178 protein-coding genes, 3 pseudogenes and 2 riboswitches are annotated in these 179994 nt (G+C 33.8%); of the genes and pseudogenes, 7 read left to right on the plus strand and 174 right to left on the minus strand.

All coding sequences use genetic code 11. The annotated features are described in order from the left end of the window. A partial coding sequence (locus tag HALSAC_RS0105285; protein ID WP_027339378.1) for an IS3 family transposase occupies positions 1-573 on the plus strand: 573 nt, incomplete at its 5' end. On the opposite strand, the gene HALSAC_RS0105290 is transcribed toward HALSAC_RS0105285, so the two are convergent. The 6 genes from HALSAC_RS0105290 to ligA form a co-directional block, all read right to left on the minus strand. Continuing rightward, entirely contained in the window at positions 570-812 is a 243-nt protein-coding gene (locus HALSAC_RS0105290; protein WP_027339379.1) for a helix-turn-helix transcriptional regulator, read from the minus strand. The two genes, HALSAC_RS0105285 and HALSAC_RS0105290, sit on opposite strands and share 4 nt — an antisense overlap. Positions 813-1189: 377 nt before the next feature. Beyond that, on the minus strand, positions 1190-2638 hold the full coding sequence (gene gatB, locus HALSAC_RS0105295; protein WP_027339380.1) for an Asp-tRNA(Asn)/Glu-tRNA(Gln) amidotransferase subunit GatB: 1449 nt from the start codon (positions 2636-2638) through the stop codon (positions 1190-1192). Positions 2639-2913: 275 nt separating this feature from the next. Then, positions 2914-4374, minus strand: a complete 1461-nt coding sequence (gatA, locus tag HALSAC_RS0105300) for an Asp-tRNA(Asn)/Glu-tRNA(Gln) amidotransferase subunit GatA (RefSeq protein WP_027339381.1) — start codon at positions 4372-4374, stop codon at positions 2914-2916. Positions 4375-4471: 97 nt separating this feature from the next. Beyond that, the gene (gatC, locus tag HALSAC_RS0105305; RefSeq protein WP_027339382.1) at positions 4472-4759 is read right to left on the minus strand and encodes an Asp-tRNA(Asn)/Glu-tRNA(Gln) amidotransferase subunit GatC; all 288 of its coding nucleotides are present in this window, start codon (positions 4757-4759) and stop codon (positions 4472-4474) included. A 207-nt stretch (positions 4760-4966) separates the two neighbouring features. Continuing rightward, complete coding sequence (locus HALSAC_RS0105310; protein ID WP_027339383.1) at positions 4967-5404, minus strand: peptidylprolyl isomerase; 438 nt, start codon at positions 5402-5404, stop codon at positions 4967-4969. Positions 5405-5668: 264 nt separating this feature from the next. Next, complete coding sequence (ligA, locus tag HALSAC_RS0105315; RefSeq protein ID WP_027339384.1) at positions 5669-7648, minus strand: NAD-dependent DNA ligase LigA; 1980 nt, start codon at positions 7646-7648, stop codon at positions 5669-5671. Positions 7649-7986: 338 nt separating this feature from the next. On the opposite strand from ligA, the gene HALSAC_RS0105320 reads away from it, so the two are divergent. Further along, entirely contained in the window at positions 7987-8661 is a 675-nt protein-coding gene (locus HALSAC_RS0105320) for a potassium channel family protein (RefSeq protein WP_027339385.1), read from the plus strand. 88 nt (positions 8662-8749) lie between these two features. Here HALSAC_RS0105320 and HALSAC_RS0105325 read toward each other — a convergent pair whose 3' ends face one another. The 4 genes from HALSAC_RS0105325 to pcrA form a co-directional block, all read right to left on the minus strand. Continuing rightward, positions 8750-9166, minus strand: a complete 417-nt coding sequence (locus tag HALSAC_RS0105325) for a ferritin-like domain-containing protein (protein WP_027339386.1) — start codon at positions 9164-9166, stop codon at positions 8750-8752. A gap of 33 nt (positions 9167-9199) precedes the next feature. Then, entirely contained in the window at positions 9200-9574 is a 375-nt protein-coding gene (locus HALSAC_RS0105330) for a hypothetical protein (RefSeq protein WP_027339387.1), read from the minus strand. A gap of 158 nt (positions 9575-9732) precedes the next feature. Then, the gene (locus tag HALSAC_RS0105335) at positions 9733-10653 is read right to left on the minus strand and encodes a manganese-dependent inorganic pyrophosphatase (protein WP_027339388.1); all 921 of its coding nucleotides are present in this window, start codon (positions 10651-10653) and stop codon (positions 9733-9735) included. A 215-nt stretch (positions 10654-10868) separates the two neighbouring features. After that, positions 10869-12983, minus strand: a complete 2115-nt coding sequence (pcrA, locus tag HALSAC_RS0105340) for a DNA helicase PcrA (protein WP_027339389.1) — start codon at positions 12981-12983, stop codon at positions 10869-10871. 125 nt (positions 12984-13108) lie between these two features. Here pcrA and HALSAC_RS0105345 point away from each other — a divergent pair, with 125 nt between their 5' ends. Beyond that, complete coding sequence (locus HALSAC_RS0105345) at positions 13109-13624, plus strand: TlpA family protein disulfide reductase (RefSeq protein WP_027339390.1); 516 nt, start codon at positions 13109-13111, stop codon at positions 13622-13624. A gap of 59 nt (positions 13625-13683) precedes the next feature. On the opposite strand, the gene HALSAC_RS0105350 is transcribed toward HALSAC_RS0105345, so the two are convergent. The 59 genes and pseudogenes from HALSAC_RS0105350 to groES form a co-directional block, all read right to left on the minus strand. Next, on the minus strand, positions 13684-13938 hold the full coding sequence (locus tag HALSAC_RS0105350) for an AbrB/MazE/SpoVT family DNA-binding domain-containing protein (RefSeq protein WP_027339391.1): 255 nt from the start codon (positions 13936-13938) through the stop codon (positions 13684-13686). 198 nt (positions 13939-14136) lie between these two features. Then, a complete protein-coding gene (locus HALSAC_RS0105355) occupies positions 14137-14376 on the minus strand; it encodes an AbrB/MazE/SpoVT family DNA-binding domain-containing protein (RefSeq protein ID WP_027339392.1) in 240 nt (79 codons plus the stop codon). Positions 14377-14538: 162 nt separating this feature from the next. After that, positions 14539-14778, minus strand: a complete 240-nt coding sequence (locus HALSAC_RS0105360) for an AbrB/MazE/SpoVT family DNA-binding domain-containing protein (RefSeq protein WP_027339393.1) — start codon at positions 14776-14778, stop codon at positions 14539-14541. A gap of 242 nt (positions 14779-15020) precedes the next feature. Beyond that, entirely contained in the window at positions 15021-16400 is a 1380-nt protein-coding gene (locus tag HALSAC_RS0105365; RefSeq protein WP_027339394.1) for an NAD(P)/FAD-dependent oxidoreductase, read from the minus strand. Positions 16401-16529: 129 nt separating this feature from the next. Then, complete coding sequence (locus HALSAC_RS0105370; RefSeq protein WP_027339395.1) at positions 16530-17192, minus strand: PrsW family intramembrane metalloprotease; 663 nt, start codon at positions 17190-17192, stop codon at positions 16530-16532. 198 nt (positions 17193-17390) lie between these two features. Further along, positions 17391-18371: a hypothetical protein gene (locus HALSAC_RS0105375; protein WP_027339396.1), complete on the minus strand. Its 981-nt coding sequence runs from the start codon at positions 18369-18371 to the stop codon at positions 17391-17393. A 65-nt stretch (positions 18372-18436) separates the two neighbouring features. Further along, positions 18437-19657, minus strand: a complete 1221-nt coding sequence (locus tag HALSAC_RS0105380) for a DUF5723 family protein (protein ID WP_027339397.1) — start codon at positions 19655-19657, stop codon at positions 18437-18439. Between the two features lie 12 nt (positions 19658-19669). After that, the gene (locus tag HALSAC_RS0105385) at positions 19670-21640 is read right to left on the minus strand and encodes a hypothetical protein (protein WP_027339398.1); all 1971 of its coding nucleotides are present in this window, start codon (positions 21638-21640) and stop codon (positions 19670-19672) included. A 401-nt stretch (positions 21641-22041) separates the two neighbouring features. After that, on the minus strand, positions 22042-24183 hold the full coding sequence (locus HALSAC_RS0105395) for a SpoIID/LytB domain-containing protein (RefSeq protein WP_027339399.1): 2142 nt from the start codon (positions 24181-24183) through the stop codon (positions 22042-22044). A gap of 132 nt (positions 24184-24315) precedes the next feature. Then, entirely contained in the window at positions 24316-25443 is a 1128-nt protein-coding gene (gene wecB, locus HALSAC_RS0105400; protein WP_027339400.1) for a non-hydrolyzing UDP-N-acetylglucosamine 2-epimerase, read from the minus strand. Between the two features lie 313 nt (positions 25444-25756). Then, a complete protein-coding gene (locus HALSAC_RS0105405; protein ID WP_027339401.1) occupies positions 25757-26737 on the minus strand; it encodes a glycosyltransferase family 9 protein in 981 nt (326 codons plus the stop codon). Positions 26738-26924: 187 nt separating this feature from the next. Further along, positions 26925-27704 (minus strand): tyrosine-protein phosphatase, encoded by a 780-nt coding sequence (locus HALSAC_RS0105410; RefSeq protein ID WP_027339402.1) that lies wholly within the window; start codon positions 27702-27704, stop codon positions 26925-26927. 47 nt (positions 27705-27751) lie between these two features. Continuing rightward, on the minus strand, positions 27752-28483 hold the full coding sequence (locus HALSAC_RS0105415; protein WP_084804339.1) for a CpsD/CapB family tyrosine-protein kinase: 732 nt from the start codon (positions 28481-28483) through the stop codon (positions 27752-27754). Next, positions 28483-29940, minus strand: a complete 1458-nt coding sequence (locus HALSAC_RS0105420; protein WP_027339404.1) for a GumC family protein — start codon at positions 29938-29940, stop codon at positions 28483-28485. The genes HALSAC_RS0105415 and HALSAC_RS0105420 overlap by 1 nt, the downstream gene beginning before the upstream one ends. A 67-nt stretch (positions 29941-30007) precedes the next feature. Next, on the minus strand, positions 30008-30364 hold the full coding sequence (locus HALSAC_RS0105425; RefSeq protein WP_027339405.1) for a four helix bundle protein: 357 nt from the start codon (positions 30362-30364) through the stop codon (positions 30008-30010). Between the two features lie 123 nt (positions 30365-30487). Continuing rightward, complete coding sequence (locus tag HALSAC_RS0105430) at positions 30488-31360, minus strand: SLBB domain-containing protein (RefSeq protein WP_027339406.1); 873 nt, start codon at positions 31358-31360, stop codon at positions 30488-30490. Between the two features lie 437 nt (positions 31361-31797). After that, positions 31798-32982, minus strand: a complete 1185-nt coding sequence (locus HALSAC_RS0105435; protein ID WP_027339407.1) for an O-antigen ligase family protein — start codon at positions 32980-32982, stop codon at positions 31798-31800. Between the two features lie 30 nt (positions 32983-33012). Further along, positions 33013-33876 (minus strand): lipopolysaccharide kinase InaA family protein, encoded by an 864-nt coding sequence (locus HALSAC_RS0105440; protein WP_027339408.1) that lies wholly within the window; start codon positions 33874-33876, stop codon positions 33013-33015. Positions 33877-33911: 35 nt separating this feature from the next. Continuing rightward, entirely contained in the window at positions 33912-34787 is an 876-nt protein-coding gene (locus HALSAC_RS0105445) for a lipopolysaccharide kinase InaA family protein (protein ID WP_027339409.1), read from the minus strand. Between the two features lie 48 nt (positions 34788-34835). Beyond that, positions 34836-35666 carry a lipopolysaccharide kinase InaA family protein gene (locus tag HALSAC_RS0105450; RefSeq protein WP_027339410.1) on the minus strand — a complete coding sequence of 277 codons (831 nt, stop codon included), beginning with the start codon at positions 35664-35666 and terminating at the stop codon, positions 34836-34838. Position 35667: 1 nt separating this feature from the next. Beyond that, the gene (locus tag HALSAC_RS0105455; RefSeq protein ID WP_027339411.1) at positions 35668-36771 is read right to left on the minus strand and encodes a glycosyltransferase family 4 protein; all 1104 of its coding nucleotides are present in this window, start codon (positions 36769-36771) and stop codon (positions 35668-35670) included. Between the two features lie 44 nt (positions 36772-36815). Beyond that, positions 36816-37550: a glycosyltransferase gene (locus tag HALSAC_RS0105460; protein WP_027339412.1), complete on the minus strand. Its 735-nt coding sequence runs from the start codon at positions 37548-37550 to the stop codon at positions 36816-36818. Positions 37551-37585: 35 nt separating this feature from the next. Beyond that, positions 37586-38284, minus strand: coding sequence for a hypothetical protein (locus HALSAC_RS16370; protein ID WP_027339413.1), 699 nt, complete (start codon positions 38282-38284; stop codon positions 37586-37588). Between the two features lie 81 nt (positions 38285-38365). After that, complete coding sequence (waaF, locus tag HALSAC_RS0105470) at positions 38366-39367, minus strand: lipopolysaccharide heptosyltransferase II (RefSeq protein ID WP_035571305.1); 1002 nt, start codon at positions 39365-39367, stop codon at positions 38366-38368. Positions 39368-39494: 127 nt separating this feature from the next. Then, positions 39495-41876 carry a lipopolysaccharide heptosyltransferase II gene (waaF, locus tag HALSAC_RS16375; protein ID WP_051412094.1) on the minus strand — a complete coding sequence of 794 codons (2382 nt, stop codon included), beginning with the start codon at positions 41874-41876 and terminating at the stop codon, positions 39495-39497. Between the two features lie 109 nt (positions 41877-41985). After that, positions 41986-43896: an LPS-assembly protein LptD gene (locus tag HALSAC_RS0105485; RefSeq protein WP_211231307.1), complete on the minus strand. Its 1911-nt coding sequence runs from the start codon at positions 43894-43896 to the stop codon at positions 41986-41988. 282 nt (positions 43897-44178) lie between these two features. Continuing rightward, entirely contained in the window at positions 44179-45537 is a 1359-nt protein-coding gene (locus HALSAC_RS0105490; protein ID WP_027339416.1) for a BamA/TamA family outer membrane protein, read from the minus strand. A gap of 15 nt (positions 45538-45552) precedes the next feature. Further along, positions 45553-46179 (minus strand): hypothetical protein, encoded by a 627-nt coding sequence (locus HALSAC_RS0105495; protein WP_027339417.1) that lies wholly within the window; start codon positions 46177-46179, stop codon positions 45553-45555. Positions 46180-46211: 32 nt separating this feature from the next. After that, the gene (locus HALSAC_RS0105500; RefSeq protein WP_027339418.1) at positions 46212-48809 is read right to left on the minus strand and encodes a hypothetical protein; all 2598 of its coding nucleotides are present in this window, start codon (positions 48807-48809) and stop codon (positions 46212-46214) included. Positions 48810-49216: 407 nt separating this feature from the next. Continuing rightward, complete coding sequence (locus HALSAC_RS0105505; protein ID WP_027339419.1) at positions 49217-49501, minus strand: hypothetical protein; 285 nt, start codon at positions 49499-49501, stop codon at positions 49217-49219. A gap of 201 nt (positions 49502-49702) precedes the next feature. Then, the gene (locus HALSAC_RS0105510; RefSeq protein WP_027339420.1) at positions 49703-51388 is read right to left on the minus strand and encodes an outer membrane protein; all 1686 of its coding nucleotides are present in this window, start codon (positions 51386-51388) and stop codon (positions 49703-49705) included. A gap of 779 nt (positions 51389-52167) precedes the next feature. After that, positions 52168-53283, minus strand: a complete 1116-nt coding sequence (locus HALSAC_RS0105515) for a hypothetical protein (protein ID WP_027339421.1) — start codon at positions 53281-53283, stop codon at positions 52168-52170. A gap of 162 nt (positions 53284-53445) precedes the next feature. Next, positions 53446-54570 carry a hypothetical protein gene (locus HALSAC_RS0105520; protein ID WP_027339422.1) on the minus strand — a complete coding sequence of 375 codons (1125 nt, stop codon included), beginning with the start codon at positions 54568-54570 and terminating at the stop codon, positions 53446-53448. Positions 54571-54865: 295 nt separating this feature from the next. After that, positions 54866-55111 carry a DUF2933 domain-containing protein gene (locus tag HALSAC_RS15135; protein WP_035571309.1) on the minus strand — a complete coding sequence of 82 codons (246 nt, stop codon included), beginning with the start codon at positions 55109-55111 and terminating at the stop codon, positions 54866-54868. Between the two features lie 43 nt (positions 55112-55154). Beyond that, on the minus strand, positions 55155-55277 hold the full coding sequence (locus tag HALSAC_RS17640; RefSeq protein WP_281172330.1) for a hypothetical protein: 123 nt from the start codon (positions 55275-55277) through the stop codon (positions 55155-55157). Between the two features lie 104 nt (positions 55278-55381). Beyond that, entirely contained in the window at positions 55382-56218 is an 837-nt protein-coding gene (gene lgt / locus HALSAC_RS0105535; protein ID WP_027339423.1) for a prolipoprotein diacylglyceryl transferase, read from the minus strand. Between the two features lie 77 nt (positions 56219-56295). Continuing rightward, positions 56296-56529 carry a hypothetical protein gene (locus HALSAC_RS0105540; RefSeq protein ID WP_035571310.1) on the minus strand — a complete coding sequence of 78 codons (234 nt, stop codon included), beginning with the start codon at positions 56527-56529 and terminating at the stop codon, positions 56296-56298. Positions 56530-56662: 133 nt separating this feature from the next. Next, positions 56663-56953 (minus strand): 4Fe-4S dicluster domain-containing protein, encoded by a 291-nt coding sequence (locus tag HALSAC_RS0105545; protein WP_027339425.1) that lies wholly within the window; start codon positions 56951-56953, stop codon positions 56663-56665. Beyond that, on the minus strand, positions 56943-58634 hold the full coding sequence (locus HALSAC_RS0105550; RefSeq protein WP_027339426.1) for an adenylyl-sulfate reductase subunit alpha: 1692 nt from the start codon (positions 58632-58634) through the stop codon (positions 56943-56945). Before HALSAC_RS0105550 ends, HALSAC_RS0105545 begins: the two co-directional genes overlap by 11 nt. Positions 58635-58917: 283 nt before the next feature. Next, complete coding sequence (gene sat, locus HALSAC_RS0105555; RefSeq protein WP_425402505.1) at positions 58918-60081, minus strand: sulfate adenylyltransferase; 1164 nt, start codon at positions 60079-60081, stop codon at positions 58918-58920. Positions 60082-60291: 210 nt separating this feature from the next. Next, complete coding sequence (locus HALSAC_RS0105560) at positions 60292-61734, minus strand: SLC13 family permease (protein ID WP_245579429.1); 1443 nt, start codon at positions 61732-61734, stop codon at positions 60292-60294. After that, positions 61709-62320: an adenylyl-sulfate kinase gene (gene cysC, locus HALSAC_RS0105565; protein WP_027339429.1), complete on the minus strand. Its 612-nt coding sequence runs from the start codon at positions 62318-62320 to the stop codon at positions 61709-61711. The genes HALSAC_RS0105560 and cysC overlap by 26 nt, the downstream gene beginning before the upstream one ends. A gap of 369 nt (positions 62321-62689) precedes the next feature. Further along, a complete protein-coding gene (locus HALSAC_RS0105570) occupies positions 62690-63913 on the minus strand; it encodes an O-acetylhomoserine aminocarboxypropyltransferase/cysteine synthase family protein (protein ID WP_027339430.1) in 1224 nt (407 codons plus the stop codon). A 392-nt stretch (positions 63914-64305) separates the two neighbouring features. Then, positions 64306-66645, minus strand: a complete 2340-nt coding sequence (locus HALSAC_RS0105575; RefSeq protein ID WP_027339431.1) for a sulfurtransferase TusA family protein — start codon at positions 66643-66645, stop codon at positions 64306-64308. Continuing rightward, positions 66638-67072 carry a Mov34/MPN/PAD-1 family protein gene (locus HALSAC_RS0105580; RefSeq protein WP_027339432.1) on the minus strand — a complete coding sequence of 145 codons (435 nt, stop codon included), beginning with the start codon at positions 67070-67072 and terminating at the stop codon, positions 66638-66640. The genes HALSAC_RS0105575 and HALSAC_RS0105580 overlap by 8 nt, the downstream gene beginning before the upstream one ends. Then, the gene (locus HALSAC_RS0105585) at positions 67072-67875 is read right to left on the minus strand and encodes a molybdopterin-synthase adenylyltransferase MoeB (protein WP_027339433.1); all 804 of its coding nucleotides are present in this window, start codon (positions 67873-67875) and stop codon (positions 67072-67074) included. The genes HALSAC_RS0105580 and HALSAC_RS0105585 overlap by 1 nt, the downstream gene beginning before the upstream one ends. A 2-nt stretch (positions 67876-67877) precedes the next feature. Next, positions 67878-68084, minus strand: a complete 207-nt coding sequence (thiS, locus tag HALSAC_RS0105590) for a sulfur carrier protein ThiS (protein WP_027339434.1) — start codon at positions 68082-68084, stop codon at positions 67878-67880. A gap of 274 nt (positions 68085-68358) precedes the next feature. Continuing rightward, the gene (locus HALSAC_RS17045) at positions 68359-68529 is read right to left on the minus strand and encodes a hypothetical protein (RefSeq protein WP_156924145.1); all 171 of its coding nucleotides are present in this window, start codon (positions 68527-68529) and stop codon (positions 68359-68361) included. Between the two features lie 11 nt (positions 68530-68540). Then, positions 68541-69878: a YeiH family protein gene (locus tag HALSAC_RS0105600; RefSeq protein ID WP_035571314.1), complete on the minus strand. Its 1338-nt coding sequence runs from the start codon at positions 69876-69878 to the stop codon at positions 68541-68543. Between the two features lie 262 nt (positions 69879-70140). Beyond that, positions 70141-71064: a cysteine synthase A gene (gene cysK, locus HALSAC_RS0105605; protein WP_027339436.1), complete on the minus strand. Its 924-nt coding sequence runs from the start codon at positions 71062-71064 to the stop codon at positions 70141-70143. Between the two features lie 148 nt (positions 71065-71212). Then, positions 71213-72433 (minus strand): TIGR00341 family protein, encoded by a 1221-nt coding sequence (locus HALSAC_RS0105610; protein ID WP_027339437.1) that lies wholly within the window; start codon positions 72431-72433, stop codon positions 71213-71215. An 84-nt stretch (positions 72434-72517) separates the two neighbouring features. Beyond that, complete coding sequence (locus HALSAC_RS0105615; RefSeq protein ID WP_027339438.1) at positions 72518-72814, minus strand: YerC/YecD family TrpR-related protein; 297 nt, start codon at positions 72812-72814, stop codon at positions 72518-72520. A 142-nt stretch (positions 72815-72956) separates the two neighbouring features. After that, positions 72957-73580, minus strand: coding sequence for a YczE/YyaS/YitT family protein (locus tag HALSAC_RS0105620; RefSeq protein ID WP_027339439.1), 624 nt, complete (start codon positions 73578-73580; stop codon positions 72957-72959). A gap of 160 nt (positions 73581-73740) precedes the next feature. Next, positions 73741-74433 carry a 6-phosphogluconolactonase gene (pgl, locus tag HALSAC_RS0105625; protein ID WP_027339440.1) on the minus strand — a complete coding sequence of 231 codons (693 nt, stop codon included), beginning with the start codon at positions 74431-74433 and terminating at the stop codon, positions 73741-73743. Positions 74434-74823: 390 nt separating this feature from the next. Beyond that, a pseudogene (locus HALSAC_RS0105630) lies at positions 74824-75051 on the minus strand (NCS2 family permease); the annotation flags it as partial. A 237-nt stretch (positions 75052-75288) separates the two neighbouring features. Next, positions 75289-76602, minus strand: coding sequence for an NCS2 family permease (locus HALSAC_RS0105635; protein ID WP_027339442.1), 1314 nt, complete (start codon positions 76600-76602; stop codon positions 75289-75291). Between the two features lie 104 nt (positions 76603-76706). Beyond that, positions 76707-76808: riboswitch (purine riboswitch) on the minus strand. Positions 76809-76986: 178 nt separating this feature from the next. After that, positions 76987-78534, minus strand: a complete 1548-nt coding sequence (gene guaA / locus HALSAC_RS0105640; RefSeq protein ID WP_027339443.1) for a glutamine-hydrolyzing GMP synthase — start codon at positions 78532-78534, stop codon at positions 76987-76989. A gap of 118 nt (positions 78535-78652) precedes the next feature. Beyond that, positions 78653-78755, minus strand: a riboswitch (purine riboswitch). Positions 78756-79097: 342 nt separating this feature from the next. Next, positions 79098-80741 (minus strand): chaperonin GroEL, encoded by a 1644-nt coding sequence (groL, locus tag HALSAC_RS0105645; protein WP_027339444.1) that lies wholly within the window; start codon positions 80739-80741, stop codon positions 79098-79100. Between the two features lie 129 nt (positions 80742-80870). Beyond that, positions 80871-81161 carry a co-chaperone GroES gene (gene groES, locus HALSAC_RS0105650; protein WP_027339445.1) on the minus strand — a complete coding sequence of 97 codons (291 nt, stop codon included), beginning with the start codon at positions 81159-81161 and terminating at the stop codon, positions 80871-80873. A gap of 415 nt (positions 81162-81576) precedes the next feature. Between groES and HALSAC_RS0105655 the strand changes: the two genes are divergently transcribed. Together HALSAC_RS0105655 and HALSAC_RS0105660 are read left to right on the plus strand one after the other, a co-directional pair. Next, a complete protein-coding gene (locus HALSAC_RS0105655; protein WP_027339446.1) occupies positions 81577-81867 on the plus strand; it encodes an ACT domain-containing protein in 291 nt (96 codons plus the stop codon). A gap of 20 nt (positions 81868-81887) precedes the next feature. Continuing rightward, complete coding sequence (locus HALSAC_RS0105660; protein ID WP_027339447.1) at positions 81888-83249, plus strand: PFL family protein; 1362 nt, start codon at positions 81888-81890, stop codon at positions 83247-83249. A 273-nt stretch (positions 83250-83522) separates the two neighbouring features. On the opposite strand, the gene HALSAC_RS0105670 is transcribed toward HALSAC_RS0105660, so the two are convergent. The 65 genes and pseudogenes from HALSAC_RS0105670 to HALSAC_RS0105990 all read right to left on the minus strand — a co-directional run bounded on the left by HALSAC_RS0105670 (position 83523) and on the right by HALSAC_RS0105990 (position 153528). Further along, positions 83523-84458, minus strand: a complete 936-nt coding sequence (locus HALSAC_RS0105670; protein WP_027339448.1) for an L-lactate dehydrogenase — start codon at positions 84456-84458, stop codon at positions 83523-83525. A gap of 17 nt (positions 84459-84475) precedes the next feature. Beyond that, positions 84476-85819 carry a DUF512 domain-containing protein gene (locus HALSAC_RS0105675; RefSeq protein WP_051412095.1) on the minus strand — a complete coding sequence of 448 codons (1344 nt, stop codon included), beginning with the start codon at positions 85817-85819 and terminating at the stop codon, positions 84476-84478. Positions 85820-85912: 93 nt separating this feature from the next. Further along, on the minus strand, positions 85913-87817 hold the full coding sequence (locus HALSAC_RS16380; RefSeq protein WP_051412096.1) for a methyl-accepting chemotaxis protein: 1905 nt from the start codon (positions 87815-87817) through the stop codon (positions 85913-85915). Between the two features lie 428 nt (positions 87818-88245). Then, positions 88246-88515, minus strand: a complete 270-nt coding sequence (locus tag HALSAC_RS0105690; protein WP_084804346.1) for a HAMP domain-containing protein — start codon at positions 88513-88515, stop codon at positions 88246-88248. A 25-nt stretch (positions 88516-88540) separates the two neighbouring features. Continuing rightward, a complete protein-coding gene (gene tsaD, locus HALSAC_RS0105695; protein ID WP_027339451.1) occupies positions 88541-89560 on the minus strand; it encodes a tRNA (adenosine(37)-N6)-threonylcarbamoyltransferase complex transferase subunit TsaD in 1020 nt (339 codons plus the stop codon). A 78-nt stretch (positions 89561-89638) separates the two neighbouring features. Continuing rightward, positions 89639-90085, minus strand: a complete 447-nt coding sequence (rimI, locus tag HALSAC_RS0105700) for a ribosomal protein S18-alanine N-acetyltransferase (protein WP_027339452.1) — start codon at positions 90083-90085, stop codon at positions 89639-89641. A gap of 15 nt (positions 90086-90100) precedes the next feature. Beyond that, entirely contained in the window at positions 90101-90799 is a 699-nt protein-coding gene (gene tsaB, locus HALSAC_RS0105705) for a tRNA (adenosine(37)-N6)-threonylcarbamoyltransferase complex dimerization subunit type 1 TsaB (RefSeq protein ID WP_027339453.1), read from the minus strand. Next, the gene (gene tsaE / locus HALSAC_RS0105710; protein WP_027339454.1) at positions 90780-91250 is read right to left on the minus strand and encodes a tRNA (adenosine(37)-N6)-threonylcarbamoyltransferase complex ATPase subunit type 1 TsaE; all 471 of its coding nucleotides are present in this window, start codon (positions 91248-91250) and stop codon (positions 90780-90782) included. Before tsaE ends, tsaB begins: the two co-directional genes overlap by 20 nt. 22 nt (positions 91251-91272) lie before the next feature. Then, positions 91273-93597: a tetratricopeptide repeat protein gene (locus HALSAC_RS0105715; RefSeq protein WP_027339455.1), complete on the minus strand. Its 2325-nt coding sequence runs from the start codon at positions 93595-93597 to the stop codon at positions 91273-91275. A gap of 152 nt (positions 93598-93749) precedes the next feature. Continuing rightward, complete coding sequence (locus HALSAC_RS0105725; protein ID WP_027339456.1) at positions 93750-94916, minus strand: M20 metallopeptidase family protein; 1167 nt, start codon at positions 94914-94916, stop codon at positions 93750-93752. A gap of 117 nt (positions 94917-95033) precedes the next feature. Next, entirely contained in the window at positions 95034-95384 is a 351-nt protein-coding gene (locus tag HALSAC_RS0105730; protein WP_027339457.1) for a type II toxin-antitoxin system PemK/MazF family toxin, read from the minus strand. A gap of 1 nt (position 95385) precedes the next feature. Further along, positions 95386-95661, minus strand: coding sequence for a CopG family ribbon-helix-helix protein (locus HALSAC_RS0105735; RefSeq protein WP_027339458.1), 276 nt, complete (start codon positions 95659-95661; stop codon positions 95386-95388). 186 nt (positions 95662-95847) lie between these two features. Next, positions 95848-96012 (minus strand): hypothetical protein, encoded by a 165-nt coding sequence (locus tag HALSAC_RS17245; protein WP_169730079.1) that lies wholly within the window; start codon positions 96010-96012, stop codon positions 95848-95850. Positions 96013-96186: 174 nt separating this feature from the next. Continuing rightward, positions 96187-98427 carry an IGHMBP2 family helicase gene (locus HALSAC_RS0105745; RefSeq protein WP_027339459.1) on the minus strand — a complete coding sequence of 747 codons (2241 nt, stop codon included), beginning with the start codon at positions 98425-98427 and terminating at the stop codon, positions 96187-96189. Between the two features lie 182 nt (positions 98428-98609). Then, a complete protein-coding gene (locus HALSAC_RS0105750) occupies positions 98610-99059 on the minus strand; it encodes a CBS domain-containing protein (RefSeq protein ID WP_027339460.1) in 450 nt (149 codons plus the stop codon). 94 nt (positions 99060-99153) lie between these two features. Then, on the minus strand, positions 99154-100701 hold the full coding sequence (locus HALSAC_RS0105755) for an NAD(P)H-hydrate dehydratase (RefSeq protein WP_027339461.1): 1548 nt from the start codon (positions 100699-100701) through the stop codon (positions 99154-99156). A 145-nt stretch (positions 100702-100846) separates the two neighbouring features. After that, the gene (acpS, locus tag HALSAC_RS0105760; RefSeq protein WP_035571318.1) at positions 100847-101212 is read right to left on the minus strand and encodes a holo-ACP synthase; all 366 of its coding nucleotides are present in this window, start codon (positions 101210-101212) and stop codon (positions 100847-100849) included. Between the two features lie 471 nt (positions 101213-101683). After that, positions 101684-103021, minus strand: a complete 1338-nt coding sequence (gene glmM / locus HALSAC_RS0105765) for a phosphoglucosamine mutase (RefSeq protein WP_027339463.1) — start codon at positions 103019-103021, stop codon at positions 101684-101686. 88 nt (positions 103022-103109) lie between these two features. After that, positions 103110-103862, minus strand: a complete 753-nt coding sequence (gene cdaA / locus HALSAC_RS0105770; protein WP_027339464.1) for a diadenylate cyclase CdaA — start codon at positions 103860-103862, stop codon at positions 103110-103112. Positions 103863-103879: 17 nt separating this feature from the next. Next, positions 103880-104638, minus strand: coding sequence for a fumarylacetoacetate hydrolase family protein (locus HALSAC_RS0105775; RefSeq protein WP_027339465.1), 759 nt, complete (start codon positions 104636-104638; stop codon positions 103880-103882). A 35-nt stretch (positions 104639-104673) separates the two neighbouring features. After that, a complete protein-coding gene (locus HALSAC_RS0105780) occupies positions 104674-105918 on the minus strand; it encodes a YihY/virulence factor BrkB family protein (protein ID WP_027339466.1) in 1245 nt (414 codons plus the stop codon). 470 nt (positions 105919-106388) lie between these two features. After that, positions 106389-108059, minus strand: coding sequence for a SulP family inorganic anion transporter (locus tag HALSAC_RS0105785; protein WP_027339467.1), 1671 nt, complete (start codon positions 108057-108059; stop codon positions 106389-106391). Positions 108060-108158: 99 nt separating this feature from the next. Next, complete coding sequence (locus HALSAC_RS0105790) at positions 108159-110072, minus strand: SLC13 family permease (RefSeq protein ID WP_027339468.1); 1914 nt, start codon at positions 110070-110072, stop codon at positions 108159-108161. 183 nt (positions 110073-110255) lie between these two features. Further along, positions 110256-111896 carry a pyridoxal phosphate-dependent decarboxylase family protein gene (locus HALSAC_RS0105795; RefSeq protein WP_051412098.1) on the minus strand — a complete coding sequence of 547 codons (1641 nt, stop codon included), beginning with the start codon at positions 111894-111896 and terminating at the stop codon, positions 110256-110258. Between the two features lie 236 nt (positions 111897-112132). Continuing rightward, positions 112133-115333: a PEP/pyruvate-binding domain-containing protein gene (locus HALSAC_RS0105800; RefSeq protein ID WP_027339470.1), complete on the minus strand. Its 3201-nt coding sequence runs from the start codon at positions 115331-115333 to the stop codon at positions 112133-112135. A gap of 55 nt (positions 115334-115388) precedes the next feature. Continuing rightward, the gene (locus tag HALSAC_RS0105805) at positions 115389-116675 is read right to left on the minus strand and encodes a Glu/Leu/Phe/Val family dehydrogenase (RefSeq protein WP_027339471.1); all 1287 of its coding nucleotides are present in this window, start codon (positions 116673-116675) and stop codon (positions 115389-115391) included. Positions 116676-116940: 265 nt separating this feature from the next. Then, positions 116941-117411, minus strand: coding sequence for a GNAT family N-acetyltransferase (locus HALSAC_RS0105810; RefSeq protein WP_027339472.1), 471 nt, complete (start codon positions 117409-117411; stop codon positions 116941-116943). A gap of 28 nt (positions 117412-117439) precedes the next feature. After that, a complete protein-coding gene (locus HALSAC_RS17355) occupies positions 117440-117616 on the minus strand; it encodes an NUDIX hydrolase (RefSeq protein WP_211231310.1) in 177 nt (58 codons plus the stop codon). 45 nt (positions 117617-117661) lie between these two features. After that, on the minus strand, positions 117662-117901 hold the full coding sequence (locus tag HALSAC_RS17360; RefSeq protein WP_211231311.1) for an NUDIX domain-containing protein: 240 nt from the start codon (positions 117899-117901) through the stop codon (positions 117662-117664). Positions 117902-118006: 105 nt separating this feature from the next. Continuing rightward, entirely contained in the window at positions 118007-118855 is an 849-nt protein-coding gene (locus tag HALSAC_RS16385; RefSeq protein ID WP_051412099.1) for a GrpB family protein, read from the minus strand. A 54-nt stretch (positions 118856-118909) separates the two neighbouring features. Further along, a pseudogene (locus HALSAC_RS17365) lies at positions 118910-119518 on the minus strand (transglutaminase-like domain-containing protein). Beyond that, positions 119515-120318 carry a PhzF family phenazine biosynthesis protein gene (locus tag HALSAC_RS0105830; protein WP_027339473.1) on the minus strand — a complete coding sequence of 268 codons (804 nt, stop codon included), beginning with the start codon at positions 120316-120318 and terminating at the stop codon, positions 119515-119517. The pseudogene HALSAC_RS17365 and the gene HALSAC_RS0105830 overlap by 4 nt, the downstream one beginning before the upstream one ends. A gap of 23 nt (positions 120319-120341) precedes the next feature. After that, a complete protein-coding gene (locus tag HALSAC_RS16810; protein WP_084804348.1) occupies positions 120342-120563 on the minus strand; it encodes a DUF3795 domain-containing protein in 222 nt (73 codons plus the stop codon). Further along, positions 120505-120948, minus strand: coding sequence for a class I SAM-dependent methyltransferase (locus HALSAC_RS15160; RefSeq protein WP_035571454.1), 444 nt, complete (start codon positions 120946-120948; stop codon positions 120505-120507). The genes HALSAC_RS16810 and HALSAC_RS15160 overlap by 59 nt, the downstream gene beginning before the upstream one ends. 90 nt (positions 120949-121038) lie before the next feature. Next, complete coding sequence (locus HALSAC_RS0105840) at positions 121039-121476, minus strand: C-GCAxxG-C-C family protein (RefSeq protein WP_027339474.1); 438 nt, start codon at positions 121474-121476, stop codon at positions 121039-121041. Between the two features lie 25 nt (positions 121477-121501). Continuing rightward, positions 121502-122062 (minus strand): annotated as a pseudogene (locus HALSAC_RS15165) (class I SAM-dependent methyltransferase); the annotation flags it as partial. A 49-nt stretch (positions 122063-122111) separates the two neighbouring features. After that, positions 122112-122726: a GNAT family N-acetyltransferase gene (locus HALSAC_RS0105850; RefSeq protein WP_027339475.1), complete on the minus strand. Its 615-nt coding sequence runs from the start codon at positions 122724-122726 to the stop codon at positions 122112-122114. A 219-nt stretch (positions 122727-122945) separates the two neighbouring features. Beyond that, positions 122946-123329: a pre-16S rRNA-processing nuclease YqgF gene (locus tag HALSAC_RS0105855; RefSeq protein WP_027339476.1), complete on the minus strand. Its 384-nt coding sequence runs from the start codon at positions 123327-123329 to the stop codon at positions 122946-122948. Then, complete coding sequence (locus HALSAC_RS0105860; protein WP_027339477.1) at positions 123326-124474, minus strand: DUF3084 domain-containing protein; 1149 nt, start codon at positions 124472-124474, stop codon at positions 123326-123328. Before HALSAC_RS0105860 ends, HALSAC_RS0105855 begins: the two co-directional genes overlap by 4 nt. Positions 124475-124793: 319 nt before the next feature. Then, positions 124794-125891, minus strand: coding sequence for an LptF/LptG family permease (locus tag HALSAC_RS0105865; protein WP_027339478.1), 1098 nt, complete (start codon positions 125889-125891; stop codon positions 124794-124796). 13 nt (positions 125892-125904) lie between these two features. Then, the gene (lptB, locus tag HALSAC_RS0105870) at positions 125905-126621 is read right to left on the minus strand and encodes an LPS export ABC transporter ATP-binding protein (RefSeq protein WP_027339479.1); all 717 of its coding nucleotides are present in this window, start codon (positions 126619-126621) and stop codon (positions 125905-125907) included. A gap of 15 nt (positions 126622-126636) precedes the next feature. Next, positions 126637-127338 carry an LptA/OstA family protein gene (locus HALSAC_RS0105875; RefSeq protein ID WP_027339480.1) on the minus strand — a complete coding sequence of 234 codons (702 nt, stop codon included), beginning with the start codon at positions 127336-127338 and terminating at the stop codon, positions 126637-126639. After that, positions 127331-127906 carry an LPS export ABC transporter periplasmic protein LptC gene (lptC, locus tag HALSAC_RS0105880; RefSeq protein ID WP_027339481.1) on the minus strand — a complete coding sequence of 192 codons (576 nt, stop codon included), beginning with the start codon at positions 127904-127906 and terminating at the stop codon, positions 127331-127333. The genes HALSAC_RS0105875 and lptC (HALSAC_RS0105880) overlap by 8 nt, the downstream gene beginning before the upstream one ends. After that, the gene (locus HALSAC_RS0105885; protein WP_245579430.1) at positions 127903-128799 is read right to left on the minus strand and encodes a lysophospholipid acyltransferase family protein; all 897 of its coding nucleotides are present in this window, start codon (positions 128797-128799) and stop codon (positions 127903-127905) included. Before HALSAC_RS0105885 ends, lptC (HALSAC_RS0105880) begins: the two co-directional genes overlap by 4 nt. A gap of 102 nt (positions 128800-128901) precedes the next feature. Beyond that, positions 128902-129396: a KdsC family phosphatase gene (locus tag HALSAC_RS0105890; protein ID WP_035571322.1), complete on the minus strand. Its 495-nt coding sequence runs from the start codon at positions 129394-129396 to the stop codon at positions 128902-128904. A 174-nt stretch (positions 129397-129570) separates the two neighbouring features. Further along, a complete protein-coding gene (locus HALSAC_RS0105895; protein WP_027339484.1) occupies positions 129571-130548 on the minus strand; it encodes a KpsF/GutQ family sugar-phosphate isomerase in 978 nt (325 codons plus the stop codon). Positions 130549-130687: 139 nt separating this feature from the next. After that, a complete protein-coding gene (gene kdsA / locus HALSAC_RS0105900) occupies positions 130688-131512 on the minus strand; it encodes a 3-deoxy-8-phosphooctulonate synthase (RefSeq protein ID WP_027339485.1) in 825 nt (274 codons plus the stop codon). A 106-nt stretch (positions 131513-131618) separates the two neighbouring features. Beyond that, on the minus strand, positions 131619-132341 hold the full coding sequence (gene kdsB / locus HALSAC_RS0105905; protein ID WP_027339486.1) for a 3-deoxy-manno-octulosonate cytidylyltransferase: 723 nt from the start codon (positions 132339-132341) through the stop codon (positions 131619-131621). A 2-nt stretch (positions 132342-132343) separates the two neighbouring features. Next, on the minus strand, positions 132344-133459 hold the full coding sequence (lpxK, locus tag HALSAC_RS0105910) for a tetraacyldisaccharide 4'-kinase (protein ID WP_027339487.1): 1116 nt from the start codon (positions 133457-133459) through the stop codon (positions 132344-132346). Further along, complete coding sequence (locus HALSAC_RS0105915) at positions 133456-134109, minus strand: lysophospholipid acyltransferase family protein (protein WP_051412101.1); 654 nt, start codon at positions 134107-134109, stop codon at positions 133456-133458. The genes lpxK and HALSAC_RS0105915 overlap by 4 nt, the downstream gene beginning before the upstream one ends. A 12-nt stretch (positions 134110-134121) precedes the next feature. Next, on the minus strand, positions 134122-135855 hold the full coding sequence (locus tag HALSAC_RS0105920) for an ABC transporter ATP-binding protein (RefSeq protein ID WP_027339489.1): 1734 nt from the start codon (positions 135853-135855) through the stop codon (positions 134122-134124). After that, positions 135842-136993 (minus strand): lipid-A-disaccharide synthase, encoded by a 1152-nt coding sequence (gene lpxB, locus HALSAC_RS0105925; protein ID WP_027339490.1) that lies wholly within the window; start codon positions 136991-136993, stop codon positions 135842-135844. The genes HALSAC_RS0105920 and lpxB overlap by 14 nt, the downstream gene beginning before the upstream one ends. Positions 136994-137185: 192 nt before the next feature. Further along, positions 137186-138004: an LpxI family protein gene (locus tag HALSAC_RS0105930; protein WP_027339491.1), complete on the minus strand. Its 819-nt coding sequence runs from the start codon at positions 138002-138004 to the stop codon at positions 137186-137188. A gap of 157 nt (positions 138005-138161) precedes the next feature. Next, complete coding sequence (lpxA, locus tag HALSAC_RS0105935; RefSeq protein ID WP_027339492.1) at positions 138162-138974, minus strand: acyl-ACP--UDP-N-acetylglucosamine O-acyltransferase; 813 nt, start codon at positions 138972-138974, stop codon at positions 138162-138164. A gap of 13 nt (positions 138975-138987) precedes the next feature. Beyond that, a complete protein-coding gene (fabZ, locus tag HALSAC_RS0105940) occupies positions 138988-139419 on the minus strand; it encodes a 3-hydroxyacyl-ACP dehydratase FabZ (protein ID WP_027339493.1) in 432 nt (143 codons plus the stop codon). Between the two features lie 12 nt (positions 139420-139431). Continuing rightward, positions 139432-140259 (minus strand): UDP-3-O-acyl-N-acetylglucosamine deacetylase, encoded by an 828-nt coding sequence (gene lpxC, locus HALSAC_RS0105945; protein ID WP_027339494.1) that lies wholly within the window; start codon positions 140257-140259, stop codon positions 139432-139434. A gap of 84 nt (positions 140260-140343) precedes the next feature. Then, complete coding sequence (locus HALSAC_RS0105950; RefSeq protein ID WP_027339495.1) at positions 140344-141075, minus strand: amino acid ABC transporter ATP-binding protein; 732 nt, start codon at positions 141073-141075, stop codon at positions 140344-140346. A 158-nt stretch (positions 141076-141233) separates the two neighbouring features. Beyond that, entirely contained in the window at positions 141234-143609 is a 2376-nt protein-coding gene (locus HALSAC_RS0105955; protein ID WP_027339496.1) for a hypothetical protein, read from the minus strand. A gap of 129 nt (positions 143610-143738) precedes the next feature. Beyond that, positions 143739-145469, minus strand: coding sequence for an LptA/OstA family protein (locus HALSAC_RS0105960; protein WP_027339497.1), 1731 nt, complete (start codon positions 145467-145469; stop codon positions 143739-143741). Continuing rightward, positions 145459-146037 carry an LPS export ABC transporter periplasmic protein LptC gene (lptC, locus tag HALSAC_RS0105965; RefSeq protein ID WP_027339498.1) on the minus strand — a complete coding sequence of 193 codons (579 nt, stop codon included), beginning with the start codon at positions 146035-146037 and terminating at the stop codon, positions 145459-145461. Before lptC (HALSAC_RS0105965) ends, HALSAC_RS0105960 begins: the two co-directional genes overlap by 11 nt. Next, a complete protein-coding gene (locus HALSAC_RS0105970; protein WP_027339499.1) occupies positions 146024-148687 on the minus strand; it encodes an LPS-assembly protein LptD in 2664 nt (887 codons plus the stop codon). The genes lptC (HALSAC_RS0105965) and HALSAC_RS0105970 overlap by 14 nt, the downstream gene beginning before the upstream one ends. 11 nt (positions 148688-148698) lie before the next feature. After that, on the minus strand, positions 148699-149781 hold the full coding sequence (locus HALSAC_RS0105975; protein WP_027339500.1) for an LptF/LptG family permease: 1083 nt from the start codon (positions 149779-149781) through the stop codon (positions 148699-148701). A gap of 25 nt (positions 149782-149806) precedes the next feature. Then, positions 149807-150907, minus strand: coding sequence for an LptF/LptG family permease (locus HALSAC_RS0105980; RefSeq protein WP_027339501.1), 1101 nt, complete (start codon positions 150905-150907; stop codon positions 149807-149809). Positions 150908-151063: 156 nt separating this feature from the next. After that, positions 151064-152644 (minus strand): S8 family peptidase, encoded by a 1581-nt coding sequence (locus HALSAC_RS16390; protein ID WP_051412102.1) that lies wholly within the window; start codon positions 152642-152644, stop codon positions 151064-151066. Positions 152645-152658: 14 nt separating this feature from the next. After that, positions 152659-153528: a hypothetical protein gene (locus HALSAC_RS0105990; RefSeq protein WP_027339502.1), complete on the minus strand. Its 870-nt coding sequence runs from the start codon at positions 153526-153528 to the stop codon at positions 152659-152661. 116 nt (positions 153529-153644) lie between these two features. Between HALSAC_RS0105990 and HALSAC_RS16395 the strand changes: the two genes are divergently transcribed. Beyond that, positions 153645-154478, plus strand: a complete 834-nt coding sequence (locus HALSAC_RS16395) for a L,D-transpeptidase (protein WP_051412103.1) — start codon at positions 153645-153647, stop codon at positions 154476-154478. A gap of 229 nt (positions 154479-154707) precedes the next feature. Here the strand turns inward: HALSAC_RS16395 and ilvD are convergent, their stop codons facing one another. Continuing rightward, positions 154708-156366, minus strand: a complete 1659-nt coding sequence (gene ilvD / locus HALSAC_RS0106000) for a dihydroxy-acid dehydratase (protein WP_027339503.1) — start codon at positions 156364-156366, stop codon at positions 154708-154710. A 394-nt stretch (positions 156367-156760) separates the two neighbouring features. Between ilvD and HALSAC_RS0106005 the strand changes: the two genes are divergently transcribed. Continuing rightward, entirely contained in the window at positions 156761-157489 is a 729-nt protein-coding gene (locus HALSAC_RS0106005; RefSeq protein WP_027339504.1) for a CPBP family intramembrane glutamic endopeptidase, read from the plus strand. Positions 157490-157495: 6 nt separating this feature from the next. On the opposite strand, the gene amrA is transcribed toward HALSAC_RS0106005, so the two are convergent. From amrA to HALSAC_RS16815, 39 genes are all read right to left on the minus strand, one after another. Next, a complete protein-coding gene (amrA, locus tag HALSAC_RS0106010) occupies positions 157496-158905 on the minus strand; it encodes an AmmeMemoRadiSam system protein A (protein WP_027339505.1) in 1410 nt (469 codons plus the stop codon). 130 nt (positions 158906-159035) lie between these two features. After that, positions 159036-159926: an arginase gene (rocF, locus tag HALSAC_RS0106015; protein WP_027339506.1), complete on the minus strand. Its 891-nt coding sequence runs from the start codon at positions 159924-159926 to the stop codon at positions 159036-159038. Next, entirely contained in the window at positions 159923-160996 is a 1074-nt protein-coding gene (locus HALSAC_RS0106020; RefSeq protein WP_027339507.1) for an alanine/ornithine racemase family PLP-dependent enzyme, read from the minus strand. Before HALSAC_RS0106020 ends, rocF begins: the two co-directional genes overlap by 4 nt. Positions 160997-161110: 114 nt before the next feature. After that, positions 161111-161506: a 30S ribosomal protein S9 gene (rpsI, locus tag HALSAC_RS0106025; protein ID WP_027339508.1), complete on the minus strand. Its 396-nt coding sequence runs from the start codon at positions 161504-161506 to the stop codon at positions 161111-161113. Positions 161507-161526: 20 nt separating this feature from the next. Next, positions 161527-161961, minus strand: coding sequence for a 50S ribosomal protein L13 (rplM, locus tag HALSAC_RS0106030; RefSeq protein WP_027339509.1), 435 nt, complete (start codon positions 161959-161961; stop codon positions 161527-161529). A gap of 131 nt (positions 161962-162092) precedes the next feature. Then, entirely contained in the window at positions 162093-162827 is a 735-nt protein-coding gene (gene truA, locus HALSAC_RS0106035; protein ID WP_027339510.1) for a tRNA pseudouridine(38-40) synthase TruA, read from the minus strand. Positions 162828-162840: 13 nt separating this feature from the next. Next, complete coding sequence (locus HALSAC_RS0106040) at positions 162841-163635, minus strand: energy-coupling factor transporter transmembrane component T family protein (RefSeq protein ID WP_027339511.1); 795 nt, start codon at positions 163633-163635, stop codon at positions 162841-162843. Positions 163636-163638: 3 nt separating this feature from the next. After that, positions 163639-164490, minus strand: coding sequence for an energy-coupling factor transporter ATPase (locus HALSAC_RS0106045; protein WP_027339512.1), 852 nt, complete (start codon positions 164488-164490; stop codon positions 163639-163641). After that, entirely contained in the window at positions 164475-165302 is an 828-nt protein-coding gene (locus HALSAC_RS0106050; RefSeq protein ID WP_027339513.1) for an energy-coupling factor transporter ATPase, read from the minus strand. The genes HALSAC_RS0106045 and HALSAC_RS0106050 overlap by 16 nt, the downstream gene beginning before the upstream one ends. Positions 165303-165430: 128 nt before the next feature. Then, on the minus strand, positions 165431-165772 hold the full coding sequence (gene rplQ / locus HALSAC_RS0106055) for a 50S ribosomal protein L17 (protein WP_027339514.1): 342 nt from the start codon (positions 165770-165772) through the stop codon (positions 165431-165433). A 31-nt stretch (positions 165773-165803) separates the two neighbouring features. Further along, positions 165804-166745 carry a DNA-directed RNA polymerase subunit alpha gene (locus tag HALSAC_RS0106060; protein ID WP_027339515.1) on the minus strand — a complete coding sequence of 314 codons (942 nt, stop codon included), beginning with the start codon at positions 166743-166745 and terminating at the stop codon, positions 165804-165806. Between the two features lie 117 nt (positions 166746-166862). After that, a complete protein-coding gene (gene rpsD, locus HALSAC_RS0106065) occupies positions 166863-167492 on the minus strand; it encodes a 30S ribosomal protein S4 (RefSeq protein WP_027339516.1) in 630 nt (209 codons plus the stop codon). Between the two features lie 37 nt (positions 167493-167529). Further along, positions 167530-167919: a 30S ribosomal protein S11 gene (gene rpsK / locus HALSAC_RS0106070; RefSeq protein ID WP_027339517.1), complete on the minus strand. Its 390-nt coding sequence runs from the start codon at positions 167917-167919 to the stop codon at positions 167530-167532. A gap of 43 nt (positions 167920-167962) precedes the next feature. Next, positions 167963-168331: a 30S ribosomal protein S13 gene (gene rpsM / locus HALSAC_RS0106075; protein ID WP_027339518.1), complete on the minus strand. Its 369-nt coding sequence runs from the start codon at positions 168329-168331 to the stop codon at positions 167963-167965. Between the two features lie 36 nt (positions 168332-168367). Further along, complete coding sequence (gene rpmJ / locus HALSAC_RS0106080) at positions 168368-168481, minus strand: 50S ribosomal protein L36 (protein ID WP_027339519.1); 114 nt, start codon at positions 168479-168481, stop codon at positions 168368-168370. Positions 168482-168507: 26 nt separating this feature from the next. Further along, a complete protein-coding gene (infA, locus tag HALSAC_RS0106085; protein ID WP_018249335.1) occupies positions 168508-168729 on the minus strand; it encodes a translation initiation factor IF-1 in 222 nt (73 codons plus the stop codon). A 172-nt stretch (positions 168730-168901) separates the two neighbouring features. After that, positions 168902-169543 (minus strand): adenylate kinase, encoded by a 642-nt coding sequence (locus HALSAC_RS0106090; protein WP_027339520.1) that lies wholly within the window; start codon positions 169541-169543, stop codon positions 168902-168904. A gap of 18 nt (positions 169544-169561) precedes the next feature. After that, the gene (secY, locus tag HALSAC_RS0106095; protein WP_027339521.1) at positions 169562-170821 is read right to left on the minus strand and encodes a preprotein translocase subunit SecY; all 1260 of its coding nucleotides are present in this window, start codon (positions 170819-170821) and stop codon (positions 169562-169564) included. A 4-nt stretch (positions 170822-170825) separates the two neighbouring features. After that, the gene (rplO, locus tag HALSAC_RS0106100; protein ID WP_027339522.1) at positions 170826-171269 is read right to left on the minus strand and encodes a 50S ribosomal protein L15; all 444 of its coding nucleotides are present in this window, start codon (positions 171267-171269) and stop codon (positions 170826-170828) included. A 43-nt stretch (positions 171270-171312) separates the two neighbouring features. Then, positions 171313-171816: a 30S ribosomal protein S5 gene (gene rpsE, locus HALSAC_RS0106105; RefSeq protein ID WP_027339523.1), complete on the minus strand. Its 504-nt coding sequence runs from the start codon at positions 171814-171816 to the stop codon at positions 171313-171315. A 31-nt stretch (positions 171817-171847) separates the two neighbouring features. After that, on the minus strand, positions 171848-172213 hold the full coding sequence (gene rplR / locus HALSAC_RS0106110) for a 50S ribosomal protein L18 (protein ID WP_027339524.1): 366 nt from the start codon (positions 172211-172213) through the stop codon (positions 171848-171850). A 47-nt stretch (positions 172214-172260) separates the two neighbouring features. Continuing rightward, positions 172261-172791, minus strand: coding sequence for a 50S ribosomal protein L6 (gene rplF, locus HALSAC_RS0106115; protein ID WP_027339525.1), 531 nt, complete (start codon positions 172789-172791; stop codon positions 172261-172263). A gap of 27 nt (positions 172792-172818) precedes the next feature. After that, complete coding sequence (gene rpsH, locus HALSAC_RS0106120; protein WP_027339526.1) at positions 172819-173217, minus strand: 30S ribosomal protein S8; 399 nt, start codon at positions 173215-173217, stop codon at positions 172819-172821. Between the two features lie 28 nt (positions 173218-173245). Beyond that, positions 173246-173431 (minus strand): type Z 30S ribosomal protein S14, encoded by a 186-nt coding sequence (locus HALSAC_RS0106125; protein WP_027339527.1) that lies wholly within the window; start codon positions 173429-173431, stop codon positions 173246-173248. Positions 173432-173447: 16 nt separating this feature from the next. Beyond that, entirely contained in the window at positions 173448-173987 is a 540-nt protein-coding gene (rplE, locus tag HALSAC_RS0106130) for a 50S ribosomal protein L5 (RefSeq protein ID WP_027339528.1), read from the minus strand. Positions 173988-174015: 28 nt separating this feature from the next. Further along, complete coding sequence (rplX, locus tag HALSAC_RS0106135; RefSeq protein ID WP_027339529.1) at positions 174016-174342, minus strand: 50S ribosomal protein L24; 327 nt, start codon at positions 174340-174342, stop codon at positions 174016-174018. A 34-nt stretch (positions 174343-174376) separates the two neighbouring features. Next, on the minus strand, positions 174377-174745 hold the full coding sequence (gene rplN / locus HALSAC_RS0106140) for a 50S ribosomal protein L14 (protein ID WP_027339530.1): 369 nt from the start codon (positions 174743-174745) through the stop codon (positions 174377-174379). A gap of 25 nt (positions 174746-174770) precedes the next feature. Beyond that, positions 174771-175028: a 30S ribosomal protein S17 gene (rpsQ, locus tag HALSAC_RS0106145; RefSeq protein ID WP_027339531.1), complete on the minus strand. Its 258-nt coding sequence runs from the start codon at positions 175026-175028 to the stop codon at positions 174771-174773. A gap of 17 nt (positions 175029-175045) precedes the next feature. Then, complete coding sequence (gene rpmC, locus HALSAC_RS0106150) at positions 175046-175249, minus strand: 50S ribosomal protein L29 (RefSeq protein WP_027339532.1); 204 nt, start codon at positions 175247-175249, stop codon at positions 175046-175048. Continuing rightward, positions 175239-175673, minus strand: a complete 435-nt coding sequence (rplP, locus tag HALSAC_RS0106155; protein WP_027339533.1) for a 50S ribosomal protein L16 — start codon at positions 175671-175673, stop codon at positions 175239-175241. Before rplP ends, rpmC begins: the two co-directional genes overlap by 11 nt. Before the next feature lie 19 nt (positions 175674-175692). After that, positions 175693-176340: a 30S ribosomal protein S3 gene (gene rpsC / locus HALSAC_RS0106160; protein ID WP_027339534.1), complete on the minus strand. Its 648-nt coding sequence runs from the start codon at positions 176338-176340 to the stop codon at positions 175693-175695. Positions 176341-176343: 3 nt separating this feature from the next. After that, entirely contained in the window at positions 176344-176685 is a 342-nt protein-coding gene (gene rplV, locus HALSAC_RS0106165) for a 50S ribosomal protein L22 (RefSeq protein ID WP_027339535.1), read from the minus strand. A gap of 25 nt (positions 176686-176710) precedes the next feature. Further along, positions 176711-176995 (minus strand): 30S ribosomal protein S19, encoded by a 285-nt coding sequence (rpsS, locus tag HALSAC_RS0106170; protein ID WP_027339536.1) that lies wholly within the window; start codon positions 176993-176995, stop codon positions 176711-176713. A gap of 22 nt (positions 176996-177017) precedes the next feature. Further along, positions 177018-177857, minus strand: coding sequence for a 50S ribosomal protein L2 (gene rplB / locus HALSAC_RS0106175; protein ID WP_027339537.1), 840 nt, complete (start codon positions 177855-177857; stop codon positions 177018-177020). Between the two features lie 25 nt (positions 177858-177882). Further along, positions 177883-178173: a 50S ribosomal protein L23 gene (rplW, locus tag HALSAC_RS0106180; RefSeq protein ID WP_027339538.1), complete on the minus strand. Its 291-nt coding sequence runs from the start codon at positions 178171-178173 to the stop codon at positions 177883-177885. Further along, positions 178173-178799: a 50S ribosomal protein L4 gene (rplD, locus tag HALSAC_RS0106185; protein WP_027339539.1), complete on the minus strand. Its 627-nt coding sequence runs from the start codon at positions 178797-178799 to the stop codon at positions 178173-178175. The genes rplW and rplD overlap by 1 nt, the downstream gene beginning before the upstream one ends. A gap of 21 nt (positions 178800-178820) precedes the next feature. Next, positions 178821-179444 (minus strand): 50S ribosomal protein L3, encoded by a 624-nt coding sequence (gene rplC, locus HALSAC_RS0106190; protein WP_027339540.1) that lies wholly within the window; start codon positions 179442-179444, stop codon positions 178821-178823. A gap of 32 nt (positions 179445-179476) precedes the next feature. Beyond that, positions 179477-179794 (minus strand): 30S ribosomal protein S10, encoded by a 318-nt coding sequence (gene rpsJ / locus HALSAC_RS0106195; protein WP_027339541.1) that lies wholly within the window; start codon positions 179792-179794, stop codon positions 179477-179479. 109 nt (positions 179795-179903) lie between these two features. Beyond that, the coding region (locus HALSAC_RS16815) for an EF-Tu C-terminal domain-related protein (RefSeq protein WP_084804351.1) at positions 179904-179994 on the minus strand (91 nt) is incomplete at its 5' end.

The raw sequence follows: 179994 nt of genomic DNA on the forward strand, positions 1-179994 counted from the left end.
GTTACAACAAATTCTAATCATAGCCTGCCAATAAAAGATAATATTCTTAACCGAGAATTTGATGTATACTCAAAAAATAAAGTCTGGGTCTCAGACATCACATATATTCCTACTCAGGAAGGTTGGCTTTACCTTGCTGTCATAATAGATCTATATTCTCGTAAAGTTGTTGGTTGGTCAATGGATAGCACAATGAAAAAGAATCTTGTAATAAATGCTCTTAATATGGCTCTAAACAATCGCCAAGTCTCAAGAGGACTTATATTTCATTCAGATCGAGGAAGTCAGTACGCTAGTATAGAATTTCAAGAACTATTAATTGAAAATGGATTTAAATCATCAATGAGTCGTAAGGGTAATTGCTGGGATAATGCAGTGTCAGAAAGCTTTTTTGGAACATTGAAAACAGAATTAATTCATCATAATAACTATATAACAAGAGCTCAAGCAAGAAGAGATATATTTGTATATATTGAAGTCTTTTACAATAGATTTAGAATGCACTCGACTTTAAATTATAAAAGTCCAGAAAAATACGAAAACGAGAGAAAAGCCACTAAACTTAGTGTCTAATTTAATGGGGGAACCTCAATAATACGATCACTACAATTAGTTAAAGTCTCAGCTGCATTGGCCAACCGGCGAAGCCTTACATACTCCATTACAGGCTTATTCACTAAACATCTGAACAACCTTTGATAATAAAAGGGTGAAAGATATGCCATCTGTGATAATTGTTCAATTCCAATTTCCTCTGATAAATTGTCCTCAATAAAATTTAAAGTTTCTTGTACTGACTCCCATGATTTCATAATATATACACCTCCTAACCTTATCATAACAGAATATCAACATATTATCTTGACTTACAATGCCTAATTTAGGCATACTCATCCTCAAGTTAACCACTTTACACAAAAGCAAAATTAAAATCAACTCTAAACTTTGGTTCTAGAAGCAAGAATATTTTAACTAATTTTATTATTTATTCTTTGTTATACTATACTAGCCTTAGTTTCTTTATCTCCCCCTGATGCTGCTTTTAAAGATAATCTGTAAACTGCTTCTATCAGCGTGCTTTTACAAAGTGAATATAAATTAAATGATATTTGCAAAATCAGAAGTAAATTTTCAAACCAAAACTATAAAAAAAGGGCTGCCTCCAAATGAGACGCCCCTTCTAAAAAATCTACCCTTCTAACTTTTCTCTTAAAATCTTATTTACCATTCCTGGATTGGCTTTTCCACGAGTTGCTTTCATAGTTTGACCGACTAAGAATCCAATAACATTCTTGTTACCACTGTTATAATCATCAACAGCACTTTGATTCTCTTCTAGTACCTTAGAAACTATATTCTCTAATTCAGAAGAATCACTAATCTGTTTTAACCCTTTCTCCTCTACGATGGTATCAGGAGTCTTTCCAGTTGCAAACATCTCTTCAAATACAGTCTTAGCTATCTTACTAGAAATTATTCCGTCATCCATTAACTTAAGCATCTGGGCCAAATCTTTAGGTTCAAATTTCACCTCAGAGATTGTTATATCCTCCTCATTGAGTAACCTTAAGAAATCTCCCATCATCCAGTTACTAACAGCTTTAGCATTGTCATAATCACTTACAACTCCCTCAAAGAAGTCTGCCATCTGGCGATCAGCAGTAATTACACCTGCATCATATTCAGGAATACCAAGCTCTTCTACATAACGCTTCTGACGAGTGTCTGGAAGCTCTGGTATCTCCTCCTTAATCTTAGCAACCCATTGGTCATCAACAACAACTGGTACTAAATCTGGCTCTGGGAAATATCTATAGTCATGAGCCTCCTCTTTACTACGCATAGCTCTAGTCTTACCTGCTTCATCATCCCAAGTCATAGTACCTTGAACAATCTCTCCTCCAGATTCTAATACCTTCTTTTGACGCTTTGGTTCATAATAAAGCGCCTTCTCAATAGCCTTAAAGGAGTTCATATTCTTAAGTTCAGTTCTAGTTCCTAATTTATCAGAGCCAACTGGAGCTATTGAAATATTAACATCAGCCCTCATAGACCCTTGAGACATATCACAATCTGAAACTCCTATATATTCTAAGATACTTCTTATCTTCTTTAAATAAGCAATTGCTTGAGCAGGAGAGTGAATATCTGGTTCACTTACAATCTCAATTAAAGGAGTTCCCACACGATTATAATCTACTAAACTAGAATTAGCATTAGAAATGTCTCCATCATGATTCAACTTACCAGCATCCTCTTCTAAATGAATCCTAGTAATTCCTACTATCATCTCTTCTTCACCTTCAGGATTAATCTTAACTTCTCCATCCTCACAGAAAGGAAGATCAAATTGAGATATCTGATAAGCTTTAGGTAGATCAGCATAGAAATAATTCTTTCTATCAAACTTACTAAAAGTTGCTATCTCACAGTTTAAAGCAAGACCTGCCTTAATAATATAATCTACTGCCTTTTCATTTAAGACTGGCAAAGTACCTGGTAACCCTAAACAAATAGGGCATGTATGAGTATTTGGCTCTCCACCAAATTCGTTCTTACAGCTACAGAAAATCTTTGTATTAGTATCTAATTGAGCATGAATTTCCAACCCAACCGTCATCTCATAACCATCTAACATAAAAACTACACCTCCACTTTTTTAGCTACTGGCCAACGGCTAATAGTTGTTGGCCCGGTTTTAATATACTTTCCATTTAACACATACTTTTTAAATTATATAATTTCATTTTAACAATACAATGTAGGGACAGCCCTATATGTCTTGCCCTAGGCGTAACTGTTTGGGCAAACATTACTATATTTGAAATCTTATATAACTTGTATGATATATTCAAACTTTAATTCAAAAAAAATTCAACTTAAATAATTTTAAAACAATTCACTTACACCTACCTACAAACTCGGTTTTTCCTTATGATGCTTCGTTTCTTGTTCAAAGGCATAAGCAACTTGGAATATCTTCTCTTCTTCGAAATGATTCCCCATTATCTGTAAACCAATAGGTAAACCTTTACTATCTAAACCACAAGGCATAGATAAAGCTGGAATACCAGCTAAGTTAATTGGAATTGTACAGATATCAGATAAATACATTTGTAATGGATCATTTGATTTATCTCCAATCTTAAAGGCTGTAGTTGGAGTAACTGGAGAAATAAGAACATCATACTCTTCAAAAGCCCTCTCAAAATCTTGTTTAACTAAAGTTCTAACCTTTTGAGCTTTCTTATAGTAAGCATCATAATAACCTGAACTTAAAGCATAAGTACCAAGCATTACTCTCCTCTTTACCTCATCACCAAAACCTTCTCTTCTAGTCTTCTTATACATATCAACTAAACCATTAGCCTCTTCACTGCGGTGGCCATATCTTACACCATCATAACGGGCCAAATTCGAACTAGCCTCAGCTGGAGCAATTAAATAATAAGCCGACAAAGCATAGTCTGTATGAGGTAAAGAGACCTCTTCATATTCGGCTCCTAACTCTTCTAGCTTATTAATCGCTTTCCAAACTGCATCCTTAACCTCTTTATCAATACCATCACCAAAATATTCACTTGGAACACCTATCTTCATTCCTTTAATATCCTTACCCAAAGCCTTAGTATAATCTGGTACCTCTACTTGAGCAGAAGTAGAATCCATCTTATCATGACCAGCAACATAATTCATAGCCAAAGCACAATCTCTAATATCCTTACTAAAAGGACCAATCTGGTCTAATGAAGAAGCAAAGGCTACTAATCCAAAACGAGAAACTAAACCATAAGTAGGCTTCAAACCGACAACTCCACATAAAGCAGCCGGTTGTCTAATTGAACCACCCGTGTCAGAACCAAAAGAGATTATTGCTTCGTCAGCTGCTACAGCTGCAGCAGATCCTCCACTTGATCCGCCAGGAACTCTATCTAAATCCCAAGGATTAGTAGTAGTCTTCATTCCTGAATTTTCAGTAGAAGAACCCATAGCAAACTCATCCATATTAGCTTTTCCTACCATAACTGCATCAGCATCAAATAATTTCTCAACTGTAGTTGCATTATAAGGTGGTTTATAATTATGTAATATCTTAGATGCACAGGTTGTCCTAACACCTTTAGTAGACATATTATCCTTAATAGCAATAGGAATACCTGCTAACGGGCCAACCTTCTCCCCATTGGCAATCTTTTCATCCACCTCTTTAGCTTTTTTTAAAGCCTCCTCTTTAGTCAAAGTTATGTAAGAATTTACTTTATCTTCAACCTCATCAATTCTACCATAAACCGATTCTACTATCTCTTCTGCACTAACTTCCTCATTTACTAACTTCTTATGAAGCTCATGGGCAGTTAATCTGTATAATTCCATCTTAATTCCCTCCTTATATTTTAGCTATCAACTATCTGCTGTCAGCTAAAGTTCAAAATCTCTTTGTTCTTTCTTATCTATTCTCTGCTCTTCTAGCTTATTCAACAATCTTAGGAACCTTGAACATACCTTTGTCTTTATCAGGAGCATTAGATAATGCCAACTCTCTATCTAAAGAATCTTCCACCTTATCTTCTCTAAAGACATTCTTAATTGGTAAAACATGAGCAGTAGGCTCTACATCATCAGTATCCAACTCATTTAACTTCTCAGCGTGATCTAAAATATCACTTAATTGATGAGCAAAAGTATCCTTCTCCTCCTCATTAACCTCTAAACGGGCCAAATGAGCAACCTTCTCAACAGTCTCCTTATCGATCTTCATCCTTAATCACCCTCTCTTCATTTATATTAAAACATCAACGAATTCAACTAATTAATCATTATATCATAATTACTTATCATGGACAATACTAGTGGCACGATCGTGCCACTAGTATTGAGTGACAGGTAATGAGTAAGGTCAAAACCTAAAAATCTCTTATGAACCCCGGTCAACACAGGAGTTTCAATCTTTTCAAGGTATTACTCATTACTCTTCTACTATCTTAACCTCTTTAATAACATCCCCTGCTCTAATATCATCAATAACATCTAAGCCTTCTACAACTTTACCAAAGCAAGTATGATTCCCATCAAGGTGAGCAGTTCTATCTCTACTATGGCAGATAAAAAACTGAGATCCACCAGTATTTCTCCCAGCATGGGCCATTGACAATACTCCGCGATCATGGTATTGATTATCTCCATCCAATTCACAATCTATAGTATAACCAGGACCACCAGTTCCTGTCCCCTTTGGACATCCTCCTTGAATAACAAAATTAGGTATTACTCTATGAAAAGTCAACCCATCATAAAATCCATCCTTAGCCAATTTACAAAAATTATCTACTGTATTTGGTGCATCCTTCTCATAAAATTCAATCTCCATAGTTCCTTTTTCAGTCTCCATTATCGCTTTTCTCATTATAAATCCCCCTTAAATAAAGTTATTAAAAATTATAAAAATGCGCTGTGCTAATATTAAAGTGATGCTTAATAGGTAATAAAGTGTCGCTTTATTACTGGTGATGAGTAATCAGTAATGAGTAATGGGTAAAACCTTAAAAAAACAGAAACCCCTTTGTTACCTAAGACTTATAAGAGGTTTTGAGATTTTGACTTTACTCATTACTCTTCACTCATTACCCATTACTAGTGGCACGAAAGTGCCACTTTATTACTATCAATTTCAACTATCAATTATATCTCTAAAGCCTTTCTCGTCCAAAATTTCAATGCCTAACTCCTGGGCTTTTTCATACTTAGATCCTGGATTCTCCCCTACTACAACATAGTCAGTATTCTTACTTACCGAAGAAGTTACCCTTCCTCCCAGTTTTGTAATAGCTTCTTTAGCATCTTTACGGGTGAATTCTTCTAGAGTTCCAGTAACTACAAACTTCTTTCCCTCTAAAGTGTTGCTTAACTCTAAACTTTCAGGTTCAAGATTAACTCCTGCTTCTTTAAGTTTCTTTATTATCTTAAGGTTCTGCTCTTGAGAGAAATAACTGACTATACTTTGAGCAATCTTTGGCCCAATCTCGTTGATTTCTCCAAGTTCTTCCTCACCTGCTTGAGCAACCTTATCGATGCTATCATAGTTTTGGGCCAACACCTGAGCAACTCTACTTCCAACATGGCGAATCCCTAAACCAAATAGAACCTGAGCCAAAGAGTTATCCTTACTTCTCTTCAAAGCATCAAGGACATTTTGACTAGATTTTTCACCCATCCTATCTAAATTCATCAGCTCTTCCTTCTTTAAAGAATATAGATCACCTATATCACTTATTAGCTTATTCTCTAATAATTGCTCTATTAAAGCAGGGCCAACACCTTCAATGTTCATAGCATTTCTTTGGACAAAGTGGATAATCTCTTCTTTTAACTTAGCAGGACAAGCTCCTCCAGTACAACTAATAACAACCTCACCATCAAGGCGGACAGCTTCTGCTCCACAGACTGGACACTGCTTAGGAATAGAGAACTTCTTCTCACCACCTGATCGTTTATCCTTTAACACCTTCACAACTTGAGGAATAATATCCCCTGCTTTTTGGATAATTACCTTATCTCCAATTCTAACACCCTTGCGCTCAATTTCATCTTGATTATGTAAAGTAGCCCGACCTACCATAGATCCATCCAATAAAACCGGCTCTAAGATAGCTGTTGGCGTTAATGCTCCAGTTCTACCTACAGTTATCTCTATATCTTTAACCTTTGTCTCCTTTTGTTGAGCTGGAAACTTATAAGCTATAGCCCACCGTGGGTGCTTAGCAGTTCTTCCTAGATCATTACGCAAAGCCAATTTATCTACCTTTATTACTATCCCATCAATCTCATAATTTAATTCTTCTCTATGGTCAGTCCAATACTCACAATAATCAATAACCTGATCAATATCTTTACACTTTTTTCTTTGAGGGTTAACTTTAAAACCTAACTCCTCTAAGTAATCTAATCTATAGCTATGTTTTTCAAAGGATTTACCTTCTATATTAGGGGAGTCATAAATAAAGATATCTAAAGGACGAGTAGCAGCCACCTTGGGATCTAACTGTCGCATTGATCCTGCTGCAGCATTTCGGGGGTTAGCAAAGAGATCTTCCCCTAAATTCTCTCGCTCTTTATTAAACTCTATAAACTTATCCTTTGGAAAGTAAACTTCCCCTCTAACCTCTAAATCAATCTCTTCTTGTAACCTTAGTGGAATTGATTTTAATGTTCTTATATTATGGCTAATATCCTCACCTATAGTTCCATTCCCTCTAGTTGCAGCTTGGGTCAGTTTTCCACCTTCATAGATTAAAGAAGCAGAAAGACCATCAATCTTTAACTCTACTACATACTCTATATTTTCATCAATCTTCTTAATCCTGTTATCAAAGTCCCGTAATTCCTCTTGAGAGAAAGACTTGGCTAGACTAAGCATTGGATATCTATGCTCAACTTTAGCAAATTCGTCTATAGCCTCTCCACCAACTCTTTGGGTAGGTGAATTTGGAGTGATTAATTCTGGATATTCTTCCTCCAACTCTACTAACCTCTGCATCATCTTATCATACTCTCTATCACTTATCTTAGGCTTATCTAAGACAAAGTAATAATAATCATGCCGATTAATCTCTTCTCTTAACTCTTCTAACTCTGCTTTTATCTCTTCCATCTAACCACCTCTTAGTAGACATTAACCTTTATTATATCTAAAAACAACTATAATCATACATCTCAAATTATTAACTTAGAGATAGAAGTAAAAAATCCTTCATTTATGTAGAAATAAAGCAGAGCTTTATTTCTACAGCTATCAGCTTTCAGTCGTCAGCTAAAAGGATTAAGGTCTTAATCTTAGCTGATGACTGACGACTAGTAGTGCGCTAGTGCTACTTAATTTCAAATATATGTCAGATTCTTTGCATTTACTTTATTAATATAGTATAATATTGGTGGATTTGTTTTTTGAAAGGAAATTCCCTAAGCCTAATTTGGCAAGGAGGTTAAAGTATGAAAATTATTATTGTTGGTGGAGGTAAAAAGGGTTATCAACTAGCTAAATACTGTCATGAATTTGGTCATAGTGTAAAAGTTATTGAATCAGATAAGAATAAAGTTCTTAAGCTAAAAGAACTACAAGTAGAAGTGGTGTTAGGTGATGGTACTCAAAAAAAGTTCTTAGAAAAAGCTGGAGCTGAAAAATCTGATATTGTAGTTGCAGTTACTAGTAATGACCAAGATAACTTAGTAATCTGCCAATTAGCCGAGAGACAATTTAATGTGAAAAGAACATTAACTTTGGTCAATAACCCTGGAAATGAAAAATTATTTGAATGGTTAGGAGTAAATCAAGTTATAAGCTCTACTTCATTAATGTTAGGATTAATTCAAGATGAAATTGAGATTAAAAAGAACTCAAATCTGTGGGCTGATAGTGTCAAAGATTTAAAGATGCATTATATTCAAATAAATGAATTATCCCCAATTAAAGATACTATGGTCAAGAATATTCATATCCCTGATGAAGCAATCTTGATAACAATCTTAAGGGGGGATGAAGCGATAGTACCACGTGGTAACACAATAATTAAAGCTAAAGATACTATAATTGCTTTAGCAAATTCTGAAGCTGAAGAACAACTAAATGAACTACTAACTGGTGGAGAAAATAAAAAAGTAGTATAATTGATATAACCTAAAAAAATACCATTAGTTTATAATATGAAAAGAGTAGGTTCTGAATAATTTTTATCCAAGACCTACTCTTTTTATATTATCCAAAGTATCTATCAAGTAATCCTTTTAGCATAGTTGCATGTCTAGCCTCATCCTTAGCAGACTCTTCAAAATAACCACTTAAAGTATCAATCCCCTTTTCTTTAGCCTTCATAGCAGCCTGATGCTTAGCACGATTGGCCCCTTGCTCACCTCTTAACATCTGCTCTAAATTTTCCTTAGTAGCTCCAATCTTAGCATTTAATTCAGCAAAACGAGACGCATGATCAAGTTCTTCTAAAGCAATTCTTTTAAGAACCTCTGCAATTTCAGGATAACCTTCTCTTTGGGCTTGACGAGCCATAGCAAAATAAAGTCCTGCTTCCTTAGTTTCACCATCAAAGTTCATCTCCACTGCATCCTCTAACTTCGTATCCTTAGCAATACCTAATTCATTCTCAGTAACAAATTCCATTTATATCTCCTCCTTTAAATTATTGACTTGGAATTAATTATTCTTAAACTCAAACCCATCCCATGGGATTATATTTCCATAAAGCATTAACTGTAATGCTTCTCTTGTATTATTTAAAAAACACTTTTTTGTATGGTATGTACCACAATGTTCACAACAATTATTTACTGCTTCATAGATCTCTTCTAGCTTATCTTCCTCATAATTTTTCTCATCCGAGAAATCAAAGCTTTCTTTAATAAACTTCTCATCTAACCTCTTCTCATACTTACTATAATTAAGCAAATTAGACTTAACCTTATCTAACATACAAGCTGATGAGATATCAAAATGATTATCACACTTTAGACAGGCTCCTCTAGCTAAATTATATGATTTTAGAACTTTATACTTCGGTATTTCAAACATTATACCCCTCCAATCCTTGAATATTCAACTAATAGTAATAGTTACTGTTATTATTATAGCAAAACTGTTTTACCTTGTCAAATAAAAAACTGGGCCATTGGCCCAGTTTTTTATTCTCTCTATTATATATAATCGTATGCTGTAAAACTTTATTACTATTAAGCTAAATAATCAGATAAGACAGGTACAACCTGCTTCTTCCTTGATAATACAGCATCTAGGTAAACTTCAGTTTCTTTAACATCTACTGAGAAGGCTTGAGAGATATCACTATTTGCTTCGTTATTGAATAACAAAAGGCTTCCTTCTGCTATAATATCTGTAACCATTAAAACTAAGAACTTATAACCTTTCTCTTCAACTATCTCTTCTATAGCTTCTAATAGATCTTCTTTAACTTCATCTATCTCACTTAAACTCATAATTTCAATCTGCCCTACACCAATAAGATCACCAGCAAATTCATACTCTTTATAATCATTCTCTATAATCTCTCTTGGAGATAATGTACTTATTACAGAACCGGCTTTAAATAGTTCTATTCCGTACTTCTCAATATCAAGATCTAACCTTTTAGCCAACTCCTTAGCAATCTCCTTATCAACATCTGTACAAGTTGGTGATCTGAAAATAACTGTGTCTGAGAGAATAGCTGATAATAACAACCCAGCCATCTGATCACTAACCTCTACACCATTTTCTTTATATAACTTAGTTATGATTGTACAAGTAGAACCAACAGTCTCATTTTTAAAGAAGATTGGCCCATCAGTCTCAATTCCACCCAATCTATGGTGATCAACTATACCAACTATCTGATTCATATCCAAGCCTGAGATAGCTTGGCTCATTTCATTGTGGTCAACTAAAACAACCTTTTCATCACCTTTTAACTTTTTAACTAATTTAGGAGCTTCTACCTCAAATTTATCTAAAACAAATTCAGTCTCAGCATTGATCTTACCAGATCGAATAGCCTCAACCTCTTCTCCTAATTCCTTTCTTAAATTAGCATAAGTAACTGCAGCACAGATAGAATCTGTATCTGGATTTTGATGTCCTACAACATAAGTCTTCATTTTCAAATTCCTCCCTTTTTATTAATTGATAGTTGTCAATTGATAATTGATAGTTATAAGTCAAAAGCTGAAACAATTATAAAATTTCTATTTATATAATAATTTCAGTTTTAGATTTCAAAAAACAAATCCTTTATACTAAAAAAATCATAAATATATATTAACTTTTTTCACTTCAAGATCTTTACTATCAATTATCAATTATCAATTTTAAACTATATTTTTTTCAGTTTAACATACTCCAACGCTAACTCTTTAACACCCTTCTCAGGGAAGGCTACTGTCACCTTCTCTAAGCCATCACTTTTATCAAAGGAAATGACTGTTCCTTGGCCCCAGCTTTGGTGAATAACTCTATCACCTAAACCAAAATCATAGCCTTTCTTCTCAACTACCTCTTCTACCTTTATCTCCTCATCTCCTCTAAAAAGATCCTCTGGAATCTCTGCCAGAAAGCGCGAAGGTCGATTATATTGTACTGAACCATAAACCTTGCGATAGGTAGCGTGAGTTAAGTATAACCTTTCTTGGGCTCGAGTTATACCTACATAACATAGCCTTCTCTCTTCAGCAATATCCTCTTGTGATTCTAAGGATCTAATATGTGGGAATAACTCTTCCTCCATTCCTACTAAAAAGACAACAGGAAATTCAAGCCCTTTGGCACTATGTAAGGTCATTAGCAAAATGGCATCTGCCTGCTCATCTAATTTATCTATATCAGAGGTTAAAGCAACATCCTCTAAGTATTCTTCTAAACTAGCTTCGACTTCACCACTAATAAATTCCTCCATAGAAGCTAATAACTCTTTAATATTTTCTAACCTAGTTTGAGCTTCAATTGTATTCTCTAGCTCTAATTGTTTCTTATAACCACTTCTTTTAAGTACTTCTTCAGTTAAGGATAAAACATCATTCTCTTTAGCTACTCCCTTTAATTCCTCTATTAGTTCACCAAAGCCTCTAACCTTATTAGCAAAACGACTACTTATAGTTGATATCTGATCAACTATATAGATAGCATCTAATAAATTAATTCCTTCCTCTTGAGCAAAATCCTTTAACCTCCCAACCGTCGTTGACCCAATCCCTCTTTTAGGAACATTGATAATTCTCTCTAGGCTCAACTGATCTTCTGGATTATAAATAACCCTTAAATAAGCTAAGATGTCTTTGATCTCTTTTCGATCATAAAACTTAAGGCCACCAACTATCTTATAAGGAATTCTCTCTTTCATCAAGGTTGCCTCTAAAACACGGGATTGGGCATTAGTTCTATAAAGGATACTAAAATCAGAGAACTTATAACCTTCCTCTTCTTTAAGCTCTTTGATTTGGCTGCATAAATACTTGGCTTCATCACTACCACTAGAAGCCTTATATAAAGTTAAAGGATGACCTTTATCATTATCAGTCCATAGCCTCTTCTCTTTACGGTCTAAATTATTAGAAACTACATTAAATGCTGCATCTAAAATCACCTTAGTAGAACGATAATTCTGCTCTAACTTAATCACCTTAGTATCGGGATAATCTTGCTCAAAGCTTAGGATATTAGTAATATCTGCACCTCTAAATCCATAAATCCCTTGATCATCATCGCCAACTACACAGATATTTCTATATTTTTGGGCCAACAAAGAGACCAATCTATATTGGGCATAGTTAACATCCTGATACTCATCTACCATAATATATTTAAATCTCTCTTGGTAATGATCTAAAACTAATGGGTATTCTTCAAAAAGTTCTACCGTCTTCATAATCAGATCATCAAAATCTAAGGCATTGTTGGCCCTTAATCGTTTCTGATATTCCCTATATACCCCTGCAACGGTACTTTCAAAGTAATTATTCTCTTCATAATCTTGGGCAGAGATAAGTTGATTTTTAGCACTGCTTATACTCCCCAATATAGCTCTAGGATTAAACTTCTTAGGATCTATATCTAAATCCTTTAAGATATTCTTAATTAAAGTTCTTTGGTCTGCAGTATCAAATATAACAAAGTTAGATTCATAACCCACCTTTTTAATCTCTCTTCTTAATATCCTAACACAGATTGAATGGAAGGTACTAATCCACATTCCTTTACTATCTTTATCTACTAGTTTTTCTACTCTCTCCTTCATCTCATTAGCAGCCTTATTAGTAAAAGTTACAGCTAAAATATTTACTGGAGATACACCATATTCATAGATTAAATTTGCCACCCTATAGGTCAAAACTCTAGTCTTTCCGCTTCCAGCCCCTGCTAAAATTAGCAAAGGACCTATATTATGTATTGCTGCTTCTTGTTGCTTATCATTTAAATCAGATAATATATCCATAGTATCCCCCTTATTGACGGATAGGTTTTATTTGTATATTATATATTAAAATTATCTTCTTGTCTAATTCATAGGTCATATTAAAGGATAGAAAATCATACCTTTTAAGAGAAGGAGGTTTGTAAATGAAAAAACTTATTATCATCTTCATAATATTTATTTTGATAATATCTTTTTTAATCGGAGGAACCATATACCTTATTATCAACAGAAGACCTAAAACTGATACTGAAGAAAAAGTCTATTTACCAGAGGTAGTTATACACGATATAAAGGAGAATCAATTTAAGATAAATAAGATAGAAAAGGATTCAATCTTAGTGTTCTGGCTTCCTCAATCTAAAAGCTCCAAATTACAATTAAAAGCTTTAAATAATATCTATCAAGATCACAAAGAAAATATTGATATTTTAGCAATTGCTATTGGTAATATAGATCATAATCAACTAAGTGATATCAAAGAAAAATATAAATTAGATTTCCCCTTATTAATCGACTTAAAGGTTGAATTAACAGAAAAAATGCAGATAAGTACAATTCCAACTTTAGTCTTCTATAAACCCTATGGAGAACCTACAATTAAATATGGTCTAATAAATGAGTTAAAACTAGAGAAATTAATCAATACTTATCTAAAATAACTAATAGCAGTAAGTTGGCTTGTCCAACTTACTGCTATTAGTTATTTTAGAACGTTAATTTATGCACCTTTAAGTTCTTCTGCCATCTCTTCTAAACATCCAGAACAAATAATCTTTCCTTTAAAATCAACTGTATCTCCTGCTTCGCCACAGAAAGTACAAGCTGGCTCATATTTTTTAAAAATAACCTTATCATTATCTACATAAATTTCCAATGGATCTTTAGTGTCAATGTTTAAAGTTCTCCTTAATTCGATTGGAATTACCATTCTCCCTAAATTATCTACCTTTCTTACAATACCTGTTGATTTCATTTCTATTATCCCCCTTTAGGATATTATTTTATGATAGTCTATCACGATTTTAGAATTTTAAAATGTGATTCTTAATTCGTTGATAACTTGCTTATACCTTATCGAGGGGGATCTTCTTATTACTAAAACTAAAAAGCCCCCATTTAACCACATCATTACAAAATTTGTATTTTGAATTAAGTATAATGATCAAACTAACTAACCAACCATCTCACCTAGACATTCTTCACAGATAACCTTGCCCTTAAATTCAGTTACATCTCCAGCGTTACCGCAGAAGATACAAGCCGGCTCATATTTTTTAAATATAATTTTATCACTATCTACATAAATCTCTAACGGATCTTTGATATCAATCCCTAACGTCCTTCTTAATTCGATAGGAATTACAATCCTACCTAAATTATCCACTTTTCTTACAATACCTGTTGATTTCATATATTTCACTCCTCCTTTTTTATTTTATAAGACACGCTTCGACATTTCTTTGGATAAATTATATCAGTTAGTCCAACTTATGTCAAGATATTTTTTCCAAGAATTTTTTTGCACTAATTACTTATAAATGCTAATAAGTTTTTACTTATGAAATGACTTGTATTAGTTAGCTATTTCATCCAAACATTCTAAACAAACTATCTTTCCTTTAAACTCTGTTACATCCCCAGCATTATTGCAGAAAGTACAAGCTGGTTCATACTTTTTAAAGATAACTTTATTAGCGTCTACATAAATTTCCAATGGATCTTTTATATCAATCCCCAAAGTTCTTCTTAACTCGATCGGAATTACAATCCTACCTAAGTTATCCACTTTCCTTACAATACCTGTTGATTTCATAAAATATTGCACCTCTTTCTTTTGTTTTTTAGACACTTTTCGACATTTTTCTTACATATGAATTATATCAATTATTCCAACTTGTGTCAATACTTTTCCCATAAATTTAAAAATTGTTAAAATTCACTTCTTAAATAATAAAAAATAACTTTATAAATATTATATATAATAATATATCGCATTAAATGTTAAATAACAAAAAATTACTAACTATATAAAAAAAGAAAGTTTAAGGAATTCCCTTAAACTTTCTTTAATATATCTTGGGCTATTACAATACCTGATGATGATGCTTGCATTAAACCGCGAGTTATTCCTGCTCCATCACCGGCTGTATAAAGATTTTCAATTTTAGTTTCTAAGCTGTTATTAACCTCTAAACGCGAAGAATAAAATTTAACCTCTACACCATATAAAAGGGTATCTCTAGAATAAACACCTGGAGCTAACCTATCTAAAGCTTGTAACATTTCATCTATAGCCTTTAAATGGCGATAAGGAAGAACTAAACTCAAATCACCAGGAGTAGCATCCTTTAATGTAGGATCCACCAAACCTCTCTTAATCCTTTCAGGAGTCGACCTTCTTCCATTTAAAAAGTCACCTAGTCTTTGTACTATAACCCCTCCACCTAAAAGGTTAGCTAATTTAGCAATATCCTTACCATAAGTAATTGGTTCTTTAAAAGGTTCAGTAAAGGTCTTACTTACCAAAAGGGCAAAATTAGTATTCTTACTCTTTCTAGTAGCATGACTATGACCATTTACTGTAATCAAACCATTATTATTTTCATTCACAACTTCACCATTAGGACACATACAGAAGGTTCTTACCTTATCATCAAAGGTAGGTGAATGATAAATAAACTTTGATTCATATAAGATATCAGTAAGATCATTCATTACAGCAGCTGGTAATTCAACTCTTACACCTATGTCTACTGGGTTAATCGTCTTATTTACTTCTAATCTTTGTGCTTCATTACTAAGCCATTCTGCATTCTCTCGACCTGGTGCTACTACAAGAACTTCACTTTTGATATCTTCACCTTTACTAGTTCTTACTCCAATTGCCTTATTTTCTTTAGTTAATATTTCTTCTACCTTGACTCCTATCCTAACCTCAACACCTTGTTCTATTAAATATTCTTTCATATTAGCCAATACTTCTTTGCTATGTCCAGTTCCTAAATGTCTAATCTTAGATGGAATGAATTTTAATCCCGCTTTAATTGCATCATCATATATCTCATTAATAGTCTCTTCATCTGGGCCAAAGACCCTTTCAGGAGCTCCAAACTTCTTATAAACTTTGTCAGCATATGATATTAGTTTAGCCAACTTCTCTTTACCTATATAATCATCTAAATTACCACCAATCTCATTTGATAAGGTTAACTTACCATCACTATAGGCTCCAGCGCCTCCCCATCCACATACAATTGAACAATTCTTACATTTAACACAATTTATATCCTTAGACTTCATAGGACAATCTCTCTTATATATATCCCTACCCTTTTCTAAAATCAAAATCTTTAAAGACGAATTTTCTATCAACTCCAAAGCAGTAAAGATACCTGCCGGCCCTGCACCTACAATTACTACATCATACAAACTCATTAAACCACCCCTTAAAAAATGATAACGTTCGCATTATTTCTGAACAACACTACTTATAATACCATATTTTTCGGGATTAGTCAAACAAAGGCTAATTTTATTAGCTTAATTCTTTTTGAATGTTCGTATTTATCGGAATGGAGATGCTAACAAAGCCATCTTTATTAATTGGGCTAGGTAAATATAAAATAAAGCAACTAATAAAAAAACTCCATAATTAGGTAACATCCCACCTATGACCAAGAAATCATAAATACCATGAAGTAAAATTACCTGGATCAAACCTATATAAATTAAATTTGGCTTACCTTCGCATTTAGCTCTACCTAAATAATATCCCATTATTCCAGAGAAAGACGCATGAATCAAACTAGTTATTATAGCCCTAATCAATCCAACTTGATAACCAAAGACGTAAGCATACAATAAATTTTCAAATGCTGCAAAACCTAATCCAGCTGCTATTGAATATACTATTCCATCCATAACCTCATTGAATTCAGAAGAATTATATATTGTATATCTGATAACAGCAAACTTTCCAAACTCTTCTACCAAACCAATAACTCCAATTGTTAAAAGTAATAATACCATTAAATTCGGTGGTTGCGAGATCAAAGGAGCAAAAGGCATTTCAATTATTCCTACAGGGATAACAACCAAAGCACCATAAAAGAAAGCTAGCAGCACCAGCCTCTTTGGTTCAGGCTCATACTTATCCTTTCTATAAAAAAAATAAACCCATAATAAGCCTGGCAGAAAAGAGATTAATAATAACCAGAATAATCGCATCGCTTTCCTCCTAAATAACCTTTTTAATTATTATATCTGTAACTTGGATATCTTATTCCTTATATATAATATCTAAAATCTAAATTAATAAACAATAAATTTGACTATCAGTAGTCAACTAAAAATCAAAACCCTAAACTTATTAAAAGTATAAAAAATATAAAAAGTACCGGCACTTAATTAAGTGCCGATACTTTTTTAAAACAACATCCCTATAATTACTACTAATAAAGTAAGAAGAACTAAGAAAGCAGAAAATATTATAACTATACCTTTATCAATATTCTTATTAGCCATTTCTTTATTCTCTGTTTTATTTCTATTCTCTACTAAAACTTTAAGCTCAGGATCTAAAACTAAATTCCCAAAAATATTTTCTCTAAATTGCAATAAAATATTATAACGTTTTAAATCCTCATTAAATTCTATTTCTACAATATCCCCTTTGATATTACCCTCTTCATCTTCTAAAAGTTCAACTATATTCTTAATAATTCCTGTATCTTCATTGAGCTTAACTATAACTTTATCACCTATATTTAATTTACTAGCCTTCTGCCCTTTAACAGGTGAGATAATAGGTAAACAATTAAGTTTAATATCTAAATCAGACCCCTCTGAACTATCTTCTTCATCATCATTTATACCTTTTTTCTCACTTCCTTCTTCTTCAGGATCAGCCATTAAATCAGGATAAAAAGATCCCATTTCTGCTCTACTAAAAAATTTACTACAGATATCAACATCAGTCTGTTCTTGGAGTAAATTTGCTAGCTTTTCCTCGATAATCTCTTCAACCTCATTTTTCTTGGAATTGCAAAGAAGAGAGAATATTTCTTTAGATTTTTCTCCGCTAAGTTCCTCTTTTAACCCATTAATTAAATTAGTTCTTTGGTAATCACCTTCTTTAGTAATTGTTAATAAAGCCTCATCAAAATCTTCATTATTATTAAAAGATAATTCTAATTTAGAAATGGCCTCATTTCCTCCTAAAACCAATTCCACCTTTAAGACCTTTTCCTTATCTTCTTCTAAAAGAAAAGAAAATAGGCCATAGTTCTTAACTCTACTACCATAAGCTAACTTTCCACGAATCAATAAATACCTATTATCTGAAACTGAAGAATTTTCTTCACTTCCTTCTTCAATTAAACCTTCTTCTAAGTGTTCTTTCTTCATCAGCACCAGCCCTTTTAATTTTTTTGTTAAAGAATCACTTAACTTAGAATAAAATTATTCAAGAATTAAAATTGTATCCTGAAGTTAAATGCCCCTTCAACACCTTCAGAATTATTAAATAACCCTTTAAGATCAGAAACACCTACATCTGCTTTAATTGGCCCTAAATAAAAGCCAAACCCTCCTGCCCATTTAGTTCTACCTTCTAATGTTGAATAATTAAAACCTGTTCTTAAAGGCAAAAACCTTAATGGAGCAATCTCAACCGCGGTAGAAAATCTATGATCATTAAGTTGCTGATAATAGTTAGTATAAGAATAATCAGCAAATAAAGTTAACCAACTTCTTTGATCTACTTGCACTCCTAATCTATAAGTAGAAGGAAGAACCCATTCAATCTTCTCATCTCTTTGTTCATTATATACCTCTTCAAATTCTTCAAACTCACCTTCTTCATCAAATAAAGCTTTATATTCAATGTACTCAATTTTATTTGCACTTAATGAACCTATATTCATAGCACTAAATCCGATGCTATATTTGTCATTAAGTCTAGCCCGAGCACCTATATCTAAGGCTGAACCTGTTGCAAAATCGTCTTCAGTACTGCTTCTAACCTTAAATCCACCATCTCCAGTTACAAATTCATTTGCCTTATCACCATAATTAAATTTAATGTTTCCATCGCCTTCAAAATTAAATATCATTCCTTCTAAATAATGATAGGTAAAACCTACATAAAGATCTTGTACTCCCCACTCTTCAATCAAATCTTGAGGTGCTCTTAAAGAAAGATTAAAACCAACATCACCATAAATACCGCCATAACCTTGACTACTATCAAAACTATATTCCTTATCAATCTCGTTACCCTTTAAAATTAATTCGCCAATATCAGGGGCCAACTCCAAAATGGCCTCCCCTTTCACATCAGCAAATAACCCTACAGGGCCAACAATCAACTTCATTCCCGTTCTAGTATCCAAACCTACTAACCAACCATCTTCTATACCAGCTAAAAGATCATCCTTCTCCTCGTCACTAATATAGTCATTGTATAAAAGATTGTTCCATAGCCCAACTTTAGTGCCAAGCTCTAAAGTAAACCTTTCTGAACCAGCGTTAACACCTGCTGGATTAGAGTACAAAGCATCCGCTCCAGTCAAAGTTACAAAATCATCACCAAAAGCTACATTCTTAGCCGTAGAAGCTAAAACTTCTGGGGCTAAAGCTACAAATACCGCCAATACAACAATTAAAGTTAATATTTTATCTCTTTTTAACATACCTTTCACCTCCTATTTATTAAGATCTCTTTGATTTACACTATAAACTAAGCTAGCGCGAAGGTTCTTAATTTGAATATAATCATCTGGATCTAACGTCATCTCACCCTCTGGAATTATAACTTTGGCCCCTACATATAAATTATCTTCTTTAAAACGATTGGCTTCTTTTGTATCAAAGACCACTTCAAAGTTCTCATCATTAGTTCTTCTTTTAAGTTCAACCCTAGTTGCTAGCTTATTTTCTTCTTGATAAAGCTGATCCTTTAACCCATCGTCATCATCATAATTAGAAACACTACCGACATAAAACTCTAAAGTAATTCCAACTGGCAGTTGATTATTTATTTGCCCTCTTAGCCTAGCTGATTTTATCCCTTCTTCTATTATCTCAACCTCATCACTAGTTAAGCTATCCATTTCTTCTGGGTCTAAGCGATGCTCTATATTCTCCTTTAAAGTTAACTGAATTGGAATTTGAGCATTTAAAGAGATTTTAACCTTAGTATCAGAAGTTATTGTAGCCGTACCCTCTGACTTAATACTATAGTCTCCACCATACTTGATAGTATCTACACCTTCAGTAGTTAATAAGTCCAATAAATCACTGTCCTCTGCAGTTAATGATACTTTATCGTTAACTTCTCCTAAATTAAAGCTCTTACCTTCGATTGGATTCTCACCTTCATCATAAGCAGTAAAAGTAACCTCTGATAAATCTAAGCTTATTCCTAAATCTTCTAAACCTTCTAGAAAGAGTTCTAATTCTACATCATCACTAAATTCAACCTTAAATAACTCTTCTGGTACCTCAATGCTATCTTCCTCTATAGTTCCATTTATATCTTCTAAGTCAAATTGAGCTAAGTTGATATCTATAGATGCTATTTGAACATCATTAAACCCACCTATAACATCTATTTTGCTATTAGCACTGTCATAATTTATAGTTCCTTCTGCTAAAAGGCTAGCTTTCACCTTGAACTCTAAATTTTCACCTAAATTAATAGCTTTACCTGCTAGGTTAATTTTCCCGTCTTTAGAGTACAAAAATTGCTCATCATTAATTAGTTCAAAACTCTCTAAGTTAAGCTTAAGTCCTGTTTCTTCTAAACCTACAATATTTAATGCTAAATTTCCACTTGCAAAGCTAATATTTTCTACTCCAGCAGGAAATTCTTCAATTTTTACTGTTTCAGTTATACTGTCATTAATATTATCAATAGCAAGATCAGTTACTTTTTCCACCTCTATATCATCTTCAAAACTAAATTCGATATCTATTTCACCTTGTTCAAAATCTTCGGAAGTTTCTATACTAAATTCAATATCTACTCTATCTCCTAAACTAGCTTCTCTTAGATCCCAATAAGAATATTTTGAATCTCCAGAATTTATTTCTTTAATAGTAACTTTTTCTCCTATAATTTCATCACCAGATTTAAAGGTTAAAGTAAGACTTTTAACCTTTACATTATGTCCTTCACTATTAGTAACAGTTACTTTCATTTTATTTGAATCATTATTACTAAATACTATCTTTTCAAACATAGTAAATTCTATTGAAGAAAAGTCTTCTGGTTGATCATCTAAATCTGATAAACCTTCATCACCAGTCAAACCACCCACTATTTTTATACCCTCAATCGATGGCAACTCCTCAATGGCAGGGACTTCGATTGCACCAAAACTAATAGTGTCATTAAATTCTGGCAAATCCTCTGTAACCTTGTCCAACTCACTTCCAAAATCAACCTCTTCTATCTCATCTTGATAACTAAATTTAACAACTTCCCCACTTAAATCTAAATCATCTACATCCTCTAACATCTCTGCAACCGTCTCTTTCTCATCCCCAATTAGTGGGATATCTAAAGCCAAATCCCAAGCTGGGCCCCAAGTTCCTCTATCATTTTGTGAACACCCTATCAATAATAAAGCAGACAGAAGCCCTATTATTAATAGTTTTAAATTTTTTCTCATTTTTACTCACCCCTTATTGTTTAATATTTATAACCCTAACCCTATAAAACTAATGTAAGCTGCCTTCACGATGTACCACATCATAAGCAAATAAAGCATATCCAATATCTACAACCTTCATTCCTTCTTCTTTAGCTTTTGAGGATATAAACCAGAAGTATCAGGGTAAATACCTAAGTACTTCTTAAAGTCTATCTTTTTTGGCATATTCCCCTCCTAACCTAACTATAAAATTATCTTCTTTAGTTTTTTTATCTAATATTAACACTTATATCTCCAATATATTTATATACTTCTCCAAAAAATTTCATAAACCTTCTTTGGAATTTTAGATACAGCAATAAAACAAAGAAAAAGGGCAAGGGTAGCTTAAGCTACCCTTGCCCTTTTTCTTTGTTCCTTTATCTCTTTTCAATTTCAATGTCAGTATAGAAGTGTTTAATAATATCTATATAACTATGGCCTGCTTCGATCATTGAAGGAACAGCTACCTGATCCATTCCTACGCTATGGCCCCAGCCACTACCATAGAACTTGTATCCTATCAACTCTCCTTGCTGATATTGTGGTTGGATCCAAAAACGATTACTCCTTAATCCCCCAAAACGAGATCGTAAATTATTCCTAAATTCTCTCTCTTCTGATTCACCAACTACTTTTAATGATGTTATACTTCCTGCATAACCTCTAGCCGTTGGAGTTACAGATTTAATCCCTTCAATACCTAGTCTATCCTCTAGATACTCTATAGATACAAACCTCTGCCAGCGATAATTTCTAGCAGGTGTATATTTGGGATTTCCTGAGTAAGATTCTGGTCTCTGCCTTAACCAATCCTTTAACTCCATTGGAGATAGAGGAAATTCTGATTCACCTATATTACCTACACCAGTAGATACCCCCCTTAGATAAGGAACCTTACCACTCCAAACATCTTCACTATTTTCAGTATGGCCTCCAGAGTTGGCGCTATAAACAGCATCAATAGCCCTACCTTTATGGGTTGCAATCTCTCCAACAGTCTCAACTACTGCTTGAGTAGCATTAGGGTGTTCCTTGTTAATCCCTCCGTAAGCAGCAGACATAACAGTGTCACATAAATCATACCCTCTAGCTCTAAATCTACCTAAATTATTAATAGTATAGCTTCTAGCTGCTACTGATTGTACCTTTAAAGGATCTACTCCCCAAGAAGCTGGCATCTCAGAAGGTACAACTGCTAGCAGATACTCCTCTAATCCAACCAAGTTAATAGCTGTAATACCATTATCCCTTGGTAGAAGCTCTAAAGCACCTCGATATTGACGATCCTCTAGACCTCCCCAGTAATATCCTCTACCATAGACTACATTATGAAGTAGAATTGGAGCATATTCCTTAGGACGAATCACAAGTGCTTCATCAAAAGAAATTATTTTTTCTCCAATCTCTAGGTTATACTTTCCATTTACAAAGGTTGCCTTCAATAAGTCTCCCTTTCTCCCTTCATCAATAATCTCTTCATTATATTCAACAACAAAGTCACTACCTACCCTAAAGTAGATCTCTTCTTCTTCATTTTTTATACCTATTCTAATTTCTTCACCTTGAACTTCTAAAGGTTCTATATCTTTAAAAGTTACATTTTCAGGAATCGGTCTTTGGATCTCCTCAGGTAGTACTCTTCTTTCATCTACAAAATACTGAGGGTGTTCAGCCTCTAATATATCTAATATCTCATCGACCTCTCGATCACTTCTATTTTCCGCAGCAGCTTGCTTTAAGCGCTGAGAAGCCCTTGCATAATCCTCTAAATGAAGATAAGCTATACCTCTATTCTTATTAACTCCAACTAAGCTACCATCAATTCTTGTAGCTCTATTATAGGAATTTACAGCTTCTTGATAATCTTCTAAAGCAAAGTACACATCTCCTAATTGACGATATCCAATTGCAAATTCTTCATACTCAAGTGATCTCAATATATAAGCTTCAGCCTTGTCATAGTTGGCCCTTCTACTTTCTGTTAAGCTCAATTGATAATATGAATCCCTTAATACATAGCCTTCTGATTCATCATCATTTACAACTGATTTTAATAATTCCTCTGCTATTAATAACTCATCTAAGTTATAATAGACAGCTGCTAAATCTAACCTATACTTAGGCTGATTATCCAAAATTAAAAGTTCTTTGTACTCATTACGGGCCAACTCATAATTACCTAACTCTTCATAAATCGCTGCTAAGTCTCCTCTAGCCCTCTTATTATTCTCATAGCCTAAGATTTCATTGTACTTCTCTATACTACCATTATAATCACCAGAGTAATATAAATCTCTAGCTTCAACTAAAAGTTCAGAGATATCATACTCTATCTTCTTCTCTGTTAGAATATCTTCTGCTTCTTGTTCACTCTTGACTTCATTTTCTAATTCATCATCCCCCAGGCTTGCCTGAGTATAATAAGCAAATAAACCTGATGTCAAAAATGATATAACAATAACACCAGTCAATAGAATCTTAAAATCTTTATCCTTAATCTCTTTTAGAATATTTTTCATAAAATCACACCTTCTAATTTATAGAATTATTTAATCCTATTATACCGTGCTTAATCACAAGGAGCAATGTTAATTTTAGTTATCACATTAAGTTCAGTTACTAGTAAATAATTGATATTAAAATAAATAAAATTAAATTCTAGAACTTTTTCTTTGTTCCTTTATTTTCTCAAGGATTCTCTCACTAGCTTTTCCATCACCATAAGGATTATTAACATTGGCTATTTTCTTATACTCTTTCTGACTATTTAAGATAGCTTCAACCTCTTTAACTACACCTTCTCTGTCCCGACCAATTAATTTCAAACACCCTGCTTCTAAACCTTCTATTCGTTCAGTATTATCTCTAAGAACCAAAACAGGCTTATCAAGGCTTGGGCCTTCTTCTTGGATACCACCTGAATCGGTTAAAATAAAATATGATTTAGCCATTAAATTTACAAAATCTTTATAGTCTAAAGGTGGTAGTAGATGAACTCTTTCCACATCTTTTAAATAATCTTTAGCAGACTTCTGTATTTTAGGGTTTAAATGCATAGGGTACACAACTTCAACTTCAGCATCTTGTTCAACTATATCCTTAATTGCTTTAAATATTTCTTTCATTGGAGATCCTAAATTCTCCCTGCGATGTAAAGTCAAAAGTATTACCTTCTTAGTAAAATCCACTTTCCTTAAAACTCTTTCATTAAAAGAGTAAGTACTATCAACAGTAGATAAAAGACTATCTATAACTGTATTACCTGTTATAACTATACTACTTTCTGCTATCCCTTCTTTTAAAAGATTACCCTTGTCCTTTAAAGTTGGGGCAAAGTGTACATCAGCCAATCCCCCTACCAATCTCCTGTTAATTTCTTCCGGAAAAGGTGAATATTTATCCTCACTTCTTAAACCCGCCTCAATGTGGGCCAACTTTACTTGATGATAAAAAGCTACCAAAGAAGCCATCAGAGTACTAGTCGTATCTCCATGGACTAAGACTAAGTCTGGAGATTCCTTAACTATAATATGGTCTAATCTATCTAATATTTTAGAAGAAATTGAAGATAGGGTCTGTTCTTTCTCCATAATATCCAAATCATAATCGGTATTTATAGAAAATGTCTTTAAAACCGAGTCTAGCATCTCCCGATGTTGACCCGTTACCGTTACTATAGTTTTGATCTCCTTTTCATTTTTAAGCGCCTTAATTACCGGTGCCATCTTAATCGCCTCTGGCCTCGTTCCAAAGACTGTCATTACCTTTAGTTTATCCATCCCAACCTCCGTATACCTTTTTTATTAGTATATGGAGGTTGGGAGTATTTATACTAGGTGGCTAAAGGAAGAGTCTGGAATCAGGAATCAATGATGTCAAGATATTAAATCAAAGGCTTATCACAGATAAAAAATGATTAAAGCATAAATCCAAAAGATAGGCGCAGACTAAACCTTAGATAAAAGATGACTAAGGTTCGACTAGACCCTTATTAATTTTAATACTAGATTTTATTTTAGATTCGTTTAATTCGTGTTGATTAGTGGCTAACCATTTGACTTTGACCTATGATCTTACTGATTCCAGATTCCTCTAACAGAAATTTCCTATAAAATCTGTTACTGTCTCAACTTTAATATTGGATACTTGGTCATCTGGGCCCTTTAAAACCAGATTGTTACCCTCATATGGGCCAACTTTCTGACTTTGACTATTGCTTAAAGCTATAGTTGGTGTTTTGCTTATGTTTGCTAAAGCCATCGCAGTAATATCATCAGTAATTAATATATCAACTTGCTTTAATAGTTCAATTTGACACTTTAAATCCATCCTTCGCACTAGAGTATGAATCCTCTTATTTCTTTTAGAGCTAATTAAAGCATCTCCTATTCCTTGACCATTAGTAAATACTAATGCATCCTGCTGCAAATTCTCCTCTATCCACTTATCAAGTTGACGATAATCATCCTCACTCCACCCTCCTTCTTTACCTGATGGATAAAGGGCTATTAATGGTGAATTATTAAAAAATTCATTCTTATTACATATATTCTGGACATAGCCTTTGGCCCTTTCCCATTTAGGAAGTGGATACTCTAATTTTTTATTCTTATCTACCCCTATAGTATCTAACAAAGATAAATACTGCCCTAATTTATGTTCACCTTTTCGCGATATAGTATAATTATAAAATAATCTATATAGTCTATCTTCAAACCCTACTCGCTTCTTAACTCGACTTAAAAGGGATAATAGAGAACTTCTAAAGTTTCCTTCCAAATCAAAACCAAGGTCATAGTTTCCTTTTTTTAATTCCTTCTTCAATGATTTAAAGGAGTTTAAAACCTTGATCTTACCACCTTGACGCTCTTCAACAATTCCATTCTTATCAAATAATATAAGTTGATCAAGCAAAGGATGATTTAATAAGATCTCTTCATTCTCCTTTAAAGTCAATAGGGTCAGTGAAATATCTGAATACCCCTTTAAAATATCAAAAATAGGAAGAGTTAAAACCAAATCACTTATTTCACCAAAATTTATTAACAAAACCTTCTTTGCAGTTAAATCCATTTACAAACCTCCAAAAATACATTATTGCCCTTACTTAAGGTAATATTCAAGATAAAAGTTTAGATTTCCTTTATTTCTATTATGAAAATTGCAATATATAATACTAATAAATATAAAAATACAAAGAACCAATGCACAAATTAATCTTATCAAACAAAAAGCAATGAGGATATCCTCATTGCTTTACTTAAAAACCTAAAGCCTTCTTAAACCTACCAAAGACCCCAGACTTTATTTTATATAATATAGGATTAACTTCAACATCCTTGCCTTCTACAACATTTTCTGTATTAACCAAAAATTTTTTATGTCTATCACCAATTAAGCCTTCTAGAGCTTTATAAGATTCTTCCAAACACTCCTTGCGATAGCGGTTAGAATGGAGATCTGACCCTATTAATTGAACAAGATTATGCTCAACTAATATCTCTGCTGTCTCCTTTACTTTAGTACCAAACTGTCCAAGAAGACTTCCACCATTAAGCTGGGCCAACACCCCACCTTCTACCCAATTATAAAGAATATTAGGATCCTCCATAATTTCAAAGTAGCGCTCTGGGTGAGCAATGATTGGTTTATAACCTAAAGCATTTAAATCATAAAGAACATCATCAACATAAGAAGGCATACTTCGCATAGAGAACTCAATTAATAAATACTTAGTACCATTAATAGTAGTCAACTTACCATCCTTAGCTTTCTTAGCTAAGTCAGCTGTTAAGTAGACTTCACTACCGGTCAATAATTCAATCTCTATACCTTCTCGATCAAACTCCTCTTGCAAAGCTACAACCCGATCTTGAAGTTCCTTGAAACTTAATTCATACTCTCCTTCTAAATAATGAGGGGTGGTCACTATCTTAGTAACCCCTTGCCTCATTGCTTCTCGTCCAATTTCCAAAGACTCACTTAAGTCCTTAGCACCATCATCAACGCTTGGTAGTATATGAGTATGCAAATCGATCACCTATTTCACCCCCATTGTTTATTATAAAGTGTACGGTTTTTAATTGATTATCCTTTCAAAGAGTTTCCATAATAATAGTAGTATTGATTGCTACTATCTTTAACTGGACACTTTGTCATTACCACACCAATGAGATTGGCCCTAGCCTTATCTAGTAAATCCTTAGCTTGAGCTACCATCTGTTCTTGAGCTTGATGAGAAGCTACTACAATAATAGTTCCATCAACCTTGCTTGATAAAACAGCAGCATCAGTAACAGCAATGACTGGGGGAGTATCGATAAATAGAATATCTGCTTCCTCTTCGGCTTTATCAATTAAATCATCCATCCTTTTTGAATTTAAAAGTTCAGCAGGATTTGGAGGTGTAGTTCCTGTAGTTATTACTCGCAAATTATCTATATCAGTATCCTTAATCCCCTCTTCAAAGCTTATATCCCCTGTTAAAATATTGCTCAAGCCTTCAAAATTGGTCAAATTATAAAACTTGTGTTGCATTGGCTTTCTCATATCTGCATCAATTATTATTACCTTTTTCCCATTTTGAGCCATTGAAATTGCAAGATTAGCAACAGTTAAAGACTTCCCTTCACTTGGCCCGCTACTGGTTAAAAGAATCTTCTTTAATGGATTATCAGGGCTTAAAAAACTGATATTAGTCCTAATACTTCGATAAGCTTCAGAGGCAGGAGACTTAGGGTTATGATGAACTATAAGCTCATTATTTCTAGTCCTTAGATTTTGCCTACTATCATTCTTTTTCTTAAAAAGATTAAACATTACATATCTCCCCTTCCATAACCTTGGGAATGATCTATCTCACCTAAGTCTGGGGTAATACCTAAGACAGGTAACCCTGTCAACCTTTCAATATCATTTGCATCCTTAACTGTCGTATCTAAAAATTCAATTAAAAAGATTATACCTACAGCTATAAAAATAGCTAAAACAAGAGCTATTGCCATATTCAACTTAATTCGTGGACTAATAGGATTCTCGTTAATTATAGCCTCATCAATTACAATCATATCTGAAGATTGCATCGCTCTTTGGATATTAATTTCTTCTCTACGCTCCATTAACATAGTATAAAGAGTTTCTGCTATCTTAGTTTCTCTTTGTAACCTAGCCAAATCCAGTTCACGCTTAGGTAAAACAGAAACCTTTCCTTCTAAAGAAGCCACTTCATCTTTATAAGCCTCTAATTTTACTTTAGAAGCAATTATTTTAGTTTGTAACTGAATAAAGTCAGCTTCTAAACTTCTATATAATGGGTTAACACTTTCAGTTCGAGAACTGACAATCTCATTTACCTCTTCACCTATTCTACTTTCCAACTCTTTAATCTTAGTTCTAAGTTGTCTAACTTGCGGATGATTATCAGTATAATTCTCCAAAAGCCCTACCAATTCTATCTCCAAATCAGCCAATCTAGCCTTTGAACTTCTAATTATCGGATTCTCAGTAATATTCCTACTTGAGACTATTTGGGCATCCTTTCTCTCTAGATTATTCTCAACTTCAGCCAAACTAGCTTTAGCCTGCTTTAGCTCTACCTCTCCTTCAGCAATCCCCATCTCTAAATTAAATAAACGATTTAAGGATGCTTCACCCTGCTTGCTAGGATAAATTACTCCATGCTCATCCTTATACTCTAAAAGTGAATTTTCTAACCTAATTAAATTATCTTCTACTTCAGTCAATTGATCATTAATAAAATCTGAAGCCCCAGTAAGATTAGCCTGATTTATTCTTTGATTCTCCCTTTGAAAGGTACTCACTAAAGTATTGGCTATCTCCTTGGCTATAACTGGATCTGGATAATCAGCTGTAATCGTTAAAAGATTAGTATCTCCACCACTACTTATGCTAACATTATTTCTTAAAGAGCTAGTTCTAATATATTCCCCACTCTCCTCATCTCTTAAATCTAATTTTTGGATTACACCATCTAATATTCTCCTGCTTTTTAAAATTTGAGTATAAGTAGCAGCTTTATTAGATCTAGAACCAAACCCACCCATCATCCCATCAGTAAATAAAGCTTCCATACCGCCATCCTCTTCTATCATAACTAAGGTAGAAGATTGATAGATTCTAGTCATACGATTACTAAAAACAAAAGATACTATAAGGGCCAAAGCAGCAAAACCTATAATAATCCACTTCTTAGCCCATAATATATTAAAATATTCCCTTAAATCTATCTCTACAAAATCTTGGTTCATCTCTTCCATATCTATCCTCCCGACTTTATACTAGTTGAAAATTGATAGTTGATAATTAATAGTTAAAACCAAATTGTTAATTATCACCTTTGCTGGTTTTTATTATAGCAACCAATATTCTAATTATTTCTCTTGCATCAGATAAAAGACTATCAACCTTATTATATTCTACAAGTTCTGCTGCTACTAATAATTCAAGCCAGTACTCTGTCTCAACAGCCTCCTTTAATGCAATCGATAACTTTGAAATAAAGTCTTTCTTACTCTGCCCTTCTAAACCTTCTCTAATATTGGCACCTACACTGGTTCCAGATTTTAATAATTGTTTACCTATAACATACTCTCTTCTTTCTTCTAAAAACTTATACAATTTTACCACCTTAACAGAAAAATCAAACGCTTTAATATATACAATACTATCTTTTCTGCTCATAATAACCACCCTTTGATTTTAATATTAATTCTAGTGGTTATTATTACCAAACGTTCAACTTTTATTCTTCAACTATCAACTGATCTTCATACTCTTAAACTTTCAATTATCAATTATCCACTCTCAATTTATTAGATCATTTATTTCATTAATTCCACCAACAAAGAAGAATAAATTTCTCCAAAATGACATCCTTCTTGGGTTAAATCTAGACTTATTGATATAAAGAGTAGCACCATCTTCTAAGTTTAAATTATCATCTCCACCCTTTAGAATATCTCTTAAATCTAAGCTTCTACTTTCTCCATTAAGAGTATATTCAATTTTATTAGAAGCCTCTGAGCTAACTCCTCCAGCTTTAGCAATTAAGTCCTTTATACTACTTCCTTCTTTTAAGTCATAACTACCTGAGCTTCTAATTTCACCTAAAATATTAACTTCAATACTATTCTCACCTAAGTATAAGGTGTCTCCAGCTTTAAGAATCATATTATCTATATTATCATTACCTTCTAAGAGATCCTTAAGATTTAGATTATAAGATTCTTCCTTACGATTTAACCTTAAATCTTCTAAGTTGGCACGATTTGTTGGCCCTCCAGCTAAAGAGATTAAATCCAAGACCCGATCTCCACCTCTTATCTCATAACTTCCTGGATTAGCTACCTCACCTAAAAGCCTTACTCTAACTCTTCTATACTCTTTTAAAGTTACATTGACATAAGACCTATCGATTTTGATATAATTAATCAACTCTTCCCATATTAAATCTGTAACTTGGCTAACCTTCAAGCCTTCAACCTCAACTTCACCTAAAAGCGGAAAATTAATCATTCCAGATGGATCAACCCTAACCTCTCTTTGCAGATCATTATGACCCCAGATAGATATGTAGATACGATCATCTACTTGTAACCTATAATCTGCTCCTTCTACTGGAAGAGCAGCTCCTATAATAGTAAAAATAAAAATAAGTATAAGGACCGACTTCTTCATATATAACCTCCTATTAGTTTTATCTATTAATATATATTTAATTAATCTCTTTTTCTAATAACTTTTTAGCTATTATATATATAATTCAACACCCTTATCAATTTATCCTGCTCAAATATAACTTTAGAATACATTACCAATTTAATTATTCCACCATTTAACATTATAACATAAAGGTAGGAAGATTTAAATTGCTATTAGCAATTCAAATTATTGATTAAACTTCGAATATCTTCTTTTCAATATTATCAATCATCTTTTCTAATGAAAAATAATTTTGAGCTATTTCGCTTCTCATTATCAATCATATTCTTAGCTATATCATCTGAATTTTTATTTTCTACTAAACAACTTTTTTCACTATTTATGAATTAGCTAGTATTAATAAAGACCAATAACCTGGCTGCTAATTAATTACTACTATTTAACTAGTATTCTTAGCCCTTAGCACCTTCAACTAAATTATTAATAATTACAACTGCTAAACCTAATATAAACCAAACAGATCTACCAGGTATAGACCGATAAAAATTAGATTCAAAAAACCCTAAGATTACAAAGACCCCTAAGAACACAGCAAAGGTAGATAATACAAATAACTTATAGTAATTCTCTTTTATCTTAGAATAATTAATGTATAAATACTTTAAAATAAAGTATATTAAATAAACAAAACCTGTAAAACCAATAATTCCTGTCTCAGCTAAGAAATTAAAAAAGTTATTATGAGCATGAGAAGTAACAGTAACATAAGGATCGTGATAATAATCTTCATAAACCTCTTTAAAATTACCTAAGCCAACACCATTAATTAGATGGTCTTGAAACATTTCTATAGCTCCTCGCCACAAATAAATTCGTTGTAAATTACTTCGATTATATTCTAAATTAGTAATACTCCTAATTCTACTCTGTATGGGTTCTGAAGCAAATGAAGCTACTAATACAATAATAATCAAAAATATAGGTATCCATTTTTTATCATAAAACCAAAAGGAGAGCACAGAAGAACCTATTAAACCCAGCCAAGCTCCTCTAGTCTGATTATAAATAAGAGTTAAAGAGATAAGAACTAACAATATCCCATACTTAGCCTTATCTTTAAAACCATTACTACCCCATAATAAATAAATTAAAGTGAATAATGAATATATCAGCAATACTGCACCAAAATCAATGGCCATCCAGCCAGAATCAACCCGCCTCATACCCAACTTATAATGCTGCCAAAACAGAGCATAAGAAGCAGATATAACTGTAGAAGCCAACCCAAGATTAAATAACTTTTTAACTGTATTTAAGTTGGAAATATTAGAAACTATTATATAATATAATATAACAGGTAAAAGATAACTAGTTAACTCATCTATACTCTCTGTTAAATTATAACTACCAATGAATGATATCATAGCTGTTATCAAAAATATACTAATCGGTATATTTAATGGATTGTTTTTAATTTCTGTTTCTTTAGTAATGGTCATCTTAATTAACCACCCTAATAATGCCAAACCAAATCCTATACTAGAACCAGCCATAGCCAGCGCTGAACTAAAAGCCATTAACCCCAAACCACCAATAATCAACTTATCTATATAATTAATGACTCCTTCTTTTTTCATAATCATCTCCTTATTATTTGATTTATTATCTTATTTTTTATTATAAATAGAACTCAAAATATTATCTTTATTGATTCGATAAATTTTATTATTTTTAGTTAATCTTTTAATTGTTAAATGATTAATTCTATCTATAAATTCAGACTTTTTAATTTTTGTATGATAGTGCTTGAATAATTTTTTTACAAACAAAATTCTTTCTTGAGCTGTTAATGATTTGGCATCAGTCTGATGAAAGTTAGATAAAGATCGATCATAAAACCTAACTAATGATTCTAATACTACTCTTTTAACCGATATTGGAATCCAATAAATATTATCTACATCAATTAAAACAATTTTATTACTATTAAGATTAATCATAAAATTTTGCAAGCCTGGATCTTGATGGGAAAAATTATTGCCAAGCAACTTTCCCCAGATCTGACCTAGTCCTTTGACAATATTTCTTCTTTCTTTCAAGTTATAATCTTTATTTTTTATATAATCAAATAAACTAATGCCTTCAAACTCCTTAGTAACAAAAATACTATCAGTAATAAATAAATTTTGTTTATATGTTAAAGATAATACTGGTTCAATCACTGGAATATTAGCTGACTTTAATCTAAGTATAGTCTTAAAATGTCTGATTGCTTCTACAGGTCTAAACAAATTTTTAATGACTTTTTTAGTTCTTCTATGCGCATAATATTTTAAATAATAAGCTTGCTTATCAAACTTAAATCTATAAACCTTTCCTTTTTTATCATCCTTAACTAATTTAAATCTATGAGCATTAGTTCTATCTTCAAACCAAATATACTCAATAATCTCTTGGGCTAAATCTTTTTGATAATTATTTTTATAATAAATTTTAATTTTGGAATTATAATTCTCTTGTTCTAAACCCACTATAATATGATCCTTTCCTGTGCAATAATAATAATCTATTTATCTTTTAATTCTTTATATGTTTGATTTAAAATTTTATCATTAAAAATCCACTCTCTCTTCTCCCATTTAAGTAACTTTTTCACTGTCTTTAAATTAATATAATTCATAATTTCTTGAAACTTCTCACCTTTATTATACTTATTTACAACCTGCTTAAAGAAATGAATCCTATCCCTATAACCCAACTCTGTAATTTCAGGTTCATTTAAGGCAGAATATATATGAGCATTAAATTTAATCAAAGCCTTTAAAACTCTCTTCCAAGTAAAAAAAGGAAAGCTTTTAATGTTATCTACATCTACTAAAGATAACTTAATATCATTTTCTTTAAAAGCAATTAAAACATTTGCTAAGCTAGGATCTCCATGATAAAAATTGTTGTTAAGCAATTGAAACCATAATTCTCCTACTCTTTTAAATTGCTTTCTTATTTCTTTATCAGTATACTCATTTTCTATCAAGTTCTGCTTGAAATCTATTCCATCAGCCTCTTCTGTTACAAAGATACTGTCATATGTGAAAAAATTATGTTTATAAGTTAAAGCTAGAATAGGCTTAACTACAGGAATATCATTCATTAATAATTTATTTGAAGTGATAAAACTTCGTATAGCTTCTTCAGGCCTAAATAAATTCTTTATTCTTTTACTCAACTTTCTATATGAATATTTCTTTAAATAATAAACTTTACCCTTAAAATCTAACTTAAAGACTTGACGGTTCTTTTCATCCTTTATAAGATGAAACCCACCTTGAGAATGACAATCACTATTAAAACATTCTATGACTTTTTGATATAGCTTCTTATTAAGATTATCTTGGTAATAAACCTTAATCTTATGATCAAAAGCTTCTTTTTTTAATGACATAAAAATAAAACCACCTTTTGACTTATTAAATTTTCCTCATATCAACAACTATATAAATTTTTTAATCTTCTTTCTAATTCTTCTAATCTTCTTTCTTCTTGCTCTACTCTTTCTCATTAACTCTAACCACTTTTTACTATTTTGAGGTTCATAATTATTAATAAAGATTTCTTCTTCTGTAGCAGTTAATTTAAATCTAGCTAAATCCTTCATCCTAGCCTTGCGACTTAATTTTTTCTTAATCCGACCTCGATTCAAATCGATATAATAAAACTCTGGATTATCTATATTCTTAACCAAGATATTCCCAGCATGAAGATCATAATGAACGACTCCTGCATCATGCATTTTCCTTATATCTTGAGCAATCTGTGGTAAAAATTCTTTAACCTTTTCCCTTAAGGGGTGACCATCATCCTTTACAATATCTAATAAATTATAATTATAATCTACATACTCACAAATAAAGTAACTATATAATATTTTCTTATACTTATCTCTCTTTTCAATTACTGCAATTGGCTTTGGCGTATTAATACCAATCTTCTCTAAGGCCATAGCCAACTTCAATGAACGTATTGCTTTAGACTTTAGGAATCTAAATCGCAATTGATCATATTTTCGAGTTAACTTAAACTTCTTAATTACTACATCTTGCTTAATACCTAAGTTTTCATCTACTGGAATACGAACTAATAGATTACGTTTGTCATAAATAATATCTCCTGAAGCTATTTGATTAGGAATAGACTCTATATACTCTTGAAATTGATTACTCTTCCACTGATCAGCTATCCACAGCAATTGATTATCTGCTGTAATATTCTGATTAATCTTATCTACACCTCTACTCACCTCTTGTAATTTAATATCTACCATCTTATCTCTCCTTAAAGTATATTCTTTCTAGTTGATCTACCTTATCTGTAAATATAAAGTTATCTCTTACTACTTCTCTTCCTTTTTGTCCCATTTGCCTTTTTTGATCATTTCTTATCATTTGCAAAATCTTATCTGCTATATCTTGAGAATTCTTAGCTTCAGCCAAATAACCTGTCTGCCCATCAACCATAATCTCAGCTATATTGCTCACATCAGTACTAACTACCGGTTTAGCAACGGCCATCGCCTCTGCAATCACAAAACCAAAGCCTTCCCACAATGCAGTATGTACTAAAAAATCAATCTGGTCCATCAAACTATAAACATCAGTTCTAAAACCAGTAAAAATAATATAATCCTCTAAACCTAACTCTCTTACTTGTGCTTTTATTTTAATTTCTAATTCTCCCTTACCTACCAACAACACTTTAAAATTATCAACCTTTTCTCTTAGTAAATCAATGGCCTTAACTAAATATTGATGACCTTTTTGCCGACTTAACCTTCCTACATTAGCCATTAAAACCTCATCTTCACCTATACCAAACTCTTTTCTAATATTAGTACCTAACTTAACACTATTAATCTGTTCTAATTTTATCCCGTTATAAATAATCTCTATCTTATTCTCATCTAACCACTGGGAAGTATTTCTTAAAATTGTCTCTTTAGTAGCTTTAGAATTAGCAATTATATGAGTTACACAACCTCCTAATAAAAACTTTGTATAAAATCTATCTTTAATTGGAATTGCACTACCACGCCGATAAATTATTTGTTCTACACCTGCTAACCTTCCTGCAATAGCACCAAATTTAAGGTCTTGAGATAAATTTAAAAATAAAACCTCTATATTCTCTCTCTTTAAATAATTAACAAAAGAAAAAAGTTTTATAGGATTAAGTAAAGAAGCACTCCCCTTTATCGGCACTACCTTAGCCTCTATTCCAGATTTTTGAGCTCGCTTATAAAGCTCACTCTCTTCTACACTACCAACTATAACTTTATAACCTCTCTTATCTAACTCCTTTGCTGTTTCAAAGGTCCATTTCTCTCCTCCGCCCCAAGCTACACAGGTATTTAAGAAAAATATTTTTTTCATCTTATTTAATCTACCCCTTCTACTCTTATTTTAGTTCTTAATTTTTATTTATTATTCTTCTCCCAAAGCTTTATATATTTTAAGAACTGATAGTAAGAAGATAGAACTGATAATATAAACCCTTGCTTCCCAAGCAAAAATCCCTTTTTAAAGATAAACTTCTTGATAAACTCCAATAAAGGTCTAAAAATTATATAAGCTATCCCCTTCTTCTTACCCTTTAAATACTTTTCATTAGCATCTAAAGTAGTATAATGATTGATTTTATTAAGGTAGTGGGCCAAATCCCTATAAGTGTAATGAATCAAGGAATTTTGCAAATCTATAATATTCCTCTTAAGATTTGGGCTCTCATGCACCTTCCCACTATAACGAATATGAGATTTAAATAAACGCAGAGTATGATCAGGATACCATCCACAGTATTTAATCCATTTACCTAAAAAAAAGTTCTTCCTTGGAACTCTATATCCATCCCCTTTAGCTTCTTTAAGTACAGAATTTATCTCCTCTTTAAGGACTGAAGTTATCCGTTCATCTGCATCAACTACAAGAACCCAATCTGATTCTATTCTATCTAGCCCATAATTTCTCTGACTAGCAAAGTCATCAAAGCTTCTCTGATAAACCTTATCCGTATATTCTTTTGCAAGCTCTAAAGTCCTATCCTTACTATAAGAGTCAACTAGGACTATCTCATCAGCCCATTTAACACTCTCCAGGCACTCTTTAATATTCTCCTCTTCATTATATGTAAGAAGCAAAACTCCTAATGTCACTATTCGCTCCCCCTTTTTTATCAATAAATAACAACTTATCTATAATCACCTTCAACTTTATTTAAAGCCCTTCCTAAACCTTCTAAAGAAAATTCTCCTCTAATTCCTATAGCTTCTTTCTCCACCCACTTGGGATGAATATAGATTACCTTAAGAGGAATTGATTCTACACCGACAAGTTTTGCAATTGCTAAACGATGGCGTCCTCTTTGCATCTTGATAACCTCTCCATTTCTTCCAATAGCAGCAAAACCTATATCAATAGCTTTTCCAGGCAGATACCCGTTCTCTTCCATACTCTTAAATACCTTTAGATATCGTTTGAAATATCTTTCTCTAACATCTTCTTTGGTCTTCATCTTTGGCCCTTTATGTTTGAACTTCTCTCCTTTATCGATAACCTCCATCAAATCTTTATACCTTTGAGTCTGAGTATAGTCATCGCTCTCATAGATTTCTTTCATATATTTATAAGTCTCATAATCTCTATAAGAGCTAGCCTTTAAATCCCAATCTCCCGATATAAAATAAAGTTGTCTTATTAGCTCTTCTTTATCTAACAAAAAATTCTTTAAGCTCTTACCCCAAGATATCTTTTTGCAACGTTTCTTAAAATGACTATGTGGCTTTGTACTATATAGATCAACTTTTCCAGGGTTTACATTAATAACCAAAGGGTCGTTAGCCATTTTTTCCATCATAACCTTTAAACTCTTCCCAATATAATAAGCCATCCTCCACCAACACCTCTTTAAATAATTTTTAAAACTTTCATAATTAATTGACAAATTATAATGTTCATTATTCATTGTAAATTATAATTTATCAATTACCTTTTGATACCCTACCTTCTCCATACAATTATGATGCTCTAAAGGGCACTGATGCTCCCCACAAGGACGACACTCAATCCCATTCTCTAGAACTATATGCCCTTCACCATAAGGTCTATACTTCTTCTCATCTGACGGGCCAAAGATCGCAACTGTCTTGGTCCCTACAGCCGCCGCAACATGGATTGGCCCGCTATCTCCACTGATAAAGAGCTCACAAAGGCTAGCTAAAGCCGCTAACTCCTTTAAGCTTGTCCGACCTGCTGCAATTATCGGAGTTTTCTCCATCATACCAACAATCTCTTCTACACATTTTACATCAGTTGGACCACCAAAGAAGATCACCTTATCACCTCTAGTCATTAAAGCATCAGCAAGCTGGGCAAAACCCTTCTTAGTCCACCGCTTAGTGGGCCAACTTCCACCAGTGTTGATCCCAACTATCCTATCACCTTCACTTACACACTCTTCTTTCAAGAAATCCTCCATAGACTCCTTAGCTTTAGAATCTACTCCTAGCTCCAATGATCTATCCTTATCTACTGCTAACCCTAAATCCTTTAAAAAATCTAGATAAACCTCTACCATATGTTTCTCCTTAGAAGGGGCCAACTCCTCTTGTAAGAAGATTCCTCTTCCTTTACCACCATAGCCGATACTATACTCAGGCTTAATAGACCTTAAAAGCAGAGCCGTTCGCCAATTACCATGAATATTAAGACCCAACTGATAATTTTCTTCTCTTAAGCTCTTAGCAAAGTTTAGGGACTCCTTAATAGACCACTTTTTATTATAAGCATAGATATTATCCAAATGGGGATTATCCTCCATAATCGGGGCAAAGATAGAATTAGCCACCAGATCAATTCTTGCCTTTGGATAAGCCTTTCTTAGACTCCTTAAAAAAGGGGTAGTAAAGATCAAATCACCCAGATAAAGTAAATCAATTATTAATATTTTCTTAGCTTCTTTTATATTATTCATAGCTCACCTCTTAAGTTCAGTTGAAAATTGATAATTAAGAATTGACAGTTCAAAGCAAAAACTAAAATCTATTAATTTTATTATTTAATCTCTTGTCCTGACCTTGTCGGCTCTTGTCAGACCTTAGTCAGCGTCTAAGCCTTTGATCTTTTTCTTTTAAAGATTTATAACTATCAGTTATCAATTTATTCACGCAAACTAAAACATCTTCGACACTAATAGCACTCATACAAGTTTTCCCCTTCTTGCATTTACGCTTCCAGCAGCCTAAGCAGTCCATCTCCTTTTGGATAACGGTATGCTTATGCCCATAAGGGCCATGGGTTTTAGGGTCTGTTGGCCCAAAAAGGGCTATTACTGGAGTATCTACAGCAACTGCTAAGTGCATTGGCCCGGTATCTCCTCCAATAAAGAAGTCACTTTCTTTATAAATTCCAGCCAGTTCCTTTAAAGTTGTCTGTCCAGCTAAATTTACAGCCCACCTTCTCATCAACGCTCTTATCTTCTCTACTCCACCTCTATCAGCTGGACTTCCTGTAAATATAACCTCACATCCATACTCTTCAATCAACTTATCAGCCAATTTAGCATAACGTATCTTCAACCAATTCTTTGATGACCAACTGGTAAAAGGATTAATAACTATTAAAGGTTTATTCTCATTTAAATTTAAATCCCGTAATACCTTTTGCACCTTTAATTCTTCTTGAGGATTTAAAGTTATCCCAAAATCCACCTGCCCACTTACTCCGCCTAATGACTTGGCTAAGTAAAAGCTCCTATCTATCTGGTGTATCTTCCCTTTTGGCAAATTAACCATCTCATTATAAAAGATTTTAGAACCTTCTCTCCCATCTGCAGGACCAATTCTTCTCTTAGCACCACTAAAAAAACAGGTTATACCACTCTTAAATAATCCATGAACATCTAAAGCAATATCAAATTTATTACTTCTTAGCTCTTTAAAGAAAGCCCTTATTTCTTTTAAAGTACCTAGCTTATCATCCTTAAACTCTCTCTTCCATTTAGCCTTAGGCATAACTATAATCCTATCTAAATAAGGATTATTAGCTACTACAGCTTGGGCCTTATCTTCTACTATCCAAGTTATTTTAGCTTCTGGATAGTTCTCTCTTATCTCTTTAGCAATAGGAAGAGAGTGAATAACATCACCAATAGCACTTAAGCGGATTAATAATATCTCCAAAGTACCGCCTCTCTTAACTAAATGTGAAGCCAACTCCCCGTTACGCCAAGAAGCACCTTTATTCTCTTCTATAACCTTTAAAGCTAATTTCTCCTTCTCCTTTAACTTCTTAGGATAAGAAAGGTAATATCCCATCTTGTTTAATAACTCATTGATACCTTTAACCTCAACTCCAACTTCCTTATCCAATAGGAGCTTCCTGCTATCCTTAAAATTAAAAGTATGCGGCCCAAAGAAGACTAACTTACCTTGGGAAGCAGGCTCTAAAATATTATGTCCACCTCTAGGAATTAAACTCCCACCTACAAAGATTAAGTCACCAATACCATAAAACTTGGCCAACTCACCAATAGTATCAAGAATGATTAGTGACTCTCCATTGCGCTCATCTATCTTAGTTCTACGGATAGTCTTAATACCTTCTTCATTATAAATCTTCTCAACCTCTTTAGCTCTATCTGGATAACGAGGTGCAATTATAGTTACAAGCTTAGAGTGTTTATCCTTTAATCCCTTATATAAAGGAATTAACATCTCCTCTTCATTCTCATGAGTACTCCCTATTACCAAAATTGGATCCTTAGGATTTAAACCAAACTCCTTGTAAATACCAGCTTTTTCTTTGTTGTCTAAAGTTCCATAATCTTGGTCAAACTTAGTATTTCCGTTATTACAGACCTTATCAGCCTTGGCCCCTAAAGATATTATCCTCTTCTTATCCTTCTTTGATTGCATACTAAAGAGATCCACCTTAGATAAAGTATCCTTTAATAATGGACCTAAATATTTATACTTATTATAACTCTTATCTCCAATACGCCCACTGGCTATCATAATTTGAGCTTCATTACCCTTAGCTACTCTAATTAAATTAGGCCAAAGCTCTGTCTCTATAATCAATAAAAGTTCTGGTTTTACTAATCTCATAGTCCTTTTAACTGCAAATGAGAGATCACAAGGCACATAAATTAAACCATCAATTTCTTTTACTACCGTCCTTCCCATTCGCCTACCTGTAGCTGTCATAGTAGATAAAAGAATCTTAGCATCTGGAGCTTTATTCCTTAATTCCTTAATCAAAGGACTAGCTGCTCCCACCTCTCCTACAGAAGCTGCATGAACCCAGACAACCTTATTACCTCTTGTTATCTCTTTAATCTCATTAGGCAAAAAACCAAAACGCTCCCAGAATCCCTCCTTATATTCCCTTGTTATTAAGGTCTTGTAAAAAATTACTGGCGAGTAAATTATTAATAGTACTATAAGTAAGATATCATAGATAATGTAATATAATCTCTTCATATGCGCACTCCTTGTTATTAACCATCATACATCAGCCTTCAGCCATCAGCTTAAAACTCCTAGACATTTAAACTTTGGCTGATAGCTGACGGCTGATAGCTGACAGCTACTAATATTTCAAATCTAATCCAAACCTTATACCCCTATCTATACCATCGATCTCAACACCTGCACTAAAACAGTCAAATTCCCTGTTAAAGGAGGTATTTAATCTAGAAAGCTTACCTTCTTGTATATCATAGGCAGCCTCTAAATCGACATCCCAGTAAGGATACTTCTGTCTGTTAGTTCTAAAGGAATAAGTTCCAATTACCTCACTAAAGCTTTCTATCTCATCATCTTCTAAAATTATTCTTCCTTTAGTACCTCTATAATTATAACTAAGGCTTAGTGAATTATAGTCATTTATCTCATAATCTATCCCTGCCTCTAAGCCATAACTTGTATATTCACTAAAATCTTCATAATAATTTTTAGCTCCTGATAAAGACCAATTCAAATCTAATCTATCATTTAAACTTGAAGAATTACTTAACCTTCCACTTAAATAGTGTCTCCCTCTAATGAACTTATCCTCTACTAATCTATCTTCTGTTAATCTATCGAATTCAAAAGGGGTCTCACCTAATTCATTATAATAGGTGTAATCCAAATTCAAGTTGGCCCCTAACACTTTAGTATCAGTTCCTAAGTTAAAGTTATAAGTCCTATAGCTATCTTCATTACTATAATAAGAGTCTTCTATCCTTCCACTCCAGTATAGATTGCTATCTTCACTTAAAGAGATATTATTATTTCTAAGACTGAAGCTAAACTTATCCCTTCTTAGATCTGTCTCCTCTTCAACTATTCTGCCTCTACTTAATTGAGTAGATAATATTGTACCATCACCCAAATCCTTTTCATCTATACCCACAGATAAATGAGGTCTATAATCAACATCCCTATTTTGACTCCCTTTTAAAGTCCAATAATAATCAGACCACCGCTTCTCTAGGGTAAATAATTCTTCTATCTCTTCTTTTTCACCATCTTTTTTAAAGTTTAAACTAGCATCTATACCTAAGATTTGTGTATTAATATCCCAATGGGCTAAAGACTTGACCTCTTTATATTCATCATCCTCATCATCTCTAATTGTATATTCTCTAAAATTAAAATCACTGCTTATATTACCTAATTCATTTTGTAACCCTATATAAGTGTCTAAACCATACTTCTGGCTATAATTTATCCTAGGATTAAACTTTATAAGATCACTTGGATTATAAATATAATCTAAATCAAGTCTATTTCTACCTCCAGTAGTAGCCCTAGCCAAGATACTACCTTCAAATGATTGACTTATATAATGGTCATACTCTATACCTACATATAGACCATCTTTACTGCTATAACCTATCTCTGGCTTAGGAATAGACTCTCTTTGCCTCTCTTCTGACTTTAAACTGGTTACATAGGTTGGTAAAGGTATTATCTTTCTCCCTCTAATCCAAAGATAAACCCCTCTAGCCACCACCTTGTCATTTGGATAAACTGTTATACTCTCCGCTGTCAACTTATAATGTGGCCTCTTACTATGAGAACAAGGGGTTAATTGGCTATCTTCAATAACAAATTGATCTCCAGAGATATTCATAACCTCACCAGTAAAGGTAAGCTTGTCCTGAACGATCTTCCCTTCTAGGAATCTACCTTCCTCAGTACGATAATTATATTCTAAACTCTCACCAGAAAGCTCTTGTCCATCCTGAACTAAGGTTATATTCCCTTGGGCCAAAACCCTTTCCTCATCTAAATAAACTATTAAACTATCACCTCTAATAGAGTTTTCACCAAACTCTATACTAACTCCCCCTCCAGCTTCTACTACATTAGTCTCCTCATCAAAAAATAGATATCCATCTGTATCAATTATAAAAGGAGATTCCTCTGTAAAACCTGGTATTGAGCTTGCTATTATAATAAAAGTAGTTATAAGTATTACTAAAACCATTCTTCTCTCATTCAAAACTTCCACCCTTTCTAGTTTATTAGCTAATAACCACCAGTCCTTAGCTAATAGTGAAAATCAAGGTATTATAATTGTTTATTAACTATTTTTAGACAAATTTCAATCTTGTGTTCTCTATCACTTCTTATCTTAGCTAATATCTACTAACTACCTATATATAATCTTACTAGAATATAGGGAGAAATTCAAGGATTATACTTTAAGTCCTTCAAGTAATTAGTGGGGGCTTAGTAAAAAAAAAGAAGCACCATTTTAAGTGGTACTTCTTAAAGCTATATAATAATATAGCTAAAAATTAATCTTGTATCCAAAGCTAAATCTCTTAAACCATCTTCCATCTGAAGTTAAAGGACGATTTAAACTTAAGGTTCCATTTAAAGTATGATTATCACCAATTGAAAAATTGGCCCTTTGTCTAGTAGTAAGGTAAAATTCATCTTCATATTCTAAACTTGTATCTATATTATAATCTAAAGAATTAAATATCTTTCTACCATAATCTAGCGATACTTCACCCTTATTACTTCTTCCTTTTCTTAAATCCCAATTATAACTCCCACTTAAAGTAGAACGATCCAAATCATAACTGCCTGCTGCTCTTATACTATTCTCTCTCCATACTAGCCTATAATCTAATCTATCCCTCTCATAAGCTAAGGAGAATGAATTGTCTTCATTACTCCAAGCAGTCTCATCATTAGCAATATCATAACTTTTATTCATTTTATAAAAGATATTAAAGGTATAACTACCTCCACTACCATTAAAGTATCTTAATCTAAAATTATTAGATAAATTTCTTCTAGTATAATTTAAATCTCGGGTCAGATTATCTTCATCATAATTAATACTATTTTCTATATAATAAGATGAAAACCCTTTATAAGTCCTTAAAGATAACTTATAATCTCCATAACCTCCAAGAGAATTTAAACTATGAAAACTAGGGCTTCTATATCGGGCACCTAAATTATAATTTAAACCCTTAATATTAGAATTATAATTTAACTGACCAGCCCATCCTAAATCCTCTTCATCTAAGTTAAACCCTATACTATTATCTACAGATAGATAAGAATTGCCTAATGAAAAATAATTATTATAAGTAATATAATGATTACTTCTCTCTTCTCTTCTCCTGTAATCATAATCTTCTTCTATAAGATAAGCTATAGTGCCTATATCCCCTTTATAAGATAGACCCACTTGCTCTTTATTAGACCCTGATGAAAATCCAGCTCCACTTCTTCTTAAATCTCCAATCCAAAGATCTAGCCCTCCATTTTTTAGATTAATCCCCTCAATCTGGCCAATACTTACAAATCTTGAAGGAGAAGAGATATTTACGTGACCTAAGTGTAATTCCTTCTCCTTATTTATAACTCCAAAGCTATAATCTCCTATATCCCATAGCCCATCATCCCATTGGCCCATCCTAATTCGATAATAATTAAAGAAATTAATAGAACCTTTAATTCGATAATCTCCCCACTTTTGACTTGTATCTAAAGTTAAATTCTGAGATAAGTTACTTGTATACTCACCAACATTTAAATTTAACCTATAAGAACCTCCTCCATATACTCTAGTGCTATTAAATAATAGGATAAAGAGCAGAGTGAAGATGCCAACCTTTTTGATATACATTATAATACTAACCCCTTAATTACGAATAGTTATAGTTCCAGGTTCTTGGTAATCTATAGTCAAATGGTCAATTTTCCATCCCCTATAAGTATTTATCAGTTCAAAGGTTATAATCCCATTATCAGTATCTTTCATCTCTCCTTCAACCTCTTCATAGACTACAAAATCTATATCAAATATAGCTGATCTGGAAAAGTAATCCCCATTATCTAAGAATCGAAAGGAATAACTCCTATTACCTTCCTCATCTTCAAATACTAATCTATAACCATCCCTCTGCCTTTCAAAGATGGTTGCTTGCTCCTTTAATTCCTCCCTTAATTTATTAAACCGCTTAGTATCGGACCCTCCATGCATTTCTTTTATAGTTAATACCTCCTCCAAATCTCCCTTATCTGGATCAAATAATCCTTTATCACTATCAGATAATCCAACTAACTTCTCAATATCAAGGGTATAGTCACTCTCTGGATCATACTGGTTATAAATAAAGAAATCCTCAACTAGCTTTTTTGCTTCACTTTGTATCTCTTTTTTATCTTGAGAACTTATTAAAGTTGTAGATCTATCTACCAATAGACAGCCAGATAATATCGACATCATCAGCAATAATAAAAAATACACTTTAACTCTTCTTCTCATCTTAGAACCTCCTTTACTATAAATTTTATAAGTTAGTCTATTAGCAAACGACCAAACCCAAAACCTCGCCTCTTTTTTATCACCCTAAAAGAAACATCATTTCTTGAATGCTCATCATCTTGATTAAGAACAGATACCTCTATTCTATTATTCTCGGGTGGAATTATCCTAGAGAAGATGATTATTCGTCCTCTCTCACTTCCTAAATGCTCAAAGAACATCACATTATAATCACTATTGATATACTCCTCTACTCCCTCAGGTGTATTGCCTATCTCTATTATTCGCACTCCATTATTCTCTACTCTTAAATACTCATCTGGTCTTAAGTTATCATTATCGATGATGATCTCAATTGCAGAAGAGTCATTAATGTTATAAGTACCCTCTTCAATACTAAATCTAATATCATACTCTACAAAACCTATAATCTTAAATATATCTTCAAACTCCACTACTTGTCTATTATTAAACTCATCTACAACCTCTATCCTAAGGCTATATGTACTCTGATTCAAAATCCTACGTGGCTCTACAAGTATTGTATATATATTATTACTGCCATCACTATCCGGTTCACCACTTGTAGCCTGCCCTAAGATCCGCACACCGTCCCTACCAATAAATTCAACCGTTATATTGTTGTAATCAATATTTGAAAAGTTACTAAATTGCAATTCAAAAGCAGGTTGTACTTGAGTTATTTCATATTCATCTCCCTCTCCAAGAGGTACCCTCCTGTCTGTATCGCTGATATCAGGTACATAATTTATACCATGACTCTCTCTATATTCAGGAGGTTGCCCATCAAGTATGACCTCAAACATTCTTTTAGATCTTCTCCCATCCTCTACTTGCTCTTGATAAATACTTTCTATTTGATCTTTTTTAACCCAACCATAATCTTTTCCATATAAATCACTTAAAATATTATAATCTATCTCTTTTTCATCACCTAATATCACAATTTCATAACGACCATTTTTAATTTTTCCATCTGAAAAGAACTCTGTACCTACCTCAGTAAAGTTGGTAAACTCTTCTCTTATATATTGAGTATGATAATTTAAAGAGTCTCTTTTAACTATAAACCAATCACTACCTTCTCCTTCACCATATCTAATTCCATATATCATCTCCTGCATACCTAGAGCCTCAAAATAAAGCTCTAACCCTTGAGCATTTACTGGTTCACTCAGACCATCTCCACTATCTGTACCTATAATGGTCTGATTAAAGGAGATATTCTGAACTCTAGGATCTGTCTGATCTATATTAAGGTAAAAGATAAAAGGACCCTCCTCATGATCATTACTACTATTTCCTGCCATATCAACAGCAGTAACTAAAACTGCATACTCTCCTTCACCCATCTCTGCCTCTGCTCTAAAGGATTGTCGGAAATTGCGCTCATCACCTTCAATGCGCTCCTCTAAACTAGTATTAAGGATATTCATAAATTCTTCATCTCTAAAGTCATTTATATTAAGATGATCAATATCTTCTTTATTGTCAATTGACTTATATCTTACTTCAAGATCATTTATACTATCAATACCTGATATAATATCTGTAACTCTTATTCTAAGCTGAGGATTTCTAGTTTTATAAGTTCCAAAACTATCACCATAATCTTCACTACCTCGAGGTCGAGCTTCTATAAACGGCTTTTGATTATCCCTAACAAAATAGTAAGTTGCTTGAGAATAATCTAACATATCAGTCCCACGAGCTCTAGCTCTTATCTTAACTGCTTGAACACCAAGATTATTAACATCACCTGCAAGTATATTTATTATCTCCTCAATATTAGAATCAATAGTCCACTCTCTTTCTACATCATAGTCAGGATCATAGCCATCAGTACCTTCATAATTAAAAATGTTTTCTAATTCATTTCTATTTGAAACTTGTCTAAAAGAAGATAAATCAACTGCTCTATTACTAGGAACATCGCCAGGATCTTCATTAGATTCTCTCCATTTTAAATAAATCACCTCTGATTCATGACCTGTAAGTATAATAGATAAAGTCTCTCCTGCTAAATCATCTGAAATATAGTGCACTTGATCCTGATCTAAATCACCAAATACATTAGTATAACTATCCAACTCAGCAATTATTCTAGGGTTAGGAAAAGCAAGCCTCCTTTCTAAATATGCTAAAAACCTTCCACCAGCATAAAGTTCAAGTTCTTCTCCTATTCCTGGATTAATATTATCCATTCTAATTTCAATCGTTACTCTCTCATCATCAAAATCAATGAAAGTTCTTCCTGATGTTTCAGTAGGTCTTCTAAAATAATTATTAGCAAACCCTAAACCATTAATAGACATTTCATCTTCAATCCACTCTTTTATTGTGTCTCTATCACCCTGATCTGTTATTGTACTTAAACCATCTATTATAAATTCAATATATGGATTCCCAGTACCAACATCCCTGAAAATAAATCTATTTCCTCCTTCATCAAAAACAGCTTCCCAAGGTGATATAGTAATACTACCAAATTGTATAGAATCAATTAATTCAGCTTTATCATTAATACCTTCTGCCAAATTAGAAAAAATAAAAATAAAAACAATCAAAAATAAACTAATTTTGATAAATTTGTTGTTCTTTCTATTCATTTATCTAGCTCCTTTCTTCATTTAAATTATCTTTTTCTATCAAAAGGTTGTACTGCTATTTGATTTTAAATATTAGATACTATATTAAAGAGATTAAATTAGAGCTTATTCTATCCCTATCCTCATTTCAAGTAAATATGATAACCATAAAAACATCTTGAGCCTTTAAAAAAGAAAACAAATCTTCAGTCTATTATTAAAATAAGCCTTCATACCATTGCCAAAAATAATTTTTTACTCTAACTAATTTGCTGAAACTTCTTTTCACCATCCTTTACATTTGATTATTAACCTTCTTTAAATATATTCTATATCTAACCCCAAATCTCCTTTTTAGCTTTTAGCTTTATCATTAAAAAAATCAGAGTGCAGCTAAGCTGCACTCTGATTTTTTTAAATGTTTCTATTCAATTTAATCGATAATAGATTCTAATTAAATTTCCCTTAGTATATAGAAATTCCACTATATCTATCCCTTCTCCTTCTTCTAGAGAATAATCTATATTATCCTCTACAAGCCTTCTAATTATATCAATAAAAGAATCAAACTTCTCTTCTAAAGCCAGTTCTATTAATTGAGACTCTTCTACCTCTACAACCTCTCTTTGAATGCTAATATTTTCGGCATAAGAGACAGGGCTTGAGAGGATAAAGAAAGAAAAGACTATTAAAAAGATACTTATCTTGCTCATCTAATCACTCCTTTAGATTAGCTGTCAGTCGTCAGCCTTCAGGCTTCAGCTAAAACCTTTAAATAAATCTTATAAAAGGCAGGAGTGCAAATCTGCACGCCTGCCTTTTATTAATAACAGCTATACCAATCACAATCCAAGCGTTGTTAGACTCTTGAGATTTGGCTGACTGCTGATAGCTGATAGCTAATAGCTGTCAATTTAGAAGTTGATGCTAAATCCACCAGTAATACTTTGAGTATCGAAAGAAGTTTCCTCATCTGCACCAGTAAAGTCAGTTCTTTCAAGGTTAAGTGTAGCAGCAGAAGAGTCAGTTACTTTGTACTCTAATCCTGCATTAGCAGTAGTATTTCTTCCTGCTTGGTCTACTCTAGCTTCCATATCAGCAAAATTATATCCAGCATTTAATGATAATCTGTCATTTACTACATAAAGCGCACCAATACCAGCTTCAGTATTAAGAGCTCTATTGTTATCTCCATCAAAGATAGTTGCTACCTTAGCTTCTGGAGTAAATTGAATTCCAGCGAAGTTAAGTTCTGTAGCATAAGCTGCACTTAATACCTTATCGTCTAAATCGTCTGAGCTATCGAAATCATAGATAGCTGCTAAGTTAAGGTTTCCTAGTTCTTTGTTCCCTTCAACATATCTTACTTCATTCTTAGAGTTAACTTCATACTCATAGTTACCAAATACGTCTACCCCAAAGATAGTATAAGGGTTTTCATCACTTACTTCTGCAGCTAAGATTACTTCATCTACATCATCATAGCTTTCATAAGTTACTCCTACTTCTACTTTACTAATATCAGTAGCAGCACTTAAGTCATAACCTTTTCTATCTGCTTCAAAGTCTTCATCAACTTGAATTCCTACAAAGTTAGCTGTATTTTCATAGTTACCAGCTAATCTAAAGATTCCTAGATCTCTTTGTCCACCCAGTTTAAATAGTCTTCCATTTAGATTAGAATCACTAGCTGCAAATTCACTCGTAAAGTCAATATCCATCATATTAAATTCAGTATCCATACCAGCAATTACATTTCTACCTTCTTCAGCCCACTCTGCACCTAAGAAAGCATTTAATGGTAGGTTAAATAGACCTTCTTGCTTAGCGCCAACACTTGTTACGTCTTCTTCATCTCTTCCTACTGCTACTGTAGAGTTTCCAGCATTAAGAATAATTCCATCTATATTATCCTCATCAGCAAATAGGTAGTCTTTCCAATCTAAATCTTGTTCATCTCCAATAGTAGCTACAAAATCTTCAGTAGTTACAGAACCAGAGATACTATCTAGTTCAAAGTTAGTTCCTTCTTCTTCAGACCCGAAGTAATTTGCAACTCCAGCTAAGCTTAAGTCAGCAATTACTCCATCCTTTTCAATATTTACATCAAATTCTGCAAAGTGCTTGAAGAACTCTTCTGCACTGATTACTTCATCTTCATCAATATCAAATGGATTTTCATAAGCTACTTCTTCGTTTCCACCAACAGTTACATTGCTATATTCTACACCAGTTTCACCTGAGATAGTTACAACTTCTAATCCAGCTAACCTTGAATCAATAGCTGCTAATTCATTGTCAAATTCAGCTGCTAATTGATTAATTACCTCAATTACCTCTTGGCTTAACTCTGAATTTTCATTTTCAACCTTTTCAACAACACGAGAAGTCAATACAGCAACTTGATATCTACTTAGAGATTCTTCACCTCTATAAGTTCCATCTCCATACCCCTCAAGCAACCCTGCAGTTGCTACTTGCTCTAAAGCATCATGTGCCCAGTGATTTGCAGGTACATCATTGAAAGGATTTGCCATTACTGGCATTGTCATAGTGAACACCAACGCTAATGCTAATACTAATGTTAAATTCTTTTTCATAATTAATATTCCCCCTAGATTATTTATTAGTTTGATTTTTAGTATATAGAGATACCTTAGCTTAAGCTCTATAATCAGAGGGTAATATCCAAATTGAGTGGCCGTGTTTCCTCAATATCTTCTTACTCTTCTGATTATATTCTCTTTGCTAAAACATCTTTGTTAAGTATTCACCGCTCTTTAAATTATTCTCACCGGCTAATCTCTAGGGTTCACCTCCTTTTTTACCAGAGAGATTAAGAGAGGATAGTACTTAAACACGAGGTTAATAAATTGGCTAATGCCAATTTGAGCTATGAGCTATCAGCTATGAGCCTTCAGCTAAAAACTTTAAAACAACTAAAACAAAATCATTTTCGACAAAATTCGACAATTGGAGTTAAAAAATATATGTATCAGAAACTCCTTAGAGGAGACTCGTTCTATAACAGTCTTTTATATAATCCCCACTAAGCAATCACCGATACTAAACTCATTACTTCTGTAAGCCACTTTTTTATTTTTAATTCTTAACTCTTAATTTTTAATTGCTTTATAATATGTATCTATCCATATTATAATTATTTATCTTTTATTAATCAATGGTAATTAGAACTAAATAAGATCAATTACTTTCAATGAAAAAAGTTTTTGCCCTTCTCTTAAAATTCATTATCAATACTAACTAGATTATAGTTGTTTTTTTAATATTAATCAATGGTAATTGATAGTAAAAATTTAAATCTATACATAAAAAAACCCCCAAGTAAGTACTTGGAGGTCAATTAATATAGATTTAATTAAAACTTAAGATTAACTCCTGCCATTATAGATAGTTCATCGTCATCCTCATTATCTCCACCGTAGATCTCATAGCTAAGCTCTGAGATAAAGGTTAAATCTTGGCTTAATGGCATCTCATAAGTTGCATATGGCTTAAGAACAGTTTCTGAATAGTCTACTTCCATAAAATCAAGATCCAAATCATACATTCTATAAGTAAAATCTGCACCTACATTAAGGCCAGGAAGAGACTCTACTTCCATCTCTACATAAGGCTTAATTCCAAAAACAGTTAGTGAAATATCACCTTTCGTCGCATATACAAATAGTTGGTCATCATCATATTCATCAATTGCAGTATCAAAATCAATTCCACCCATAACTCCAAAAGTAAATGCTCCTTCTACTTTCTCTAACTTAGGAGTTACTTCTAAAGTTATAGTTCCATCATCAGCATCAGTATGTTTGCTATATTCTAAGCTATTATCAGCTACAAGAGTAGCACCGTTTCCTAGAACAGTATCTACATTATAGAAAGCTTCAAGACCTAATGTCTTATCATCGAAATCAAATTCAAACTCAGCATCTTCTAGTTCATAGTCAGCTTTAAATCCAGCAGTTGCATCTTGAGATACTGCTAATTCATACTTAACAAATGGATTAATTGTTACAGTATCATCAGACTCGTCTCTAATTACAAAGTTATTATCAGACCCTAAAGTCCAACCAGGAGCTAAATTCATCGCATAGTCTCCATAAAACTTAATAGCATAATCATCTTCATAATCTCCAACTTGATCTCCAGCTTGGAACATAAAGTCATCATCTAAATCACCCATCACACCTAAAGTGAAGTTTTCAACTCCAGTATACTCAAAATTTGGGCCAACTCTAAATAAAAAGTCGCCATCATCATTTCTTTCTACATTAAATAGAGAAGTTAATTCCATATCCTCCGGCATATCAACAAATGCTAACTCTCCATCAGCAAGTATTAAATTTACTTCAGAATCACCATCTACAACATCAACCTCTACTTTAGAATCTAATTCACCTTCTACAGCTGCAAAAGCTGGTACAGCCAATGCTAAAACTAAAGCCAAAACAATCATTACAGAAAATTTCTTTTTCATTATTATTTCCCCCTAATTATAATCTTATTATGAACCTTCAAAATTAATTATAACCCAAAACATCAATTTTTGTCAAATATTTTATTTATATCATTAACTAGAATATCTTGAATATAAAAAGCTTCCAAGTTTAAACTTGGAAGCTTAATAAATTAGATTCAATTAAAACTTGTAGTTAACTCCTACAGTAACTTCATATTCTCCATCAAAATCAATGTCATCTAAGATAGTGCTTAACTCATAGCTAGCTTCAGTAAAGAAAGTAGTATCTTGAGCTAAAGGCATTTCATAGTTAACATATGGCTTGATAACAAGCTCAGTATTATCAATCATATCAGAAGCATCTCTACCATCATTAGCTTCTTTTGAAGCAGTAAGGCTATTTTCTGAACCTACAGCTACACCAGGCATAAGAACTACTTCATAATCAGCATAAGCCTTAGCAGCAAAGTGAATACCATCAAAGTCTGGCATAACTAATAACTCATCATCATCATAATCATCATTATCCATAGCACCAGTAATACCCATTGTAAAGTTCTCTACACCAGTATACTTAAGGTGAGCCGAGATAATTAAATCAGTTTCAGAATCATCACCATCATGTGTAAACTCAAGGCTATTATCAGCAGTAAATGTTAAATTATCTGCTAATACAGTATCTAGATTAAAGAATGGCTCAAAAGTAAATTCTGTATCATCAAAATCAAACTCAAATTCTTTATCGCCTAATTCGTAATCAGCATTGAATCCAGTAGTCATATCCTCTGCTACTGCTAACTCATACTTAACAAATGGATTAATTGTTAAAGAATCATCTTCTTCATCTCTAATTACGATATTATTTTCAGAACCTGCAGTCCATCCTGGAGCTAAAACCATTTCATAGTCAGCAAAGAACTTAATTGCAAAGTTTTCTTCACCATCATCAGTCTTACCCTCATCAACTTGGTCTCCAAATTGGAACATAAAGTCATCATCTAAGTCACCAATAACACCTAAAGTAAAGTTTTCAATTGCAGTGTACTTAAATGACGGGCCAACTCTAAAAAGCAAATCATTATCGTCATCCATCTCTACATTAAATAAAGAAGTTAATTCCATATCTGCTGGCATCTCAGCAAATACAACTTCTCCATCAGTAAGTACTACAGTAGTTTCTGCTCCATCTTCTCCTTCTTCAATTACAACTTCTGAAGTTGCTTCTCCTTCTATAGCAGCAAAAGCTGGAACAGCCAACGCTAAAACTAAAACAAATGTAAGTAATACAGAAATCTTTTTATTCATTATTATTTCCCCCTAATTATATTCTTATTTTAGAATTTTAATTTGTAACATATAGTCTCTCATAAAATAAAATTCTGGCTTATGGGGTTCACCTCCTTTTTCGCCAATAATAAACACTATATCTTAATTTCTACAAAGACTAGATTTCTCCTTCTTTTTTCAGAATGTTTTTTAATATTTTTTTAATGTTTTTAATAAAAAAAGAATTTTAATTTAGCCTTACATCTTATGTGGGCTTTGTAGAGGTGTTATCCTTTTGAATATATCTGTTGCCTTTTGATTTATTCTTTAATTGTCAATGACAATCCTTCTGTTCTTCATCTTCTTTCTTGCAATGATCATCTTTCATCATACCCTTCATCATGAAGATATGCATTATCGGGCATATTAGAAAGAATATCCAACTACTGTTAATTCCTGCACCTTCACTTCCTAACCCACCAAATAACCAGATACCACCAAACATCAGCAAACAACAAACTAACATCATCCACATATGTCCACCATGTCCATGGCTGTGATTACTCTTCTTCTTTGACACTATAATAACCCCCTCTTATTTTTCACTCTTGACTCTACTAGCTTTAATGGCAGCTAAAATCATCATCGCTATTATCTCGATCAAAAATTCCCATCTTCTTTCCAACTACATAAAATCCACCTGCTACAAGTCCAATCAAAATAATACCTCCTAAAACTTCTTCCATTTTATTCCCTCCCTTTTAGCTATAACCTTAAGTCAAAACCTTCAAAGACCTAACACCTTATTTATTTAACAAGTAACCTGTAGCTAGCAACCATTAACTAAATATTAGTAGATACCATAATAGATAAAAATGGATAATATAATCATACCTAGAACAATCAAGGTATCTCTTAGTTTCTCTTCCTTCTTAATTGCATCAATCTCTCTTTCTTCAATAGATTGGCCCTTCTTTCTAATATAAATCAAAACGGACACGGCTAAGAATATAATAACCAAACTTGTTATATGGGCAACTGTAAAGATACCCATGAAGATAAGATTAACCCTAAAGAATTCTACAACCCCTCTATTAATCGAAAATCCAATTAGATAATATAAGAATAGCTCTCCTTTATACTTAGTCTTGTCTCTATAATTCCAGATAAAGATAAATAGCATATAGTTTAGGATAGCCTCATAAATCTGAACTGGATGTAATAGTTGATTACCTATCTCTACTCCCCAGAAGATTCCTCTTTCTACTGGAACTCCAAAGACATCACACCCAACTCTACCAATTGCTTGGCCCAAAATAATTGCTGGAGCAAAAGCATCTGCCATCCCCCAAAAGGATAATTCTTTTCTTCTTAAATAAATAAAGGCAAAGATTATCCCTCCAAGTAGCCCGCCCTGTATAGAGAGTCCACCTTGGTGAATCATAAATATCTCCATTGGATTACTCAAATAAAAGACTGAATTAAATACCAATACATAATAGATTCTTGCACCCACCATTGCAGCTAAAATTACATATAAAGCAAAATTAAATACTCCATCCTTATCAAACCTCTTCCTCTTTGCCTCTAAATTCAATATATAAAAACCTGCTAAAACTCCTAATCCAATAAATATACCAAATAAATGTATGGAAAATGGACCAACCTCAAAAACCTCCGTAGCCATCTTAATCATCCCTTCTGTTTCATTATATCAAAAATTAATATACTTTACCCTTGTAAGGTATATTAATAGTAAAAAAATTATTCTTCCTTAAGAATCCTCTTTCTTTCAACAAAATCTTCTTTACTAATCTTGCCTTTGGCAAACTCCTCTTCTAGGATAGGCAAAGCACTATTATTAACTTTACTTCCTCCAGAAGATATCATTCTCACTAACAGATAAATACCTCCACCAATTAAAAGAAGATAAAGAAACATTCCACCCCAACCATGCCATCTTCCACCTATAAAATCATCCTGACAAAAAGACCACATAACTATACACCCCTCTCTTTTATGCTTAATTCAACTTAATAAAAATTATAACTTTAATTCTTTCACCTTTATTTCATATTATAAAGGATAAATATTAAGAAAGTATTAAGAAGCAGAAATTAAGAATGGAAAGTCAGCAAGCTGACTTTCCACTCTTAATTATAAACTCTACCTTTTCACTTTTCTTCTTGGCCCTAAGAGTAGCTCCTCTTCCATCGATCTCTGGTTGAAGATACATCTCTATTGCCCCTTTAGGACACTCTTTAACACATCCTGCACAGTCCCAGCACTCGCCCTTATCTCTAATCTCTGCCTTCTTGTCAATATCCTTATATAAAAGATTACCAGGACAGATCCTCACACATAAAGGCTCCTTAGCCTTACCACAACCATCACATAAATTTTTATCAATCCTAATGGTCATCTAAATCACCTATTCCTTTATGTTCTCTCTCAATTATCTTAATCTGGTCTTCTTTAGAGTCATAAACAGAGTTAACAAACTTAAACCAATTTTGATCATCTCGTTTAGGATAATCAGTCCTCTCTTGATAAACCCTCCATCGAGTCTCTTTTCTCCAAAGCAGATGTTCAACCAAAACTCTAGCTACATCTACTCTATCTACGACCTCATGAAAGTTCATCAATTGGTGAAGGCTGTTGGCCCTAGCTTTAACCAAATCCTCTTTCAATGAGTTAAGTAATCTTCTAGCCTCTAGTAACTTAGTCTCATTCACCCTATAATTAGAACTTATACCTCCTGCATACTCATCCATTAGCTTTTGTAATCTCTCTTCTAACTCTCGAGGAGTAAATCCTTTCTCTCTATTTAACGGGCCAACGACCCGATTAAATTCTTCTTTAACAATACTCTTATCTACATCTACGCCTTCAACTGATCTTATATATTCTAAAGCATCCAATCCTGCTATCTCACCCTCGACCATAGATCCTGTCACATACTTCTTAGGAGCACCACCAGCCACATCTCCAGCAGCATATAAACCTTCAAGAGTACTTCTTCTATTTTGGTCTATCCAATAACCAGCTTGTGCATGACCTCCTACAATATAAGGTTCAGTACCACAGATCTCTACTCCTTCTTCATTAGGCTCCACGCCTCTGTTGGCCCATCTTAATAAGATAGATGGGGACATATGTAGGTAAGCCTCTTTTAAAGCCTCTGCCTTATGGTCATCAAGGTGAGTAGTATCCAAATAACAAGGACCCCTACCCTCAAAGTTTTCCTTTAAAGTAGCTAATAGTCTGTAAGGTGTACTCTTTTTGGAATAATTTTTTTGATACTCTTCACCCAAAGAGTTCAACTGCTTAGCCTTAAATCCTACAGCTAAGGTTCCTGTAGGAGAGATAGTATCCTTAGTCCTAAGAGCGATAAATCTCATCTCAAAGGTTGTCATCTCAGCACCAGCTCTGATTCCCATAGCGTAACCTGCACCCGTATTAAAGGGTGAGTACCAGATCTTATGGCGGGCAGCCCCAGGATTGTTAGGCTTATATATTCCTGAAGCCCCACCTGTAGCACAGATAACAGCCTTAGCCTTGATAAGATAGAATTTATTCTCTCGCACAGAAAAACCAAAGGCTCCTCTTACCTTTCCATCAATGACCAAATAATTAGTAATATTTACCCTATTCAATACCCTAGCCCCACTCTGGTAAAGAGCTTTGGCCATAACTGGTTTAATACTCTCACCTTTAATCTTAACACTCCTCTTTCCTTTAGGGATATAATTACCCTCTTTATCCTTGATAAAAGGAAGACCCCACTTGTCTAAATCATGGGTAGCTTTATTAAGCCCCTGGGCTATAGTATAGATAAGATCTTCTCTGACTAAATCTTCTGAATCCTTCTTCACATAATCGACAAAGTCTTGAGGTGTTACTCCAGGATTTAGATAAGCATTGATAGCATTAATACCTGCTGCAAGACAACCACTACGCTCAACTTGACCTTTATCAACTACCAATACATTAACATCTTCATCCTCTTCTTTTATCTTAATTCCAGCATAACACCCAGCAGCTCCCCCACCAATAACCAAAATATCCGTCTCAAGCTCTACAATTTGAATGTCGCTTTTCACCTTTTCACCTCCGCTTGGCTATCAATTAAAACTTTAACCTTCTTAAAACCTGAAAATCAAAGACTTAGCGCAAATTAAAACACGATAAAAGCCGATTAAATCTGATTAAACCTTTATTAATTTAAATAATTTAATCTCTTGTCTGGATCTTGTCGGCTCTTGTCCGAACTTAGTCTGCGTATAGCCTTTGATCTTTATCTTTTTTTATTTCTTTATTCTTTATTCTTTATTATCTGCCCTTGATCTTAACTATCAATTCTCAATTATCAATTTTCAACTGTACTTAACTGCTTTTCGCCATTCCTCGGATTAAGACATCTGCAACCTCTGGTCTTGTTAACTCCTCTGGTGGTCTCTTCCCTGCGCTTAATAAACTTCTTACCTTAGTACCACTTAGTGAGATATGATGCTCACTATCGTGAGGACAGGTCTTTGCTGTAGCCATTGACCCACACTTCTTGCAATAAAAAGCATGTTCAAAGCATAAGGGCTCTATCCCAATTTCACAGAAGGCAAATTCGTGGAATATCTCCTGAGAATCATAAGTACCATAATAATCACCTACACCAGCATGATCGCGACCTACTATAAAGTAAGAGCATCCCATATTCTGACGACACAGGGCGTGAAAGACTGCCTCCCTTGGCCCGGCATAGCGCATTGCAGCAGGAAATACTGATAAACCTGTTCTATCCTGAGGATAGATCCTATTCATTACTACCTCATAACTCTCTATACGATACTCAACTGGAACATCACTACCTTTAGTCTCTCCTACTAAGGGAGTCAATAGTAATCCATCACAGATCTCTAAAGCACACTTCTGGATATACTCATGGGCACGGTGGATTGGATTTCTCGTCTGGAATCCAACTACTCGCTTCCACCCCTTCTCTTCAATCAAAGCCCTTGTATCCTTAGGATCTAGCCTATAGTTATTAAATAAACCATGCTCTACCCTCTTAAATAAAGAGATCTTACCTCCTAAAAGAACATTTCCTCTCTTATAAAGGTTAGCTACTCCTGGATGCTCCCTCTCATCTGTCTTATATACTAGCTTAGCTTCTTTAACCTTGTCATAAGTATACATATCATCTAAGAATAATACCCCATACTCAACGCCATCATAATCTGTTAAAAGGATATCATCACCTGGCTCAAACTCTTTAGCCTTCTCTTCATCTACTCCAAGAACAACAGGAATAGTCCAAGCCAATCCATTATCTAAATGCATCTCTTCAACAACCTTCAAGTAATCTTTTTCAGTCATAAAACCTTCTAAAGGACTATAAAGCCCTGTTGCAATATTCTCAGCCTCAGTCAAGTCCCTTAAAGATAAAGCTAGCTTCTTTAAGTTCTTGTTTCCTTCAAGTATATGGGCCAACTGCTCCCTCTCAACAATTCTATTTATCAATTCTCCTCCATGCGGTTCTATTAACAAATTAATCTCCTCCTTAATTAAAAACAGTTTAAAATTGATAATTGATAGTTGATAGTTAAAAACTCAAAACTAAATTACCGATAATCTAAATCTAATCTGTAAAGTCCCACCTTTTCCTGAATAAACTTAATAATCATCTTTAAAAGAACTATATCTCACTACCAACTACTGTTTAGGTCTTTACTATCAATTATCAATTATCCACTATCAATTGCTCTAAATAATAATCTCCAACCCGATAAAGGGCCAATAAAATCTAACTACAAATAGATAAATAAACCATGAAGCTATATTTAAAATAATCCCTACAGATATAGAGTCTTTAATATCGTAATAACCTGAAGAGAAGGCAATAGCATTAGGTGGGGTTCCCATAGGCAAACAAAAAGCCAAGCCTCCTGGCAATGCTACAGAGAGAGTAGTTACAATTGGATTAATACCATATACATCCCCCAAACTATAGCCAAGAGGTAAGATAATCGCTACTGCTGCTACATTGCTGATCCCCTCAGTTAAGAAGATTGTGAAGATTGATATTAAAGCTAAAAAAGCAAATGGTGAAAGATCTACTCTAGAGAACAACAACTCTGAAAACCACTCAGTTGCTCCAGTCCTATTTAGTGCAGTAGCTATAACTATAGCCCCTCCAAACATTAAAATAACTCCCCAATTTACATAACCTTCAATCTCCTTCCACTCAACTACCTTCAATATAAAGGTTGCTCCAACTCCTAATAAAGCCACCAGTGAAATATCAATTATTTGGGGGAGAAATAACCACGCCCCTAAAACCAGACTAAAGATAATAGCCAATTTCTTCTCTTCTAAAGATAAAGAACCCTGTTCTTTAATCTTAATCTGTAAAACCTTTTTAGCTTTCTCTACATTATTAATATCTATCTTAATTAACCTAAGTATTAAGATATAAGCTAAACCCAAACCAATTACAGGAATAGGCCAAGCATATCTAACCCACTCAAAAAATCCTATAGTGATTCCATAACTCTCTTCAAGTAATCCTACAGCCAAAGGATTGCGAGCCCCTCCTAAGAAGGTGGTTATACCACCTATAATAGCTCCCCAGGCCATAGCTAGAAATAACAACTTACCATAGTTACTCTTTAAGGGATCTAACTCTAAGCTTTTAGCAATCTCTTTTACTATAGGAAATAACATTGCCGCAGCTGCATGTTCAGGCATAATACATGAAAGCAGAGCAGCAGTTATCATAACACCAAAAATTAATTGCTGAGGACTATCACCAAAGATCTTTAAAATACTAAGGGCCATCCTAGATCCTAACCCTGTCTTATAAAGCCCAGCTGCTAAGATTAAAGCCCCTAGAATAAAGAAAACTGACTTATTCCCAAAAAGAGCAAATGTCTCTTCTACAGATAATATATTTAATGTCGGAATTAAAGCCATTCCCATTAAGCTTGTTACTGGTAATGGGATAATGTTGCTAACCCAGAAAATTAATGATAAAATAAAGACAGCCAGGGAGTTTTTAGCTGCTATAGATAACCCAGTAGGGGACGGTGCTATGATTATTAGTAGGAATAGTACAAGCCCCCCTATAGCAGTTAGCTCCTTTCTTTTTTTTGATAATAATCTCACCTTATCATAGAAGGAATTAACTCTTTGATTCTTTAAATTCAATATAGCTTAACACCTCCTTTACAGACTCCTCAATTGAAAGCTCAGTTGTATCTATAACCAGCTCAGGATCGATAGGCTCTTCATAAGGGGCAGATATCCCAGTAAAATTATTTATCTCACCCTTCTTAGCCATCTCATATAACCCTTTAGGATCCCTTTGAGCACAGATCTCTACATCAGCCTTAACAAATACCTCAATGAAGTTATCATCTCCAGCCCTCTCTCGAGCAAAATCTCTCATCTTTCGATAAGGAGAGATAAAAGAGGCTAAGGTAATTAATCCTGCATCCTTAAATAGAGTTGCTACCTCTGCAATCCTTCTGATATTCTCATTCCTATCTTCAGCGCTAAAACCTAAATCTGAGTTCAACCCATGTCTCATATTATCACCATCAAGCCTATAAGAAACCTTACCCAGTTTTAAAAGTTCCTTCTCTAACTCAACAGCAATTGTAGACTTTCCGGCACCAGATAAACCAGTAAACCAAATTACAATGCCTTTTTGGTCTAATTGTTGGCATCTATCAGTATAACCCACCTTTCCACTATGCCAGGTAATATTCTTCTCATCATTAGAATTACTCATATAAGCTTCCTCCTAAATTAAATTCTTCACTTATTTTTTGGACAACCATCAAACCAATATCAAACCAGGTGTTATTTTTTTAACAATATAGCTTAGAAATGTATATTTTGTAGGATTAAAGTGACACTTTCGTGCCGCTAGTAATGGGTAATTAGTGATGAGTAATGAGTAAGATTAAAATCTCAAGAACTCTTATAATCATAGGGAACGAAGGGGCTTCTGGTTTTTAAGGTTTTACCCATTACTGATTACTCATCACTAGTAATAAAGCATAGCTTTATTACTATTAACCCACACCCTAATTCTCAATATATTCTTCAACTTATCTTTATGTGAATCCATATCTTTTCAACTCTTAATTTTTAATTCTCAACTCTCAATTCCTTCAAGCCCTTGCTCAAAGTCCTCTTTAAGATCCTCTACATCCTCTATCCCTACACTTACTCTAATCAAATCATCATAAACTCCCAAACTCTCCTGCTCTTCTTTGCTATTTCTACTATAAATTGTAGAAGCAGGATGGATAATTAGAGATTTAACATCGCCGATGTTGGCTAAGTTGTAGAAGTACTTTAACTCATTAATTAGCTTAAAAGCTCTCTCTTTACTACCAACTCGTAGAGTTAACATCCCACCAAAACCACCTTTAAATAGGCCCTTAGCTCTTTGGTGATAAGGATTACCCTCTAGACCTGGATAGCTTACCTCTTTAACCTCAGGATGGTCTGCTAAGAATTTTGCCAACTCTAAAGCATTATCACAATGAACCTTCATCCTTAACTTTAATGTTGGAACCCCTAACTCATTCAAGAAAGCATTCATCGGTGAAGAAGCTACTCCTAAATTTCTAAATACTTCACTTCTAGCCTTAACTGAAAAGGCGAATTTACCATATTTCTTATAGTCTGCAAAGGAATCTAAACTGCCCCAATCAAAGTTAGCACCATCAATTATCACTCCACCAATAGAATTTGATGTACCATTTATATATTTAGAGGTAGAGTGGATTACAACATTGGCCCCTAGCTCTAAAGGGTTAATCAAAGCTGGAGTTGTCATTGTACTATCTACAATTAGAGGGACTCCTTTATCCTTGCATAATCTAACTATCCCCTTTATATCAGGAATATCTAGCTTGGGATTTCCTAAAGTCTCTAAAAAAACCAACTTAGTCTTTGAATTTATTAACTTTTTAATATCCTCCACCTCAACACCCTCTGCAAATTTAGGTGTGATCCCATAATTGCTATAACTCTTAAATAAGTTATAAGTACCACCAAAGAGTGAACTAGTAGCTATAAACTCATCACCATTCTCTAGAACATTCAAGGTAGCCGTAGCTATAGCAGCCATTCCTGAAGAGGTCAAAATTCCTTCTTTTCCCTCTTCTAAAACCATTAACTTCTCCTCTATTGCTCTAACCGAAGGATTACTTACCCTACTATATGCATAGCCAGGTGCCCTTTTATTAAAGATCTTCTCCAAATCTTCAGCACTCTGGTGAGCAAAGGAGTTGCTTAAATATACCGGTGTATTTGTCGCTCCATACTTATCCTTTAATTCTAAATTGACTAGTTTCGTACTAAATCTCATCTACTCACTCCTCTCCTTGTGAGCTGTGAGTCATGTGCTATGAGCGAATGGTTTTTATTACGGAAGGTCTTGTTTTTTAAACCTGTAGAGTGAGCTAGTTCAAAATCTTAAGATCATTTTTTACCACTAATGAACACGAATAGTCACGAATAAAAGATCAAAGAACACAAATCACATACTATAAAATAAAGATTATCAAAAATTTATTTTACTCACTAAATGTTCCATAATAACTACTAAAACCCTATATTAATTTTAATTATATTAGTGTTAATTCGTGTCCATTAGTGGTTCCAAAAAAGATTTTGAATTTTTTATTTTTTAAAAGCTTCACTAATATTCCTATTAAATAGCACTTCACTACTAGCTCACAGCTTATGACACATAGCTCATTACCCTTTCTTAACTTTCAAAAGATAATAACCTTCTCCAATCTTCTCTTTAGCCAATATCTTATGTCCTTCAGAAGCTAAACTTCTAGGAACATTTGCAATTGGAGCACCCTCATCTAAGTATATTTCTAGGATATCTCCTTTATTCAAAGGAGCAATAGCTACTTTTGCTTTAACAAAGTTCATTGGACACTTTACTCCTCTTAAATCAGATAGGTTTTTTCCTTCTTCTTTCTCTTCTCCATTAGAACTATTATCATCTTGCTCCTTGGTATCTAAATCTTCTAGCTGGAACTCTAATTTAGCATTTAATGAATTAAATAGTTTCTCAACTCTACCAATTAGATTCTTAATGTCATCTTTTGTATCTAATAAATCATCTATATCTCCTAACCTATAATCTATGGCTTTGTCTAGAAGATCTTCATAATTTTTATCTACTAAATCCCCATCCAAAAACTCGGATTTAAATGATTTAATTATAACTCTATCTTTATCAGTATCAATACCTTTAACGATAAGTAAAGCTCTAGCTGCATTGATTATTGCTTTATATAATCCACTGCTATCTTCTTCATTGATACCTTTATTATAGCCCTCTTTAGCCATATTTATATCTAATTGGATTATATCCATAACTCCTGCACCACATTCGCCAGGTCCTCTACCAGCCAAAGAGAAATCTTCTTCTTTACCCCAATCTTTATAGATATCACTATCCTCTTTATAGGAAGGAACTTGAATAAACTCTTTAGCTAAGTCAATTATTTTCTCTTTTCCACCCTTTTCTAGGTAAGCATTAAAATTAGCTCGACTAACTCCTTCTTCCTTTAGCTTTTTGACCAACGAAACTAAAAATTGAGGAATTCTCTTAGTAGGAATATCTATAACCTCTTCACCATACCTACTCTGACCTTCTCCTATATTTCCACCCAGAAGTAATGAATAATGAGGAACTAACTTATCATTATACCTTTTAGCCTTACCTGCAAAACCTATATTACCAATAAAGTGTTGACCACAAGCATTAGGACATCCACTAATATAAATTTGTGGTAATAGCCCCTGTAACTTAGCATCCAACTCTTCTAAAACCTCTTTAATTTCCTGGGCCAAATTAGGAGATAAGCACAACCCTAACCTACAAGTTGAAGCACCCTTACAAGCAATAGGGGTGGTACCTACGTTAGCCACTAACAATTCAGAGTTAATCTCCTTAATAGCCGAAACTAAAGCTTCTAGTTGTTGGCCCTTAACTCCTCTAATTAACAAACCTTGCTTGTTAGTAGTTCTAAGAGAGATTTCATCAGAAGTTAATAACTTTAACAACTCCTTAACCTCTGAATAATAAACATCACCATTTTCAGGTCTTAACTCTAATGAATAATAACCCTTCTCTTTTTCTGGATGGATATAATCTACATCAAAGCCCTTAACCTCACCCTTACTTCTAAGCTCTTGATAAGAAATAATATCTTCTACAAGCAAATCTTCTTCCAAAACCTCAGCCAAATATTCCTTATACTTAGCTATAAAACCTTCATCACCTAGCCTCTTTTTTACAAAACGTAATCTAGCTTGATGTTTATTACTTCTATCACCATAATCGTCAAAGAGTCTTTTAATAGCTTCAGCTACATAAAATATCTTATCCTCTTCAATAAACTCTTCAAGGACTATAGAAAGTTCTGGAGAACCACCCATTCCTCCTCCACCATATACCTTAAATCCTCTCTTACCTTCTGATTTTTTAGCAATAAAACCCAAATCATTTATTGTTGCCAAAGCATCATCCTTTGCACTAGAAGAAAAAGATATCTTATACTTCCTAGGAAGATTAAAAGAAGATCTAGTCTTAATTAAGTACTGAGTCAAAGCCAAATTATGAGGTGTAGTATCAAAAACTTCTTCTGGATCTACACCAGCTAAGGAAGAGTTCATAATATTTCTAACTGTATTTCCTCCTCCACCTCTAGGGCTCAATCCATAAGCTAACAACTCTTCTAATATATCTGGAGTATCTTCAATATTAACTTGGTGGATCTGAATGTCTTGCCTAGTAGTAAAGTGTAAATAAGCACTTCCATACTCTTTACTTAATTGGTTAAGCTTAGCAAACTGTTCTCTACTCATTACTCCACCAGGTATCCTAACACGAACCATATACTTATCTGATTCATCTTTTGAACTTCTTTGGCCATAGATTCCCATAGGTACTCTACGCCCTTTAAATCTAGCCTCATCTAACCTTCCTTCTACAAAGTCTCTAACTAAACTACGATAGTTCTTAGTATCTTCTTTAACCTCTTTAGGTATAATAAATTGAGGCTCATTACTCATTAAATTCACCACCTTCTACTATTTTAACTTCTAATTTAGTGACCTCACTCCTACCCTTTATCTTAAAAGCATTTAAGACCGGTTCATCCCTCTTCTTTAAAGAAAGTATAAAGTATATAGCACCTTCATCATAAGCCAGCCTCTTATCCTCATAAGAAGGTCTAGATGGAGTAAAAGGGTGGGAATGATAATTACCCAAAAGGTCATATCCCAAACATCTGATCTCTTTAACTACAGCAAACTGCTCCTTAGGGTCCATACTAAAGTGTTCCGCCGAAGCATCTAGATTTGTCATTGGAAATACTTCTTTTACCTCAATGATATCTTCACCAGATTCACCTGCTACCAATCCACAGCACTCATTAGGAAACTCCTCTTTAGCCTGGGCCAACATCTTCTCGTATAATCTCTGATCTAACTTAACTATCATAATTCACAAGCTCCTTGCTCATAATCGATTAACTCCTTAATCTCTGGGTCATCACTACAGATACCACAATTATCTCTCTTCTTTAAATTAATTTTTCTAAATTCCATCTTCAAAGCATCATAGGTCAATAATTTACCAGTTAGAAGCTCACCCTTATCTAAGATATACTTAATAGCCTCTGTAGCTTGAATAGTTCCAACTACTCCACCCATTACACCAATAACTCCCGCTTCCTTACAAGAAGGGACAGAACCTGGCTTTGGTGGTTGAGGGAACATACATCTATAACAAGGAGTATCTCCACCTGGAACTATAGTAGTAACCTGCCCACCAAACTTAATAATTCCCGCATGGGATAAAGGCTTTCCTTCTATCACACATGCATCATTGATCAAGAACTTTGCTGGGAAATTATCTGTTCCATCAATTACAAAGTCATACTCTCTAATAACCTCTTTAATATTTTGAGAGGTCAAATAATAAGGATAAGTCTTAACCTCTACATCTGGATTCATCGAATTTATCTTCTCTTTAGCAGATTCAACCTTTAACTTACCTACGTCAGTTGTATGGTGTAAGACCTGTCTTTGCAAATTAGAAAGTTCAACTTTATCAGCATCTACTAGACCAACCTTACCTACCCCTGCCGCAGCCAAGAATTGAGCTGCTGGAGTTCCAAGACCACCAGTTCCAATAATAAGTACAGAGGACTTTAAAAGCTTTTCTTGGCCCTCAACCCCTACATCTTGTAATATAATATGTCTTGAATATCTTTGTAACTGTTCATTGCTAAAATCCATCATTAGCATCCACCACCCATAAAGTAAAGAAATTCAACTGTATCTCCATCCTTAACCAGTTGATCCCCAAAAGAATCTCTATCTAAAATCTCTCCATTTAGCTCTACTGATACCATATCTGGCATATCAACATCCTCTTTCTTCAAAAGTTCTGCTACCGTTAATCCCCCTTCAAATTCTACTACATTACCATTTAAAGTTATCTTCATAATTCACCACTCCTATTCCTAAGTATTCAGCTATGTTTTTATAGCTTTTTAGTTATTGTTTTTAAGATACCATAACAACACTGTTATGTCAATGTTATTAATGAAGTGACACTTTTGTGCCACTAGCTATATGCTATGAGTCATAAGCAAGTTCAAGGTCTTTAAAAACCTACAACTAAAACAAATCTAAATTTAAAGACTAAAATAGTTTTAAGACCTACAAAGTTTTTTATATTTTTAGCTCATAGCTAGTAATAAATATATGCTTTATTACTTATTCTCTACTACCAATATTCTCAAAACTCTCCTCTATCTCTTCAACCTCTGTCCACCATATTTCTCCTGCTCCGCTGGGTTGATTATTAGAATTTCCCAAATCACTACTTATTATATAAAAGACTACCACTAACAGAAAAACTAACGAAATAATCTTAAGATACTTCATAAATTTCCTCCTTAAAAAGGTAAGGTGAAGAATCTACCACTGAAGAATATATAAGCTGCAATTAAAGTCAATACTATATTCAATATCTGCCCAAAGAGATAAAGAGTAATTATATTTCCTCCCTTGACCATCTTAGCCATATCTTTGAAGTTGGACTCTAAGCCAATACTAACAAAAGCCAAAGTAAAGAATAGACCTCTAAAGCCATTAATAGCTGGAAGACTACTCTCAACTACTTCTGGTGATAAAGCAAAAGAAAACACTAAAGAAGCTATCACAAAGCCAAAGATAAACTTAGGCACTCTAGTTAATATCTCCTTTGGGCCAACAGAAGCTTCAGATAGCTCCTTCTTCTCATAGATACTTACCCAAAATACTGCAATACCAAAAGATATAATTCCAATCAATACATTTTGAATCATCTTGATTACTGAAGCAACTTCCATAGCTTCATCACCCAATAAAGAAGATGCAGCTACAACAGCACCTGTTGCATCAATGGTCCCTCCAAGCCATGCTCCCCCAACAATAGGATCAATTCCAACAAAACTAACCACAGCTGGCATAACAACCATCATAATTACTGTAAAGATAAGTGTTACTGAAATAGCCAAGGATATCTCTTCTTTCTTTGCCTTAGCTGCTGTACCTGAAGCGATAGCTGCTGATACACCACAGACTGAAGTAGCAGCTGATATAGCAATCGCTAAACCTCTCTCATTCTCCATTTTTAAAACTTTTTGAGAGAAGAAATACATTACTATAAGAACAAAAGGAGTAACCAACCATGCAACTCCTAAGCCCATCCCTCCTAAGGTTAAAACCCTATTAAATAAGATTGAAGCTCCTAAAAGAACCAACCCCGTCTTTATATATAAGCCAGTTTTAATTGCACTTCTTAAAAACTCAGGGACTTTAAAAAAGTTACTTATTATAAGCCCTATAACCAAAGCCCAAATCACATCATTAAAGCCATAATGCCTCCAAGGTCCATAATTTCCAATCAGATAAGCCACTACCGTAATTAAATATACAACTGGAAAACCAAGAAGAAAACTTTTAACTTCTTCTTTCTTCACAAAATATATCGATAATGCAAATATAATAAAAGTAACTATACCAGTCAGGATAATCCCAGGTATAAGCTCTAGGGGTATGGAGTGTAATATTCCTCCATCATCTCCTCCCCACCTTTTTGGTACTACTGGACTGTTTAAAATTCCAAAAATAGATCCTATTATAAGTATAAATCCTAACCATACATTCCACCAACCTTCCTTCTTCCAAAGAGTTGACAGATCAAAACCTTGTATCTTTGAAACTTTCTTCTCCACTTCTAAATTGCTCATTATTACGCCTCCCTTTAATATACCTAGATAATAGAACAAATCATTAATCCTGAGTATTCCACTATGTTTTTGTGTGTTTGACTTTATTAATATAAACATTATCATATTATTCATCTATTGTCAATAAAATATCTAGTAATTAATAGCAAATAAATAAAACCTTCAAAATCAAAAGAAGCTGATATCATATCAATTCCTTGATATGATATCAGCTTCTTAAAATCAATTATAATTATCAATACTTTAAATAATTAATATTAAATTAATCTATCTTAAACAAAGTAGTACTTAAGTACCTTTCACCAGTATCTGGGGCTACTGTAACAACTCTCTTACCAGCACCTAACTCCTTAGCTACTTTTAAAGCCGCAGCGACAGCAGCTCCTGCAGAGATACCTGATAAAATGCCTTCTTTAGCAGCTAATTCTCTAGCCATCTCCATAGCCTCTTGATTTTCTATCTTAATAACCTTATCTAAAATATCAACATCTAAGGTGTCAGGAATAAATCCAGCACCAATACCTTGGATCATATGTGGACCTGGTTTACCTCCACTAATTACTGGAGAACCTGTAGGTTCAACTGCTATAATTTCAATTCCATCTATTTTCTCCTTTAGTATTTCACCTGTCCCTGTCACCGTACCACCAGTACCTACACCAGCAACAAAGGCATCAATCTTTCCATCTAAGTCACTAATAATCTCTTGGGCTGTGGTCTTTCGATGAACTGCAGGATTGGCAGGATTCATAAACTGTTGAGGCATAAAGTAACCCTCATTCTCCTCAGCCAACTCCTTAGCCTTCTCTATCGACCCAGGCATACCATCTTCACCAGGAGTTAGGATAATATCAGCACCATAAGCCTTTAATATCTTCCTTCTTTCAATACTCATAGTATCAGGCATTACTAAAATAACCTTATATCCTTTAGCTGCACCAATCATCGCTAAACCAATTCCTGTATTACCACTGGTAGGCTCTATAATAGTTCCACCAGCCTTCAAATCACCTGATTTCTCAGCACTTTCAATCATATTAAAGGCAATTCTATCCTTAACACTACCACCTGGATTGAAAGATTCGAGCTTTAGATAAACCTCTGCATCCTTTTCACTTACTAATTTATTCAATTTTACCATAGGTGTCTTACCAACCAGCTCTGTAATATCATTGTATATAGTCATTTTTTAGCCTCCCTAAGAATATCAAAACCGAGTATTCTTATCAGTTATTATTTTGTTAATATTATACCAAAGTCTACCGCCAAAATCAAGGTGTATTGAATCTGGAATCGAAAGTCAGCTAGCTGACTTTCGATTCCACTATCCTCTACTATATCTCTATTCTCTTTGTTGGTATTACTTCAAGATTCACTTTATATTCATCACCGATCTCTTCTTTAACCCGCTTACTAAAATCTTTAAAATACTGAGACTCTATATCCATAGATGTATATAAGATTATATCCACCTCACCCATCTCAACCTGAACTGATAATAGCCTTCCCTCAAAAGGATCACCTATCTCCTCCCAGTATATATCTCTAATTATATCTTCGGGTTCACCTTGGACCATTTCCCTATATGTAATAACTGATAAAGGTAAAGATAAGATTATAAAGGATATTGTTAAAATTATTAGACTCTTCTTAATCATCTCTTTGGCTGTATCCTCATACCACCATTGAGGCTTTAAACCTTTGAAATAGAAAACTACTATAATAGCTAATAACAAAGAGAATAAATTTCCAAATAAAAGTAAAGCTGCTCCTACAACAAGGTCTGCTTCACCTATTGATACTCCTATTCCCATAGTTGCCATCACAGGGATTAAAGCAGCAGCTATTACTACTCCTACTAACTGCTGTGATTTTACGTTGGTAAGCAACGAATAGGCTCCTGCCCCACCTGCTGCTAAAGCTACTAATAAATCTGGTAAAGTAGGTAGCATCCTAACCTCTAATGCCCGATTAATAGTTACATTAGGAATTATAAAACCAAAGAAAGCTCCTACACCAATCCCAATTCCTATAATAGCTAATTCAACCACCATTCCTTTAGCAAATAACTTTAAATCACCCAAAACAATACCAATTGCCATAGTAGCAATCGGGCCAAAGACTGGTGCAATAATCATCGAACCTACTATTACAGCTGTATTATCGAGTATTAAACCTAATGTTGCAACTATAGCTGCAACTATAGCCATAAAAATTATCTCACTACTTAATTCACTATTATCCTTAGCATAGGTGACTATAGTCTCCCTACTTGCCCTATAATCCTCTACCTTAGCCTTCTCTTCATCCTTAGGGATGACCGTATCAGGAGTAAAGATAACCAAACTTCTTTCAGCATTATTGACAAAATCAAACTCCTTTTTCATCTTATCAATTAATAAATCAGCATTCCCATACAAAAGATTTACAATAAGTAGATCACCTGTATTTGATTGAATTAACTTATAGTCCTCTTCTTCAAAACCTAAATTCATTAATAAAGAGATTGCCCTATCACCTTCACCAGCAGCAAAATTAGCATGTATAACTTGCATATTAGTCACCTCTTTAATATATTACCACCAAATAATAAGTTATAAACCAATTACCTCTAATAAAGAAAACTAGTCTGCCAAAAACTACCTATCAACCTTTTTAACCCGTTCTAAAATTAATTTATACCCATCAGCTCCATAGTTCAACGAGCGTTTAACTCTACTTATGGTTGCAGTGCTAGCACCTGTATCTTGAGCAATCTCATCATAGGTATAACCTTCACTTAGCATCTTAGCTACCTCTAACCTTTGGGCCAAAGACTTAATCTCATTGACTGTACAGATATCCTCAAAAAATTTATAACATTCTCCTACATCTTCTAATAATAAAATCGCCTCTGCCAATCGATCAGTAAATTCATCTCTTATCTTAGAACTCATTATTAACCCCCCTTAATAATTTCTTATACTTATTATAATAGATTTTCCAACTATTTACCAGCAATTTAACACTTTAAAGTAAGAAAGTAAGGAGGAATAATCTCAAAAATAATCTATAAAAATAATGTTTCCAAAGCTCATCCTAATTTATTCTTTCTGAAAGTTTATAATTTTCTTTAATCCTAATAACATCAATAAAATCAAAGGAATATTTCAATATTGGACCAGTCCCTAAAGCTAAAATAATTGTCCCTATTCCTACTGGGCCTCCCATAAAATAACCACTAAGAAGAGCTGTTAACTCGATACCACTTCTAACTATTCCTATATTAACCTTAAAAATATTATCTAAAGCTACCATTAAGGTATCCCTTGGCCCTGTTCCACACTTGCCTGAGATATAAAGGGCTGCTCCTATGCTAAAGACTACTAAACCGATCAACATATAAGTGTAACTCAAAGCTATACCCCTTGGTTTAGGTATATAGACCATTAAAAGATCAATTATTATTCCACATAATATTACATTAAGCAAGGTGCCGAAGCTAGGCTTAACCCTAGCTATCAAAAAAGCAATTAATAATACTAAAACTCCAGCCAGTTGGCCAGCTTGTCCAATTGTCAAATTTATATAATTGGTCATTCCAATATGAAATACGTCCCAAGGTGCTACTCCTAAATTAGCCTTTATAGTTAGAACATTACCAAAGGCCATAACAAATAAACCAGAAAAAAACATTAAATAATTCTTCTTATTAGTATCCATTCTTACCCTTCTTTCTGTTAAATAATATCAATTAACCTTATCTAAGTCGATGATACGACTGAACAACATAAGTAACCTCTTCTTATTATATCTCTTTTTAAACTTAAATCACCTTTAATTTTTTAAACCCAAACCCTAGTAAAAGAGCTAGCCTTTATTGCTATTTTACATCAACAAAAGCTAGAGAGTCTTTAATTTTAAAGAGAAGCCTCGCCGGACAATCTTCAATAGAAACCCCTTCACTAATAAAACTATTATAAGCTTGAGCTTTACTCTCACCAAAAAAGAGAATAATAGCTTTTTTAGCCCCTAAAATCTGCTTTCTAGAAGCACTGATTCTCTTAGGAGGTAGCTTTGGTGAATCCTCCACCAATATATACAAATTAGATTGATCTTTAATTGACTGATGATTAGAAAACAAAGAAGCTATATGACCATCCTCACCAGAGCTTAAAAGGAAAATGTCAAACTTTGCACCCAAGCTTTCAAACTCTCCATTATAACCTTCTAATCCATAATCATCCTTATCCGAATCATACCTAAAGGGATGTAGATTATCTTCTGATAGTTGGCCCTCTTCTAATAACTGATTTAAAAAGGTTTTCTTAGCCAACTTAAAGTTACTCTCATCACTATCTAAAGGTACTAAACGTTCATCTGCCATGAAGAAATGTACGTTGGCCCACTCTACTTCAATATCTAGTAGATTAGAAAATACTCCAGCAACAGAACTACCCCCAACAATACCTACTACAACCTCACTCTTTACTCTAAGTAACTCTTCAATGGTATTGGCAATTTCTTTAGCAGCATCTCTCTCTAAATTATTCCTTTCCCCTATCAACATCTCCATAAATTCTCCTCCTCATATAGAGCTTCTTTACTTAGAGTATATAAATAAATACACTATTATTCAACAATCGCAAAGATTTAACCTAAAAAAGGTGAGATAAATCTCACCTTCTTCCTCTACATATTTTATATAATTGAAATTAAATAAGTAATAGAGTGTCAGTTCAATTGATAGTTTAAAATTGATAATTGACAGTTAAAAACCTTAAACCATAAAGTACTTATAAGGTTTTGACCTTAACTATCAATTATCCACTATCAATTATCAATTTAATAAAGCTACGCTTTATTACTACTACCCTACATATAGCAATATTGAATTATAAATAAGAAACAAAAAAGATATACTATCCAATGAACCTCATCGCCTTCTCCATAAAGAAGCTTAATAATAAGGATAATTGGCCAACAAAGCCATACACAAAGTGGCAAAAGCGGCTGACATAGCAGTACCAATCATTACTGCTTCGAAGGGCATCCCAGTTTGAGAGATAATACTTGGGTTAACAAAAATAATATAAGCCATAGTCATAAAGGTAGTTAGACCAGCTAAAACCTCTGTTCTAATGTCAGTGCTGTGTTTAGATAATTTAAATAATTTCTCCATTAAATTACTCATACAGTCATCCCCTTTGTTAATGTTCGTTTTATATTGTCTTTTCCTTCAAACCTTATTAAGAATAACACAATTAATAGATGTAGTCAAAAAAAGACTTACATTGTAATTATTTATCGTTTGATTATTCGTTTTAGTCAGGATTTCTCTTCCAAAATAAAAAAGTCCCTTCTGAAGGTTTAATTAAACCTTCAGAAGGGACTTTAATCAGTCTATTATATTTAAAAGTGTAAATTCAATCTACATAAACAAATACTTGATTACAAATAAAACAGCCAAAATATTAATAATTGTATTTGTCTCTTTTCCTCTTCCAGAAACAAGTTTCATTACTGGATAGATAATAATACCTGCTGCAATACCCTCAGCAATACTGAAAGTAAATGGCATCATAGCAATAGTCATAAAAGCTGGGAACGCTTCAGTGAAATCTTCAAAATCAATATCCTTAATAGCTCCCATCATCAGAACACCAACAATAACCAATGCAGGTGCTGTTGCTTCAGAAGGTACCAATAATACTAATGGAGATATTAATAAAGAAGCCAAGAATAAAACCCCAACAGTTACTGCAGTCAAACCAGTCTTACCACCTTCAACAATTCCTGCAGTACTCTCTACATAAGTAGTTACAGTACTTGTTCCTAAAACTGCTCCTACAGTTGTTCCAACAGAATCAGCCATCAGAGCTTTATCTGCTCTAGGTAAATTCCCATCTTCATCTAACATACCTGCCCTAGCTCCAGTTCCAACCAAAGTACCAATAGTATCAAATAAATCTACAAAAGTTAAAGCCAAAATAACATTTAACATACCAAAGTTAAATAACTCTGGGAATCCATCTATAAAAGCACCAAAAGATTCAAAACTAACTGCCAATGAGAAAGGACTAAATCCTTCTCCAATCTCTACAACACCCATTGGAATACCAATAATAGTTGTAATAACTATCCCAATTAAAATAGAACCTTTAAACCCTCTAGCCATCAAAATACCAGTTATAGCCAAACCAATCAAAGCTAAAAGCACACCTGGTTCAGTTAAATTATCAGTCAACGCTACTAAAGTAGCCTGATCTGATATAACTATTCCAGCATTCTTAAGACCGATTAAAGCAATAAATAAACCAATACCAGCACTTACTGCACTCTTTAAAGAAGTTGGAATTGCATTTACCAAAGCGGTTCTTAATCCTGTTATCGTAATAAAGATAAAGAAGATACCAGAAACAAATACTGCTGCTAAAGCTGCTTGCCAACTTAATCCCATTCCTAAAACCACAGTATAAGCAAAGAAAGCATTAAGCCCCATACCTGGTGCTAGTGCAAAAGGATAATTTGCATAAAAGCCCATAATCAAAGTAGCTAAAGCTGCTGAAATAACTGTTGCAGCCATTACAGCCTCAAAAGGCATCCCTGCATCGCTAAGAATTAATGGATTAACTATAATAATGTAAGCCATTGTCATAAAAGTAGTTACCCCTGCCATCATCTCCGTCTTAACATCAGTTCCATGTTCCTTCAACTTAAAGAAATTTTCAAAAAAATCAGACATTAAAAGTCCCCCTTATTAGATGTTTTATTCAATCGATATTGAAAATAAAAATCCCAAGTATAATTCCATAGGGAATTAGTGACTTGGGATAAGGATGTAGTATATAACTACAATAATCACCCCGTAGTCGGCTAATTTACGGTTAACCGGTAGAAACTTTCAGGCCCTATTCCTGATATTATACGGATAGAATAATTTACTTTTATTTTTTATCTCACACAGTTCTCAAAACCAGCAAATATAATTATATTTGCCTTTTATGCTCTAATTATATAACAGAATGAAACAATGTTCAAGTTAAAACTAATATTTTTATCTTTTTTTAAAATAAGGTTCGTGTTTTTTCTAAAAAACACCATTGAAATAGAGAATATTAAACTTCATTTACTCCCACTCTATTGTTGCTGGAGGTTTAGAAGTTATATCATAAACAACCCTATTAACTTCTTCAACTTCATTTGTTATTCTTGTAGATATTTTCTCTAAAACTTCATAAGGTATCCTAGACCAATCAGCAGTCATAGCATCCTTACTCTTAATGGCCCTCAATCCTATTGTATAAGAATAAGTTCTTCCATCTCCCATAACTCCTACACTCCTTATAGGAGGTAAAACAGCAAAGTATTGCCAAATTTCTCTATCTAAACCTGCTTCTTTAATCTCTTCTCTAAAAATAGCATCTGCCTCTTGTAGTATTTCAACCTTCTCTGGTGTTACCTCTGCTAAGACTCTTATACCCAATCCTGGTCCTGGAAAAGGTTGTCTCCAAACAACCTCAGCAGGTAAGCCAAGAGCTTCTCCTACTTCACGTACCTCATCTTTAAACAATTCTCTTAATGGTTCAATCAACTTAAACTCTATATCTTCTGGAAGCCCACCTACATTATGATGACTCTTGATAGTAGAAGCGCCTTCACTTGCTCCACTTTCAATCACATCAGAATAGATAGTTCCTTGAACTAGAAATTTAGCATCTCCTAACTTGCCTGATTCTTCTTCAAAGACCCTAATAAACTCATTTCCAATTATCTTTCTCTTCTCTTCAGGATCTCCTACTCCATCTAAAGCATTTAAAAACCTTTCTTGAGCATTTACATAAACTAAGTTCATAGAAAATTCTTTGGCAAAAGTCTCTTCTACTTGTGCACCTTCACCCTTTCTCAACAAACCATGGTCAACAAAGATACAAGTCAAATTATCACCAATTGCTTTATGTACTAAAGCAGCAGCTACAGAGGAGTCTACACCCCCAGAAAGTCCACATACAACCTTGTGATCTCCAGCCTTCTCCTTTATCTCTTCAATAAGCTCATCTACTAAGATAGATGTTTTCCAGTCCCCTTTACACTTGCATACCTTCTTTAAGAAATTATCTAAAATTTCTCTACCTTGAGGTGTATGCTCAACTTCAGGATGGAACTGCACACCATAAAAACCTTTCTCTTTATTACCAATTGCTGCAACAGGCGAGTTATCAGTATAGCCTATGATTTCAAAGCCTTCTGGTATCTCTTCAACTCTATCACCATGACTCATCCAACACTCTAACTCATTACCTAAACCTGCAAAAAATTCTCCATTTTCCTTAACCTTCATAGTAGCTCGTCCATACTCTCTATGCTCTGCTTTTTCAACTTTGCCACCAACTAAAGAATGAGTCATCAACTGCATACCATAACAAATTCCCAAAATAGGTATTCCTAACTCAAATATCTCCTCATCAACATATGGAGCCCCCTCTTCGTATACACTAGCAGGTCCTCCAGAAAAGATTATCCCTTTAGGATTCAACTCCTTAATCCTATCTACTGATATATTATAAGGAAAAACCTGTGAATAAACATCTGTTTCTCTTACCCTACGAGCAATTAACTTACTGTATTGCCCACCAAAATCCAATACAACTACTAATTCATGATCTTTTCTTCCCATTATAAAATCCCTCCCAATTCTTATTATAAACAAAAATCCTAAACCTTAATCTCATCACGGGATTAATAGTCTAGGAAATAGAGATATAATAATTATAGTTGTCCTATAATAAATTATGTAAACTATATCACTATCTCGTAGTCAGCTAAATTTACGGTTAGCTGGTAGAAACCATCGAGCCTTATCCCCGAAGTTATACGAAATGGCGTCAAAATGCCTGATTTTTTTACTTATATAAGGTAGTATAAATGAGATTGTCTCTATTGTCAAGGGAAGTTAAGGCTTAGTTTCTTATAGCAAGCTCTCATCTGTTAAATTGTGACATTCTATAGTAATAAAGTGTCACTTTCGTGCCACTAGTAATGGGTAATGAGTGAAGAGTAATGAGTAAAGTCAAAATCTCAAAACCTCTTATAAGTCTTAGGTAACAAAGGGGTTTCTGTTTTTTTAAGGTTTTACTCATCACTGATTACTCATCACCAGTAATAAAGCTCCGCTTTATTACTATTAACCTTCAAATAAAAAAATCTCTAAGAGAATTCTCTCTCAGAGATTTTTTAACCTTACATCATTCCTGGCATTCCGCCCATTCCTGGCATTCCAGCTGGCATTCCGCCACCGCCACCATTATCATCGTCGCTCTTCTTCTCTGCTACAACAGTTTCAGTTGTTAATAAAGTAGCAGCAGCACTAGCGGCATTTTGTAGGGCTGAACGAGTTACTTTAGCAGGATCTACAATTCCACTCTCAACCATATCTACAAATTCACCAACATAAGCATTAAATCCTATTCCTACACCATTTTCTTTAACCTTCTCAGCAATTACTGCACCTTCAAATCCAGCATTATCAGCAATTAATCTTACAGGTGATTCTAAAGCTTTTTTGATGATATCTGCACCAGTAGCTTCATCATCTTCTAAGTTTAACTCTTCTAAAGCTGGTAAAATATCGATTAAAGCTGTTCCACCACCAGCTACAATACCTTCTTCTACTGCAGCTCTAGTAGCATTTAAAGCATCTTCAATTCTTAACTTCTTCTCTTTTAGCTCAGTCTCAGTGGCAGCACCAACCTTAATTACTGCAACCCCACCAGCTAACTTAGCTAATCTCTCTTCTAATTTTTCTTTATCGAAGTCAGATGTTGTATTGGCAATCTGTTGACGAACTTGAGATACTCTCTGTTCAATATTTGATTCATCTCCAGCACCATCAACGATAGTTGTATCATCTTTAGTAACCTTAACATTTCGTGCGCTACCTAACATAGTGATATCAACATTCTCTAAAGATAGTCCTAAATCTTCAGTAATTACTTGACCACCAGTTAAAGTAGCAATATCTTCTAACATAGCTTTTCTTCTATCACCAAACCCTGGAGCTTTAACAGCTACACAATCAAATGTTCCTCTTAATTTATTAACTACTAAAGTAGCTAAAGCTTCACCTTCAACATCTTCAGCAACAATTAATAAAGGTTTATTTTGTTGAGCAACCTGTTCTAATACAGGTAACATATCCTTAATAGAACTGATCTTTTGGTCAGTTAATAAAATATATGGATCTTCTAAATTAGCAACCATCTGCTCATCATCAGTTACCATATATGGAGATAGGTACCCTCTATCAAACTGCATTCCCTCTACAACTTCAAGGTCAGTACCCATTGTCTTAGACTCTTCAACAGAGATAACACCATCATTTCCTACCTCTTCCATAGCTCTAGCAATTAATTCTCCTACCTCTTCATCAGCAGCAGAGATAGCAGCTACTTGAGCAATAGAGTCTCTATCTTCAATAGGTTTGCTTATCTCTCCAATTTTAGCAACAGCAGCTTCAACAGCTTTTTGAATACCCTTACGAAGAACCATTGGGTTAGCTCCTGCAGCTACATTCTTCATTCCTTCATTTACGATTGCTTGGGCCAACACAGTAGCAGTAGTAGTTCCATCTCCAGCTACATCATTAGTATTGGTAGCAACCTCTTTTACCGTTTGAGCACCCATATTCTCATAAGCATCCTCTAACTCAATCTCCTTAGCAATAGTAACACCATCATTAGTAATCAATGGAGCTCCAAACCCTTGCTCTAACACAACATTACGGCCCTTTGGCCCTAAAGTCACCTTAACAGCATCAGCTAAAGCATTAACACCAGCTTCTAAAGATCTACGTGCATCTTCACCAAACTTTAATTCCTTTGCCATATCTATATACCCTCCTTAATTTATTTCGCTTTAAATTTATCAAATCTTAAAATTAAATAATCAAAGGCTCTCAGATCTAAGCTGTACATAAAGATTAATATTGAGCAATTAAGAACCTACTCTCTTAAATTACTTCACAATAGCTAAAACATCTTTTTCACTGATAATTAAGTATTCCTCACCATTATGTTTAATATCAGATCCAGCAAACTTACTGTAAATAACTATATCACCAGCATTTACTTCTGGAGCAATAGTCTCTCCACTGTCTAACTTTCTTCCAGAACCTACAGCAACTACTTCACCTTGCTGCGGCTTTTCTTTAGCGCTATCTGGCAAAACTATACCACTTTTAGTCTTCTCCTCTTTTGCTTCAACACTCTTGATAACAACTCTGTCACCTAAAGGCTTAATACTCATAAAAAGAACCCTCCTTATTTATGTAGTCTTATTTTTTATTATCACTCACTAGTAGCGAGTGCTAATCATTACATAATTAATAATAACTAACTCTTCCAATAAAAGCAAGTCTAGATTTATTTTTTTATCCTCCTTAAAGAACAATTATCGCTCTTTAGAGCGGATTATCTCTATCATTCTCAACTAAATTATTTTTTTCTTCCCCATACTCTTTTTCCACATTAACATATTATATCCACTTTGTTTTCCTTTATACATATAATTTAAATTAATAGGAATCTGGAACCTGGAATCAGTAAAATCAAAATCTTTTCCTGAGAGCTCAAAGCTGATAGCTATTATATTGACATTACTGGGTAAATACTATAAGATATAGATTAATTAAACTGATAATTATATAAAGGAGGGAATTAAAGTGGTAAAAGAAACTGGACAAAAAAGAGCAGTCTTAACTGTGTTAGGTAGTGATAAAGTTGGCATCGTAGCCAAAGTTACCGCACTACTTGCTAAACATAATGCTAATATACTAGATATTAGCCAAACCTTATTAGAAGATCTATTTTCTATGATTATGCTAATTGATATTGAAGACCTAAGCCTAGACTTTGAAACTCTAAATAAAGAATTAGAAGAGTTAAGTAAAGAATTAGAGGTTCAAATAAAATTACAAAATGAAGAAGTATTCCGTTATATGCACCGCATCTAAGTATTAGGAGGTGAAATAAAATGTTATTTAATACTGGAGAAATTCTAGAAACTGTTAAGATGATCGAGACAGAAAATTTTGATATCAGAACCATTACTATGGGGATTAATTTAAGAGATTGTTCCCACCCAGATATCGATATCTTAAACAAACAGATATATAATAAGATAACTACTCAAGCTAAGGATTTAGTAAAAGTAGCCAATAAAATTGAAGGAGAATTTGGTGTTCCAATAATCAATAAAAGAATCTCTGTAACACCAATATCTATTGTTGCTAATGCTTGTAAAGAAGAAAACTATACAAGTATTGCCCAAACCTTAGATAAAGCTGCTAAGGAAGTTGGTGTCGACTTTATAGGTGGTTTTTCTGCGTTAGTACATAAAGGATACACCAAAGGGGAAAAAAACCTTATACAATCTATTCCTGAAGCATTGGCAAAGACTGATCGGGTCTGTTCTTCTGTTAATGTAGCTTCTACTAAATCAGGTATCAATATGGATGCTGTCTTAGAGATGGGCCAAACAATTAAAAAAGCTGCTGATTTAACTGCAGATAAGGATGGTCTAGGAGCAGCTAAACTTGTAGTCTTCTGTAATGTTCCTGAGGACAACCCCTTTATGGCTGGTGCATTTCATGGTACAGGTGAGCCTGAAGCAGTAATTAATATTGGTGTTAGTGGACCAGGAGTTGTTAATAATGTTGTTAACAAGATTCCTGAAGCAAACTTTAACCAATTGGCAGATACCATCAAAAGGACTGCTTTTAAAATAACTCGTATGGGTGAACTGGTAGGACAAAGAGCTTCTGAAATGTTAGGAATTCCTTTTGGAATCGTTGACCTATCCTTGGCCCCAACCCCTGCTATCGGTGATAGTGTTGCTAATATCTTAGAAGGTATGGGTCTAGAATACTGTGGAACCCATGGTACAACTGCAGCTTTAGCTTTACTAAATGATGCTGTTAAAAAAGGAGGTTCTATGGCCTCTTCTTCAGTTGGTGGATTAAGTGGAGCCTTCATCCCTGTTAGTGAAGACCAAGGAATGATTGAAGCAACTAAAGTTGGAGCACTAAGCTTAGAAAGATTAGAAGCTATGACTGCCGTCTGCTCAGTTGGATTAGATATGATTGCAGTCCCTGGTAGCACATCAGCCCAAACCATTGCTGCTATAATTGCCGATGAAATGGCTATTGGTATGATTAACAAGAAAACAACTGCAGTTAGAATGATCCCTGCACCAAACAAGGATGTAGGTGATGAGGTTAAATTTGGTGGTCTTCTAGGTGAAGCACCAATTATGAAAGTAAGCAAATTCAGTTCAGATAAATTTGTTAATCGTGGTGGTAGAATACCCGCCCCAATCCAAGCATTAACAAATTAAGAATATTTTAACCCTAAACCCACGATAGAAAGTCAGCTTGCTGACTTTCTATCCCTTATACCTTGACTTTAAATTCTCAATCCTTAATTTTTAATTACTTTCTAACTCTCCATTCTCAATTCTAAACTGTTCTTTACTATCGCTTATCTCTTACCCCTTCTTTATTATAACCCCTTCTTTTTCACAAATATAAAGATCTTCAATATCCTCAACTATATTATCCTTATAATAAGAATAAAAGAACAAACTCCAGAAACAAAATAGCATAACAGTCTATTCTTTTATATCCGAAATAATTCCTTTTAATGAACGAGCTGAGTATTTTATTTTATCCATCTCCTCCTCTAAAAGAGGTAATTCTATTATATCTTCTACCCCTTCTCTACCAACTACACAAGGAACACTTAAGGCAACATCCTCTAAACCATACTCTCCTTCTAAAAGGGTTGAGACTGGCAATATAGACCTTTCATTAAGTAATATTGCTTTTACCATCCTACCTACACCTGCGGCTATCCCATGGTTTGTATATCCTTTCTTGCTCCATATTTCAAAACCTATCTTCCTTACCCTCTCTTCTACTCCAGCTTTATCTAGGTGGATATTAAAACCTCTCAACTTAGCGAATTCCTCCAAACTATAACCACAAATATTAGCTATACTCCAAGGAGCAAAGGAGGTAGCTCCATGTTCACCTAAGATATAAGCAAATATATTCTTAGGATCTAAATTATATTTATTTCCGATAAATCTCATAAGTCGAGCACTATCAACCAAAGTACCCGTTCCAACTATCTTCTTTCTATCATATCCAAACTCCTTAGCAGCAATATAGGTTACTACATCTACTGGATTAGAGACTGGGATTATAATAGCATCTTTAGTATATTTAACTATCTCTTTCATTACACTTCTAGTAATATTAGCATTCTTTCTGGCCAAGTCCCTTCTGGTTTCCCCCTCTTTAATACTAGGACCAGCAGTCATAACGATTAGATCAGCACCTTTACAACTATTATATTCTCCTATTTTAAGGCTGGCACTTGGATTATAATTATAAGATGTTGTATGAGAATAGTCTAAGACTTCGCCCTCAGCTTTCTCCTTATTTATATCTAATAAAGCTATCTCAGAAATTCCTCCCTGCCCTAAAAGTTCGCCAACGACTGCACTTCCAACCATCCCTGCACCAATAACTACCACCTTCATCTTATCATCCCCCTTAATTATATTACCTCTACCTCTACCCCAAATTCTTTGACCAACTTGTAGTAATTATCACCTTTAAGGTCATTACCCCAATTATCAAAAGAAACTGCTGGTAGAATTATAAGATCAATATTCTCTAAATCACCCCTATAATCCTTTAAAGTTTTCCTAAAATCATCTAAAACTAATAAACCTGCTGATAGTATTGTCCCTCCAAAGAAATAATTCTTTGCTACTAATATATCTAAAAATTCTACCTCTTCTCTTACTTCCTTTAAAACAAGCTCTATCCTCTTTTCGGCTAGTTGAGAAGTTAATATCAAAACCCTTTTAGCTCGACAACTTCTGATTATTCTATCAATATCATCTATTAAGTAAGTATCTATATCATAATCAAAGACCAGACCAGAACTCTCCTTAGCCTCCTTCTTTATTATTAACTCTTTAATTTCTCCTTTACGAGAAACCTTAATAACAGGATCTTTAGCCTTTAAAACCTTATGGAAGGCATCTACTCTAGACTGAACACTCTCTCTTTGAACCTCTAAGATTATATCATCTATCAACAGTTTAGAGTTATAAGAGGGACTATCTTTGATTATACCGATAACGTTGGCCCTTAAATCTTCAATCCTACTTGGTTCTAAAGTTATAGGTGTCTGATATTTATTTCTCATCTTTTGAATAAAATCCTCTAGTTGCCCCCATAACTTAAGATCAAACTTAATCTCTTGGGGACTAAATTTAGTATATCCAGGCAAGAAGACTCTAATGGTTTGAGCATTATTATCTGCCAAGTAATCAATAGTCCCCTCTAAATCATCCCACCCTGTAATATGGGGCATAGCAACAATACTACCATGATAGTCTATCTCTAATTTATATAAAATCTTAATTGCCTCTAGTGCCACACTACCTTTAATATCTTTCATTAAAGCCTTACGGCCCTTTAAGGTGGCACTATTTAAAGAGAGGTTGATCTCAATTGGCTCTAACTCTTTTAGCTTCTCTAAATTCTCTCTGGTAAAGGCTTTACCATTTGTTGTTAGCTGAATCTTAGTCTTTGGAAGCTTTGTTCTTAAAAGTTCCAAGACCTCCCAAACTTGAGGGTGGGTAAATGGCTCCCCCTCACAGATGCGAGTAATTGACTCACCAATTACCACCTTTTTATCCTCATCTAAAAACTCTATTAAATCCTTTATCTCTTCTAAAGGGCGATGACCTAGAGAATAGGTTTCAATACCCTTAGGATTTCCTCTATGACTACAGAATAAACATCTCACATTACAAATTGATGTAATGGGTAGAATATTTCTATCTTGAGCCGATAATAAAGCTAATGCCCCCTCTGAGTAGTTCACTCTCATTACCTTCTTTCTAATGTTTGTTAATATGATCAAAATAAAAAACTCACTTCAATAAAATATATACTTTTCTATTCTTTAAATTTAAAATTATATCTTAAACTCTTGTGTTAAGTCTTGTAAATTTTGAGCCATTTTCGATAAATCTTGTGCTGAATAAGCTATTTCTGATGACATATTTTCTATATCCTCAGTTGCATTATTTACTTCATCAGTATCTTGGGCCAAGATATTTGCAGCTTTAGAAGTTTGCTCTATCTGCATAGATGTCTCTCTTACCGACCTCTTTATTTCTTCAAATATTTCACCAGCATTTCCTGCAATTTCTCGACCTACTTTAGCTTTACTTTCTAGCTCTTTAACCATTGTAATCCCAACTTTTGATTGCTTTTGAGTTTTATTAATTAAATTAGAAATTTCATCTGTTGCTTTAGCAGTTTCAAGTGCTAAATTTCTTATTTCATCTGCAACAACAGCAAACCCTTTTCCATGCTCCCCTGCTCTAGCTGCTTCTATTGCTGCATTTAAAGCTAATAAATTAGTTTGCTCTGCTATACTAGTGATTAATTCAACAATTGTTCCTATCTCTTCAGAATAATTATCTAAGTTTTCGATTACCTCTACCGTCTTAATAATTGCTGTATTAATCTCTTCAATACTAGTTACCGTTGCATTAATATTTTCACTACCCTTATTTGTCTGCAAATCTGATCTTTCAGAAAAACTTGCTACCTCTTCTGTACTAGCTGAAATTTCTTCAATTCCTGCAGATATATTCTGAATCAATTCATTAGTAAATTGTATACTTGAATCACCTTCCTGTGCTGATGCTGATAACTCTTCACTAGAACCAGCTAATTGCTCAGCAATGGATATTATTTTTTCAATCATACTCTTTAAATTATTTGTCATTTTATTAAAGTCATTAGCTAAAAATCCAATCTCATCTTCTCTATTTAAATAACGTGTAGAAAGCGCTTTAGTAAAATCACCTTTGGCTATAACCATAGTATACTTACTAATATTATTTAACGGAATAATAATTATTTTTCTTAGTATATAATAAAGTAATAAAATAAAAATAATCAAACTAATAATTGATACTATTACTGATTCAAATAGCCTTTCACCAATACCAATTTCAGATAGTGGTAAAGTTAAAATTAATATTAAGCCTGTATCTCCTATTTCTGAATACGTTAAAAGATAATCTTCTCCACTTATATCAATAATCATTAATTGATTATTAGTATTACCTAAGATGTCGCTAGCTACATCTTTAAATTTACTACTCTCTTCTTTAATATTAAAATTATTTGCAGTTGTATCGGAGTTTACTACAAAGTTTCCAGTGTCACTTATCAAATAAGCTTCACCTTGTTCACCTATACTAATATCTTCTATATATGTTGTCATATCATTTAAATTAATATCAATAGTTGTAACTCCTATAACAGCTCTATCCTTATATATAGGAGTAGTATAAGTCATCATAGTTATTTCAGAAACTTCATCATAGTAAGGCTCACTCCACTTAGAACCATCCCCTTTAAAACCATTTTTATACCATTGATAAGTAAAATAATCGTAATCACTATTGCTATAATCCCAAGTAGTTTCTAACTTTCCCCCATCTAAATATATATACGGCCCATAATATTCTTTCTCTTGATCATATTCATACGGTTCCATCCAAAATCCAGAACCCATCACTAATTCTAACCCACTTATTAAATTTTCTATATACCTTAAATTAAACTCGGTATCCCTACTTTCTGATATAATTTGACTTAAACCTCTTGCTGCTTCATCAATTATTAAAAACTCAGAATTAACTTTGCTTACTTCTTCATTAGTTCTAGCTGTTAAATGTAATTTAGTTTCTTCTAATAAATTTTCTTCATATGTCGAAGTATTTAAATAGATTTGTATTGCAAATATTATAATTGCCAATACTAACATTGCAAATACAATCTTTCTACCTATAGAATTCATTTTATTCCCCCCTTTTTTAAACTTCTATCAGCATTAATATAAAGTAAATTACTTCATATTAATGTGATTCTACCTTTTTAGACAAATTCCTGCAAGAAAATATTTTACCTTTATCATCTGTATTTAATTGAAAAAAATCACTTTTAATTCCACTTAAATAATACTAAATGTATATATTGGGTTTGGGGTTAATATTATGTAACGCTAAACTATTAGTAGTCTTAGCAGTCTATTCTGCAACATTAGTGATTAACTCGATTATTTCCCCAATCTCTTTTGAAGTATTGTCTAAATTATTAATTACATTTACAGTTTCATTAACTACTTGATTTATTTCTTCCATACTTTTTACTGTAGATTCAATATTTTGACTCCCCTTATTAGTTTGTAGATTAAATTCTTATGATAAACTAGCCACTTCTTGTGCATTAGCTAAAATCTCTTGAATAACTGCTTATAATATTCTCAATTAAATCATTTGTCATTTCTATAGTAGCATTACCTTCTTCTGCTGATGCAGATACCTTCTCACTATAAGCCGATATATTTTCTATATTGCCTGTTAGATTGCCTAGAATATTTTTTAAGCTCTCTTGCATATGATTAAGCGATTGAGATAATTCTCCTATTTCATCTTCTGTCATAACTTCTAAGCGACCTACTCTTAAATTTCCATTGGCAACTTCTTTAGCAAAAATAAAAAATAATCCTCTTTAAAGAGGATTATCTCAATCTTAAAGCAGGGTAGGCATTTAATGAATAAGGGTTCACTTCCTTATTCTCCTGCCACCTAAAGTAACCTGCACTAGCAATCATTGCTGCATTATCAGTACAAAGCTTAGGCTCTGGATAATATAGTTTTATATTCAATTCTTCCAAAGCTTCCTTTAACTCTCTTCTTAATTGAGAATTAGAAGCTACTCCTCCAGATAAGAGAACTTGTTTAACACCCTTATTCTGGACTGCTTTAATAACCTTTGCCTTTAAAACATCGACTACAGCCTGTTGGAAACTAGCTGCTAAATCAGCTTTATCTATTTCTTGACCCTTCTGCTTCTGGTTGTTAATATAATTTAGTACAGCAGTCTTTAAACCACTAAAACTAAAATCATAATTATCTTCATTGATAAAAGACCTTGGCAAATCTATTGCCTTGGGATCCCCCTCTTTTGCCAACTTATCAATAGCTGGTCCACCAGGATAACCTATATCCATTACCCTAGCCACCTTATCAAAGGCCTCACCTGCTGCATCATCAAGAGTTCTACCCAATATCTGATACTGCCCTAAACTTTCAAAGTAAAGAAGATCAGTATGACCTCCAGATACAGTCAAACAAACTAGAGGTGGTTTTATATCAGGACTAGAGATGAAATTAGCATAGATATGACCTTCAATATGATTTACACCAATTAATGGAATAGAATGAGCATAAGAGATTGCCTTAGCAGCAGATATACCTACCAGTAATCCACCTACAAGACCTGGGCCAAAGGTTACAGCAACCAAAGACAGATCATCATAACTCACCCTAGCCTCCTTTAAGGCTTCATCAATAACTGGATTTATAAGTTCAACATGCTTTCTTGAAGCAATCTCTGGCACTACTCCCCCAAACTTTCTATGCCAATCAACCTGTGAAGCAATTACATTAGATAAAACCTCTTTTCCATCCTTAACTACTGCTACCGATGTTTCATCACAAGAACTTTCAATTCCCAAAGTTAAAAACGATTTCGACATACCCTTCAACTCCTAGTTTAGCTATCAGCCGTCAGCTATCAGCAAATAATTTTCAACTGTACTCTTTTCTTTACACTTTCAAAATAATTCTTTCCACATAATAACTGCATCCTCTTTATTATCACTATAATAGTTTTTTCTGATACCAAACTCTCTAAAATTCTCCTTTAAATATAAAGCTTGAGCTTTCTCATTAGAAACTCTGACCTCTAAGGTTGCTCTTTTAATTCCAAAACCCTTCATATCTAAGCAGAAAACTCTTAAAAGTTTAGTGGCTATACCATTTTTTCTATATCCTTTATCAATTGCTAAATTAGTTATATGGCACTCATCTAAAACTAACCACCCTCCCATATAACCGACTACCTTATCTTCTAACTGAACAACAAGGTAATAGGCATATTCATTATTTAGCTCTCTTTTAAAGGATCTTTTACTCCATGGGTTAGAAAAGGAATCTCTCTCAATCTTAAGAACATCTTCAAGATCAGCCTTTCTTAGCCCTCTAATCTCTAAAGAATCCAATCAAATTACCACCTCTCAATTACTCTGCTTCTTCCTCCACTGAATTTCAGCTTGAGAAGCCTTTAAATAATTAGGTGTTAAACTTAGATAATCATCATCTTCTCCGGCTAAAAGCTTAGCACGGGCCAACTCACCTACTATAGCAGGCCGAGGGTTATTAAAGGTAGAGCTAACAAAGTTAGCTTCATTGATCTTTGAAGATATCTTCTCTTGATATAGGTTAGCTCCTTCACCAATAAAGTAAATCTTAGACTTTATCTCCTTTAAAACCTCCAAAAGATCATCTAGCTCCATTATAGCTTCCTCTCTTTGGAGTTCAAGGTTTTCTCCACCTTTATACAAAGCAGTAAAAACCCTCTCCCGCCTAGCATCTATCATTGGACATAAATAAGCAGAACTATACCTTAGAGAGTAAGCAATAGCTTCCAAATTAGATACTCCAACAATAGGGATCTCTAAGCTTTGTGCTAAAGTCTTTGCAGTAGTCAGCCCAATTCTAATTCCAGTAAATGATCCTGGCCCTAAAGTAGCCCCTATTCCATCTAAATCTTTAACTTTATAACCACAACTCTCAATTAAAGTTATTAACTGAGGCATTAACCTTTGGGAATGTGTTCGCTTTAGATTTAATAGCATCTCTCCTACAATACCCTCTTTAGAAACCAAAGATACACTTCCTGAACTGGTAGAACTATCAATTGATAGGATCAGCATCTTTTTTCAGCTCCGTAATTAATCCAATAAATTTATTTGCCTGAGGTATGATTCTAATCTCTCTATCATTACCTTGGCCCTTCATATTAATATCTAAATAATTATCAGGCATTAAAGTTCCAGACTTATCTGGCCATTCAATAATACTTACTCCATCACCATATATATAATCCTCAAATCCTATATCAGTTAGCTGCTGCTCTTTACTGATACGATATAAATCCATATGATTAACTCTCATTCTCCCACGATATTCATTTACAATAGTATATGTTGGACTAGTAATATCAACCGTAACTCCCAAACCTGCACATATACCTTTAGCTAAACTGGTCTTACCAGCCCCTAAATCACCTTGTAAACATACAATATCTCCTGGGTTTAATTTATTTCCTAACTTTTTGCCAAACTCAAAGGTCTCCTCTGGGTTGCTTGTCTTAATCTTTAACATTACTTTCCCACCCCCAACAATTTTAATTGTTCAATTTTAAACTATTTACCCATCTTTCTAATGTGTTAACCTCTTCATCTTCTAATCCACCTTTAGCTAACTCTAACTGTAGATTGTTCCCTTTAACTGCACTTATTATTCCTAAGTAGAAATAAGGAAGGTTATAATCATAATTTTCATAGATTGAATCCTGATATTTAATTAATGATCTATTTAAATCTCCCATCTTACGATACTTATCACCCTTAATTCTTCTTACCCTTCCTGGTACATAAATTTCTTCATAATCTGCCTTTATTCCTTCAATTTCATCAATTAATTTAATTAATTTTTCACCTTCATCCTTAGCACCTAATTCAATTAGTAATTGAGCCTTATCTTGAGCTAATTCAAACTCATCAATTAACAAATAAGCTAAGGATAAATTATGAAGATTAATAGGAGTTATCTTTCTATCTAAAGCTAAAACAAAGTAAGAGATTGCTTTATCCAAATAGCCATCTTTTAAATTATATTCTCCTAATACACGATAAATATTACTTTGAGAATCTATTCTTAAAAGCTCCCCTAATTTATTGATCTTTTTTTGACTTCTCTCTTCAAAATAAATATTACCTAAACGACTATAAACCCTCTCTTTTTGATTATTGTCTAGAAGCCCTTCTTTTCTTAACGCTCTATGATATATATCGATAGAACTTCTAAGGTTATGCCTTCTAATAATTTCTCCAATTCTTAGATATAAATCACCATCATAGCTACCCTCTAATATCTGATCAAACAATTCCAAACCTTCATCTAATTTATCTAAGATTAAATAAATCTCCCCTAATCTCATCTTTACATCTATATCTCCACTACTTCTTCTATTTATAGCCTTATACTCATCTAAGGCCAAAGTATATTTATTTTGCTTGAAATAAAATTCAGCTAATCTCTTATGATTCTCTAAAGAGTTATCTAAATAAAATACATAACGATACACCTCTTCAGCCTTATCCCTTCTACCTATACCTTCATAGAAACGGGCCAACTTAATATGTCCCCAAGTATCTGTAGGATCTAAATTAACGCCTTTATTATAAGCTTGAAGAGCCTTTAAATTCTCACCTTGTTCAAAGTAGGTATCTCCAAGATAAATAAAGTAATTACTATTTTTAGGATCCAATTCAATTAACCTATTCATTGTTCTTCTAGCTCTATCTAACATATAATCATCTTGACCATCACTACCTAGGTTACTATAAACAAAGAATAACTTCTCTAAATATTTAGTGTTCCGCGGGTCTCTCTCCACTGCTCTTTCATAAGAACGACGGGCCTCACCTGTTCTTCTTAACTGCAAATTAATCTCACCTTGTAAATAATATAAACTGGCCCTATTGTGATCTCTTTGTATAGCCATATTAACCTCTCTTAAAGCTTCTTCATAAAGACCTTGCATTCTATAAACTTCTGCCAATCTCTCTTGATATTGAGATCTATTATTTAAACTTATAGCTTCTCTTAAAACATCTACAGCCTTCTCTAGAGCACCTTCTTGTATATAAAGGTCACTTATCAACCAATAAAGTCTATGATTTTGTGGATCTTCTTCTATCTTGTTCTTTAGATCATCAATCTGATCTTGATAAGCTGCTTCAAAGCCTCTAGCAAAATCAAAATCTGTTAAGCCAATATTAATCTCCCAATTCTGATAAAAGACCTCCATAATCTTATTATCACGACCATCCCTTAAAACAATACGCCCAGGCAACCATATATTACTATCTTCATCATAATCTTTATAACCAATGCTAGCTATTTTCAAATTAGCTCCATTAAATATATCAATCTTAGAGATAGACATCCATTCCTTATCTACATATACTCTTTGAGTAGAGAACAAATTAGATAACTGTATTAAGTAGACCTCTCTACCCTCAAATAAAACTTCACCTAATAGCTCTATATCATATAAGTTATATAAATTATACAATGGTTGACTATAATCTAACTGCCCCTCTAATGGTAATGTACTCTTTAAAAATCCATAATCAGGTGGCAAGTATATCCATGGTATTGAATTTAATAATCTAGCTTCCTTTCCTATTAAATCTTTACTCTCGCCAACATTTCTACTCATTGATTGTCTTCTACTATTCATAACTTGGGTACGATAATCTATTGTCTCATCCTCTAAATAAACTCTAGCCCTTATATCACCTCTAAAATCCTCAACCCTATTAAGTTCACTCACAACCTGATTTAATATAATCTCTGCTGAAATATCCTCTGCCTCAACACGAGTTGGTAATAACAATAATGTTAATAAAAATAAAGTCAATATATGATATCTAAACTTCAATCTCTCCGCCTCCTATCTTAGCTAATAAATTTTTAGACTCAATTTTAAGTTTAATTTTTCTAATTGTCAATTACTAACTTACCCCTTATACTATACTGAGTATATTCTATAGAAAGGTCTCTAATCCTCTATTATATTAAAGATAATCAATTTTAATCTAATTGCCCTAAAACCAATGAGACAAAGAGACCTACACCAATCTTTAAAGCTCTTTCATCAAAGGTAAATTTAGGATGATGTCCAGGATAATAATCTCTTGAAGACTCACCTGCTCCTAACCTAAAAAAAACCCCCGGAACTTTCTTTAGATAATAAGCAAAATCCTCTGCTCCCATCGATGGCAAAGATAAGTACTTTAACCTATTAATTAATGGATTACTAACTATATCATCCTCAACCTCTTTTAATAAAGTGGTACTATTTAAAAGAACTGGATAACCAAAATTATAGTCTAGGCTATAATCAGCCCTTTGAGATAAAGTTACTCCCCTGACCAACTCTTCAATCCTTTTAGGAAGAGTTCTTCTGACCTCTGGATTAGTGGTCCTAACTGTTCCAGATATCTCAACCTTATCAGCAATTACATTTCTCTTATACCCCCCTTTAATCTTCCCTAAACTAATTACTACTCTACTATGAGGGTTAATCTGTCTACTGACTATCGTTTGCAATGAAGTTATTACTTGGCCTGCTACTACTATGGCATCAACCCCTTGATGAGAAGCTGAAGCATGACCACCCTTTCCTTTGATAAGGATATCTAACTCATCTGCTGCTGCCGATGCTTCCTTTGGTTGAACACCAATTACTCCTGTCTCTATACCTTCCTCAATATGTAAGCCAAATATTTTATCTACTCTTGGTTGTTCTAAAACGCCAGCATCAATTAAAGGCTTAGCTCCACCTGGACCTTCTTCAGCAGGTTGAAAGATAAATTTAACCTTTCCTTTTAACAAATTTTTAAACTTTACTAATAACTTTGCAGTTATCAATAATATTGCTGTATGACCATCATGTCCACAGGCATGCATAACCCCTTCTATTTTCGATTTATATTCAAAATCTGTCTCCTCTACAATAGGTAAGGCATCTATGTCTGCCCTGAGAGCAATTGTTGGCCCTTCTCCACAATCTAAAAGCCCAATTACACCTGTATCACAAACCATATCAACCTCTAAACCTAAACCCTTTAAATAGTTAAATATCTTTTTTGAAGTCTTATATTCTGTAAAACCTAACTCAGGATATTGATGAATATCCCTTCTTAAAGATATAAGCTCTTCTTCTAAACAATCTAGATAATCAAATATTTTTTTCAAATTATCACTTCCTTAATCTCTATTTACTTATTATATATTAATTAAAAAAGTTAATGATAACAAAAAAATACTTTTAAGTTAGAGAAACTCCTCTCCAACCAAAAGTATTTAAAAAAATTATAATTCAACCAGTCCTATACTGATCTCTAATGCCTTATTAACTTCTTGTACTACCTTATCACCGAGATGAGTTATATGACGCTTTAATCTTTTTTTATCTATAGTTCTAATCTGCTCTAAAAGTATCACTGAATCTCTATCTAGATTAGAGCCCTCTGCTTTAATCTCTACGTGGGTAGGAAGCTTAGCTTTATCTATTTTAGAAGTAATAGCAGCTATAATAACGGTAGGACTGTACTTATTTCCAATATCATTTTGGATTACAAGTACCGGTCTTATACCGCCTTGCTCCGAACCTACTACAGGATTCAGATCCGCATAGTATACATCACCTCGTTTAATCGTCAATTTAATCACACTCCGCTAACTGGGCCTCATAATTAAAAAAGGTCTTATTATCCATAATAAAACTCTCTGCAGCTAAACATAAATTAAGTCTAGCCATATCTAAATATCCTTCTCTCATCTGATCCCTAAATTTGCTTGTTCTTAACTCCCTAACATAAACCTCCATAGCCTCACTAATGAACTTACTTCTGTCTTGATTATCATCTTTAATAAAGCCATCAATTTCTTGCAAAAGATTATTTGGCAAACTAATCATAACTTTCTTTAGATTAGCCAAGAAAAACACCCCCAAGTTGTAGCTATAACTTACATTAATATATGTTATATAATTTATTGTGTGTATTATTATTAAATAGCAAATTATAACTTATAAAAAATAATCTATGCATTAGTCTTTACAATCTACTTTAGAATATACATCCTAAATAGAATAAAAAGAGACGTATGTACGCCTCTGTGTATTCTAAAAATACTGATAAGCTTCTTTATCAGCCGGCAATCCTTCTTGGGCCAATTTTAAATTTAACGCTGCCATCTGTGAATAGCCTTCCTTTAACCTTCTTCTTAATTCCTTCTTATTCTCGACTTGGTTACTACTTTGTTTTTCGATCAATTGACCTTGACCCATAGTTTTTATCACCCCATATCAAGTTATAACTGGCTAAAGAACAGCTAAATTAATTATATATCATTTGAAGTAACTATGTCAATAGAGTTAGTCTTTTATTTAAGAATAATTCCTGGTAATTTACACCAACAATTAATGAACGTATTATACCTTAGCTGATTAGAAAAATTTCACTTATAACTGATAATAATAACCTCTATCTTTAACATAGTCGATTAACCTCTCATAAATCGGATGAGTAGAAACTGTTGATGAATCTCCAATTATAACTAGCTTTCTTTTAGCCCTACTTAAAGATACATTCAATCTTCTTATATCTCTTAAAAACCCTATATTACCTTCTTTGTTACTTCTAACTAATGATAAGATAATAATTTCTTTCTCTCTACCTTGGAAGGCATCTACAGTATTTACTTCAACCTTATCATATTTAAGTAATTTCTTAATCCTATCTACCTGATCCTTATAAGGTGTTATTATACCTAAACTTTTTTGATCAATACCTGAGCTCAAAGAATGAACAGCTACCTCTAGAGTCAATTGGGCTTCTATTCTATTACTATAAGACTTAGAACCATCTTTTGATTCTTCTAAGGATCTCATTCCCACTGTATCAAAATATATTACACTCTCTTCTATTTTTATTGCTTCTTCTGCCGGAGATCTGCCTGATGAAAGGCTTAAATCAAAATCGTTTAAACTTATATCTTCTATTTCTTTGTTGACTAAGAGTTGGCCCTTATAAAACTCCTCACTTACAAAGTCCATAATATCCTTATTCATTCTATATTGGGTATTTAGTATAGCCTTAATCTTTACCCCATGAACCTTTAATAATCTTTCAAAGAGGGATAAAGATAAACCCTTCTCCTGAGCTTCTCTATTTAATATTGTTGGCGGCAGTTGCTTATGGTCTCCTGCTAAGATAAACTTATTAGCTTTAACTAGTGGTATTAATACAGAAGGTTCAGTTGCTTGAGTCGCTTCATCTACCAATAAAGTATCAAATTGTTTTTTAGCTAAAACTTCAGAACCTGCAGTTGAATTTGTAGTACAAACTACATCTGCCCTGTCAATTAGTGAATTAACTGCTTCCTCTTCTAATCTATCAATATCTTTAAATAAGGAATCAATCTCATCTTGCAAGAAAAGCCATTGGCCCATCTCCTTGATTTTTTTAGGAGATATGCCTCTACTACTTTTTCCTGCTTTAGCCAACTTCTTTATCTGTTCATTACTTAGACCCCTTCGCCAACGTCCACTAGGATGAACAAAAGACTTTTGTTCTTCAACCAACTTATAAGCTTTCTCTCTAAGTTTAATTGCTTCTTTATACTTTGGCTCTTTTTCAACCATATAATCTAATGTTTTACCCCTTAGCATTTCACTTACTCGAATAGGATGTCCGATTCTAATTACCTTTATTCCCCTTTTTATCAACCTTTCTAAGAGATTATCAACAGCAGTGTTAGAGTCAGCTGTTGCCAATACCTTCTCGCCCCTTTTTACTAATTGCTCTAAAACCTCAATAGATGTCATAGTCTTTCCTGTTCCTGGAGGGCCATGAATTAAGAAGAAATCCTTAGCAGCTAAAGAAGACCTTACTGCTTCTTTTTGAGATTTATTCAAATCCTTATTACTAAAATCTACTGAAGGAAGGGAGTTAAAACTAGCTTTATCAAACCCTAACAACTTACTTCTTAACTCCTTTAACCTTCCTTTACCCCGCTTAAGGATAGAAAGTGCCTCTAGCATTCTTTGGAAGGTTATGTCATTTATATAAAGATCAAGCCTTAACCCCTTGCCTGATAAAAAATTAGGTGTTTTTTTATCAAAGGCTACTGTAATAGATCGTTTTGTCTTCTCTACTACAGTTCCCGTAGGATTAGACTTTCTTAATGGATCTCCTTTACTTAGTAAAACAAGATCTCCTATATCTATACTATGATCTGGTAATGCCTCCCCTCTACGTTGTCTAATAAATTTAAATATAACTTTAGCTCCAAAGGCCTCCCCTTGATCTCTTCCACGCAAATGCAAGAGGGCTCTTCCCTTCTTTTCCCTTTGATAACCACTTAACCTCTTGATTTCTAATTCATGTCGCTTGATTTCTTCTTCTCTCTCTAACTGAACCAAAGCTATATACTTGTCTATATACTTTTCTACTTCCCCTCTATCTTTTTTCTCTTCATCCTTCTTTCTAATCTCAACAGTAATTCCACTTATCTGATTGCCGTCCATAACATTAAGTACTTCATCTGCAACCTCTTCTTCTACCTCTACAATAGCAAAACTTCCTTTAAGATCTATCTTTCCAATCATTCTGCCATCAATCTTTGCTTCATTAGTAAAAGCTCCTACTATATCCCCTGGGCCAACCCTTTTAGAAAGACCCTCTACAATTAATTTAATCATATTAACAACTCCTTATTTATAGCTTTCAGCTAGTAGCACGATCGTGCCACTAGTAATGGGTAATGAGTGAAGAGTAATCAGCTTGAATATAAAAATCACACCCTAAATAGGGTGTGATTTTGTATTGAAAATTATAACAAAAAGGATTATTTAAGTCAAAACACTCAGATGAACTAATAACTTTACAACTTTTCACTCATGTATTTAACTATATCCCCTCTACTAACAATCCCTATTACCTTATCATCTTCTACAACAGGTACCCGGTTTACTCCCTCTTCAGTTAGGACTGTTGCAACATCCTCTACACTGGCCTTAGGGCCAACACTCAAGACATCTTCTGTCATTATATCTCCAACTTTAACGCCTATCATCTTTTTAAAATCCTTCTCGAACTTTTCGTAGCTTTCTAGATAAAAGATACTATCTAAGAAGTAAACATAATTGGGAAAACGTAATTTCTTATCCCTTACAATTAGATCACCCTCACTTACTATCCCAACCAACTTATCACCTTCAAGAACAGGTACACCACTGATTTTATTATCAGCTAATACCTTAGCCACCTCTTTAACAGTCATATCAGGAGTTACTGTAATCACATCTTTGGTCATAATCTCTCTTACCATCATAATTGATCACTCCCCTTCTTTAGTAGTAAATAATATACAGTGTACACTTCTTTTATTAACTTCTTTCAAGATCTTAACTATCAATTGTCGACTATCAATTGTCAATTGACTTTATCGCTTTTGGTAGATAACTTAGTAGATCACTTGGAGTCAAGGAATACTCTGTCAACTCCTTAGATCCTAAATCTCCTGCTAAACCATGAAGGTAAGCAGCTACAATGCTAGCCTCTAGACTAGATAGTCCTTGCCCTATAAGTGAGGATATCATCCCAGTTAAAAGATCTCCACTTCCTCCAGTTGCCATCCCAGCATTACCAGTCGGATTTATATAAATATCTCCTTTTGGGGAAGCAATTATACTTCTAGCTCCCTTTAAAAGAAGTATTACTCCATATTCTTGAGCAAATTTCTTAGCTACATTTATTCGATCCTCTTCAACCTCTTGAATCGAAACCCCCAGCAATCTAGCTAACTCTCCAGGGTGAGGTGTAAGTACTGTATCCTGCTTTCTTTTCTTTAATAAATCTAAAGATAGGATTGCATTCAATCCATCGGCATCTATTACTAAGGGTTTGTTAACCTTTTTAACTAAACCTTCAACTATATATCCTATCTCTTCTCCCTTGCCTATGCCCGGGCCAAAGGCCAAAAGATCCCTATCTAAGATCAAATCTTCTATCTCTTTTAGAGATTCACTAGTCAAGAAACCATCAGCACCTTCTGCTAAGGGATAGGTCATAACCTCCGTTAACTTTACTTCTAAAATAGCATTTATTCCCCTTGGAACACCTAAGGTAATCAACCCACCACCCATCTTTAAAGCAGCCTGAGCCATCAAAGATGCTGCTCCAGTCATTCCACTAGATCCTCCAACCATTAACAACCTTCCATAATCTCCTTTATGGGTGTTGGCCCTTCTTGGAGTTAAATACTTACTGACCATAGCTTTATCAATTAAGTTAACCTTTAAATTCTTATTATTAATTGCCTCTTTTGGTATCCCTATATCTACTACTTTTAGCTCACCTACATAATCGGCACCTGGATAAAGAATTAAGCCTATCTTAGCTAAGGCAAAAGTGATAGTTTTATGGGCTTTAACGGCACAACTTATAACTTTTCCTGTTGCTGCTTCCACTCCTGAAGGGATATCGATAGAGACTACCACAGCTCTACTCTCATTAACTAATTCTATCACCCTAGGGTAAAGTCCCCGCAAAGTACCTTCTATGCCTGTTCCTAAGAGCCCATCGACTATCAGATCAGCTTTAACTACCTCTTTTTTTAAGATAAATAGATCCTCTTTAGATTCAATATCTTTGACCAGGATTCCTAAATTAGTTAATATATCAAGGTTAACCTTAGCATCTCCAGAAACATCATCTTTACTTCCTATAAGAAAAGTCTTAACTTTAAAACCCCTCTCTTTTAAAATTCGACTTACTACAAATCCATCCCCACCATTATTACCTTTACCAGCTAAGACAACTACTTCTGAAGACTCTTTATCATCTAAATAGTCTATAACCTCTTTAGCTACCTCGATACCAGCTCTTTCCATCAAGACAGTTCCTCCTATACCAATTTCCTCTATAGTATAAGAATCTATCTCGCCCATCTGTTGGCCCGTTACCAACTTCATCTCTATCACCCCCTTTACTAGTTAACAGTGGATAGTTGATAATTGATAGTTGAAGTTCTAATTCAAATTATAGTTGTTAATTAACAATTCTTAACTGCCCTTTATCTTTTAACTATCCACTATCAATTCTCAACTTTCAATTGCTTTACAAAGCTACAGCCTGGGCTGCTGCATAATCTCTGCTATGAGATATAGATATCATTATCTTATCAATTCCCATCTCTAGTGCTAAATCTTTGGCCCTGTTTTTTAGTTTAACCTCAGGCTTGCCTAATTCATCCTTTACTATCTCAATATCCTGCCATTTAAAACCTCTAAAGCCAGTCCCTAAAGCCTTAACTACTGCCTCCTTAGCAGCAAAACGACCTGCATAATAGGACCAAGGCACTTTATGTTTTTCACAATAGTCTATCTCCTCTTCTGTAAAGAACCTCTTCTTGAATCTACTGTGCCTCTCCATTCCTTCTCTTATTCTTTCAATCTCAATAATATCTATTCCAATACCTTTCATAATAACACTTTCTCCTTCTTTTCTATATAATATTATTATTCTACAAATTATTATTTTCTCCTTTTTATTCCTACTTATTCATACTAATAATATATAAATCTCCATAAATTAAAAAGTACTTTGGAGAGAAGTCTCCAAAGTACTTTTATCTATCAGTATAAAGAACAACTATATATTAATTCTATTTTTAATCTTTCCTTAACTGCTATGAATTATCATTTTAAACAAAAATGACAAAATTCTTCTAAATTACTTTGTCCTAGAAATCACTTTCCGGCTTTAATAATTTAGTTAAGGCTTAGAACTAAAGCCTGGAGGCATCCGCCGATAAATCGATACTCCCCCTCCTCGTCAACTCCCTAAGAGCCCTGGCGCTATATTTAGACTCTAGCTACTGGCTGTTGGCCCTTAGCTAAAAGGTTAAAGCTGCCCTTAATAAAATTAATTTACAATTTAAATTGTAAATTAATTTTATCCAAGTTCCTTCTCAATAACTTGAGCAGCTTTATCAGCTAAATTATCCACTTCTTCTTTATCCTTACCCTCAACCATTACTCTAATTACAGGCTCAGTCCCTGAAGCGCGGACAAAAATTCTTCCTTCATCAGCTAAAAGATCTTCAACTTCATTAATAGCTGATTTAATCTTCTCATTATCTTCCCAATCCTTACTTTCAACTTCTATATTTTTTAAAATCTGTGGATACTCCTTTAATTCTTTCCCCAGTTCAGATAAAGCTAGATCACGCTTCTGTACCACATCAATTAATTGAAGAGCACTTAAAACACCATCTCCAGTTGTATTATAATCTAAGAAGATAATATGACCTGACTTCTCTCCACCAAAATTATAACCTTTTTCTAACATTCTAGCCAATACATAACGATCACCATTAGCTGTAACTGAAACCTTACCTTCTACCTCCTTCATAGAATCATTTAAGCCAAGATTACTATATTTAGTAGCAACTACTGTATTACTGGCTAATCTTCCTTCGCTTATTAATTGACGACCACAGATTGCTAAGATATAATCGCCATCTATAAGGTTACCTTTCTCATCTACTGCAATTAAACGATCTGCATCGCCGTCATGAGCAATACCAAGATCCGCTCCATAATCTAAAACTGCCTTTTTTATCACCTCAGGATGGGTAGATCCACAATCTACATTGATATTATAACCTGTCGGATCATCATTGATAGATATAACCTCTGCTCCTAGCTCTTTTAATACCTTAGGGGCCAACTTATAAGCAGCTCCATTAGCAGAATCTACTACAACCTTTAAACCTACAAAACTACTATCTACTGTATCTTTAAGATACTCAACATACTCGTCGATAGCATTATGAATAAACTCTACCTTCCCTACCTTATCACCATCTACTAAAGGTAAATCATCTAAAGAGTTAAAGATAATATCTTCAATATAGTCTTCTTGCTCATCTGAGAGTTTAAACCCATCACCATTAAAGAACTTTATTCCATTATCCTGTACTGGATTATGGGATGCAGAGATCATAATACCAGCCTTGACACCCTTAACCTTCGTTAAGTAAGCAACCACTGGTGTTGGCAGAACACCAACCTTGACAACATCAATTCCCAAAGATGTAATACCAGCTACCAATGCAGCTTCTAACATATCACCAGATACCCTAGTATCCTTTCCTATTAATATCTTAGGTCTTTGCTCACCCTTACATAGATAATAAGCACCTGCTTTACCTATTTGAAAGGCAAGTTTAGCTGTCAAAAACTTGTTTACCTCGCCTCTTACACCATCAGTTCCAAATAATTCTCCCATTATCACACCTCCTATTATTATATGTATAACCTTCTTAATCCTTAGATATATACTCTTTTATTATATGCTAATCTTACTGCCAGTTCAACTATTTAACATCTATCTCCTCAAACTTAGCAAGAAGTTTTTCTTTTAAGCTAAATTCATCTAAATTATATTTTATCTTCCCATTTTCCATAGTTGAAACTACACCTGTCTCCTCTGATACAACTATAACCAGTGCATCACTCTCTTCACTCATACCCACAGCAGCTCGATGTCTTGTCCCTAAGCTCTGTTTCAACCTTTTATTCTTGGTTAATGGCAAGATACAGCTTGCAGCTAATATCCTTTCATTATGAATGATAACTGCTCCATCATGCAAAGGAGCTTTAGAATTGAATATATTCAATAATAGCTCTGGAGAAAATTTAGCATCTAACTCTACTCCAGTATCAATTATCTCCTTTAAACCGCTCTCTCTTTTTAATACTACTAACCCCCCTATCTTTTCTTTGCCCATTCTAATTACTGTAGAAACTAACTTATCTATATATATCTCAGATTTATTTGCTTGTGTTAAATAACTTAACATCTTTCCGCGCCCAATCTGCTCTAAAGCCCTTCTTAGTTCAGGCTGAAAGACTACTGGCAAAGCAATTAAAACCATAGTTCTTATCTGGGCCAACAATAAATTAAATATCCTTAGCCCCAATATTTGAGTAGCAAAACTAATGATAAAGAGAACCAAAACTCCATTTAATAGATGTATAGCCCGAGTCTCTCTAATCAAAGTTATTGCTTTATAAGAGATCAACAAAGTGACTATTATATCAATTACCATTATAAACTCAAACTCCATTATTATACCCTCTCCCCTTAATCCTCAACCACAGTATTTACCAAAGAACCTACCCTTTCAATCCTAACCTCTACCTTATCGCCTACCCTTAATTCGCCAACTCCAGGTGGTGTGCCAGTAGCTATTATATCACCTCTTCTTAAGGTCATAATACTCGAGATAAAGGCAACTATCTCATCTATACTAAAGATCATCTGCGAAGTATTAGAACTCTGTTTAACTATATCATTTTTTATAAGCTCTATCTTTAAGTTATCAGGGTCTATACCTGTTGAAATAATCGGGCCAACAGGAGCAAAAGTGTCAAAAGATTTGGCCCTACTCCATTGTCCATCTTTAGCTTGTAAATCCCTTGCGGTAATATCATTAAAACAAGTATATCCTAAGATATAATCTTTTACCTCTTCTTTACTTAAATTTTTAACATCATCTTTTATAATCACAGCCAACTCTGCTTCATAATCAACTCTCTTGGAAGCAATAGGATATTTAATTGCCTCTCCTCCACTTATAATTGTTGTATTTGGCTTCAAAAAGATAATCGGATCTTCAGGTAATTCCATCTCTAATTCTTTGGCATGATCCTTATAATTCAAACCAACACAAACTATCTTAGATGGATCAGACGGTGGTAATACCTCCACTTCATCTAAGAAATACTCTCTATTTGTAAGACCATAATTACTATAAATATCTCCATCTAATCCCTTTATCCTCTGACCATTAATCATCCCATAATATATATCTTCACCTTTTTGGAATCTAATAAACTTCATTATCTACTCACCCACTTCCCGTATTTAGCTATCCCTTAATTCAACAGATCCACTATAGTAGCATCCTGTAAACCACTTTTAGTTTTTCTGACTAAAGCAAAATAAAGATCCTCTATCTCCTTATCAGCAAAAATATCCTTGATTTCTACCTCCTGATCAAAGATAAATCTCTCTGCTATCTCCCAAAGACTAATCTTACTTAAAGTGGTAGCAGGAATAAAATTACCATCTTTGCTCACAGCTACAAAGCCCTCATCTATCAATCCATTTAAATTTTCTTCTATAATCTCTACTGGTATATTTATTCTATAAGCCAAGCCCTCAAAATCAATCCCTTTTGATTTTTTATCAGAAAACTCCTTGCAGATAACTACCAGAAAAGCAATTGGTATAATACTTTGGGTACCTATACTTATATCATGAATATTCCTAAAGTGATGTAAGTTCTTTCTATGTTGAAAGACATATGATATTACAGCACCACTTAAGGTAATCATCCAGACTACATAAAGCCAAATCAAAAACAAAGGTGCTACTGATAAAGAACCATAGATTCTATGATAAGCCAAAGCATTTGTAGCATACATAACATAAATGTTTCTTGCTATTATAAATAAAGTTCCACCAGTTAAACCACCTACCAACGCAGCAAAAGGATCTACATCAGTATTGGGAATTAAATAATATCCAGTAATATAAAGAAGAAAATAGGATATAGTTGTTACTGAACGAAATAAGAAAGTATCTGTAGATGATAGATTAACCAAATCAGAGCCTAAGTAATCACTAACCAATGTTATAGTTAAGCTTATAGAGATGGTTACTAAAAAAGTCCCTAAGGTGATAAAGGTCCAAAAAGCTACAAACCTTCTAAGTAAATCCCGATGTTCTTCTACTCCCCAAATTAAATTGAAGGTCTTCTCAATCCTAGCTAGCATAAAAATTATTACTAGAACCAGAGAAAAGAAACTTACTGCTCCTAATTGACCTATATCTATATCAATTATAAAACCTTCTAAAAAATCAATTACAATTTGGCCTGTCCCTGTTGCCAAATGGCTTAAGATAACCTCTTTAAATGTCTCAATTATCCTCTCTGTACCACCAAAGATATCAAATAAAGTAATAGTATAAAAAGAAAATATTAACAGCGGTATAATAGAGAGAAGAGTTGTATAAACCAAGCTCATAGCATGAATGGATACATCTATCTCCATAATCTTTTGATACGTCCTCTTCATGAATAACTTCCAATCAAAATTTAAAAATTTCTCTAACATATTAGACCTCCTATTATCACATCTATCATTAATTTTACTATAATTTACCTTTAATTTAAAGGGGAATTAATTTATTATTTATTATTATACTCCTTATCTTTAATAATAAAACCCAAATACCATTTGGTATTTGGGTTTTAAAAAATATATTTTCTCTTTTAATAAACTTCGTTATTTTACTGACTTCCTATTCTACTACTTTTTCTTAATTTTCTCTCCTCTCTTCATCTATTCTATCCTCAAATTTCTCCAAGTGCTTATTATCATCCTCCATTAGCCCTCTTACAACCTCTTGGTTTATAGGATCTAAATCGTCTATACTCTTTTGATAAGCTTCTACACCTTTGGCCTCACCATTATAGATTTGATTAAGAAGATCCTTTGACCCACCTAGATTCTTTATTCTCCATCTTTTTACCCCTTTCTAATTTTACTTTGTTCTTATTATACCCAAGAAGAAAACTCTAAATTTACTCTTCCCTTTCTTTATCTACCCTTTTAATAACATCTTTAGTCGAAGAAAAGATATCTTTGGTAGCAAAGAAGATATTATCCTCAGATATCTTGTCGACTATTCCAAAGGACTCTAGTTTCTTAAATAATTTATCATCTACACCCGAAAAGTAAATTTGTCCATCATATCTATTTACTTTATCAATAAAACTATTTAAAACCTTTATTGCCGTTAAATCAATATACTCTACACTTCTCATCCTGATAATAAAGACCTTATCTTTAACAAAGCTTGTATTAAATTCAGACTTTAAGTTTTTAGCTGAGTTAAAGTATAAATTCCCTGCCAAGTTGATAATCACATAAGGATCTTCTATTTCATTAATATTTGATTTAGATTTAACAGAAAAGGTATCCTCTTTCTCTCCTTTATAGGTAATATAAGAAAAATCAACTCTATCAGTAGAACGAAGTAATAAGATTAAGGAGATTGTTACCCCAAAATATACAGCATAATCGATACGCGGAGATAAAACAGTAGTTAAAAAGGTTATAATAAAGACAATTGTATCAAAACGAGTTGTTCTAAATACAAGCTTTATAGTATCTAAGTTAATCATTGAAATTGCTACTATTATTACCAGAGCTGCTAAAGATGCAATGGGAATATATTGAGCAAAAGGGTTTAAAAACAGTATAAATAAGATTATAATTGAGGCTGTAAAAAATTCGGATATTCTACTTTTGGCTCCAAAATGATAGTTAGCAAAAGAGTTGGTAAAAGATCCTGAAGTTGCAAAACTACTAAAAAATGAGCAAATGGTATTAATAATCCCTTGCCCAATAAACTCTTTAGTTAACTTTACCTCTTGAGTTGACATCTCTTCTAAAGCCTTTACAATTGATAAAGTCTGTATAAAACCTAAAATAGCAATCGAAAGAGCAAAGCTAAACAAGGCTCTCATTCTTTGCAAATTAAAGTTTATCATATTAAAGGTAGGCAAAGATAATGAAAATTCATTAACAACCTCTACTTTATCCCCTAAGTTAAATACGTAAACTAAAAAAGTAGAGACTATAATTGCTATTAAGTAATTAGGAATCTTTTTAGATATCTTTTTACTAAAAAGTATAATTAAAATAGATAAGATTGTAATTGCTAAGGAGTAATAATTTATCCCTGGCAGATTAATAATCAATTCATAAATTTCTAAAAATATATTTCCAGTTTGCTCAACCTCTAAACCTAAAGCATCATCTATTTGCCCTATCCCAATAATCAAAGCAATACCTGTATTCAATCCTATAATAACAGAGTCTGGAACATATTTAACCAGATCACTTAATCTGACTAACCCTAAGACTATTTGAATAACACCAACCATAAAAGTTAATAGAAAAAGCACCTCTACATAAGCCCCTTGGCCCACATTAGCTAATGCATTGGCCAGCGCCATAGACATTAAATTAGTCGGGCCAACGACCATATAATCAGAAGACCCTACAAAGGTAGCAACTATCATTGAAACTATAGAAGTATAAAGACCATAAATAGGGCTAACCCCTACAATTAAAGCATAGGCCATATTTTGTGGTAAAGCAATTGTAGCCACCGAAATCCCAGCCATCAAATCATTTTTTAAGTACTTTGATTTATAGATTTTCAATATTCTTATTAAATTATCCATCTTAAGACCTCCTTCCCAAGAGCAATTTATAAATAATAATGAATATTGAATAAATAAAATCAAAATCCAGAACATTCTCTATTATTAATTCTTAACTAATCAAACTCCCCAAAACACCTTAATCAAAATTGGGGTAATAATCGTTAATATAATCTGCAAAGGTGCCCCAACTATAAAGAAATCTTTAAACTTATACCCTCCTGGACCATAGACCATTAAATTAGTTTGGTAGCCCAAAGGAGTCAAAAAAGCTGTACTGGCTGCAAAGGTTACTGCCATAATAAAGGAAAAGGGGTTGGCCCCTAAGGTGTTTGCAGCTTCAACTGCTACTGGTAACATTAAAACAGCGCTTGCATTATTACTCATAAAGTTGGTAAGTACTACAGTAACAAAATAAAATAAACCCAACACTATTACAGGCGGTAATTGCTCTGTACCAATTAGAATCATATCAGCAATATATTGAGCAGTTCCTGTTTTCTCCATTGCTATACCTAAAGGAATTAATCCAGCCAAAAGAAAGATAACCTCCCAATCTATTGCATCATAAGCCTTTTTAGAATTAACACAATCAGTTAAAATCATAGCAATCATCCCACCAAGAGCAGAAACCACAATAGGAAGAATCTCTAAAATTGCTGGAATGACTACAGCTGCTAAAATCCCTAAAGAAATTGGTATCTTTTCGATATCATAGTCTTTGGTTTCAAACTCCTTCACAACTATAAAGTTTCTATTTTGTTGTAAACGATCTACTGTTGTCTTAGTAGCAAATAATAAAATTATATCTCCTGGCTTTAATTTTATATCCTCCATTTTTTTATGAGCCAAATCAGGACCTCGCTTAATAGCTAGTATTGTAGCATCATACCTTTCAATAAAATTTACATCGGCAAAGGTCTGATCTACTAAAAAGGAATCTGGTGTAACTACTACCTCTAATAGCTTATTTCCTTTAATTGGCTCTTCTAACTGCTTATCCCCAATTCTTATTTCAGGTAATAACTTTAATCGTTCATCATCTAATATTTCAAGTAAAGTATTCCTATCACTTCTAATAATTAAATGGTCACCCTCAAATAATTCTTTATCCTGTAAAGATTCCTTAAACTTCTCTCCACTTCGGACAACTTGTACTAAATCTATGTCTAGGTTTATTCTTTCTAAGGTCTTATTAACAGGAACACCAATAAAAGGTGAACCTTCTTTTACTATAACCTCTGTCAAAAATAAATCCATCTCATACTTATCTGTTAACCCTTCTTCAGGATCAATCCTTGCCGGGATCAATTTTGCCCCTATAAAAAACAAATAAATAAAACCTACCAAAAATAGAATTACTCCTAAATGGGTAAACTCAAACATAGAAAATGGTCTACCAATTAAACTATCAGAGATATTGCTAGCTAAAATATTGGTTGATGTCCCAATTAAGGTAAACATCCCACCTAACATAGATGCATAAGACATAGGAATTAATAATCTTGAAGGAGAATTTTTTGTCTTCTTAGCCAAGTTAGTTATCATTGGTATAAAAGCAGCAACTACAGGGGTATTGTTAATCATTGATGCCGTTGGCCCTGTTAATCCCATTATCAATCCTAGTTGCTTTCTTTTATTATCTCCAGTTATATCTATTATTTTTTTTCCTAATACCTGTACAATCCCACTATTTTGTATACCTTGACTTATAATAAACATAGCCAAAACTGTTATTGTAGCACTATTAGAAAACCCTGATAATGCCTCTTCTACAGAAACTTTAGTCCATGGCTTTAATAAAACCAAAACTACAGGAATCATTAAAGCTAATAAATCTAATCGGATTATCTCTATAAATGATAGTGTAACAAATACTGGGATTAAAATTAAAATTATAACTATACCAGTATTTAAAGCATCAACTACAGAAACTAACTCTTGTGAATAGTGATTTAAACTCAAAATTAAAATAGCTACAACTATAACTAAAAGTAAAAAAAAGAATCTACTATCTTTAACTTTATTATACACAAAATATCCCTCCTTCTTTAATAAAATTATAGAAAACATACTTATTTATTGCAAGCCTTAATACATATATAAAGAAAAAAACCAACATATGTTGGCCCTTTCGTTAGATATATTTTTTGGCAACTATAATTAATTTCAGTCCTCTATTAAATATTAAATTTTATGCAAAAATTGCAATAAAATTTAAATAGAACTTCTAAGCAAGCCTTGATCATTAAATAAAAACTTATAACTATTCATTAAATAATCTATTATATAATCTAAATCCTCCACTTTAGTATGTGGTGAAGTCATAAAAGCTTTGGTTGCATTTAAATTAAATCTTTTTTTAGTATCAAAAGATCTAATATCTATAGACTGCTTAGTATCACCAAACATTATATTTTCTCTGTTATCCCTTAAAATTTTATAAAAATGTTCATTCAATTTATTTATTTCTAAGATTTTCTCTTCTGTTACTCTAGATTCTATTTCATTTTGATATTCTGCTTGATTATTATAAACCCTAAATAATGTTATTGGTCCAGGAACTTCCTTGTTTATAACTCTTATACTATCACTTCTCGCCTCTAATTTCTTTCTAAATTCTATTGATAAATTCAAATAATGGGCCAACAATTTCTGATATCCTTCAACTCCAAAGCATAATAAATTACAATAAGTAGCAATCCCTGCAGCCATTCTAGAACATTCTAATGTATATCCAGTAAAATATTCTCCATATCCCTGTTCTCCTACATAAGGACAATCCTTTCTATCTAAGTTAACCAAATTAAAATCCTTATTATCCTTCACAATAAATAAAGAATTATTGTAAGGGGCATGTCCTAATTTATGAAAGTCTAAAGAGATACTATCAGCTTTATATATATTAACCATATTATTTTTTATTTTTCGTAAAGCTTCAACAGTTTCTAAATTAAATTCTAAAGGGTTTTCTTCTAAATCATATTGATTAAAGAGGCTGTATAATCCACCCATTGCACCATCTGCATGCAAATGAGGAATATAATCTAAACCATATTCATACCTTTTTTCATCAATTATATCCTTCATAGAACCCACATCGTCAATAGCAAAAGTATCAGTAGTACCAGTAGTAGCAATTATTACAGCTATCTTTGCTCCTTTAGCCAATAGCTGATCTAGCTTCTTCTCAAAATCTTCAATATTTATACTAGTATCCCTATTTGTCTTAACTAAAATTACTTTATTTTTCCCTATACCTGTCTCTACAGCCTTCTTTAAAGAAAAGTGAGCTCTATCAGAACAGATAGCATAAATATTGTCACTTACACCACTTGTATTTGTCTTTGGTGCAGCCTTTTCCATGCCTATCCTTAAAGCGTTAAATATCCCTCCTTGCCCTCCATAGGTAAAATATCCACCAGCCTTTTTAGGATTATAACCAAAGATTCTAGCCATCATAGCAACTGACTTGATCTCAGCCTCTGCTGATGTTGGAGAAGCTACATCCCAAATAGCATTGCAGCTAAGTAATCCAGCAGTCATAAAACCTAAAAGACTTGGAATACTAGCTGGGGCCAACGCATTTAACATAAAATTCTTAGTATAATAAGGGTGACCAGCCACTAAGGAGTCCATCTCCTCTAATAGCCTTTCAACTTCCATTCCCTCCTGTGGAATTACAGCCTCTTTTATAGCTTTACTATAATCTCTGCTGCTATCTCCATTTAAAGAGGCTTTATTCTCATCCTTACGACTATCAATAATACGATTCAACTCTTCTAAGTAACCTAAAAATTTCTCTCTATCCTTTGTGTTACCATCATCACTTAAAAACATTTCTTTTATATTTTCCATTTTAGCCTCCATTTAACATTGTAATTTTTTCTATATATTATATTATATAACTAAATTGCTGCATTATCAAATCAAATGACTGATATTTATCGCTATCTAGTAATAATTCTATTATGTATTAAGCAATTCATACTTTTAATATTTTTTATATAATAAACAGAACTAAAAAACTAACACCTAATCCAATAAAAACTAAGATCTCATTAGTTGTACAACTAATGAGATCTTAGTTTTTATCATTCATATTCAACCTTTAATGGCTGAGCTGGATTTGTAATTGCCCCAATCTTTGAAGCAAAAACAGATTTATTCTTTATATCTTCATCTGAAACCAAATGAACATCTAATAAACCATCACAACGATAACCAGTCTTCATATAATTAATTTCAGCCAAAGATAGACTCCAACCTTCTAATATATTCATTAATTCTTCTTTCTGATCTTTATTTCCAACAAAGTGAATCAATAAATCGATATCACTACCTGGACCAGCCGTCCCACTATTAGTACTTCCAAAGATATAGATGCCTTTTATGGCTAAAGTAGAAAAGTCTAATGTATCAGCAATACGTTCCGCCATATAATATCTCCATCTCCAGAAACTGTCATCTGATTTAGATCTTCTATCTCCCATTGACTTTTTCTGCTCAGTTATATTCTTTTCTTCCTCTAACCCCTTCTTTTTAGGCTTACTTAAATAACCTAATGCCTCTTCTAGGTCTGCATTCATCGATAAAGTAAGAACTTTACCATCAGTCTTTTTAGGTATATCTATAACTCTAATAACCTTTTGAAGATGACTAAATTTAGGAAGAAGCTTAGTCAAAATACTTGCAGATCTTTTCAAAAAGCTTTCATTAAATATAATTCCTTGACCATCAGGATAAAGGGGCAGGTAACGTATATTAGCTTCTACTAAATCGAGAAAGAAGTGGGTTCCAAAAGAAAGTTCAGGAATATAACCAGATTTATTTTTAGCAATCTCAATTAAAGCAGCAGTATTATTAATATCTGAATAGCTTACCTGCACTCCCATCTTAACCTCTCCACGACTCCCCCAACGCCCCGGCCCCATAAGAATAAATCTCTGTTTTGGCAGCAAGGAATTAAGTAATCCTACAGCTTTCCCAACATCTAATAGATCATCATACTGTTTTAGCTGATCATACTCTTTAGGGTCAACATATACTATATGAGATATGTTAGAGATAAATCCATTGGATATATATCGCTTCGCAGAAAAGATTGTATCCTCTTTGGGGAGTTCTTTAGGAATTGGAGGTGCAGATCTTTCCTCCGAAAAACTCTGTGGTCTACACTGAAGCAAATAGATATCTTTACCATCAGATGCAAACTCAATATCTACTGGAGTTCCCAACTTCTCATTTAATACTTTTAATAGACTATCCATTGTCTTAACAAATGAGGTATCATTAATTAAACCATTAAATGTAACTGGTAGGTCATCTTTCTCAAAATCAATATTAAAGGGATTTGCTTTTTGTAAATAATCATCCTTAAGTATAGATACTATCTTTTCTATATTTAATATTGATGAACCATACTCTTTAAGAAGAGAGTTTATATCAATAGTTTCAAAGCTACTCTCATTAAGATTAATTACATCTAATTTTTTAGGGGAATATCTGCTTACTTCTTCAGGAGTAGAGTTAACCTCTATCCCTGCTTGACCAGGTGATAAAAGAAATGGAAAATCATCCCCAACTCTATCTACAGCACGAGTACCTAAGCCTACTACCATCCTTAGCAAACCATCTTCCCGCTTTAATCTTGGAGACCATCGAAACTCATTATTACTAAAAGCTACCCCTGCAAATAGTGGAAAGAAGTAATTCCCTACCCTATTTCCTACAACCTCTTGGATCATAATCCCCATCTCTTCAGGAAAGTCCAGCAAACCAGCTTTATCACGATACTGAATAGAGTCTGGACTATACATAGATGCATATACTTCTATTATAGCATCCATTAATTCCTCCAAACGCTTTTCTTTACTACCCTGATTAGCTAAGAAGAGACTCTTATATTTACCAGAAAAAGAACTTCCCATTTGATCCTCTAATATGCTAGAGCTTCGTACAATTAAAGGGGTCTCACCAAAGTCATCTAGAGCCATAGCAAGACTTTTAATAGTATCATCATTAAATTTGGAATTCTTCATTATTTGAATAACATTGGGATAATCATTTCTAACTTCAAATAGTTCCTTATACTTCTGCATATTTAATTCTTCAAGTCCGTTATAATTTAAAAATCCTTTAACTTCATCAGTTGTTATATACCATGTCTTAGGTACTTTTATTGAAGCTAACTCAGGAATCTCCTTACTAGCTTTCTGGATTATTTTTTGAGCAACAAATAACCCTGTTGCTTTTCCACCAATTTTCCCATGGCTACCTTTAGGAAAGATAATTTTATCTATGATATTATAAAAATCATTAATTTCAATATGTTCTTTAGCTCTAGCCATAAACTTTAAATTTTCAGATAAGAAGATACGAATTAAAGCTACTACTAACCAATGTTCAGTTGGAGAATGAAGCATACTATTGCCACCACTAACATTGCTATAACGATTAATAGCATCAATAACATCTCTTACTGTTGTATCAATTTGATCGATGGTTCTTATTAATGAATATGCTTTTTCAGCCTGAATCCACTTTGTCAACTTAATAAATATCTCATCATCACTTAAGTGTTTTCTTGCAATATTAAAGGTCTTAGAACTTATTTTTGAGATATCATCCAATAAAAACTTCTCAGTTGGGTAATTAACCTCACTATGTGTAAAGGGCCCTTTTGAACTAAAATCCCATAATACCTTCTGGGCTTCTTTGACCCCTTTTGAAGATAAATGATTTAACATTTTTCTTGAGGTATGAAGAAGCATAGACTGATCAGTTCTTTCAAGTAGATCTACAATAACCATCCATTCATGATTTCTCTCTTTGCTCTTATCTTTAATCTCTTTTTCTATGTTCCACCCACATAGAACCTCTTCCATATGCTTATGCAGAATTGTCTTGCTGATCCTATCTGCAATAGTCTCTATAAGCTTATATTCATTTTCAAGAAAATATTCCTTATCTTCCTTATTAACATCTTTACTATAATAAACCTCTATTCTACCTACATTCTTCCCATCAACATTTAGATTGGAGCTTTGAGAGATTGTAGAGGCAGAAAAACCAGGCTCTTGATAACTAGAATCTTCATAGATAATCCTTACACTACAAGCTTTAGGGTACTGCCACCCTGATGGAATTATCTTTATTAATTTATTAAAGATTTCTGGTAGTGACAATGAATCATTGCTTAAAATATCATCTACCCTGTAAAGGCAATTTAGTTCCTTAGCTCTCTCTTTTAAATCTTCTAATAAATACTGATCCTTAAATTCCTGATTTTTCATTTAAAAACCACCCTTAACGTTTAGTTTAATGATTTTTATTGCTGATTACTCCTAGCTAAATCCAGCCTCTCATCTTTACAGACTGAGCTACTCGATTAATAGATATTACATAAGCTGCATCTCTCATATATAAATCTTTTTTAGCAGCAAGTTCATAAACATCTTTAAATGCTGCTGTCATCTTTGCATCTAACTTCTCTAATACCTCTTCTTTCTCCCAATAATAATTTGTATTAGATTGAACCTGCTCAAAGTAACTACAGGTAACTCCTCCTGCATTGGCTAAAAAATCTGGAATAACAAAAATATCACTTTCTCTAAGAATTTCATCTGCATCTTCAGTAGTAGGACCGTTGGCCCCTTCTGCAATTATTTTAACCTGTTTACTTATCTTATTAACATTATTAACAGTAATCTGATTTTCCAAAGCAGCAGGAATAAGGATATCCACCTCTTGCTCCAACCATGCATCTCCATTTAAAGTTTCACATCCCATATCTTGAGCTTTCTTATTATCAATAGATCCATAAGAATCTGAAATCTCTATTAACGCTTCAATATCTAAGCCATCTTTTTTGAAGATAGTATATGCTTTTTCATCTTTAAAATTCCAGCAAGAAACTGCTACTACCTTACCACCCATTTCTTGATATAACTTAGCTGCATATTGGGCAACATTACCAAAACCTTGGATAGAAGCACTGGTATTCTCTGCTTTGATATTCAACTCCCTTAATGCTTCACGAACCGTATAAATGACTCCAAAACCTGTAGCTTCTGTTCTACCTAATGAACCTCCCATTTCAACAGGTTTACCAGTAATGAACCCTGGTGTTCTTTCTCCAACTATTGTCTCATATTCATCTAACATCCAAAGCATATGCTTTGCATTGGTCATTACATCTGGCGCTGGAACATCAATATTAGGACCCATATCCTTGACTAGTTGCCTTACCCAGCCACGACACAATCTCTCTTGTTCTCTTTCAGTCATACTTCTAGGATCGCATATCACTCCACCCTTACCACCACCTAATGGAATATCAACAACAGCACACTTCCATGTCATCCACATAGCTAATGCCCTTACTGTATCTACAGTCTCTTGTGGGTGAAAACGAATCCCACCTTTTGCTGCTCCTCTAGCATTATTGTGTTGAATACGGTATCCTTTAAAGACCTTGGTACTACCATCATCCATCTTAACTGGAATCAAACAATGATACTCATTCATAGGTTCACGCAATAAATCACATGTAGCTTTGTCTAAACCAATCCTTTCTGCTACACTATCAAATTGTGCTTGAGCATTTTTATATGGGTTATAAGAATTTACACTCATTTTACTCCTCCTTATTATTTATGTATTGCTTACGTTCGTAACAAACATTAATAAAAAGTCATACCTCCAGTCCTTATAATTTCTTATTTGGCTACTTTTAATATATTAGTTAGTGAATGTGAACATATTCACTAATCTTTTTAAAAAAACACTTCACTCTCCCTGCTATAATTTCTATGTATAATTATTACAATTTTCTTGTAATTATAACATATGTTACTTTGCTTGTAAACTATAATCAAAGAGATTAAGTGATTTTAAATTTCTAGTCTAATGTCATCGTCATCCAGATTATCTCATCCTTAATATCAGGTTGGATCTTATCCTCTATAAACCCCACATTTTTGTAAAAATCTAAGCCTGTTCTGCTGCTAGGAACATAAAATCTCTCCACTCCTTTTTTCTTAACAGATTCCAATAGCTTGTTAAAGATAAACCTTCCTATTCCCATTCTATGTAATTCTGGTTTAATGAAGAAGTTTGATATGGAATACTTAGGCGAGTCACCATCACCGAAGTTAGCAATTGCCCCTGTTCCAACTACCTCTCCATCATTTTCGACTACATATACTTCCTTCCACCTCATCTGCTCTCTCAACTTTTCTGGCTTATTATGATTCTTAAACTTCTCGCATATCTCTTTTGAATGATCATTAATCATCACTTCATCAAAATTACTCTTAATCAACTGCCAAATAGAATTAATATCCTTCTCCTCTGCTCTTCTGATCTTCATCCTATTTCTATCCTCCTAAATTATCTAACTAGTTTACATCTCCTAAGTACACTTTATTATCAAAAGCAATTTCCTCTCTAATTACCTTCTTTAGTACTTTGGGATATAAGTTATAATTATTCAACTTATCTAAGTCAACCCATTCGATACCAATCTGCATATCATCTGGCGCTACTCCATCAGCCACTTCTACACCCTTTTTCAACTTACCTTCAAAGATGTACTCTACTTGGTGAACATCTGAATCCCATTAAGCAAATTGGTGATTTCTGCCTATATACTCTCTGATGAATACTATATCTCCCACCTCTATATCTACCCCAATCTCCTCTCTACATTCTCTTCTTAGGGCATCCTCTAGTCTTTCAAACTTATTCTGACCTCCTCCAGGAAGTAAATAAAAGACCTCAAGCTGACTTTTATTCTTCGTTAGAAGAACCTTACCATTCTTAATGATTATAGCTTTTGCTGAATTTCTTATTGAATTCAATTTGAAACCTCCTTTCATTTTATTCAAATTAAAATAATTATTATCATTAACCTTTAAAGATTCTCATCATTTCTACTCACCTTATCCTCTATAAAGTCATATACCCTAACAATCTCCTCTATTTGTTAAATAATCTCTAAATAAAGAGTAATTCTTTAAAGAAAGATGCATATGAAGATAGTGAGTTCGCCTTTGAGGAGAACCCTTTACAAGATAACATCTATCTGCTACCCCACATTCCCCTCTAAATTGATAGCCTATCCCCTCAAGCTTACTAATAATAACCTTGTTTCTCTCTTTTAAACCCCTTACTCCTATTCCTATATCAATAATCGGTTTAGCTGGTATCCTGGGTATTGATGTACTACCTATATGCTCAATGCTCTCAATCCATTCACCTATTACATCTTCAATTATTATTCTTTCATTTTCAAATATGCCTCTCCAAAGCTTAGTGTAAGGAACTAATGATACCTTTTTATTACTCAATCCAAGCATAACTTCCTTTGGAAAGAGAGTTGGTATATACTTTGGCGTTAAGAACTTATGAAACTGATTATGTATTAGTAAGACTTCTTGAGGATGAAACCACCTATAACTAAAGATTAATCCCTCATCCTCTCCTTCACCCTCTACTTTATGTTCCCAAGAATCTGGAGTCTCTGTGGAAACTCTAATCAGAAAGAAGTGCCTATTTACCTCCTTGCCTAAATAGGGTTTAAAGTGGGTTGCCTCTCCTAATTTCTTGATTATTTGAAACTTCTTCAAACCTGTCTCTTCATAGACCTCCCTCTTAACTGCCTCTTCCAAATCCTCGCTTTTATCAACTGTCCCACCAGGTATTTGAAGGGACGCCTCAGGGTAATCCTTATGTGAGAATACAAGCAATTCATCATAACCTCTCTTGGTCTCTCTTAGTATATAAGCTGAAACCTTCTTGATTGGTCCCGTCATTATATCTAATCTCCTCTCAATAGTAGTGATTGTCTAAAATAATTTAATATAAAACTATATATCTTCTAACAAGCTATACTTATACATCTCTAAGCAATCACTATTATTGCTCAATGTATCCATTGTAATCTTTACAGGTTCTACATAGATAGTTGGATAATCCTTCTCATTGTAATGGGAACGAACAGGAAAGGCTAATATCTCTTTATCTATAGAAAATTGGGCATTGACACCCTCCTTATTTCCTCTAGCATCAAGCCTAATCCACCTCTTAAGCCCCGATAGATAGACACCATTTAGGGCATGAATGCAATATCCAGTATCTGGTGTATCACCCAAGGTCAACCGCTGATAGCAGAAACCTGTTGGTATCCCTCCCCCTCTAAGTAGAGCTGCTAAGAGATTAGACTTTGCATAGCAGATTCCCTCTTTAAAGGCCAAGACCTCAGAGGCACTTCTGGTAATGCGTCTGCTTTGTATATCCTATGAATGAGCAATCTCGTCTCTCACAAATTCAAAGGCTCTTCTCACCTTATCAAGCTCACTATCACAACCTTCATATAACTCTTCAACCTTCTCTCTAATTAAGAGATGGCTCCAATCAACACCACGACTTTCTCCTAAGTAGTCCTTCAAATTATTACTTTCCAAAGTTATCTTCATAAGTTGACCCTAATCTCTTCTACTAACAACTCTCCCTTTAATGTGGTTATCGCTTTCCCTGATATTAAGATCCGCTCTTTAAGTATATCTAATTTAAGTAATCCTTCTCTCTTAGATAATTGCTTAGCTGTTAATTTATCTTTATTGAGATTTTTTTGCCAATAAGACCCTAAGCAACAATGAGCAGAACCTGTTACAGGGTCTTCATCTACTCCTAAAGATGGGTAAAAGCACCTAGATACAAAGTCAATCTCTGGGTTATTGGATTTACTTGTTACGATAACTCCTCTAGATTCAACCCTCTTCCACAGATTTAAATCTGGCTCTAACTTTCTTAGCTCTTCTCCATCTTCTACCTCTACAAGATACTCAAGCCTGTTCTTGCCTATGTATTTAAAAGCTATTCCTAACCCTTTGATTAAATCCTCTGGAGGATCTACCTCCTCCTCCTTTTCCAATGGAAAATTCAATTGAATCCAATCTCCATCTTTTATTGCCGTTAATAAACCACTTTGGGTATTGAATTTAATCTCTTTCTCCTTTGCAACCCCTTCTTCCCATAATATATGAGCACTTGCCAAGGTAGCATGACCACATAGATCGACTTCAGTTTCTGGTGTAAACCACCTTAATGAAAATCCATCTCCTTCTTTAAGTAAAAAAGCTGTCTCAGATAGATTCATCTCATTGGCGACATTTTGCATCCATTTATCAGACCTTTGCTCACCTATAATACATACCGCAGCTGGATTTCCTTTATAAGCTTTATCTGTAAAAGCATCAACTATATAAATATTCATCTTTTGTACCCTCCCCCTCCCTCTTAGGATTCTTCCCTTAACCATCTTCTACATTGCTCTATTCTCTTACCATCATCCCCCTGCTCTTTATCATAAGCAAATTGCTCTAATAAATCACAAGGAAATGTATCACATTCTCCACAATGTAAAGAACCCTTTTCTTCACAACAGGATTTAACAGGACATTCATCTCCTAGGTCGCAATAATCTATAAAACTCCTTGATATATCCTTCTTTATTTTCAACCTCTCCCAATACTGTCACCATATATACAACATCAAAACTATCATCTTCAAAGGGAAAGTCAATCCCATTACATAGATGATATTCGACGTTAAAGACCTTCTTCTTAGTCAACCTCTTCTGGGCAATATCAAGCATCTCTTGTTGAATATCTGCCAATATCAATTTACCATTACTTAAAGACTTAGCTACTTTAACACTAAAATAACCAGGGCCAACACCTAATTCAAGAACATTATAATCATCCTTTAAATCAAGACGCTCAATTAATTTTTTAGGTGAGAGAAATATATTTCTCAATGGGATTAGCAAGGTAAATGCAAATTGATATGGGAATACCCCTTTCTTAGCAACTCTATTGATAACAGATGACTTCTTACCCTTCATCTCTTCCCCTCCTCCAACTAATGACAAAATCTACCTTGAGTATAAGAAGACTAAATGATCTTTCTGGTCTAATCTAATCAGCCATCTCTATTACTCAATTATCTCTTCTAAAGTCTTCACTGTATAGTCAACATATCCATAGCATCTCTTAATCATCTGCTTTGATTTAAAAACCTCTTGTCCTTCAGGGGTCAATAAACTGCATCCATCTAGAAGTTTCTTGCAATTTATTGTGCCATATTTATCTTCGAACTTATCAATTAACTCTCTTACTTTTGAGTATGCCTCTTCTTGTTTCTCTTTATCTTCACTCTCACCTCTCCCATATAAGAGGCTTAAGACTAAAATCCCACCAGAAACTGCACCACAGACCTCTTGCTTTCTACCCATCCCTCCACCAAAACCATTTGCTAATCTCAAAGCTAAATCCTTTGAGATATTCACCTTATCAGAATAAGAGAATATTAGTGACTGAGCACAGTTGTAACCTTCCCTGAATTTATTTACTCCAACCTCTGATCGACTCATTTTTAATCCATCCTTATTATTTAATCTATCTTGGCGTAGCCTTTAAACTATAAGAGAGAGGCACCTTGCCCTCAAAATGGGAGTAATAAGAGAGGTCTTCACCATCTAGCTTTGACCCTCCCATACCTTGGACACATTTATCATACTCCTCTGGCTCTTGGTCAAAATATGGATATTCAACTTCAAGGGTTCCCTCAGCCATCTGCTCTCTATTAAAGAGATCAGCAAAAGGGTGCCCTTCATGAATATAGAAGAAACCATCATCCTTTAAGAAGTGACTAACGGTTCTCCCCCACTTCATCAAATCGGATAACCAGCCAATAGCTCCATCAGATGTAAAGACTATATCATATTCACCTTGATGATTATCCATAAACTCCATAATATCTGATGCAATAAAATCAACATTTCCAACACCTAAGTCCTCAGCTAACTTCTTGGCATAATAGATATTCTCTGGAACCAAATCAACACCAGTAACATCTGCCCCCATCTTTGCTAACATAATGGTATCTGCACCTGTATTACATTGTAAGTGAAGAACCTTCTTGCCTGATATACCTCCTAATTCTTTGGCTATAATAGGATTTAATTTATAGTCATTTTCTTCAAACTGCTTTTTAAAGTTATTTCCTCTATTTTATTAACTCTTTTTTCAACATACCCCAATGTGAAATATCACTTCCAGGAACTCTATCTGCACAAACTACTTCAAAGCCATACCTTTGGTAGATTGGGAGATTATCAGAGTCATGTGTCTCTAAATATATAGGTTGGCCCTTCTCCTTGGCCAACTCCAACACTGGAAGCATTAGCTTACTTGCAATCCCTTGGCCCTGCTTTTTAGGGTCAACACCGAGCAGTATTATATATTGATGTGGACTTTTTATACTATTTTCATGCAGTTTCAAAGAAAAATCATCAAATTCACTAAATTTCCTCCCTACTTCTGCTCCCAATTTAAATAAAGATAACCCTCCAGATCTTAAAGATCTAAAGAAAGTGAAGTTATAATCTTTATAATCAGAAAACAATATGATCCCTTCAAGTTCAGGAGAAGTTGCATAAGCCTCTCCATAGATAATAACATACTTGATAATAAACCTAAGGACAGCCTGCAAATTTTCTTGATTATGCTTTGCCCCTAAAACATACCTAAACATCGGATAATTATAAAAAGACTTTGCTAAAATCTTAGCCCCTTTATCAGCATCCTTCTTTTTTAACTTATATAATTCTTTAATATCCATTTTAATTCACCTTATCTTCTTCTATAAGTAATATATAGATAATTAGTTATATATTTAAAAATAAATCATTATCTCAAAATGATTTTGATATTAATAAAAAAATATCATTACCTTGTAATTCTATATGATAAATTATATACCTCCTATTACTTGAAATATAATTAAATCTAAACAAAAATAAGACCAACTACTGTTGGTCTTATAATAAATTCTTAACTATTAATCTTTTAAGTGCCTCTCTACCAAAATCACTGCTACATAGTCATCTATGGGTTGGAGAGGTGTCTGTAAAGATAGAGGAATTAACCTCCTCCACCCTTTAGGAGGATTTTCCTTCCAATAATAGTCCCGAGCTTCTAAAGTTGATTTATATTCATCTACCAAGATAATTTCAGAAAAATACCTTGAGAGTTTCTTCTGAAAATCTTCACTCTTAGTTCCATCACCTAGTACCACCTTCTGGATATTAAATTGGCCCTTTAACTCTTTGACCTTCTTTTCCATCTTTGAAGTGGACACTACCTCCTTAAAGTAACGATTAAGCTTAGAATCTAAGACCGCAATTCCACACTTATCCCGACCTGGATCAATTCCTAAGATCATCTTGAATCACCTAAAACCTTAAAATCTATATTATCCTCTAACCTATCACTACGCCAAATATCCTCATTTGCCACTACCTTTACCCTCTTATCCCCTTCTATCAATAAATCATCGATAATAGAGTAGAGTCTAATAATTCCTAACTCTCCTACCTGACCTTTATTATCTGCAAGAATCCCTTTACGGATAGCCTTTAAATTAAGCTCTTGTAAAAGATCTTGTAAACCTTTATCTACTTGGGCCAACTCGCCATCGCTATCAAATTTAACCTCTATTATAGTATCTCCACTACTATAGACCTTATAATCCTGATAAAGATCAAATTCGAGCCCTAACTTCTCATCCTTAAAGGTATTTTGAGAAGCTAGCAAACGAACAATCACCCTACCTTCACGTTCATCTAAAATCTCTACTACCTGATCAAAATCATTTTGGTTATATTCAATAGGTTTAATACCTTCCCCTAACTCTATACCTTCTTCTCTTACAGTAGCTGCAACCTTTTCTAATAGTTTATTAATTTCAGAATTTAACTCACCATAACCCTGATCTACAGATATAGATCTCTCTAGTAGAATATCACCTTTCTGATAAAGTATATCTCCTGTCAGCGAGTTAAAGTATCTCCTACCAAACAAAGTTAGATTATGGGCCAAATTATCAATTTGATTATCAAGCTCATCCTTTTGCAGATTTAGCCTCTCAACTGTTTCTCCAAGCTCTACTTTACTTTCTCTAGTTCTTGTATAATCCTCTTGTAAACTATCAAGCTCTCCTTCTAACCTACTACGATCTTGCTCCAAAAGGGCCAAATCTGCCACCTTCAGATTAATATCATCCCTTAATTCAAAAAGCTCACGGTTGTTATCTTCTAGTTCCACCTGCAAGCCATCCAACCTCTCTAACAAAGATCGCATATCAAACAAGGCCATCCTTACCTCTTCTGATGCAGCCATTAGAAGCATCAAAGAAGAGATTGCTATAAGCATACCTGTAACTACAGTAATCAATATTGAGGTATGCTTAGGGCGTAGACCAAAGATAGATAGCCTCTTCTTACCAATCTTCATTCCAATCTTATCTCCAACATAAGCTATTACACCTGCTGTTATCACCAAAGTTATTATCAGTTTAAGACCATACATTTGGCCCACCCTCTCTAGTATGAGCTATCAGCTATCAGCCTTCAGCTTAAGATCAAATTCAAAGCCTAAAAAAGCAAAACCAGTTCAACTAGTAATGAACACAAATAAAAACACAAATAAAGCCCAAGATCTATTCAAAAAACAATAAACCTTTATTAAATAATAAAATTTTTACTCCAAAACATTTCCCTTAAATCATATATTAATATAACTTTTAATTCTGAATTTAATTAGTGAAGATTAGTGTCAATTCGTGGTTCAAAAAGTCTTTTGTTTTGATTTTAACTATCAACTCTCAACTATCAACTACCAATTAAGCTTACCTGCTTACTTTAAATAAAAGTCCAATCCCTACCAGACCAAATACTATATTCTGTATCCAAGCCCCTATCCAAGCTGCTATATGTCCAGCTTCACCAAGGGAGGCTCCTACAGTCATCAAAGTATAATAAATAAAGATAACAATAATACTAAAGCCAAGTCCAATTGAAGATCCTGAACGATTAGGCTTAAGACCTAAGGGTGCTCCTAATAAAGCAAAAATAAAACTAGCAAAAGGTATAGCATACCTTTGATGATAAAGAACCTTTAGCTCATTAACATCTCTACCCTCTTCCTCGAGTAATCTAATATGCCCCCTTAGTTCATTTAAGGTCATCTCATCTGGATCCTTTTGATTTCTAGAGATCTGACGTGGAGTTCTATTTAACTTATCCTCCATATTATACTCTTCAAAGCTTAGCCTGGGTACTCTTCCATCACTAGTAATATTATATATAATTCCATCGATAAAGACCCATTGATCTCCTACCCATTTAGCCTGCCTTGCTTCGATAATATTAACCACTCGACCATCCTCATACTCCTGCCAGATAACTCCTTCTAACTCTTGGGTATCACCATCAAACTTATTAGCAATTAATAAAGACTCAAAACTCCCTGTTCTCCTATCTACTGATGATATCTGTAGATTTCTTTGAGTCTGAGGCATCACTTCACCATGCCTTATCCTCCATACCATCTCCTCATAAACATTATTACTTATTGGTACCAATGTATCATTAAATAAGACTGTTAATCCACTTATAAGCAGACCAATAATCAATACGGGTACTATCAATTTAGTAAAACTAACTCCACTGGCCCTTAAGGCTACTATCTCACTATCACCAGATAAACGACCAAAGGCCAACAAAGTTGCTAATAACATTGCCATAGGAAAGGTAAAGACAATAATCTGTGGCAGACTCAAAAAGAATAATTTTACAGTTTCTAATAATGGGATATTATATCTTGTCATCATCTTAGCTAATCTAATCAATATATCTGAACCTACAAATATACTGGTAAAAGCAAATACCCCAAAGAGGAAGGGCTGTAAAAGTTCTACCAGAATATATCGATTTACTATCTTCATCTGCTGCCACTCCTTACATCTGAAATTTCTCACCTAAATAGAACTTCTTAGCTGTCTCACTATTGGCTATCTCCTCTGAAGTTCCTGAAATTAATATCTTACCTTGATGCATAATATAAGCTCGATCAGTTATTGCAAGGGTCTCCCTTACACTATGATCAGTAATCAAGACTCCAAGACCTCTTCTCTTTAGGTGAGATACTATCTCTTGTATATCTCCTACTGCAATTGGATCTACCCCTGCAAAAGGCTCATCTAATAGGATATAATCAGGATCTGTTGCTAAAGAACGGGCAATCTCAACCCTTCTTCTCTCTCCACCTGATAACATATACCCCTTCTGTTTACGAATATGAGCAATATCAAACTCCTCTAAAAGGGACTCTACAATCTCTTCATTATCTTCAGGTCTATCTATCATCTCTAAGATAGCCATAATATTCTCTTCCACAGTCAACTTCCTAAATACAGATGCCTCCTGGGCCAAATAACCAAGGCCTTTTCTTGCCCGCTTATGCATAGGTAGGGCAGTAATATCTTGACCATCCAAAATAATTCTCCCCTTATTGGGACTTACTAGCCCTACTACCATATAAAAAGTAGTCGTCTTTCCGGCACCATTTGGCCCTAAGATCCCAACAATTTCCCCTTTTTCTACATTAAAACTAACTCCATCAACTACATTCTTCTTACTATAGGTCTTGATCAAATTTTCTGCCTTAATAGCCATTATTAAATCACCCTCTTAATTATTAGGAATAACAAATCTAGTCTTTCCTTCAGCCCTCATCCTTCTAGTCTTGAGATTAAAAATAACTTTTTGAGCATCCATGTTCTGATTACCTCGCCTTGCTATAACATTACCAATTAAAATAATCTCATCCTTGTCTTCATAATACTCTAACTTATCAGCTTGAGCAAAGAAATCATCACTTTGATCTACAACCTCTACGCCTCCAGATATAGTAAAGATATCTTGGGCCAAATCAATCTCAAAAACCTCTCCACTTATAACCCTATCATCCTCTTGCATCTTAGGGTTTCCTTTTAAAGTCCCAATCTCTAAAGATTCATCTAAAACAAACTCTTCTCCTGAAATTTTTCTTCCACCTTCTAAAATTACTACATCTCCACTAGCAATAATCTTATTAAAATTATCTTCCACCTTTAACTCATTAGAGTTTAAAGATAGTCCATCTTTTAGTAATTTAACTTCTCCAGTTAAAATTATATTCTCAAGTTCTTGGTTAGCAACTAACTCATTAGCCTCTACAGATACACCTTTATTATTTAATCGAACAGAGCCCTTGGCTACTACCTTTCCATTAAGGTCATCTATCACCAATTCATCAGCTAATAACTCTATTTCTCCTTCATTAGCTTGGGCAGGAACCACCATTATTGATATAACAAATATTATTATTAGTATAATTCCTAGTTTATTCATAGCTCACACCCTCTTCTTTAGTAATCACCCTTACATCTCCTAATATCCTAAGTCTCTGTAGATCAACCTCGCTAACAAACCTATCACCTGTAGCTCTAATACCCTCTTGCTCAATTAGTACATCTCCAACTCCTGTCAACTCATTTCTAGCTTGATTCCAATTTAGAGAGTTGGCCCTAAGTTTCTTATCATCACTTCTTATAGTAATAGCTCCCTCTAAGTTCAAAAATCCTGTTTCTGAATCGATAGTTCCTCTATCTGCTACTATACTTATCAACTCATCACCGTCTTCTGTAACTCGGCCTTGTATCTCATTTAATACAATACTCCTTCTATCCTCAAAGTGCTCAATTGTGTTGGCCCCTAACTCCCACTTAGTCTTTTCATCATCACTATACAATGTTATAAAAGCATCTTTTATCTGAGCATCTGGTTTATTGATATCTTGTAGTGATTCATCAGATATTTTAGTGGGAGGGGACTCATCATTAGAGCTCTCTCTAAGCAGAAGGTATCCACCTGTAACTACAACTAAAATAGCCATTACTATTATAATTACCTTCTTCATTTAGAAGCCCCCTTAATCTTGGTCTTCCATCTACGATGTAGCCATAGCCATTGATCTGGATACTCTTTGACCTTAGTTTCCAAAGATGAGGTTAACTTTTGTAACTTCTCCTTTATCTCCTCTTTATCCGCCTTCTTATCTACACCTATAGCCTCTTCTATAATTAACTTATACTTCCCATAACCTAACCTCATTAAATATACCGGTAAGATTAATGCACCAGTCTTTTGAGCAAATACTACCGGACCTGTCGGAGTAGATGCAGGACGATCTAAAAATCTAACAAACTCTCCCTTACTACGAGCATCTTGATCACCTAATATTAATAATAATTCCTTCTTCAACAAAGCTCTAAAGGCCTGCTTTACTCCCTTTTTATCATTAGCAAAAACATTACCACCATTACTCTCTCTAATATTTATTATTTCTTTATACATTAAAGGGTTTCTGTGCTTTTTAGCAATGGCATTAATAGGATATCCCAGCCAACTAAGATATAGCCCTAAAAGTTCCCAATTCCCAATATGACCTGTAAACAAGATAACTCCTCTGTCTTCTTCATAAGCTCTTTTAAGATATTTCATACCCTCTACCTCTATCTTATCATCAAAACACCTTTCAGACCAATTTTCAAAACGAATGGTTTCAATAGTTTTAATAACCACATCCTGAAATACCTTTCTTGTTAGAGAACGGGCATCCTTAAGAGAATAGCCAAAGGATAACCTTATATTCTTAATAGCCAAATCTCTTCTACTTTTAACTAAATAAAATAGTATAAACCCTAGTAGTTTAGCAAAATAATAAGCTAAACGTTCTGGCAATAAATTAACAACTCCTTTAAATAATTTAAAGAAAGTATATGAAATTCTCTGCATAATCTTCTTCAACATTGTTTACACCCCCCTCTTTTAAGAATGATAGTAATAAAGCTACGCTTTATTACTGGTGACACGATAATGTTAATTTATACGCTTCTACTAAAATAACTTTTTTCAATTATCAATTGAATTTATAATAAGTTCTAAAGCTTCGCGAACTGCACCAAAGCCACCTTCTTTTTTGGTTGTATAATGGGCTACCTTTTTGACTTTATCTACACCATTAGCCACCGTCAAAGCTAAGCCTACTTCTTTTAAAACCTCTAAATCATTTACATCATCACCGATATAAGCAACCTCTTTAGAAGTTAAATTATATTTTTCTAATAAATTAGAAAAGATCCCAAGCTTATCTTTAATCCCTTGGTATACCTCTTTAATCCCTAACTCTTTGGCCCTTCTTTCAACAATCTTAGATTCTCTTCCTGTAATAATAGCTACCTCAATTCCAGCCTCTTGGGCCAACTTAATCCCCTTCCCATCATGAACATGAAAGAACTTAAGTTCTTCACCATCATTACCCAAGATAATCCTACCATCAGTCAAAACCCCATCTACATCTGTAATAAAAAGCTTAACCCTCTGGGCTCTCTCTTCTACTGAAATCATCTTAGCACCTCCAACTTCAATTAATAGTTAACAAAGAATATCGAATAAATAAAAGCAAAGTGAAAATTTAGAATTTGCTACCCCTCTACGAGTTTTTGAAGAGCAAAAAACTCTTCGTGGGCAGAGTTACTATTTCTTTTTTTAACTCGATACTTTTTTCGCTGCCCTTATCCCTTACAACACTCCCGCCTTCAATAAGTCCTGGAAGTTAAGCAGACCTAAAGGTTTACCCTCGTCATCTATAACCGGAAGATCATTTATCTCCTTATCTTCCATTATTTTTAAAGCTTCAGCTGCTAATTTATTCTCGATAATTGTCGTTGGCTCCTTGGTCATAATCTCGTTGGCCCTTCTATTTAAAAGATCTGCTGACTTCTCTAACTCTCTTCTGATATCACCATCAGTAATAATTCCTACCAAGAATCCACCTTTATCAACAATATTAGCAGCCCCCATCCCTGCAGAGGTCATCTTAAATAAGGTCTCCTGTAATGAAGAATCTTCACCTACCACTGGATTCTTCTCTCTAATATTTAATACATCTCCTACCTTAAGCAAAAGTCTCTTACCTAAACTACCTCCAGGATGATAAAGAGCAAAATCTTCCTCTTTAAAATCTCTAGCCTTTAACAACGAGATAGCTAAAGCATCACCTAAAGCCAAAGTTGCTGTAGTACTTGCAGTAGGGGCCAAATTCAAGGGACAAGCCTCCATCTTTACCCCTGTATCTAGTACATAATCAGCATTTTTAGCCAAAGTCGATTCTAACCCTCCGGTCATAGCAACAACCTTTGCTCCAATCCTCTTAATCGCCGGTAATATATCCACGACTTCTTTACTTTCACCACTATTTGATAAAGCAACTACTATATCCTTATTTGTCACCATCCCTAAGTCTCCATGTATAGCTTCAGCAGGGTGTAGATAAAAAGAAGGTGTTCCAGTGCTAGATAAAGTAGCAGTTAACTTCTTAGCAATTACACCAGACTTACCCATACCTGTCATAATAACACGCCCAGAACAGGATAATACCTCTTCAACCACCTTACAAAATTCATCATCAATAGACCTCTTTAACTCCCTAACGGCATTAGATTCAACCTCCAACACCTCCAAAGCTTGTGTTTTAATAAGATCTTCTTTTACCTTCATCTACATCCCCCTCTTTCTACGTTAGTTACTAGCTAGTAGCTTATAGCTCTCCTAGAAAAATCAACATCTCTTCTTACAATAACTAAAATTTAATTAATCAAATATCTTAAGCCAGTAACTAAAACATAAAAACTAATAGCTACCCCTTAACGATCTTATCAATAGCTTGTGCTTCTTTTAATATTTGCTCTAACTGCTCTAAGTTGACCATATTTGGCCCATCACATAAAGCCTCTTCTGGATTATCATGAACCTCCATAAAGATAGCATCAATTCCTGTTCCTACAGCTGCTCTAGTTAGATAAGGTACATACTCTCTATCACCATCAGAAGAATCACCTGCTCCACCTGGAAGCTGAACACTGTGAGTTGCATCAAAGACCACTGGGCAACCTGTTTTTCTCATTCTTGGTAATGATCTCATATCTACTACTAAATTATTATATCCAAAAGATACCCCCCGCTCTGTTAGAAGTATCTTATCATTTCCTGTACTTTCAACCTTAGCAACAACCTGGTCAATATCCCAAGGTGCCAAGAATTGACCCTTCTTAACGTTCACTATTTTACCAGTCTCACCTACAGCAGTAACCAGATCAGTCTGACGGGATAAGAAAGCTGGAATTTGAATAATATCCAAAACCTCTGCAGCCCTCTTTGCCTGCTCAGCTGTATGGATGTCTGATATTACAGGAAGGTCTAATTCCTCTTTAACTTTCTTTAATATCCTTAACCCCTCTTCTATACCTGGACCTCTGTATGAATCAATTGAAGATCTATTAGCTTTATCATAAGAAGACTTAAAAACATAAGGAATATCCAATCTCTCTGTCATCTCTTTAACCTTTGTAGCAATCTTTAAAACCCTCTCCTCACTCTCAATAGCACAAGGACCTGCAATCAAAACGAAAGGATTATCCCCACCGAACTTAACCTTATCATCTAATACAACCTCTCTAACCATTTTATCACCCCTTTTTTAAAATAAATAATAAAGAATATTGAATAAATAAAACCAAATTCTCTATTCTTTGTTCTTTATTATCTGTCTAACTCTCAATTCTCAACTTTCAACTCTCAACTAATTTTCTAACCTTCTCCAGATCCTCTTTTGTATCTACTCCAATAGATTGATGGTCTGTCTCTACAACCTTAATCTTATACCCATTCTCTAAAACCCTCAACTGTTCTAAAGACTCTGTTTGCTCTAAGGAAGTTCTTTTAAGCTTAGAATAATCCAATAGAAATTCTCTTCTATAAACATAAAGTCCTATATGCTTATAATAATTTATCTCTTTATCTTCTCTAGGATAGGGTATAAGGGAACGGGAAAAATAAAGAGCAAAACCTTCCTTATCAGTAACAACCTTGACTATATTAGGGTTATTAAGCTCTTCTTTATCGTTTATCTTATACTTTAGAGTTCCCATTTTAATTTTACTATCCTCTAAAAGAGGAGTAACTGCCCTATCTATAGTATTGGGATCAATTAAGGGTTCATCTCCCTGTACATTTATAATTATATCGACTGATAAGTCTTGAGCGACCTCTGCTAAACGATCAGTTCCTGTCTTATGATCCTTTGAAGTCATCTTAACCTCTCCACCAAAGCTTTGGACAGTATCATAAATCCTCTTATCATCAGTTGCTACAATAACTCTATCAACCTTATTAGCTTCAGCAGCCCTTTGATATACATGTTCAATCATCGTCTTATCACCAATAACCTTAAGCGGCTTACCTGGTAAACGTGTTGAATCATAGCGAGCTGGTATAATTGCTACTACCTCCATCCTTACACCTCCAATCTAGAAATTAACTCTTCAAATTTATAATTATCATCTAATAATTCAACTCTAATTCCTAAAACTTCTAAAGGAATCTTCTCTTGAATAATCTCATCTACAAGTTCTTTATCTATACTTACAGCATCTTTCTCAGTAGTAATGATCCTCTCTGCACCACTGTGAGAAGCTAGAGTAAAGATCTCAATAACTTCTTCCTTTGTATAGCTATGGTGATCTTCAAACCTGAGCTTCCCTACAACTGTAGCCCCTAAACTCTCTAACGTCTTTTCAAAAGACTTCGGATTTCCAATTCCTGAGAAAGCAAATACACTCTCTTCTTTTAAATCTATATCTTTTCGTTTAGTTTCACCTAAAAAGCGTAGATAATCAGGTCGATGCTTAGTCTTTATAATAGGGGCTGCCGGATTAAATCCAACTAACCTTTTACTTATCTCTTTTAACTTATTCTCATTGACTTGATCAACCTTAGTTAATAAGAAGAGATGTGCCCTCTTTAAATTAACCAGCGGCTCTCTTAACTTCCCCCTTGGTAATAGATACTCATTGTCAAAAGGGTTAGTAGCATCTATAACTACTATGTCATAATCCCTTTTAACCTGTAAATGTTGAAATCCATCATCTAGGATAATAAAATCTGGATCAAAATTATCAATTGCATATTGACCCGTTTGAAGGCGATTTGGGCCAACAATTATAGGAATACCAGGTAAAGACTTAGCCATCATATAAGGTTCATCTCCAGCCTCTTTAGCTGACATAAAGATCTGCTTCTCATTAGATACTAAACCAACTTGACCTGAAAATCCCCCTTTATAACCGCGATTTAATATTAAAACTTTATACCCATCTTTAATCAATCTTCTAGATAATAGCTCTACAACCGGTGTCTTACCTGTCCCACCTACAGTAATGTTGCCAACACTTATTACCTTTGCCTGTAACTTTTTACTCTTTTTCAAACCAATATCATATAGCTTAGTCCTTAAAACGATAATTGCTCTATATAAGTAAGCACCTAGGGCCAAGATAACAATTATTAATTTAGCTAATAGGCCTGAACGCTTACCTTCTATAACCTCTATTAGATAATTCTCTAATTTCATCTTCTCTCACCCAATGCTCTTTCTGCAGACTCTACTGCTTCATTGATTTTACCTTCAAGTAACCTACTATAATCTTCTACCTTTGAACTGTCTATATCTTTAGGCACTTCCATACCTTCACCATAAACTAAAGTAGCTTTAGAAAAAGGATAGGCTAAAGAGAACCTATCCCAGCTGCTAAAGACCTTCTTCTTAGAAAAAGCAACACCTACAGGAACGATTAAAGCATCACTCTTTTGGGCCAAATAGATAACACCAGGCTTTACCTTATGAATTGGCCCTCTTGGACCATCTGGAGTAATTCCTAAAGATTTTCCTTCTCTTATCTTCTTAATTAGTTTAAGCAAAGATCGAGCTCCACCTTTTGAAGTTGAACCCCTAACAACCTCCCAACCTAACCTCTTTAATACTCCACTTATATATTCACCATCACGGCTTCTACTTGCCAAACCTACGTAACCCCTTTCTCTAAAGTAGTAGGTAGGTAGTAGTAATTGGCCATGCCAGACAGCAAATATTATCGGCTTACCTTTATCTTCAATCTTTCTTACCTCTTTTTTACCAAAGACCCTCAACCTTAAGGTAGAATTTATTAATTTAGATAAATAATAAGCAGAATTAATAATCAACTTAGTCTTTAATTTATCCATTTTTTCACCCACTTATTTATCAAACTGAATACTATATAAACTACTATAAACACCTTCTAAATCTAATAATTCTTTATGAGTTCCACTTTCAATAATCTTGCCTTCTTCCATAACTACAATCTTATTAGCATCTAGTATTGTAGATAAACGATGAGCTATAACAAGGGTTGTCCTATTCTCCATTAAACGATCTAAGGCTTCTTGTACTAAAGCTTCTGACTCTGTATCTAAAGCTGAGGTAGCCTCATCTAAGATTAAAATTCTTGGGTTTTTCAAGATAGCCCTAGCAATAGCAATCCTTTGTTTTTGCCCTCCTGATAATCCTGCTCCACGCTCACCTATAAGTGTTTCATATCCTTTATTAAATTCCATAATAAAGTCATGAGCATTAGCCGCCTTAGCAGCAGCAATTACCTCATCATCACTAGCATCTAGATTACCATAAAGTATATTATCCTTAATTGTTCCACCAAAGAGTATCGTCTCTTGAGGAACAATACCAATTTTATCTCTTAAAGAAGATACTTTAATGTCTCTTATATCGATTCCATCTAAAGTAATCTTACCACTATTAGGATCATAAAAACGTGGAACTAAGTTTACTAACGTAGACTTTCCAGCACCACTTGCCCCTACAAAGGCTACTACTTGACCTGGATTTACCTTTAGATTAATATTATCAAGGGCTAACTCATCACCATAACTAAAGTTTACATGATTAAATTCAACTATACCTTGAATATCATTAAACTCCCTAGCACCTTTTCTATCTTGAATCTGGGGTTGAATATCAATAAATTCAAAAATTCTCTCAGCTGCAGCTAAAGCTCGTTGAATTGTTCCTGATAACTTAGTTACAGACTTTAATGGGTTTGTAATATACAATAACAAGGTAAAGAAACCAATTAATTCTCCTGGAGTCATCTTAGAAGCAACAACCTCTCGCCCTCCATACCATAAGACAATAATAAATGATAAAGAGGCTAAAAATTCAGTGATTGGTGTTAATGTTGCTTTCAATTGAGAGTTCTTCATGTTGGCCCGAAAGTTTTCATAATTTTGATCAGTAAAGCGTTCATATTCATATTGCTCTCTACCAAAAGATTTTACAACCCTAATCCCACTAATTGTTTCTTGTAAAATATCAGATACATTAGCGACTTTTACTTGAGCTCTCTTGCTTACTTTTCTAATTCGTTTATTATAATGATCTATGATATATCCAATTAATGGGAACAAAAAGAAGGAAATTAAAGTTAACCTCCAGTTATTATAAAGCAAGTATCCAATTCCCCCTACCAATTGAAAGAACTGACTGAAAATTCCAATAGCTCCTGAAACAATAGCTCCTTGCAAAATGCTAACATCATTTGTTACTCTAGACATAATCTCTCCAGTCTTATTTCGTGCATAAAAACTTAAAGAAAGGCTTTGTAAATGTTCATACAAATCATCTCTTAAATCTTTAATAGAACGCTGAGAGACATAAGCTGTTAAATATTTCTCTCCATACTGAAAAATAGCTCTAAATAAGAAAATAAAGAAGATACCAATAATAATTAAATTTAACTCTCCTAATGTAGCTTCACCCTGGTCAAGACCTCTAATAATTGTATCTATTAAGCTTTCAAACCTATTTATAAAATAAACAGTAAAACTTGCATTTAATATCATACAAATTAGTCCTAAAATAAACCTACCCTTATAAGGTTTTAAATACCGTAAAACTCTTTTAGCTAATTCCATCTACTTTTATACCTCCGGTTTCTAAGACCAGTTTAGCTACTCGCTTCGTAGCTCCATCCTTCCCTAACTTAACTATTACCTCTTTTAATTCTTGTCTTATCTCTTCTTGCTTTTTCTTAGACTTTAATATATCTAAGGCTTCTTTAGCCAACTTCTCTCCCCTTGCATCCTTTTGTAATAACTCTGGTACTATCTCCTTATCTGCAATAATATTAGGCAAGCCAATATAAGGTATCTTGACCAATAACTTTCCTAATAAATAACTTAAAATTGAAGTTTTGTAGACAATAACCATAGGAGTTCCAAAACAACTAGCCTCTAAAGTTGCTGTTCCTGATGCAATTAATAAAAGGTTGGCTAACTCCATAACTTCATAGGAATAGCCTGAGATCACCTTTAAGTTAATATCATAACCCTTAGCCTTGCTTTCAATTATATCTCTATCTATAGTATCTGCCAAAGGAAGTATGAATTGAACATTAGGATAACTCATAGAAACTTTTTTAGCTCCTTCTAGCATAGGTCTTAATAAAGAATTAACCTCCTGCTCTCTACTCCCTGGCAATATTCCAATTATTAAATCATTCTCATCTATATTGTGTTTTTTTAGAAATTCTTCACGACTTAGATTTAGCTCTACCATATCCAATAGAGGATGACCTACAAACTCAACCTCTGCTCCCGCTTCCCTATAAACCTTCTCCTCCATAGGAAAGACAGAGGCAATCTTAGCTTCGCGCTTAGCCATCTTCTTAGCTCGCCATTTACCCCAAACCCAAGCAGAAGGTGCAAAGTAATCAACCACAGGAATTTTTCTTTTATGGGCCAACTTTGCCACCTTCATATTAAAGCCAGAGTAATCAACTAACAAGATCACCTCTGGCTTCCTCTCTTCCATAGCTTTATCGAGCTTATCTAAAATTTTATACATCAACCTTATATGTTTTAAGGCTTCTAAAAACCCAATAGTACTTAACTTAGTTGGATCATAAAGGAGGTCAACCCCCTCCTTTCTCATCCTTCTTCCACCCATACCGAAAAAATCCAGATCAGAGTTTAGCTTCTTCATCTCCTTAATTACCTTAGCACCATGCATATCACCTGAGGCTTCACCAGCTACCACCATAACCCTTCCCATAAAATCACCCCGCTTACAAGTTAAATAGTTAAAAATTGATAGTTGATAGTTAAGAGCTTAAAAAACGTTGATAATTACAAATAATCGCATAAATCACTACTACAACCTGTAATATACAGACATATAATAAAATACATTTACAACTACACTTAAACTACACTTCTCTTGATTTTAACTATCAATTATCCACTATCAATTCTCAATTGAACTCATCGCTACAACAGCAATTCCGTGTTTATCTGCTCGCTTAATAAATTCTTCTTGATTTACCACAAAAGTCTTACCCGCCTCAATAACTAATCCCCTAGCCTCTACATTAATTAGATTCTCTAAAGTATCTAATCCTACAGTAGGAATATCGAAACGAAGATCTTGGTTTGGCTTACTAACCTTAGCAACCACTACCTCGTTGGCCCCTAACTGACCACCACGTAAAATAGCTTGATCAGTTCCTTCTATAGCTTCTACAGCCATAACTGCACCATCTTTAACAACTACAGTTTGTCCAATATCTAAACCACCAATCTCTTTAGCCATCTTAAACCCATACCTCATATCATCTAGTATATCTTCTTCTACTTTAGTATTTGTCAAAGTTCCTGCTTGAGGTAATAACCTTTCTATAAGTTGGGTCTGGTCTACTACCTTTATCCCACTATCCATTAACTCTTTAACTATAGCCAACATAATAGCATCATCATTCTTCTCTTTTAAGCTATAAATTAACCTCTTAAATCTATCATCCAACTCTACCCCTTGATAAAGAAGCTCCTTGCTTACCTTTCCTAGCATAATAACTTCGTTAACACCTTCATCTAATAAGATATTGATAATCTTACTAAGCTGACCAACCTCTATATGATGACAGACATCTAGCAAACTTTGAAGCTCTTGCTTTTTTGCCTTAGTGGTTACTGTAATACCAACAAGATTAATTCCCTTACTTTTGGCTCCTTGAGCAAAGAGTAAAGGGAGATTCCCATCACCTGCAATTAAACCAATCTTAGCCATAACTACCTCCTAACCTAAAACTATATAGCCTATATTTTTCCCAAACAACCTGAAATTATCCTATTATAAACTGCTCTATAAGACGTTTAACTTATAGTTAATTTAGTTGTCAACAATAAACTATTAACCGTTAACTAAAGTTTATATTAAAATCTAATTACCTACAAATACCTCTTTGAGCATTTCTTAAAAATCTTAAGAAATGTTCAATAGAGCGATTACTATCCATTTCTTGATCCATTTTCTCTATAGCCTGAGATATATTAAGATTTGATCTATAAAGTATCTTATATGCTTCTTTAATCTCTCTTCTCAACTCTGGACTAATACCATTTCTTCTTAAGCCAACTATATTGATCCCTTTAACACTTGCTGGATGACCATCTACCAATATATAAGGTGGTACATCCTTAACAACCTTAGAACCTCCACCTACCATAGCCATCTTACCTATTCGAACAAATTGATGCACTCCTGTTAATCCACTAATCACTGCTGAATCTTCTACAATCACATGACCTGCTAATGTAGCCGCATTAGACATGATAATGTTATTACCTAATTGGCAGTCATGGGCTACATGGCAATAAGCCATAATTAAGTTGTTACTTCCAACTTTAGTTATTCCCCCTCCATCTTCTGTTCCTCGATGGATAGTAGTAAACTCTCGGATAGTATTATTATCTCCTATCTCCAAAAAGCTCTTCTCTCCATGAAACTTTAGATCCTGAGGCTCTTGCCCAATAGAAGCACTATTGAATATCTTATTATTTTTTCCTACCTTAGTCCAGCCAGTAATTACTGTGTGAGGGCCAACCTCTGTGCCCTCACCAATCTCTACGTTCTCTCCAATGATTGCATAAGGGCCAATCTTAACCCCTTTTGCTATTTTGGCCCCAGGGTAAATTACTGCTCTCTTATCAATTTCCTTGCTTAAATGCAGAATATTATTCTCCTTATTCTCCTTCATTATTATCCCCCTATCATTTATCTTGAATAGAACAAGTTAATGTAGCTTCAGTAACAACTTTTCCATCTACCAAGGCCTTAGCTTCAACTTTTCCAATACTTCTTCTTAACTTAACAATCTCAACCTCCAAGATCAATTGGTCACCAGGTACAACTGGCTTTCTAAATCTAACATTATCAATTCTTCCAAAGTAAGGAACCTTATCTTCAGGATTATCAACAGATTGTAATAAACCAACACCTGCAACCTGGGCCATAGCCTCAAGTATCAATACTCCTGGCATAATTGGATGACCTGGAAAATGTCCATTAAAGAACTCTTCATTAGTAGTTACATTCTTTAAGCCTACAATCTTCTTGTTTTCTTTAATTTCTAAAATCCTATCAACTAATAAAAACGGATATCTGTGTGGTAATATCTTCTTTATTTGACTAATATCTAACATTAAAACTCCCCCTTAAAATAATCTCTCTTTTATTTTCTTGCTCAAAATTGAATTTAACCTATGTCCAGACCTAACACCAATAATATGCCCATTAAACTCTGGGGCCAATTTCATATCACCAATAATATCTAATATCTTATGTCTAACAAACTCATTATCAAACCTTAGATCATTAATTGGCCCATAATCTCCTACCAAAATAGCATTATCTAAACTACCACCTAGGGCCAATCCCTGCTTCTGCAATGCCTCTACTTCATGAGCAAAACCAAAGGTTCTAGCTGGTGCAATCTCCTTTATAAAAATCTCCTTAGAGATCTCAAATTCAGCAAATTGATCCTCTAAAGTTGGATGATTACTAACAAAGGTATAGCTAACCTTAAATTCATCGTGAGGTAAAAGAACTAAATATTGATCATCTTCACTTACATAGATTGGCTCTTTGATTTGATAAACCTCTTTAGTAGCTTCTTCTTCTTTAATTCCTGCATCATTTAATAAAGTATAGAAAACTCCTGCACTTCCATCAGTAATAGGAGGTTCATTTGAATCTATTTCAATCAATAAGTTATCTATATTTAGGACGTTAATAGCAGCCATTAAATGCTCAATTGTATTGATATTAACTTTATCTTTACCAATTGTAGTACAACGCTGTGTAGAAACCACATTATCAATCTCAGCTTCTATCTTTATCTGCCCCTCTAAATCGACTCTCTTAAAGATAATACCCTTATCTGAACCTAGGGGCTTACACTTAATTGTAACATCTCTTCCGGTATGAAGTCCAATCCCTGTATAGCTAAATTCTCTTTTAATTGTTTTTTGCCTTCTCTCCAATATTAGTACCCCCTTTAAACCTTTTATTATTTCAAGAAAAGTTGCTCTTTTCCTGCATACTTCAACAAATTTATTTGATAATTATTAATAATACTCCAATAATTCTTTATATCTTCTCCCCACATTAGATTTTGGAGCTTCAAAAATATTATCTGGAGAACCTTCTTCAACTATTATACCATCATCCATTAAAAGGATCTTATCAGCAACCTTTAAGGCAAAGGATATTTCATGAGTAACAATAATTACCGACTTGTCACTATCCTTTGTTAAATCTTCAATCACCTCTAATACTTCTTTAACTAAAATAGGATCTAAGGAGGCAGTAGGCTCATCTAAGAGCATCAAACTTGGCTGAACTACCAAGGCTCTAGCAATACCAACTCTTTGCTGTTGCCCACCACTTAAATTACTAGAATAACTATTTAACTTATCATCTAGCTTCACTTTCTCTAAAGCCCCAATTGCTCTCTTTTCAACCTCTTTTTTAGGTAAAGAACTTTGAATCAAAGGGAGCATTACATTTTCTAAAGTAGTTAATCGACCAATTAAGTTAAAATTTTGAAAGACAAACCCAATCTCACCTCTAATCTCTAAAAGTCTATCCTCTTGAAGGTCCAAAATCGGGATACCCTTAAATATTATATCACCACTATCAGCTTCTGTTAAGCGATTTATGCAACGAATTGTAGTAGATTTTCCACATCCACTTGGCCCCATAATAACAACTGTCTCTCCTTCTTCAACCCTAAAACTTACTCCCTTTAAGACTTCAACTTCTCCATAGCTTTTCTTTAAATCATTTACCTCTAACATAGCTCCATCCTTTGTAGTTGAATTGATATCAGGAATCTGGAATCAGTAAGGTCAAAATCTAAACTCTAAAGCTCTTTAATATGACCTTTAAGTTCTTGATCTCACAGGTTCCTAATTCCTGATTACTGACTTCTAGTAATAAAGCTGTGTTTTATTACCTAATCAAAATAAATATATCTCTTATTTATCAACTTCAATAACCCAGGCTTTCCAGCTGGTATAACTATCTCTCGCATAATCTGACTATAACTAAAACCAAAGGATTCTCCTGCTATAAACTCTTCCTTAGAAACCTTGTTTAGTGTTTCAGCTTTATTTGTAACTATTAATCCAATAAGACCTCCTAATAGAAAGCTACCATAAACAGGAAAGTAAGGGATCTGAGCGCCTGTCAAATAAAAGGAAGTACCCAAAATAGTTGCTCCTACTCCCACTCCATAATAATAGGATAACTTCTTATCTCCTACCTTTAGCTTGATTGAGTTAATTATTAAACTTTGATCAAAAAAGAGAGAAAATATAGTTAAAATAATAGCAGCTACAGCTGTTAAAAGAGTCTTAACCTCTCCAACAATCTGATAGACTTGCCCCCTTAAATTAGGTGCTATTACTCCCACCTCTGATCTATTAAGAGTACCCTCTCCATTAAGAAACCTTTCAACTAAGCCTTCTAATTTATCAATATCTATATCATTTTTGTGCATAAGCAGGGATATCTCCCCGCCTGGAATAACTTCACCTGATATATGACGATTTATTAAATCTATACTCTGAGTAATATCCTCATCTCTTAGTTTTGGTAAAGATTCCTGAATATATTCCAGTTCACCAATAATAGCCTCAAAATCAACCTCATGCATCTGAATAACCTTCCCCCGAAGATCCATCATATCATCATAAAGTTCATCTCCCTTTATAATATCAAAGCCCTCAATAAGCTCTTGGTTATCTAAAGTACTCAAATAACCTTCAAGATCTTCACCGCTAAATTCCTCCCCTTTACTTAATAGATCTTTAAATAAATCAACCTCCTTTTTCCAACTTAAAAGCTCTTGTAATAAAGGATTGTATTGATTAATATAAGCTACTACTTGAGAGGTGTTTTCATCTAGTGACTGGGCCAACTGGACTAAAGCCCCTTCTAATTCATAAAGGCTATTTTGATAAGGATTATTTGCTATACTCTGGGCCTGTTCTCTAATTCCTGCAGCAGTTTCTTCTAATTTAAAGGTGCTTTCTTCTATTATACCCTTAAGGAAATTCATTCTTTCTAAGATATCAATAAACCTAACTAAAATTAAATCAAGTCTGTTAACTGACTTAATTAAGCTATCTAAGTCAATGTCATTTAAATCATCTTTATAAAGGCTCATACGTTGGTTTATACCCTTTAAATCCAAAAGAGCTTCCTCTAATTCATCAAAGGTACTTGTTAGATAGGCCAACTGATCAATAATACCATCTGCATCCTTAAAGATATCCTCCAAGTATGGTAATACCCTATTTATATCATTAATAACCCGGGCCAACTCTTGGCGAGGGTTATTAACTTTAACATCTCCAATTGCCTTATCCAAACTTCCTCCATTTAAACGATAAATCTTATCTCCTAATACCTCTAAACTATCTCCTTGCTCAATCCTTCCTCTTCCTAAGTTACCATCTACCTCTTCAATCCTTACAATTATCTGCTTTTCACCCTTAGAAGGAAGAACAAGCCTCTCCCCTTCCTTTATTTCAAAATCAGGATAAAATTCAACCTCTATCTCTGTAGAATAGCTACTTAGAAAAGAGTTCATCTCCTGCATCGTCTTAATCAATGAATCCATATCTTCCTCTCCCATAGAGGTTATATTTTCAACTTCATCAAAACCTTCTCTTTCTAAGACTGCCATCAAATCATTACTTAACTCAATTACCCCATCTTCATCTTCAGTGATGGGCAAACGCAAAGATAAGACTTGATAGGTATCTAATATGATCTCAAGCTTTTCTTCTACCTTAGATAAGTCACCAGAACCTTCAACTATAACCTCTATCCTATCACGATCACCAAAACTAAAGTCTACCCCTTCTAAAGAATCTACCTTCTCCTCTACTATATCCCTAGCCCCACTCCTTAAACCTCTTAAAGTGACCCTAGGCTCAATCATCAAAGAAAGGTTATTAAAACCGCTTATACTATCAAAATATCCTCCCATTTCTGAGAAAACTTCGCTACTCCTATACTCCTCATCCACTTTAATAAAAAAGTTACTCTTTCCTAAGATATCAACCCCTTCAATTAACTTAGAACCTGGTATCCTACTATCAATAATCTCCTTTATCTGTGGTAGTGCCTCTTCTTTGGCATCCTCATTTATAATCAAAGCCCAATCATAATCACCATAATCACCAATCAAACCATTTACTGTATCTCCAAAATAAAAATCGGCCAAATAACCGATTATCCCTGCTAGCAAAGAAATTATAAGAATTGTGACTACCAATAATACAGTAATATCTCTTCTGAAGTCTGTTTTAAGAAGAAACATATTATCACTCCTATTCCTTCTACATTATAACATCTGCCATAAGGAATATAAACAGAACCCTTTAAGTAATTAATGGAATTTTTATTGGAATATTAACCTAAAAAAGAGAGGGTTTCCCCTCTCTTTGCTCTAAATATCAAATTCCATCTCTACCTGACCTTGGGCATCTATAGATCCATCCTCTAAATTAATAACGATTCTACGACTTCTCATCCACTGCCCATCTTCTTTGATTTCAGCACTTCCTGTAACGACCATCTCTTCTTTATTATCATCATATTCAAGCTTATCTCCTCTGATTTCTTGATTATCATAGATAACAAAAACATCATCTTTAGCTAGCATATCATTAGAATCTGTCCATATCTTTAGATAATTACTTGTTAACTCTAAAGCTTTGCCTCCTCTATTAGACTCTAACCTTACATCTTCTTGAGCAATTAAAGTATCTTCATCAGCATCAACTGCTAATCTATTACCCTCTATCAAATCACCATCTCTTCTAGTTAAGATCACATTATCTTTAGCATCCAAAGATCCACTTTCTAAATAGATCATTAACTCATCTGCCTTTATTACCTCTCCATCATCGTCTAACTTAGCATTTCCGCTTACCTTCATTTCTTCCTGCTCATCAAAGTAGTCTAACCTATCTCCATAAACTTCTTTTTGATCATAAAGGAGAAATACATCTTCCTTAGCCAGCATATCATTGCTATCAGTCCAGATTTTTAAATGATTACTGCTTAACTCTAAAGATCTACCTCTTCTTTGTGACTCTAAGCTTACATCTTTTTGAGCAACTAAGATATCTTCTTCAGCATCTATTGCTAATCTATTACTCTCTATTAAATCACCATCTCTTCTAGTTAAGACCACGTCGTCTTTAGCATCCAAAGAGCCACTCTCTAAATAGATTAACAACTCTTCTGCCTCTATTATCTCTCCATCATCATCTATTCTAGCACTTCCTGTAACCTTCATCTTTTCCTTTTGGTCAAAATAGTCTAATCTATCACCATAAACCTCTTTTTCATCATAAAGGAGAAACAAATTATCTTTTGCCATCATATCATTACTATCTGTCAATATTTTTAAATAATTACTGCTTAACTCTAAAGGTTTACCACTTCTTTGCGCTTCTAACCTTACATCTTCTTGAGCAAGCAACTCATCTTCTTCTCCATCAATATTTAATGTATTGCTGCTTATTATATCTCCATCTCTTCTAGTTAAAAGGACATTGCCTAAAGCATTTAAGGATTCACTTTCTAAATAGATGTTTAGCTCATCTGCTTTTATCAACTCTCCATCATCATCTAACTTAGTATTTCCTTTAACCCTAATCTCTTCTAATTGATCAAAGTAATCTAGCCTATCCCCGTAAATTTCTTTTCCACTATGAAAAAGAAATACATCTTCCTTAGCTAACATATCATTGCTCTTTGTCCATACCTTTAAATAATTACTGGTTAAATCTAAAGCTTCCCCTCTTCTTTGGGCCTCTAAGCTAACATCATCTTGGGCTATTAGGGTGTCTTCCTTTAAATCCAACTCCAGATCTTGACTATCAATTATATCTCCTACTTCTCGAACTAATTTAACACCACCACTAAAATAAGCCTTGTCATTATTTCTCTCTAGCCTAAGCTTATCAGAGCTTATCTGGTTACCTTCATAATCTAATAAAACATTTTGAGTTGCTATATAGATATTCTCTTCTTTTATATAACGAAGCCTCTGAGAGCTTAACTTGGCCCTCTCTCTTTCTGAAGGTTCTTCTTTTATTCCTTCTTGGGCCAACAAGTTGATTGAGCAGAGAGTAATGATAAGAAGAGTCATAATAACTCTATTCTTCATCTTCCTCAGCCCCCCTCATATCAAACTCCATCTCTACTCCACCAGAAAAATCAACAATATCCTTCTCTAAGTCCATTACCATACTCTTAGCATAGAGATCACCATCTAATAATTTAACCCAAACATCCTCATTACTAATTAACTCTTGACTTCGATCAACCCACCTTAGCTTTTCACCCCTAATCTCCTCACCACTTTTTTGTTTAAGTATTACATTTCCTTCTAAATTAACATTCTTGCTAGACTTATAATAAGTTGCCCTGTTAGCATTGAGTCTATATTCAACCTTACCACGATTAAAGAGTTTACCTTCTGTTATATCCTCTAAAATCATTCTTGCTTCATTATCATCTCTAGATAACCTAGGTTCTAAAAGCCTCAAAGCCAAAATATCCCATCTCTTTTCACCACCATCATAACTGACTACTCGTGACTCTCTAATCTGATATTGGTATTTAGGATCTGGACTATCAACCTCTCCGCTACTAGTTATTATTTCATATACTAAAAAGCCTCCCCCAATAATAACCACTAGTATAATCAGTAGATATACATTAGTCTTCTTCATCTAAAATTCCCTCCAAGTCAACGTCATAAAGCATACCTTCTTCTTCATTACTACCAAATCTAAATTCACCTTGAGGGAAGGCTAAAATTTGGTATTGGAACCAAGTCTCTTGTTTTATATGATCATAAGCCAAGGTCACCTTACGACAATGTAGCATCTTTTCGATAGCAATGTTGGCCCTAGTAAATTCTCCATCTTCATTATCATATCTACTTCCTAACTTAATAGTCCATTCCCATTCATCTTCTCCAAAAGTCCAATCTAAATCATTCTCAAACTGTAAGCTAGATATATCTCCATCATCAAAATCAGCTATAATCGCTGTATTAAACTCAAAGTCATTATAATTAACCATCATCTTGGCCCCAAAACTTTCAAAATGATTTTGATTTAGATCATAACGCAAGAGCCCTTCAATATCATAGTGTTCATTAATATTATAATTTAAATTACTCTCTAATCTATCAAACTCTTCTTCAATAAAGTCATACCCTGTCTTGATATTAAAATCACTCTTATCTACAGCCCATTTTAATTCACCAGTCAACTTATTTTCAGGATCCCTTAAAGTCTCATTAAATCCATCTGGAATCTCACCCTGACTTTGTTGATAAGTATGATTTAACTGATTAGTCCAATTTTCTAAGATACTTGTTCTCAACCTTAATCTACTTCTATGCCACCAATTTAAGTGACCCGTACTATAAAAATTCTGTTGCAAAGTCTGGCGATAATTAATATTATTTCTAGTACCTAGCTGCTTATTGTCATTATAATTTAGATTATAATACCCATACTGTCTTCTTTCACCCCAATTTTCTTGATACTTATTGAATCCACCAAGTTTTAAAACTACTGGTCTAAGATAAGATTGGTTAGTTATATGCCTCATTCTCATCTCTAAATCTAACTTAGGAAGATAATAATAATCCAACCCTTCATTAGTCTTCTCCTGCCTTGTCTCTAAATCTAATTTATAACCCCTTCTATTATAACTTAATTTTACATCAGCATCATAATGCCAATCTAAGTCATCCCTTCTCTTTTCTTGGTCATAATCACTAAATTCATAACCAGACTCGAGCCTCCAATTATTATAATTGATCCCTAATCTAGTATCATAATCTAAATTTAAATTATTAGACTCTTCTTCTGAATAATAGTTATTATAATAATATTTATAATCAAAATCTAAATTATTGCTTAGGTAGTTAGTATAATCTAACTTAAATCCATACTCATCATACTCTTTACCTTCTCCTTGGAAGGGATTAATAGAATCATAATCTAATCTCAGCCTAATATGATCATCTCTATTAGCTCTATTATTACTCCACCTTTTACCTAAATCCAAATCTAAATTATACTCATCAGTAATTTTTCCGTTGGTTCTATCTTGAAATTCATATTCAAAGTCTAAATCTAACCTATCTCTAAAATTTGAAGTCTTAAGCTCAAAACTGCTACCAAATTCAAATCTATTATCATAGGTATTATCTTTATTATAAGATAATTCGAAATCATTATTCCACTTATCCATATCTAATTCTTGTTTAAGCTCTAACTCTAACTTTTTATCATATCTTCTATCTTTAGTGTAAGCTAAGTTGAGCTCATTATCCCCTATATCAAAGAAAGTTTTCTGACTAAAATCTAAGTCCAAGGTATAATCCTCTTGATTAGGATTATTAAAATAATCTCCTTGATGATTTCTATACTCTATAGTATAATCCCTCTCTAAATCTTTAGTCTCTAGCTCTCTTTCCACCTTAATCTCTAAGCTTAAGTCCTTATCTTCTTCTCTATTATCCTCATCTATGAAAAGATATAAATAAGCATTATCATCTTCTAACATACGATAGTAATGCTTAAAACCACCAGCAAACCTGCTCTCTGTATAATAATCTAAATAAAGCTGACCTGCTCCTCCTGCCAAATAATTTAATAATCCATCATTATAATAAAGAGGAAGGTTATAATTGTAAGTATTTTGTATAAACCAACCCCTACTTCTACTATGACCAATACGAGTCTGTAATGCTTGCTCATCATCTTCATCTAAAGAGTATCGAACATAAGGAAGATAAAGAATAGGTATTCTTCCATCAAATTCCCATAAACTGATATGATAAGCTACCACCTTATCTCCTGGATATATACTCATAGACCTAGCTTGGAAGTTATAATGAGGCTTGTCAAGATCACAAGCTGTAAAGGTTAGATCAACAAATTCACTTTTGTCTGGACTATGTTTTACTTTAGAACTATTAATTCGAATTGGCTCAGTGGCATGATCACTAATAACAATCCCTTCAGATTCTACAAGAATACCTTCTTTAGAATTAATATTATACTCTAACTCTTTACTATCAAACTCTCCATCTTCACCCTTAACTTTAACCATCCCAAAAGCTCTCAGCTTATTCTCAACTAAATCTATCTCTATCTGATCAGCATATACTATAATATCATCTAATTCTATCTGTGCGTTACCAAAAGCTTGAATAAATTCATCCTCACGATAATACTGAACCCTATCAGCTCTCAACCTACCCTTATCCCCTTGAGCAAAAGAATGAGGGGCAGATACTAAAATAATTATTATTAATAAGAATATAATCTTTAATCCTTTAACTTTAATTATCCTCACCCTCCCCCCTATTACCTTAAGTTTAAATAATCCTCCTTAAAAATCAGAAGAACTCCTAAAATAGCAAAGCCTAGGTTAGGTATCCAAGCTGCCCAGAAGGGATCTAATAACAGATTAATACCAAGAGATCTAGTAATAGAAGAAGTTAAGTAATAAATGAAAATAATTACTACACTTGCAATTATCCCAAATATTCTTCCTTTATTAGATTTAATGCTCAAAGGTGCCCCAATTAAAACAAATATTATACTTACTAAGGCTTGAGCCAACTTAAAGTGATACTCTACCCGAAGATCATTAGTATCCCTTCCACCTTCTCTAAAAAGCTTAATCCTCTCTCTTAATTGGGCTCTATTCATCTGATTAGGACGCTTGTCTTCACCATAATAATCTCTAATACTCCGTTTTATATCTAGCTCTAAAGTCTCAAAAGAATAATTTTTTTTACTAAAACCACCCTTATCTAACAGATTGACTAAACCTTCTTCTAAATAAATAAAATCATCCTTAAAAAAACCCTTAGGTGCACTTATCAATCTATTTTCTCTTTTATCATAGACAACAATATTCTCTAATCTTTGTTCTTGGTCATCTACACTACCAATACTAAAATACTTATCTTCTCTACTCTTAAAGAATAATTCTTCATCTTCTTCAATCCTGCTTCTTTGGTAGATATCCTCATCGATTACCCTTTGATACTCTTCGTTGGACCAAGGCAATACCCTTTCAGTTATAAAATAATTCACTCCGCTTATTAAAGTTGCCAAAAGCAATAGAGGAAGAACCATTCTACTAAATTTAATCCCACCCATTCTTAAGGCTGTAAACTCATTGTCACTGACAAATCTACCTAAGGATAATATGGTAGCAAATAATACCGCAATAGATAAACTCTCAATAATAACCATAGGTAATCTATATAACAAAAGCCTTCCTACTATAATTGCTGGAATCTCTCTGATTATAATAAAGTCAGTCAATTCAAAGAGATAAGCACTAATCAAAATTACTATTAAAGCAAAGACCATTAAAAGAAACAACTTAATAAATTCAAAAGCTAAATATTTATCTACCAACTTAATTGATTTCATAACTTCCCCCAATTAAATTCATATATTAACGCCTTAATTTAAAGTACTCTTCTCGCAAGATTAAATAAAGACCTCCTATAGCAAAGATAATATTAGGTAACCAAGCAGCAACTAGAGGTGATAAGAGATCATTTCTACCCATAGAAGTAGAAAAGGAAGTTGCTACATAATAAATAAGTATAACAATTATACTAGCTACTATACCAAAACTTCTTCCTCGATTTGACTTAATGCTCAAAGGCGCTCCAATTAAAATAAATATCAAAGAGATAAAGGCTTGGGCTAACTTCAAATGATACTCAACTAGCAATGAGCTAACCCTAAGACCGCTTCGCTGAAAAAGTTCTATATCCCTTTTTAATTGCTTTCGACTCATTTCAGAAGTTGTCCTTTGCTCACCATAAAAGTTCCTTAAACTTTGATTTAAATCAAGTTCTAATTCCTGAAAATTAGATTGACCTAATAATTTACCATCATCATCGAAGGTATGAATAACCCCATCATTTAAATGCCATATCTTATCCTCAAAATATCCCTCTTTAGCTTTGATAAAACGCGGAAAAGAAGACTCCTCTTCATACTCATAAAGCATAACACCTTTTAAAGCCCCTGATCTATTATCTATCTCATTTATATAGAAGTACCTATCTTCACCTTCAAAGAATACCCCAGCTTGTAGATTAGGAAACCCTCTCTCTAAGATTATCCTTCTTATAATATTTTCAGCCTCATGGTTGGTCCAAGGTACAACTCTTTCATTTATGAAAAAAGTTAACCCACTTATTAAGATTCCAATGATTAAATAAGGAATTATTAAGCGGTGTAAACCAATTCCTCCCATCCTCAAAGCTGTAAACTCTCTATTCTTTACCAACTGAGTCATTGATAACAGAATAGAAAATAAGACAGCAATTGAGAAACTTTGTACAATTATATCGGGTAATTTATAGATAAGAAGTAATAATACCCTATCTGCTGCTACATTCTTGACAATAATAAAATCCATTAACTCAAAAAGATGACTACTAATCATAATTACCGTTAAAGTAAATACTGCAAATATAAAAGGCTTCAAAAACTCCTTTACCAGATATTTATCTACTATAGAAAACCCAATTCTTCTCATAATCTATGCCCCTTGACGTATAATTAATAGTTAATAGAGAATATTGAATAGATAAGTTCAGTAAATAGATAAATTCAAAATCAAGATCATTCTTTGCCCCTTGTTCTTATGACCTTAATTATCAACTATCACTTCTCAACTGCTCTTTGCTATCCCCTATTTCTTTATAACCTGATACTCCACTTTCTCTTCAACTAATCTCAAAATCAAGTCAATCTTAGATGTAGCTTTAATTTTATTAGATGTAGAAGCAAAATAATCACCTTTATCTATCTTCCCATTACCATTTGTATCTATCCAAGCAAATAACTTACCTTCTTTAACCTGTGGTGGTATAGAATATAAACCATCTTTATCCACTCCATACATCTGAGTTAAGACCTTAATTCCCTTCTCATTATAATCACCCAAAAAGACAACTGCATCGGTGATTTTAGCATCAGTTAAAGCAGCATGAGCATTTATAAGTCCATATCCATACCTATAATCCCAACCAACATTTCCTAAGCTTTGAGAAGTTAATCTTAATTGCTCTTTTATCTCTTGAGAAGTATTAACAACGCCTTCTGCCAATAAGAGGGCAGCCACCCCTGAGACATGAGGAGCAGCCATAGAGGTTCCATTCATCTTTCTATACAGGTTAGAATGATAAGTAGAAATTATATTATTACCTGGTGCTACAAAATCTATCTCTCTTCCTACATAAGAAAAATCAGATAATTTCAAATCATAATCAACTGAACCTACAGCAATAGTTTCTGGATATGCTGCTGGATAAAGTAATTCCATTGGTCTATAACTTCCTCTATAATTTCCTGCTGCTGCTATAATAATAACCCCTTTACTATAAGCATATCTAATTGCATACTCTAGCGTTTTTGATGGATATTTTGAACCTAAACTCAAATTTATAATCTGAGCACCTTGATTTGTAGCCCAAACTACCCCTTGGGCAGCTTCCAAGTTACTACCAAACCCCCGATCATCAAGGACTTTAACAGGAAGCAAAGATATATCCCAATTACTTCCGACTACTTGTCCAGTATTATTATTTGATAAAGCTCCAATTATCCCAGCTACATGGGTTCCATGACCATTAAAATCATTAGGATTATACCTTCTTTCATCATCCTTGCTTACTGTAAAATTCTTTCCGTCTAATAATAACCCCTTAAATTCTCTATGATCTAAATAAATTCCAGTATCAAGAACTGCCACTACAATCTCTGAAGAACCATTACTTACTTCCCATGCTTGAGGTAAGCTAACAAGTGGATAATTCCATTGCTTATGGTATTGAAAATCTTTAGGTTCAACAGAGCTTATAGATACTTTAGTATTTAATTCGATATATTCTATAAACTCGTTCTTGCTAAGTTCTTTTAATAACTCTTCGTCCTCAATTTTCCCACTACTCTTAAAGACTTTAACCCCTAAAGAGTCTACCTTATCTACTAAAGTAAGTTCATATTTATTGGTGATTTTTTCTTGATCACTAAATGAACCACCTTCAAACTTAATTAAAAATTGACTTTCTTTACTTTCTTCAGACTCTTTAGTTAAATTATTAATTTCTAACCTACTATTTGCATTATCCTTTGTAGGTGATTTGAACTCTTCCCAATCTACTAGAGTATTAGAGAGAGTAATATGCCCTTGAATGAAAGAAGTATCACTATTAGTACATCCACTTAAAAATATAAGTATTGTCAAAGCAACTAGAAATTTTCTTCTCATCTCCTTACCCCTCTCTAAAATCTAATTACAAACCATCCCCTAATTAAAAACTCCTCTAAATCAATAGATTTAGCTTCCATCTTTTCATCACCTAAAGAAAATAGATGTCTACCCTTGTCATCTTCTAAAATATCAAAGTACAAATGACTATAAGAAGCAACCAAGTGTAGACCATAGTGATCATTAATAGGTAACTCTAAGCTACTCTTATATCTATAGTTTATATCTTTACCTTTATATAAGTAACTAAGTCTATAATCAGTGTACCAATCTCCATAACTAATATCTCGATTTAATTCTAAATCCATAAAATATGGGCCAAGGCCTGTCCTTACCTCAAAAAATCCACCATTACTATTCAAAGGATACCTGTAGCTAACTCCTGCTAATAGTCCTCTGACTACTGATCTATACTCTTCCTGGTATGAACTCATATCAACTATAGGGACCTCTACTTGAGCGTAATTATGTTCAAAGTCAAACACTAAACTAAACTTATCACCAATAGAATAACTATTACTGATATTAAATCCAAATATTCCTTCAACAGAAACTCCATCCTCTATGCCCTCATTAATTGGAAAATCACCAATTAAATATTCATTACATTTAAAATTTATAGGTCTATAATTAAAGTTCACCTTTAAAAAATCATTTCCTATCAACTGGTACTCAGATAATATTGAAAAAATAAGATTATCTTTATTTATAAATTTTTTATCCCATAATTGGTAATTATAATTATCAGAAGCTAAAATATTTTCTCCCATATCTAAGTTTATCTCACTAATACCTGCTCTAGCAACTTTAATATCTGTAAAGATAAATACTAAGCAGATAATAAACATAAAAGTATTTATATTTAAGTTTATTTTTTTAAACATTTTCTTCCCCCTATTAATATATATTATACAAATATCTATCATCACCTTCTAAAATTGATTGTGAAAAATAGCTATATATGTATTGCATACCCTAAAAAATAGAAAAGAGGCTTTCAATGAAATTAATTTCAGAAAAGAAAATTAAAAAATATATCTTCATTCTGACTATAATACTAATATTTTTAATAGTGCTGCTATTTATGGAATTTACCTCAACAAATAATAACGATTTAGAATCTTGGATTTTTAAGTATGAACTATATCACGATATAAATGATTATCTCTATAATTCAAATAAACCACCAGATGAGATAATAGAAAAAAATAAATTGAATAAGTTAAGAACAGCCCTCCTACTTTATATAAATGATTATAATAAGTTTCCAAAAGACTTAAAAGATCTAACGGATGCTTACCTCTATGAGATACCTAAAGAACCAAATTCAAATAATAATAATATATCAGATAAATTAGACTATTCTGGAGGATGGTATTATAACCCTTTAAAATTTAATGGACAAGACCTTAATAAAGGAGTACAAAAGATCTTAAAAACCAATACAAATAATAGTAATTATAATAATCAATTTTTTGACCCTTATTGGGTCTGGATAAACACACAAGAGCAAAAGTTATATTTTATGGAGGGTAACAAAGCATTGACATCTTATCCTATTGGTATAGGTAGCCCTGAAACCCCTACTCCAAAAGGAACTTTTCGAATAAAAAACAAATTAAAAATATATGGTGAAGAAAAAAATCAATTTGGGGACTATTGGTTAGGGATAGACCTTTGGACCAAAGGTGGAGGCTATGGAATACATGGTTCTCCCTATGAAGATATAGAAGTAACAAAGCAAGAGTCTAGAGGGTGTATTAGAATGAGAAATGAAGATGTAAGGGAGCTTTACTATTACCTCCCATTACAGAGTAGAGTGGTTATAAAGTAATAAAGCGTAGCTTTATTACTCGTTATGGTTAATCAGTAATGAGTAATGTGTAAAACCTTAAAAACCAAAAACCCCTTTGTTAGCTGAATTTTAATAAGTGGTTTTGATATTTTGACCTTACTCATTACTCATCACCCATTACTAGTAGTACGATAGTGTCACTTAATTCCTATCCACCTTCAAAAAAGAAAGCAAACGAATTTAAATTCGTCTGCTTTCTTTATATTGTTTACTTAAGCACTGCACCTGTATTAGCGGAAGTTACTAATTTAGCATAACGGGATAGGTACCCTGTCTTAATCTTAGGTTCCGGCGCCTCCCACTCTTTAAATCTCTCTTCTACCTCTTTCTGGCTTAGCTTAATATTTAATTTACCATTAGGTATATCAATCTCGATTATATCTCCTTCTTGGACGATAGCCATTGGCCCACCTTCCATAGCTTCAGGAGAGATATGACCAATAGATGCACCCCTTGTAGCTCCAGAGAAACGCCCATCAGTAATTAATGCCACCTCTTTATCAAGACCTACACCAGCAACAGCTGAAGTTGGTGTCAGCATCTCTCTCATACCAGGCCCTCCCTTTGGCCCTTCATACCTAATAACTACTACATCACCTGGCTTAATATCTCCATTATGAATAGCAGCTACTGACTCCTCTTCTGAATTAAATACCCTAGCTGGCCCCTTATGGACTAACATCTCATCAGCTACAGCAGCCTGCTTAACTACAGCACCATCTGGGGCCAAATTCCCCTTTAAGAAGGCCAATCCACCCTCTTTATGATAAGCTGTTTCAAAACTTCTAATTATATCATCATCTAAAACCTCTGCTTCAGCTAAATTATCTTTAATAGTCTTACCTGTTACAGTAATCAAATCATCCTCTAACACACCTTCTTCACTTAAGACCTTCATAACTGCAGGAATTCCACCTGCCTCATGTAGATCTTGAATGTGATGACTTCCTGCTGGACTTAAGCTACAGATATGTGGTATTTCTGCTTTAAATTTATTGATTAACTCTAGATCCAGCTCTATACCTGCTTCATAGGCAATAGCTGGTAAATGTAAAGCAGTATTGGTAGAACAACCCAAAGCCATATCTACCTTTAAAGCATTATCAAAGGACCTCTCATTTAATATATCTAAAGGTTTAATATCTCTTTCAAACATCTCCATTACCTGCATCCCTGCATATTTGGCTAATCTTATTCTGTCTGAATAAACAGCTGGAATTGTACCGTTACCAGGTAAACCCAACCCTAGTACTTCTGTCAAGCAGTTCATAGAATTAGCTGTAAACATTCCAGAACAGGATCCACAGGTTTGACAAGCAGTATTTTCAATCTCAGATAACTCACCCTCACTCATCTTATCTGTCTTGTAAGCGGCAACACCTTCAAAAACAGTATTCAAATCTATATTCTTTCCTTTATGCCTCCCAGCTAACATTGCCCCCCCACTTACAACTACCGTAGGAATATTTAACCTAGCAGCTGCCATTAGCATAGCTGGAACTATCTTATCACAATTTGGAATTAATACTAAAGCATCTAAAGCATGCGCCTTAGCCATAGTCTCCACTGAATCTGCAATTAACTCTCTACTAGCTAAAGAATAATGCATCCCTTCATGTCCCATAGCTATACCGTCACAGACACCAATTGCTCCAAACTCCAAAGGTGTTCCACCCTTAAGCCTAATTCCTGCCTTAACACCATCTGCAATCTTATCTAAGTCAGTGTGACCAGGAATCAACTCATTTACCGAATTACATACACCTATTAATGGATTCTCCAATTCCTCATCTGTCAACCCTGTTGCTTTAAGCAAGGACCTCTGTGGAGCTTTATCAATCTTCTTAGTTACATTTTTACTTCTCATCTTCTCTCCTCCTCTTTTCATTAACTATTAACTCTCACCTTCAGTCTAATATTTTTATACTAAATTAAAGGTTTAAGTACTTCTAATTATCAAATACCTATCTGCTACTAATATTTAATTTTAATTGATTTAAATATATTCTAACAGAAATCCAATACCCTATCAACATAGTTTTAATTTTAACTTAAAGCATTAACGATAATTTTTGCAGGAAAAATTATACATTTAGTGAATTATATATTTAGTTACTGTTAGTCTCTATCTACTGACTTTTAGCTAAAAACTTTAAACCTTGCCTCTTATTAAAATTTAAATAATAAAGAGATCATTATTTTTGAAGTTTTACCCATTACTCATCATTCATCACTAGTAATATAGAAAGGAAGTATAGAATATGTCCGAAGAAGTCCTAGATCTACCTATAGAAAACAAAAAAAGATTTGGCTTTTTAAAGCAGATAATGAAACTTCAGTTAATCTGGTATCTAATTAACTTCTTAATAATATTCTTTCAGTCAGCTATATCTTTTGAACTTACCTTTATCGATGACTTTTATAAGATTATATTCAAAGTAATCGGTAGATCATTTTTTATATCTTTTTTATTATATTGGTCTACTATGATCTATAACTTATCCTTTAGAGAGTTAGGAATTAACTTTACAGATTTTTGGACCAAAGCCAAAATAGGAATTAAATTAAGTGCTATATTATTTTTAGGTGTCTTACTACTTCACCTACAGTTGGCCCATAATAATTCAAACCCTTTAGTTGAGGTAATTAACTTAGAAAATTTAAGTATAAGTTTATTTTACTTTTTACTTTTATTTATAGCTTATCTAATCCCGGCATTTAGTAAAGAGTTACTTTATAGAGGTTTTATATACTATCACTTTAGAAAAAAATTTGGGGTTTTTATAGGTTTTTTCATAAGCCTAATCTATTATGTTGGTAGCTATCTAAATCCTAACCTAGAAGCAATCATAATCTATACTATAGTTGGAATAATTAACACCTATCTCTACGAACGGAATAATTCTATACTCCCATCTACAATCTTTCAAAGTGCTTATTATGCTTGCTTATCCTTATATCTCTTCTCCTTCTCAGGTTGGCCCTTCTAAAGTCTATTATTCATACCTATCTACTTTAAAGGACAATACCTTTATATCATCTTCTGCTGAAGGGATCCCAGCCTTTCTCTTAGCAATTTCTAATTGCTTAGATACACTATCTACCCCAGCCAAGTTAGGTAACAATATCCCTCTTTTACCATCCTTCTCTACTAGTATCCCATCTTCTTTGGGATCTAACTTACTCAAATCATCTACCTCTTTTACTTCCCCTAATACATCTACAGTATAAACAAGATTCTCTAATTCATTTAAATTAACAGGCTTAAATCTGGGATCTTTAAAGGCTGCTTCTAAAGCATTTTTTATTATCTCATTGGCCCTATTTGCTGTAGTAGGTTGAATGCTTCCAATACATCCTCTTAATACTCCATCCTTCTTAATTGAGACAAAGGTTCCACCCCTTTGGGCCAACTTAGGGTCAACCTTAGCTGGAGGATCTATAAACTCTTTATTTTTAAGATACTCTTCTACTGCCTTACGAGCCAACCTTACAGCCTCACTCTCATTTTCTCTAGCCTTTCTTATCTGCTCTTTCTTTTTTTTGGCAATTAGATCTAGTAGCCCCTTTTTATTCTTCTTCTTTAAAACCTTGTAACAAGCTACTGCATAACCTACTCCAAAGGGTCCTTCATAAGATAGTACTCCCCCTTCAACCTCTAAGCGATCTAAAGCTCCAAGCATAATCATTATCGATCTTAGACCACACTCTCCTGCTTTTTCAATCAAAGACGAATCTAAATCAAAAAATCCTTCAGCCTGCAAATTATCAAGAAGGTCTACAACCTTTTTATCAAAAACCTCCCCCTTAGGATCAAAGCCACCTGGAGTACCTTCTTTTAACCTATGAGACAAGTCACCACTAGCAATAACAGCCACCTTATAGCCCTTATTTTCTCCTATCAGCTGTATAATCTTGCCCAACTTATAAAGATCTTCATAAGATAACATACCAATAGTAATAGGTACAATTGGTTTTCTTATCTCTTCTTTTTCTAAGTAATACATAGGAACTAAAACACCATAATCAAGCTTCATTTGAAGGTTCAAATTATCAGCAGTAGATTTATCAACTCTAGCTACTGTAATACCTTGGCTATTTGCTGCTATAGCTAACTCTTTAGTAAATTCTTCATGTAGATTATAGCTTAATTCTATATCACCTCTGCCAAAATTACTAAAGTCACCTTTTAACTCCTTGGCACTTAATATCCCGACAGCATCTGAAAAGACCTGACCATGAGGACTGATTGTAATGATTAAATCAGGGTCAACCTCTTTAACCTCCTTAGCTAAGCTCTCCATACTTCTTTTAGTATTCTCGATAAATTTAATCTCCTCTGTACCAACCTCTGGAACCAATACCGGTGGATGAGGAGTTAAACCTGCAAATACAACACCTTTCATTTTATCATCCCTTTCTTTATTAGCTATTAACTATTAGCTACCAGCCTCTAGTATTGAGCAATAATCTTTTATTAAAATAGATATTTAATCTTTAGCTAAAAGCCAGCAGCTAGAAACTAATAACTAGTTATTAGTATACCTTTTTTCCTAAAGCTGAGGTTATTAGATCTACTGCTAATTGAGCACTTTTATTATACTTATCTAAGATAGGATTGACCTCTACTAAATCCATAGACCTTAATATATTAGCCTCAAAGAGCATCTCCATAGCTAAATGAGCTTCTCTATAGGTTAATCCACCCTTAACTGGTGTACCTACTCCAGGAGCCTCTAAAGGGTCTAATACATCGATATCAAAACTCAAATGAACACTTTCAACATTCTGGCTACTAATCTTAATAGCCTCTTCCATAACTTGATAGATCCCCTTTCTATCAATATCATCCATTGTAAATACTGTAACTTGAGAAGTCTTCAATAATTTTGCTTCTTCTCTGTCCAAATCCCTTACCCCTACCAATACAGTATTTACTTCCTTAACCTTAGGGTGAATTCCTCCACACCTAACCAGATTTTCCTCTCCTCTTCCTAATATGGCTGCTAAGGGCATACCGTGTATATTTCCACTTTGGCTACTTTCATATGTATTAAAATCTCCATGAGCATCAATCCAGATTAAACCCAACTCTTTGTTGGCCCTAGCAGCACCTCCGACACTTCCCATACTGATACTATGGTCTCCGCCTAATATAATAGGGAAATTTCCATCCCTTATAACCCGCTCAACCTTAAAAGCTAATAGATCGCAGATCTCTACAACTTCTGTGAGGAATTTAACCTCCTCCTTAGTATTTTTTCTCCTTAAAATAGGTATAGGTAGATCACCTAAGTCCTCAACATTTAAGCCCATCTTCTCAATCTCTTCTACTAAATGAGCATATCTAATTGCACTTGGCCCCATATCAACACCTCGACGGTTGGCCCCAAAGTCTGTTGGAACCCCTATCACCTTATACTTCAATCCCTATCATCCTCTCTATAGTAAAACTTCTTTACATAAGGCGATGTAGCAGCTCTAAGTAAAGAAGAATAATTTAATCTAAATGAAACCTCATCTCCTACCATAACTCCTTGGACATTAGTTAAATCAACAATTAAATGATCACTGCTTGCACCCTCAACTATTATACCCTTATTACATGGTATTAATCCCTTCGCTTCTATATCTTGGCTTCCTATAGCTAAAATCCCTCTCCTTCTAATCTCTTCATCTAAACTATTATTAACATTACTATCTCCATTAACCTTGTCCGAATTAACCGGCTTATTCTTAATTTCTATTACCTCAGCCTTTAACTTAATACCATCTAATTTAGTAAAAGAAAACTTATCCCCAGATGGCACCTTCCTTCCTAGAATAATCGTCTCGCCTACCCTAAGTTGATTGGTTATAGGTGTATACCCTTCTTTTAATAATAACGGTAATGAGCTACTATTCCCCCCTGAGATTATAGGTAATTTTCTTCCCAGTAAACCTTCTGCCCCTTTTACAAGTTCCATTAATTGTAACATCTTATCCTCAGTAGGTAAGACCCCCCTAAAACAAGCTAAATTACTTCCTAAACCTACTAATCTAATATTTTTTAAAGTTCTTATTTCATCAACATAATTCAATGTATCTTTAGGAAGTACACCTTCTCTTCTATCACCTAAATCTATCATTAAAATTATCTTATGTACTTTATTCAAGCTAGCTGCTTCTTTATCTAATCTATCTATCACCTCTAATTGAGAGTTTAAACTAATATCAGCAATCTTAACAACCCTCTTAGCCTGACTTAACATAGGAATTCTAAGTAACATTAAAGGAACCTTTAATCTCTTTAATTTTTTTAAATTATCTAATCTAGAATCTCCTAACCCAACTACTCCCCCTAATATCATAGCCTTTGCTATCTCTATATCTCCGCCTACACCTTTAATAACACCAAAGATATCAATCCCTTTAGATTTAGCTAATTGAACTATCTGTCTAGTATTATCTTCGATTATACTTAAGTTTATATCCAGTTTAGGATTTGCCAAGATCATTACCTCCATAAATTAATCTATCTTCCAAAATATCAAACTAATTATTTTATTAATATTTTATCTAGACATAAGAAAAAGGAAGAGCCGAAACTCTTCCTTTGTAAAGTATATAGATTATCTTTTTGAGAATTGTGGTGATTTACGAGCTTTTTTGCGTCCATATTTCTTACGTTCTTTCATTCTTGGATCCCTAGTTAAGTATCCAGCTTTCTTTAGTACATCTCTATAATCACCTTCAGTTTCTAATAGAGCACGAGCAATACCATGACGGATAGCTCCGGCTTGTCCTGAAGTTCCTCCACCTTTAACAGTAACAACAATATCAAATTCACCTACTGTACCAGTAGCTTCTAATGGTTGCTTAACAATTTGCTCTAAAACATCTCTACCGAAGTATTCTGTTAAAGGCTTATCATTTACAACTATCTTACCATCACCTGGTAATAATCTTACACGAGCAGTTGAATTTTTTCTCCGTCCAGTACCTAAGTATTCAACTTCTGCTGCCATCTATATCTCCTCCTCTCTTATTATAATTCTAATTTTTTAGGCTCTTGAGCTTGGTGTGGATGTTGCTCACCAGCATAAACCTTTAATTTTTTGAACATTTTTCGACCTAATTTGTTCTTAGGTAGCATTCCTTTTACAGCAAGCTCAATAACCTTTTCAGGTTGCTTTTCTAATAGCTCGCCATATGGAATAGACTTAAGTCCACCTGGATACTGAGAATGTTTATGATACATCTTCTGCTTTAACTTATTTCCAGTTAGATGCACCTTCTCTGCATTTACTACGATTACATAATCACCTGTATCCATATTTGGCGTATACATAGGCTTATGTTTACCTCTTAAAATCTTAGCGATTTCTGTAGCAGCACGACCTAGTGTCTTACCGTCCATATCAACAACATACCAATCACGATTATTTTCTATATCTTTTGGATTAGCCATATATGTGCTCATATTCTTCCCTCCTTATTTCCTATTTAATATTATATCAACTGACCGGGGCTGATCAGTGGTAAGCAATAAACACAATCATATTTTTATTTTATTATACCTTGGAATAAGTGTCAAGGTTTTTTACAATTAATTTAATAGTAAATTTTCTCTAAAAATAACCCACAAGCTGGAGCTGTTGGCCCAGCTTGTTGACGATCTTTAGCCAACAAAATCTTTTGTACCCCTTTAGGGTCTATTTTATTAAGCCCTACTTTAATTAAGGTACCCATTATTATTCTGACCATCTTGTACAGAAATCCTCCACCTTTTATCCTAATAACTATTAAATTATTACTTTTCTCTATATCTATACTAAAAATCTCTCGAATAGAAGTCTTAGCATTACATCCTGCCGACCTAAAAGAAGAAAAATCATATTTCCCAATTAAATAACTTGCGCCTTCTCTCATCTTATTCAAATCTAATTTCCTTTTAATATGGTAAGCATAATTACGTACAAAAGGAGAAGGTATATTATTATTATAAATTTGATATGAATAAACTTTATCTTTACTATTATACCTAGCATGAAAATCATCATCTACATCAATTGTATCAATAATAATTATATCCCTAGGTAATTTAGTATTTAATGCTAAAGGAAACCTTTCTACCGGAATAGGTGTGTCTACCTTAAGATTAAAAACCTGACCTTTAGCATGTACACCAGCATCAGTTCTACTAGCTCCAATTATCTTGACATCTTCTTTTAGTAAAGTCTTAAGTCCATCCTCAATTGCTTCTTGTACTGTCCAGGCATTATCTTGCCGTTGAAAACCATGATATTTACTTCCATCATAAGCTACTTTAAACATTAAATTCCTCATAAAACTCACTCCATTATAAGAAGATACCCACAGAAATTAAATACACAAAACTTAAAGCTAATACTATATAATCTTTATTAACTAAAAGAAGAGCATTCATTCTACTACGACCTTCTCCCCCTCTATAGCACCTCGCCTCCATTGCTAAAGCAAGGTCATCTGCTCTACGGAAGGCATTAACAAACAAAGGAACTAATAAAGGGATTAAGCTCTTAGCTTTATTAATTAAATTTCCACTCTCAAAGTCTGCTCCCCTAGCCTTTTGAGCCTTCATTATCTTTTGTGCTTCTTCTAATAATGTGGGAATAAACCTTAAGGCAATACTCATCATCATAGCTAATTCATGGGCTGGAAGACCAATCTTTTCAAAGGGTTTAAGTAAACTCTCTAAACCATCTGTAAGTGCCAAAGGTGATGTAGTAAGTGTTAGTAAAGAAGTATATGACACTAAAAAGATCAACCTTAAAGACATAAATAATCCCATCCTTAAGCCTTCCTCTTCAATTTTTAAAAACCTCCACTCCCATATGATCTGACCACCTCTTGTCATAAAAAGGTGAACAATCAAAGTAAAGGAGATTATAAATATTAAGGGTCTTATACTCTTAATAATGTATTTAACCTTTATCTTAGATAATAATACTGTAACTAAAATAAAGAAAGCTAAAAATAGATAGCCTGTAAAAGCATTAATTAGAAATATGGTAATAATAAAAAATATAATAACTAAAATCTTTATTCTAGGATCTAAGCTATGAATAAAAGAGTCTCTTTCTATATATTGTCCTATTATAATATCATCTAACATTTTTTAACCTCTCATCACTCTTAATATTTCTTTTTTTGCTTCCAAAATAGTAAATAAATCAGTCCTCATATCATCTATATTCAACTTATTCTTCAACTCATGCATAACCTTAGTTATTTGAGGCACACCCAAACCTATACCCTCTAATAAATCTACATGAGAAAAGACAAAATTAGGAGTTCCCTCTAAAACAATCTTACCTTTTTCTAAGACTATAATCCTATCTGCTAACTGACCAACCTCTTCCATACGGTGAGAGATTAAGATTATAGTTAATCCAGATCTTTTCTGTAAAGAAGTTATCTCCTGTAGCAACTCTTCTCTTGCCTTTGGATCTAAACCTGCAGTTGGTTCATCTAATATTAATACCTCAGGTTTCATCGCTAGTACTCCAGCAATAGCAACCCTTCTTTGTTGGCCACCAGATAATTTAAAAGGTGATTTATCCTTAAACTCTTTATAGTTTAAATTAACAGCAACTAGAGCTTCTTTAACTCTTTCTTCTAACTCTTCTCCCTCTAACCCTAGATTTTTAGGGCCAAAAGCAACATCTAAAAACACATTTTCTTCAAATAACTGATGCTCTGGGTACTGAAATACTAGTCCTACCTTCTGTCTTACCTCTTTTAAATCCTTTTCCTTAGTAATATCACTGCCACCTATAATAATTTCACCTTCAGTAGGCTTTATAAGACCATTTAGAGTCTGTACTAAGGTAGATTTACCTGATCCAGTATGACCAATTAAACCAATAAATTCACCCTTTTCAACCTTAAAATCAATATCTTTTAGAGTATAATTGCCAACTAATTCCTTATCATAATTGTGACTTAAATTTCTTACTTCAATGAACATAACAAATTCACCAGCCTATCAACTTCAAAGATATCATCTGGAAGGTCTAATCCTGATTTCTGTAATTCTAAAGCTAACTGAGCAACTTGAGGTAAGTCCAAATTATACTTTTTAATCTGATTTACCTTGGCAAAAATATCCTTTGGAGTTCCTTCCAAAGCAACTCTTCCACCATCCATTACAATAATTCTATCAGCTTTAATTGCCTCATTCATAAAGTGAGTGATATGGACTACAGTCATTCCTAAACTTTTATTTAACTTTTCTATAGTTGAAATTACACTCTTTCTACCTAAAGGATCTAACATAGCTGTAGGTTCATCTAAAACTAGACACTTAGGCTTCATAGCTAATACACCTGCAATGGCTATTCTCTGCTTTTGACCTCCCGATAAGTTATGAGGTGCATGCCTTTTAAACTCTTCCATCCCAACTTCTTTTAATGCCCAATCTACCCTATCTCTTATCTTCATAGATTCTAAACCTAAATTCTCTGGACCAAAGGCTACATCTTCTTCAACAATATTAGCAATTAATTGATTATCAGGGTTTTGAAATACCATACCAACTTGTTGTCTAATATTCCAAATATTATCCCTATCTTTAGTTGACCTACCATTAATTTCAATATCCCCTTCAGTGGGTATCAATAATCCATTAAGCATTTTAGCTAGTGTAGACTTTCCAGAACCATTATGTCCAACAATTACTACAAACTCTCCTGAATTAACCTCCAAATCAACTTCTTTTAATACCCAATTCCCTTTACTATTATAACGATAATGCAGATTTTCTATATTTATTAATGACATTTTTTCACCCAACCTGATATAAAAAAACAGCCATTTATACCGGACGAATAGATATAAGGTATTCTACCTTTACTACGCCCAGTATTAAATAATAAATTATGGCTGTTTAATCGATTATTAATTTTATACTACTCCACTAATTCTAAAATAGCCATTGGGGCAGAGTCTCCACTTCTTGGACCAACCTTAATAATTCTAGTGTACCCACCTTGGCGTTCAGCAAATCTAGGAGCAAGTTCATTAAAAAGAATCTCTACAGAACCTTTGTCTTGAAGTTTGTTCATTACTTGTCTTCTATGATGTTGTGTGCCTTTTTTAGCTTTTGTTATTAGCTTCTCAGCAAAACCCCTAACTTCTTTTGCTTTAGCTTCAGTAGTTTCAATTCTTTCATTTTTAAACAAAGCATTAGCTAAAGAGATTAATAGGGCTTTTCTTGGTCCACTTTTACGACCAAATTTTCGTTGAGCCATAACTATCCCTCCTTCTTAATAGGTCATAATCTTATATTTCAGGTTTCTGTAATTTCAATCCGAGTTCAGAAATCTTAGCTTTAATCTCTAACAATGATTTTTTACCTAGATTTCTTACCTTCATTAGCTCTTCTTCTGTTATATCAGTTAATTCCTCAACGGTATTAATTCCAGCTCTCTTTAAACAATTAGAAGACCTAACAGATAAATCCAACTCTTCAATAGTTGTTTCTAAGATTTTATCTTTTTTCTCTTCTTCCTTTTCGACCATAATATCTACATTATTAATCTCTTCATTTAAATTAATAAATAGGTCTAAATGTTCTTCTAATACCTTAGCAGCTAGGCTTATAGATTCTTCTGGATCTATACTACCATTTGTAATTACTTCCAAAGTTAATTTATCTAGATCACTCCTGCTACCTACCCTAGTATCCTCAACATTGAAGTTAACCCTCTTAATAGGTGAAAAGGCAGAGTCGATAGGTATAACACCGATAATATGCTCTTCTTTCTTGTTATCTTCGGCAGTTACATAACCACGACCTTTTTCAACAACTGCTTCTAAGACAAATTCACCTTCGTCTGACAAAGTAGCTATATGGTGATCTGGATTAACAATCTCAACATCACCACTTACTTTAAAGTCACCAGCAGTTACCTTACCTTCACCATTTGCTTCAATCCTTAAAGTCTGAGGTTCTTCTTCACTTACATTAACAACAACTTCTTTTAAATTTAAAATAATATCAACAACATCTTCCACTACACCAGGTATGGTAGAAAACTCATGTCTAACTCCTTCAATTTTTATAGAGGTTATAGCAGCTCCAGGTAAAGAAGATAACATAATTCTTCTTAAAGAATTACCTAAAGTAATACCATAGCCTCGCTCTAAAGGACTGACAACAAACTTACCATAAGTATCGGTGGACTCTATTCGTTCAATTGACGGTTTTTCAATCTCAATCATTAATCTTAACCCTCCCTTTACCTTTAATAAACAAAGATCTACATATACTATTGAGGGTGATAACTTAATTTAATAAAAAGTAGCAAAGTGGTTCGAAGGAACCACATATACCCACTATTATTTAGAATAGAATTCTACAATTAATTGTTCATTGATTTGAATATCTATATCTTCACGGTTTGGATCAGTTAATACCTTACCTTCCTTCTTTTCAAAGTTAGATTCTAACCAAGAAGGAGTATTATAATTTTCATTAATCTCTAATACTTCTTTAAAACGCTTCATACTAGTGCTACTATCTTTAATAGAGATAATATCACCTTCAGAAACTAAATAAGAAGGAATATCTACTCTACTACCATTTACTAAGATATGTCCATGCCTTACAAATTGTCTAGCTTCATTTCTAGAAGTAGCAAACCCTAACCTGTATACAACATTATCTAATCTACTTTCAAGTAAATTTAAGAAGTTTTCACCAGTAATACCTGGCTTTCTTTCAGCTTTTTCAAAATAAAGCCTAAATTGCTTTTCCATAACTCCATAAATTCTTCTAACCTTTTGCTTCTCTCTCAATTGTAAACCAAACTCAGATAACTTTCTTCTACGCCCTCTCCCCTGTTCTCCAGGACCATAAGAACGACGTTCAATAGCACACTTATCTGTATAACATCTCTCACCTTTTAAGAACAACTTCTCTCCCTCTTGTCTACATAATCTACAAGAAGGACCAGTATATCTTGCCATGTTTTACACCTCCAAAATTATATCTTCAAATAACTAATTATACTCTACGACGCTTAGGTGGACGACATCCATTATGAGGAATTGGAGTTACGTCCTTGATTAAAGTTACCTCTAATCCAGCCGCTTGTAAAGCTCTAACTGCAGCTTCTCTTCCAGCTCCAGGACCTTTTACAAAAACATCAACCTCTTTTAAACCATATTCCATTGCTTCTTTTGCAGCATTATCAGCTGCCATCTGTGCAGCATAAGGAGTACTTTTACGAGAACCTTCAAATCCTAAATTACCTGCACTTGACCAAGCAACTGTATTACCTTTGCTATCAGTTAAAGTAACTATTGTATTATTAAAAGTAGATCGAATATGTGCTTGACCCTTTTGCACTTGTATCTTCTTTCTCTTTTTCTTATTTCTCTTCCTGCGTGCCATGATATCCCTCCTTATTTCTTGATTAATTATACCTCATATTATACTATTTTCTCTTAGCTCCTACAGCTCTCTTACGACCTTTTCGGGTTCTAGCATTTGTTTTAGTTCTCTGTCCTCTAGTAGGAAGACCTCTTCTATGTCTTAACCCTCTGTAAGAACCAATATCTCTTAACCTTTTAATATTTCCTCTTACTTCACGACGTAATTCACCTTCTACTAGATAGTCTTCGTCTATAACTTGACGAAGCTTAGAAACTTCTCCTTCAGTTAAATCTCTAACTCTAGTATCAAAGCTGATACCAGCTTTTTCTACAATCTCTTGAGCAGTAGATTTCCCAATTCCATAAATATATGTTAATCCAATCACTACTCTCTTATCACGTGGTAAATCAACACCTTCAATACGTGCCATAATTTATTCTACACCTCCTAAGTGATTATCTTTAGACTAACCTTGACGTTGTTTATGCTTAGGGTTTTCACAAATTACATAAACTCTTCCTTTACGACGGATTACTTTACACTTATCGCAAATAGGTTTTACTGATGGTCGAACTTTCATTCTAACCCTCCTTATACTAACTTAATTTAAGATTTATGACGATAGGTAATTCGGCCACGACTTAAATCATAAGGTGACAACTCTACCGTTACTTTATCTCCTGGTAAAATTCTAATAAAATTCATTCTCATTTTCCCAGAAACATGGGCCAAAACTTTATGACCGTTCTCCAACTCAACTCTAAATTTAGCATTGGGTAATGGCTCTATCACCGTACCCTCAACTTCAATAGCTTCTTCTTTTGCCATTGATTATCTTTAACCCCCTCTTAAGAATTCTATTTTTTCTTAAAGGTCCTAATATTACATTATATCACAAAATAAATATTTTATTCAAAGAATATACATCCGTCAAATTGGCCCTACCTAGGGCCAACTAACTTCGCCTGACGGAATTTAAAAGATAGAAGTACTCTACTTACTATTCCAAAGCAGATTTAATTTCATTAAATACTTCATCTAAACCTTGTTCACCATCGATTGTTTTTAAGAGATTCCTCTGCTTATAATAATCAATCAAAGGTTCCGTCTGCTTAGAATAAACACTTAATCTTTCTTTAATAGTTTCAGGAGTATCATCATCACGTTGGTATAAATCTCCTCCACACTCATCACATACCCCTTCTTCTTGAGAAGCATTAAACTTCACATGGAAAGTAGCTCCACAAGACTTACAAATCCTTCTTCCAGATAAACGCTCAATAAGTTCTTTATCACTTACATCAATATTTATTACTCCATCTAATTTAAAATCTAGATCTTCTAATATCTCCATCAAAGCATCTGCTTGCTTTACTGTACGAGGAAAGCCATCTAAAACAAAGCCATTTTGACAATCTTCTTGAGCAAGCCTTTCTCTAACCATACCAATTGTAACCTCATCTGGAACTAACCTTCCCTCATCCATATATCCCTTTGCTTCTTTACCTAAAGGAGTCTCTTCTTTGATAGCTTTGCGAAAAATATCTCCTGTTGAAATATGAATAAGTTCATAACTTTCTTCTAAACGACTAGCTTGAGTCCCTTTACCAGCTCCTGGGGGACCTAATAAAACTAAATTCATTTATATCACTCCCTAAACCTACTTCATAAAGCCTTCATAGTGTCTTGATAACAGTTGAGTCTCTATTTGTTGCATTGTCTGCAATGCTACTCCTACTGCAATCAAAAGCGCAGTTCCACCAAATCTTACTTGAAGACCTGTAAGACCTATAACAAACTCTGGTACAATAGCAACTGCGGCTAAGAAGACTGCTCCAGCTAATGTAATTCTAGTTAATATCCTATCCAGATATTCAGCAGTTGGTCGTCCAGGTCTACGTCCTGGAACAAAACCTCCATACTTTTTCATATTATCTGCTACATCTATTGGATTGAATTGAATAGCTGTATAAAAGTAGGTGAAAAAGATAATCAAAACTGCAAATAAGAATATATATAATGGAGCATTTGGCGATAATATTCTAGCAATCGCTTGTGCCCAATCTCTTTGAATAAATTGAGCGATAGTAGCCGGGAATAAAAGTACAGAAGAAGCAAAAATTACTGGCATTACCCCTGCTTGATTGACCTTCATTGGTATATGAGTAGATTGACCACCATAAACCTTACGACCAACAACACGCTTAGAGTATCTAACTGGTATCTTCCTCTTTCCTTCTTCAATATAAACAATCAACCCAACAACTATTACTGCAACTACAACAAAGGCTAATATATTAAATATATTAAGAGCACCAACCATCAATTGATTAAAAGTCTGCACAGTAGCTCCAGGCAACCTAGAGATAATTGAAACAAAGATCAGTATTGAAATTCCATTTCCAATTCCCTTCTCTGTTATCTGCTCTCCTAACCACATTAAAAATACAGTTCCCGCAGTCAATGTTATAACAATAACAGATAAGTTCAAGAAACTAGGATTTCTAATAGCTCCTAAATTACTAATCATTAACGTGATTCCAGCACCTTGAATAGCTCCTAATAAGACTGTAGCATATCTTGTATAACGAGTTATTATTTTCTGTCCTTCTGGACCTTGTTTAGCTAATTCTTCTAATTTAGGAACAGCAACGGTCAGCAACTGCATAATAATCGAAGCAGTTATGTAAGGACTGATACTCAGCGCAAAGATAGCGAAATTCTCTAGAGCACCACCAGCAAACATATCTAAAAATCCTAATACACCTTCACCAGCAAAAAGTTCTCTTAAAGCTTGTGCATCAATACCAGGGACAGGAATATGTGCCCCCATACGATAAATAGCAATCATACCTAAAACAAAGAATATCTTATTTCTAAGCTCTTCAACTTTAAACGCATTACTCAGAGCTGATAACATTTTATTATATCACCTCTACCTTTCCTCCAGCAGCTTCAATCTTCTCAACTGCAGATTTGCTGAACTTATTTGATTTAACTGTTAAAGCTTTATCTAAGTTACCATCCCCAAGGATCTTAACTCCATCTTTAACTTTATCAATTAAACCTGCTGCCTTTAGTTCTTCGATAGATACGACTGTATTATCTTCAAAACGATTAAGATCTTCTATATTAACAACTGCATACTCTTTTTTAAATCTTGCATTGCTAAATCCTCTTTTAGGAAGTCTTCTAAACAAAGGAGTTTGACCACCTTCAAAAGTAGGTCTTACACCACCACCAGAACGAGCATTTTGACCTTTATGCCCTTTTCCAGAAGTTTTACCTTTTCCAGAACCAATTCCTCTACCTAATCTTTTTCGACCTTTTTTAGAACCTTTTGCAGGTTTTAAATCATGTAATTTCATAATACTTTCACCTCCTTGATTATAACAACTAACTTAATTAAAATTACCCTAGTAATTCCTCAACAGTTTTACCTCTTAATTTAGCAACTTCTTCAGCTTCTTTCAAACTATCTAAACCTTCAATAGTTGCTTTTACCATATTAATAGGATTATTAGAACCTAAAGACTTAGTTAAAATATCTTTAATTCCTGCTAATTCAACAACCGCACGTACTGGACCACCAGCGATTACTCCAGTACCCTCAGAAGCTGGCTTTAAAAGAACACGACCCGCACCAAAAATACCAGTGATCTCATGAGGAATAGTTGTTTCTTTCAGAGGAATCTTAACTAAATTCTTCTTAGCAGCATCGATAGCTTTATGAATAGAATCTGGAACTTCGTTTGCTTTTCCAATAGCTGCTCCTACATGACCATTACCGTCACCAACAACTACTAATGCACTAAAGCTGAATCTGCGTCCACCTTTAACTACCTTAGTTACACGGTTGATATTAACAACTCTTTCCTCTAAATCTAATTTGCTAGCATCAATAAGCTTACTCATCCTTTTCCCTCCTTTTTTTATTTGATTTTATTTAAAATTTCAATCCGCCTTCTCTTGCAGCTTCAGCTAAAGCTTTAATTCTACCGTGGTAGTCATTTCCACCTCGATCAAATACAACAGTTTTAACACCTTCATCTAAAGCTCGCTCAGCTACATATTTACCAACAACTTTAGCAGCATCTATATTACCACCATTGGCGATTTCACCTTTTATCTCTTTATCAACAGTTGATGCTGATGCTAGAGTTTCTCCAGAGAAATCATCAATAACTTGAGCGTAAATGTTATTTAAACTTCTGTAAACACTTAATCTTGGTCTACTTGGAGTTCCAGTTACTTTATTACGAACTCTTTTACGCCTTCTTGCACGAGCTTCCCTCTTGCTTAACTTGCCCATTCTTTTCCCTCCTTTTTATCCAGTTGCATATTAAGGAACTTTATTTATTAACCAGTCTTACCTTCTTTACGTCTAATATGCTCATCAACATACTTAATACCTTTGCCTTTGTATGGTTCAGGTTTTCTAACCTCTCTAATATTAGCAGCTACTTGACCTACTAATTGTTTGTTAATCCCTTTAACGATAATCTTATTCTTATCTACTGAGAATTGAATATCACCTTCAGGCTCTATTAGAACAGGGTGAGAATAACCTACTTGTAATTCTAAGTTTTTACCTTTTAATGTAGCACGATAACCTACACCATTTAATTCTAAAACTTTTTGGAAACCTTCAGTTACACCTTCAACCATATTAACTATCAGGCTACGAGTTAAACCGTGCATAGATCTATCTTGTTTAGAATCAGTAGGGCGATTCACCTTAAGCTGATTATCTTCAATAGTAATATCCATTCTTGGACTAACTTTCTCTTGTAATTCTCCCTTTGGACCTTTTACCTTTACTACATTACCATCTATATCTATTTGAACCTTTTCAGGAATGTCTATTGGAACATGACCAATTCTAGACATCAAATACACCTCCTTTTTTCTTAAAAATTACCAAACGTAACAGATAACCTCTCCACCAATTCCCGCTTTTCGCGCAGACTTATCTGTCATCACACCATTAGAAGTTGATAATATTGCAATTCCTAAACCTCCTAATACTTTAGGAACTTCTTCTTTATTAGCATAAACTCTTAGACCAGGTTTACTAATTCTTTTAATACCAGTAATAACTTTTTCATTATTATCTCCATACTTTAAGAACAATCTTAAATAACCTTGAGGTCCAGATTTAACTCTCTCATACCCTTTAATATAACCAGCTTCCTTTAAAACTCGTGCAATTTCTTCTTTAATATTAGAAGCAGGAATTTTTACATCTTTTTTAATAACAGAGTTAGCATTTCTAACTCTAGTTAACATATCTGCAATAGGATCTGTCATACTCATAATTCATACCTCCTTTCAAAATTAATCTTTACCAACTTGCTTTTTTAACACCAGGTAATTTTCCTTCATGGGCCAATTCTCTAAAACAGATTCGACACAATTCAAACTTTCTAATTACCCCATGTGGCCTACCGCACTTACGGCATCTTCTTTCTTCACGACTTGAATACTTAGGTTTTCTTTTTGATTTTTCTACCTTAGCCGTTTTAGCCACTATCTTCCCTCCTTAATTACTTTTTAAATGGCATCTTCATCAGTGCTAGAAGCTCTTTAGCTTCTTCATCACTTTGAGCTGATGTTACAATTACGATATCCATTCCTAAAATCTTGTCTACATCGTCAATCTTTATCTCAGGGAATACTGTATGATCTTTAATCCCTAATGAATAGTTACCTCGTCCATCAAAAGCTTTTTTAGAAACACCTCTAAAGTCACGAACACGTGGCAAAGTAACATTAATTAATTTATATAAGAACTCATACATCTCTTCTCCACGTAATGTAACTTTACAACCTACAGGCATACCTTCTCTTATCTTGAAGTTTGCTATAGATTTTTTAGCTCTTGTTATAACTGGATTTTGTCCAGTTATTGTTTGTAGAACTTCTACACCTTCATCTAATAACTTTGCATTCTCTGCTGCATCACCTAAACCAATGTTAAGAACAACCTTGTCTAACTTTGGAACTTCCATTACATTATCATAATTAAATTTTTCAGTTAATGCAGAAACAATTTCATTTTTATATGTCTCTCTTAATGTTGACATTCATAGACCTCCTTTCTAACTAACAAATTTACTCTACATCTTCTCCACATTTTTTACAAAAACGAATCTTTTTACCGTCTTCTAAAACTTTCTTAGCAGTTCTAGAAGCTTCTCCACAACTATTACAGATTAACATTACATTAGAACTGTGAATAGGAGCTTCTTTTTCAACAATACCACCTTGTGGATTATCTTGAGTTGGTCTTACGTGTTTCTTTATAATATTAACGCCTTCAACGATTACACGGCTCTTTGCAGGAAAGACTTTTATAACTTCTCCTTCTTTCCCTCTATCCTTACCAGATCTAACTTGAACCTTATCGCCCTTTTTTACATGCAATTTAGGTTTAGACACGATTTAATGCCTCCTTTCTACTACAGAAATCTAATTAAAGTACCTCAGGTGCTAAAGAGATAATTCTAGTGAAATTATTTTCTCTAAGTTCTCTAGCAATTGGCCCAAAAATACGTGTTCCTTTAGGCTGATCATTCTTATCTATTATTACAGCTGCATTCTCATCAAAGCTAATATAAGAACCATCTTTTCTTCTAACTTGTCTCTTAGTTCTTACAACAACAGCTTTAACTACTTCTCCTTTTTTTACAACACCATCAGGGATAGCTTCTTTAACTGTAGCGACAATTACTTCACCAACAGAAGCATATCTTTTTCTAGAACCACCTAATACCTTAACGCATAATAATTCTCTTGCTCCTGAATTGTCTGCTACTTTCAACCTAGATTCCGCTTGAATCATCCTAACCCCTCCTTTCAGTCTAAGACTATTTAGCTTTCCTAATAATTTCTTTTATTTTCCAATTCTTCTGCTTACTTAATGGACGTGTCTCTACGATTTTTACCTTATCGCCCTCTTTACACTCATTATTTTCATCATGAGCTTTAAACTTAGAAGTTCTAGTAATTACACGTTTATATAAAGGATGTTGTGTTTTTCTTTCAACGGCTACCACAACAGTCTTATCCATTTTATCACTAACTACAATTCCAACCTTTTCTTTTTGACTAGCCTGCTCAGTCATCCTATCCCTCCTCTCAATTAGGCTTGATTAATACCAAGCTCTCTCTCATTTAAAATAGTCTTAACCCGAGCAATTGAACGCTTTACTTTACGAATTCTAATTGGATTATCAAGTTGAGCTGTAGCATTTTGAAATCTTAGATTAAAGAGTTCATCTTTTAGCTCGTCTAACTTTTGCTCCAATTCTTCGTTAGTTAAATTATTTAATTCTTTAGCTTTCATCGGTGTCACCATCCATTTCTTCCCGTTTTACAAATTTGGTTCTTATAGGTAACTTATGAGAGGCTAATGTCATAGCTCTCCTTGCAAGCTCCTCATCAACTCCACCAATCTCAAACATTACACGACCAGGCTTTACTACAGCAACCCACTGTTCTGGAGCACCTTTTCCACTACCCATTCTTGTTTCGGCAGGTTTTGCAGTAACAGGTTTATCAGGGAAGATATTAATCCAAACCTTACCTCCACGTTTAATATGACGTGTAATAGCAATTCTTGCAGCTTCGATCTGACGGTTGTTAATCCACGCAGCATCTAAAGCTTGTAGTCCAAAGTCTCCAAAAGTAACTCTATTACCTCTCATTGCCTTTCCTTTTCTCCGTCCACGATGTTGCTTTCTATATTTAACACGCTTTGGAATTAACATTTCAATGCCCCCTTTCTAATTAACCTTCATTAACTTCAGGTAAAATTTCACCTTTATAAATCCATGTCTTTATACCAATCTTACCATAGGTAGTATCTGCTTCAGCAAATCCATAATCGATATCAGCACGTAGTGTATGCAAAGGCACACTTCCTTCACTATACCCTTCAGTTCTTGCCATATCAGCACCACCTAAACGACCAGCACATTCTACTTTAATTCCTTCAACACCTCTTGATTTCATGGCTCTTTTAATAGCTTGTTTCATTGCTCTTCTAAATGAAATCCTGTTAACTAACTGTTCTGCAATATTTTCAGCAACTAATTGAGCATCTTGGTCAGGTTTCTTAACCTCAACAACATTAACCTGTACCTTCTTACCAGTCATTTTCTCTAACTGAGCTCTTAGATTGTTAACCTCAGAACCACCTTTTCCAATTACCATTCCCGGTCTAGCAGTATGAATGTTAACCTTAATTCTATTAGCTGCTCTTTCAATTACAATACGAGAAATACCTGACTCAGACATATTCTCTTTAATATAATTTCTAACTTCTAAATCTTCATGCAATAAATCTGCATAATCTTCTTTATCAGCATACCATTTAGCATCCCAATCCTTTACAACTCCGACCCTAAGTCCGTGTGGATTTATCTTCTGACCCATTCATTATCCCTCCTTTTTTTCTGCCACCTTAATAGTTACGTGACTAGTTCTTTTATTAATAGGACTTGCTTGCCCCATAGCTCTTGGCTTAAATCTCTTCATCGTTGGCCCTTCATCTATATATGCTTCTGATATATATAACTCATCAGCAATCATATCATGATTATTCTCTGCATTAGCTACTGCAGAAAGTAGTACTTTCTCAATAACTTTAGCAGCCTTATTAGGTGTATTTTTTAAAATACCAACGGCTTCACCGATATCCTTACCCCTTACTAAGTCAATTACTAACCTTGCTTTTCTTGGGGAAATTCGAATACGTTTGGCAACGGCTTTAGCTTCCATCCTTTAACCCCCTTTACTCATAAGCTTATTTAAGTGCTGTTGATCTTTCTGTTTTATCACCATGTCCTCTAAATAGCCTAGTTGGAGCAAATTCTCCTAACTTATGTCCAACCATATCTTCAGTTATATAAACAGGAACATGTTTTCTACCATCATGAACTGCAATTGTATGCCCGATCATCTGTGGGAAAATAGTTGAACTTCTTGACCAGGTCTTAATTACTTTCTTATCATCAGTCTCATTCATCTTTTCAACCTTAGCTAACAACTTCTTATCTATAAATGGCCCTTTTTTCACTGAACGACCCAAATTTATACCCCCCTTTCAAAAATTACTTTCTTCTCTTCTTAGCATGACGACTTCTAACAATCATCTTATCAGAAGCTTTAGGCTTTCTAGTTTTCTTACCGATAGTCTTTTGACCCCATGGAGTAACAGGCTGTCTACCAGCTGCCTTCTTACCTTCTCCACCACCATGTGGATGGTCATGTGGGTTCATAGCAGTACCACGAACGCTAGGTCTACGACCTAACCAACGACTTCTACCCGCTTTACCTATAGTTATATTTTCATGCTCTATATTACCAACTTGACCTATTGTAGCTCTACATTTAACATTGATTAATCTTACTTCTCCAGAAGGCATTTGAACATGAGCATACTTACCTTCCTTAGCCATCAATTGAGCTTGAGTACCAGCAGATCTAACTAGTTGAGCTCCCTTTTGAGGCTTTAACTCAATGTTATGAATAATAGTACCAACAGGTATATTCTCTAATGCTAAAGCATTACCTGGCTTGATATCTGCCTCAGATCCAGAAATGATTTCATCCCCTACTTGTAATCCTTTTGGTGCTATAATATATCTTTTCTCACCATCAACATAATTTAATAAAGCAATTCTTGCTGAACGATTTGGATCATATTCAATAGTTGCCACCTTAGCTGGAATACCATCCTTATTACGCTTAAAATCAATAACTCTATACATTCTTTTATGACCACCGCCACGGTGACGTACAGTAATTCTACCAGTTGCATTACGTCCACCAGTCTTCTTAATTGGTTTTAATAAAGACTTCTCTGGTTTATCTGTTGTTATCTCTTCAAAAGAAGCCACAGTCATGTACCTTCTTGACGGTGTAGTTGGCTTAAACTTTTTAATCGCCATCTTATTTCCCTCCTTTTCTTAAAAATTACATTCCTTCAAATATTTCTATTACATCACCATCAACTAATTTAACCTTAGCTTTTTTCCACTCAGGTGTTCTTCCTTGATGATAACCCATCCTTCTCTTCTTACCAGGCACTCTCATAGTATTTACCTTATCAACCTTAACATCAAAAATCTCTTCAACAGCTTTCTTTATCTCTGTCTTATTAGCTCTTAAGTCAACTTTAAATGTGTAAAAATTATTACTTTCCATATCTATCATACTTCTCTCAGAAATATGAGGTGCAATTATAATATCTCTAGGATCTTTCATTATGACAACACCTCCTCAACTTTAGAAACCGCTTCTTTAGTCATGATTACTTTTTTGCTATTTAAAAGATCATAAACGGTTACTCTATTAGGTGTCACTACCCTTACCCCTTGAAGATTTCGAGCAGATTTATAAACATTATCATTTCTTTCATCTAATACAATCAAAACTTTCTCACTAGCTACCCCAAATTTATCTAAAAGAGATACCATCTTTTTAGTCTTAGGTTCAGCAAAATCTATATTATCTAATACAACTAAGTTGTTCTCTTCCACCTTAGAAGTTAATGCAGACTTTATAGCCAGCTTCTTAACTTTCTTTGGAACTTTCTTCTTGTACTTTCTTGGTTGTGGTCCAAAAGTTGTTCCACCACCTACCCAAAGAGGAGAACGAATACTACCATGTCTTGCACGACCAGTACCCTTTTGTCTCCAAGGCTTACGTCCACCACCACTAACTTCTCCTCTGGTTTTAGTCTTAGCAGTTCCGACACGTTTAGCAGCTAATTGAGCAACAACTACTTCATGAACAACATGCTCATTAACCTCTACATCAAAAATATTTTCATTCAAACTAACATTACCTGTTTCTTGACCTTCTGCATTATATAATGTTATTTCTGGCATCTTTATCCCCCTTTCCTAAGTCTATTTAACAGCTGCCTTAATAGTTAATAATCCTTTTTTAGGACCAGGAATTGCTCCTTTAACTAACAATAGGTTCTTTTCAGAATCAACCTTAACTACTTCTAAATTCTGAACAGTAACTTTTTCCGCACCCATATGTCCTGGCATCTTTTTACCTTTAAATACTCTAGCAGGATCAGAACCTGCTCCAATAGATCCTGGTCTTCTATAGTTTCTAGATCCGTGAGTTTTAGGACCAGTATTGAAATTCCATCTCTTAACTGTTCCAGCAAACCCTTTTCCTTTAGAAACTCCAGTTACATCAACCACATCTCCTGCTGAAAAGACATCTACTTTAACCTCATCTCCTGGTTCTAAAGTTTCAGAACCTTCAACTTGGAATTCCTCAATATATTTCTTCGGATTAACTCCATATTTTTCGAAATGACCTTTAACAGGCTTAGTAATTTTATTTTCCTTTAAATCTTCAAAACCTAACTGAATAGAATTGTAACCGTCAATCTCTTCAGTCTTCTTTTGAACAACAGCACATGGACCAGCTTCAACTACAGTAACCGGAATCATCTCTCCGTTCTCATTAAAAATTTGTGTCATACCAACTTTCTTTCCTAAAATACCCTTCATTTCATCTACACCTCCTTAAACAACGATTATTATTATAATTTAATCTCTATATCTACACCAGCAGGTAGATCTAACCTCATTAAAGAATCTACAGTCTTTGGCGTTGGATCTTTAATATCAATTAAACGTTTATGAGTTCTCATCTCAAATTGCTCTCTAGACTTACTATTAACATGAGGCGAACGTAAAATAGTAAACACCTCTTTTTTAGTAGGCAATGGAACTGGTCCAGAAACGTCAGCTCCAGTCTTCTTTGCAGTTTCTACAATCTTAGTAGCTGAATTATCTAAAAGCTGATGTTCATAGGCTTTTAGTCTGATTCTGATTTTTCCTTTAGCTTGCTCAGCCATAACACTTCACCTCCAAGTAACTTTTTGAATTAGACAGAAAAAGATGAGGAGGACCTTTACTCCCCATTCTCTTTCCTAGGCATTTCTAATTTATTAAATAATATTTGAATTATTCAACAATTTTAGTAACTACACCTGCACCAACAGTTCTTCCACCCTCTCTAATCGCAAAACGTAATCCTTCATCCATTGCGATTGGA

It is taken from the genome of Halonatronum saccharophilum DSM 13868 (assembly GCF_000517025.1).
GTDB classification, from domain to species: Bacteria; Bacillota; Halanaerobiia; order Halobacteroidales; family Halobacteroidaceae; genus Halonatronum; species Halonatronum saccharophilum.

What these genes read in the sequence shown, in the direction of transcription:
- HALSAC_RS0105290 (WP_027339379.1), bottom strand. Translation starts at nt 812, where the DNA reads ATGAAATCATGGGAGTCAGTACAAGAAACTTTAAATTTTATTGAGGAC.
- gatB (WP_027339380.1), bottom strand. Translation starts at nt 2,638, where the DNA reads ATGTTAGATGGTTATGAGATGACGGTTGGGTTGGAAATTCATGCTCAA.
- gatA (WP_027339381.1), bottom strand. Translation starts at nt 4,374, where the DNA reads ATGGAATTATACAGATTAACTGCCCATGAGCTTCATAAGAAGTTAGTA.
- gatC (WP_027339382.1), bottom strand. Translation starts at nt 4,759, where the DNA reads ATGAAGATCGATAAGGAGACTGTTGAGAAGGTTGCTCATTTGGCCCGT.
- HALSAC_RS0105310 (WP_027339383.1), bottom strand. Translation starts at nt 5,404, where the DNA reads ATGAGAAAAGCGATAATGGAGACTGAAAAAGGAACTATGGAGATTGAA.
- ligA (WP_027339384.1), bottom strand. Translation starts at nt 7,648, where the DNA reads ATGGAAGAGATAAAAGCAGAGTTAGAAGAGTTAAGAGAAGAGATTAAT.
- HALSAC_RS0105320 (WP_027339385.1), top strand. Translation starts at nt 7,987, where the DNA reads ATGAAAATTATTATTGTTGGTGGAGGTAAAAAGGGTTATCAACTAGCT.
- HALSAC_RS0105325 (WP_027339386.1), bottom strand. Translation starts at nt 9,166, where the DNA reads ATGGAATTTGTTACTGAGAATGAATTAGGTATTGCTAAGGATACGAAG.
- HALSAC_RS0105330 (WP_027339387.1), bottom strand. Translation starts at nt 9,574, where the DNA reads ATGTTTGAAATACCGAAGTATAAAGTTCTAAAATCATATAATTTAGCT.
- HALSAC_RS0105335 (WP_027339388.1), bottom strand. Translation starts at nt 10,653, where the DNA reads ATGAAGACTTATGTTGTAGGACATCAAAATCCAGATACAGATTCTATC.
- pcrA (WP_027339389.1), bottom strand. Translation starts at nt 12,983, where the DNA reads ATGGATATATTATCTGATTTAAATGATAAGCAACAAGAAGCAGCAATA.
- HALSAC_RS0105345 (WP_027339390.1), top strand. Translation starts at nt 13,109, where the DNA reads ATGAAAAAACTTATTATCATCTTCATAATATTTATTTTGATAATATCT.
- HALSAC_RS0105350 (WP_027339391.1), bottom strand. Translation starts at nt 13,938, where the DNA reads ATGAAATCAACAGGTATTGTAAGAAAGGTAGATAATTTAGGGAGAATG.
- HALSAC_RS0105355 (WP_027339392.1), bottom strand. Translation starts at nt 14,376, where the DNA reads ATGAAATCAACAGGTATTGTAAGAAAAGTGGATAATTTAGGTAGGATT.
- HALSAC_RS0105360 (WP_027339393.1), bottom strand. Translation starts at nt 14,778, where the DNA reads ATGAAATCAACAGGTATTGTAAGGAAAGTGGATAACTTAGGTAGGATT.
- HALSAC_RS0105365 (WP_027339394.1), bottom strand. Translation starts at nt 16,400, where the DNA reads ATGAGTTTGTATGATGTAGTAATTGTAGGTGCAGGGCCGGCAGGTATC.
- HALSAC_RS0105370 (WP_027339395.1), bottom strand. Translation starts at nt 17,192, where the DNA reads ATGCGATTATTCTGGTTATTATTAATCTCTTTTCTGCCAGGCTTATTA.
- HALSAC_RS0105375 (WP_027339396.1), bottom strand. Translation starts at nt 18,371, where the DNA reads ATGAAGAAAGAACACTTAGAAGAAGGTTTAATTGAAGAAGGAAGTGAA.
- HALSAC_RS0105380 (WP_027339397.1), bottom strand. Translation starts at nt 19,657, where the DNA reads ATGTTAAAAAGAGATAAAATATTAACTTTAATTGTTGTATTGGCGGTA.
- HALSAC_RS0105385 (WP_027339398.1), bottom strand. Translation starts at nt 21,640, where the DNA reads ATGAGAAAAAATTTAAAACTATTAATAATAGGGCTTCTGTCTGCTTTA.
- HALSAC_RS0105395 (WP_027339399.1), bottom strand. Translation starts at nt 24,183, where the DNA reads ATGAAAAATATTCTAAAAGAGATTAAGGATAAAGATTTTAAGATTCTA.
- wecB (WP_027339400.1), bottom strand. Translation starts at nt 25,443, where the DNA reads ATGGATAAACTAAAGGTAATGACAGTCTTTGGAACGAGGCCAGAGGCG.
- HALSAC_RS0105405 (WP_027339401.1), bottom strand. Translation starts at nt 26,737, where the DNA reads ATGGATTTAACTGCAAAGAAGGTTTTGTTAATAAATTTTGGTGAAATA.
- HALSAC_RS0105415 (WP_084804339.1), bottom strand. Translation starts at nt 28,483, where the DNA reads ATGTTTAATCTTTTTAAGAAAAAGAATGATAGTAGGCAAAATCTAAGG.
- HALSAC_RS0105420 (WP_027339404.1), bottom strand. Translation starts at nt 29,940, where the DNA reads ATGGAAGAGATGAACCAAGATTTTGTAGAGATAGATTTAAGGGAATAT.
- HALSAC_RS0105425 (WP_027339405.1), bottom strand. Translation starts at nt 30,364, where the DNA reads ATGAGCAGAAAAGATAGTATTGTATATATTAAAGCGTTTGATTTTTCT.
- HALSAC_RS0105430 (WP_027339406.1), bottom strand. Translation starts at nt 31,360, where the DNA reads ATGAAGAAGTCGGTCCTTATACTTATTTTTATTTTTACTATTATAGGA.
- HALSAC_RS0105435 (WP_027339407.1), bottom strand. Translation starts at nt 32,982, where the DNA reads ATGAAAAAAGAAGGAGTCATTAATTATATAGATAAGTTGATTATTGGT.
- HALSAC_RS0105445 (WP_027339409.1), bottom strand. Translation starts at nt 34,787, where the DNA reads ATGTCATTAAAAAAAGAAGCTTTTGATCATAAGATTAAGGTTTATTAC.
- HALSAC_RS0105450 (WP_027339410.1), bottom strand. Translation starts at nt 35,666, where the DNA reads ATGGTAGATATTAAATTACAAGAGGTGAGTAGAGGTGTAGATAAGATT.
- HALSAC_RS0105455 (WP_027339411.1), bottom strand. Translation starts at nt 36,771, where the DNA reads ATGAAAAAAATATTTTTCTTAAATACCTGTGTAGCTTGGGGCGGAGGA.
- HALSAC_RS16370 (WP_027339413.1), bottom strand. Translation starts at nt 38,284, where the DNA reads ATGGCTTATTATATTGGGAAGAGTTTAAAGGTTATGATGGAAAAAATG.
- waaF (WP_035571305.1), bottom strand. Translation starts at nt 39,367, where the DNA reads ATGAATAATATAAAAGAAGCTAAGAAAATATTAATAATTGATTTACTT.
- waaF (WP_051412094.1), bottom strand. Translation starts at nt 41,876, where the DNA reads ATGAAGAGATTATATTACATTATCTATGATATCTTACTTATAGTACTA.
- HALSAC_RS0105490 (WP_027339416.1), bottom strand. Translation starts at nt 45,537, where the DNA reads ATGTATATCAAAAAGGTTGGCATCTTCACTCTGCTCTTTATCCTATTA.
- HALSAC_RS0105495 (WP_027339417.1), bottom strand. Translation starts at nt 46,179, where the DNA reads ATGAGAAGAAGAGTTAAAGTGTATTTTTTATTATTGCTGATGATGTCG.
- HALSAC_RS0105500 (WP_027339418.1), bottom strand. Translation starts at nt 48,809, where the DNA reads ATGAATAGAAAGAACAACAAATTTATCAAAATTAGTTTATTTTTGATT.
- HALSAC_RS0105505 (WP_027339419.1), bottom strand. Translation starts at nt 49,501, where the DNA reads ATGAGCAAGATAAGTATCTTTTTAATAGTCTTTTCTTTCTTTATCCTC.
- HALSAC_RS0105510 (WP_027339420.1), bottom strand. Translation starts at nt 51,388, where the DNA reads ATGAAAAAGAATTTAACATTAGTATTAGCATTAGCGTTGGTGTTCACT.
- HALSAC_RS0105515 (WP_027339421.1), bottom strand. Translation starts at nt 53,283, where the DNA reads ATGAAAAAGAAATTTTCTGTAATGATTGTTTTGGCTTTAGTTTTAGCA.
- HALSAC_RS0105520 (WP_027339422.1), bottom strand. Translation starts at nt 54,570, where the DNA reads ATGAATAAAAAGATTTCTGTATTACTTACATTTGTTTTAGTTTTAGCG.
- HALSAC_RS17640 (WP_281172330.1), bottom strand. Translation starts at nt 55,277, where the DNA reads ATGGAAGAAGTTTTAGGAGGTATTATTTTGATTGGACTTGTAGCAGGT.
- lgt (WP_027339423.1), bottom strand. Translation starts at nt 56,218, where the DNA reads ATGGCTACGGAGGTTTTTGAGGTTGGTCCATTTTCCATACATTTATTT.
- HALSAC_RS0105540 (WP_035571310.1), bottom strand. Translation starts at nt 56,529, where the DNA reads ATGTGGTCTTTTTGTCAGGATGATTTTATAGGTGGAAGATGGCATGGT.
- HALSAC_RS0105545 (WP_027339425.1), bottom strand. Translation starts at nt 56,953, where the DNA reads ATGACCATTAGGATTGATAAAAATTTATGTGATGGTTGTGGTAAGGCT.
- cysC (WP_027339429.1), bottom strand. Translation starts at nt 62,320, where the DNA reads ATGAGTAATTCTAATGATGAGAAGAATATTACCTGGCATAGTGGAAAG.
- HALSAC_RS0105570 (WP_027339430.1), bottom strand. Translation starts at nt 63,913, where the DNA reads ATGAGATTTAGTACGAAACTAGTCAATTTAGAATTAAAGGATAAGTAT.
- HALSAC_RS0105575 (WP_027339431.1), bottom strand. Translation starts at nt 66,645, where the DNA reads ATGAGTAATGAGCCTCAATTTATTATACCTAAAGAGGTTAAAGAAGAT.
- HALSAC_RS0105585 (WP_027339433.1), bottom strand. Translation starts at nt 67,875, where the DNA reads ATGGATTTTAGCAATGAACAGTTACAAAGATATTCAAGACATATTATA.
- thiS (WP_027339434.1), bottom strand. Translation starts at nt 68,084, where the DNA reads ATGAAGATAACTTTAAATGGTAATGTAGTAGAATTTGAAGGGGGATTA.
- HALSAC_RS17045 (WP_156924145.1), bottom strand. Translation starts at nt 68,529, where the DNA reads ATGAAGTATCTTAAGATTATTTCGTTAGTTTTTCTGTTAGTGGTAGTC.
- HALSAC_RS0105600 (WP_035571314.1), bottom strand. Translation starts at nt 69,878, where the DNA reads ATGAGCAATTTAGAAGTGGAGAAGAAAGTTTCAAAGATACAAGGTTTT.
- cysK (WP_027339436.1), bottom strand. Translation starts at nt 71,064, where the DNA reads ATGACTATATACAATGATATTACAGAGCTGGTTGGTAAGACACCTATG.
- HALSAC_RS0105610 (WP_027339437.1), bottom strand. Translation starts at nt 72,433, where the DNA reads ATGCAAGTTATACATGCTAATTTTGCTGCTGGTGAAGGTGATAGGGCA.
- HALSAC_RS0105615 (WP_027339438.1), bottom strand. Translation starts at nt 72,814, where the DNA reads ATGAGTTCTAAGATAAGAGATGAATTTACTGATCGATTGGCAGAGGCG.
- HALSAC_RS0105620 (WP_027339439.1), bottom strand. Translation starts at nt 73,580, where the DNA reads ATGGATACTAATAAGAAGAATTATTTAATGTTTTTTTCTGGTTTATTT.
- pgl (WP_027339440.1), bottom strand. Translation starts at nt 74,433, where the DNA reads ATGGAGATGTTGATAGGGGAAAGGAATAATTTAGAGAGAGATGCTGCT.
- HALSAC_RS0105635 (WP_027339442.1), bottom strand. Translation starts at nt 76,602, where the DNA reads ATGTCTGATTTTTTTGAAAATTTCTTTAAGTTGAAGGAACATGGAACT.
- guaA (WP_027339443.1), bottom strand. Translation starts at nt 78,534, where the DNA reads ATGGGAAGAAAAGATCATGAATTAGTAGTTGTATTGGATTTTGGTGGG.
- groL (WP_027339444.1), bottom strand. Translation starts at nt 80,741, where the DNA reads ATGGCAAAGGAATTAAAGTTTGGTGAAGATGCACGTAGATCTTTAGAA.
- groES (WP_027339445.1), bottom strand. Translation starts at nt 81,161, where the DNA reads ATGAGTATTAAGCCTTTAGGTGACAGAGTTGTTATCAAGAGTGTTGAA.
- HALSAC_RS0105660 (WP_027339447.1), top strand. Translation starts at nt 81,888, where the DNA reads ATGTTATTTAATACTGGAGAAATTCTAGAAACTGTTAAGATGATCGAG.
- HALSAC_RS0105670 (WP_027339448.1), bottom strand. Translation starts at nt 84,458, where the DNA reads ATGAAGGTGGTAGTTATTGGTGCAGGGATGGTTGGAAGTGCAGTCGTT.
- HALSAC_RS16380 (WP_051412096.1), bottom strand. Translation starts at nt 87,817, where the DNA reads ATGAATTCTATAGGTAGAAAGATTGTATTTGCAATGTTAGTATTGGCA.
- tsaD (WP_027339451.1), bottom strand. Translation starts at nt 89,560, where the DNA reads ATGTCGAAATCGTTTTTAACTTTGGGAATTGAAAGTTCTTGTGATGAA.
- tsaB (WP_027339453.1), bottom strand. Translation starts at nt 90,799, where the DNA reads ATGCTGATCCTATCAATTGATAGTTCTACCAGTTCAGGAAGTGTATCT.
- tsaE (WP_027339454.1), bottom strand. Translation starts at nt 91,250, where the DNA reads ATGTTAAAGATTAAGACAAGCAACCCAGAGGAGACCTTTGAGTTTGGC.
- HALSAC_RS17245 (WP_169730079.1), bottom strand. Translation starts at nt 96,012, where the DNA reads ATGGGTCAAGGTCAATTGATCGAAAAACAAAGTAGTAACCAAGTCGAG.
- HALSAC_RS0105745 (WP_027339459.1), bottom strand. Translation starts at nt 98,427, where the DNA reads ATGATTAAATTAATTGTAGAGGGTCTTTCTAAAAGGGTTGGCCCAGGG.
- HALSAC_RS0105750 (WP_027339460.1), bottom strand. Translation starts at nt 99,059, where the DNA reads ATGATGGTAAGAGAGATTATGACCAAAGATGTGATTACAGTAACTCCT.
- HALSAC_RS0105755 (WP_027339461.1), bottom strand. Translation starts at nt 100,701, where the DNA reads ATGAAGTTGGTAACGGGCCAACAGATGGGCGAGATAGATTCTTATACT.
- acpS (WP_035571318.1), bottom strand. Translation starts at nt 101,212, where the DNA reads ATGAAAGGTATTGGAATAGATATTATTGAGATTGAAAGAATAAGAGAA.
- glmM (WP_027339463.1), bottom strand. Translation starts at nt 103,021, where the DNA reads ATGGGAGAATTATTTGGAACTGATGGTGTAAGAGGCGAGGTAAACAAG.
- cdaA (WP_027339464.1), bottom strand. Translation starts at nt 103,862, where the DNA reads ATGGAGTTTGAGTTTATAATGGTAATTGATATAATAGTCACTTTGTTG.
- HALSAC_RS0105775 (WP_027339465.1), bottom strand. Translation starts at nt 104,638, where the DNA reads ATGAAGTTTATTAGATTCCAAAAAGGTGAAGATATATATTATGGGATG.
- HALSAC_RS0105780 (WP_027339466.1), bottom strand. Translation starts at nt 105,918, where the DNA reads ATGTTAGAGAAATTTTTAAATTTTGATTGGAAGTTATTCATGAAGAGG.
- HALSAC_RS0105785 (WP_027339467.1), bottom strand. Translation starts at nt 108,059, where the DNA reads ATGGATAATTTAATAAGAATATTGAAAATCTATAAATCAAAGTACTTA.
- HALSAC_RS0105795 (WP_051412098.1), bottom strand. Translation starts at nt 111,896, where the DNA reads ATGGAAAATATAAAAGAAATGTTTTTAAGTGATGATGGTAACACAAAG.
- HALSAC_RS0105800 (WP_027339470.1), bottom strand. Translation starts at nt 115,333, where the DNA reads ATGAAAAATCAGGAATTTAAGGATCAGTATTTATTAGAAGATTTAAAA.
- HALSAC_RS0105805 (WP_027339471.1), bottom strand. Translation starts at nt 116,675, where the DNA reads ATGAGTGTAAATTCTTATAACCCATATAAAAATGCTCAAGCACAATTT.
- HALSAC_RS0105810 (WP_027339472.1), bottom strand. Translation starts at nt 117,411, where the DNA reads ATGAAGATCAGAAGAGCAGAGGAGAAGGATATTAATTCTATTTGGCAG.
- HALSAC_RS16385 (WP_051412099.1), bottom strand. Translation starts at nt 118,855, where the DNA reads ATGACGGGACCAATCAAGAAGGTTTCAGCTTATATACTAAGAGAGACC.
- HALSAC_RS0105830 (WP_027339473.1), bottom strand. Translation starts at nt 120,318, where the DNA reads ATGAATATTTATATAGTTGATGCTTTTACAGATAAAGCTTATAAAGGA.
- HALSAC_RS15160 (WP_035571454.1), bottom strand. Translation starts at nt 120,948, where the DNA reads ATGAAGGGTAAGAAGTCATCTGTTATCAATAGAGTTGCTAAGAAAGGG.
- HALSAC_RS0105840 (WP_027339474.1), bottom strand. Translation starts at nt 121,476, where the DNA reads ATGAGTCGATCAGAGGTTGGAGTAAATAAATTCAGGGAAGGTTACAAC.
- HALSAC_RS0105850 (WP_027339475.1), bottom strand. Translation starts at nt 122,726, where the DNA reads ATGGATATTAAAGAATTATATAAGTTAAAAAAGAAGGATGCTGATAAA.
- HALSAC_RS0105855 (WP_027339476.1), bottom strand. Translation starts at nt 123,329, where the DNA reads ATGATCTTAGGAATTGATCCAGGTCGGGATAAGTGTGGAATTGCGGTC.
- HALSAC_RS0105860 (WP_027339477.1), bottom strand. Translation starts at nt 124,474, where the DNA reads ATGTATGGTCTTAAACTGATAATAACTTTGGTGATAACAGCAGGTGTA.
- HALSAC_RS0105865 (WP_027339478.1), bottom strand. Translation starts at nt 125,891, where the DNA reads ATGAAGATAGTAAATCGATATATTCTGGTAGAACTTTTACAGCCCTTC.
- lptB (WP_027339479.1), bottom strand. Translation starts at nt 126,621, where the DNA reads ATGGCTATTAAGGCAGAAAATTTGATCAAGACCTATAGTAAGAAGAAT.
- HALSAC_RS0105875 (WP_027339480.1), bottom strand. Translation starts at nt 127,338, where the DNA reads ATGAATAAACTAGGAATTATACTAATAATAATATTTGTTATATCAATA.
- lptC (WP_027339481.1), bottom strand. Translation starts at nt 127,906, where the DNA reads ATGAAGAAGGTAATTATAATAGTAATGGCTATTTTAGTTGTAGTTACA.
- HALSAC_RS0105885 (WP_245579430.1), bottom strand. Translation starts at nt 128,799, where the DNA reads ATGTTGAAGAAGATTATGCAGAGAATTTCATATACTTTCTTTAAATTA.
- HALSAC_RS0105890 (WP_035571322.1), bottom strand. Translation starts at nt 129,396, where the DNA reads ATGATTTCAGTAGAAGAGAGAGCCCAGAGGGTTAAGCTTTTTATTACA.
- HALSAC_RS0105895 (WP_027339484.1), bottom strand. Translation starts at nt 130,548, where the DNA reads ATGAAGGTAAAAGAAGATCTTATTAAAACACAAGCTTTGGAGGTGTTG.
- kdsA (WP_027339485.1), bottom strand. Translation starts at nt 131,512, where the DNA reads ATGGTTAGAGAGGTTGTATTAGATGATAAGGTTAAGTTCGGTGGGGAT.
- kdsB (WP_027339486.1), bottom strand. Translation starts at nt 132,341, where the DNA reads ATGGAGGTAGTAGCAATTATACCAGCTCGCTATGATTCAACACGTTTA.
- lpxK (WP_027339487.1), bottom strand. Translation starts at nt 133,459, where the DNA reads ATGAAATTAGAGAATTATCTAATAGAGGTTATAGAAGGTAAGCGTTCA.
- HALSAC_RS0105915 (WP_051412101.1), bottom strand. Translation starts at nt 134,109, where the DNA reads ATGGATAAATTAAAGACTAAGTTGATTATTAATTCTGCTTATTATTTA.
- HALSAC_RS0105920 (WP_027339489.1), bottom strand. Translation starts at nt 135,855, where the DNA reads ATGGAATTAGCTAAAAGAGTTTTACGGTATTTAAAACCTTATAAGGGT.
- lpxB (WP_027339490.1), bottom strand. Translation starts at nt 136,993, where the DNA reads ATGGGAAGGGTTATGGTGGTAGCTGGTGAAGCCTCAGGTGATATGCAT.
- HALSAC_RS0105930 (WP_027339491.1), bottom strand. Translation starts at nt 138,004, where the DNA reads ATGGCTAAGATTGGTTTAATTGCAGGTGATGGGAATCTCCCTTTACTC.
- lpxA (WP_027339492.1), bottom strand. Translation starts at nt 138,974, where the DNA reads ATGAAGGAGAATAAGGAGAATAATATTCTGCATTTAAGCAAGGAAATT.
- fabZ (WP_027339493.1), bottom strand. Translation starts at nt 139,419, where the DNA reads ATGTTAGATATTAGTCAAATAAAGAAGATATTACCACACAGATATCCG.
- HALSAC_RS0105950 (WP_027339495.1), bottom strand. Translation starts at nt 141,075, where the DNA reads ATGTTAGAGGTAAATGATTTAAAGAAAAGCTATGGAGAAGTTGAAGTC.
- HALSAC_RS0105955 (WP_027339496.1), bottom strand. Translation starts at nt 143,609, where the DNA reads ATGTTTCTTCTTAAAACAGACTTCAGAAGAGATATTACTGTATTATTG.
- HALSAC_RS0105960 (WP_027339497.1), bottom strand. Translation starts at nt 145,469, where the DNA reads ATGAAGAATAGAGTTATTATGACTCTTCTTATCATTACTCTCTGCTCA.
- lptC (WP_027339498.1), bottom strand. Translation starts at nt 146,037, where the DNA reads ATGAAGAAGACTAATGTATATCTACTGATTATACTAGTGGTTATTATT.
- HALSAC_RS0105975 (WP_027339500.1), bottom strand. Translation starts at nt 149,781, where the DNA reads ATGAAATCAATTAAGTTGGTAGATAAATATTTAGCTTTTGAATTTATT.
- HALSAC_RS0105980 (WP_027339501.1), bottom strand. Translation starts at nt 150,907, where the DNA reads ATGAGAAGAATTGGGTTTTCTATAGTAGATAAATATCTGGTAAAGGAG.
- HALSAC_RS16390 (WP_051412102.1), bottom strand. Translation starts at nt 152,644, where the DNA reads ATGAGAAGAAAATTTCTAGTTGCTTTGACAATACTTATATTTTTAAGT.
- HALSAC_RS0105990 (WP_027339502.1), bottom strand. Translation starts at nt 153,528, where the DNA reads ATGTTTAAAAAAATAAACTTAAATATAAATACTTTTATGTTTATTATC.
- HALSAC_RS16395 (WP_051412103.1), top strand. Translation starts at nt 153,645, where the DNA reads ATGAAATTAATTTCAGAAAAGAAAATTAAAAAATATATCTTCATTCTG.
- ilvD (WP_027339503.1), bottom strand. Translation starts at nt 156,366, where the DNA reads ATGAGAAGTAAAAATGTAACTAAGAAGATTGATAAAGCTCCACAGAGG.
- HALSAC_RS0106005 (WP_027339504.1), top strand. Translation starts at nt 156,761, where the DNA reads ATGTCCGAAGAAGTCCTAGATCTACCTATAGAAAACAAAAAAAGATTT.
- amrA (WP_027339505.1), bottom strand. Translation starts at nt 158,905, where the DNA reads ATGAAAGGTGTTGTATTTGCAGGTTTAACTCCTCATCCACCGGTATTG.
- HALSAC_RS0106020 (WP_027339507.1), bottom strand. Translation starts at nt 160,996, where the DNA reads ATGATCTTGGCAAATCCTAAACTGGATATAAACTTAAGTATAATCGAA.
- rpsI (WP_027339508.1), bottom strand. Translation starts at nt 161,506, where the DNA reads ATGGCAGCAGAAGTTGAATACTTAGGTACTGGACGGAGAAAAAATTCA.
- rplM (WP_027339509.1), bottom strand. Translation starts at nt 161,961, where the DNA reads ATGAGCACATATATGGCTAATCCAAAAGATATAGAAAATAATCGTGAT.
- truA (WP_027339510.1), bottom strand. Translation starts at nt 162,827, where the DNA reads ATGAGGAATTTAATGTTTAAAGTAGCTTATGATGGAAGTAAATATCAT.
- HALSAC_RS0106040 (WP_027339511.1), bottom strand. Translation starts at nt 163,635, where the DNA reads ATGTTAGATGATATTATAATAGGACAATATATAGAAAGAGACTCTTTT.
- HALSAC_RS0106045 (WP_027339512.1), bottom strand. Translation starts at nt 164,490, where the DNA reads ATGTTCATTGAAGTAAGAAATTTAAGTCACAATTATGATAAGGAATTA.
- HALSAC_RS0106050 (WP_027339513.1), bottom strand. Translation starts at nt 165,302, where the DNA reads ATGTCATTAATAAATATAGAAAATCTGCATTATCGTTATAATAGTAAA.
- rplQ (WP_027339514.1), bottom strand. Translation starts at nt 165,772, where the DNA reads ATGGCTCAACGAAAATTTGGTCGTAAAAGTGGACCAAGAAAAGCCCTA.
- HALSAC_RS0106060 (WP_027339515.1), bottom strand. Translation starts at nt 166,745, where the DNA reads ATGATTGAGATTGAAAAACCGTCAATTGAACGAATAGAGTCCACCGAT.
- rpsD (WP_027339516.1), bottom strand. Translation starts at nt 167,492, where the DNA reads ATGGCAAGATATACTGGTCCTTCTTGTAGATTATGTAGACAAGAGGGA.
- rpsK (WP_027339517.1), bottom strand. Translation starts at nt 167,919, where the DNA reads ATGGCACGCAGGAAGAGAAATAAGAAAAAGAGAAAGAAGATACAAGTG.
- rpsM (WP_027339518.1), bottom strand. Translation starts at nt 168,331, where the DNA reads ATGGCACGTATTGAAGGTGTTGATTTACCACGTGATAAGAGAGTAGTG.
- rpmJ (WP_027339519.1), bottom strand. Translation starts at nt 168,481, where the DNA reads ATGAAAGTTCGACCATCAGTAAAACCTATTTGCGATAAGTGTAAAGTA.
- infA (WP_018249335.1), bottom strand. Translation starts at nt 168,729, where the DNA reads ATGGCAAAAGAAGAAGCTATTGAAGTTGAGGGTACGGTGATAGAGCCA.
- HALSAC_RS0106090 (WP_027339520.1), bottom strand. Translation starts at nt 169,543, where the DNA reads ATGAATTTAGTTTTATTAGGTCCCCCAGGAGCTGGTAAAGGGACTCAA.
- secY (WP_027339521.1), bottom strand. Translation starts at nt 170,821, where the DNA reads ATGTTATCAGCTCTGAGTAATGCGTTTAAAGTTGAAGAGCTTAGAAAT.
- rplO (WP_027339522.1), bottom strand. Translation starts at nt 171,269, where the DNA reads ATGAAATTACATGATTTAAAACCTGCAAAAGGTTCTAAAAAAGGTCGA.
- rpsE (WP_027339523.1), bottom strand. Translation starts at nt 171,816, where the DNA reads ATGAGTAAGCTTATTGATGCTAGCAAATTAGATTTAGAGGAAAGAGTT.
- rplR (WP_027339524.1), bottom strand. Translation starts at nt 172,213, where the DNA reads ATGGGCAAGTTAAGCAAGAGGGAAGCTCGTGCAAGAAGGCGTAAAAGA.
- rplF (WP_027339525.1), bottom strand. Translation starts at nt 172,791, where the DNA reads ATGTCTAGAATTGGTCATGTTCCAATAGACATTCCTGAAAAGGTTCAA.
- rpsH (WP_027339526.1), bottom strand. Translation starts at nt 173,217, where the DNA reads ATGAGTATGACAGATCCTATTGCAGATATGTTAACTAGAGTTAGAAAT.
- rplE (WP_027339528.1), bottom strand. Translation starts at nt 173,987, where the DNA reads ATGTCAACATTAAGAGAGACATATAAAAATGAAATTGTTTCTGCATTA.
- rplN (WP_027339530.1), bottom strand. Translation starts at nt 174,745, where the DNA reads ATGATTCAAGCGGAATCTAGGTTGAAAGTAGCAGACAATTCAGGAGCA.
- rpsQ (WP_027339531.1), bottom strand. Translation starts at nt 175,028, where the DNA reads ATGACTGAGCAGGCTAGTCAAAAAGAAAAGGTTGGAATTGTAGTTAGT.
- rpmC (WP_027339532.1), bottom strand. Translation starts at nt 175,249, where the DNA reads ATGAAAGCTAAAGAATTAAATAATTTAACTAACGAAGAATTGGAGCAA.
- rplP (WP_027339533.1), bottom strand. Translation starts at nt 175,673, where the DNA reads ATGTTAATTCCAAAGCGTGTTAAATATAGAAAGCAACATCGTGGACGG.
- rpsC (WP_027339534.1), bottom strand. Translation starts at nt 176,340, where the DNA reads ATGGGTCAGAAGATAAATCCACACGGACTTAGGGTCGGAGTTGTAAAG.
- rplV (WP_027339535.1), bottom strand. Translation starts at nt 176,685, where the DNA reads ATGGAAGCTAAAGCCGTTGCCAAACGTATTCGAATTTCCCCAAGAAAA.
- rplB (WP_027339537.1), bottom strand. Translation starts at nt 177,857, where the DNA reads ATGGCGATTAAAAAGTTTAAGCCAACTACACCGTCAAGAAGGTACATG.
- rplW (WP_027339538.1), bottom strand. Translation starts at nt 178,173, where the DNA reads ATGAAAGATCCTAGAGATATTATAATTGCACCTCATATTTCTGAGAGA.
- rplD (WP_027339539.1), bottom strand. Translation starts at nt 178,799, where the DNA reads ATGCCAGAAATAACATTATATAATGCAGAAGGTCAAGAAACAGGTAAT.
- rplC (WP_027339540.1), bottom strand. Translation starts at nt 179,444, where the DNA reads ATGAAGGGTATTTTAGGAAAGAAAGTTGGTATGACACAAATTTTTAAT.
- rpsJ (WP_027339541.1), bottom strand. Translation starts at nt 179,794, where the DNA reads ATGGCTGAGCAAGCTAAAGGAAAAATCAGAATCAGACTAAAAGCCTAT.